The sequence below is a fragment of the Micromonospora lupini genome (genome assembly GCF_026342015.1).
GTDB lineage: Bacteria > Actinomycetota > Actinomycetes > Mycobacteriales > Micromonosporaceae > Micromonospora > Micromonospora lupini_B.
This window is the reverse complement of record NZ_JAPENL010000002.1, coordinates 1,362,761-1,590,394: the sequence shown is the minus strand read 5'-3', so window position 1 is coordinate 1,590,394 and position 227,634 is coordinate 1,362,761. Positions and strand designations below refer to the sequence as shown.

General features: G+C 71.6%; 208 protein-coding genes, 4 tRNA genes, 3 pseudogenes and 1 riboswitch (2 of these 216 only partly in view). Of the genes and pseudogenes, 91 read left to right on the top strand and 124 right to left on the bottom strand.

Going from position 1 to position 227,634, the window contains the following annotated elements; genetic code table 11:
- A protein-coding gene (locus tag OOJ91_RS22245; RefSeq protein WP_266247873.1) for a DUF2786 domain-containing protein crosses the window boundary here: on the bottom strand, positions 1-669 show its 5' portion. It extends 36 nt beyond the left edge of the window; only the first 669 of its 705 coding nucleotides appear in the window; the start codon lies at positions 667-669; its stop codon lies beyond the left edge, outside the window.
- A gap of 125 nt (positions 670-794) precedes the next feature.
- Here OOJ91_RS22245 and OOJ91_RS22240 point away from each other — a divergent pair, with 125 nt between their 5' ends.
- A complete protein-coding gene (locus tag OOJ91_RS22240) occupies positions 795-1,256 on the top strand; it encodes a hypothetical protein (protein WP_266247871.1) in 462 nt (153 codons plus the stop codon).
- Positions 1,257-1,307: 51 nt separating this feature from the next.
- On the opposite strand, the gene OOJ91_RS22235 is transcribed toward OOJ91_RS22240, so the two are convergent.
- Complete coding sequence (locus tag OOJ91_RS22235; RefSeq protein ID WP_266247869.1) at positions 1,308-1,697, bottom strand: hypothetical protein; 390 nt, start codon at positions 1,695-1,697, stop codon at positions 1,308-1,310.
- A 155-nt stretch (positions 1,698-1,852) separates the two neighbouring features.
- Between OOJ91_RS22235 and OOJ91_RS22230 the strand changes: the two genes are divergently transcribed.
- Positions 1,853-3,196: an ABC transporter substrate-binding protein gene (locus OOJ91_RS22230; protein WP_266247868.1), complete on the top strand. Its 1,344-nt coding sequence runs from the start codon at positions 1,853-1,855 to the stop codon at positions 3,194-3,196.
- A 66-nt stretch (positions 3,197-3,262) separates the two neighbouring features.
- On the opposite strand, the gene OOJ91_RS22225 is transcribed toward OOJ91_RS22230, so the two are convergent.
- Both OOJ91_RS22225 and OOJ91_RS22220 read right to left on the bottom strand, forming a co-directional pair.
- Positions 3,263-4,006 carry an enoyl-CoA hydratase/isomerase family protein gene (locus OOJ91_RS22225; RefSeq protein WP_266247866.1) on the bottom strand — a complete coding sequence of 248 codons (744 nt, stop codon included), beginning with the start codon at positions 4,004-4,006 and terminating at the stop codon, positions 3,263-3,265.
- Between the two features lie 28 nt (positions 4,007-4,034).
- Positions 4,035-4,892 carry a 3-hydroxyacyl-CoA dehydrogenase family protein gene (locus OOJ91_RS22220; protein ID WP_266247864.1) on the bottom strand — a complete coding sequence of 286 codons (858 nt, stop codon included), beginning with the start codon at positions 4,890-4,892 and terminating at the stop codon, positions 4,035-4,037.
- A 177-nt stretch (positions 4,893-5,069) separates the two neighbouring features.
- On the opposite strand from OOJ91_RS22220, the gene OOJ91_RS22215 reads away from it, so the two are divergent.
- The gene (locus OOJ91_RS22215; RefSeq protein ID WP_007454338.1) at positions 5,070-5,372 is read left to right on the top strand and encodes a hypothetical protein; all 303 of its coding nucleotides are present in this window, start codon (positions 5,070-5,072) and stop codon (positions 5,370-5,372) included.
- Positions 5,373-5,413: 41 nt separating this feature from the next.
- On the opposite strand, the gene OOJ91_RS22210 is transcribed toward OOJ91_RS22215, so the two are convergent.
- On the bottom strand, positions 5,414-6,193 hold the full coding sequence (locus OOJ91_RS22210) for a class I SAM-dependent methyltransferase (protein ID WP_266247862.1): 780 nt from the start codon (positions 6,191-6,193) through the stop codon (positions 5,414-5,416).
- Positions 6,194-6,247: 54 nt separating this feature from the next.
- Here OOJ91_RS22210 and OOJ91_RS22205 point away from each other — a divergent pair, with 54 nt between their 5' ends.
- A complete protein-coding gene (locus tag OOJ91_RS22205; protein WP_266247861.1) occupies positions 6,248-6,637 on the top strand; it encodes a PPOX class F420-dependent oxidoreductase in 390 nt (129 codons plus the stop codon).
- 66 nt (positions 6,638-6,703) lie between these two features.
- Here the strand turns inward: OOJ91_RS22205 and OOJ91_RS22200 are convergent, their stop codons facing one another.
- Complete coding sequence (locus OOJ91_RS22200) at positions 6,704-6,913, bottom strand: BldC family transcriptional regulator (protein WP_007073996.1); 210 nt, start codon at positions 6,911-6,913, stop codon at positions 6,704-6,706.
- 251 nt (positions 6,914-7,164) lie between these two features.
- Entirely contained in the window at positions 7,165-8,004 is an 840-nt protein-coding gene (locus tag OOJ91_RS22195; RefSeq protein ID WP_266249799.1) for a hypothetical protein, read from the bottom strand.
- A 193-nt stretch (positions 8,005-8,197) separates the two neighbouring features.
- On the opposite strand from OOJ91_RS22195, the gene OOJ91_RS22190 reads away from it, so the two are divergent.
- A complete protein-coding gene (locus tag OOJ91_RS22190) occupies positions 8,198-9,280 on the top strand; it encodes a Glu/Leu/Phe/Val family dehydrogenase (RefSeq protein WP_266247823.1) in 1,083 nt (360 codons plus the stop codon).
- 305 nt (positions 9,281-9,585) lie between these two features.
- On the top strand, positions 9,586-9,801 hold the full coding sequence (locus OOJ91_RS22185; RefSeq protein WP_007454329.1) for a DUF3073 domain-containing protein: 216 nt from the start codon (positions 9,586-9,588) through the stop codon (positions 9,799-9,801).
- A gap of 143 nt (positions 9,802-9,944) precedes the next feature.
- On the opposite strand, the gene amcA is transcribed toward OOJ91_RS22185, so the two are convergent.
- The 5 genes from amcA to OOJ91_RS22160 form a co-directional block, all read right to left on the bottom strand.
- Positions 9,945-10,181, bottom strand: a complete 237-nt coding sequence (amcA, locus tag OOJ91_RS22180; RefSeq protein WP_007454327.1) for a multiple cyclophane-containing RiPP AmcA — start codon at positions 10,179-10,181, stop codon at positions 9,945-9,947.
- Positions 10,150-11,253: a cyclophane-forming radical SAM peptide maturase AmcB gene (amcB, locus tag OOJ91_RS22175; RefSeq protein ID WP_323178581.1), complete on the bottom strand. Its 1,104-nt coding sequence runs from the start codon at positions 11,251-11,253 to the stop codon at positions 10,150-10,152. The genes amcA and amcB overlap by 32 nt, the downstream gene beginning before the upstream one ends.
- 126 nt (positions 11,254-11,379) lie before the next feature.
- Entirely contained in the window at positions 11,380-12,534 is a 1,155-nt protein-coding gene (gene purM, locus OOJ91_RS22170; protein ID WP_266247820.1) for a phosphoribosylformylglycinamidine cyclo-ligase, read from the bottom strand.
- Positions 12,535-12,595: 61 nt separating this feature from the next.
- The gene (gene purF, locus OOJ91_RS22165) at positions 12,596-14,134 is read right to left on the bottom strand and encodes an amidophosphoribosyltransferase (protein WP_266247819.1); all 1,539 of its coding nucleotides are present in this window, start codon (positions 14,132-14,134) and stop codon (positions 12,596-12,598) included.
- Positions 14,135-14,302: 168 nt separating this feature from the next.
- Entirely contained in the window at positions 14,303-14,656 is a 354-nt protein-coding gene (locus OOJ91_RS22160; RefSeq protein WP_266247818.1) for a sterol carrier family protein, read from the bottom strand.
- A gap of 155 nt (positions 14,657-14,811) precedes the next feature.
- Here OOJ91_RS22160 and OOJ91_RS22155 point away from each other — a divergent pair, with 155 nt between their 5' ends.
- Positions 14,812-16,881, top strand: coding sequence for a carboxypeptidase-like regulatory domain-containing protein (locus tag OOJ91_RS22155; RefSeq protein WP_266247817.1), 2,070 nt, complete (start codon positions 14,812-14,814; stop codon positions 16,879-16,881).
- Positions 16,882-17,048: 167 nt separating this feature from the next.
- On the opposite strand, the gene OOJ91_RS22150 is transcribed toward OOJ91_RS22155, so the two are convergent.
- From OOJ91_RS22150 to purS, 4 genes are read right to left on the bottom strand one after another with little or no spacing between them, the layout of a single operon-like run.
- On the bottom strand, positions 17,049-17,804 hold the full coding sequence (locus tag OOJ91_RS22150) for a 2-phosphosulfolactate phosphatase (RefSeq protein ID WP_266249798.1): 756 nt from the start codon (positions 17,802-17,804) through the stop codon (positions 17,049-17,051).
- Between the two features lie 4 nt (positions 17,805-17,808).
- Positions 17,809-20,475, bottom strand: coding sequence for a phosphoribosylformylglycinamidine synthase subunit PurL (gene purL, locus OOJ91_RS22145; protein ID WP_266247816.1), 2,667 nt, complete (start codon positions 20,473-20,475; stop codon positions 17,809-17,811).
- 46 nt (positions 20,476-20,521) lie between these two features.
- Positions 20,522-21,205, bottom strand: coding sequence for a phosphoribosylformylglycinamidine synthase subunit PurQ (purQ, locus tag OOJ91_RS22140; protein ID WP_266247815.1), 684 nt, complete (start codon positions 21,203-21,205; stop codon positions 20,522-20,524).
- On the bottom strand, positions 21,202-21,465 hold the full coding sequence (gene purS / locus OOJ91_RS22135; RefSeq protein ID WP_007454310.1) for a phosphoribosylformylglycinamidine synthase subunit PurS: 264 nt from the start codon (positions 21,463-21,465) through the stop codon (positions 21,202-21,204). The genes purQ and purS overlap by 4 nt, the downstream gene beginning before the upstream one ends.
- A gap of 355 nt (positions 21,466-21,820) precedes the next feature.
- On the opposite strand from purS, the gene OOJ91_RS22130 reads away from it, so the two are divergent.
- Both OOJ91_RS22130 and OOJ91_RS22125 read left to right on the top strand, forming a co-directional pair.
- On the top strand, positions 21,821-22,504 hold the full coding sequence (locus OOJ91_RS22130) for a S1 family peptidase (protein ID WP_266247814.1): 684 nt from the start codon (positions 21,821-21,823) through the stop codon (positions 22,502-22,504).
- Between the two features lie 24 nt (positions 22,505-22,528).
- On the top strand, positions 22,529-23,092 hold the full coding sequence (locus tag OOJ91_RS22125; protein WP_266247812.1) for a YbjQ family protein: 564 nt from the start codon (positions 22,529-22,531) through the stop codon (positions 23,090-23,092).
- Between the two features lie 101 nt (positions 23,093-23,193).
- Here the strand turns inward: OOJ91_RS22125 and purB are convergent, their stop codons facing one another.
- On the bottom strand, positions 23,194-24,618 hold the full coding sequence (purB, locus tag OOJ91_RS22120) for an adenylosuccinate lyase (RefSeq protein ID WP_266247811.1): 1,425 nt from the start codon (positions 24,616-24,618) through the stop codon (positions 23,194-23,196).
- 55 nt (positions 24,619-24,673) lie between these two features.
- Positions 24,674-25,966 (bottom strand): acetyl-CoA C-acetyltransferase, encoded by a 1,293-nt coding sequence (locus OOJ91_RS22115; protein WP_266247810.1) that lies wholly within the window; start codon positions 25,964-25,966, stop codon positions 24,674-24,676.
- A 55-nt stretch (positions 25,967-26,021) separates the two neighbouring features.
- Here OOJ91_RS22115 and OOJ91_RS22110 point away from each other — a divergent pair, with 55 nt between their 5' ends.
- From OOJ91_RS22110 to OOJ91_RS22080, 7 genes are all read left to right on the top strand, one after another.
- Positions 26,022-27,377 carry a 3-oxoacyl-ACP reductase gene (locus OOJ91_RS22110; RefSeq protein ID WP_266247808.1) on the top strand — a complete coding sequence of 452 codons (1,356 nt, stop codon included), beginning with the start codon at positions 26,022-26,024 and terminating at the stop codon, positions 27,375-27,377.
- Positions 27,378-27,622: 245 nt separating this feature from the next.
- A complete protein-coding gene (locus OOJ91_RS22105; RefSeq protein ID WP_266249796.1) occupies positions 27,623-28,438 on the top strand; it encodes a MaoC/PaaZ C-terminal domain-containing protein in 816 nt (271 codons plus the stop codon).
- Positions 28,439-28,518: 80 nt separating this feature from the next.
- Positions 28,519-29,271: an NUDIX hydrolase gene (locus OOJ91_RS22100; protein WP_266247807.1), complete on the top strand. Its 753-nt coding sequence runs from the start codon at positions 28,519-28,521 to the stop codon at positions 29,269-29,271.
- Positions 29,268-30,239: a serine/threonine protein kinase gene (locus tag OOJ91_RS22095; RefSeq protein WP_266247806.1), complete on the top strand. Its 972-nt coding sequence runs from the start codon at positions 29,268-29,270 to the stop codon at positions 30,237-30,239. Before OOJ91_RS22100 ends, OOJ91_RS22095 begins: the two co-directional genes overlap by 4 nt.
- A 12-nt stretch (positions 30,240-30,251) precedes the next feature.
- On the top strand, positions 30,252-31,211 hold the full coding sequence (locus OOJ91_RS22090) for a hypothetical protein (protein WP_266247805.1): 960 nt from the start codon (positions 30,252-30,254) through the stop codon (positions 31,209-31,211).
- The gene (locus tag OOJ91_RS22085) at positions 31,208-32,470 is read left to right on the top strand and encodes an adenylosuccinate synthetase (RefSeq protein WP_266247804.1); all 1,263 of its coding nucleotides are present in this window, start codon (positions 31,208-31,210) and stop codon (positions 32,468-32,470) included. The genes OOJ91_RS22090 and OOJ91_RS22085 overlap by 4 nt, the downstream gene beginning before the upstream one ends.
- A 70-nt stretch (positions 32,471-32,540) precedes the next feature.
- On the top strand, positions 32,541-33,176 hold the full coding sequence (locus tag OOJ91_RS22080; RefSeq protein WP_266247802.1) for a DedA family protein: 636 nt from the start codon (positions 32,541-32,543) through the stop codon (positions 33,174-33,176).
- A gap of 6 nt (positions 33,177-33,182) precedes the next feature.
- On the opposite strand, the gene OOJ91_RS22075 is transcribed toward OOJ91_RS22080, so the two are convergent.
- On the bottom strand, positions 33,183-33,824 hold the full coding sequence (locus OOJ91_RS22075; RefSeq protein WP_266247800.1) for a response regulator: 642 nt from the start codon (positions 33,822-33,824) through the stop codon (positions 33,183-33,185).
- Positions 33,821-34,972, bottom strand: a complete 1,152-nt coding sequence (locus OOJ91_RS22070) for a sensor histidine kinase (RefSeq protein WP_266247799.1) — start codon at positions 34,970-34,972, stop codon at positions 33,821-33,823. The genes OOJ91_RS22075 and OOJ91_RS22070 overlap by 4 nt, the downstream gene beginning before the upstream one ends.
- A 170-nt stretch (positions 34,973-35,142) precedes the next feature.
- On the opposite strand from OOJ91_RS22070, the gene OOJ91_RS22065 reads away from it, so the two are divergent.
- On the top strand, positions 35,143-35,799 hold the full coding sequence (locus OOJ91_RS22065; protein WP_266247798.1) for a DedA family protein: 657 nt from the start codon (positions 35,143-35,145) through the stop codon (positions 35,797-35,799).
- Here the strand turns inward: OOJ91_RS22065 and OOJ91_RS22060 are convergent.
- On the bottom strand, positions 35,774-36,412 hold the full coding sequence (locus OOJ91_RS22060) for a TetR/AcrR family transcriptional regulator (RefSeq protein ID WP_007454287.1): 639 nt from the start codon (positions 36,410-36,412) through the stop codon (positions 35,774-35,776). The genes OOJ91_RS22065 and OOJ91_RS22060 overlap by 26 nt on opposite strands.
- A 68-nt stretch (positions 36,413-36,480) precedes the next feature.
- On the opposite strand from OOJ91_RS22060, the gene OOJ91_RS22055 reads away from it, so the two are divergent.
- Together OOJ91_RS22055 and OOJ91_RS22050 are read left to right on the top strand one after the other, a co-directional pair.
- Complete coding sequence (locus OOJ91_RS22055; RefSeq protein WP_007454286.1) at positions 36,481-36,933, top strand: SCP2 sterol-binding domain-containing protein; 453 nt, start codon at positions 36,481-36,483, stop codon at positions 36,931-36,933.
- A 1-nt stretch (position 36,934) separates the two neighbouring features.
- The gene (locus OOJ91_RS22050) at positions 36,935-38,149 is read left to right on the top strand and encodes an acyl-CoA dehydrogenase family protein (protein ID WP_266247795.1); all 1,215 of its coding nucleotides are present in this window, start codon (positions 36,935-36,937) and stop codon (positions 38,147-38,149) included.
- A 77-nt stretch (positions 38,150-38,226) separates the two neighbouring features.
- Here the strand turns inward: OOJ91_RS22050 and OOJ91_RS22045 are convergent, their stop codons facing one another.
- The gene (locus tag OOJ91_RS22045) at positions 38,227-38,664 is read right to left on the bottom strand and encodes a peptidase inhibitor family I36 protein (RefSeq protein WP_266247793.1); all 438 of its coding nucleotides are present in this window, start codon (positions 38,662-38,664) and stop codon (positions 38,227-38,229) included.
- Between the two features lie 415 nt (positions 38,665-39,079).
- Between OOJ91_RS22045 and OOJ91_RS22040 the strand changes: the two genes are divergently transcribed.
- Positions 39,080-40,642 (top strand): AMP-binding protein, encoded by a 1,563-nt coding sequence (locus tag OOJ91_RS22040; protein ID WP_266247792.1) that lies wholly within the window; start codon positions 39,080-39,082, stop codon positions 40,640-40,642.
- Between the two features lie 223 nt (positions 40,643-40,865).
- Here the strand turns inward: OOJ91_RS22040 and purD are convergent, their stop codons facing one another.
- From purD to OOJ91_RS22025, 3 genes are all read right to left on the bottom strand, one after another.
- Positions 40,866-42,116, bottom strand: coding sequence for a phosphoribosylamine--glycine ligase (gene purD / locus OOJ91_RS22035; protein WP_266247791.1), 1,251 nt, complete (start codon positions 42,114-42,116; stop codon positions 40,866-40,868).
- A 110-nt stretch (positions 42,117-42,226) separates the two neighbouring features.
- Positions 42,227-43,159 (bottom strand): type IV toxin-antitoxin system AbiEi family antitoxin domain-containing protein, encoded by a 933-nt coding sequence (locus tag OOJ91_RS22030; RefSeq protein ID WP_266247789.1) that lies wholly within the window; start codon positions 43,157-43,159, stop codon positions 42,227-42,229.
- A 237-nt stretch (positions 43,160-43,396) separates the two neighbouring features.
- Complete coding sequence (locus tag OOJ91_RS22025) at positions 43,397-44,686, bottom strand: adenylosuccinate synthase (RefSeq protein ID WP_266247787.1); 1,290 nt, start codon at positions 44,684-44,686, stop codon at positions 43,397-43,399.
- A gap of 124 nt (positions 44,687-44,810) precedes the next feature.
- On the opposite strand from OOJ91_RS22025, the gene OOJ91_RS22020 reads away from it, so the two are divergent.
- Complete coding sequence (locus OOJ91_RS22020; protein WP_266247784.1) at positions 44,811-45,884, top strand: hypothetical protein; 1,074 nt, start codon at positions 44,811-44,813, stop codon at positions 45,882-45,884.
- Between the two features lie 340 nt (positions 45,885-46,224).
- On the opposite strand, the gene OOJ91_RS22015 is transcribed toward OOJ91_RS22020, so the two are convergent.
- Positions 46,225-46,713, bottom strand: a complete 489-nt coding sequence (locus OOJ91_RS22015) for a hypothetical protein (RefSeq protein ID WP_266249879.1) — start codon at positions 46,711-46,713, stop codon at positions 46,225-46,227.
- 142 nt (positions 46,714-46,855) lie between these two features.
- On the opposite strand from OOJ91_RS22015, the gene OOJ91_RS22010 reads away from it, so the two are divergent.
- Positions 46,856-48,616: a MinD/ParA family ATP-binding protein gene (locus tag OOJ91_RS22010; protein ID WP_266249795.1), complete on the top strand. Its 1,761-nt coding sequence runs from the start codon at positions 46,856-46,858 to the stop codon at positions 48,614-48,616.
- Positions 48,617-48,659: 43 nt separating this feature from the next.
- On the opposite strand, the gene OOJ91_RS22005 is transcribed toward OOJ91_RS22010, so the two are convergent.
- Positions 48,660-49,088, bottom strand: coding sequence for a DUF3151 domain-containing protein (locus OOJ91_RS22005; protein ID WP_266247783.1), 429 nt, complete (start codon positions 49,086-49,088; stop codon positions 48,660-48,662).
- 249 nt (positions 49,089-49,337) lie between these two features.
- Between OOJ91_RS22005 and OOJ91_RS22000 the strand changes: the two genes are divergently transcribed.
- On the top strand, positions 49,338-50,531 hold the full coding sequence (locus OOJ91_RS22000; RefSeq protein WP_266247782.1) for an LOG family protein: 1,194 nt from the start codon (positions 49,338-49,340) through the stop codon (positions 50,529-50,531).
- Positions 50,532-50,580: 49 nt separating this feature from the next.
- Here the strand turns inward: OOJ91_RS22000 and fbaA are convergent, their stop codons facing one another.
- Together fbaA and OOJ91_RS21990 are read right to left on the bottom strand one after the other, a co-directional pair.
- Positions 50,581-51,606: a class II fructose-bisphosphate aldolase gene (gene fbaA / locus OOJ91_RS21995; protein ID WP_266247781.1), complete on the bottom strand. Its 1,026-nt coding sequence runs from the start codon at positions 51,604-51,606 to the stop codon at positions 50,581-50,583.
- A 136-nt stretch (positions 51,607-51,742) separates the two neighbouring features.
- Complete coding sequence (locus OOJ91_RS21990; RefSeq protein WP_266247778.1) at positions 51,743-52,126, bottom strand: phage holin family protein; 384 nt, start codon at positions 52,124-52,126, stop codon at positions 51,743-51,745.
- A gap of 122 nt (positions 52,127-52,248) precedes the next feature.
- On the opposite strand from OOJ91_RS21990, the gene OOJ91_RS21985 reads away from it, so the two are divergent.
- Positions 52,249-52,461: a hypothetical protein gene (locus OOJ91_RS21985; protein WP_266247777.1), complete on the top strand. Its 213-nt coding sequence runs from the start codon at positions 52,249-52,251 to the stop codon at positions 52,459-52,461.
- Between the two features lie 2 nt (positions 52,462-52,463).
- Here OOJ91_RS21985 and OOJ91_RS21980 read toward each other — a convergent pair whose 3' ends face one another.
- Positions 52,464-53,528, bottom strand: coding sequence for an LCP family protein (locus OOJ91_RS21980; RefSeq protein ID WP_266247776.1), 1,065 nt, complete (start codon positions 53,526-53,528; stop codon positions 52,464-52,466).
- Positions 53,525-54,010 (bottom strand): SigE family RNA polymerase sigma factor, encoded by a 486-nt coding sequence (locus OOJ91_RS21975; protein ID WP_266247774.1) that lies wholly within the window; start codon positions 54,008-54,010, stop codon positions 53,525-53,527. The genes OOJ91_RS21980 and OOJ91_RS21975 overlap by 4 nt, the downstream gene beginning before the upstream one ends.
- A 181-nt stretch (positions 54,011-54,191) precedes the next feature.
- Between OOJ91_RS21975 and OOJ91_RS21970 the strand changes: the two genes are divergently transcribed.
- The 3 genes from OOJ91_RS21970 to OOJ91_RS21960 all read left to right on the top strand — a co-directional run bounded on the left by OOJ91_RS21970 (position 54,192) and on the right by OOJ91_RS21960 (position 58,327).
- On the top strand, positions 54,192-55,721 hold the full coding sequence (locus OOJ91_RS21970; protein ID WP_266247773.1) for an LPXTG cell wall anchor domain-containing protein: 1,530 nt from the start codon (positions 54,192-54,194) through the stop codon (positions 55,719-55,721).
- Between the two features lie 82 nt (positions 55,722-55,803).
- Positions 55,804-57,372: an LPXTG cell wall anchor domain-containing protein gene (locus tag OOJ91_RS21965; protein WP_266247772.1), complete on the top strand. Its 1,569-nt coding sequence runs from the start codon at positions 55,804-55,806 to the stop codon at positions 57,370-57,372.
- 139 nt (positions 57,373-57,511) lie between these two features.
- Positions 57,512-58,327, top strand: coding sequence for a DedA family protein (locus OOJ91_RS21960; RefSeq protein ID WP_266247770.1), 816 nt, complete (start codon positions 57,512-57,514; stop codon positions 58,325-58,327).
- A 170-nt stretch (positions 58,328-58,497) separates the two neighbouring features.
- Here the strand turns inward: OOJ91_RS21960 and OOJ91_RS21955 are convergent, their stop codons facing one another.
- The 9 genes from OOJ91_RS21955 to OOJ91_RS21915 form a co-directional block, all read right to left on the bottom strand.
- Positions 58,498-58,839: an ArsR/SmtB family transcription factor gene (locus OOJ91_RS21955; RefSeq protein WP_013730828.1), complete on the bottom strand. Its 342-nt coding sequence runs from the start codon at positions 58,837-58,839 to the stop codon at positions 58,498-58,500.
- A 93-nt stretch (positions 58,840-58,932) separates the two neighbouring features.
- Positions 58,933-59,472 carry an orotate phosphoribosyltransferase gene (pyrE, locus tag OOJ91_RS21950; RefSeq protein ID WP_007454251.1) on the bottom strand — a complete coding sequence of 180 codons (540 nt, stop codon included), beginning with the start codon at positions 59,470-59,472 and terminating at the stop codon, positions 58,933-58,935.
- Positions 59,473-59,640: 168 nt separating this feature from the next.
- Positions 59,641-60,450 carry an SDR family NAD(P)-dependent oxidoreductase gene (locus tag OOJ91_RS21945; protein ID WP_266247769.1) on the bottom strand — a complete coding sequence of 270 codons (810 nt, stop codon included), beginning with the start codon at positions 60,448-60,450 and terminating at the stop codon, positions 59,641-59,643.
- Positions 60,451-60,460: 10 nt separating this feature from the next.
- Positions 60,461-61,111 (bottom strand): hypothetical protein, encoded by a 651-nt coding sequence (locus OOJ91_RS21940; RefSeq protein WP_266247767.1) that lies wholly within the window; start codon positions 61,109-61,111, stop codon positions 60,461-60,463.
- Between the two features lie 72 nt (positions 61,112-61,183).
- Complete coding sequence (locus OOJ91_RS21935; RefSeq protein WP_266247765.1) at positions 61,184-62,080, bottom strand: hypothetical protein; 897 nt, start codon at positions 62,078-62,080, stop codon at positions 61,184-61,186.
- 89 nt (positions 62,081-62,169) lie between these two features.
- On the bottom strand, positions 62,170-62,772 hold the full coding sequence (locus OOJ91_RS21930; RefSeq protein WP_266247763.1) for a DUF4178 domain-containing protein: 603 nt from the start codon (positions 62,770-62,772) through the stop codon (positions 62,170-62,172).
- Between the two features lie 185 nt (positions 62,773-62,957).
- Positions 62,958-63,338 (bottom strand): hypothetical protein, encoded by a 381-nt coding sequence (locus OOJ91_RS21925; RefSeq protein ID WP_266247762.1) that lies wholly within the window; start codon positions 63,336-63,338, stop codon positions 62,958-62,960.
- A 102-nt stretch (positions 63,339-63,440) separates the two neighbouring features.
- Complete coding sequence (gene clpB, locus OOJ91_RS21920; RefSeq protein ID WP_266247760.1) at positions 63,441-66,032, bottom strand: ATP-dependent chaperone ClpB; 2,592 nt, start codon at positions 66,030-66,032, stop codon at positions 63,441-63,443.
- An 86-nt stretch (positions 66,033-66,118) separates the two neighbouring features.
- A complete protein-coding gene (locus OOJ91_RS21915; RefSeq protein WP_266247759.1) occupies positions 66,119-66,760 on the bottom strand; it encodes a TetR/AcrR family transcriptional regulator in 642 nt (213 codons plus the stop codon).
- Between the two features lie 84 nt (positions 66,761-66,844).
- Here OOJ91_RS21915 and OOJ91_RS21910 point away from each other — a divergent pair, with 84 nt between their 5' ends.
- The 4 genes from OOJ91_RS21910 (at position 66,845) to OOJ91_RS21895 (ending at position 70,553) form a co-directional block, all read left to right on the top strand.
- Entirely contained in the window at positions 66,845-67,981 is a 1,137-nt protein-coding gene (locus tag OOJ91_RS21910; RefSeq protein WP_266247758.1) for an epoxide hydrolase family protein, read from the top strand.
- A 221-nt stretch (positions 67,982-68,202) separates the two neighbouring features.
- A complete protein-coding gene (locus tag OOJ91_RS21905; RefSeq protein ID WP_007454242.1) occupies positions 68,203-68,703 on the top strand; it encodes a cation:proton antiporter regulatory subunit in 501 nt (166 codons plus the stop codon).
- Between the two features lie 5 nt (positions 68,704-68,708).
- Complete coding sequence (locus OOJ91_RS21900; protein ID WP_266247754.1) at positions 68,709-69,914, top strand: cation:proton antiporter; 1,206 nt, start codon at positions 68,709-68,711, stop codon at positions 69,912-69,914.
- Between the two features lie 207 nt (positions 69,915-70,121).
- Positions 70,122-70,553: a hypothetical protein gene (locus tag OOJ91_RS21895; RefSeq protein WP_266247753.1), complete on the top strand. Its 432-nt coding sequence runs from the start codon at positions 70,122-70,124 to the stop codon at positions 70,551-70,553.
- A gap of 520 nt (positions 70,554-71,073) precedes the next feature.
- Here the strand turns inward: OOJ91_RS21895 and OOJ91_RS21890 are convergent.
- From OOJ91_RS21890 to dnaK, 5 genes are all read right to left on the bottom strand, one after another.
- Positions 71,074-71,262 carry a hypothetical protein gene (locus tag OOJ91_RS21890; protein WP_266247752.1) on the bottom strand — a complete coding sequence of 63 codons (189 nt, stop codon included), beginning with the start codon at positions 71,260-71,262 and terminating at the stop codon, positions 71,074-71,076.
- Between the two features lie 120 nt (positions 71,263-71,382).
- A complete protein-coding gene (locus OOJ91_RS21885; protein ID WP_030332087.1) occupies positions 71,383-71,823 on the bottom strand; it encodes a heat shock protein transcriptional repressor HspR in 441 nt (146 codons plus the stop codon).
- Between the two features lie 30 nt (positions 71,824-71,853).
- Positions 71,854-73,041: a molecular chaperone DnaJ gene (gene dnaJ, locus OOJ91_RS21880; RefSeq protein ID WP_266247746.1), complete on the bottom strand. Its 1,188-nt coding sequence runs from the start codon at positions 73,039-73,041 to the stop codon at positions 71,854-71,856.
- Between the two features lie 88 nt (positions 73,042-73,129).
- Positions 73,130-73,888 (bottom strand): nucleotide exchange factor GrpE, encoded by a 759-nt coding sequence (grpE, locus tag OOJ91_RS21875; RefSeq protein WP_266247745.1) that lies wholly within the window; start codon positions 73,886-73,888, stop codon positions 73,130-73,132.
- 48 nt (positions 73,889-73,936) lie between these two features.
- Entirely contained in the window at positions 73,937-75,805 is a 1,869-nt protein-coding gene (gene dnaK / locus OOJ91_RS21870) for a molecular chaperone DnaK (protein ID WP_266247742.1), read from the bottom strand.
- A 220-nt stretch (positions 75,806-76,025) separates the two neighbouring features.
- On the opposite strand from dnaK, the gene OOJ91_RS21865 reads away from it, so the two are divergent.
- Genes OOJ91_RS21865 through OOJ91_RS21855 form a run of 3 tightly spaced genes read left to right on the top strand, consistent with a single transcriptional unit; the run spans position 76,026 to position 80,811 of the window.
- A complete protein-coding gene (locus tag OOJ91_RS21865; RefSeq protein WP_266247740.1) occupies positions 76,026-77,867 on the top strand; it encodes an ABC transporter in 1,842 nt (613 codons plus the stop codon).
- Positions 77,864-79,549 carry a GTPase gene (locus OOJ91_RS21860; protein WP_266247739.1) on the top strand — a complete coding sequence of 562 codons (1,686 nt, stop codon included), beginning with the start codon at positions 77,864-77,866 and terminating at the stop codon, positions 79,547-79,549. The genes OOJ91_RS21865 and OOJ91_RS21860 overlap by 4 nt, the downstream gene beginning before the upstream one ends.
- 38 nt (positions 79,550-79,587) lie before the next feature.
- Entirely contained in the window at positions 79,588-80,811 is a 1,224-nt protein-coding gene (locus OOJ91_RS21855) for a hypothetical protein (RefSeq protein WP_266247736.1), read from the top strand.
- 47 nt (positions 80,812-80,858) lie between these two features.
- On the opposite strand, the gene OOJ91_RS21850 is transcribed toward OOJ91_RS21855, so the two are convergent.
- Both OOJ91_RS21850 and OOJ91_RS21845 read right to left on the bottom strand, forming a co-directional pair.
- Positions 80,859-81,482 (bottom strand): phosphatase PAP2 family protein, encoded by a 624-nt coding sequence (locus OOJ91_RS21850; RefSeq protein ID WP_266247735.1) that lies wholly within the window; start codon positions 81,480-81,482, stop codon positions 80,859-80,861.
- Between the two features lie 243 nt (positions 81,483-81,725).
- Complete coding sequence (locus OOJ91_RS21845; protein ID WP_266247733.1) at positions 81,726-82,478, bottom strand: hypothetical protein; 753 nt, start codon at positions 82,476-82,478, stop codon at positions 81,726-81,728.
- A gap of 522 nt (positions 82,479-83,000) precedes the next feature.
- On the opposite strand from OOJ91_RS21845, the gene pdhA reads away from it, so the two are divergent.
- The 6 genes from pdhA (at position 83,001) to OOJ91_RS21815 (ending at position 92,074) form a co-directional block, all read left to right on the top strand.
- Positions 83,001-84,176, top strand: a complete 1,176-nt coding sequence (gene pdhA / locus OOJ91_RS21840; RefSeq protein WP_266247731.1) for a pyruvate dehydrogenase (acetyl-transferring) E1 component subunit alpha — start codon at positions 83,001-83,003, stop codon at positions 84,174-84,176.
- Positions 84,176-85,165 (top strand): alpha-ketoacid dehydrogenase subunit beta, encoded by a 990-nt coding sequence (locus tag OOJ91_RS21835; RefSeq protein WP_151492115.1) that lies wholly within the window; start codon positions 84,176-84,178, stop codon positions 85,163-85,165. Before pdhA ends, OOJ91_RS21835 begins: the two co-directional genes overlap by 1 nt.
- Before the next feature lie 5 nt (positions 85,166-85,170).
- A complete protein-coding gene (locus tag OOJ91_RS21830; protein ID WP_266249793.1) occupies positions 85,171-86,631 on the top strand; it encodes a dihydrolipoamide acetyltransferase family protein in 1,461 nt (486 codons plus the stop codon).
- 220 nt (positions 86,632-86,851) lie between these two features.
- A complete protein-coding gene (locus tag OOJ91_RS21825; RefSeq protein WP_007454215.1) occupies positions 86,852-86,989 on the top strand; it encodes a hypothetical protein in 138 nt (45 codons plus the stop codon).
- A 343-nt stretch (positions 86,990-87,332) separates the two neighbouring features.
- Positions 87,333-90,044, top strand: a complete 2,712-nt coding sequence (locus tag OOJ91_RS21820) for an LppU/SCO3897 family protein (RefSeq protein WP_266247726.1) — start codon at positions 87,333-87,335, stop codon at positions 90,042-90,044.
- 191 nt (positions 90,045-90,235) lie between these two features.
- Entirely contained in the window at positions 90,236-92,074 is a 1,839-nt protein-coding gene (locus OOJ91_RS21815; RefSeq protein WP_266247723.1) for an NHL domain-containing thioredoxin family protein, read from the top strand.
- A 79-nt stretch (positions 92,075-92,153) separates the two neighbouring features.
- Here OOJ91_RS21815 and OOJ91_RS21810 read toward each other — a convergent pair whose 3' ends face one another.
- The 3 genes from OOJ91_RS21810 to OOJ91_RS21800 are packed head-to-tail and all read right to left on the bottom strand — an operon-like array spanning position 92,154 to position 94,403.
- On the bottom strand, positions 92,154-92,906 hold the full coding sequence (locus OOJ91_RS21810; protein ID WP_266247721.1) for a LamB/YcsF family protein: 753 nt from the start codon (positions 92,904-92,906) through the stop codon (positions 92,154-92,156).
- The gene (locus OOJ91_RS21805; RefSeq protein ID WP_266247719.1) at positions 92,890-93,753 is read right to left on the bottom strand and encodes a biotin-dependent carboxyltransferase family protein; all 864 of its coding nucleotides are present in this window, start codon (positions 93,751-93,753) and stop codon (positions 92,890-92,892) included. The genes OOJ91_RS21810 and OOJ91_RS21805 overlap by 17 nt, the downstream gene beginning before the upstream one ends.
- A complete protein-coding gene (locus OOJ91_RS21800; RefSeq protein ID WP_266247718.1) occupies positions 93,750-94,403 on the bottom strand; it encodes a 5-oxoprolinase subunit B family protein in 654 nt (217 codons plus the stop codon). Before OOJ91_RS21800 ends, OOJ91_RS21805 begins: the two co-directional genes overlap by 4 nt.
- Positions 94,404-94,510: 107 nt before the next feature.
- Here OOJ91_RS21800 and trhA point away from each other — a divergent pair, with 107 nt between their 5' ends.
- Positions 94,511-95,188, top strand: a complete 678-nt coding sequence (gene trhA / locus OOJ91_RS21795; RefSeq protein ID WP_007454204.1) for a PAQR family membrane homeostasis protein TrhA — start codon at positions 94,511-94,513, stop codon at positions 95,186-95,188.
- Between the two features lie 69 nt (positions 95,189-95,257).
- On the opposite strand, the gene OOJ91_RS21790 is transcribed toward trhA, so the two are convergent.
- On the bottom strand, positions 95,258-95,545 hold the full coding sequence (locus tag OOJ91_RS21790) for a DUF6458 family protein (RefSeq protein WP_266247717.1): 288 nt from the start codon (positions 95,543-95,545) through the stop codon (positions 95,258-95,260).
- Between the two features lie 113 nt (positions 95,546-95,658).
- On the opposite strand from OOJ91_RS21790, the gene OOJ91_RS21785 reads away from it, so the two are divergent.
- On the top strand, positions 95,659-96,198 hold the full coding sequence (locus OOJ91_RS21785) for a SixA phosphatase family protein (RefSeq protein ID WP_266247714.1): 540 nt from the start codon (positions 95,659-95,661) through the stop codon (positions 96,196-96,198).
- A 50-nt stretch (positions 96,199-96,248) separates the two neighbouring features.
- Here OOJ91_RS21785 and OOJ91_RS21780 read toward each other — a convergent pair whose 3' ends face one another.
- The 4 genes from OOJ91_RS21780 to OOJ91_RS21765 form a co-directional block, all read right to left on the bottom strand.
- On the bottom strand, positions 96,249-96,518 hold the full coding sequence (locus tag OOJ91_RS21780; protein ID WP_007454197.1) for a DUF6458 family protein: 270 nt from the start codon (positions 96,516-96,518) through the stop codon (positions 96,249-96,251).
- 325 nt (positions 96,519-96,843) lie between these two features.
- A complete protein-coding gene (locus OOJ91_RS21775; RefSeq protein WP_266247709.1) occupies positions 96,844-98,700 on the bottom strand; it encodes an acyl-CoA dehydrogenase in 1,857 nt (618 codons plus the stop codon).
- A gap of 127 nt (positions 98,701-98,827) precedes the next feature.
- A complete protein-coding gene (locus tag OOJ91_RS21770) occupies positions 98,828-99,955 on the bottom strand; it encodes a PP2C family protein-serine/threonine phosphatase (protein ID WP_266247706.1) in 1,128 nt (375 codons plus the stop codon).
- A 101-nt stretch (positions 99,956-100,056) separates the two neighbouring features.
- Positions 100,057-100,692 (bottom strand): septal ring lytic transglycosylase RlpA family protein, encoded by a 636-nt coding sequence (locus tag OOJ91_RS21765; RefSeq protein ID WP_266247702.1) that lies wholly within the window; start codon positions 100,690-100,692, stop codon positions 100,057-100,059.
- Positions 100,693-100,878: 186 nt separating this feature from the next.
- Here OOJ91_RS21765 and OOJ91_RS21760 point away from each other — a divergent pair, with 186 nt between their 5' ends.
- From OOJ91_RS21760 to OOJ91_RS21750, 3 genes are read left to right on the top strand one after another with little or no spacing between them, the layout of a single operon-like run.
- Positions 100,879-101,430: a phosphoribosyltransferase family protein gene (locus OOJ91_RS21760; protein WP_266247699.1), complete on the top strand. Its 552-nt coding sequence runs from the start codon at positions 100,879-100,881 to the stop codon at positions 101,428-101,430.
- 33 nt (positions 101,431-101,463) lie between these two features.
- Positions 101,464-102,525, top strand: a complete 1,062-nt coding sequence (locus tag OOJ91_RS21755) for a questin oxidase family protein (protein ID WP_266247693.1) — start codon at positions 101,464-101,466, stop codon at positions 102,523-102,525.
- Between the two features lie 57 nt (positions 102,526-102,582).
- Positions 102,583-103,014: an ASCH domain-containing protein gene (locus OOJ91_RS21750; protein ID WP_266247688.1), complete on the top strand. Its 432-nt coding sequence runs from the start codon at positions 102,583-102,585 to the stop codon at positions 103,012-103,014.
- Between the two features lie 84 nt (positions 103,015-103,098).
- Here OOJ91_RS21750 and OOJ91_RS21745 read toward each other — a convergent pair whose 3' ends face one another.
- On the bottom strand, positions 103,099-103,977 hold the full coding sequence (locus OOJ91_RS21745; protein ID WP_266247685.1) for an LLM class flavin-dependent oxidoreductase: 879 nt from the start codon (positions 103,975-103,977) through the stop codon (positions 103,099-103,101).
- Between the two features lie 124 nt (positions 103,978-104,101).
- Between OOJ91_RS21745 and OOJ91_RS21740 the strand changes: the two genes are divergently transcribed.
- The 3 genes from OOJ91_RS21740 to OOJ91_RS21730 all read left to right on the top strand — a co-directional run bounded on the left by OOJ91_RS21740 (position 104,102) and on the right by OOJ91_RS21730 (position 105,772).
- Positions 104,102-104,296 (top strand): hypothetical protein, encoded by a 195-nt coding sequence (locus OOJ91_RS21740; RefSeq protein WP_266247680.1) that lies wholly within the window; start codon positions 104,102-104,104, stop codon positions 104,294-104,296.
- A 115-nt stretch (positions 104,297-104,411) separates the two neighbouring features.
- Positions 104,412-105,116, top strand: a complete 705-nt coding sequence (locus OOJ91_RS21735) for a dihydrofolate reductase family protein (protein WP_266247677.1) — start codon at positions 104,412-104,414, stop codon at positions 105,114-105,116.
- Positions 105,117-105,127: 11 nt separating this feature from the next.
- On the top strand, positions 105,128-105,772 hold the full coding sequence (locus OOJ91_RS21730; RefSeq protein WP_266247673.1) for a dihydrofolate reductase family protein: 645 nt from the start codon (positions 105,128-105,130) through the stop codon (positions 105,770-105,772).
- A gap of 19 nt (positions 105,773-105,791) precedes the next feature.
- On the opposite strand, the gene OOJ91_RS21725 is transcribed toward OOJ91_RS21730, so the two are convergent.
- The 3 genes from OOJ91_RS21725 to OOJ91_RS21715 all read right to left on the bottom strand — a co-directional run bounded on the left by OOJ91_RS21725 (position 105,792) and on the right by OOJ91_RS21715 (position 107,682).
- Entirely contained in the window at positions 105,792-106,157 is a 366-nt protein-coding gene (locus tag OOJ91_RS21725; protein WP_266247671.1) for a VOC family protein, read from the bottom strand.
- Between the two features lie 993 nt (positions 106,158-107,150).
- The gene (locus OOJ91_RS21720; RefSeq protein ID WP_266247668.1) at positions 107,151-107,471 is read right to left on the bottom strand and encodes a hypothetical protein; all 321 of its coding nucleotides are present in this window, start codon (positions 107,469-107,471) and stop codon (positions 107,151-107,153) included.
- A gap of 137 nt (positions 107,472-107,608) precedes the next feature.
- A tRNA-Gly gene (locus OOJ91_RS21715) sits at positions 107,609-107,682 on the bottom strand.
- Between the two features lie 202 nt (positions 107,683-107,884).
- Here OOJ91_RS21715 and OOJ91_RS21710 point away from each other — a divergent pair.
- Positions 107,885-108,868 carry a zinc metalloprotease gene (locus tag OOJ91_RS21710; protein ID WP_266247666.1) on the top strand — a complete coding sequence of 328 codons (984 nt, stop codon included), beginning with the start codon at positions 107,885-107,887 and terminating at the stop codon, positions 108,866-108,868.
- 78 nt (positions 108,869-108,946) lie between these two features.
- Here OOJ91_RS21710 and OOJ91_RS21705 read toward each other — a convergent pair whose 3' ends face one another.
- The gene (locus tag OOJ91_RS21705; protein WP_266247664.1) at positions 108,947-109,504 is read right to left on the bottom strand and encodes a pyridoxamine 5'-phosphate oxidase family protein; all 558 of its coding nucleotides are present in this window, start codon (positions 109,502-109,504) and stop codon (positions 108,947-108,949) included.
- Between the two features lie 77 nt (positions 109,505-109,581).
- On the opposite strand from OOJ91_RS21705, the gene dcd reads away from it, so the two are divergent.
- Positions 109,582-110,160 (top strand): dCTP deaminase, encoded by a 579-nt coding sequence (gene dcd, locus OOJ91_RS21700; RefSeq protein ID WP_266247661.1) that lies wholly within the window; start codon positions 109,582-109,584, stop codon positions 110,158-110,160.
- A 59-nt stretch (positions 110,161-110,219) separates the two neighbouring features.
- Here dcd and OOJ91_RS21695 read toward each other — a convergent pair whose 3' ends face one another.
- Positions 110,220-111,260 carry a C40 family peptidase gene (locus OOJ91_RS21695; protein WP_266247659.1) on the bottom strand — a complete coding sequence of 347 codons (1,041 nt, stop codon included), beginning with the start codon at positions 111,258-111,260 and terminating at the stop codon, positions 110,220-110,222.
- Between the two features lie 12 nt (positions 111,261-111,272).
- Positions 111,273-111,409: riboswitch (cyclic di-AMP (ydaO/yuaA leader) on the bottom strand.
- A 233-nt stretch (positions 111,410-111,642) separates the two neighbouring features.
- Here OOJ91_RS21695 and OOJ91_RS21690 point away from each other — a divergent pair.
- On the top strand, positions 111,643-113,619 hold the full coding sequence (locus tag OOJ91_RS21690) for an N-acetylmuramoyl-L-alanine amidase (RefSeq protein WP_266247656.1): 1,977 nt from the start codon (positions 111,643-111,645) through the stop codon (positions 113,617-113,619).
- 58 nt (positions 113,620-113,677) lie between these two features.
- Here OOJ91_RS21690 and OOJ91_RS21685 read toward each other — a convergent pair whose 3' ends face one another.
- The 5 genes from OOJ91_RS21685 to OOJ91_RS21665 all read right to left on the bottom strand — a co-directional run bounded on the left by OOJ91_RS21685 (position 113,678) and on the right by OOJ91_RS21665 (position 120,081).
- The gene (locus OOJ91_RS21685; RefSeq protein ID WP_439117090.1) at positions 113,678-114,691 is read right to left on the bottom strand and encodes a C40 family peptidase; all 1,014 of its coding nucleotides are present in this window, start codon (positions 114,689-114,691) and stop codon (positions 113,678-113,680) included.
- A 167-nt stretch (positions 114,692-114,858) separates the two neighbouring features.
- Complete coding sequence (locus OOJ91_RS21680) at positions 114,859-115,860, bottom strand: hemolysin family protein (RefSeq protein ID WP_266247651.1); 1,002 nt, start codon at positions 115,858-115,860, stop codon at positions 114,859-114,861.
- On the bottom strand, positions 115,853-117,178 hold the full coding sequence (locus OOJ91_RS21675; RefSeq protein WP_266247648.1) for a hemolysin family protein: 1,326 nt from the start codon (positions 117,176-117,178) through the stop codon (positions 115,853-115,855). The genes OOJ91_RS21680 and OOJ91_RS21675 overlap by 8 nt, the downstream gene beginning before the upstream one ends.
- A gap of 127 nt (positions 117,179-117,305) precedes the next feature.
- Positions 117,306-119,504 (bottom strand): (Fe-S)-binding protein, encoded by a 2,199-nt coding sequence (locus tag OOJ91_RS21670; protein WP_266247646.1) that lies wholly within the window; start codon positions 119,502-119,504, stop codon positions 117,306-117,308.
- Between the two features lie 313 nt (positions 119,505-119,817).
- Positions 119,818-120,081: a cell division protein CrgA gene (locus tag OOJ91_RS21665; RefSeq protein WP_007454145.1), complete on the bottom strand. Its 264-nt coding sequence runs from the start codon at positions 120,079-120,081 to the stop codon at positions 119,818-119,820.
- Between the two features lie 222 nt (positions 120,082-120,303).
- Here OOJ91_RS21665 and OOJ91_RS21660 point away from each other — a divergent pair, with 222 nt between their 5' ends.
- The 4 genes from OOJ91_RS21660 to OOJ91_RS21645 all read left to right on the top strand — a co-directional run bounded on the left by OOJ91_RS21660 (position 120,304) and on the right by OOJ91_RS21645 (position 123,812).
- Complete coding sequence (locus OOJ91_RS21660) at positions 120,304-121,107, top strand: DUF881 domain-containing protein (RefSeq protein WP_266247644.1); 804 nt, start codon at positions 120,304-120,306, stop codon at positions 121,105-121,107.
- A 290-nt stretch (positions 121,108-121,397) separates the two neighbouring features.
- On the top strand, positions 121,398-122,870 hold the full coding sequence (locus OOJ91_RS21655; protein ID WP_439117125.1) for a class E sortase: 1,473 nt from the start codon (positions 121,398-121,400) through the stop codon (positions 122,868-122,870).
- A 4-nt stretch (positions 122,871-122,874) separates the two neighbouring features.
- Positions 122,875-123,159, top strand: coding sequence for a hypothetical protein (locus OOJ91_RS21650; RefSeq protein ID WP_266247640.1), 285 nt, complete (start codon positions 122,875-122,877; stop codon positions 123,157-123,159).
- A 2-nt stretch (positions 123,160-123,161) separates the two neighbouring features.
- Positions 123,162-123,812, top strand: coding sequence for an aminodeoxychorismate/anthranilate synthase component II (locus tag OOJ91_RS21645; protein WP_266247638.1), 651 nt, complete (start codon positions 123,162-123,164; stop codon positions 123,810-123,812).
- A gap of 258 nt (positions 123,813-124,070) precedes the next feature.
- Here OOJ91_RS21645 and OOJ91_RS21640 read toward each other — a convergent pair whose 3' ends face one another.
- The 8 genes from OOJ91_RS21640 to OOJ91_RS21605 are packed head-to-tail and all read right to left on the bottom strand — an operon-like array spanning position 124,071 to position 133,793.
- Positions 124,071-124,778, bottom strand: coding sequence for a SanA/YdcF family protein (locus tag OOJ91_RS21640; protein WP_266247637.1), 708 nt, complete (start codon positions 124,776-124,778; stop codon positions 124,071-124,073).
- Positions 124,779-124,792: 14 nt separating this feature from the next.
- The gene (gene pknB / locus OOJ91_RS21635) at positions 124,793-126,616 is read right to left on the bottom strand and encodes a Stk1 family PASTA domain-containing Ser/Thr kinase (protein WP_266247636.1); all 1,824 of its coding nucleotides are present in this window, start codon (positions 126,614-126,616) and stop codon (positions 124,793-124,795) included.
- Entirely contained in the window at positions 126,613-128,025 is a 1,413-nt protein-coding gene (locus OOJ91_RS21630) for a serine/threonine-protein kinase (RefSeq protein WP_266247635.1), read from the bottom strand. Before OOJ91_RS21630 ends, pknB begins: the two co-directional genes overlap by 4 nt.
- Position 128,026: 1 nt before the next feature.
- Positions 128,027-129,532: a peptidoglycan D,D-transpeptidase FtsI family protein gene (locus OOJ91_RS21625; RefSeq protein ID WP_266247633.1), complete on the bottom strand. Its 1,506-nt coding sequence runs from the start codon at positions 129,530-129,532 to the stop codon at positions 128,027-128,029.
- The gene (locus tag OOJ91_RS21620; RefSeq protein ID WP_266247631.1) at positions 129,529-131,019 is read right to left on the bottom strand and encodes an FtsW/RodA/SpoVE family cell cycle protein; all 1,491 of its coding nucleotides are present in this window, start codon (positions 131,017-131,019) and stop codon (positions 129,529-129,531) included. Before OOJ91_RS21620 ends, OOJ91_RS21625 begins: the two co-directional genes overlap by 4 nt.
- Before the next feature lie 30 nt (positions 131,020-131,049).
- Entirely contained in the window at positions 131,050-132,516 is a 1,467-nt protein-coding gene (locus OOJ91_RS21615; RefSeq protein WP_266247629.1) for a protein phosphatase 2C domain-containing protein, read from the bottom strand.
- Positions 132,513-132,998 (bottom strand): FHA domain-containing protein FhaB/FipA, encoded by a 486-nt coding sequence (locus tag OOJ91_RS21610; protein WP_007454124.1) that lies wholly within the window; start codon positions 132,996-132,998, stop codon positions 132,513-132,515. Before OOJ91_RS21610 ends, OOJ91_RS21615 begins: the two co-directional genes overlap by 4 nt.
- A 6-nt stretch (positions 132,999-133,004) precedes the next feature.
- Positions 133,005-133,793 carry an FhaA domain-containing protein gene (locus OOJ91_RS21605; protein WP_007454122.1) on the bottom strand — a complete coding sequence of 263 codons (789 nt, stop codon included), beginning with the start codon at positions 133,791-133,793 and terminating at the stop codon, positions 133,005-133,007.
- Between the two features lie 207 nt (positions 133,794-134,000).
- Between OOJ91_RS21605 and OOJ91_RS21600 the strand changes: the two genes are divergently transcribed.
- From OOJ91_RS21600 to OOJ91_RS21590, 3 genes are all read left to right on the top strand, one after another.
- Positions 134,001-134,086 (top strand) — tRNA-Leu (locus tag OOJ91_RS21600).
- A 65-nt stretch (positions 134,087-134,151) separates the two neighbouring features.
- Entirely contained in the window at positions 134,152-135,267 is a 1,116-nt protein-coding gene (locus tag OOJ91_RS21595; RefSeq protein WP_266247623.1) for an NAD-dependent epimerase/dehydratase family protein, read from the top strand.
- A complete protein-coding gene (locus tag OOJ91_RS21590) occupies positions 135,264-136,070 on the top strand; it encodes a WecB/TagA/CpsF family glycosyltransferase (protein ID WP_266247620.1) in 807 nt (268 codons plus the stop codon). Before OOJ91_RS21595 ends, OOJ91_RS21590 begins: the two co-directional genes overlap by 4 nt.
- A gap of 67 nt (positions 136,071-136,137) precedes the next feature.
- Here OOJ91_RS21590 and OOJ91_RS21585 read toward each other — a convergent pair whose 3' ends face one another.
- Positions 136,138-137,694, bottom strand: coding sequence for a S8 family peptidase (locus tag OOJ91_RS21585; protein ID WP_266247617.1), 1,557 nt, complete (start codon positions 137,692-137,694; stop codon positions 136,138-136,140).
- 218 nt (positions 137,695-137,912) lie between these two features.
- Here OOJ91_RS21585 and OOJ91_RS21580 point away from each other — a divergent pair, with 218 nt between their 5' ends.
- Positions 137,913-138,512 (top strand): hypothetical protein, encoded by a 600-nt coding sequence (locus tag OOJ91_RS21580; RefSeq protein ID WP_266247616.1) that lies wholly within the window; start codon positions 137,913-137,915, stop codon positions 138,510-138,512.
- Here the strand turns inward: OOJ91_RS21580 and OOJ91_RS21575 are convergent.
- From OOJ91_RS21575 to OOJ91_RS21565, 3 genes are all read right to left on the bottom strand, one after another.
- Positions 138,480-138,881 (bottom strand): hypothetical protein, encoded by a 402-nt coding sequence (locus OOJ91_RS21575; protein WP_007454114.1) that lies wholly within the window; start codon positions 138,879-138,881, stop codon positions 138,480-138,482. The genes OOJ91_RS21580 and OOJ91_RS21575 overlap by 33 nt on opposite strands.
- Before the next feature lie 208 nt (positions 138,882-139,089).
- Positions 139,090-139,311: a DUF397 domain-containing protein gene (locus OOJ91_RS21570; protein WP_007454112.1), complete on the bottom strand. Its 222-nt coding sequence runs from the start codon at positions 139,309-139,311 to the stop codon at positions 139,090-139,092.
- Positions 139,281-140,156, bottom strand: coding sequence for a helix-turn-helix domain-containing protein (locus tag OOJ91_RS21565; protein WP_007454110.1), 876 nt, complete (start codon positions 140,154-140,156; stop codon positions 139,281-139,283). The genes OOJ91_RS21570 and OOJ91_RS21565 overlap by 31 nt, the downstream gene beginning before the upstream one ends.
- A 627-nt stretch (positions 140,157-140,783) precedes the next feature.
- On the opposite strand from OOJ91_RS21565, the gene OOJ91_RS21560 reads away from it, so the two are divergent.
- Together OOJ91_RS21560 and OOJ91_RS21555 are read left to right on the top strand one after the other, a co-directional pair.
- On the top strand, positions 140,784-141,068 hold the full coding sequence (locus OOJ91_RS21560) for a hypothetical protein (RefSeq protein ID WP_139586807.1): 285 nt from the start codon (positions 140,784-140,786) through the stop codon (positions 141,066-141,068).
- A gap of 96 nt (positions 141,069-141,164) precedes the next feature.
- Entirely contained in the window at positions 141,165-141,626 is a 462-nt protein-coding gene (locus OOJ91_RS21555) for a hypothetical protein (RefSeq protein ID WP_266247607.1), read from the top strand.
- A gap of 7 nt (positions 141,627-141,633) precedes the next feature.
- Here OOJ91_RS21555 and OOJ91_RS21550 read toward each other — a convergent pair whose 3' ends face one another.
- Together OOJ91_RS21550 and OOJ91_RS21545 are read right to left on the bottom strand one after the other, a co-directional pair.
- Complete coding sequence (locus tag OOJ91_RS21550; protein ID WP_266247606.1) at positions 141,634-142,452, bottom strand: PASTA domain-containing protein; 819 nt, start codon at positions 142,450-142,452, stop codon at positions 141,634-141,636.
- A 173-nt stretch (positions 142,453-142,625) separates the two neighbouring features.
- Complete coding sequence (locus OOJ91_RS21545; protein ID WP_266247603.1) at positions 142,626-143,330, bottom strand: PASTA domain-containing protein; 705 nt, start codon at positions 143,328-143,330, stop codon at positions 142,626-142,628.
- Between the two features lie 152 nt (positions 143,331-143,482).
- On the opposite strand from OOJ91_RS21545, the gene OOJ91_RS21540 reads away from it, so the two are divergent.
- Entirely contained in the window at positions 143,483-144,916 is a 1,434-nt protein-coding gene (locus tag OOJ91_RS21540; protein WP_439117089.1) for a hypothetical protein, read from the top strand.
- Between the two features lie 31 nt (positions 144,917-144,947).
- On the opposite strand, the gene OOJ91_RS21535 is transcribed toward OOJ91_RS21540, so the two are convergent.
- Positions 144,948-146,426, bottom strand: a complete 1,479-nt coding sequence (locus OOJ91_RS21535; protein WP_266247601.1) for a glutamate--cysteine ligase — start codon at positions 146,424-146,426, stop codon at positions 144,948-144,950.
- A gap of 284 nt (positions 146,427-146,710) precedes the next feature.
- On the bottom strand, positions 146,711-147,292 hold the full coding sequence (locus OOJ91_RS21530; protein ID WP_266247600.1) for a YceI family protein: 582 nt from the start codon (positions 147,290-147,292) through the stop codon (positions 146,711-146,713).
- A gap of 98 nt (positions 147,293-147,390) precedes the next feature.
- Between OOJ91_RS21530 and OOJ91_RS21525 the strand changes: the two genes are divergently transcribed.
- Positions 147,391-147,897: a MarR family winged helix-turn-helix transcriptional regulator gene (locus tag OOJ91_RS21525; RefSeq protein WP_266247599.1), complete on the top strand. Its 507-nt coding sequence runs from the start codon at positions 147,391-147,393 to the stop codon at positions 147,895-147,897.
- A 218-nt stretch (positions 147,898-148,115) separates the two neighbouring features.
- Here OOJ91_RS21525 and OOJ91_RS21520 read toward each other — a convergent pair.
- The 4 genes and pseudogenes from OOJ91_RS21520 to OOJ91_RS21510 all read right to left on the bottom strand — a co-directional run.
- A pseudogene (locus OOJ91_RS21520) lies at positions 148,116-150,455 on the bottom strand (ATP-binding protein); the annotation flags it as partial.
- A gap of 89 nt (positions 150,456-150,544) precedes the next feature.
- Positions 150,545-150,797: pseudogene (locus OOJ91_RS34625) on the bottom strand (helix-turn-helix domain-containing protein); the annotation flags it as partial.
- 398 nt (positions 150,798-151,195) lie between these two features.
- Positions 151,196-152,344: an acyl-CoA dehydrogenase family protein gene (locus tag OOJ91_RS21515; protein WP_266247596.1), complete on the bottom strand. Its 1,149-nt coding sequence runs from the start codon at positions 152,342-152,344 to the stop codon at positions 151,196-151,198.
- Between the two features lie 73 nt (positions 152,345-152,417).
- Complete coding sequence (locus OOJ91_RS21510; protein ID WP_266247594.1) at positions 152,418-153,950, bottom strand: acyl-CoA carboxylase subunit beta; 1,533 nt, start codon at positions 153,948-153,950, stop codon at positions 152,418-152,420.
- Between the two features lie 162 nt (positions 153,951-154,112).
- Between OOJ91_RS21510 and OOJ91_RS21505 the strand changes: the two genes are divergently transcribed.
- Positions 154,113-154,685, top strand: a complete 573-nt coding sequence (locus OOJ91_RS21505; protein WP_266247592.1) for a snapalysin family zinc-dependent metalloprotease — start codon at positions 154,113-154,115, stop codon at positions 154,683-154,685.
- Positions 154,686-154,739: 54 nt separating this feature from the next.
- Here the strand turns inward: OOJ91_RS21505 and OOJ91_RS21500 are convergent, their stop codons facing one another.
- Positions 154,740-155,660, bottom strand: coding sequence for a hydroxymethylglutaryl-CoA lyase (locus OOJ91_RS21500; protein WP_266247591.1), 921 nt, complete (start codon positions 155,658-155,660; stop codon positions 154,740-154,742).
- Between the two features lie 1,005 nt (positions 155,661-156,665).
- Between OOJ91_RS21500 and OOJ91_RS21495 the strand changes: the two genes are divergently transcribed.
- Positions 156,666-157,400: a hypothetical protein gene (locus OOJ91_RS21495; RefSeq protein WP_266247588.1), complete on the top strand. Its 735-nt coding sequence runs from the start codon at positions 156,666-156,668 to the stop codon at positions 157,398-157,400.
- A 157-nt stretch (positions 157,401-157,557) separates the two neighbouring features.
- Here the strand turns inward: OOJ91_RS21495 and OOJ91_RS21490 are convergent, their stop codons facing one another.
- The 4 genes from OOJ91_RS21490 to OOJ91_RS21475 form a co-directional block, all read right to left on the bottom strand.
- Positions 157,558-158,895 carry an acetyl-CoA carboxylase biotin carboxylase subunit gene (locus OOJ91_RS21490; protein ID WP_266247585.1) on the bottom strand — a complete coding sequence of 446 codons (1,338 nt, stop codon included), beginning with the start codon at positions 158,893-158,895 and terminating at the stop codon, positions 157,558-157,560.
- A 97-nt stretch (positions 158,896-158,992) separates the two neighbouring features.
- Positions 158,993-159,592: a TetR/AcrR family transcriptional regulator gene (locus OOJ91_RS21485; RefSeq protein ID WP_007454080.1), complete on the bottom strand. Its 600-nt coding sequence runs from the start codon at positions 159,590-159,592 to the stop codon at positions 158,993-158,995.
- Between the two features lie 115 nt (positions 159,593-159,707).
- Complete coding sequence (locus OOJ91_RS21480) at positions 159,708-162,593, bottom strand: hypothetical protein (RefSeq protein ID WP_266247584.1); 2,886 nt, start codon at positions 162,591-162,593, stop codon at positions 159,708-159,710.
- Between the two features lie 2 nt (positions 162,594-162,595).
- Entirely contained in the window at positions 162,596-164,383 is a 1,788-nt protein-coding gene (locus OOJ91_RS21475; protein ID WP_266249792.1) for an HSP90 family protein, read from the bottom strand.
- A 121-nt stretch (positions 164,384-164,504) separates the two neighbouring features.
- Here OOJ91_RS21475 and OOJ91_RS21470 point away from each other — a divergent pair, with 121 nt between their 5' ends.
- Complete coding sequence (locus OOJ91_RS21470; RefSeq protein WP_266247583.1) at positions 164,505-165,764, top strand: MFS transporter; 1,260 nt, start codon at positions 164,505-164,507, stop codon at positions 165,762-165,764.
- A 5-nt stretch (positions 165,765-165,769) separates the two neighbouring features.
- Here the strand turns inward: OOJ91_RS21470 and OOJ91_RS21465 are convergent, their stop codons facing one another.
- The gene (locus OOJ91_RS21465) at positions 165,770-166,927 is read right to left on the bottom strand and encodes an FAD-dependent oxidoreductase (RefSeq protein ID WP_266247580.1); all 1,158 of its coding nucleotides are present in this window, start codon (positions 166,925-166,927) and stop codon (positions 165,770-165,772) included.
- Positions 166,928-167,034: 107 nt separating this feature from the next.
- Here OOJ91_RS21465 and OOJ91_RS21460 point away from each other — a divergent pair, with 107 nt between their 5' ends.
- The 3 genes from OOJ91_RS21460 (at position 167,035) to OOJ91_RS21450 (ending at position 169,408) form a co-directional block, all read left to right on the top strand.
- Entirely contained in the window at positions 167,035-167,616 is a 582-nt protein-coding gene (locus OOJ91_RS21460) for a TetR/AcrR family transcriptional regulator (RefSeq protein ID WP_266247578.1), read from the top strand.
- Positions 167,617-167,684: 68 nt separating this feature from the next.
- Positions 167,685-168,230, top strand: coding sequence for a SigE family RNA polymerase sigma factor (locus tag OOJ91_RS21455; RefSeq protein WP_266247575.1), 546 nt, complete (start codon positions 167,685-167,687; stop codon positions 168,228-168,230).
- Positions 168,227-169,408 (top strand): hypothetical protein, encoded by a 1,182-nt coding sequence (locus OOJ91_RS21450; RefSeq protein WP_266247572.1) that lies wholly within the window; start codon positions 168,227-168,229, stop codon positions 169,406-169,408. Before OOJ91_RS21455 ends, OOJ91_RS21450 begins: the two co-directional genes overlap by 4 nt.
- Positions 169,409-169,444: 36 nt before the next feature.
- Here the strand turns inward: OOJ91_RS21450 and OOJ91_RS21445 are convergent, their stop codons facing one another.
- From OOJ91_RS21445 to OOJ91_RS21435, 3 genes are all read right to left on the bottom strand, one after another.
- Positions 169,445-170,347 (bottom strand): sulfurtransferase, encoded by a 903-nt coding sequence (locus tag OOJ91_RS21445; protein ID WP_266247570.1) that lies wholly within the window; start codon positions 170,345-170,347, stop codon positions 169,445-169,447.
- Positions 170,348-170,641: 294 nt separating this feature from the next.
- Positions 170,642-171,088, bottom strand: a complete 447-nt coding sequence (locus OOJ91_RS21440) for a hypothetical protein (RefSeq protein WP_266247569.1) — start codon at positions 171,086-171,088, stop codon at positions 170,642-170,644.
- 2 nt (positions 171,089-171,090) lie between these two features.
- On the bottom strand, positions 171,091-171,858 hold the full coding sequence (locus tag OOJ91_RS21435) for an SGNH/GDSL hydrolase family protein (protein WP_266247567.1): 768 nt from the start codon (positions 171,856-171,858) through the stop codon (positions 171,091-171,093).
- A 361-nt stretch (positions 171,859-172,219) separates the two neighbouring features.
- On the opposite strand from OOJ91_RS21435, the gene OOJ91_RS21430 reads away from it, so the two are divergent.
- The 6 genes from OOJ91_RS21430 (at position 172,220) to OOJ91_RS21405 (ending at position 177,801) form a co-directional block, all read left to right on the top strand.
- Positions 172,220-173,269, top strand: a complete 1,050-nt coding sequence (locus tag OOJ91_RS21430) for a transporter substrate-binding domain-containing protein (protein WP_266247566.1) — start codon at positions 172,220-172,222, stop codon at positions 173,267-173,269.
- Positions 173,155-174,360 carry a hypothetical protein gene (locus OOJ91_RS21425; protein WP_266249791.1) on the top strand — a complete coding sequence of 402 codons (1,206 nt, stop codon included), beginning with the start codon at positions 173,155-173,157 and terminating at the stop codon, positions 174,358-174,360. Before OOJ91_RS21430 ends, OOJ91_RS21425 begins: the two co-directional genes overlap by 115 nt.
- A gap of 79 nt (positions 174,361-174,439) precedes the next feature.
- Positions 174,440-176,209 carry a proline--tRNA ligase gene (locus tag OOJ91_RS21420; RefSeq protein WP_266247565.1) on the top strand — a complete coding sequence of 590 codons (1,770 nt, stop codon included), beginning with the start codon at positions 174,440-174,442 and terminating at the stop codon, positions 176,207-176,209.
- 56 nt (positions 176,210-176,265) lie between these two features.
- Positions 176,266-176,691 (top strand): CBS domain-containing protein, encoded by a 426-nt coding sequence (locus OOJ91_RS21415; protein WP_124816146.1) that lies wholly within the window; start codon positions 176,266-176,268, stop codon positions 176,689-176,691.
- 25 nt (positions 176,692-176,716) lie between these two features.
- A complete protein-coding gene (locus OOJ91_RS21410) occupies positions 176,717-177,145 on the top strand; it encodes a SufE family protein (RefSeq protein WP_266247564.1) in 429 nt (142 codons plus the stop codon).
- Between the two features lie 20 nt (positions 177,146-177,165).
- On the top strand, positions 177,166-177,801 hold the full coding sequence (locus OOJ91_RS21405) for a DsbA family oxidoreductase (RefSeq protein WP_266247563.1): 636 nt from the start codon (positions 177,166-177,168) through the stop codon (positions 177,799-177,801).
- A gap of 53 nt (positions 177,802-177,854) precedes the next feature.
- Here the strand turns inward: OOJ91_RS21405 and OOJ91_RS21400 are convergent, their stop codons facing one another.
- From OOJ91_RS21400 to OOJ91_RS21375, 6 genes are all read right to left on the bottom strand, one after another.
- Entirely contained in the window at positions 177,855-178,403 is a 549-nt protein-coding gene (locus tag OOJ91_RS21400) for a YbaK/EbsC family protein (RefSeq protein WP_266249789.1), read from the bottom strand.
- A gap of 83 nt (positions 178,404-178,486) precedes the next feature.
- Entirely contained in the window at positions 178,487-178,681 is a 195-nt protein-coding gene (locus tag OOJ91_RS21395; RefSeq protein ID WP_266247562.1) for a hypothetical protein, read from the bottom strand.
- A gap of 37 nt (positions 178,682-178,718) precedes the next feature.
- Positions 178,719-179,498, bottom strand: coding sequence for an SDR family oxidoreductase (locus tag OOJ91_RS21390; RefSeq protein WP_266247560.1), 780 nt, complete (start codon positions 179,496-179,498; stop codon positions 178,719-178,721).
- A 64-nt stretch (positions 179,499-179,562) separates the two neighbouring features.
- Positions 179,563-180,216 (bottom strand): GAP family protein, encoded by a 654-nt coding sequence (locus tag OOJ91_RS21385; RefSeq protein ID WP_266247559.1) that lies wholly within the window; start codon positions 180,214-180,216, stop codon positions 179,563-179,565.
- Between the two features lie 52 nt (positions 180,217-180,268).
- Entirely contained in the window at positions 180,269-181,657 is a 1,389-nt protein-coding gene (locus tag OOJ91_RS21380) for an MFS transporter (protein ID WP_266247557.1), read from the bottom strand.
- A gap of 58 nt (positions 181,658-181,715) precedes the next feature.
- Positions 181,716-181,976 (bottom strand): hypothetical protein, encoded by a 261-nt coding sequence (locus OOJ91_RS21375; protein ID WP_266247555.1) that lies wholly within the window; start codon positions 181,974-181,976, stop codon positions 181,716-181,718.
- A 218-nt stretch (positions 181,977-182,194) separates the two neighbouring features.
- Between OOJ91_RS21375 and OOJ91_RS21370 the strand changes: the two genes are divergently transcribed.
- A complete protein-coding gene (locus OOJ91_RS21370; protein ID WP_266247553.1) occupies positions 182,195-186,724 on the top strand; it encodes a cation-translocating P-type ATPase in 4,530 nt (1,509 codons plus the stop codon).
- Between the two features lie 153 nt (positions 186,725-186,877).
- Here the strand turns inward: OOJ91_RS21370 and OOJ91_RS21365 are convergent, their stop codons facing one another.
- The gene (locus OOJ91_RS21365; RefSeq protein ID WP_266247552.1) at positions 186,878-187,189 is read right to left on the bottom strand and encodes a hypothetical protein; all 312 of its coding nucleotides are present in this window, start codon (positions 187,187-187,189) and stop codon (positions 186,878-186,880) included.
- 155 nt (positions 187,190-187,344) lie between these two features.
- On the opposite strand from OOJ91_RS21365, the gene OOJ91_RS21360 reads away from it, so the two are divergent.
- Together OOJ91_RS21360 and OOJ91_RS21355 are read left to right on the top strand one after the other, a co-directional pair.
- Positions 187,345-188,055: an LPXTG cell wall anchor domain-containing protein gene (locus OOJ91_RS21360; protein ID WP_266247551.1), complete on the top strand. Its 711-nt coding sequence runs from the start codon at positions 187,345-187,347 to the stop codon at positions 188,053-188,055.
- 284 nt (positions 188,056-188,339) lie between these two features.
- A complete protein-coding gene (locus tag OOJ91_RS21355) occupies positions 188,340-188,876 on the top strand; it encodes a hypothetical protein (RefSeq protein ID WP_266247549.1) in 537 nt (178 codons plus the stop codon).
- Positions 188,877-189,010: 134 nt separating this feature from the next.
- On the opposite strand, the gene OOJ91_RS21350 is transcribed toward OOJ91_RS21355, so the two are convergent.
- The 6 genes from OOJ91_RS21350 to gyrB all read right to left on the bottom strand — a co-directional run bounded on the left by OOJ91_RS21350 (position 189,011) and on the right by gyrB (position 195,033).
- Positions 189,011-189,086: transfer RNA gene (locus tag OOJ91_RS21350), tRNA-Ala, on the bottom strand.
- Between the two features lie 40 nt (positions 189,087-189,126).
- The gene (locus OOJ91_RS21345; protein ID WP_007453934.1) at positions 189,127-189,255 is read right to left on the bottom strand and encodes a DLW-39 family protein; all 129 of its coding nucleotides are present in this window, start codon (positions 189,253-189,255) and stop codon (positions 189,127-189,129) included.
- Between the two features lie 42 nt (positions 189,256-189,297).
- Positions 189,298-189,371 (bottom strand) — tRNA-Ile (locus OOJ91_RS21340).
- A gap of 152 nt (positions 189,372-189,523) precedes the next feature.
- Positions 189,524-190,429: a DUF3566 domain-containing protein gene (locus OOJ91_RS21335; RefSeq protein ID WP_266247546.1), complete on the bottom strand. Its 906-nt coding sequence runs from the start codon at positions 190,427-190,429 to the stop codon at positions 189,524-189,526.
- Between the two features lie 4 nt (positions 190,430-190,433).
- Positions 190,434-192,956 (bottom strand): DNA gyrase subunit A, encoded by a 2,523-nt coding sequence (gene gyrA, locus OOJ91_RS21330; RefSeq protein WP_266247545.1) that lies wholly within the window; start codon positions 192,954-192,956, stop codon positions 190,434-190,436.
- A gap of 130 nt (positions 192,957-193,086) precedes the next feature.
- Positions 193,087-195,033: a DNA topoisomerase (ATP-hydrolyzing) subunit B gene (gene gyrB / locus OOJ91_RS21325; RefSeq protein WP_266247544.1), complete on the bottom strand. Its 1,947-nt coding sequence runs from the start codon at positions 195,031-195,033 to the stop codon at positions 193,087-193,089.
- Between the two features lie 522 nt (positions 195,034-195,555).
- On the opposite strand from gyrB, the gene OOJ91_RS21320 reads away from it, so the two are divergent.
- Positions 195,556-196,110, top strand: a complete 555-nt coding sequence (locus OOJ91_RS21320; RefSeq protein WP_266247543.1) for a hypothetical protein — start codon at positions 195,556-195,558, stop codon at positions 196,108-196,110.
- On the opposite strand, the gene OOJ91_RS21315 is transcribed toward OOJ91_RS21320, so the two are convergent.
- Positions 196,095-196,595 carry a MarR family winged helix-turn-helix transcriptional regulator gene (locus OOJ91_RS21315; RefSeq protein WP_266247542.1) on the bottom strand — a complete coding sequence of 167 codons (501 nt, stop codon included), beginning with the start codon at positions 196,593-196,595 and terminating at the stop codon, positions 196,095-196,097. The genes OOJ91_RS21320 and OOJ91_RS21315 overlap by 16 nt on opposite strands.
- A gap of 100 nt (positions 196,596-196,695) precedes the next feature.
- Between OOJ91_RS21315 and OOJ91_RS21310 the strand changes: the two genes are divergently transcribed.
- Complete coding sequence (locus tag OOJ91_RS21310) at positions 196,696-196,923, top strand: hypothetical protein (RefSeq protein WP_007453920.1); 228 nt, start codon at positions 196,696-196,698, stop codon at positions 196,921-196,923.
- Positions 196,924-196,935: 12 nt separating this feature from the next.
- Here the strand turns inward: OOJ91_RS21310 and OOJ91_RS21305 are convergent, their stop codons facing one another.
- From OOJ91_RS21305 to dnaA, 5 genes are all read right to left on the bottom strand, one after another.
- A complete protein-coding gene (locus OOJ91_RS21305) occupies positions 196,936-197,598 on the bottom strand; it encodes a DUF721 domain-containing protein (protein WP_266247541.1) in 663 nt (220 codons plus the stop codon).
- Positions 197,588-198,721 carry a DNA replication/repair protein RecF gene (gene recF, locus OOJ91_RS21300; RefSeq protein ID WP_266247538.1) on the bottom strand — a complete coding sequence of 378 codons (1,134 nt, stop codon included), beginning with the start codon at positions 198,719-198,721 and terminating at the stop codon, positions 197,588-197,590. Before recF ends, OOJ91_RS21305 begins: the two co-directional genes overlap by 11 nt.
- A 16-nt stretch (positions 198,722-198,737) precedes the next feature.
- Entirely contained in the window at positions 198,738-199,610 is an 873-nt protein-coding gene (gnd, locus tag OOJ91_RS21295; protein ID WP_266247535.1) for a phosphogluconate dehydrogenase (NAD(+)-dependent, decarboxylating), read from the bottom strand.
- Between the two features lie 40 nt (positions 199,611-199,650).
- Positions 199,651-200,784, bottom strand: a complete 1,134-nt coding sequence (gene dnaN / locus OOJ91_RS21290) for a DNA polymerase III subunit beta (RefSeq protein WP_266247533.1) — start codon at positions 200,782-200,784, stop codon at positions 199,651-199,653.
- 794 nt (positions 200,785-201,578) lie between these two features.
- Positions 201,579-203,420 (bottom strand): chromosomal replication initiator protein DnaA, encoded by a 1,842-nt coding sequence (gene dnaA / locus OOJ91_RS21285; protein ID WP_266249788.1) that lies wholly within the window; start codon positions 203,418-203,420, stop codon positions 201,579-201,581.
- A 630-nt stretch (positions 203,421-204,050) separates the two neighbouring features.
- Here dnaA and rpmH point away from each other — a divergent pair.
- The 9 genes and pseudogenes from rpmH (at position 204,051) to OOJ91_RS21240 (ending at position 212,437) form a co-directional block, all read left to right on the top strand.
- A complete protein-coding gene (gene rpmH / locus OOJ91_RS21280) occupies positions 204,051-204,188 on the top strand; it encodes a 50S ribosomal protein L34 (protein WP_007453904.1) in 138 nt (45 codons plus the stop codon).
- A gap of 34 nt (positions 204,189-204,222) precedes the next feature.
- Positions 204,223-204,639: a ribonuclease P protein component gene (rnpA, locus tag OOJ91_RS21275; RefSeq protein WP_266247529.1), complete on the top strand. Its 417-nt coding sequence runs from the start codon at positions 204,223-204,225 to the stop codon at positions 204,637-204,639.
- Positions 204,636-204,929, top strand: coding sequence for a membrane protein insertion efficiency factor YidD (yidD, locus tag OOJ91_RS21270; protein ID WP_007453899.1), 294 nt, complete (start codon positions 204,636-204,638; stop codon positions 204,927-204,929). The genes rnpA and yidD overlap by 4 nt, the downstream gene beginning before the upstream one ends.
- A complete protein-coding gene (gene yidC / locus OOJ91_RS21265; protein WP_266247525.1) occupies positions 204,926-205,918 on the top strand; it encodes a membrane protein insertase YidC in 993 nt (330 codons plus the stop codon). The genes yidD and yidC overlap by 4 nt, the downstream gene beginning before the upstream one ends.
- A 279-nt stretch (positions 205,919-206,197) precedes the next feature.
- Positions 206,198-206,752 (top strand): protein jag, encoded by a 555-nt coding sequence (locus tag OOJ91_RS21260; protein WP_439117124.1) that lies wholly within the window; start codon positions 206,198-206,200, stop codon positions 206,750-206,752.
- Positions 206,753-206,996: 244 nt separating this feature from the next.
- Complete coding sequence (gene rsmG, locus OOJ91_RS21255) at positions 206,997-207,695, top strand: 16S rRNA (guanine(527)-N(7))-methyltransferase RsmG (RefSeq protein WP_439117123.1); 699 nt, start codon at positions 206,997-206,999, stop codon at positions 207,693-207,695.
- A gap of 501 nt (positions 207,696-208,196) precedes the next feature.
- A complete protein-coding gene (locus tag OOJ91_RS21250) occupies positions 208,197-209,270 on the top strand; it encodes a ParA family protein (RefSeq protein WP_439117088.1) in 1,074 nt (357 codons plus the stop codon).
- Between the two features lie 219 nt (positions 209,271-209,489).
- Positions 209,490-210,326 (top strand): annotated as a pseudogene (locus OOJ91_RS21245) (ParB/RepB/Spo0J family partition protein); the annotation flags it as partial.
- Between the two features lie 1,025 nt (positions 210,327-211,351).
- Positions 211,352-212,437, top strand: a complete 1,086-nt coding sequence (locus OOJ91_RS21240; RefSeq protein WP_323178539.1) for a hypothetical protein — start codon at positions 211,352-211,354, stop codon at positions 212,435-212,437.
- 418 nt (positions 212,438-212,855) lie between these two features.
- On the opposite strand, the gene OOJ91_RS21235 is transcribed toward OOJ91_RS21240, so the two are convergent.
- Together OOJ91_RS21235 and OOJ91_RS21230 are read right to left on the bottom strand one after the other, a co-directional pair.
- The gene (locus OOJ91_RS21235; RefSeq protein ID WP_266247516.1) at positions 212,856-213,857 is read right to left on the bottom strand and encodes a D-alanine--D-alanine ligase family protein; all 1,002 of its coding nucleotides are present in this window, start codon (positions 213,855-213,857) and stop codon (positions 212,856-212,858) included.
- 7 nt (positions 213,858-213,864) lie between these two features.
- The gene (locus tag OOJ91_RS21230; protein ID WP_266247514.1) at positions 213,865-215,178 is read right to left on the bottom strand and encodes a PLP-dependent aminotransferase family protein; all 1,314 of its coding nucleotides are present in this window, start codon (positions 215,176-215,178) and stop codon (positions 213,865-213,867) included.
- Between the two features lie 283 nt (positions 215,179-215,461).
- Here OOJ91_RS21230 and OOJ91_RS21225 point away from each other — a divergent pair, with 283 nt between their 5' ends.
- Complete coding sequence (locus OOJ91_RS21225) at positions 215,462-216,127, top strand: GNAT family N-acetyltransferase (protein WP_074315552.1); 666 nt, start codon at positions 215,462-215,464, stop codon at positions 216,125-216,127.
- An 8-nt stretch (positions 216,128-216,135) separates the two neighbouring features.
- Here OOJ91_RS21225 and OOJ91_RS21220 read toward each other — a convergent pair whose 3' ends face one another.
- From OOJ91_RS21220 to murJ, 7 genes are all read right to left on the bottom strand, one after another.
- Positions 216,136-217,299 (bottom strand): N-acetylmuramoyl-L-alanine amidase, encoded by a 1,164-nt coding sequence (locus OOJ91_RS21220; RefSeq protein ID WP_266247505.1) that lies wholly within the window; start codon positions 217,297-217,299, stop codon positions 216,136-216,138.
- A 170-nt stretch (positions 217,300-217,469) separates the two neighbouring features.
- Positions 217,470-217,793: a thioredoxin gene (gene trxA, locus OOJ91_RS21215; RefSeq protein ID WP_007453873.1), complete on the bottom strand. Its 324-nt coding sequence runs from the start codon at positions 217,791-217,793 to the stop codon at positions 217,470-217,472.
- A gap of 31 nt (positions 217,794-217,824) precedes the next feature.
- Positions 217,825-218,775 carry a thioredoxin-disulfide reductase gene (gene trxB / locus OOJ91_RS21210; RefSeq protein ID WP_266247499.1) on the bottom strand — a complete coding sequence of 317 codons (951 nt, stop codon included), beginning with the start codon at positions 218,773-218,775 and terminating at the stop codon, positions 217,825-217,827.
- 182 nt (positions 218,776-218,957) lie between these two features.
- Positions 218,958-219,980 (bottom strand): hypothetical protein, encoded by a 1,023-nt coding sequence (locus OOJ91_RS21205; protein ID WP_266247496.1) that lies wholly within the window; start codon positions 219,978-219,980, stop codon positions 218,958-218,960.
- A complete protein-coding gene (gene sigM, locus OOJ91_RS21200) occupies positions 219,977-220,681 on the bottom strand; it encodes an RNA polymerase sigma factor SigM (RefSeq protein WP_266247493.1) in 705 nt (234 codons plus the stop codon). The genes OOJ91_RS21205 and sigM overlap by 4 nt, the downstream gene beginning before the upstream one ends.
- Positions 220,682-220,724: 43 nt before the next feature.
- Positions 220,725-222,332 carry a protein kinase family protein gene (locus OOJ91_RS21195; RefSeq protein ID WP_266247488.1) on the bottom strand — a complete coding sequence of 536 codons (1,608 nt, stop codon included), beginning with the start codon at positions 222,330-222,332 and terminating at the stop codon, positions 220,725-220,727.
- Positions 222,333-222,776: 444 nt separating this feature from the next.
- On the bottom strand, positions 222,777-224,534 hold the full coding sequence (gene murJ / locus OOJ91_RS21190) for a murein biosynthesis integral membrane protein MurJ (protein WP_266247486.1): 1,758 nt from the start codon (positions 224,532-224,534) through the stop codon (positions 222,777-222,779).
- A gap of 126 nt (positions 224,535-224,660) precedes the next feature.
- Between murJ and OOJ91_RS21185 the strand changes: the two genes are divergently transcribed.
- Complete coding sequence (locus OOJ91_RS21185; protein WP_266247483.1) at positions 224,661-226,121, top strand: CCA tRNA nucleotidyltransferase; 1,461 nt, start codon at positions 224,661-224,663, stop codon at positions 226,119-226,121.
- 61 nt (positions 226,122-226,182) lie between these two features.
- Here OOJ91_RS21185 and OOJ91_RS21180 read toward each other — a convergent pair whose 3' ends face one another.
- On the bottom strand, positions 226,183-227,634 hold the end of the coding sequence (locus tag OOJ91_RS21180; protein WP_266247480.1) for a discoidin domain-containing protein. Its footprint extends 2,562 nt past the window's final position; 1,452 of the gene's 4,014 nt are visible here — the last part of the coding sequence; its start codon lies beyond the right edge, outside the window — the gene reads right to left on this strand; the stop codon is at positions 226,183-226,185.

Here is a 227,634-nt window from a genome sequence, read left to right as displayed (position 1 = left end):
CAGGCCCCGGCCGCCCAGGTGCGCGCGGTTTCCCGCCTCCGCCCCGGAGCCGAAGCCCGTGCCGCCGAGCCGGCGTGCCGGCGCGGTTCGCAGTCGCGGGTACTCCTCGGTGAGCCGCCGCTGCACCCGGTCGGAGCGGTCGGCCAGCACCAGCGCCACCGACGGGCCGCCCGACTCGCCGGCCGCCGCCGTCTCGGCTGCCCAGAGTCGGCCCCCGATCACCTCGGCGAAGCCGGCGAGCCAGGACCGCCGGAAGGCTGCCGGATGGTCATCGTCGGGCACCTCCGTGGCAGCCAGCCCTTGTGCGGCCTGCACGAGCAGTGAGGTGAAGAGCAGGTCCACCCGTTCCAGGTCGCTGGCGAAGCCGAACAGGTGCACCGCGAATCCGTTGCCCTGCCGGCGACGGACGCAGCGGCAGCGCAGCGGCTCGGCGACGGCGGCGAGCAGGCCGACCTTGTCCCGGGCGTACGGGGCGACGACGTCGAGCACCCGGTCGCCGACCGGGTCGGTGGTCGGGTCCCGGACGGCGAGCAACGCCCTGTCGACGCCGTAGCGGGCGATCAACTCGGCGGCCTTGGCGGTGAAGGCCGCCGCCTCGGCGGGTGTGCAGGCCGGGTCCTCGGCCTGAGCGAGCAGCTTGCGCACCTTGCTGAGCATGGCCTCGGACATGTCCCCAGAGCTATCACACACGGCGGACGATCTGGGACCACGAGCGCATTGATCGATCAGTATCATCGTCACGATCAGCGAGACCGTCCAATACGGACGGTTAGTCAACTGTTCCGGAGGCACGCATGTCATCCCCGAAGGCCCGCCTGCTCGCCGTCGCCACGGCCGCCGCCCTGCTCGCGACCGGCGCACCCACCCAGGCCGCCCAGGCCGCCGCGCCGGCCGCTCAGACCGCCGACGACACCGACTTCACCTCGGGGCCGAACCTCTTCGCCCCGCTCGCCACGTGTTACGGCGGGGCGGTTCGCTCGTTCTTCCAGACCGGCGGCTACGGCGGCCAGGCCGGCCCGTACCGCACCACAAGCCGCTGCCGCGACATCAACGTGCGCAATGCCAGCGCGTACGGCACCGACGCCTGTGTGATCTTCATCGACAAGACCGGCAACTGCAACTACTGGACCTACCTGCCGGCCAACTCCGGCTGGATCACCGTGGCGACGAACGTCCGGGACGGGGTCAACTTCCGGGTCCGCTTCGACAACGTCCGCTACGAGTACGAGCCGCTGGTCGCGTACCACGCCTTCTGAACGGTCCGCGCGGGCGCGGCGCCGGACGGGCGCCGCGCTCCGGAGGCGGGGTCAGTCGGCGCGGCTGCGCAGGGTGGCGATCGTCGAACCGGCGAGCGTGAGCAGGCAGTCGGAGAGCAGCCCGTCGGCCGCGGCCGCACCGAACAGGGCCTCCCCGGTCGGCACGTCCCGGTTGGCGTACGCGCTCACGAAGCGGGCCACCCAGCGGGTGTCGTAGTCCGCCTGCTCGATGCCCGGGAAGTCAAGCGCGCATCCGGTGCTCGGCGGGGCGTCGCCGACCATCGTCGCCGCCAGGCACCAGGCGACCCCGTACGCGCCGGGCAGGCCGGCCCGGTCGACGACCGCGTCGAACGCACCTGTCACCGCTTCCCCATCGCCGGCCAGCGCCGAGCGGAGCACGGCGGTCGCGTCGTCGAACGTCTGCTGTGGTAGGTCCGTCACCCAGCGCACAGTAGGACGGCCGGTCAAGGCCCACCAATTTCGTCACTCTCCGTGTACGACGCGAGCGACCTGCGCATTTCGCCACCTCCACGGTCCCGCGGCCGGCTCCGGCACGCTAATGTGCGCAGCGGACCTTCGCCGGAGGAAGGACGACCATGCTCGTATCACGCCGCTCGCGGGTGGCCACACTGGCCGCCTGCGCGACGATCCTGCTCGCCACAAGCGCTTGCGGGGATGACAAGGCCGAAGAAGGAAGCGCCCAACAGGTGCGCCTCTACGGCACGGACGGCAACATGCTCAACTCCTATCCAGCGGAGTTGAAGGAACGCGCCGATCTCGTCGACGGGATGAAGGGGACCACGCCGCTCACCCCGCTGCCCGACGACTTCAAGAGCCGGCTACGGTCCGTCAATCCGGCGCTGACGGACTACCTCTACTCCGCCGAGACGTACGACGCTGTGGTGATCGGTGTGCTCGCCGCCCAACTGGCCGGCAGCACCGACCCGGCCGCCATCGCCAAGCAGATCGTCGGCGTGACCAACAACGGTCAGCGCTGCGAGGACCCGGCCAGCTGCCTCACGCTGGCCCGGGCCGGGCAGGACATCGAGTACCGCAGCGTCTCGCTGAGCCGTGCCGGTTTCACCGACAAGGGTGAGCCGGCCACCGCGAGCTACGCGACGCTGACGTTCGACGGCCAGCAGATCAACGACGGCAAGACCGAGTTCGTCGGCGCGGGCGCCGAGTCGGCGGCGAGCACCAAGACCCCGCCGAAGGCGAAGAAGTCGCGTCCCGGTGCCGCCGACAACCAGCAGCCGCTGATCGTGGGCGGCCTGCTGCCGAAGACCGGCGACCTGGCGATCGCGTACCCGCCCATGGCGGCAGGCGCGGCGCTGGCGATCAGGGAGATCAACGCCGCTGGCGGCGCGCTGGGCAAGCCGGTGACGTGGAAGGACGGCGACGACGGCACCAGCACGGCCGTGGCCAAGGCGACGGTCGCCAGGCATGTGGCCGACGGGGTCAGCATCATCATCGGCGCGGGCGCCTCGGGCATCTCCCGGGAGGTCATACCGGACGTCGTGCGGGCCGGCAAGATCCTCTTCTCGCCCTGCAACACCGACGCCAGCCTGACCGACATCGAGGACAAGGGCCTCTACTTCCGCACCGCCCCGCCGGACAGCCTGCAGGGTCGGGCGCTGGCCGACGTGGTCCTCCGCGACGGATCGCAGAAGATCGTCATCGTCGCCCGCAAGGACTCCTACGGTGAGGGCCTCCAGGCCACCGTCCGTGACGAGTTGGAGAAGGCAGGCATCCCCGCCGACCGGCTCAAGCTGCTCACGTACGACCCTCCGGCCGACGCCAAGGCCGCCCCCGTGGACTTCACCGGCGGCGCGAAGGAGATCAAGGAATTCGGGGCGGACGCCGTCCTCATCATCGGTTTCGGTGAGTCGGCCCAGGTGATCCGGGCGGTCGCCGACTCCGGGGTGCAGATCCGGCACTGAGCACCACCGCGGACCGCGACGGCCGCACCGGCTTCGGAGCCGGTGCGGCCGTTCCGTGTCACCGCGTCAGCGGGCCCGGCGACGCTCCAGGAACTCGGTCATCCGGCGGTGCTTCTCCTCGTCCTCGAAGAGCACCGCCTGGCTGACCAGGTCGAGCTGCGGATGTGCGGCGGCGGGTGCGTCCACCGCCAGCTTGGTGAGCCGCAACGCCAGCGGCGAGCCCTGCGCCATCTCGTCCAGCAGCCCGTGCGCCACCGTCAGCAGCTCGCCGGGCTCGTCCACCACCCGGTTCACCAGACCGATCCGCAACGCCTCGGCGGCGTCCACGCGCCGGCCCGTGAACAGCAACTCCTTGGCCCGGCCCTCGCCGACGAGGGCCGGCAGCCGGTGGGTCGCGCCGGCGCCGGCCAGAATGCCCAACCGCACCTCCGGCTGGCCGAAGACCGCCCGCGCCGTGCACACCCGCAGATCGCAGGCGTACGCCAACTCCGCGCCACCGCCCAACGCCGGGCCGTCGACGGCGGCCACGCTCGGCATCGGCAGCGCCCGGATGCGCGCGAAGGCCGCGGAGTTGATCGCCGCGAGGGCGTCGGTGCGGCCCCGCTCGCGGAGCTGACCGATGTCGGCGCCACCGGCGAAGATGCCCTCCGCCCCGCCGGTCAACAGCAGCAGCCGGGGGTGCGTCTCCAACTCGGCGCAGACCTGGTGCAGCTCGGCGATCAGGTCGGCGTCGATGGCGTTGCGCTTCTCCGGCCGGGCCAGCGTCACCACGAGCCGATCCGGCCGCTCCTCGATCCGCAACCCGCTCACCGTGCCCACCATCCGTCCGCGACCGCGCTCACCGCTTCACACCGCCTTCCCAGTGGTAGAAGCCGTGCCCCGACTTCTTGCCCAGCCGCCCGGCGGCCACCATCTCCACCAGCAGCTCCGGCGGCGCGAAGCGGTCCCCGTACGCGGCCTGGAGGGTGCGGGCGATGTCCAGCCGCACGTCCAGGCCGACCAGATCGGTGAGTTCCAGCGGCCCGATCGGGTGCCGGTAGCCCAGGACCATCGCCTTGTCGATGTCGGCCGGGCTGGCCACCCCGTCGGCGACCATCCGGATCGCTTCCAGGCCGAGGGTGACCCCGAGCCGGGAGGTGGCGAAGCCGGGCAGGTCGCGTACGACGACGGGGTCCTTGCCGAGCCGACCGGCGAGCGCGACGGCCGCCGCGGTGGTCTCCTCGGCGGTGGCTGGGCCGACCACGATCTCCAGCAACGCCATCGCCCAGACCGGGTTGAAGAAGTGCAGGCCGAGGAAGCGCTCGGGCGCGGCCAGGCCCGCGGCCAACTCGCCGATGGCGATGCTCGACGTGTTGCTCGCGAGCAGGGCCGGGTTCAGGGTGGCGGCGTCCCGCAGCACCGTCCGCTTCAGGTCCAGCCGTTCCGGCACCGCCTCCACGATCACCTCCGGAGCGGGGGCGATCTCGGCGAGGCTCGGACGCAGCGTCACCCGCTGCCGGTTCGCGGCGGCCTCGTCGGCGGTCAGCTTGCCGCGCTGCACGGCTCGCTCCCACAGGTCGGCGAGCCGGGTCAGGGCGGTAGCGCCCCGGGCCGCGTCCACCTCGACCAGCTCGACGGCGTGCCCGGCCCCGGCCGCCACGTACGCGATGCCGAGCCCCATCGTGCCCGCACCGACGACCACGAAACGATCGTTCATCACGCCTCCCTGTCCGTCCCGGTGGCGCGCGGGGTCCCCGCCACGCCGGCTCGGGTGCCCGGTCCGCTCCGCTCGCTCATGGTGCGACCCTAGACAGCACGGCGAACCCGCCCATGCATGGGGGAGCGCGCGATCGGGTACGTACGGCGAGTCAACCGAGGGAAGGACCGCATCGAGATGAGCCAGGCACCGGAGAGCGTCACCACCGGGGAGAGCACCGACTCCGAGATCGTGGAGACCCGGGGCGACGAGCGGGTCGACCTGCTGCGCGCCGACACCAACAACGACGGCAAGACCGACGTGTGGGTGGTGGACACCGACGGCGACGGCAAGGCCGACCTTTTCCAGTTCGACACCGACGGTGACGGCAAGGTGGACATCACCATGGTCGACATCGACGAGGACGGCACCCCCGACGAGGTGGTCGACGGCGATGGCGGTCTCCCGCCCGAGGAGCTGACCCCGACCGTCCAGGTCTGATCTGCCGGAGGGGGCCCTCGTCGATGAGGGCCCCCTTCCGATCAGCCGGCGAGGCGCAGGGTGGCCAGGTAGTAGGGGGCGTCGTGGTCGTCCACATCGGTCAGCCGCCAGGCGCTGCCGTGCACCAGCTCGGCGAACTCGTCAGGCGAGCAGACCAGGTAGTCGAACCACCCGGTGCCCAGCTCCCGGTAGCGCAGCCGTAGTCGCAGCTGGCCACCGAGCCGGCCCCGGCTGCGGTTGCGCTCGTGATAGCCGGTGTGCAGCGGATCGCGGGTGCCGTACGGGTTGGTGCCGTGCGCGATGATCTGCGCCCCCGGTCGGGCCAGCGCGGCGAGCGCGGCCAGGAACCCGGGCGCCCGCTCCCGCCCCTCGAACAGCCCGAGGTTGTTGCCGAGCAGCAGGAACGTGTCGTACCGCTGGCCGTCGCCGACGTGCGTGTCCACCGTGCCGTGCACCAGCCGCCGTACGCCTCGTCGGCGGCTGACCGCGAGCGCGCCCGCCGACGTGTCAAGCCCGGTGACCGGCACGCCGCGCTCCTGGAGCAGCAGCGCGATCCGGCCGGCCCCGGAGCCGACGTCAAGCGTCTCGCCCCGGGCCCGGTCGACGGCCCGGTGGTCGTACGGCTGCCAGTCGGCTGGCCCGTCGAGGTAGTGCGCGGCCGGGGCGCCGTTGATCAGGCCGTCGTCGCGTTCGATGATCTCGATGACCGGCCGGGGCAGCCGCCCGCCGACCAGGGGCCGCGGTCCGACACCTGTGGCCACGGCGAGCGCGTCCCGCAGCAGTTCGCCGACCACGTCACCGATTAGAGGCTCCCCCGTCACGGGGTTCACGCTATCCGGCCTCCGGGTGGCCCGCAGCGGCCGTATCCTGGCGGCGTGACCACGCTGGACCGGCTGTCGGCCGAGAAGTACCTCCTGCTCACGACCTTCCGCAAGGACGGTCGGGCGGTGCCGACCCCGGTCTGGGCGGTCCGTGACGGCGAGGCGTTGGCGGTCTGGACCCGGGCCGACTCGGGGAAGGTGAAACGGATCCGCCACAACGGCGAGGTGACTGTGGCGCCGTGCGACGTCCGGGGCCGGCCGCACGGGGCGGAGGTGCCCGCCCACGCGACGATCTCCGGTCGCCGCGACACGGGCCGCATCCGCGATCTCCTCAAGCACAAGTACCGGGTGATCGGCCGCCTGAGCCTGATCGGCAGCCGGCTGCGCCGCGGCGAGGGTGGCACGGTCGGCATCCGGGTCACGTTGACCGAGGGGCAGCGCTGAGGGCGGGCACGACAAAGGGCGGCGGACCGAGATCCACCGCCCTTTGCCGGAAAAACTCCTGCCGGCTCAGTCGCCCTGCCGCTGCTGCGGGATCTGGCCCTGCAACAGCGCCCTGACCTCCGACTCGCGGTATCGACGGTGACCACCCAGGGTGCGGATGGCACTGAGCTTGCCCGCCTTCGCCCACCGGGTCACCGTCTTCGGGTCGACACGGAACATCGACGCCACCTCGGCCGGCGTGAGTAGCGGCTCTGGTTCGTGCGTTCGCGATGCCATCGGTCACTCCTCCACATGTATAGACATCGGCCGGGGTCCCGCCGGCCGACGCGTCTCCCATGGTCCGGCTAGTCCCCGATGTCCGACATGGGCCGAACGGATGAAGGTCCCTAGACGGACGGATGAACCATGCCCGATTTTTACGACTTTTACACGGCAGAAACTACCTTATTCGGACTCATGATCACGGTTCGTGATGCGTCAACTACGAGCGCACCTCGCCTTGGGAGCGCTCCTAGGGGCGAAATGCCTTAGTTGCACCGTTCCAGCAGCTGCACGGCACGCCAGCGGGCCACCAGCTTGTCGTACGCGGCGGACGCCTCCTCGGCCTCACCGCGCGACAGCCCGGCAAGGCCACCGGCGACCAGCTCCGGTGAGTCGTCCGCGGCCAGGGTCTCGTCGGAGAGCAGGTCGACCAGGCCGCCGTAGTCCAGCTCCACCACCGAGCGCGGGTGGAACTCCTCCAGCCAGCGTGCCGCCTCCTCCACCGCCTCGGTGATCGGCGCCTCGCCCACCGATTTACGCAGCACCGACAACGCCCGCGACGAGCGGCGACGGGCCTTGGAGATCTCCGTCCGGTAGCGCAACGCCCGCCGGCCCGGCTCGGTGACCAGGTCACGTTCCGCCGGGTCGAAGAGCACGAACCACCGCAGCGGTACGCCCCAGGTGGCTATCTGCTCGTGCACCCGGGGCACACCGTGCTCCAGCACCCGGGCGCCGCTGCGCCAGTCGTCGACGACCGCCCTGGCCTGCCCGGCGAGCACCGGCGGCACGAACGCGTCGGCGAGCACCGAGGGCACCCCGTCGCGGGCGTTGAGCGCCGCCTCAGCGACCCGGATGCGCAGGTTCCAGGGGCAGACCAGCAGGCCGTCGTCCGTCTCCAGGACGTACGCCTCCTCGGGCAGGTCCGGCAGCCGGGTCCAACCCGCGCCCAGCGCCTCGATCACCGCCGTCCGCTGGCGGCCGGGGCCCTCGACCGGGGCGACCGCCCGCCCTTCCGAGACGTAGCGGCGCCAGTAGCTCTGCCGGTCCCGGTCGAAGGCGGTCAGCGGCTCGTACACGCGCAGGTAAGAAGCGAAGAGCGACGGCACCGCGCGATCCTCCCACGAACCGCTCTCGTACGCGGCCAGCGGCCGGACCACGCGCGCCGCAACGTGGGACGGCGGCGGCACGTCGGGCGGTCGTACGGCGGCCGATACTAGGCTCGACCGCACCGGCAGCATCCCCGCCGGGGTCCACCAGGTCCGCGTCCCACAAGGAACGCACACCACTCAGGAGCCAGTCATGGGCGTATTCGCGAGCACCGACGACCCGGGATCGACAGGTCACGAACAGGTCGTCTTCTGCCAGGACAAGCAGAGCGGCCTGAAGGCGATCATCGGGATCTACTCCACCGCGCTGGGGCCCGCGCTCGGCGGCACCCGCTTCTACCCGTACGACAGCGAGGACGACGCGCTCGCCGACGTGCTCGACCTGTCCCGCGGAATGGCGTACAAGAACGCGCTCGCCGGGCTGGACCTGGGCGGCGGCAAGGCAGTCATCTGGGGCGACCCGGAGCAGGTCAAGAGCGAGGCGCTGCTGCGCGCGTACGGCCGCTTCGTGGAGTCGCTCGCCGGCCGCTACTACACCGCCTGCGACGTCGGCACCTACGTGGCCGACATGGACATCATCGCCCGCGAGACCCGGTACGTGACAGGCCGCAGCGTGGAGCACGGCGGCGCCGGCGACTCCTCGATCCTGACCGCCTGGGGCGTCTTCCAGGGGATGCGGGCCGCCGCCGAGCACGTCTGGGGCACGCCGAGCCTGCGTGGCAGGCGGGTCGGCGTGGCGGGCCTCGGCAAGGTCGGCAAGTACCTGACCGGGCACCTGCTGGAGGACGGCGCTGAGGTGGTCGCCACCGACGTCAACCCGAAGGCCCTCGCCTGGGTGCGCGCGAACCACCCGCAGGTCACCCTGGTCGACGACGCCACCGCGCTCGTCGCGGCGGACATCGACGTGTACGCCCCGTGCGCGCTGGGCGGCGCGCTCAACGACGACACGGTGCCGGCGCTGCGCGCGAAGGTGGTGACCGGAGCGGCGAACAACCAGCTCGCCCACCCGGGCATCGAGAAGCTGCTGGCCGACAGGGGCATCCTCTACACCCCTGACTACGTGGTCAACGCCGGTGGTGTGATCCAGGTGGCCGACGAGATCGAGGGCTTCAACTTCGAGCGGGCGAAGCTGCGGGCCACCCGGATCTACGACACCACCCGCGAGATCCTGCACCTGGCGGACGCCGAGGGCGTGCCTCCGGCGGTCGCCGCGGACCGGCTGGCCGAGCGGCGGATGGCCGAGGTCGGTCGCCTGCGCACGATCCACCTGCGCTGACCATTCGAGGGCGGAGGCGGATCGACCGGGATCCGCCTCCGGGCCTCCCGCGCCGCTCCGTCTCGGTAAGCTGAGGCCGGATCAAGTTTGGCATGTTTTGTCCGGTGTCACGGGTGCACCTCGTTCCGCTCCTTACCAGGTACACTGGGTGACGGCCGGATCGCCGCGACGCGCAGAGCCGGCCGACGGTAACCCGAGGTGCCGAACGATGGCATCCCCATGTACCGTAAGAGCCACGAGAGATGCCTGACGTCATCGGGGCCCGCCTTCGGGCTGCCCCGCATTCTGTGCGAGGGGGTCGAGCCATGGGGCGCGGCCGTGCTAAGGCCAAGCAGACGAAGGTGGCCCGGGAGTTGAAGTACCACTCCCCGAACACCGACCTCACCGCCTTGCAGCGCGAACTGGCGGGTGCTGGTAAGTCTGAGCACCACTTCGACGACGACTCAAAAGAGTTCGTCGACGACGATGATGAGAATCACGCGGACGACGACCCGGATCCCTGGGTCCGACCGACCCGCTGACCTCTCGACGCAGCTGAGCACGCGGTAACCCCCGCGTGCTCACGCATGTGCCCGTCGGGAGCGAGATCGGTGCCGATCATCAGGGGCCTGCCCTGACCGGAGGTCACTCCGACCGGTCGACAGGCCCCTGATCACCGTCGGCCTCAGCGCGGGCGGTTGTTCCAGTTGTAGAAGGTCGGGATGTTCTCGAAGTGGTTCCAGGCGCAGACCGCGCTGACGCCGTCTCCGCCCGACACCTCCGCCCGCAGCCGCCGCGCGTCCTCGGCCTCCTGAAGCAGCGCGACGAGCCCGGGGGCGGCCTCCCGCACCCGTTCGGTGACTCCGTCCGGGGCGTCGTCCGCCTCGCGCTCAGGCCGCCGGTGACTGGTGGTCTCGGGCATGCTCCAACACTCCCTCCAATAGGCGGATCTTGCTGTTGCGGCAGTGCTCGGTCTCCGTACCGTCAAAACGCCCCAGCTCGAAGTAACGGTTGGCGGCATGACCGCCGCCACAGAAGCCGAAGTACGGGCACGACGCCCGGCACGCCTCCACGCCGGTCAGGAACTCGCCAACCCAGGGCGTCGACGCCGCGTCCCGCAGGATTCGGGCCAGGGGGGTGGCAAGCACGTTCCCGCTGCTGAAGTCGCCGTAGTGCGGGGAGGTGAAGCCGGCCAGCTCCGGGGAGAGCACTGTCACCGAGCCGTCGTGCCCGATGGTCGGGATCGGGTCCAGCCGACGGGGCAACACGCCGTCCGCCGCGCCGTCGAGCACCGCCGCCGCGTACCGCAGCGACCACTCGACCTCGCGCAGGTGGATCCGGGGCTCCTTGCGCCAGGCCGACACCAACTCGGCCCAGAACGCCGTCACCGCCGCCGCGTCATGGCTGTTGTCGCGGGTGTTTACCCCCTCGGTCTCCTCGATGTTGATGCCCAGCACGTCGCAGCCCAGCCCGAGGAAGTAGTCGTACAACTCGGCGGCGAGCCCCGGTGCCGGCCGGGACACCACGGCCAGCGCGGAGAAGGGCAGCCCGTGGCGGCGCAGCGCCGCCACACCGCGCAGGATCCGGTCGTACGCCGGCTGACCGCCACGGTTGACCCGGTCGCCGTTGCGTTCGGCGGGCCCGTCCACGCTCACGCTCACCCGCACCTCGTGCCGGGCGAAGAAGGCGCACCACTCGTCGTCGATCAACGTGGCGTTGGTCTGCACGTGGTGCTCGACCTCGGGCCCGAAGGGCGCGATCAGGTCGGCCAGGTGCTCCCGGCCGGCGGCCAGCGGCTCGCCGCCGTGCCACACCACGGAGAAGCGCCCGGCCGCCGCCCACGGGTTGACCGCCGCCGCCACCGCCTCGGCCACCGGCACCGACATCCGCCGGTCAGCGGACCGAAACGGCAGGTAGCAGTACGCACAGTCGAGATTGCAGAGGGTCGTCGGCTGCATGACGACGTACGACGGGACCGCGGCCAGACCGCGCATCCCGCTGAACGACAGTCCCCCAGCAGCCATCACCCTCCTCCGCCCAGCCCGAGCCCTTCAGGCTAGGCGGCACTGGCCACTCGGGTGAAGCCCTGATCAGGTGCCCATACGATCACCGGAGCGTGATCATCCGCGAGTGTGCTGACCCACCATCTGCACGTTGCCGGTGCCCTCGATGATCTCGCCGGCCTGCCACGCCTCGACCCCACGGCCGGTGAGCGTGGCCAGAGCCCGGTCGGCGTCCTCGGCCGAGACGATCGCGAACATGCCGACGCCCATGTTGAAGGTCGACTCCATGTCGTGGTCGTCGATCCGGCCCTTCGACTGGATCAGGTCGAAGATCGGCTGCGGCTTCCAGGTGGACCTGTTGACCACGGCGTCGACGTGCTCCGGCAGCACCCGGACCAGGTTGCCGGGGATGCCGCCGCCGGTGATGTGGGACAGCGCCCGCACCTCGGCCTCGGCGATCAGCTTGAGGCAGTCCTTGGCGTAGATCTTGGTGGGGGTGAGCAGCTCCTCACCGAGGGTCCGCTGCCGTCCGAAGTCGTCGATCACGATGTCCAGACGCATGCGGGCAGCGCCGAGCAGCACGTGCCGCACCAGCGAGTAGCCGTTGGAGTGCAGGCCGGAGGAACGCATGGCGATGACGACGTCGCCCACCTCGACCCGGTCCGGGCTGAGGATGTCGGCCTCCTCGACCACACCGACACCTGTCGCGGAGATGTCGTACTCGTCCGGGCGCAACACACCCGGGTGCTCGGCGGTCTCCCCGCCCAGCAGCGCGCAGCCCGCGTACCGGCAGCCGTCGGCGATGCCCGCGCCGATCTCGGCCACCTTGTCCGGGACGACCTCGCCGGTGGCGATGTAGTCGAGCAGGAACAGCGGCTCGGCGCCACAGGCCACCAGGTCGTCGACGACCATCGCGACCAGGTCGATGCCGACCGTGTCGTGGATGTCCATCTGCTGGGCGATCACCAGCTTGGTGCCCACACCGTCGGTGGAGGACGCCAGGATCGGGCTCTTGTACTTCTTCGTGTCCAGCCGGAACAGGCCGGCGAAGCCGCCGAGGTCACCCAGCACCTCGGGGCGGCGGGTCTGGCGCACCTTCGACTTGAGCAGCTCCACGGCGCGGTCGCCCGCGTCGATGGAGACCCCGGCGTCGGCGTACGAGACCGAGCGTTTACGGGCCTGTCGGCCAGCGCCGGCCGTCCACGGCTGGTGGTCGCCGCCGGCGCCGGTCGGGCTGCTTCCTGCGCCGCTGCGCTCGGACACGTGCGTCACGGTTCTCCCCTTTGTGGTTCTCGGTGCCGCGCCGGCGGTGGCCGGGCCGCGCCGGTTGGTGCTACGGGCGGTTTGCGGTCACGCCACCAGGGGTGGCGACGAGCGGGCCGAAGCTGTCCGGGGCTTCCGGCGTCGCGTTCGCGACCCGGCGGCCCATCCCTTCGAGGACGTGCTTGCCGATCAGGTTGCCGGCCGGCAGCTCGATCGGGTACTCACCATCGAAACACGCCCGACACAGCCGGGTCTTCGGCTGCTCGGTCGCGGCGATCAGGCCGGGAAGCGAGACGTAGCCCAGCGTGTCGGCGCCGATGGAGCGCCGGATGCCGTCGTTGTCCAGCCCGTTGGCCAGCAGCTCCGCCCGAGTGGCGAAGTCGATGCCGTAGAAGCACGGCCAGCTCACCGGCGGGGAGGAGATCCGGACGTGCACCTCCAGCGCCCCCGCCTCGCGCAGCATCCGCACGATGGCCCGCTGCGTGTTGCCGCGCACGATCGAGTCGTCCACGACCACCAGCCGCTTGCCACGGACGTTCTGCCGCAGCGGGTTGAGCTTGAGGCGGATGCCCAGTTGGCGCAGGGTCTGCGACGGCTGGATGAAGGTGCGGCCCACGTACGGGTTCTTCATCAGGCCCGCGCCGTAGGTGATGCCGGACGCCTCCGCGTAACCGATCGCGGCAGGCGTGCCGGACTCGGGCACCGGGATGACCAGATCGGCCTCCACCGGGTGCTCCTTGGCCAACTGCCGGCCGATCTGCACCCGCGCCGCATGCACGTTCCGCCCGGCGATTGTCGCGTCCGGGCGGGCGATGTAGACGTACTCGAAGAGGCAGCCCTTCGGCTCCGGCGCCGCGAACCGGGTGGAGCGCAGCCCCTCCTCGTCGATCGCGATCAGCTCACCGGGCTCGACCTCGCGCACCACGCTGGCGCCGACGATGTCCAGCGCGGCGGTCTCGCTCGCCACCACCCAGCCACGCTCCAGCCGGCCGAGCACCAGCGGGCGTACGCCGTGCGGGTCACGGGCCGCGTACAGCGTCGACTCGTCCATGAAGACGAAGCTGAACGCGCCGCGCAGCTGCGGCAGCACCTCGAGCGCGGCCGCCTCGACCGACAGGTCCGGACGACTGGCCAACAGCATGGTCACCAGCGAGGTGTCGTTTGTCGAGCCGTCCGCGACGAGGCCGCGCTCGGCGACCTCCTTCTCCAGCTCGGCGGTGTTGACCAGGTTGCCGTTGTGGGCCAGCGCGATGGTCGTGCCGGAACTGGTCGACCGGATGGTCGGCTGGGCGTTCTCCCAGTTCGAGGCGCCGGTCGTGGAGTATCGGGCGTGCCCGATCGCCAGGTGGCCGCGCAGGCTGGCCAGGGTGGGCTCGTCGAAGACCTGGGCCACCAGGCCGAGATCCTTGTAGACCACCACGCCCGAACCGTCGCTCACGGCGATGCCCGCGGCTTCCTGCCCGCGGTGCTGCAGGGCGTAGAGGCCGAAGTAGGTCAGATTGGCAACCTCTTCACCGGGGGCCCAGACACCGAAGACGCCACAGGCGTCCTGCGGGCCGGGTCGTTGGGGGTCAAGGTCGTGGCTCAGCCGGCCGTCGCCTCGGGGCACTACCGCTCCCTCATGCTGGTCTGGACCGGCCTGGCGGGGATCACGGTGCGGATCCACACTCCTCGGCCGGGACCACTGTCGTCGCCTGACAGTGTACGCGAGTCAACGTCAATACAGATAGTCACGATTTCCGTGCCGAGAGTCACGATCACACGGACATCCGGGCAGCTAGAGGGGCAGAAACGCCGAGAGGTCCGCCCGAACACCGCTCACCTGCACGCGACCGTCGGTGACCGCCTCCACCCACCCGATCCGCCCGGTGGCCAACTCCAACCAGGTCTGCGGGGACATCTCGACGACGTTCGGCGGATTTCCCCTGGTGTGTCGAGGACCGGGAACGCACTGGATCGCACCGTATGGTGGGACGCGCACCTCCACCGATCGGCCGGGGGCGCGCTCCGCGAGGACGGCCAACAAGGACCGGACCGCCTCCCGGAGCACCGGCCGTTCGGGTGTACGACCCTCGTCAAGCGCCGACAAAGCCGACGCTACGGCGGTGGACTTACTGTGCGGAGAGGACACGACGGGACGATACGACGCACACGTGAAGCACCCGACGCTGGCCCTGGGTCGCGCCGATCCAGTCAGACAAGGCATAGTGGCCGACGGCGTATTCGTACCGTGATGATCCCCGGCCCGGCGCCCCGCCGGTCGAAGGGAAGTCAGCCCGGAAGGCGGTGGACGTGTCAACACACCGACGTGCCTGGAAGCAGCGGGCCGGTGTGGTCGTAGCGCTGGTTGCCGGCGCTCTGCTCGCCGTCCCCGCCACACCAGCTTTGGCCGCGCCTAACGTCACCAACGTCTCAGCCTCCCCAGGCACCGTCCAAGCAGGCGGCGAGACGACAGTGAGTTACAAGCTCGGCTTTGACGATCCGGCGGTGCCCGCCGATGTCACCGTCAGCTCCGACAACTCCAAGCTTCAGTGCATCGATGGCTGCTCGAAGGGGAACGTAACCGAGAGCGGCACTTACACCGCCAAGTTCAAGTTGGCCGACGACGCCTCGAACGGGTCCGCCCGCATTACCGTCAAGGCCACTGCCGGGCTCGGGAACGGGAACGGCTCGACCACGGTCAACCTTCAGGCCAAGGCAGCTCCGCCGCCGACGCCGCCCCAGAACCAGACTGTGAAGTCGGTTTCCGGCAAGGTGGTCAAGAAGGCCGACGGCACAGCGGTTCCGAACGCCATCGTGATCCTGCAGGACGACGCCGGCCACCGCTACGACACGATAAGCAACGGTAGCGGCAACTTCCGGATCGACGGCACGACCGACAAGCCGATCACTCCGGGCCGGCTCACCGTCGGTGCCAGCTTCGACAACATCAACGCGGTCAAGAGCTTCACCGCGAGCGCCGGGCAGTCCGTCACCGGCCAGCGGATCAGCCTGGAGATCAAGGTCGAGGTGACGCCAAGCGCCACGCCGTCCGCAACCGCCGAGGCCACCCCCACCGACGAGGCGACCGAGGAAGGTGCCGAGGAGGAGCCCTCCGAGGCGGCCAGCCCGGGCGCACCGGCAAACGCCGGCAAGGAGGACGACGGCGGCGGCTTCGGGTCGTACCTGATCATCCTGCTCGGCGGCCTGCTCGTCGCGGCGGGCGTCGGCACGATCGTGCTGCTCTGGATGAAGCGCCGCGAGAGCGGCGACGACGATGACGAGCCAACGGCGGCGGGCGCTGCCGGGGCGGCTGGCGCCGTGCCGGCGGCCCGAGGCGCCTTCCACGGGGCCGATGACCCGACGCGTGTGGTCAACCGCCCCGGTGGCGGGCCCGACCCGACAATGGTCGGCGGGGCGGCGCTGAGCGAGGCGCCGACGATGATGCACCGCCCGGTGGTCGACGACGTCCCGCCGGATCCGTACGCGGCACCAGCACAGCCCTACGGCGCTGCCGGCCAGCAGGGTTGGGGCGGCGCGGGCTACGGCGACGAGCCCTCCCCGGGCGGCTACGGCGCCGGTGGCTACGGCAACGCGCCCTCCTCGGGCGGCGGCTACGGCACGGTGGCAACGCCGGACGGCGGCTACGGCGCCGGCCCGGCGGGGGACGCCTACGGCGCCGCACCCGGCTCGGGCGCAGGCTACGGCGGCGCCGCACCCGGCTCGGGCGCGGCCTACGGCGGCGGCGCGGCTCCGGGCGGCGGCTACGGCAGCGCACCCTCGTCCGGTGGCGGCTACGGCAGCCGTGACTACACCGCCCCGGCCGGTGGCGCGGGATACCCGCCCGCTCCCGCGGGTGGGGCGGCAGGATACGACGAGCGCTTCGACGAGCCGACCGGCCGGTACACCGGCGACAGCACCCAGTACCCGGCTCCGGCCGACCCGTACGCCACAGGCGTCTACCAGCCCGAGCAGACGCCGGGCTACGGCCAGCCCGATCCGACGGCCCCGTACGGCGGCGGTCGGGCGGCGGAGCCGACCGGCGGCTACGGCCAGCAGACCAGCGCGTACGACCAGGGCGGTTACGGCCAGCAGCAGGGCGGCGGGTACGACCAGGGCGGGTACGGCCAGGAGCCCCCGCAGCAACGCGGCGGCTACGACGACCGGGGCTACGACCAGGGCGGCTACGGCCAGCAGCAGGGCGGCGGGTACGACCAGGGCGGCTACGGCCAGGAGCCCCCGCAGCAACGCGGCGGCTACGACGACCGCGGCTACGACCAGGCCGGTTACGGCCAGCAGCAGGGTGGTCGGGCCCGGCCGGACGGGCCGCCTCCCACCGAGCGGGGCGGCCGACGCCTCGACTGGCTGGACGACTGACAAGCACCACGCACAGCACGACGGCAAACGGCCGCCCGGTTCTCCGGGCGGCCGTTTCGCTGCGGGTGACGGGTGGCGGCGTGATCGTCTTCAAGGAAGGCGGGGTGTCCGCCAGGCTTCGACACACCGGTTTCCCGGAAGCCGAGTTGATCAGCACCGCGCGACGGTCAGGCGGCGGAGAACACGCCCTGGCGCAGGACCGGAACGACGTCCGACACGCCCACCTGGACCGCGATGTCGACGTCGGCGCCGAAGCCACTCTCGGTCAACTCCCGACCGGACACGCTGCCGCGCACCGCGGCGGGGACGTCCGGAGTGCTGGCCAGCGCGGCGAGCGCCATGGCCGCCTCCACGGAGAGGCCACCCGGCACACCGGACAAGGCGTCCAGCACGCTCGCCGCGCCGAGCTGGTCCTCGACCGACGGTCGTAGCGACCCGTCCGGCCACCGCTCACCGGAGGCGATGACGCCGATCGGGGCGTCAGTCGTGCCGTACCCCTGGCGGCGCAGCCAACGCCCGACGGCGCGGGAGTTGCGCAGGCACGCCGCGACCACCGGCAACCCGGTGGCGCTGGCGGCCGCGCTTATCGCGGAGCCGTTCGGTGAGGGCAGCACCAGGTCCGCCACGACGGGCGCGGCGCTCAGCGCGGCGGGCGACAGCGACCACGGATGGTCGGCAGTCACCCGGCGACGGCCCACCGCCGCGACAGCGCCGACCCGCAACGCGTACTCAGCGGCCTGCTCACCCCACGGGAACGGGTGCACCCGCATGCCCCGGGCGACCGCCACCTCCACGGCGGTGGTGAACGAGAGCACGTCCACCACCACCAGCGCCGCGCAGACCCGGCCGAGCTCGGCCGCCCCGGTCAGGCCCCAGTCGAACCTGGCGCCCGACCCGGGCTGGCCGTGGACGGCCGCCGCCAACGCCTCAGCGCTCGTCAGGCGACGGCTCGGTGGCACCGGGGTCAGACTCGGACGACTCACCCGGCTGCGCCGACCCGACCGGGTCGACAGCTCCGGTCTGCGGGGACGGACCGGATGAGGCGATCGGCTCGGAGAGCACCTCCGACGCGTCCACCGGCTCGGCCGGGGCACCCGGCAGCGGCACGCCCTCGACCGCGCCCGCCACGCCTGCGGCCGGCGCGGGCACCTCGACGGCGGCGGTGCCGCCGAAGAGACGCGGCAGCGTCTCGGTGTGCGCGGCCCGCAGCTCGTCCAGACCGATCCGGAACTGGCCGTGCACCTCCAGCGCGCCGCCAGTCGGGTCGGTGACGCCGATCAACTCGAACGGCACACCCCGCTCGGCGCAGAGCGCGGCGAACGCCTTGTCGTGGCCACGCGGCACCGACACCAGCGCCCGCGTCGCGGACTCGCTGAACAGGTAGACGAACGGCATCGACCCGCCGGCGAACTGCTCCGGCACGGCGATCCGGGCGCCGACGCCACGCCGCAGGCAGGACTCGACAAGGCTCTGGGCGAGGCCACCGTCGGAGAGGTCGTGCGCCGAGCTGAGGTGACCGACGCGGGCCGCCTCGGCCAGCAGTTCGGCAAGCGCCTTCTCGCGGAGGAGGTCGACCTGCGGCGGGATCCCGCCGAGGTGCTCGTGGGTCACCCAGGCCCACTCCGAGCCGGACAGCTCCACGTTCGTCTCGCCGAGCAGGTAGAGCTGGTCGTGGTCGCCACCGGGGCGCGGGACGAAGCCCATCGGCACCCGGTCGGCGACGTTGTCCAGCACACCAAGCACGCCGACCACCGGGGTCGGGTGGATGGCGGCCGCGCCGGTCTGGTTGTAGAAGCTGACGTTGCCGCCGGTCACCGGGATGCCCAGCTCCAGGCAGCCGTCCGCCAGGCCGCGCACGGCCTCGGCGAACTGCCACATCACGCCCGGGTCCTCCGGCGAGCCGAAGTTGAGGCAGTTGGTCACGGCGATCGGCTTCGCGCCGGTCACCGCCACGTTCCGGTACGCCTCGGCGAGGGCCAGCTTGGTGCCGTTGTACGGGTCAAGTCGGGCGTACCGGCCGTTGCCGTCCAGCGACAGCGCCACGCCGAGACCGGTCCGCTCGTCGATCCGGATCACGCCGCTGTCCTCCGGCTGGGCGAGCACGGTGTTGCCCAGCACGTAGCGGTCGTACTGCTCGGTGACCCAGGTCTTGTCGGCCAGGTTGGGCGACGCGATCATGCGCAGCACGGTCTCCCGCAGCGCGTCCGGGTCGGCCGGGCGGGGAAGCGTCTCGGCCCGGTCGGCCTGGAGCAGGATCAGGTCGGCCGGCTCGCGCATCGGCCGGGCGTAGACCGGGCCGTCGTCGACGAGCGAACCCGGCGGCACGTCGACGACCAGGTGGTCCTGCCAGGTGATCGTCAATCGACCCGGGCTGCCGTCCGGCTCCGGTGCGGTGACCTCACCGATCGCGGTGGCGAGGACGCCCCACTTCTCGCAGGTCTTGAGCACGGCGTCGAGCTTCTCCGGCTCGACGACAAGCAGCATCCGCTCCTGCGACTCGCTGGCCAGGATCTCGTGCGGGTCCATCGAGGGCTCGCGCAGCGGCACCCGCTCCAGCCAGACCCGCATGCCCGTGCCGGCAGCCGCGGCGGTCTCGGTGAGCGCGCAGGTCAGACCGGCACCGCCGAGGTCCTGAATGCCGACGACCAGTTGCCCGTCGTACAGCTCCAGGCACGCCTCGATCAGCAGCTTCTCGGTGAACGGGTCGCCGACCTGCACGGCGGGGCGACGAGCCTCGCTGCCCTCGTCGAAGGTGGCGCTGGCCAGCACCGAGACGCCACCGATGCCGTCCCGGCCGGTCTTGGCACCCATCAGCACGACGACGTTGCCGGGGCCGGCGGCTGCCTTGTTCTGCAGCCGGCTGACCGGCAGCACGCCCAGGCAGAGCGCGTTGAGCAGAGGGTTGCCCTGGTAGGACGGGTCGAAGACCAGCTCGCCACCGATGTTGGGCAGGCCAAGGCAGTTGCCGTAGCCGCCCACGCCGGCGACGATGCCGGTGAGCACCCGTGCGGTGTCCGGGTGGTCCGCGGCGCCGAAGCGCAGCGGGTCCATCACCGCGACCGGGCGGGCGCCCATGGCCAGGATGTCCCGGACGATGCCGCCGACGCCTGTCGCCGCGCCCTGGTACGGCTCGACGAAGCTCGGGTGGTTGTGCGACTCGACCTTGAAGGTCACCGCCAGCTCGTCGGAGACCTGCACGACGCCGGCGTTCTCGCCGATGCCGGCGAGCATCCGGTCGCTGTGCGGGGCCTTCTCACCGAACTGGCGCAGGTGCACCTTGCTCGACTTGTAGGAGCAGTGCTCGCTCCACATGATCGAGTACATCGCCAGCTCGGACTGCGTGGGTCGACGGCCGAGGATCTGCCGGATCCGGTCGTACTCGTCGTCGCGCAGACCCAGCTCGGTGTACGGCTGCAACTCGCCAGGGGTGCCACCGGCGCGCGGCACGGTGTCCACGCCGTCGGTCCAGTCGGCGGTCGCCGGCTGGGCCGGGGCGGCTGCCGGGGCGGTGGGCTGCGCCAGCGGCTCGGTCGGCTGCGCCGGGGCGGAGTACGCCTCCGGTGTGTCCCGTACCGGGTCCGGATGGGTGGTCATGACCTCTCCTCGCTGCGCTCGTGCCCGCCCGACCGACTCCCCGCGCTCACGCGGGTGCCCCGACCAGGTGCTTGAGGACGGAGGTGAAGAAGCCGAGGCCGTCCAGCGAGGGGCCGGTGAGCGCCTCCACCGCGTGCTCGGGGTGCGGCATGATGCCGACAACGTTGCCGGCAGAGTTCGTGATGGCCGCGATGTCGCGCAGCGACCCGTTGGGGTTGCCGCCGACGTAGCGCGCGACGACCCGGCCCTCGGCTTCGAGCTGGTCAAGCGTCGCGGTGTCGGCGACGTAGCAGCCCTCGCCGTTCTTCACCGGGATGAGGATCTCCTGGCCGGGCTGGAACGCGTTGGTCCACGCGGTGCCTGCCGACTCGACGCGCAGGACCTGGTCCCGGTTACGGAAGTGCAGGTGCTGGTTGCGGGTGAGCGCGCCGGGCAGCAGGTGCGCCTCGCAGAGGATCTGGAAGCCGTTGCAGATGCCGAGCACCGGCAGCCCACCCCGAGCGGCGTCCACGAGCGTCTCCATCACCGGGGCGAACCGGGCGATGGCGCCGCAGCGCAGGTAGTCACCGTAGGAGAAGCCGCCGGGCAGCACGACCGCGTCCACACCGTGCAGATCCGGGTCACCGTGCCAGAGCCGGACCGGCTCGGCGCCGGCGATCCGGACGGCGCGGGCCGCATCCCCGTCGTCGAGAGAGCCGGGGAAGGTGACCACACCGACCCGGGCGGTCACGAGCGGGCGTCCGCGGTCTCGTCGGTCTCGACCAGGCGGACGGTGAAGTCCTCGATGACCGGGTTGGCGAGCAACTTGTCGGCGATCTCCCGGGCCCGGTCCAGGTCCGGTTCACCGGTGAAGTCGATCTCGATGCGCCGGCCGATCCGCACTGAGGCGACGTCGCTGACGCCGAGCCGGGGCAGCGCGTTTGCGACGGCCTGGCCCTGCGGATCGAGGATCTCGGGCTTGAGCATGACGTCGACGACGACGCGAGGCACTGGGCACTCCTGACTGTGTACGCAGTTGGGTGCCGACCCACAACGGGCGAGCGCAGCCAGCGTACCTGGCAGATACCGTCGCGGACGCACCGGCCGGGCGCAGTTCAGGCAGTGATCCACATAACCGGCGGCGAGGGTGGTCGGCGGGCCGGGACAGGCGGCCCCAGCAGGGCATATACGACGCGCCGGGTAGCCGAATCGTTACATTGCCTGATCTCGATGACCTTCTTGAAAACGATGCTCGTCGGCCCTACAGTACATCGACATAACTCGATGTCAGCGGCGGTGGGGACCTCCCACCGTCGTCCTCGGGCACCCGGCGACCCCGGGCCCGCCCCGTCCAAGGAGTCCACCGATGCGCGTTCGTCCCCTGCTCGCCCTGATCAGCACCGCGCTCGTCGGCGCCCTCGGCGCCGCGTCCGGCGCGTCCGCCGCCCCGGCCGGTCCCCAGCCCATCATCGGCGGCAGCACCGTGTCGTCCGCCCCCTGGGCCGCCGCGGTGCTGAGCAACGGCTCGTTCACCTGCTCCGGCAGCGTGATCGCCGCACAGTGGGTGCTCACCGCCCGACACTGCATCAGCGGCACGATGTCCGTCCGGGTCGGCAGCGTCTACCGCGCCTCGGGCGGGGTCACCCGCAGCGTCAGCGCCACCTACACCCGTAACGACCTGGCCCTCATGCGGCTCTCCAGCACAGTCAGCACCTCGGCGGTGTCCCTGGCCAGCAGCAACCCGCCCGTCGGATCGACCAACTCGATCTACGGGTGGGGCATGACCTGCTACAGCGGCTGCTCCGCGTCCAGCCAGCTCAAGACCGCCACCGTCCAGGTGACAAGCACCAACGTCACCGACGCGTACGGCGGGCAGGCGATCCGCAGCAGCCGGATCAACGGCAATGCCTGGCGCGGCGACTCGGGCGGGCCGCAGTTCTACAACGGCCAGCAGGTCGGCGTGGCCTCCACGGCCGACGGGCAGAGCATCCAGAACTACGGCAGCGTCGCGTACAACAGGGCCTGGATCACCTCGGTGGCCGGTGTCTGACGGTTAGCGCCCGGGGCGGCGCGGATGGTCGGCCTCGTGCCGGCCGTCCGCGCCGCGTCGTTTTGCAGCATCCGATCAGGTGAACACGGCACACGATCGGGTCGCGCAACTCCTGACAGCATCGGAACCGTGCTGGTCGTGACGACAGAGCAACTGCCCGGCTACGAGATCCGCCAGATTCTCGGTGAGGTGGTGTCATCGATGGCCAGGACGCGGAACCCGTACCGCGAGGGGGTCAAGAACCTGCGCGGTGGCGCGTACGACCCGATGGCGCCTGACAACCTGACCCGCTGGCGTACCGACTCGGTCACCCGCCTCGGCGAGGAGGCACTGCGGCTCGGCGCGAACGCGGTGATCGGCATGCGCTTCGACAGCCGGGACTGCGGCGAGATGTGGATGGAGATCTGCGCGTACGGCACGGCGGTTGTCGCGGTGCCCACGATGGCCCAGGTCATGCCGGCCGACCAGCCGGCGGTGGCGGCGGAGACGGCCACCGACCCGGCCTTCGCCGAGTCCCTCGGCGGCATCGCCGAACCCGCGAGCGCCCCCAACCTACGAACAGCAGCAGAAACCCCAACGGGCGAATAACCCCCACCCCACCCCGCCCCGCCCCGGTGATCAAGAGGTTTGCGTCATCCAGGAGATCGAAAATGACGCAAACCTCTTGATCAACAAGAGCTGGGGGGCGGTTACAGGATCGGGGGTGGGCTGTAGGTTGCCGCGTTTGGATGGGTTTCGACCACAGTGGTGATGCGGCGGGTCAGCGCTTCCACCTGGGTCTTCGCGGCGCCTACGAAGGCGCTGCGGTCGGCGACCAGGGTGTCGATGTCGGCTCGGGACAGGCCGAGGCGGCCGTCGGCGGCCAAGCGGTCGAACAGGTCGTTCTCCGGGGCGCCCTTCTCGCGCATGGCAAGCGCCACGGCGACCGAGTGCTCCTTGATCACCTCGTGCGCGACCTCCCGGCCGACGCCACGCCGGACCGCCGCCACCAGGATCTTCGTGGTGGCCAGGAAGGGCAGGAACCGCTCCAGCTCCCGGTTGATCACCGCCGGGTACGCGCCGAACTCGTCGAGCACGGTGAGGAACGTCTGGAACAGCCCGTCGGCGGCGAAGAACGCATCCGGCAGGGCCACCCGCCGGACCACCGAGCAGGACACGTCCCCCTCGTTCCACTGGTCACCGGCCAGCTCGCCGACCATCGACAGGTAACCCCGGATGATCACCGCGAAGCCGTTCACCCGCTCCGACGAGCGGGTGTTCATCTTGTGCGGCATCGCGCTGGAGCCGACCTGGCCCGGCTTGAAGCCCTCGGTCACCAGCTCCTGACCGACCATCAGCCGGATCGTGGTGGCCAGCGAGGACGGCGCGGCGGCGGTCTGCGCCAGCGCCGACAGCACGTCGAAGTCCAACGAGCGCGGGTAGACCTGCCCGACGCTGTCCAGCACCCGCGCGAAGCCCAGGTGCTCGGCGACCCGACGCTCCAGCTCGGCCACCTTGTCGGCGTCGCCGTCGAAGAGGTCGAGCTGGTCGGCGGACGTGCCGACCGGCCCCTTGATCCCGCGCAGCGGATAGCGGGCGATCAGGTCCTCCAACCGCTCGTACGCGATGAGCAGCTCCTCCGCCGCCGACGCGAAGCGCTTGCCCAGCGTGGTGGCCTGCGCGGCCACGTTGTGCGAACGGCCGGTCATGACCAGCTCGGAGTGCTCGTGCGCGAGCCACGCCAACCGGGCCAGGGTCGCCACCACCCGGTCCCGGATCAGCTCCAACGAGGCGCGCACCTGGAGCTGCTCGACGTTCTCGGTGAGATCCCGGGAGGTCATCCCCTTGTGCACGTGCTCGTGCCCGGCGAGCGCGCTGAACTCCTCGATGCGGGCCTTGACGTCGTGCCGGGTGACCCGCTCCCGCTCCGCGATCGAGGCGAGGTCGACCTGGTCGAGCACCCGCTCGTACGCCTCGACCACGCCGTCCGGGACGGCCACACCCAGGTCACGCTGCGCGCGGAGCACGGCGAGCCAGAGCCGCCGCTCCATCCGGACCTTCTCCTCGGGCGACCAGAGGGCGACCAACTCGGGTGAGGCGTACCGGTTGGCGAGCACGTTGGGGATCGTCGTCACGTGCCTCATTGTCCCGCACGTGCTGACCAGCACACGGACCGGGCCGGGCCAGCGATCAGCGCTCCAGGATCGCCGTCACGCCCTGGCCGCCGGCCGCGCAGATGGAGATCAGCCCGCGTCCGCCGCCCTTGGAGGCCAGCAGCTTGGCAAGCGTGGCCACGATCCGGCCCCCGGTGGCGGCGAACGGGTGCCCGGCGGCGAGCGACGAGCCGTTGACGTTGAGCCGGTCGGTGTCGATCGCGCCCAGCGGCGCGTCCAGGCCGAGCCGGTCCTTGCAGAACTCCGGCGACTCCCAGGCGGCGAGGGTGGCCAGCACCTGCGAGGCGAACGCCTCGTGGATCTCGTAGTAGTCGAAGTCCTGCAACGTCAGCCCGGCACGGGCCAGCATCCGCGGCACCGCGTACGCGGGGGCCATCAGCAGCCCCTCGTCGCCGTGCACGAAGTCCACGGCCGCCGTCTCCGACCAGCTGAACCAGGCCAGCACCGGCAGGCTGTGTTCCCGCGCCCACTCCTCCGACGCGAGCAGCACTGTGGACGCGCCGTCGGTGAGCGGCGACGAGTTGCCGGCGGTCATGGTGGCCTGCTCGGCGTCCGGGCCACGGGTGCCGAAGACCGGCTTGAGCGAGCCGAGCTTCTCCAGGCTGCTGTCCGGGCGCAGGTTCTGATCCCGGTTGAGCCCCAGGTACGGCGTCATCAGGTCGTCGAAGAAGCCCCTGTCGTACGCGGCGGCGAGGCGCTGGTGTGAGCGCAGCGCCAGCTCGTCCTGGGAGCGCCTGTCGATCTGCCAGCGCAGCGCGGTCCGGGCGGCGTGGTCACCCATGGACAGCCCGGTACGCGGTTCGGCGTTGCGCGGGATCTCCGGCGTGAACGGCTGGAGCGGGCGCAGCTTCGCGGCGATCTTCATCCGCTGGCCGAGCGTCCGGGCCGAGTTGAGTTTGAGCAGCGTGCGCCGCATCTGCTCGTTGACCGCGAGCGGGGCGTCGGAGGTGGTGTCGACACCGCCGGCGATGCCGACGTCGAGCTGACCGAGGGCGATCTTGTTGGCGACCAGGATGGCCGCCTCCAGACCTGTGCCGCAGGCCTGCTGGATGTCGTACGCGGGGGTGTGCGGGTCGAGCCGGGAGCCGAGCACCACCTCGCGGGTGAGGTTGAAGTCGCGGGAGTGCTTGAGCACCGCCCCGGTCACGACCTCGCCGACCCGCTGCCCGGCAAGCCCGTAGCGGGCGATCAGACCGTCCAGCGCAGCGCCGAGCAGGTCCGCGTTCGACGCGTCCGCGTAGCGGGAGTTGGAACGGGCGAAGGGGATGCGGTTGCCCCCGATGACCGCGACCCGCCGGATGCTCTGCACGATCCGCCTCCTCGACAAGTGTTGCTCGAACCCTACTCGCCAGTAGGCTACGCCCATGACCGACAGGTACGCGAGCTTCGTCCAATCGGCCGCCGGCCGCGCGCTGGTCAAGCGCCTCGGGCTGCCCGACCCGCCGCGACTGCGCCGACACCACCCCGGCGACCCGCTGCTGACCGGGCCGGCCCTGCTCGGCGCGGCCGACGGCGGCCGGCTCGCCGAGCCGGTCACCACGATCCTGACCGCCGCCGGGGTCGAGCTGCGCGACACCGGCACGGCCGCGCCGCAGGACCGCTTCGGCGCCCTGGTGTACGACGCCACGGGCATCACCGACTCGACCCAGCTGCGTCAGCTCTACGACTTCTTCCACCCGCAGGCCCGGGCGCTGCTGCCCAGCGGTCGGGTGATCGTGCTCGGCACCCCGCCCGGCGAGTGCCCGACACCCCGCGAGGCGACAGCGCAGCGCGCCCTGGAAGGGCTGGTCCGCAGCATCGGCAAGGAGTTCGGTCGGGGCACCACCGCCCAACTCGTCCAGGTAAGTCGCGACGACGACGCCGGCACCCGCACGAGCCTCGAATCGACAGTCCGCTTCCTGCTCTCCGGCCGGTCCGCGTACGTGTCGGGGCAGGTCATCAGGGTCGGCGTCGGCGCGGCGAGCGCCCCGGCCGACTGGGACCGCCCGCTGGACGGGCAGGTCGTGCTGGTCACCGGGGCCGCCCGGGGCATCGGAGCGGCCCTCGCCCGGGTCCTCGCCCGCGACGGCGCACAGGTGGTCGCCCTGGACGTCCCGGCGGCCGGCGACGCCCTCGCCGCGGTGGCGAACGACATCGGCGGTACGGCGGTCCAACTCGACCTGACCGCGCCGGACGCGCCGACCCGGCTCGCCGATCACCTGGCCAGCCGACACGGGCGGGTCGATGTGGTGGTGCACAACGCCGGCATCACCCGGGACAAGACGCTCGGCCGGATGGACGCCGACCGGTGGGACCAGGTCATCGACGTCAACCTGTCCAGTCAGGAGCGGATCAACGACGTGCTGCTGGAGCGGGAGCTGATCCCGACCGGCGGACGGATCGTCGGCGTCTCCTCGATCGCCGGGATCGCCGGCAACCGGGGGCAGACCAACTACGCCACAAGCAAGGCCGGCGTCATCGGCCTGGTCGACTCGCTCGCCCCGGCCCTACGCGCCCGGAACATCAGCGTCAACGCGGTCGCCCCCGGCTTCATCGAGACCCGGATGACCGCCCGCATCCCGCTTGTGGTCCGCGAGGCGGGCCGGCGGATGAACAGCCTGGCGCAGGGCGGTCTGCCGGAGGACGTGGCAGAGACGATCGGCTGGCTGGCCTGGCCGGCCAGCGGCGCGGTCAGCGGCAACGTGGTCCGGGTCTGCGGCCAGAGCCTGCTGGGGGCGTGATGGCGAGAAGGAGAGAGCCCGCGAGGGAACCCGACGACCTCTCGGTTCACGACCTGATCGAGGGCCCGACCGAAATCCTGTCGCGGGAGACGCTTGACGCGATCCGCCGGCCGCAAGCCGCCGGTGCCGACCTGAGCGTCGAGCAGACCCACGACCTGACCGCTTCGGCGGCCGAGGTGACGAGTGACCTCGGCGGTGACGGTCCGGCCGGCGCGGGTGGCCGGACGCGCGTCGAACTGCCCCGGATGCCCGCGCCCGGCGCGCTGTACCGGCGAGCCGCGCTCGGCGCGCTGCCCGGCCTCGGCGGTGGGCGGCGTGGGAGCGACCTCCCGGCGGTCGAGTTCGCCGTGGCCGGGGTGCGGACCGACCGGGCGCACCTGGCCGACTACGACCGGGTCTGCGGGTTCCGGCTCACCGACCGGCTGCCCGCGACGTTCCCGCACGTCCTGGGCTTTCCGCTGGCCCTGCGACTGATGACCGCGCCGGGCTTTCCCCTCCCGCTGATCGGCCTGGTGCACGTCGGTAACCGCATCACCACACGCCGACCGATCACCGCCGACGAGACCCTCGACTTCACGACGTACGCGGAGAAGCTGCGCCCACACGACCGGGGGCGGCAGGTGGACGTGGTGCTTGTCGGCTCGGTCGACGGGGAGGAGGTGTGGCGCGGCGTCTCGACGTACCTCGGTCGGGAGCGCAAGTCCGGCGAGCGCGACCGGGGCGAACGTCCCGCGCCGCCGGCCGCCACGGCCCGCTTGCGGGTGGAGCCGCGCGTCGGCACGGAGTACGCGCGGGTCTCCGGGGACCACAACCCGATCCACACCTCCCGGCTCGGGGCGCGGCTGTTCGGCTTCCGCCGGCCGATCGCGCACGGCATGTGGAGCAAGGCGCGCTGCCTCGCGGCGCTGGAGACCCGGCTGCCGGACGCCTGCACCGTCGAGGTGGCGTTCAAGCTGCCCGTACCGCTGCCGAGCACTGTGAACTTCGCCCTCCTGCCGGACGGCGGGTTCGCCCTGCACGACTCGCGCGGCCGACCCCACCTGGCGGGTCTCGTGCGCTGACGAGCGCCCCCCTTGGCAGGGGCGCTCGCATGCGCTAAGTTGTTCTCACATCGAGATGTTCTCAGAGTGAGAGAGACGCGATGAACGAGCAGGAGTTCCTGGCCGCGTACGACCCGCGGGACTACCCGTCGGTCGCCGTGACAGTCGACGTGGTGGCCCTGACCATCCGCGACGGCGCGCTGCACCTGCTGCTGATCCGGCGCGGCGAGGCGCCCTTCGCGGGGCACTGGGCGCTGCCCGGCGGGTTCGTTCGCCCCGACGAGGACCTGACCGCCGGCGCCCGACGGGAGCTGGCCGAGGAGACCGGGCTCGGCGGCGAGGCGCTGCGCCGCGTACACCTGGAGCAGTTGGGCAGCTACGGCGCTCCCGACCGTGACCCGCGGATGCGTGTCGTCTCGATCGCCCACCTCGCGTTCGCCCCCGACCTGCCCGATCCGGCGGCCGGCACCGACGCCGACGAGGCGATCTGGCTGCCGATGACCGCGTTGAGCAGCCGGCAGCTCGCCTTCGACCACGGCCGGATCATCGACGACGCGTTGGAGCGGGCCCGGTCCAAGCTGGAGTACACGCCGCTCGCCACCCGCTTCCTCGCCGCCGAGTTCACCATCAGCGAGCTGCGCGCCGTCTACGAGACGGTGTGGGGGCACCCGCTGCACGCCGGCAACTTCCACCGCAAGGTGCTCTCCGTCCCGGGCTTCGTGGAGAGCACCGGCGCCAGCACCGAGCGCGGTGGCGCCCGCGGCGGCCCGCGCGCCCGCCTCTACCGGGCCGGCGACGCCCGCCTGCTGCACCCGGCGCTACTGCGCCCCGCCCGCGAGGAGACGGTGCGATGAGGGCGACCGAGGCCATCGACCTGGTCGCGGCGGCAGGCACCGACGCCGAACTGTTCGGCGCGGACCAGCCGGCCCGCCGCTACCGCGAGCTGGTCGCGGCCCTGCACCCCGACCGCCTGCCGGCCGACCCTGCGGTACGCGCCGAAGCCCTCGACGCCTTCGTCCACGTCACCACCCGGTGGCAGGCCCGGCGGGTCACCGTCCTCGGCGACTACCGCCTCGGCACGCCTGCCCACTCGGGTGACCTGGCCGACCTCTACGACGTCGGCGACGACCGGCTGCTCAAGCTCCCCCGACGGCCCACCGACAACGACCTGATGGCCCGCGAGGCACACGCGCTGCGCACCATCGCCGAGCGCGGCGACCCGCGCTACCTGCCGTACGTGCCCCGACTCGTCGACGAGTTCCCGCACCGCGATGCCACCTCCGGCGCCGAACGGCGGATCACAGTGCTCGCCACCGCACCCGGCCTGCACGACCTGGACGAGGTGCGGCGCGCGTACCCCGACGGGTTGGACGCCCGGGACGTGGCCTGGATGTGGCGGCGGCTGCTTGTGGTGCTCGGCCTGGCCCACCGTGCGGGCCTGGTGCACGGCGCGGTCCTGCCGCGACACGTGCTGATCGAGCCGGACGCCCACGGCGTCGTGCTCGTCGACTGGTGCTTCTCCGCGGCCGTGGGCAGCACGATCCCGGCGCTGGTGCCCGGCCAGGAGGAGTGGTACCCGGACGAGATCCTCCGCAGGCGGCCCTGCGGCCCGGGGACCGACATCGCGATGGCCAGCCGCTGCATGAGCTGGCTGATGGGGCCGCGCGCGCCCCGCGAGCTGCACACCTTCGCGCAGGGTTGCCGGCAGCGGTCCCTGGACGGCCGGCCCGACGACGCCTGGCGTCTGCTGCGCGAACTCGACCAGGTGCTGGACCGGCTCTACGGGCCACGCACCTTCCGACCCTTCACCCTCACCCCCTAAGGAGCTGCTGTCATGGGCAGTGGAATCTGGTCCACCGACGTGTACGACGCCGCCGACCGCTACCGGCGCTCCACCGGCCGCAGCGCGTTCTCCTACAGCGACAGCGGGGCGCGCACCGTGCACCCCGCGCTCGACCCCCGCGACGCGAGCCGGGAGAGCCGCGACTCCGACGAGCACCCGCAGTCGACGCCAATCGCGGTGCTCTTCGACGTGACCGGCTCGATGCGCAGGGTGCCACGCGCCCTGCAGACCAAGCTGCCGCAGCTTCTCGGGCTGCTGCAGCGGCAGGGGTACGCCAGCGACCCACAGATCATGTTCGGCGCGATCGGCGACGCCACCTGTGACCGCGTGCCGTTGCAGGTCGGCCAGTTCGAGTCGGACAACCGGATGGACGACGACCTGGGCCGCATCGTGCTTGAGGGCGGTGGCGGCGGGCAGATGAGCGAGTCGTACGAACTGGCCCTGTACTTCATGGCCCGGCACACAGTCACCGACAACTGGGACAAGCGCGGCCGGCGTGGCTATCTGTTCATCATCGGCGACGAGCTGGCGTACCCGCAGGTGAAGGCCCGTGAGGTGGCCGGCCTGATCGGCGACGACCTGGGCGAGGACGTGCCGCTGCGGCAGGTCGTCGACGAGGTGACCCGCCGCTGGGACACCTACTATCTGCTCCCCGCCGGCAGCCACTACGCCGGCAACGCCACGGTGCTCGACTTCTGGCGCGACCTGCTCGGGCAGAACGCCGTCGTGCTCGACGACCTGGACGCCGTCTGCGAGACCATCGCGCTCACCATCGGCCTCGGCGAGCAGGCCATCGACCTGGACGAGGGCCTGCGCCACCTGGACCACGCCGGTTCTGCCGCCACCGGCACCGTGTCGAAGGCCCTGGCCCGCCTCGGCCGAGGGCGGCGGGCCGAGGTGTCGACGCTGCCGGCGTTCCGCGACACCACAGGCGGGGTGAGGAGGCTGTGAGGCATGTGGCGGTGGTCGACCTCGGCTACGGCGACGCCGGCAAGGGCACGATCGTGGACTGGCTCTGCGCCACCCGCCGGGTGCACACGGTGATCCGCTTCAACGGGGGCGCGCAGGCGGCGCACAACGTCGTGCTGCGCGACGGGCGGCACCACACGTTCGCGCAGTTCGGCGCGGGAACGTTCCATCCCGGTGTCGGTACGCACCTGTCCCGGCACGTGGTGGTGGACCCGTTGGCGCTGGCCGCCGAGGCCGACCATCTCGCCACGGTCGGGGTGCCCGACGCGCTCGACCGGCTGACGGTCGACGGGGACGCGCTGCTCGCCACCCCGTACCACCGGGCCGCCAACCGGGCCCGGGAGATCGCCCGGGGAGCCGACCGGCACGGCTCCTGCGGGCTGGGGGTGGGCGAGGCCGTGGCGTACGGTCTCGCCCACCCCGACGACGCGCCCCGGGTCGCCGACTGCCGCAGCCCGGCACTGCTGCGCCGTCGGCTGACAGTCCTGCGGGACCGGTTGACCGCCGAGCTGGGCCCGCTGGACGCGCCACCGGTCGAGGACTGCCTGCCCGCGTTCACCGGGTTCGCCGGGCGGGTCGCGATCGTCGACGCGAGCTGGCTCGCCGGGGCGCTGCGCTCCGGCACCTGCGTGTTCGAGGGCGCGCAGGGGGTGCTGCTCGACGAGTGGCACGGCTTCCACCCGTACACCACGTGGAGCACCACCACGTTCGCCAACGTCGAGAGCCTGCTCGCCGAGGCGGGCCAGCCCGGCGGCGCGACCCGGATCGGGGTGCTGCGGATCGTCACCACCCGACACGGCGCCGGCCCGCTGGTGACCGAGGATCCGGCCCTGCCGCTCGTTGACAGCCACAACCCCACGAACCCCTGGCAGGGCCGGTTCCGGTTCGGCCACTTCGACGCGGTCGCCCACCGGTACGCCCTCGCCGCTGCCGGCGGGGTCGACGGCCTGGCGCTTACCCACCTCGACCTCGCAGGCCCCGACCTGCGGATCTGCCGCCGCTACGACACCACCGACCGGCTCGACCCCGGCCCACCCGGCGACCTGGACCGACAGACCGCGCTCACCGCGCGCCTGCTGCGCTCCCGCCCGCTCTACGACGATCCGCCGCGCGACTGGGCCGAGGCGGTCGGCACGGAGCTGGACGCCCCGGTGGTGCTGACCTCGCGCGGTCCCACCGCCGACGACAAGAGGACCCACGGTCCGCTGCTCGCCGCACCCGAGCTGGCACGCTCGGCCTGACGCGCGGGACCGGAGGGGGTGATCCGCCGACTCGGCCACCGGGCGGCTCGCGCCCGGCGAGCATGGGGGCATGGACTCCGCGCTCGACCTGCTCCGACAGCTGGTCACCTCACCATGGGTGTACCTGCTGATCTTCGGGCTCACGGCGGTCGACGCGTTCTTCCCGGCCGTACCCGGCGAGGCGGCAGTCATCACCGCCGCCGTGCTCGCCACAAGCGGAAACCCCAATCTGCCAGCGGTGATCGTCGCCGCCGCGGTGGGCGCCTGCGCCGGCGACCACGTCTCGTACGCCATCGGGCGCGGTGGCGGCGCGAACCGGCTCGCCGGATTTCCCGACGGCAGCCGACGGCGGGCCAGCTCCGAGTGGGCCCGCCGTGCCCTGGACCAGCGTGGCGGGCTGATCCTGACCACCTCCCGCTATCTGCCGGGTGGCCGGACCGCGGTCACCCTCACCATGGGCGCGGTGCGGTATCCCCGCCGGCCGTTCCTGTTCTACGACGCGATCGCGGCGGTCACCTGGGCCCTGTACTGCGGACTGCTCGGCTACTTCGGTGGGCTGGCCTTCGAGCGCCACCCCGTCAAGGGCGTCCTCGCCGGGCTCGGCCTCTCGGTGCTCGTCACGCTGGGCATCGAGGGCGTCCGCTGGTTGCGCCGCCTGGCGCACCGCCGCGCCGCCGCCCGCGACCGACCGGGCGGATCGACCTGACAGCCGTCACAGCAGGTCGGCGTCGTGCACCAGGATGGCCAACTGCACCCGGTTGCCCGCGTGGAGTTTCGCCAGCGCCCGGCTGACGTGTGCCTTCACGGTGGCCTCGCTCATCGTCAACCGCCGGCCGATCTCCGCGTTGCCGAGCCCGCGCGCCACCTCCCGGACGATCACCAGCTCCCGCTCGGTAAGCGACACCAACCGCTCACGGGCCGCGTCCCGGCGGGCCGGACCACGCTCGGCGAACGAGCTGATCAGGCGCCGGGTCACAGTCGGGGCGAGCATGGCGTTCCCGGCGGCGACCGTACGGACGGCGGCGGCCAACTCGCGGGGCGGGGTGTCCTTGAGCAGGAACCCGACCGCGCCTGCCCGCAGCGCCCGATGCACGTACTCGTCGAGGTCGAAGGTGGTCAACATGATCACCTTCGGGCCGGCGGCGACCACCTCGGGCGCGACTGTCAGCCCGTCGACGCCAGGCATCCGCACGTCGAGCAGCACCACGTCGGGGCGCAGACGCTGGGCCTGCTCCAGCGCGCCGACGCCGTCCCCTGCCTCACCGACGACGGTGATGTCCTCCGCCGCCTCCAGGATCAACCGCAGCCCGGCCCGGACCAGTTGCTCGTCGTCGACAACCACCACCCGGATCACGCCGCACCCGCAAGCGGGATCAGGGCCCGGACCAGGAAGCCGCCGTTCACGGGAGTTGCCTCCAACCGGCCGCCGAGCAGCTCGACCCGTTCCCGTAGCCCCAGCAGCCCCTGCCCGGCGCCGGGCAGCGCCGACCCGCCCCCGGACGGGCCGTTGCGGACCACCACCTCCAGCCCGTCGGGCAGGTAGCGCAGGCAGACTGTCGTCTCGGCGTCGGCCGCGTGCTTGCGCACGTTCGTCAGCGCCTCACGGACCACCCGGTACGCGGTACGCCCCAGCGTCGCCGGTAGCGCCGTCGGTACGCCCTCGTCCTGCCGGGTCACCCGCAGCCCGGCGGCACGGGACTCCCCGATCAACTCGTCCAACGTGTCGAGCCCTCGCTCCGGCGTCACGGCCGGGCCGGCCTGCCGCAGCACACCCAGCACCTCGCGCAGGTCGGTGAGCGCCTGCCGGCCGGTCGTCCGGATCAGCGCGGCGGCCTCGACGGTCGCCGGGTCCACGGCGGTCACCTCCAGCGCCCCGGCATGCACCACCATCAGCGACACCCGGTGCGCCACCACGTCGTGCATCTCCCGGGCGATCCGGGTCCGCTCCTCGGCGCGAACCCGGTCGGCGCGGGCCTCCTGCTCGCGTTCCAGCCGCTCGGCGCGGTCCCGCAGCGCGGCGAGCGTGTCCTGACGGGCCCGCACCCAGAGGCCGAAGACCAACGGCAGCCCCACCAGACAGGCGGCGAGCAGCAGCACGTTGCCGGTGCTGGCGGTGGTGATCCGGCGTACACCACCCACCGCAAGCCCGACCAGCACCCCGCCGGTCAGCACCACCGCCGCGCCGGCGAGGTAGCCGACGAGTTGGCGACCACGCAACCGCAGACCGGCCTGGTACGACGCCAGCACCCCGGCGGCCGCCGCGGCGAGCACCAGCCAGCCGACCGCCGCGGCCAGGAACAACGGCCAGCGACGGGTCCGGATCGTGCCCGCGGCCCACGCCGAGCCCAGTGCGACAAGCAGCACGACCGCGCCCGGCAGCGGCGAACGGACCCCGATGTCACCTGTCGCGCTTGCCCACACGGCCGCGGCGACCAGGACGGCGAGCAGCGGCGGGGCGTACCGATGGACGACCCGCCCACGGGCGACGGCGCTGGAGGCCACGCGGTGAGCGTAGGGCTTCCCGGTCGGGTTGGCCCGTCCCGCGCCGTCGAACAGGGGTGGGCTGGGGGAAGACCCCTACCCACCGTCCGGGCCGGCCGCTACCTAAGTAGTGGTGCCTGCCTGACCACTGGCCGATGTCGGTTGCCGCCGCCCACACAAGCATCGGGACCATGGATCTGCTCGACCTGCTGCACGACACGATGTCCTCGCCCTGGGTGTACCTGGCGATCTTCGCCATCGCGGTGCTCGACGGCTTCTTCCCGGTGGTGCCGAGCGAGACGGCGGTGATCACCGCGGGGGTGTTCGCGGCCTCCGGAGCGCCGTACCTGCCGGCAGTGATCGTGGTGGCCGCCGCCGGGGCGCTGGTCGGCGACCACATCTCGTACGCCATCGGGCGGGGCGGTGGCACGCGGCTGCTCGACCGGCTGCCGCCCGACGGTCGACGCCGAGCCGCCGTCGACCGGGCCCGTCGGGGGATCGCCACCCGGGGCGGTCTGATCCTCACCGTGGCCCGCTACATTCCGGGCGGCCGGACCGCTGTCACCCTCACCATGGGTGCGGTGCGCTATCCGAGGCGACGGTTCCTGGCCTTCGACGCGCTGGCCGCCAGCTCGTGGGGGCTCTACTCGGCGCTTGTCGGCTACGTCGGGGGGCTGGCCTTCGAGCAGGATCCGCTGCGTGGTCTCCTGCTCGGTCTGGGCCTCGCCCTGACGGTGACGGCGGTCGTCGAGGTGGTTCGTTGGCTCCGGAACCGCCGCCGGTCCGGCGAGCCGGTCAGCGACGCTGTCTCCGCCGAGGCCGTCAGTCGGTCGGCGGACGCCAGGTGACGCCGTGCAGGAGTTGGGCGGCACCGAGCCAGGCCACGTTCATCATCCGGGTGGCAGTCTTCTCCGGGTCGGCCTCCGGGTGGTCCGCGAGCCAGTCGGCGAGCGACTCGGTTGCGCCGACCAGGGCGTACGCGACGACCTCCAGGTCGATGGCGGCGATCTCGCGACCCTCGGCGCGTAGCGCGTGGTCGAGCATTCCGGCGACCACCTCGACAAGCCGGGCCCGCATGGTGGCCAGCTCGCCGGCGAACGGCTGCTCGCCCCGGGCCTGTCGGTAGAGCACCGCCCAACCGTCGCGGTGCGCGCCGACGAAGCCGAAGAACGCCCGCAGGCCACGCCAGAGCCGTTCGTCGGCCGGCAGGTCGGGGGCGGCGGCACCGGCGATGGCCTGCATCATCCGGGTGCCCTCCCGGTGCAGGCAGGCGACGAAGAGTTCCTCCTTGGTGCCGAGGTACGCGTACACCATGGGCTTGGAGATGCCGGCGTCCTCCGCGATCTCGTCCATGCTGGCGGCGTGAAAGCCGCGCCGGGAGAAGACCTTCACGGCCGCGTCGAGCATCTGCTGCTCGCGGACGGCGCGTGGCAGACGCTTGAAGGCAGGGACACTGGACACCTTGCGAGCATACCTACTCGTGCGTAGGGTTACGCGCGAGTAGCCAAATCTTCCGGAAGGCGCACCTCATGACTGACTTCGACCCGGCCACCTTCGCCAACGTCGGCCCCAAGGAGTTCGCCCAGCTGGTCAAGTCCACCCCGGACGACAAGATCGCCCAGGTGATGGCCGGCGACCTGCGCGGCAAGGTCCTCGGTGAGGTGTTCGGCCGGATGCCGTCGCTGTTCCGCGCGGACCGGGCCGGCTCGACCAACGCGGTCATCCACTGGATCATCACAGGTCGTCCGGACGGCGGCAGCGACACCTACGAGGTGGTCATCGCCGACGGCAAGTGCGAAGTGAACGAGACCCCGCAGCACGACCCGAAGTTGAGCCTGACCATGGGCCCGGTGGAGTTCCTGAAGATCGTCTCCGGTGGCGCCAACCCGGTGATGATGTTCATGACCGGCAAGCTCAAGGCCAAGGGCGACCTCGGCCTCGCCGCCAACATCGCGAACCTGTTCGACATCCCCAAGGCCTGACATGGCTGAGTTCTCGCTCGACCTGAACGAGGAACAGCGGGATCTACGCGACTGGGTGCACGGCTTCGCCGCCGAGGTCGTGCGCCCGGCCGCCGCCGAGTGGGACGAACGCGAGGACACCCCGTGGCCGGTGATCCAGGAGGCAGCCAAGGTCGGCCTCTACGGCTTCGAGTTCCTCGCCACCTGCTGGGCAGACCCGACCGGGCTCTCCCTGCCGATCGCCAGCGAGGAACTCTTCTGGGGTGACGCCGGCATCGGCCTGAGTATCTTCGGCACCTCGCTCGCCGTCGCCGCCATCTACGGCGCCGGCACCCCCGACCAGATGGTCGAGTGGGTGCCACAGTGCTTCGGTGACGTCGACTCCCCGGCCGTCGCCGCGTTCTGCACAAGCGAACCCGAGGCCGGCTCCGACGTCGGCGCGATGCGCACCCGGGCCGTCTACGACGAGGCCACCGACGAGTGGGTGCTCACCGGCCAGAAGGCGTACGCCACAAACGGCGGCATCGCCGGAGTGCACGTGGTCACCGCCTCGATCGACCCCACGCTCGGCTCCCGGGGGCAGGCGGCGTTCGTCGTACCGCCCGGCACCCCCGGCCTGGCCGCGACCCGCAAGCTGCGCAAACTCGGCCTGCGCGCGTCACACACCGCCGACGTGTTCCTCGAGGACGTACGTGTGCCCGGCCGCTGCCTGCTCGGCGGACGCGACGCCCTGCGGGAACGCCTGGACCGCGCCCGCTCCGGTCAACGGGCCAGCGGGCAGGCCGCGATGCGCACCTTCGAGCTGTCCCGACCCACTGTCGGCGCGCAGGCGCTCGGCGTGGCCCGGGCCGCCTACGAGTACGCCCTGGACTACGCCAGGGACCGGGTCCAGTTCGGTCGGCCGATCATCGAGAACCAGGCCGTCGCGTTCGCGCTCGCCGACATGCGGATGGAGATCGACGCGGCCCGGCTGCTGGTCTGGCGTGCCTCCTGGATGGGCCGCAACAACCGCCCGTTCACCGGGGGCGAGGGCTCGATGTCCAAGCTCAAGGCCGGCGAAGTGGCGGTGTCGGTCACCGAGAAGGCGGTGCAGCTGCTCGGCGGGGCCGGCTTCCTCCGCGACCACCCCGTCGAACGCTGGTACCGCGACGCCAAGATCTACACCATTTTCGAGGGTACGTCCGAAATCCAGCGACTGGTCATCTCCCGGGCGATCTCCGGTATGCAGATCCGCTGACCGTAGAACTGCAGAGCGAGGGCCGGGAATTCCGGCCCTCGCTCTACCGCTGGGTCGCGACGATAAGACCTGGGCGCCTAAAGGCACCACTCCGGCCCCGGCGTGCATCCCTCGTCGACGAACCGGGCGGACGAGGCGCTGTCATTCTTGACATCGCCCCCGAAATTGGCCCACCCGTACGGCTTGACCCGCTGCCACCGCCCACCGTAGTTGTTGTGTTCGAAGACCCCCAGGTACTGATTGGTGTTGTTGAAGACGGAGGACGCCTGGTCATTGAGGTTCACACCGTTGTGGAACTTGTGATCAGAGAAGTTGGCGACGCCACCGCCACCCTGGACCAGACCCGCCAGCGTGCCCGGGCTACCGTGGCCGTCCTTGTCCTGGAAGAAACACACCTGCCGCGCCGGGCACGCGTAGTCCGCCGAGGCGGGCGAGGAAATCGCGAAGAGGGAGCCGGTCACGGCTACGACGATTCCTGCCCCTGCGGCGAGAGTACGCATTTTCAACAGGTTCACCGAACCTCCAAATTTTCCGAAGCGCTACGTGGGCGATGGAAGCGCTCGACGCCCTTTCCATCGCTGGCCTTCGTTCATGAACATACGCGGACGGTCTGGAAGAACTGTTTATGTTCACTGAACGGCTCCGGCTCGACGCGACCGACGCAGTAATGTGTCAATTTCCAACAATGGCAGTAATTCGCTCCTACATTGTTTGGTCCACGGTCAGGCGAGACTCGACTCGTGGTTACGCCGACCACGGCGGCCTGCGGGGCCGCAGGGCAGCGGATTCCACGATCCGTGCCGTCTTCGTCACCCCACGCCGACGCCGACTGGGCCCCCAGCCACGCCCAGTGCATGATCAAGGGACGACACCCTGACGGGCGGGGAGATCGACTGCCCGTCCGCGTACCACCCCTAGGAGGTCTGCGGCATGGACCTGCCGTTCATCGTTGCCACGCTGACCCGTCGCGGGCTGCTCACGCCGGGCCGCCCCGTCCGGATCGCCTCGCAGCTCAACGCGTTGCGCATCTGGGGGTGGAGCCTCGCCGGCGAACTACGCCAGGCAGCCGCCCGAGACCCCGGTCGGCCGGCGATCATCGATGAGGACGGCGTCGAACTGACCTACCAGACGCTCCTCGACCGGGCCGAACGCATGGCCCGGTCGATGCGGTCCCGGCTCGGCGTACAGGCCGGCGACCGGATCGGCGTGCTGTGCCGCAACCACCACGGGCTGATCGAGACCATCGTCGCGGCGACCCTGCTCGGCGTCGACGCGGTCCTGGTCAACACCGGGCTCTCCGCCGCCCAACTGTCCACCGTCGCCGAGGAGCAACGGCTGCGGCTGCTGGTGCACGACGACGAGTTCGCCGAACGGGTCCTCGGCCTCCCCGCCGAGCTGCCCCGCCTCGACGAACGCGCCCGCGAGGAGCTGGTGGCCGGAGCGCTGCCCAGCGAGCTGCACCCACCGGAGCGCGACGGCCGGATCATCGTGCTCACCTCGGGCACCACAGGCGCGCCCAAGGGCGCCCGCCGGCCCACACCCAGCGGTTTCGGGCCTCTCGTGTCCATCATCGACCGCATCCCACTGCACGCCAAGGACCGGGTGCTGATCGCCGCCCCGATCTTCCACACCTGGGGATTCGCCGCCCTCCAGGTGTGCTTCGCGCTGCGGGCCACGATCGTGCTGCACCGCCGCTTCGACCCGGCCGCCACGCTCGCCGCCCTGGTGACACACCGCTGCGACGCCCTCTTCGCCGTACCCGTGATGCTCCAACGGCTGCTGGAAGTACCCCCACCGGACCCGCGCCCCCCGCTCAGGGTCGTCGCGGTCAGCGGATCGGCTCTGCCAGGCGGGCTCGCCCCGAAGTTCATGGACGTGTACGGAGACGTCCTCTACAACCTCTACGGCTCCACCGAGGTCTCCTGGGCGTCCATCGCCGGCCCCCCGGACCTGCGCCAGGCACCCACCACGGCCGGCCGACCGCCGCACGGCACCCGCCTGGACATAATCGACGCCGACGGCCAGCCGGTCCCGGAAGGACGGGTCGGCCGCATCTTCGTCGGCAACGAGATGCTCTTCGAGGGCTACACCTCAGGTGCCAGCCGGGAGACCCGCGACGGCCTGCTCGACACCGGCGACCTGGGCCGGCTCAACGCCGACGGGCTGCTCTTCGTCGACGGCCGGGCCGACGACATGATCGTCTCGGGTGGCGAGAACGTCTTCCCGTCCGAGGTGGAGGACCTGCTCGCCCAACTACCGCAGGTACGCGAGGCCGCCGTGATCGGCGTACCCGACCCCGAGTACGGCCAGCGACTGGCCGCGTTCCTCGCCCTGCACCCCGGCGAGACCCTCGACCCCGAGGCGGTCCGTGAGTACGTCCGGCACTACCTGGCCCGGTTCTCCGTACCCCGGGACGTGGTGTTGGTGAAGTACCTACCCCGCAACGCCACCGGCAAGGTGCTCGCCCGGGAACTACGCCGCTACTACGGCTGAGCACCACTCAGCGATACCGCGAAAAGCACGGCTGAGCGAGCTGTACCTCGCCGCACCACGCCGAGCGTGAACGCGCAGCAAGGATCACGAAGAGTTGTCAGCAAGCTGTGAGGCTCGAAGACCCTTTGTCGGCCTCGGTATTGCCATCGACGTCGACCCGCAGACCGCCACCCCCTCATCTCACCGCTCAAACGGAGGCGGGACGGGCGGGGGTTGCCCGGAATCAGCTGGGAATCGTGATCCGGCCGTCGATCGCGGCTGCGGCGATGTCGGTGCGGTGCTGCGAGCCGGCCAGCTCCACCCCGTCCAGCAGCGCGTACGCCGCATCCCGGGCGGTCGCCAGGTCGGGGCCGGTGGCCGTACCGCAGAGGACCCGGCCGCCGGCGGACAGCAACGCGCCGTCGCCGGCCCGGCGGGCGGTGCCCGCGTGGATGATGCCCGGCCGATCCGCGCCGGTGATCACATCGCCGGTACGCGGCGCCGCCGGATAGCCCTGCGCGGCGAGCACCACGGTGACCGCGCTGCCGTCCCGCCACCGCAGCGGCGGGTGCTCGGCCAGCGTGCCGGTGGCCGCCGCGTGCAACAGCCCACCCAGCGGGGTCTCCAGCAGGGCGAGCACGACCTGGGTCTCCGGGTCACCGAAGCGCGCGTTGAACTCGATCACCCGGGGGCCGGTGGCCGTCATCGCGAGGCCCACGTAGAGCAGGCCCGCGAACGGGTTTCCCCGGCGGCGCATCTCCGCGAGGGTCGGGTGGACCACGTCGCGCATCACGTCGTCCACCAGGTCGGACGGGGCCCAGGGCAGCGGCGCGTACGCGCCCATGCCGCCCGTGTTCGGGCCGGTGTCGCCGTCGCCGATCCGCTTGAAATCCTGTGCGGGCAGCAGCGGCAGCGCCGCCTCGCCGTCGGTGACCACGAACAGGCTGACCTCCGGGCCGTCGAGGAACTCCTCGACCACGACCCGGCCGCACTCCGCGGCGTGCGCCAACGCGGCGGACCGGTCGTCGGTCACCACGACGCCCTTGCCGGCGGCCAGACCGTCGTCCTTCACCACGTACGGGGTGCCCAACTCGTCAAGCGCTCGCGCGGTGCTCTCCTCGTCCGTGCAGACGTACGCCCGGGCGGTAGGCACACCGGCGGCGGTCATCACGTCCTTGGCGAACGCCTTCGAGCCCTCCAACTGGGCGGCCTCGGCCGACGGGCCGAACACGGCGATGCCCTTGGCGCGTACCGCGTCGGCGACACCGGCCACGAGCGGCGCCTCCGGCCCGATCACCACCAGGTCAGCGGCGGTCTCCACCGCCAACGCGGCCACCGCGGCCGGATCGGAGGCATTCGCGGCTCGCACCTCGGCCACCGAGGCGATGCCCGGGTTACCAGGCGCGGCAATCAGCGCCGAAACAGCCGGATCGGCAACCAGCCCAAGGGCGAGCGCATGCTCCCGCCCCCCACCACCCACCAAAAGAACCCGCACAACCAAACATCCTACTGTCCACCGCACCCGCGCCCCCACCTCCGTCCAGAGCGCCGGTGATCAAGAAGTTTGCGTCAGATATCGACCCGTCTCTGACCCAAACTTCTTGATCACCTCCGTTGAGTGGCGGCCGCGATCGCCGCGCGGACCGTGTGCGGGATGTACGCGGGGTGGAGGGTGTCCTGCCAGGTGAAGCGAAGGATGGTCCAGCCGGCGTTGACCAGGCGGTTCTGCCGTCGGCGATCCGCGAAAGCGGCCTCCGGGGTGCCGTGCGCGTCTCGCCCGTCGGCTTCGGCGATCACCCGTGGAGCGCGCCAGCCCAGGTCGCCGATGCCGAGCAGATATCCATCGTCGTCCCGTACCTCCAATTGCAGCGTGTCGGGCGGCACCCGGCCGTCCACGCACCGCAGCCTGGCTCGTGTCTCCAGCGGCGACTGGGCCCGGCCGTCCGCCTCGACGAGATGGCCACGTGCCGCGACCGCACCCCGTCGGCCCCCGATCAGGCTCGGGATCACCGCCATCTGGGCGGTGGTGATGCGGCCCTGGTTCAGGGCCGAGTCAAGGACCGAGACGGCCGGGTAACGGTCAACCCGGAGAATGACGTCCGAGACCGTGCAGAGCGGCGAGGTCGCGCGCACACCCGCGACCTCGATGATGTCACCGGGAGGCACGGTCACCTGGTGTACGACGAGCCACGGCGCGAGAGCACGCTGAGGCCGAGGTCGATCAACCGGCACCGAGACGTGGACCAGAGGGGTACGGCGTAGACCGGCGATGCCATGCAGCTCCAACGCCGTGTCGAGGACGGCGAATGCCCCCGGGCCCAGCCCCACGACCGCCGCCCGGACACGGGCCCGCCGCAGCGTCGAATCGCTCGGCTCCGCGTCCGGCACGAAGCAGCCGCGCAGCAGCCGTCGCCACCTGCCCGACCGACACAACTGCCGGACCTGGCCCCTGGTCAGACCCGCGCGCAGCGCCTGCGCCAGGGTGACCATCCCGTCCTGCCCGGCCGCGACCTGGCAGAGAAGTTGGTGTGCTCCCACACCAACACCCTGCCCACCAACCCATCCCCACCGAAGCCCCTGTGGACAACCCCCGGCCCCCTGTGGATAACCCCCAGCCCACCGCAGCCCACCCGGCCCCGGCCCACCCCGCCCCGGTGCGGCCGGCCCGCCCCGCCCCGCCCCGGTGATCAAGAGGTTTGCGTCAAATCCGCGCAGGATTTTGACGCAAACCTCTTGATCGACAAGGCGATGGGGCGGGGCCCCCGGGGGGTGGGGTTAGGGGAGGAGGGGGTGTTGGACTACGTTTTCTTCTCGGCCTGGGCCTACGCCGATGACGCTCACCCTCGTGTTGCAGAGTTCCTCTACCCGGGCGATGTAGCGGCGGGCGTTCTCCGGCAGCTCGTCGACGGTGCGGGCCTTGGTGATGTCCTCCCACCACCCGTCCAGCTCCTCGTAGATGGGCGTGGCGTGGTGGAAGTCCGTCTGGCTCATCGGCATGTCGTCGACCCGCTTGCCGTTGATCTCGTACCCGACGCAGATCGGCACCTTGGGCAGCCCGGTGAGCACGTCCAGCTTGGTGATGACCAGGTCGGTGACGCCGTTGAGGCGGCAGGCGTAGCGGGCCACGACCGCGTCGAACCATCCGCACCGGCGCTCCCGGCCGGTGGTGGTGCCGTACTCCGCACCGATCTTGCGCAGGTGCGCGCCGTTGGCGTCGAACAGCTCCGTCGGGAACGGTCCCGAGCCGACCCGGGTGGTGTACGCCTTGCTCACCGCGATCACCTGGGTGATCGCGGTAGGCGGGATCCCGGCGCCCACGCAGGCGCCACCGGCCGTCGGGTTGGACGACGTCACGAAGGGGTAGGTGCCGTGGTCCATGTCCAGCATGGTCGCCTGGGCGCCCTCCAGGAGCACCGTCTCGCCCCGGTCCAGGGCGTCCCAGAGCATGGCCCGGGTCTCGGCGATGTACGGCGTGAGCCGCTCCGCGTACTCCAGGTACTCCTCGACGGTGGCCTCAAGGTCGATCGCCTTGCGGTTGTAGACCTTGAACAGCATCTGGTTCTTCTCGCGCAGCGCGAGTTCCAGCTTCTTGCGCAGGATGCCCGGGTCGAGCAGATCCTGAAGGCGGATGCCCATCCGGGCGACCTTGTCGCCGTACGCAGGGCCGATGCCCCGACCGGTGGTGCCGATCCGGGACGAGCCGAGGTACCGCTCGACCACCCGGTCCAGCGCACGGTGGTGCGGCATGATGAGGTGCGCGTCACCGGAGATCCGCAGCCGGGACACGTCCACGCCACGCTCGGCGAGACCGTCGATCTCGGCGAGCAGCACCTTCGGGTCGACCACCACACCGTTGCCGATGACGATCATCGCGCTCGGCGAAAGCGCCCCGGAGGGCATCAGGTGCAGCGCGTACTTCTGGCCGTCCGGGGTGATGACCGTGTGCCCGGCGTTGTTGCCGCCGGAGTAGCGCACGACGTAGTCGACCCGCTCACCCAGCAGGTCGGTAACCTTGCCCTTGCCCTCGTCGCCCCACTGAGCGCCGATGAGCACGATCGCTGGCATCTTTTCCGCCTCCAGAAGGCTCGGGTGCCAGGTGGCGACCGGTTGGCGAGCCCGGGGTGTCAGGTTAACAAGTAGTGACGGCGCGACCGGCAGGGGTCGCGTCGAGAGGCAGGAGGCTCCTTCCGTGTACGACGTGGTGCTGCTCACCCTCGCTTCGGAGCGCGACGCTCCCGGGGGCTGTGGCAGCGGCGGGGCCTGCTGCGGCGGCGCGACCGGGGCCGACGCCGCCCCGACGAGTCAGGCCGACACCGGCCGGGCCAACGCCGGTCAAGCCAACGCCGATCAGGCCAGCAGCAGCCAGACCGACACCGAGCAGTGCGCCACCGATCGGCCCCGGGTGCCGGTGCTGGCCTGCGCCGATGCGCTGACCGCCCGGGGCGCCCGGGTGCAGACGGTCACCGCCCGCTCGGACGCGGAGATCGACGCGGTGTTGGCCCAACTCGACGGCCCGGCCCGCCCGGACGGTCTCACCTGGCCGGATTCCGACGGCAAGACCCGGCTGGTCGTCGCCACTGCGAACGACGCGCAGTTGCGCGCCGTGCTGCGCCGACTCGTCAAGCGGTACGCCCCGGCGCCGAGCAAGCGCCCGGCTGACCTGCGGGGTGACCGGACCCTGCCCGACCTGCCGCCGGTCGCCGTACTCCCTCTCGACCCGGCGCGCGGCGGCGCCCACCGGGACCTGGCCGCGCAGCTCGGGTTGCCGCGCAACCCGGCGGCCGTGGCCACCGCAGTGCTGGACGGCACGCCGCGCCGGCTGGACCTGCTGCGCAACGACGGCGGCTCGGTGACCCTGGACGGCGCCCTGCTCGGCGCTGCCGACGACGCGGGCCGCCCGCTGCACTGGCGGGCTCGGGTGGAGGTGGACGACGCCATCCTCACCGACGGTGACGAACCGCTGCTGGCCTGCGCGATCGGCAACGCCGGCGGGTACGCGTCGCTCGACGACGTGACGCTGCTGGCCGCGCCGGACCCGGCCGACGGCCAGGTAGAGGTCGCGGTGGCCGTCCCGGTGGTCGTCCGCTCGGCATTGGGACGCAAGCGGGTACGCCTGGAGGTGCGGCGAGCCCGGGGACGGGCCGTGTCGGTGCTGCCCCGGGAGGGAAAGGTGCCCTATCTCGACGATGGCGTCGAGGGTGAGCTGACGCGCAAGCGCTCCTGGTGGATCGAACCGGGTGCCTGGGCGGTCTGGGTGGTCTGACCCCGGCTGCGCCGACCGGCCCCGGTCGTCCGGTGGGCCTATCCTCGCAGGAGGACTGGGGAGGAACCGTAATGGACAAGAACGCCGACCGGGCGCAGGTGCCCGGCCAGCAGCCGGTGCCGGAGCGGGACATCGAACCACTCTGGCCACCGGATCCGGCCGAGCGGGGCGCGGGTGACGTGGTGCCGCCGTGGGCGGCGGTCGCCGAGCAGCGGGGTGGCCCGCCGCCCCCCGCGCCGCCGTCGACCATCTCGCCGCCGGTGGCCGCGCCGCCGACCGGCCGTCCCCCGGTTCCCGGGCAACCGGGGGCCGCGGCCCTGCCGCCGCCGTCCCCGTCGGACTATCCGTCCCTCACCGGGGCGGTGCCGCCGCCGAGTGGCTGGGGAGCCACCGGCCCGAGCGGGGTGGGCACGGGCTGGGCGCCGGCACAGCCGAGCTGGCCGCCGGCCGACACGCCAGCCACCCCACCCGCGCTGCCCACTCCACCTGCCCCACCCGGGCCGCCCACACCACCCGGGCCGCCCACACCACCCGGGCCGGCCACTCCGCCCGCACCGCCCTTTCCGTCGACAGCACCGGTGCCGCCTGCGGTGGGCGCTCTCATCGGGCCAGGTAGCGACACGTTCCCGCCGACGACCGGCACTCCGGCGACCGGCACTGCGGCGACCGGCACTGCGGCGCCTGCGACCACCTCCGCGTGGGCGGGCACCGCGGCCGGCACGTCGGGCACCACGCCCGAGGCGACACGGACCACGACCGAAGCCACGGGCACCACGACCGGAGCCACGGGCACCACGACCGAGGCCACGGGCACCACGACCGGAGCCACGGGCACCACCGGGGGGACCGGCACCGAGACCGGAGCGGTGCCGGTGGAGCCCGGCCCGGGTCCGGTCGCCGACCCGCCGGTCGCGTCGGGCGGCGTTGACCTGGACCTGCCGTTCTCCCTGGACCGCCCGCCGGCAACGGCCATGCCCGTCGACCGATCGACCACGGCAGGCCCGCCCGCAGCAGGCCCGGTGACGACAGGGCCTAACACGGCAGGCCCGGTGACCGCAGGGCCCAACAGGGCAGACCTGCCGGCAGCAGGCCCGGCCACGACAGGACCGACCACGGCGGGCCCAAGCACGGCAGGACCAAGCACGGCAGGACCAAGCACGGCAGGACCGACCACGGCGGGCCCAAGCACGGCAGGACCAAGCACGGCAGGACCAAGCACGGCAGGACCAAGCACGGCAGGACCAAGCACGGCAGGACCAAGCACGGCAGGACCCACCACGGCAGGCCCGAGCACCGCAGGGCCGGCCACCGCTGGACCGGCGTCGCAGGGTGGCGGAGCAGCCGGTGTCGGGGAGGACGGTCCTGCCGTCGGGGCGGTGCGGCCGGCGACCGAGTCGCCCTGGGCGTATCCGCCGCAGCGGCCGGCCAACCCGATCCCGTCGGTCGAGGACCAGGCCGCCGTCACACCGCCGATCCCCGCCCCGCCCGTTCCGCCGCCGCCCGCCGTCGACCAGGGCGCCGGTGCGGGCCAGACGTACGCCGGCCAGACCTACGCCGGCCAGACGTACTCGCCGACGGTTCCCGCTCAGGCCGGCCCGACACCTGTCGAGCCTCCGCAGCAGGGCGCGGTGCCGACCCCGCCACCGGGGCCGTTCCCGCCGTCGCCGGGCTGGTATCCGCCGCCCTGGCAGCAGGGCGCGGCGGCGGTTCCACCGGCGCCGCCCCAGCAGTACCAGGAGACCGACCCGGTGGCGCGGGTGCCGGCCACCGGTTACCCGGACGCCACCTGGACGCCGGAGACCTCGGCCGCGCCGACGGCCGAGGACTTCGCCCGCCGCCGGCAGGTACGGCCCGCCGACCCGGTTGCCACCATGGGCGTACGCGCGGTGGTCAACAAGATGGGCCTGGTGCGGCTCTCGCCGGGGCGACACGAGCAGGAGCTCAAGCGGGACATCGAAATGGTGCGCCGCAACTTCGGCGGGCTGCGGCAGGTCACCGTGGTCAACCCGAAGGGCGGCGCCGGCAAGACGGTGGCGATCCTGCTGCTGGCCATGACATTCGGCCAGAAGCGCGGCGGCTACGTGCTGGCCTGGGACAACAACGAAACCCAGGGCACGCTCGGCATGCGGGCCCAGCAGGACTTCCACTCCCGCACGGTGCGGGACATGCTGCGCGACCTCGGGCAGTTCCAGGGCGCGCACGGTCGGGTCGGTGACCTGTCGCAGTACGTGCGCTCGCAGGGCGAGGGGATGTTCGACGTCCTCGCCTCGGACGAGTCGGCGACAGGTGGCGAGATGCTCACCGCCGCCGCGTTCGCCGAGATCCGCGAGGTGGTCAGCCGGTTCTACAAGCTGATCTTCGTGGACACCGGGAACAACGTCCGGGCGCAGAACTGGCAGGCGTCGATGGACGCCACCGACCAACTCGTGGTCACCATGTCGGCCCGAAACGACTCGGCGGAGACGGCCGCCCGGATGCTCGACCACCTGGAGCAGAGCGGCCGGCAGCGGCTGGTCCGGCAGGCGGTGACCGTGGTGTCGATGCCGCCGTCGCGCAAGGAGATCGACCTGCCGGCCATCCAGGAGCACTTCGCGGCCCGGACCCGGGCGGTGCTGCTGGCGCCGTACGAGCGGCTCATCGACAGCGGCGAGCCGATCCGGTACGGCGGGCTCTCCTCAGCCACCCGCGACGCCTGGTTGAAGATCGCCGCCGCGGTCGCCGAGGGGTTGTAGCCGCCGAGGGCCGGCCCGCGTCGGGCCGGCCCTCGGGCCGGTTTCAGTTGCTGGCCAGCGCGTCCGCCGCGGCCGGGTCGCAGTCACGTAGGAACTGTGCGCAGCGGGCCGCCTCGTCGGCCTCGCCGATCTCGTCGGCGGCCCGGGAGAGCACGTACAGGCAGCGGAGGAAGCCCCGGTTGGGCTCGTGCGACCACGGCACGGGTCCGTGGCCCTTCCAGCCGCTGCGGCGGAGCTGGTCCAGGCCACGGTGGTAGCCGGTGCGGGCGTACGCGTACCCCGTCACCACCGCACCGGCCGCGAACGCCCGGGCCGCGAGCGCGCCCCAGGCCGCGCTGAAGGTCGGGAAACGGGCCGCCACCTCGGCGAACGCCTCGTCGGTGCCGGCCTCCTGTGCGGCGGCCAGGGCGGCGTCGGCCTCGTCGTTCGCGGGCAGGAGGGTGGCCGGTGGCTCCGGCAAAAGGTTCTGCATCGCCCCATTCAACCCGCTGGACAGGGCGACACGCGAGCGGGTCGGCCGACGCGTTCCGCTGAACGGCTGAGGAGTTGGTCACGCCTGCGGCCTATGCCGCCGCCAGGTGTTTTCCACTACAACTATTGGTCCGGAGCCTCCCCAGGAACCGGTTACGCAGGAGCCCGGTGGCCACGACCGCCGGGCTCCTGTCGTGTCCACAGCCCGCCCGGGGTTTGGCCGGCCCCGCCGAAGGGGCAGGATGGCCCGGTGCCGACCCCACCTCCCACGGACGTCATCGAACCGCACCTGCACGCCGACGAGATCCAGACCCGGGACGAGTTCGACAGGCAACTGGTCACCGGCCGCCTGACCGGGCTGACCGTGCAGGGGCTCCGCCTCGACCTCGCCCCGGTGCCCGACCTGACCGGCGTCGAGGTCACCGGCACGCTCTTCCTCGGCTGCCGGTTCGCCTCCCGGGAGGTCGGCGCCGACCTGGTCCGGCGCGGCGCGAACGTGGTGCCGCCGTTCTCCGGGCTGCCGTACCCGACCCAGCCGGCGCACCTCTACACCCCGGACGACCTGGCCGCCGGGTTCGCCGAGGGCGGGTTCGCCGGGATGTACGACACCCGGGTGTACGAACACTACCGCGCGCACGGTGGGGCGCTGCCGGACGTGAAGGAGGCGCTCGGCCAGCGGCTGCACGACCACGGCGTGGACAACGCGCTCGCCGACGCGACCCGCGCCTGGCTGGACGGGTACGGGCCGCAGTCGGTGATCGGCATCATGGGCGGGCACGCGGTGCGGCGCGGCAGTCCGGCGTACCGGATGGCTGCCGTGCTGGGGTGGGAGCTGGCGCGGGCCGACCGCCTGGTGGTGACCGGCGGCGGTCCCGGCGTGATGGAGGCGGCGAACCTCGGCGCGTACCTGGCGGACCGGCCGGCGGCGGACCTGACCGCGGCGATCGACCTGCTGGCCACCGCGCCCGACTTCACCGACCACCACCGGTACACGGCAGTGGCGTTGACGGTCCGGCAGCGGTACGCGGGCGTGCCCCGCCAGCGCGCCGGCGACTCCGGGTGGGCCCGGACCGGAGGGCTGGCCATCCCCACCTGGCTGTACGGGCACGAGCCGGCGAACCTGTTCGCCGGGCGGATCGCCAAGTACTTCTCGAACGCCATCCGGGAGGACACGATCCTGCGGCTCGCCCGGGGCGGCATCGTCTTCGCGCCGGGGCGGGCGGGCACGGTGCAGGAGGTGTTCCAGGCGGCGACCAAGACCTACTACGGCACCGACGGGACCAGCGGCGCGTACATCTTCCTGGACCGCGACTACTGGACGCGGGAGCTGCCGGTGGAGGCGTTGCTGCGTCCGCTGCTGGCCGCGTCCCCGTTCGGTGACCTGTCGTCGACGATCCACCTGACCGACGACGTCCACGAGGCCGTACGCCTTTTGACGGCCTGACGGCGACGGCCGGCTCCCCGAGGGAGAGCCGGCCGTCGGTGGGACGTCGTTACCTGGTCATCGTGGTGCCGGTGGAGCGCAGGTCCTCGCACGCCTGGACGACCCGAGCGGCCAGCCCGGCCTCGGCGGCCTTGCCCCAGGCCCGCGGGTCGTACAGCTTCTTGTTGCCGACCTCGCCGTCGATCTTCAGCACGCCGTCGTAGTTGCGCAGCATGTGGTCGGCCACCGGCCGGGTGAAGGCGTACTGGGTGTCGGTGTCGATGTTCATCTTCACCACGCCGTAGTCGAGAGCCTCACGGATCTCGCTCAGCAGGGAGCCCGAGCCGCCGTGGAAGACCAGGCTGAGCGGCTTGTCCTTGCCGTACTTGGCGCCGACCGCCTCCTGGATCTGGTTGAGGATCTCCGGACGCAGCTTGACGTTGCCCGGCTTGTAGACGCCGTGCACGTTGCCGAAGGTCAGCGCCGCCATGTAGCGGCCCTTCTCGCCGAGGCCGAGCGCCTCGACCATGGCCAGGCCGTCATCGGTGGTGGTGTAGAGCTTGTCGTTGATGGCGTTCTCGACGCCGTCCTCCTCGCCACCGACGACGCCGACCTCGATCTCGAGGACGATCTTGGCCTTGGCGGCCTCGTCGAGGAGCTGCGAGGCGATCTGCAGGTTCTCCGCGACCGGCACGGCCGAGCCGTCCCACATGTGCGACTGGTACAGCGGCTCCTCGCCGCGCTTCACCCGCTCCTGCGAGATGCCCATCAGCGGACGCACGAACTTGTCCAGCTTGTCCTTCGGGCAGTGGTCGGTGTGCAGGGCGACGTTCACCGAGTACTTCTTGGCCACCTCGTGCGCGTACGCGGCGAACGCCACCGCGCCGGTGACCATGTCCTTGATCGAGGGACCGGACAGGTACTCGGCACCACCTGTGGAGACCTGGATGATGCCGTCGCTCTCCGCGTCGGCGAAGCCCTTGAGCGCCGCGTTAAGCGTCTGGGAGGAGGTCACGTTGATCGCGGGGTACGCGTACCGGCCAGCCTTGGCGCGGTCCAGCATCTCCGCGTAGGCCTCGGGAGAAGCGATGGGCATGTGATGCGCTCCTTACTTACCACTCTCGGCCGTGCTGGCCGCTGTTGTTCACGTGTGCGCCGGACCGCGCTGTCCTCCGCCGGGCAGTATCCCGCAGGTGTGGTGCGCAGGACCAACCGAGGGGGGTGTCAGCCGCTCACCGGCCGTCCAGACGGTCCGGCACGATGACGCTTATCAGCCAGGTGACCACTGTCATGACTATCGCTCCCCAGAACGCCGCCCAGAAGCCGTCCACCTGGAACGGCAGGTCGAGCCCGCGGGCGATCCGGTCGGTGAGCAGGAAGAGCAGCGCGTTGACCACGAGCGCGAACAGGCCCAGGGTCAGCAGGTAGAACACACAGCCGACCACCCGGATGATCGGCTTGAGCACCGCGTTGATCACGCCGAAGATGAGCGCCACCACGATGAGCGTGAGCACGGTGTTGCCACCGGAACGGCCGTGCACGTCGACGCCGGGCACGATGAGCGTGGTCACCCACAACGCGACAGCGGTGATCGCCAATCGGATGAGGAAGCCCACGGCACCATCCTGGCATCGGCTCGCGCCGTCACGGGCTGATTCGGCCGACTCGGCATCCGCGCGCGGCGCCGACGCAGCCCGTACGGTGGTGAGAATCGTGCCCCGAGAACCCGGGAGGGACCATGGGTCAGCCCGATGAGGACTTCACCCCCGGCGACCACCTCGCCGCGGACGAGCGCGACCACGAGGCGGAGCCGGCCGACGCGGTCGAGCAGGCCGCCGCGCTCGACCCCACCGACGTCGACGCCGAGCCGCAGCGCGGCCTGGAGGTCGACGACTGGGACGCGATGGAGCAGGCCCGGGTGATCACCACCGACGAGGACGACTACCGCTGACCTCAGCGGGCGTTGTCGACCAGCTTCGGGTGGCGGGCCGCCCAGTCGCCCAGCCGGTCCTCCCGCAGCGCCGTCAGGAACTCCGGTGCGAGCTTCGGGTCGGTACGCAGGTAGCGGTCCTTCTCCAAAACCCCGACGACCGGCAGGCTGAGCCCGACCGGATCGACAGTCCGCAGCGTGGGGACGAGCCGCAGCAGGTCCAGCACAGCGGCCCGGTCGGGGGACACGACGAGATCGGGGCCGACGGTGGTCAGCAGCTTGGCGAGGTGTGCCGGATTGGTGAGTACGCCCTGGTCGGCGGCCTGGCGCAGCAGGCCGGATGCGAAGACCCGGGCGTTGCGGTCCCGATCCTGGACTCCTTCGAGCAGACCATAGCGCTGGCGGAGCAGGTCGACCGACGCGGCGCCGTCGAGGCGGTGGCACCCGGCTGGGAACAGCCGCTTCGTGTGGACGGAGCGCACCTCATCGGGCAGGCAGACCGGCACCCCGCCAACGGCGTCGCTGAGCGAGCGCACCGCGCGGTACGTCAGCACCACGCCGGCGTCCACCTGGATCCCGGTCAGCTCGGTCACCGTACGCCGAGTCAGCTCGTACCCCTTGGCCATCTCCGGGCGGGTGAACCCGGCGCCGAACGGAAACGCGGCATTCAGCTTGTCGGTCCCCTGGCCCGGGATCGGCACGCCGAGGTCGCGGGGCAGCGAGATCAGGTAGGGGCGACTGCGGTCGGCCGGGATGTGCACCAACAGCACCGAATCCGCGCGTGCGCTCTTCGGTCCGTCGCCGTCGATGCCGAGCAGCAGAACGTTAAGCGCGCCGGTCGGCGCCGGCCGACTCGACTCGCTGAGCAGTTCGGCGGTCGGCGGAGGTCCCGCGGGCTCCGGGGTCAGCAGGGGCACCCCGAGCCCCAGCACCCCGAGCAGGGCCAGCGTGGTGCCACCGGCCTGCCAGCGTCGACGGCGTCGGCGCCGTCTGATCGTCAGCCGGTCGATGGCGGCACGCAGCGGGCCGGTCGGCGGGGTCAACGGCTCGTGCCGGGCGAAGGCCGCCCGCAGGTCATCTTCGATCATGAGCGAACCTCCACGTACTCGGCCCGGAGCGTGGCCAGGGCCCGGGAGATGGACGAACGTACGGTCCCGACGGCGCAGCCGAGGATGTCGGCGATCTCGGCGTCGGGCAGATCCTCGTAGTAGCGCAGCACGAGGGTGGCGCGCTGCCGGCGCGGCAGCCGGGACAGCCAGGTCCAGATCTGGTCCCGGTCAACTGCGGACTGGGCGTGGTCCGCGGACGCCGGCAGCGAGTCGTCGGGATCACCGCGCAGCAGCACCCGACGCATCCACGAGCCGCGCTTCCAGTCGACGTACTGGTTGGTGAGCATCCGGCGCACGTACCGCTCGGGTGAGTCCGCGTGGGCGACCCGCCGCCAGTTGAGCTGGACGCGGACCATCGTCTCCTGCACGAGATCCTGCGCCTGGTGCGGATCACCGGTGAGCATCACCGCGTACCGCAGCAGCGGGGCAAGTCGCGCGTCCGCGAACTCCTCGTACGTCACTGCACCTCCCGAGGTCCTGCCTCAATTGACGGGCCCGGAGGGCTGGAACGTTGCGGTGCCGGTGATCAACCTTTCGGTTCGTGTTGCCGACCGAGCGGTGATCAGGGGCGACGGCGAACCTTAGGGATTCCTTAAGATCCGCAGGCTGCACCTGAATCCCCCAACTGGAGGAATCCCCCTCATGCTCACCCACTCCACCCGGCGTTGGCTCGCCGGACTGGGCGTAGCAGGCGCGTTCATCGCCACCTCCGCCAGCCCGGCCCTCGCCGAAGGTGACCCCTTCAAGATCATTGCTCAGGACATCCTGACCACGCCGGATCACGGCGGCTTCGCGTACATCTACACCGAGCCGAACGACTTCGACAAGCCACACCAGTTCGGCCACACCACGCTCGACTTCGACTTCTCCGGCATCTCCGACTTCGCCACTCTGGAGATGCCGGGTGAGGGCTGGGAATGGGCGTGCGAGACCTCGGGCCAGGTCGTGCACTGCGAGACCGATTTCGCCGAGGACGACACGCCTTGGCTCGGCATCCAGGTCTTTGGCAAGCCCAACGCCACGCCGGGCCAGACCGGTCAGCTGAAGCTCGCGATGACCTCCGGCGGAAAGACGGTCAAGGGGGCTTCAACCGTCACCGTCGCGGAGAGCGTCGACCTTCAGACCGTTCCGGAGGCCAGCGTCAGCGGCGCGCCCGGCACCAAGGTGAACATGCCGACGTCGGTTCGCAACGGCAGCGAGACGGTCAGCCAGGGCGCGGTACTCCTGGTGAACGGCGACTACCTCGTCAGCTACGTGGGCGACTACTCGAACTGCCAAGTGATCGACGGCTTGGGGGCGCTCTGCACCTTCGATGAGGAGCTGAAGCCGGGCAAGAGCTACCAGCTCTCCGACAAGCTGCCCTTCCAGCTCGACAAGGACCTCCGGACCAACGCCGACCTGCTGACGACGGGCGTCTGGTGGACCAAGGACGATTGGGAGATCGTCAGCAGCGACTGGCCACAGGATGGCGAGCCGGGCAAGGGCGACAAGTTGCGCCTCGTGGAGCAGCCCGAGGCCAAGTCGCTGGCGAAGCAGACCGACCCGGACCAGATGAACAACTACACCGAGATCTCGGTGAAGGTGACCGGCGACAACCCGGCCGATCTCGGCGTCAAGGGGGCGACGGCCAGCGGCAAGAAGGGTGACGTGGTCCAGGTACGGACGTCCGTGACGAACCTCGGCCCCGCCCTGCTCGAGTACCAGGGGCGTCCGGCGTTCCGGGTCAAGGTTCCCGAAGGCACCACGGCGGTAGAGGTTTCCAGCGAATGCCAGCCCTACACCTCGGACGAGGAGTGGGACCAGTGGAACGGCAACTGGGGCGAGCCGGGCGCAAAGGAGTACGGCTGCCAGATCACCGAGAGCCCCAAGGGTTTCGAGAACTGGTACGAGTTCAGTCTCCGCATCGACAAGGTCGTCCCGGACGCCTCGGGTGCCATCACCGCCAAGCTGGCCGGTGACCCGAACAAGAGCAACGACACCGCCAAGATCGTGATCAACCCGGCCTCCGCTGGCGGCGGCAACGGCGCTGGCCAGGGTGGCGGTGACGGTGGCGCGCTGCCGATCACCGGTCAGTCCACCGGCCTGATCGCCGGCCTCGGCGCTCTGCTGCTCACCGCGGGCGTTGGCGGCTACCTGGTGGCCAAGCGCCGCCGGACCCGCTTCGTCGCCTGATCCACCCCGCAACACCGGTGCCCGCTGCCCCATCCGCGGCGGGCACCGCCCCCTTTCGTCATTCCTTCGGGAGGAACCCGGAATGCTCACTCACACCTCGCGGCGCTGGCTCGCCGGACTGGGCGTAGCAGGCGCGCTCGTCGCCGCATCCGCCAGCCCGGCCATCGCCGCCGCCAAGGAAGCTCCCCTCGAACTGGGCGTGTATTTCAACGACACCACGCTCGCCGCCGGCTCCGAGGGCAAGATCGACTCTCCCCTTCTGTTCGCCTCCGAGCCGGTGGTCGTCCAGGGCCTCACGGTCACGTACGACTACACCGATCTCGACGGCACTCTGCAGGTCAAGCGCGACGGCGAAGGCACGGATTGCGAGTCGCCGAAGGCCGGCGTTCTGGTCTGCACGGACCCGTTCGAAATCGGCCTCGAGGAGTGGGCCTACGGCGGCCTCTTCGGCGTGGTCATGACGCCGACCGCGAAGGCTGCCGACGGCGACACCGGCGTCCTCAAGGTCACGGTCAGCGCTGAGGGGCTCAAGTCGGCGAGCCACTCCGCGAAGATCCGGATCGGCGAGGGCGTCGACCTGGCCGCCCCGGGCGAGGAGGCCATCGTGTCGGCCGCCCCCGGCGGCAAGTTCAGCGCTCCGCTCACGCTGAGCAACGCCGGTGAGACCGCGGCGAAGGGCGCCGTGGCGGTCTTCGACCTGGACTACGCGATCCGCCCGGACAAGCAGTACAGCAACTGCACGTACGAGGACGGCCGCCTGCTGACCTGCACCTTCTCCGAAGTGACCGCGGCAGGTGAGACCCGCTCCGCAGCACTGCCCTACGTGCTCGGCAAGGACACCTACGCGCCGGGTAGCGACTACGGCTACTACAACTGGATGACCGTCTCGGAGTTCGAGGACTTCTCCGCGTACCTGCAGGCGGGGGGCTACTCGATGGGGCAGCCGGGCAAGGGTTCGGTGCTGGCCCTTCCGACCGTTCCGTCCAAGGCAGCGGCGCGCGGTTTCCAGGCCGACACCGACCCGATGAACAACTGGTCCGGCATGACCGTCAAGGTCACCGGCAAGAACGGCGCGGACCTGGTGGCGATCGGCGACAAGCTGACCGGCAAGGCAGGCGACGTGGTCACCGCGACCGTCGGCGTTCGTAACGACGGTCCGGCCGCACTCGACTTCGGCCGTGGGGGCTCGCCGGTCACGAAGATTGACATCACGGTTCCGGCTGGCACCACCGCGGTCGAGGTGCCCGAGGTCTGCGCGCCGCTTAACGGCGACCAGCAGGACTGGGAGAACGCCGGCAAGCCGGGAGCGAAGCTCTACCGGTGCTACCCGGACATCTTCATCGGCGTCGGTGAGGAGCAGGTGGTCGAGGTCGGCCTCCGGATCGACAAGGTGATCCCGAACGCCGAGGGCACTGTCACCATCAACGCCAAGTGCGAGTGCGAGGGCTTCACCGAGGACCTGAAGCCGGCCAACGACTCCGCCAAGATCCTGGTGAACGCCGCTGGTGGCCAGGGTGGCGGTGACGGTGGCGCGCTGCCGATCACCGGTCAGTCGACCGGCCTGATCGCCGGTCTCGGCGCTCTGCTGCTCGCCGCGGGCGTTGGCGGCTACCTGGTGGCCAAGCGGCGCCGGACCCGCTTCGTCGCCTGATCCAGCCCGCACGACACGATCCGTCCCGCACCACGGGTGCCCCGCCGACCACGATGGTCGGCGGGGCGCCGTCGTTTACGGCCAGCGGGTGGTAGGGCCCGGTCCGTCGCGGTGCGGGCACCGGGCTTCGGTACCCTTTGTGGCCGTGGACACAGCTGAGAAGACCCGCGCTCTCACGGAGAGCGTCGCCCTGAACCCGCTCGATCCCAAGGACCTGTTGCAGACCTTCGGGCTGGTGGGTGTGTGGGTGATCCTCTTCGCCGAGACCGGCCTGTTGGTGGGCTTCTTCTTTCCCGGTGACTCGCTGCTGTTCCTCGCCGGCGTGGCCGCCTCGCCGGTGGCGGACGCCATCTTCGGTGACGGCACCCGGCTCACCCTGGCCGGCCTGCTGATCGGCGGGCCGATCTGCGCGATCCTCGGCGCCCAGCTGGGCCACTGGCTCGGCGCGCGGTACGGCCGGAGGATGTTCGAGCGGCCCAACTCGCGGCTCTTCAAGAAGGAGTACGTCGAGAAGGCCGAGTACTACTTCCAGAAGTTCGGCCCGGCGAAGGCCGTGGTGCTGGCGCGCTTCATCCCGATCGTGCGGACGTTCCTCAACCCGGTCGCCGGGGCGCTGGGCATGCCGGCGCGGCAGTTCCTGATGTGGAACATCGTCGGCGCGGTGCTCTGGGTCGACGGCATCCTGCTGATCGGCTACCTGCTGGCCGACCGGATCTACAAGGCCATCGGCGACAAGATCGACCACTACATCCTGCCGGTGGTCGCCCTGATCATCCTGATCTCGGTGCTGCCGATCTTCTTCGAGTTCCTGCGGGACCGGCGGGCGCGCAAGCGCGGCGAGGCGGTCGCCGTGGTCGCGGCGGCCAGCGCCGCGGGCGCGGTCGAGGCGGTACGCGAGAAGTTCGACCACGACGAGCACCCGCACGACCGGCGGGGGCACGGCCAGGAGCGCTGAACCCGAGAGACGACGACGGCCGGCCCCCTGGTGAGGGGGTCGGCCGTCGGCATGTCAGGCCCGCCCTGCGGCGGTGCGGCCGAGGACGAGCAGGTATCACCCACCGGTGGCGCCACCCCTGGTTCGCCACCGGACACCGCCCCGGCATGGGACGGTGCGCAGCGCCTACGTCAGCGGGCCTTCTTGGTGGCCCGCTTACGCGGCGGGGTCAGCAGGTCGGCGATCGTCGCGATCGCACTCGGGACCAGCCGGTAGTACGCCCAGACACCGCGCTTCTCCCGCTCCAGCAAGCCGGCCTCGGTGAGGATGCGCAGGTGGTGACTGACCGTCGGCTGAGAGAGGCCGAGGGGTGCGGTCAGGTCACAGACGCACGCCTCGCCCTCGGGGGCCGACTGGATCAGGCTGAGCAGCCGCAACCGGGCGGGATCCGCAAGGGCCTTGAGGACCCCCGCGAGACGCTCGGCATCGGCACGTTCGATCGGCTCACCGGCAAGCGGCGAGATCTGAGGCATTGTCATTTCGGCCAACGCAGTTCCCACGTATTACATCCTTCCACCAGCAGCATCGATCCGCCTGCATATCAGCAGATCCGAATCGGTAAACTTTTACGCCACAAGGCCGAGGTCAGCCAACGTATAGGCCGCCCTGTACGGCAATCCGGCGGCTCGCACCGCGTCGCCGGCGCCTCGATCAACAATAACCGCCACGCCCACGACTTCGGCTCCGGCCTCACGAAGCGCCTCGACAGCTGTCAACACACTTCCGCCCGTTGTGGACGTGTCCTCCACCGCCAACACGCGGCGGCCGGCCACCTCCGGTCCCTCGATCCGTCGCTGCAGACCGTGCGCCTTGCCCGCCTTTCGCACCACAAAGGCGTCCAGGGCCCGGCCGGTCGGAGCGGCGGCGTGCAGCATCGAGAGCGCGACAGGGTCCGCGCCCAGGGTGAGCCCACCGACGGCCTCGTACTCCCAGTCGGCGGTGAGATCGAGCAGCGCTCGACCGACCAACGGAGCGGCCTGGTGATGGAGCGTGACACGTCGCAAATCGACGTACCAGTCTGCCTCGCGCCCCGAGGAGAGCACGACCCGTCCGTGGACCACAGCCAGGTCGGTAATGAATTTACGCAGGTCGTCGTGGTCCCCCATGGCGATAGAGGTTACTGCTCAAGTCTGAACGGCGTCTGCACGGCCCTCCCCGATCGGCCCGGCGAGGAACCGACGGTTGGCGATGTTCGACTACGCTCAGCGACCGACCTGGCGGCGGTGCGCCAACGCCCGACGGCGGCGCGTTCGGCGCCAGCAGGCGCCGACGGCTCAGCGTTCGTCGCGACCGATCCGGCTGCGGGTGTCGCGGGCGACTGCCTGGAGCAGTCGGATCGGCGCGTGTCGCAGACCGGCGACCGCCACCTTGTACTTCCATGCCGGGATGCTTACCAACTTGCCTTTTCGCAGGTCACGAAGGGCTTCGTCGACGACATCCTCGGCCCGCAGCCACAGCCACTCCGGCGTCTTCGACATGTTGATGCCGGCCCGTTCGTGGAATTCGGTACGGGTGTAGCCGGGACAGAGAGCCATCACCCGGACACCGAATGGACGTGCCGACTGGCCTACGGAGTCGCTGAAATTGGTGACCCACGCCTTGCTGGCCGAGTAGGTCGATCCGGGCATCACCGCGCCAAACCCCGCAACCGAAGAGACATTTATCACTGCCCCGTCGCGCCGTTCGGCCATCGGTCGCAGCGCGGCCAGGGTCAGTCGCATGACGGCGTGCACGTTGAGCCGGAGCAGCCGCGCCTCGTCCTCCGCTGTGGAGTGCAGGAACGGCTTGTTCAGGCTGATGCCGGCGTTGTTGACGAGCAGGTGGACGGGGCTGTCGGACGTCAGCCGCTGCTCGACGGCGGCGCAGCCGTCGTCGGTGGACAGGTCCGCCGACAGGGTCTCGACGGCCCGACCGTGCCGGGGGCCCAACTCCGCGGCCATCTCACTCAGTCGAGCAGCGTCCCGGGCGACCAGCACCAGGTGCCAGCCGTCGGCCGCCAGGCGTCGGGAGAACGCCGCTCCGATGCCTGCGGTGGCGCCGGTGATCAGGGCCCGTCGCTCGGCAGTCGTGGGATCGAGCGTCACGGGCGGGTCCTCACCTGGGCGGGTACGGGGGCGCGGAGGGCGGTGGCTGGTGCGGTGCGGGCGGAAACGCCTGTGGGGCGGACGGCGCGGTGGGGCGGTGTCGACCGAACCAGGCGTTGGCCGCCGGCAGGGTCAGCAGCGTTGCTACCACAAGGTAACCGAGGGCCTGTCCGACCGAAAGCCCGGCATTGAGCGGGATCCACCACGACGGGTACGCGTCCGAGATGAGGCCGAGCAACTCGGCGGTGGCCCGCTCGTCGGCGCCCAGCCGCAGCGGCGCGGCCCGCTCGCCGACGAGCACCGCCACGCTGCAGCAGCCCGCGAGCAGACCGATCCCGCAGACCACCCACGTGGCCACCCGCACGCCACGCCGACCGGTCAGCAGCCCGAGGGCCAGGCCGGCGAGCACGGGCGCGGAGAGGGCGGCCACCACAGCGGTCAGCACCGCCGACGCGCGCAGCAGGGTCACCACACCGTCGATCTGCTGCGGGCTCGCCGAGGTGTCCCGAGCGGCAGCCCGGAACGCGTCCACGGTCCGGCCCAGCACCGCCAGGTCGACGACTGTGTACGCGAGCGCGCCCACAGCCATCACCAGCAGCACGGCCGAGGCCAGCAGGACCACGGCGGGCCGGCGGGGCGGTGCCGATTCGGGGTACGACACGACGGATCCCTCCGGTAGGCGTCGGGTTGCAACCTACTCGGAGGGATCGTCGGCGTCGTGCTTATCCAGCGGTCAGCTGGTCGACGGCGGGGTCGGCCCGGGGCGGTCGGCCGGCGGCGTGTCGTCCGGCCGGTCGGTGCCGGACGGGCCCGACGGCGGCGCGGGCGGCGGGGTGCCCGGCTGCTCCGAACCGGGTGCCTGGCCCGGCGTCGTCGGGTAGCCCGACTCACCACCGGACGGATAACCCGGCTCGCCACTCGACGGGTAGCCCGGCTGGCCGGGAGCCGACGGGTAACCGGGCTGACCGGGCTGGCCGGACGCCTGCGGGTAACCGGGCTGGCCGGATGCCTGCGGGTAGCCCGGGTAGCTGGCGCCGGGGGTCGGGGGCTCCCAGGCAGCGGCGGGCTTGCGGAAGAACTCGTTCGACTTGGGCAGTGCCAGCAGGATGAGCGCCGCCAGCAACGCGAGCAGGCTGATCACGCCGAGCGTGATGCTGACCGGGGCGATCCAGGACGGCAGCGCCTCCTCGAGACGGCGCTGGACCTCCTCGCTGCTCGGCATGTCACCGCCGCTGTTCCCACCGGTGGTGAAGCTGCCGCCGCCCGCGCCGTTGAGCACGGTGCCACCCGTGCAGCAGACCATGATGCCGCCGACGATCCAGGTGGTGATGCGCGAACCGTTGCGACCCCGGTTGTTGAACATGGCCAGCACGGCCAGCACGATCGCGAGCAGGAGCACGAGGATGCCGGCGCCGAGGGCGAACGCGAACACGAAGTTCGCCACCTGGTCCGCGCCCTCGGTGGTGCTGCCCGAGTAGGCGTCGCGGAGCACGTCGCGGGTCTTGCCGAGGGTGGAGAGGGTGAGGATGAGACTGATCACCTGGCACGCCAGGAACAGGTAGAGCAGATAGCTGGAAATCGTCACGGTGGATGGCCGCTGGCGGGCCGGCGTGCTCTGGGAATCGACCACGATTCTCCTTCCCTAGATCGGGCCCACACCGTATCGGCAACCGGCCACTCCGGCATGCCGTGCCGAACGCGGCGGGCGCGTCGGGTCGGTCAGCGCCCGTCGCCGGTGGGTCGGATCGCCAGGTCGGCGGGGTCGAGCAGGTCACCGCGGGCGACCCGCCAACCCTCTTCGCCGTACGCCTCGAAGGAGAGCCGGGCGTTCCCACCCGACTGGTAGTCGTGGTAGCGCATCGTCCCGGCCGGCGGCAGGCCGGTCTCGCCGGTGGCGGTGTAGCGCGCCTGCCCGGTCTCGGCCCAGGTGTACCGCAGCCCGCCGAGATCGATGGTCGGGGCGCCGGGGGTGACCGTCGCGCCTGGCTCGGCGGTCCAGAGCACCAACTCCAGCTCGGGGTCGCCGTCGCCCTCGACGGAGAGCCGGTGTGGCGTGCCGGAGGCGTCGTCGAGGAGGTGCTGCACCCAGCTCCAGTCCCCCTCGACCAGGCGGATGGTGCCGCTCACGACGTACTCCCGCTGGCCGATCCGCACGCGATCACCCGACGCCAGTCGGTGGGCGCCGTCGCGGGTGGGCCCGGCGGCCGGCGGCACGCCGGTGGGCCGGGCCGCGGCCCGCCGGCGGGTCCGCACGACGAGCACGAGCACGAGCACGATGAGTACGACAAACGCCGTCACCAGGTACGCCAGCGCCCCGTCCACCCGACCACCTCCCCAGGTACGTCGGCGCAGACGGTAACAACCTCGCGCACCGAATTGAGTCGTGTCGTGACCGAAAGCTCAGCTACCGACGGCAGCCGGGATGTCGCCCGGTGTGGTCATTGTGGATGCCCGGGTGCGCCGTGCGGTGCCGTGCCGGTGCGGCCGGCCTGTGGTGTCGCGGTCGGTCATGCCGCCGCGAGTCGCTGGGTGGCGTAGTCGCCGAGGGTGGAACGCCCCATGACGCAGCCGACGAAGGTGGTGAACTCGGTGCGGTCGTCCCGCAGCGACGTCCACGCCGCCCGTGCCGCAGCCGGATCGGCGCGCTCCAGCAGCGTCGCCGCGTACGCCCGGCCGGCGGGTGACCCCTCGGCGAGCAACCGGTCGAGCTGCCGGCGGACCTCCTCGGGGTGGTCGTCGAGCGCGGCCTCGACGCGGCGGTACGCCTCGGTCACCGGCAGGGTCGCGCCGGCGATCCCCACGCCGCCGAACGCAAGCGTGTCGGCGGCGACCAACTCGTCAACGGCGGCACCGAGGTCCCGCTCCCAAGCCTTGCGCATCCCGAACATGCCCCAACCCTTTCCCTCCTCGCCGACCTCTCACCCTCTTGATCAAGAGGTTTGCGTCATGAGAAGACGTCCCGATGACGCAAACCTCTTGATCACCGCGGGTCAGGCCGGGGTTACCGTCAGGGAACTCGTGCCCGGGGTTTGGTCTACCTTTACCGTGTTGCCGTCTCGGATTGCGCCAGACAGCAGAGCCTTCGCGAGCTGGTCGCCGATTGCCGTCTGGACGAGGCGGCGGAGTGGGCGGGCGCCGTAGATCGGGTCGTAGCCGTGCTCGGCCAGCCACTGACGGGCGGACTCGGTGACGTCAAGTGCCAATCGGCGGTCCGCAAGACGGTTTCGCATCCGGTCGAGCTGGATGTCGACGATGGCGCCCAGGTCGTCGCCGCGCAGCGAGGCGAAGACCACGATGTCGTCCAGCCGGTTGAGGAACTCCGGCTTGAAGTGCGACCGGACCACGGCGAGGACGCCCTCCCGGCGCTGCTCCTCGGCCAACGTCAGGTCACTGATCACCGACGACCCGAGGTTGGAGGTGAGGATCAGGATCGCGTTGCGGAAGTCCACCGTGCGGCCCTGACCGTCGGTGAGCCGACCGTCGTCGAGCACCTGGAGCAGCACGTCGAAGACGTCCGGGTGGGCCTTCTCCACCTCGTCCAGCAGGATCACCGAGTACGGCCGGCGGCGCACCGCCTCGGTGAGCTGCCCGCCCTCCTCGTAGCCGACGTACCCGGGCGGGGCGCCTACCAGCCGGGCCACCGAGTGCTTCTCGCCGTACTCGCTCATGTCGATGCGGACCATCGCCCGCTCGTCGTCGAAGAGGAACTCGGCGAGCGCCTTGGCCAGCTCCGTCTTGCCGACACCTGTCGGGCCGAGGAAGAGGAAGCTGCCCGTCGGTCGGTCCGGGTCGGCGACACCGGCCCGTGCCCGGCGTACGGCGTCGGAGACCGCGCCCACGGCCTCGGCCTGGCCGATCACCCGGCCGCCCAGCGACTCCTCCATCCGCAGCAGCTTGGCCGTCTCGCCTTCGAGCAGGCGACCGGCCGGGATGCCGGTCCACGAGGCGACCACCGCGGCGATGTCGTCCGCGCCGACCTCCTCCTTGAGCATCGCGCCGTCGGCCTGGAGCTGGGCCAGCTCCTCCTCGGCCTGCTTCAGCTCGACGTTGAGCGCCGGGATGCGGCCGTAGCGCAGCTCGGCGGCACGCTCCAGCTCCCCGTCCCGCTCGGCCCGCTCGGCCTCGCCGCCCAGGCGCTCCAACTCCTCCTTGGCGGTGGAGAGCTTGGTGATGTGGCTCTTCTCGGTCTGCCAGCGCTCGGAGAGCACGGTGAGCTGCTCGCGCTTGTCGGCCAACTCCTGGCGCAGCCGCGCCAACCGTTCGGCGGACGCGGCGTCCGGCTCCTTGGCCAGCGCCATCTCCTCGATCTCCAGCCGGCGGACCGCCCGCTCGATCTCGTCCACCTCGACCGGCCGGGAGTCGATCTCCATCCGCAGCCGGGACGCGGACTCGTCGACCAGGTCGATCGCCTTGTCCGGCAGGAACCGGTCGGTGATGTACCTGTCGGAGAGCGTCGCGGCGGCGACAAGCGCGGCGTCGGTGATCCGGACGCCGTGGTGCACCTCGTAGCGCTCCTTGAGCCCGCGCAGGATGCCGATGGTGTCCTCGATCGTCGGCTCACCGACAAGCACCGGCTGGAAACGCCGTTCCAGCGCCGGGTCCTTCTCGATGTGCTCGCGGTACTCGTCAAGCGTGGTCGCGCCGACCATCCGCAGCTCACCGCGGGCCAGCATCGGCTTGAGCATGTTGCCGGCGTCCATCGAGCCCTCGCCCTTGCCGGCGCCGACGACCGTGTGCAACTCGTCGAGGAACGTGATGACCTGCCCGTTGGAGTTCTTGATCTCCTCCAGCACGGACTTCAGCCGCTCCTCGAACTGACCCCGGTACTGGGCGCCGGCGACCATCGCGCCGAGGTCAAGCGAGACCAGCTTCTTGTCGCGCAGCGACTCGGGGACGTCGCCGGCCACGATCCGCTGGGCGAGGCCCTCGACGATTGCGGTCTTGCCGACACCGGGCTCACCGATCAGGACGGGGTTGTTCTTCGTACGTCGGGAGAGCACCTGGATGACCCGGCGGATCTCCGAGTCCCGGCCGATCACCGGGTCGATCTTGCCGTCACGGGCGCTTGCGGTCAGGTCCACGCCGTACTTCGTGAGGGCCTGGTAGGTCTGCTCCGGGTCGGCTGTGGTGACCCGCCGGTCCCCGCCGCGAACGGTCGGGAAGGCGGCGACCAGGGCCTCCTCGGTGGCGCCTGCCGACTTCAGCGCGGCGGACACCGCGCCGCCCACCCGGGCCAGGCCGGCGAGCAGGTGCTCGGTGGAGGTGTACTCGTCGCCCAGCGGCCGGGCGATCTGCTCGGCCGCGGCGATGGCGTTGACGAACTCCCGAGCCAGGGTGGGCTCGGCGATGCTGGAGCCCCGCGCGGCCGGCAGGGCGTCGACCGCCCGCTGGGCGGCCCGGCGCAGCTCGGCGGGGTCGGCCCCGACGGCGCGCAGCAGGCCGGCGGCGGTCGAGCCGTCGGTGTCCAGCAGGGACAGCAGCAGGTGCCAGGGCTCGACTGTGGCGTGGCCACGCTTGTTGGCAAGCGCGACTGCGCCGGTGATGGTCTCGCGGCTCTTGGTGGTGAGTCTTTCCGTGTTCATGGGCTCCCCCGGATCGGCGTTGTCCATTGGGTTGGACACAACCAGAGTTGAGCGTATTCCACTCAACCCTACCGCTGTGACGCCCGTCACTCGCGCACGCGCCACCGCCAGTCGAACTCCCCGGCCGCCGGGGGTGGGCCGGGCAGCGGGTCGGAGTCCGGGGCTGTCGACAGACCCCCGAGCAGCACGGCGAGCTGCCGGCGGCGCAGCTCGCGGGTCCGCTCCGGATCGGGCACCCGCACCGCCGCGCACCCCTCCAGGACCAGCCCCAGATCCTGGACGACCACGTCCGCGCGCAACCGCCCAGTGGCGTGCGCCCGTTCGACGAGCGCGGTGGCCAGCTCGCCGGCGCGCAGCGCGTCCCGGCCCATCTCCTCGGTCGGGGCGAAGGTGCCGGCCAGGTGGACGGTGAGCGAGTGCACGTCGGCGTCGACCACCCCGGCCAGGAACCCGGCGAACGCGGCCCAGTCGTCCGGCTCGGCGAGCGCCTCCTCGGCCACGGCGATGTACCGGCGCAACCCGTCGTGGCAGAGCTGGCGCAGCAGGGCCTCCTTGCCCGCGTACCGCCGATAGAGCGCGCTGATGCCGACGCCCGCGCGGTCGGCGACGGCGGCGATCGGGGCCTTCGGATCGTCGAGGAAGACCGCGCGGGCGGCTTCGAGGATCACCTCGTCGTTGCGGGCGGCCTGGGCGCGGCGGCCGGCCAGGGGCCTGGGGGACGTTGCCATGCCGTCAGCCTAACAGTGGAACGGATCGTTCCGCTCTGCTACGGTGATTGCAGAACGAAACATTCCGTTCCGAAGGAGTTCGAGATGACCGGCACCGCGATCCGTCCGTTCCGCGTCGAGATCCCGCAGACCGCCCTCGACGACCTGGCCGCCCGCCTCGGTCGCACGAGCTGGCCCGCCGAGCTGCCCGGCGCCGGCGACGCGTACGGCATGAGCGCCTACCGGGTGCGCGGGCTCGTCGACAGGTGGCGGGACGGGTTCGACTGGCGGACCGTCGAGGCCCGGCTGAACGCCCACCCGCAGTTCGTCACGGAGATCGACGGCGAGCAGATCCACTTCCTGCACGTCCGGTCGTCCCGGCCGGACGCCACAACCCTGGTGCTCACCCACGGCTGGCCGGGTTCGGTGCTGGAATACCTGGACGTCGTCGGGTCGCTCACCGCGCCGAGCGACCCGACGACGCCGGCCTTCCACCTGGTCATCCCGTCGCTGCCGGGCTTCGGGTTCTCCGGCCCCACCCGCAGCGCCGGCTGGAACCGCTTCCGCACGGCCCGCGCCTGGGCCGAGCTGATGAACCGCCTGGGGTACGACAGCTACGGCGCCATCGGCAACGACGCCGGCTCGATGGTCGCGCCGGAGCTGGGCCGTATCGACGCGGGGCACGTCCTCGGCGTGCACGTCACCCAGCTCTTCTCGTTCCCGTCCGGCGACCCGGCCGAGTTCGCCGGGCTGACCGACGCGGACCAGGCGGCGCTGGGGCACCTCCAGTGGTTCTACGAGAACAAGTTCTCCTTCAACCAGGTGCACAGCCAGCAACCGCAGACCCTGGCGTACGGCCTGGCCGACTCGCCGATCGGGCTGCTGGCCTGGAACGCCCAACTCTTCGACGAGAGCCTCGACGACGACTTCGTCCTGGCCAACGTCGCCCTCTACTGGTTCACCGGCACCGCCGCCTCGGCGATCCGGTTCTACTGGGAGGACGCGCACGCGGGCGAGCAGCCGTCCGAGCCGACCACGGCACCGACCGCGCTGGCCATGTTCCCCGGCGACTTCCAGTCCATCCGCCGCTTCGCCGAGCGGGACCACGCGAACATCGTCCGCTGGACGGCGTACGAGACGGACGTCGAGGGACGCGGCGACGTCGGCGGCCACTACGCCGCCCACCAGGCCACCGACGTCCTGGTCGGAGACATCCGCGAGTTCTTCGCCAGCCTCCGCTGACCGTTCACGCGCCGCCGGTGCCCGTCCCGCTCAGTCCGGGCGGGCACCGGCGCGTCGGGCGGCCGCTTCATCATCGACACGACATCGCCGACATTGGGGTGTCCAGCCGTGCTCGATACCGCCATTTCGGCGATGTTGAGTGAATCAAGGCGGTGCGCCTGGCGCGGTGGCGTGCTCGCTCCAAGATCTGCCTTTTGTTTACCTCGCGGTAGCCTGGGCGGGTGCGAGTACGTGTCGAGCAGACCGCCTTACCGGGGATCGGGGTACGCCACGATCTGGTGACGGAGTCCGGACGCCGCCTGGGCGTGGTCTCCCACCGCAATGGCCGCCGTGATCTTGTCCTCTACGATCCGGACGATCCCGACTCCTGCCAGGCGGACATCCCGCTGACCGACGACGAGGCGGAGGCGTTGGCCGACATCCTCGGCGCGTCGCTGATGCTCGGTCAACTCTCCGGGCTGCGCGAGCAGGCTGCCGGTCTGCTCACCGAGCAGATCGCCATCCCGGCGGGGTCGCGGTACGTCAACCGGATGCTCGGCGACACCAAGGCGCGTACCCGCACCAGCGCCTCGATCGTGGCGGTGCTGCGCGATGGCACGGTGAACGTGTCGCCCGAGCCCTCCTTCCGCTTCGCGGCCGGTGATGTGGTGGTCGTGGTCGGGACCCGTCAGGGTCTCGACGGCGTGTCCGCCATCCTCGCCGACAGTGACCCGGACGGCTGAGGCGGATGCACGAATCCACCACACTGCTCGTCGAAGTCGGCGCGCTGCTGCTGCTGCTCGGGCTCCTCGGCCGACTCAGCCGCCGCGTCGGCCTGTCGCCCATTCCCCTCTACCTGCTCGCCGGGCTCGCCTTCGGTCACGGTGGGCTGCTTCCGCTCGCCGCGAGCGAGGAGTTCTTCGCGGTCGGCGCCGAGATCGGCGTCATCCTGCTGCTGGTGATGCTCGGCCTGGAGTACTCGGCGAACGAGCTGGTCGGCAACCTCCGCTCGGCAGCACCGGCCGGCCTGATCGACGGCGTCCTCAACGCGTTACCCGGCGCCATCTTCGCCCTGCTGCTCGGCTGGGACTGGGTGGCCGCCCTCGTGCTCGGCGGCATCACCTGGGTCTCGTCGTCCGGGGTGATCGCCAAGGTCCTCGCCGACCTGGGTCGACTCGGTAACCGGGAGACCCCGGTGATCCTCTCGGTGCTGGTGATCGAGGACCTGGCGATGGCGCTCTACCTGCCGCTGGTAACCGCCGTACTGGCCGGCACCGGCCTGCTCGGCGGCGGCATCGCGCTCACCGTCGCGGTGGCCACGGTGCTGATCGTGCTTGTGGTCGCCATCCGGTACGGCCACCTGATCTCGTCCGCGCTGTCCGCGAAGGATCCGGAGGCGCTGCTGCTGGGCGTCCTCGGGCTGACCCTGCTGATCGCGGGAATCGCGGCGAAGCTCCAGGTGTCGGCGGCGGTCGGCGCGTTCCTGGTCGGCATCGCGCTCTCCGGTCCGGTGGCCCACCACGCCACCGAACTGCTGTCGCCACTCCGGGATCTGTTCGCCGCGGTGTTCTTCGTCTTCTTCGGCCTGGTCACCGACCCGCGGGAGATCCCGCCGGTGCTGCTGCCGGCGCTCGCGCTGGCAGTGGTCACCATGGCCACGAAGACGCTTACCGGCTACCTGGCGGCCCGCCGGGTCGGGATCGCCGAGCCTGGTCGCTGGCGGGCCGGTCTGGCCCTCGTACCCCGAGGGGAGTTCTCGATCGTCATCGCCGGGCTCGCGGTCGCGGCTGGCAGCGTCGAGCCGCGGTTGGCCGCGCTCGCCGCGACGTACGTCCTGATCACCGTGGTGACGGGGCCGATCCTGGCCCGGCTGCCGGACTTCCCGTGGTTCAAGCGGTGGCTACGCAACCGCGCGGCGGCCCAGCGGCGGGACCCGGTGCCGATCCACGACTGACCCGCACCGCCGCTGTCGTGCCCGTTCGGTGCGGCAGCGGCGCTGGCCAGGACACCCGAACGGCCGTTCGGGCCAGGCCGGCCGACGGATGCCGAATTGCTCCCTGCGGGTACTACCGCAGCACCCGGCGGCGGGTTACCGTTTCGCCCCAGCAGCCACGGTCCGCGAACGGCGGTGCCAACGCGGGCGAGAGCGGAAGGTTGGCCGGTGAGCGTGCAGGAGTCGACGTTCCACGGCTTTGCCAACCCCGTCGATCCGACGCCGGCGGAGTTGCGAGCCTGGGCGTTCCAGCCCGATTCGGTGCCGTTGTCGTCCATGCCACCCGACTGGGACCTTCTGGTCTCCGGCGACCGCCTGGTACTGACGCTCTTCGAGCTGGCGATGGACCCGACCTGCCCCGCCCGGCGCTTCGCGCTGCACTGCCTCTACATCTACGCCGCGGACGGCATCCGGACGAACTTCCGCGCCCACCCCAAGCGCCGCTTCCGCAAGCTGGTCGAGCAGGCCGAGCGCGACGGCGACGAGTTGATGCGGATCTGGGCGCACAACGGCCGCGTGCTGCTGGCCCGACCGGATCTCTTCGTGTATCGCGACTGGTGCGAGGGCGGCCTGGTCCGCGAGAACCGCCGCCTCGGCTGAGGCCACGTCCGAACGCCCGTCCGCAGCGGATTCCAGGTGGTCCGCGGCTCCTTTGGAGCTGATGCCGCAAACGAATCGCGCGCCGATTACCACGCGACCGGCGTGGGATCAGGCATGCATGATGCCGTGGACGTACTCAGCTCCATAGGGCGCGCGGGGCACGTCTCCTGCCGGAGCAACACCACGTCTCCTGCCGGAGCAACACCACGTCCCGGCCCGCATCAGCAAGGACGAACGGGCCGGGACCCCCGCCGCGGCATCCCCCGCGTCCCGGCCCGCATCAGCAAGGACGAACGGGCCGGGACCCCCGCCGCGGCATCCCCCGCGTCCCGGCCCGCATCAGCAAGGACGAACGGGCCGGGACCCCCGCCGCGGCATCCCCGCGTCCCGGCCCGCATCAGCAAGGACGAACGGGCCGGGACCCCCGCCGCGGCATCCCCGCGTCCCGGCCCGCATCAGCAAGGACGAACGGGCCGGGACCCCCCGTGGGTCCCGGCCCGCACGTCGGTTACCGGATCGGTCAGTCTGGCTTCCGCTCGGTCTCGGATCGGCGGTGGTCGCCGTCGGACTGCTCGGCGAACCGCCCCTCAATGATCCGATCCCGGAAACTTCCCTCGGTCACCTTGTCGAACTTCTCCCGGACGGTGTCGGCCAGATCTTCCAGCCGGTCCTCCGTCTGCTGGGCCACTTTCTTCGCCGGCTCCGCCATCGCTCCCCCAACCGCGCCGATAGGCCCGAATTAAGGCGATAGGACCCGTATCGACAGGCTAACGGAAACGGCCTGGCCCGCGCCGGAAAATCCGGCACGGGCCAGGCCGAGGAGACAGGATCAGCGGTCGGGCGTACGGCGGGGACGCCAGACCACAAGCGCGGTGGACGTGCGGTTGGTCGGCACCAGATCCCGGCCCGGGAAGCGGGCCAACGACTCCAGTTCGGCCACCCGGCGGTACGCGGCATCCAGCTCCGCCTCCAGCCGCGCGACCCGCTGCTGCGCCTGCTCCAGCAACCGCTCCAGCCCGATGATCCGCTTGACGCCGGCCAGGTTGATCCCGTCGTCCTGGCTGAGCCGCTGCACCTCGCGCAGCAGCACCACGTCCCGGACGCTGTACCGGCGGCCACCGCCAGCCGCCCGGCCGGGCTGCACCAGCCCCAACCTGTCGTACTGGCGCAGGGTCTGCGGGTGCATGCCCGCCATCCGTGCCGCCACCGAGATCATGAGCACCTTGGCCTCGTAGGCAGGGTCACCCGAACCGAGAAACTCGCCCGACATCCCGCTCACCTCCGCGTCCATCCCACCGGACTAACCGACCCGACGCACCCGGGCGTCGAGATGTTCCCGCGCCGCCGGCGGGCTCTGCTCCGCGAACGCCTCCAGCGCCGCCCGTGCCTCGTCCGACAGCCGGGCGGGCACCACCACGTCCAGGGTGACCAGCAGGTCACCGGCCTGGCCGTCGCGACGGACCACGCCCTTGCCCCGGGCCCGCAGCACCCGCCCGCTGGGCGTGCCCGGCGGAACCCGCAGCGTCACCGCGCCGTCGAGCGTGGGCACCCGCAGGTCCGTGCCGAGCACGGCCTCCGCGTAGGTCACCGGCACGGTCAACGTCAGGTCGTCGCCGGTACGCCCGAACAGCTCGTCCGGCCGGACCTTGACGTGCACGAACAGGTCACCGGCCGGGCCACCACGCTCACCAGGCTCACCGCGCCCGGCCAGCCTGATGCGCTGGCCGTCGGCCACACCGGCCGGGAAGCGCACGTTCATCGTGCGGGTCTTGGTGACCCCGCCGCTGCCGTGGCACTCCGGGCACTTCTCCTCCACCACGGTCCCGACGCCCTGGCAGTTGCCGCACGGCTCGGAGAAGCTGAACGACCCCTGATTGCGGGTGGTGACCCCGGCGCCGTGACAGACCGGGCAGGTACGCGGTTGGGTGCCGGGCTTGGCGCCGTTGCCGTGGCAGGTGTCGCAGACGCCGGGGGCGCGCAACGTCAGCGGCAGGGTCACCCCGCCCACCGCGTCGCCGAAGTCCAGAGCCACCTCGGTCTCCACGTCCCGGCCACGCGCCGGACCACGCGGAGTGGCCTGCCCACCGGCCTGCCCGCCCGAGAAGATCGAGCTGAACAGGTCCTGGAAGCCGGCCCCACCGAAGCGGCGGTCACCGCCACCGGCGGCACCGCCGCCGAACAGGTCGGAGACGTCGAACGGCATCCCGCCCGGCTGGCCGCCCGCCCGGGCGTTGCGCCGGAACGCGCCCGAACCGAACAGCGACCGCATCTCGTCGTACTCCCGGCGACGGCCGGCGTCCGACAGTACGTTGTACGCCTCGGACACGGCCTTGAACCGCTCCTCGGCCTGCGGGTCGCCCGGATTGTGATCCGGGTGCGATTCCCGGGCCAGCTTGCGGTACGCCTTCTTGATGTCATCCGCGGAGGCGGCCTTGTCCACGCCGAGCACGGCGTAGAAGTCCTTCTCGAGCCAGTCCTTCGAACTCACCGGTCCACCACCCCCTTCCGACAGTCGTGGCCCGGCCGTCCCGCCCACCGCTGTGCGGGGGACGGGACGGCCCGGTCACCGTCTCGCACTATTCCGGATCCGCGACCGCTACCAGCGCGGGGCGCAGCAGCCGCTCACCGAGCTGGTAGCCGCGCCGCATGACCTGCACGCAGGTCGGCTCGCTGACCTCGGCCGAGGTCTGGTGCGCGACCGCCTCGTGCCGGGTCGGGTCGAACGGGTCGCCCTGCTCGCCGAAGGCGTTCAGGCCGAACTTGCCCAGCGCGGTGGTGAGCTGTTCCGCCACCGTTCCGAACGGCCCGACCAGGTCGCCGTGTTCCCGGGCCCGGTCCAGGTCGTCGAGGATCGGCAGCAGCGCGGCCAGCACCGAGCCGGTCGCCTGCTCCTGAACCAGGCTGCGGTCCCGGTCGACCCGCTTGCGGTAGTTGGCGTACTCCGCCGACACCCGCTGGAGGTCCCTGGTCCGCTCGTCCAGGTCGGCCCGGAGCGCCTCCAGCTCGGCGCCGAGCGACGTGCCGACACCACCGCCGTCGACCGGCTGCGCCGGGGCGTCCACCACCGGCGGGCCGGACGGCTCCGGCCCGTCGGTGGCGTTGACCTCGACCTCGATCTCGTCGACGACGATCTCGGCGTCCTCGACGAGGCCCTCGGCCGGTACGTCGCTGCCCGCGTCCGCGGCGGTGCCCTCCGGCTCCGACGTGTCGGTGAGCTTGCGGTTGTTGCGGATGACGACCCGCTCCCCGTCGCCGGTGGCCGGCTCCGTGGGCGCGGAGCCACCCGGCGTCGACCCGGTGTCGCCCGGGTCGGCGGCTCGTGGCTTCTGCGTCATGCGGCTACCTCATCCCCTTCGCCGTGGATACGTGTCGGAGGCCGATTGTCACTTCTTGCCGTCCTCGTCCACGATCTCCGCGTCGACCACGTCGTCGGCGCCACCGGCGGCGCCGGCCTGCGGACCTGTCGCACCGGCCGCACCCGGACCGGCCTCGCCGCCCGGCTGCTGGCCCTGCTCGGCCTGCTGGGAGTAGAGCAGCGAACCGGCCTGCTGCGAGACCTGCGCCAGCTTCTCGTGAGCGGACTTGATCTTCTCGATGTCCTGACCGCCCAGGGCGCCGCGCAGCTCACCGAGCGCCTCGTTGAGCTGCTCCCGGTTCTCGCTGGGCAGCTTGTCGCCGCTCTCGGCGAGGAACTTCTCGGTCTGCCACTGGAGCGCCTCGGCCACGTTGCGGGTCTCGGCGTCGTCGCGGCGGCGCTTGTCCTCCTCCGCGTGCTCCTCGGCGTCCCGGCGCATCCGCTCGATGTCGTCCTTCGGCAGCGACGAGCCGCCGGTGATCGTCATCTTCTGTTCCTTGCCGGTGCCCAGGTCCTTGGCGTGCACGTTGACGATGCCGTTGGCGTCGATGTCGAAGGCGACCTCGATCTGCGGCACGCCGCGCGGCGCCGGCGGGAGGCCGGTCAGCTCGAAGGTGCCGAGCTTCTTGTTGTACGCCGCGATCTCCCGCTCACCCTGGAACACCTGGATCAGCACCGACGGCTGGTTGTCGTCCGCCGTGGTGAAGACCTCGGAGCGCTTGGTCGGGATGGTGGTGTTGCGCTCGATGAGCTTGGTGAAGATGCCGCCCTTGGTCTCGATGCCCAGGCTCAGCGGGGTCACGTCGAGCAGCAGGACGTCCTTGACCTCGCCCTTGAGCACACCGGCCTGCAGGGCGGCGCCGACGGCGACGACCTCGTCCGGGTTGACGCCCTTGTTGGGGTCGCGGCCGGTGAGCTGCTTGACCAGGTCGGTCACGGCGGGCATCCGGGTCGAACCACCGACGAGGATGACGTGCTCGACGTCGGAGATCTTGATCCCGGCGTCCTTCACGGCCTGCTCGAACGGGCCCTTGCAGCGGTCCAGCAGGTCCTGCGTCATCCGCTGGAACTCGGCGCGGCTGAGCGTCACGTCGAGGTGCAGCGGGCCGGCCGAGCCGGCGGTGATGTACGGCAGGTTGATGTTGGTGGTGGTGGCGGCGGACAGCTCGATCTTGGCCTTCTCGGCGGCCTCGCGGAGGCGCTGGAGGGCCATCTTGTCCTGGCCGAGATCGATGCCGTGCTCGCCGCGGAACGTCTTGACCAGGTGGTCGATGATCCGCTGGTCCCAGTCGTCGCCACCGAGGTGGTTGTCACCGCTCGTCGACTTGACCTCGATGACGCCCTCGGCCAGCTCAAGCAGCGACACGTCGAAGGTGCCGCCGCCGAGGTCGAACACCAGGACGGTCTGTTCCTTGGAGCCCTTGTCCAGCCCGTACGCCAGGGCGGCCGCGGTCGGCTCGTTGACAATCCGCAGCACGTTGAAGCCGGCGATCTCACCGGCCTCCTTGGTGGCCTGGCGCTGGCTGTCGTTGAAGTAGGCCGGGACGGTGATCACCGCGTCGGTGATCTGCTCGCCCAGGTACGCCTCGGCGTCCCGCTTGAGCTTCATCAGCGTCCGGGCCGAGATCTCCTGCGGGGTGTACTTCTTGCCGTCGATGTCGACGGACCAGTTCGTGCCGACCTCGCGCTTGACCGAACGGATCGTCCGGTCCGGGTTGGTCACCGCCTGGCGCTTCGCGACCTCACCGACGAGCACCTCGCCGTTGCGGGCGAACGCGACGATCGACGGAGTCGTCCGCGAGCCCTCCGCGTTGGCGATGACCGTGGGCTCACCGCCCTCGAGAACGCTGACGCAGGAGTTCGTCGTGCCGAGGTCGATACCGACCGCACGTGCCATCTTCGCTTCCTCGCTTCGTAAGGTTGTGCAGGTGACGGGCGTCGCCCGTGGGCTGCTGGCGGGCACCGCCCGCAGCGGACCCCACCACAAGTTGAGTGAACTTGACTCAATAGTGCCACGCGCTGGCGAATCGTCAAGTCGAGTTGAGCCGACCCGACGCAACCCAGCCGTTATTACCGTCCGGTTGTCTTCCCTTGCATCGGTCGGGCACGCTTTAGCGGTGACGACGCACGGCGATTCCGCCACCCGTTCCGGCGCGCCCGCCGTCGCAGCCCGCACCGGCCCGCCGGACGCCGCGGAGGAGCCGCCCGCCACCACCGGGGACGACAGCCTCCCCGGCGCGCTGTCGGGCCTCCGGGCCGCGATCGGTGCCACCCGCTATCCGCTCGCCCTGCCCTCCGCCGCCTCCGCACGGCACACCGCCGGCGCCCTCACCGACCAGCTCGACGACTACCTGCTGCCCCGCCTCGCCCGACTGGACGCCCCACTGCTCGTGGTGGTCGGGGGCTCCACCGGCGCGGGCAAGTCGACACTTGTCAACAGCCTGGTCAAGGCCCGGGTCAGCGCCGCCGGCGTGCTGCGGCCCACCACCCGCTCCCCGGTGCTGGTCTGCAACCCCGCCGACGCGTCCTGGTTCCGGCAGGGGGACCTGCTGCCCGGTCTGACCCGCACCACCGAGCCGAGCGACGACCCACGCTCCCTGCACCTGGTCACCGCCCCCGCCCTGCCGCCGGGTCTGGCCTTCCTCGACGCGCCGGACATCGACTCAGTCGTCGACGCCAACCGGGCGCTGGCGAGTCAACTGCTCGCCGCCGCCGACCTCTGGCTCTTCGTCACCACCGCCGCCCGATACGCCGACGCGGTGCCGTGGGAGCTGCTGCGCAGCGCGCGGGCCCGGGGCGCCGTGATCGCCATGGTGCTCGACCGGGTGCCCGCCGAGGCCAGCGACGAGATCGCCGCGCACCTGGCCGAGATGCTCGCCGCGCAGGATCTGGGCCGGGCGCCGCTGTTCGTCCTCCCGGAGACCTGGGTCGACGGTCAGGGGCTGCTGCCCGAGGGGGTCACCGCGGCGTTGGCCGACTGGTTCGGCCGGCTGGCCGCCGACGCCGACGCCCGCGCGGCGGTGGTCCGGCAGACCCTGGACGGCGCACTGGCCGCCCTGCACCCCGCCGTCGAGGAGCTGGCCGACGCCGCGGACGAGCAGGTCACCGCCGCCGACGGCCTGGACGAACGGGTCCGGGGCGCGTACCGGGGTGCCGAGCGGACCGTCGAGCAGGGCCTCCAGGACGGTCGTCTGCTCCGCGGTGAGGTGCTTGCCCGCTGGCAGGAGTTCGTCGGAACCGGCGAGTTCTTCCGCACGCTCGAGGCCCGCATCGGGCGACTCCGCGACCGGGTGGTGGCCGCCGTCACCGGCCGGCCCGCGCCGGCCGCCGAGCTGCGCAACGCCATCGAGTCGCAGCTCGTCACCCTGCTGCGAGGCGTCGCTTCCGAGGCCGCCGAATCCGCGTACACCGGGTGGAAGGCACATCCGGCCGGGACGGACCTGCTCGAGCCGGGGCTCGCCTACCCGAGCGACGACCTGCCCGAACGCGCCGAACGGATGGTCCGGGACTGGCAACGCGGCGTGCTGGAGCTGGTTCGGGTCGAGGGCGCCGACAAGCGGTTCGTGGCCCGCACGGCCGCGTACGCGGTGAACGCCACCGGGCTCGCCGTGATGATCGCCGTGTTCGCCTCGACCGCGTTCATCCCCACCGGGCTGGAGCTGGCCACCGGGGCCGGCACGACAGTCGCCGCACAGGCCGTCCTCCAGGCGATCTTCGGTGACCAGGCGGTGCGTACCCTCGCCGCGAAGGCCCGGGTCGACCTGGTGGCGCGGGTCCGGACGCTGCTGGACGCGGAGGCCGACCGCTTCCTGACCCGCACCGCCGACGCCCGGCCCGCCGAGGCGGCCGGCGACGCGCTGCGGCGGGCCGCCGGCCGGGTCGAGCTGGCGCGGCACCGCAGCGGCCTGGCCACCGGCGACGGCGTCCTGCCGGTCGGCGACGAGGAGGGTTCGCGGTGACGAACATCGCCGGCCGGGTACGCGAGGCGTTCCGCGGCGACCAGCGTGTCGACCCGGACGCGCTGATCGCCCGCCTGGACGCCGTACGCCGGTTCCTGACCGCCGTCGACGGCCTGCTGCCGGACGCCGAGCTGGTGCCCGCGCACACACTTGTCGAGCGGGCCGGCACCCGGCTCGCGTTGTCCCGTGACCACACCGTGGTGGCCCTCGCCGGCGCCACCGGCAGCGGCAAGTCCAGCCTGTTCAACGCGCTGGCCCAGCTGGAACTCTCCCCGGTCGGGGTCCGCCGGCCGACCACGGGTGTGACGCACGCGTGCGTGTGGGGGGCGTTGGAGGGCGCCAACCGGCTGCTCGACTGGACCGGGGTGCTGCCCCGGCACCGCTTCGTCCGGGAGAGCGCGCTCGACGGGGACGACGAGACGGCGCTGCACGGGCTGATCCTGCTCGACCTGCCCGACTTCGACTCGGTGCAGCGGTCCCACCGCCTGGAGGTGGACCGCCTGCTCGGCCTTGTCGACCAGGTGGTCTGGGTGGTCGACCCGCAGAAGTACGCCGACCGGGTCATCCACGACAGCTACCTGCGCGAGTTCCACAGGCACCGGGACGTCACAGTGGTCGTGCTCAACCAGGCCGACCGGCTGTCGCCCACCGAGCTGCCCCGCGTCCTGGACGACCTGCGCCGACTGCTCGACTCCGACGGGTTGACAGGCGTGCCGCTGCTGGCCACCACCGCCATCGACCCGGCCGGGATGGTCGGGCTGCGCGCCGCGCTGGAGCGTACGGTCGCCGAGCGGCAGGCGGCCCTGCGTCGGCTGGCCGGCGACGTCGACTCGGTAGTCGCCGGGCTGGACGAGCTGGTCGGCTCGGCGCGACCGGCGGGCGGCCCGGACGACACGGCCGTCGGGGCGCTGAACCGGGCACTGGCGGGCACGGCCGGTGTGCCGGCGGTGACCGAGGCGGTGGAACAGGCGTACCGGCATCGGGCCGGCGCGGCCACCGGCTGGCCGCTGGTGCGGGGTTGGCGTCGGCTCCGACCCGACCCGCTGCGCCGGCTGCACCTGCCCGGCCCGTCCGGCGGCGACGCCGACCCGGCGGAGAGCCTGGTCGCGGCGACCTCGGTGCCCGACCCGACCGCCGCCCAGCGCTCGGCGCTCGGCCTGGCGATCCGCGCGGTGGCCGACCGGGCCGCCGCCGACCTGCCCGCCGCCTGGCCGGCGGCGGTCACCTCCGCCGCCCGGTCCCGCCTGGGCGACCTGCCGGACGCGCTGGACCGGACGATCGCCGGCACCGACCTCGGCCTGGGCCGGCGGCCGCTCTGGTGGCGGGTCGTCGGTGGTGTGCAGTGGCTTGTCACCCTGGCCGCCGTGGTCGGGTTGGGTTGGCTGGTGCTCGGCTACGCGCTGCGGGCGCTCGGCCTGCCCGCGCTGGACAACCCGATGGTCGGCCAGGTGCCGCTGCCCACGCTGCTGCTGCTCGGGGGCCTGCTGGCCGGGCTGCTGGTGGCGGCGCTGACCCGCCCGGTCGTGCGCTGGGCCGCCCGGCGGGCCCGCAGCCGCGCCGAGCAGCGGCTGACAGCCGAGGTCGCCCGCGTCGGCGAGGAGTACGTGCTCGCCCCGGTGCGGATCGTGCTGGCCTCCTACGCGCAGGCACGCGACGCGCTGCGGGACGCCGCCGCCCGCTGACGCCTCTGCGTACGCCCCGACCGGCGTAGGGTCGAAGCATGGCCACGCCTCAGACCCCTTACGACGCGGTGCTGCACGCCGCACGCGACGTGACCAAGCTGGAGTCCGCCCTGGACGCCGAGATGCTCGGCAGCGCGCTGCTGGGCAGTGTCTACTCGATCGCGGAGACCGACCGCGACACCGCCGTGCGGGAGTTCGTCACCGGGTTCCTCGCCGCCACCGCCCGCCGTCGGATCGCGGCGGCCACCACCATCCGGCAAGTCTTCGCCGCGCTCGTCCCGACCGCCGAGGGCACCGAGCGGGTACGTCCGGGCAGCCAGGCGCCCGCCTGGGCCGGTCAGCTCGGCCGGGTGCACCTCACCGGCAGCTGGGCGTACGGCGACGTGTACGGCGACCAGACCTCCTACCTCGCCACCTTCGCGTACGACGACGCGGCCGGTGGCCCGGAGCACGCCCTGGTGGCCCTCATCGACCACAACATCGGGATCACCAAGGACATCTTCGTCGGCGGGCCGGCGGAGCGGATCCTGGACCAGGTCCGGCAGATGTGCGCCGACGACGAGCTGACCTGGTTCCGTACCGAGGATCCGTCCCGGCTGCGCGGCGAGGTGGCCCGTCACCTCTCGGTCACCGACGACCTGACCGAGCTGCCCGGCGAGGGTTCGCTGGCCACCGACCGCGCGCTGGTCGGCGCCCGGCTGGCGTTGTTGCCCACGGCCGCCGACCCGACCGGCCCGGCGGAGGTCGAGCCGCTGTCCGCCGCCGAGCGCACCGACCTGGTCCGGCGGTTCCTGGCGGCGCCGGAGGCCGCCCGGTTCGGGCTCGACAGCGTCGACGGCCCGGAACTCGCCTCGCTGCACTTCTGCCTGAGCCTGCTGCTTGACCACTCGGCCGCCTTCCCGGACGCCGATCCGATGCGGTGGAGCCCGGCGGTGTCCGGGCTCTTCCTGCTCGACTGGGTGCACCGCCGTGCCGTGCTGGACATGGACGACGCGGCGATGCTTCCCCGGGTGCTGCGCGCCTGGGCCCGGTACGCGTCGCGACAGCGTGGGCTGCCCGAGGCGGCCGCGACGCGCACCGACGAGGCGATCGAGGAGATGGTGCCGGAGTTCGCCAGGCTCTACTCGACGGGCGAGCGGCGCAGCCCGGCCACGGCCGCGGTCGCGCAACTGATGGCCGACGGCGTGGACCCGGACGACCCGGCCGCGCTGGACGCCTGGATCGAGGCGAACCGGCACCGCCTCGCCGACGACGGCGCCTGACGACCGCCGGGCGGGCGGCCCCGCGCCGCCCGCCCGACGACTGTCAGTCAGCGCAGCAGACCGAAGACGACAGCGGCGATCAGCGCGCCGAGCACACCGCCGGCGAGCACCTGCGAGACGGTGTGGTCCCGCAGGCGTACGCGGGACCAGCCGACCACTGCCAACAGCGGCACGGCGGCGAGGAACCCGCGCCCGAAGGTAAGCGCCAGGATGACCAGGGTGCCGGCGGAGACCGCCGAGTGGATCGACATCTTCCACCAGTGGCTCACCGACACGGCGACCACCAGGCCGACCAGCCCGGCCACCGCCAGCGCCAGCAACGGCCGGGGTGCCCCGAGGACGACGAGCAGGGCCAGCCCGGCGGCGACCGAGCCGAGGCCGACCAGTAGCGGCACCCTGCGCTGCTCCCGACGGCCGATGTGGTGGTCGGTGAACCGACCGCGGCGGACCCCGCCGACGATGTAGGCGAACGGGATGCCGGTGACGAAGAGCGTCGCGAGCAGACCCCAGAGCAGGCCGTGCGCACTGCCCCGCGTGCTGTGCCAGCTCACGGCGACCATCAGCAGCGACACCAGCACGGCCGGGGCGGACAGCTCGGTGACCAGTCGGGCGACCCGCAGCCCCGGACCGGGCCGGGCGGCGACCGGGCGGGGTTCCGCACCGCCGCCCACGCCACCCCCTCCGGTACGCGCCTACCGCCGACCACCGCCGTCCCGGCAACGCCTGCTCGTCACCGTACCGCCGGGTCCGGCCGACGGTGCCGGCTCGGGCGACGCGAGCGGTCGCGCCCGACCGCGGTGATCAAGAAGTTTGCGTCACCGCGACCGCGATTACTGACGCAAATCTCTTGATCACCGCGGTTCGGCAGCCGCGCTGCGGTGGGCCGACACGTTGCGCGAGTGTGACGACGTTGGTTACGGCTCGGTGGTGGGCTCCGGCGGGTCGGGCGTGGGGGGCGGGTCGGGCGTGGGGGGCGGGTCGGGCGTGGGGGGCGGCGGGGAGGTGCTGGCGGGTGCGGAGAGGGTGCTGGTGGGGACGGCCGTGGCTGTCGACGAACCGGTGGCGGTGGGTGTCACCTGGTCGGACGGCGTCGGGCTCGGCGTGGGCGTTTCGGTCGGGTCGGGGGCCGGTGATCCGGTCGGCGTCGGTGAGTGCGACGGGCTGGACGGCGGCGGCGGCGCGGCCGGCGGGACGCTGCGGGTGGGTCGCGACCCCGGCGGGGCGGGCACCTCCCGGCGGGTGGGCAGCCGGTCGTCGGCCGTCGGGCCGGACCACGACTCGTCCGGCAGACGCCAGGGGGCGGCGGGCACCCATTCGGCGGTCGCGGTCGGACCGGCGCTGGGTGTGCCCGGTGACGGCAGCGCGAGCGGCGGCGGCTGACTGGTCACCGGCATCGGGATGACCACCGGCCCGACCGACGGGGTCGGGATGAACGGGGTGCTGGTGTCCGGCAGCGCGCTGCTGCCCGGGGTGGCCGAGCCCGCGCTGACCGCCGCGAGGACGGGCATCGACGCGGTGCCGGCCAGCAGCGCGACGGTGAGCAGGTAGCCCCGGGAGGGGCCGCCCGCGCCGGGGGCCCGGTGCGACCCGATCACCCGGCGGTAGCCGCCCGGCGACCGGTGGCGGCCGAGCGCGGGTGTGCCGGGACCGTCACCTGGCTCGTCCACCGCGCACCCCTTGTCGTCGCCGTTGGAGGACGCCCGAGGCGTTCACCGGTGGGAATCCGGCTAATCACCCGATCGGTACGTTCCTGCGGTAATCAGCCTCGCCCAGTCACCCTCCGTCAGCCAACATCCACCGCGTGTCGACACGCGGCACTGACCGAACGGTGACGAATCAGCACCGGATCGCCCGGTAGACGCAGGCCGGCACGAGGAAGACAAAGAACATCAAACCGTAGGCGGTCGGAATGCGGGGCGGGCGTACTGTGGGCGCGCTCACCTGCTCTGCGAATATGGAGCACGACGGCAACGCAGCCGTGACCTCCGCGCACCCTCGCGGCAGGCGCGGCCCGGCGCCGGCGCTCCCGAACCGGGTTTCGGCCAGAACCCCGGCTCATGCCGCGCGGCAACCCCCACCGGGGCTAGGCGCGGCCGCCAGGAACCGGTCCGGCAGCAGCCGGACAGGCGCACGAGTTGCGTGGCCGGGTGATCCCCCGGTGCCGACGCAGACACGACAGGGAGAGACCGATGGCAAAGGGCGACCCCGGGGGCACCACCCGCAGCAGGCGGGCAGCTCCCCGCTCCAAGAAGGGCGCGGCCGGCGACCCCGAGCTGGTGCAGCTGCTCACCCCCGAAGGCGAGCGGATCGACAGCGCCACCGGACCGGACGGCACCGAGTACCGCGTCGACTTCACCGACGAGGAGTACCGCGGGCTCTACCGCGATCTGGTGCTGGTTCGCAAGCTGGACGCCGAGGCGACCGCGCTGCAGCGCCAGGGCGAGCTGGGCCTCTGGGCCAGCCTGCTCGGCCAGGAGGCCGCGCAGGTCGGCTCCGGGCGCGCGCTGCGGGCACAGGACATGGCCTTCCCGACCTACCGGGAGCACGGCGTCCTCTACTGCCGGGGCATCGACCCGATCATGCCGCTGGGCCTTTTCCGCGGTGTCGACCAGGGCGGCTGGGACCCGAACGAGTTCAAGTTCAACATGTACACGATCGTCATCGGCGCGCAGACCCTGCACGCGACCGGGTACGCCATGGGCATCACCATGGACGGGAAGGTCGGCACCGACGACGGCGAGGCGGCCATCGCCTACTTCGGCGACGGGGCCACCAGCCAGGGCGACGTGAACGAGGCGTTCGTCTGGGCCAGCGTGTTCAACGCGCCGCTTGTCTTCTTCTGCCAGAACAACCAGTACGCGATCTCCGAGCCGCTGGAGCGGCAGACCCGCGTCCCGCTCTACCAGCGGGCCGCCGGCTTCGGTTTCCCCGGCGTACGCGTGGACGGCAACGACGTGCTGGCGTCGTACGCGGTCACCCGCACGGCGCTTGACAACGCCCGGCACGGGCAGGGCCCGAGCCTGATCGAGGCGTACACCTACCGGATGGGCGCGCACACCACCTCCGACGACCCGACCCGATACCGGATCGCCAGTGAGGTCGAGTCGTGGCAGGCCAAGGACCCGATCATCCGGGTCAGGGCCTTCCTGGAGAAGCAGCAGATCGCGGACGCGACCTTCTTCGCCGAGGTCGACGAGCAGGCCCGCCGCGAGTCGGTGCACCTGCGCGAGCGGGTGCTCAGCATGCCCGACCCGGAGCCGGTGACGATGTTCGACAACGTCTACCCCAACGGGTCGCCGCTGCTCGACGAGCAGCGCGCGCAGTTCAACAGCTACATGGAGTCGTTCGAGGGGAGCGCCCACTGATGGCCACGGAGACGCTCACCCTCGGCAAGGCCCTCAACACCGGCCTGCGCCGCGCCCTGGAGACCGACCCCAAGGTCATCATCATGGGCGAGGACGTCGGCAAGCTCGGCGGCGTCTTCCGGATCACCGACGGGCTCCAGAAGGACTTCGGCGACCAGCGGGTGATCGACACCCCGCTTGCCGAGTCCGGCATCATCGGCACCGCCGTCGGCCTGGCCATCCGTGGCTACCGGCCGGTCTGCGAGATCCAGTTCGACGGCTTCGTCTACCCCGCGTACGACCAGATCGTGTCGCAGGTGGCGAAGATGCACTACCGCTCGGGTGGCCGGCTCAGCATCCCCATGGTCATCCGGATCCCGTTCGGCGGCGGCATCGGCGCCGTCGAGCACCACTCCGAGTCGCCGGAGGCGTACTTCGCCCACACCGCCGGCCTGAAGGTCGTGACCTGCTCCAACCCGCAGGACGCGTACGTGATGATCCAGCAGGCCATCGCCTCGGACGACCCGATCGTCTTCCTGGAGCCCAAGCGGCGCTACTGGGAGAAGGGCCAGGTCGACCTGGACGCGCCGCTGTCCGACGCGTACCCGCTGCACTCGGCTCGCGTGGTGCGGCCCGGCACCGACGTGACACTGCTGGCGTACGGCCCGATGGTGCGGACCTGCCTGGAGGCCGCGACGGCCGCCGCCGAGGACGGCCGGGAGCTGGAGGTCATCGACCTGCGCTCGCTGTCCCCGCTGGACCTCGCCGCCGCCTACGAGTCGGTGAAGCGCACAGGCCGCGCGGTAGTGGTGCACGAGGCGCCGTCCAACATCGGCCTCGGCGCCGAGCTTGCCGCTCGGATCACCGAGGAGTGCTTCTACTCCCTGGAGTCGCCTGTGCTGCGGGTCACTGGGTTCGACACCCCCTACCCGGCCGCCCGGGTGGAGGAGGAGTACCTGCCCGACCTCGACCGGGTGCTCGACGCCGTCGACCGCACCTTCGGCTGGTGAGCGACATGTCCCGGATCAAGACGTTCAACCTGCCCGACCTGGGCGAGGGGCTGACCGAGGGCGAGATCCTGGCCTGGCTCGTGAAGGTCGGCGACACCATCGAGCTGAACCAGCCGATCGTCGAGGTCGAGACGGCCAAGGCGGCGGTGGAGATCCCGGCGAAGTGGGCCGGGCAGGTGCAGGCGATCCACCACCCGGAGGGCACCACTGTCGAGGTCGGTACGCCGATCATCGCGATCGACACCGACCCCGGCGCCGGCCCGTTGGAGACGCCGTCGACCACTGCCACGCCCAGCGGCGACCTGCCCACCCCGTCGGCGGCCTCGCTGGCGGCCGTGGAGGTGGCCCCGGCCGAGGGAATGGTCGAGCCGGGCCTGATCGGCGGCGCCGCCCCGGGCGGGCGGACGGCGGTGCTTGTCGGGTACGGCCCGCGTACCACCGCCGCGAAGCGCCGGCCCCGCAAGGGCGCCGTCCCGACGCAGGCCGAGACGCCTGTCGCACCGCAGCCGGTCCCGCCGGCACCTGTCGCGCCGCAGCCGGTAGGCAACGGGCACGCCGGTACGGTGCCGGGCGGGCTCGTGTTGGCCAAGCCGCCGGTCCGCAAGCTCGCCAAGGACCTCGGCGTCGACCTGAGCACGTTGACCGGGTCGGGGCCGCTCGGCTCGATCACCCGCGAGGACGTACAGCAGGCCGCGAGCGGGGCCGTCGCGGCGGCCGAGCCGGTCGCGGTCACCTCGACCGCGACGAGCGCCGCGAGCTTCGGCGTCGACCGTGAGCAGCGCATCCCGGTCAAGGGCGTCCGCAAGCTCACCGCCGAGAACATGTCCCGCTCGGCGTTCACCGCCCCGCACGTGACGGAGTTCCTGACCGTCGACGTGACCCGGACGATGAGGGCGCTGGAGCGCCTGCGGGGCCGACGGGAGTGGCGTGACGTCCGGGTCTCGCCGCTGCTGCTGGTGGCGAAGGCGGTGCTGCTGGCGGTCAAGCGTCACCCGATGGTCAACTCGACCTGGGCCGGCGACGAGATCGTCGTCAAGGAGTACGTCAACCTCGGCATCGCGGCGGCCACCGAGCGCGGCCTGATCGTGCCGAACGTGAAGGACGCCGGGCGGCTCTCGCTGCGGGAGCTGGCCGACGCGCTGAACGGCCTGGTGCAGACCGCCAAGTCCGGCCGCACCTCGCCCGCCGACATGTCCGGCGGCACCCTGACCATCACCAACGTCGGGGTGTTCGGGGTGGACACCGGCACGCCGATCCTGCCGCCGGGCGAGTCGGCGATCCTGGCCTTCGGCGCGGTGCGGGAGATGCCGTGGGTGCACAAGGGCAAGGTCAAGGCACGGCAGGTCACCACGCTGGGGCTGAGCTTCGACCACCGGATCATCGACGGTGAGCTGGGCTCGAAGTTCCTGCGCGACATCGGCGACTTCCTCGCCGACCCCGAGGCGGCGCTGCTCGCCTGGACCTGACCGGTCCGAGACGCCAGCCACGGCCGGTGTGCCACGGGTTAACGCCCGGCACACCGGCCGTGTCCGTTGAGCGACGGAACCGTCGGCCACAAGCCCTGTTGACCTTTGATTGTTAGGCAAGTGTCTCAGCTCACCTAATAATCGATGGAAGTTGGCCGGCTTCTGCTGTTGAATAGACACATCAGGGGCCGACAACCGAATAAGCCAGGGGGACCCACCAATGAGCATGATCGAGCGAATCCGCAACCACCGCGACGCCAACCGCCGCGCCCGTGCCATCGAGCACGCGCTGCGCTCGGCCAACTCGCCGGCCGTTCGCGAGGAACTCCTCGTCATCGCCCAGCGTCACATGAGCTGACGCTCCACGACATTCCTCACCTCCTCCAGATCGATGGCCCACCCGGCTCACCGGGTGGGCCATCGGCGTTCCGCCAGCACCTGACACCGGGATTCCGCCCTGCCGCAGCGCCCGGTACGGTGGGCTTCGGTCGCCGCCCGCCGGCCCGGCCGACGCCGAGCCGATAGAAGCTGCTCGACACCACCCGGCGACGGGGAGTGACGACCGGTGCTCCTTGGACGCCCCGTGCGGCCACCGGATACGGTGCGGGGAGCCGGCACGGCGGTACGCCGGTGACGCCGGCAGCCATGCCGAGGAGACCGATCGGCACCGGCGGCCGACATGTGATGGAGGAGGCGCACCCATGACGTCCGAGGGCCCGCACCGTCCCGGCCAGGAGCCGGACGAGGTGTCACCGGGCGCCGGCGGACCGGCGCCGTACGGCGACCGCCCGGCGCAGCCGGACAACGGCTACAACGCTGCCGGCCCCGAAATGGGCTGGGCGCCCCCGCCACCCGCACGGCCGAACCCGTCCGCCCCGGCCTGGGCGACCCAGTCCGAGCAGCAGCCGAACCCCGCCTGGGGCGCCGCCGCCGCACCGCCGCCGCCAAGCGACCCGGCGCAGCCCGCGTGGGCCACCGGCGGTGGCACGCCGGAGCAGGGGCAGCCCGCAGCGTGGACTCCCACACAGCAGGGTTGGACGCCGCCCGAGCAGGCCGCACCCGCCTGGTCCGCCGGTCCCGCCGAGCAGCCCGACTGGGCGCAGGCCCAGCCGGCCGCCCGGGGCGCCGCGCAGGTGCCCCCCGCCACCGCCGCCTGGCCGGCCGCCCAGGACGACCCGTCCCGCTCCGGCGGGTGGGCCGCTGGCGCGGCGCAGGCCAACCCGCCCGCCGCTGAGTGGCACGCCGAGCCGGCGCAGCCCGCCGGCCGAGCCGAGGCACCCGGCCCGCAGGACGACCCGTCCGGGTCCGGTGGCTGGGCCGTCGGCGCCGCCGCTCGGGAGGACCAGCCCGTCTGGACGCCAGCCGAGCAGGCCCCGCAGACCTGGGGTCAGCCCGCCGGGCAGGCCGAGCCGACGTCCCCCGCCTGGGGGCAGGCCGAGTCCGCAGGTGCCCGTGGCGCGGCCCAGGTCCCGGCGACGAACTGGCCCGCACAGGAGGAGGCCCCGCAGCCCGCCGCCTGGGGTGGCGCCGAGGGCCGCCCGCAACAGCCGGACTGGGTGCTCTCGTCGCAGGACCAACAGGCCGAGCGTCCGGAACCGACCGCATGGCCCCAGGCCGAGCAGGCCGGCCCTGCGACCGCCCGGGCCAGCGTCAGCGTGCCCGGCAGCGACGCGACCCCCGGCTGGGCCGCCGCCGGTCCGGACAACAACCCGGTGCAGGCCAACCCCGGCGTCGCAGAGGTGCAGCCGTGGGCGCCGGGCGAGGTGTGGGGCCGCGCCGAGGCGGAAGCCTCCGCCCAGTCGCGAGGTGGCTGGGATGCCGACCGCGCCGACGAGCCACCGATCTACCAGCCCGCGCCCGCGCCGGGCATCTCACCCGCCAACGCGGTGCCGCTGCCCCCGCAGGAGCAGCGCGTGCCGGGCGCCAGCCTCGCCGCCGCCCCGCCGGCCGACTACGCGCCGTCGACGCAGTACCCCCCGATCCCCGAGCAGCCGGCGTACGCCGAGCGGGAGACCCCGGACGCCGCCGCACCGTACGAGGCCGAGCCGGCCGGCTGGGGCCGGGCCGAGGATGCCTCGGCGAGCCCCGCCGTCGTTCCTGCTCCGCGTACCTCCCCGGAGGCGGGAGCGGGCCGCGCAGTCGTACCGGTCTCGGACGCCGAGTCGGCCGCCGGCGCAGCGGGCCGCGCCTCGGCGAGCGCCTCGGTGCCGCTGGCCAGCCGGGTGATGCCCCCGAACGACCAGGCCATGCGGCCGACCAGCGCCGCCACGCCACAACCCCGGGTGTACGGCCGCCCGGCCCGACCCGAGCCGGACAACGAGCCGGAGCAGGCCGCCCCGGAGGCGTTCCAGGCCGACCCGGCCCCCGAGCGTTCGGGCACCCCCGACTGGCAGCAGGACGCCGGCCGCCAGGGCACCCCCGACTGGCAGCAGGCGCCGGACCGTCAGGGCGCACCAGACTGGCAGCAGGACGCCGGCCGCCAGGCCGCACCAGACTGGCAGCAGGACGCCGGCCGCCAGGGCACCCCCGACTGGCAGCAGGCGCCGGACCGTCAGGGCGCACCAGACTGGCAGCAGGACGCCGGCCGCCCGGCCACACCCGACTGGCAGCAGGACGCCGGCCGCCAGGCCACGCCCGACTGGCAGAACGGGCCGGACCGGCAGGGCTTCCCCGGTTGGGGCGACGACTCGCCGTCCGAGTCGCAGTTCGACGACCGGGAACGGTCGTCGACGCCGGGCGGGTTCGGTGAGCCCCCCTCGGCCGCCGCGGCGCCGCCGGCGTTCCCACCCGGTGTGCCGTCCTTCGTCGACACGCCAGGCAACAACCGTCCGGTGAACGGGGTTCGGCCGCAGTCCGGCGGTGAGCGCCAGGCCGACCGCTTCGGGGCACCGGCCGCCGGCACCGCCGCGGTGAGCGGCGTGCCGAGCTTCGGTGGGCCGGCCATCGAGCAGGCGCCGGGTGGTCAGTTCCCTGCCTTCCCGCCGCCGCAGCAGCCGGTGCCGTCCTGGGGCCAGGAGGCCACCGAGTCGGACCAGGGCCGGTTCGACGCGTTCAAGCCGGACGCGGAGGAGCCCAAGGCGGAGCTTCCGGTGCCGAAGGTACGCAACGGTCGGGTCCTGGCCGCGGTGTTGATCGCCGCCGTGCTCATCCTGGCGGTACCGCTCGGCCTGCTGATGCTGCTCGGCAAGTTCGGTGGCGGGGACGACTCACCGGCCTTCGACCCGGCTGTCGGCACCTGCGTGAAGCAGGTCGGCCAGGGTGCCTCGGCGGTGGACTGTGGCGAGGCGGGCGCGTTCACGATCGTCTCCAAGGTGGACGCGAAGGACAAGTGCGCCGACCCGGTTCAGCCCCACGTGGTGCTGCCCGGCGAGGGCACCAACCGGGTTCTCTGCCTCAAGCCGGCCACCAAGTAGACCCACCGACGGCGGGGTCACGGGCAACCGTGGCCCCGCCGCCGTCGCCTGGCCTGCTCCTTGATCGGTGGCAGTTGAGCAACTCGACACGCCGGGTATCGCGCTGCTGAGCTGCCAACGATCACCGGCACTTCGCCCCTGTCGTCCGGGTCACGGCGGCCGGGCCGGCAGGGCGTGGCAGGCTGACAGGCATGGGAACGACAGCGCGCGTACGGGCACCCGAACTACGGGGCCGGCAGTGGCTCAACACCGGCGGCAAGGACCTGACCCTGCAGGATCTACGCGGCAAGATCGTCCTCGCTGATTTCTGGACCTTCTGCTGCATCAACTGCCTACACGTGCTCGACGAGCTGCGGCCGCTGGAGGAGAAGTACGGCGACGTGCTCGTCGTGATCGGTGTGCACTCGCCGAAGTTCGAGCACGAGAAGGACGCCGACGCGCTTGTCGCCGCCGTCGAGCGGTACGGCGTGCACCACCCCGTACTCGACGATCCCGAGCTGGACATGTGGCAGCAGTACGCGGCCCGCGCCTGGCCGACCCTGTCGGTGATCGACCCCGAGGGTTACGTGGTGGCCACCATGGCCGGCGAGGGTCACGCCGAAGGGCTGGCCCGGCTGATCGACGAGCTGATCGCCACCCACGAGGCCAAGGGCACCCTGCACCGGGGCAGCGGTCCGTACGTGCCGCCACCAGCCCCCGAGACCGCGCTGCGCTTTCCGGGCAAGGCGGTGCTGCTGCCGGACGGCAACCTGCTGGTCTCGGACTCGGCCCGGCACTCACTGGTCGAGGTGGCTCCGGACGGTGAGACGCCGGTGCGCCGCATCGGCTCGGGCGAGCGGGGTCGGGTCGACGGGCCGGCGGCCGCGGCGACGTTCTCCGAGCCACAGGGCCTCTGCCTGCTGCCCACGCACGTCGCCGAGGTGGCCGGGTACGACCTGGTGGTCGCCGACACCGTCAACCACCTGCTGCGCGGCGTACGGCTGGAGTCCGGTGAGGTGGTCACCGTCGCCGGCAGCGGCAGGCAGTGGCGGGCCTCGGTCGACGACCACGCGCACGACGCGCTCTCGGTGGACCTGTCCTCACCGTGGGACCTGGCCTGGTACGACGACAAACTGATCATCGCGATGGCGGGCATCCACCAGCTCTGGTGGTTCGACCCGATCAAGCGGACCGCCGGCATGTACGCGGGCACCACTGTCGAGGCGCTGCGCGACGGCCCGCTGGCCGAGGCGTGGATGGCGCAGCCGTCGGGGCTGTCCGTCTCCGCCGACGGCGCCCGGCTCTGGATCGCCGACAGCGAGACCAGCGCCGTTCGCTACGTCGAGAACGGGGTGCTGGGCACCGCCGTCGGGCAGGGGCTCTTCGACTTCGGGCACGTGGACGGGCCGGCCGAGTCGGCGCTGCTCCAGCACCCGTTGGGGGTGTGCGCGCTGCCGGACGGCTCGGTGCTGATCGCGGACACCTACAACGGCGCGGTGCGCCGCTTCGACCCGGCCACCGGCCAGGTGTCCACGGTCGCGGACGGGCTGGCCGAGCCGAGTGACCTGGTGCTCACCCCGGCCGGCGAGGTGCTGGTGGTGGAGTCCGCCGCGCACCGCCTGACCCGGCTGGCGCCCGGCGCGCTGTCGGCGGCCGGTGCGAGCACCGTGGACGGCCCCCGGCACCGCACCGAGCGGAAACCGACCGACGTCGCGGCGGGCGAGGTGAGGTTGGACATCGTCTTCACGCCCGCGCCGGGGCAGAAGCTGGACGAGACGTACGGGCCGTCGACCCGGCTGGTGGTCTCCGCGTCCCCGCCGGAGCTGCTGCTGGAGGGCGCGGGCACCGGCACCGAGCTGTCCCGTCGGCTGGTGCTCAACAGCGAGGCGACGGGCGGGGTGCTCCAGGTGACCGCGCAGGCGGCGACCTGCGACGCGGACGTCGAGCACGCGGCCTGCCACCTGACCCGGCAGGACTGGGGCGTCCCGGTGCGGGTGGTCGACGGCGCGGCGTCCCGGCTTCCGCTGGTCCTGCGCGGCCTCGACGCCTGACCGGCGCTGCGCGGCCTCGACGCCTGACCGGCCCTGCGCGGCTCCGACGCCTGACCGGCGTCCTGCGCGTCCTCGACGCCTAGGCGGCGAACGGGGCGAGCGGGACGTCGGCGTCGATCAGGGAGGCGCGGACCAGCTCGGTGGCGGAGACCGCCCCCGGTGTGTCCCCGTGCACGCAGATCGACTCCACCGGGCAGGGGATCACGCTGCCGTCCACCGCCACGACTGTTCGTTCGGTGGCCATCCGTACCGCCCGGGTGGCCACCTCCTCCGGATCGGTGATCAGCGCGCCGGGTGCGCCGCGCGGCACCAGCGACCCGTTGGGTAGGTAGCCGCGGTCGGCGAAGGCCTCGGCGACCACGGGCAGGCCCGCGCCGACGGCGAGCTGGGCGAGCGTCGAGCCGGGCAGGCAGAGCACGGGCATGTCGGGGTCGTGGCCGCTGACGGCGGCGACCACCGCCGCCGCCTGGGACTCGTCGGTGGCGGCCGCGTGGTAGAGCGCCCCGTGCGGCTTGAGGTAGCGGACCCGGGTGCGAAAGAGCCGGCAGAACGCGTCCAGCGCGCCCAACTGGTAGGTGATCTCGTCGCGCAGTTCGGCGAAGTCGTACGCGATGCGCCGCCGGCCGAAGCCGGCCAGGTCCCGGTAGCCGACCTGCGCGCCCACCGCGACGCCGCGCCTCGCCGCGCCCTCGCAGACCCGCCGCATGGTGGACGGGTCACCGCCGTGGAAGCCGCAGGCCACGTTTGCGGAGGTCACCAGGGCCAGCAGTGCGTCGTCGTCACCGAGTCGCCAGATGCCGAATCCTTCGCCCAGGTCAGCGTTGAGGTCCATGAAATCTGACGGTAGTACCTGGCCGGGCCTGCGCGAGCGGGGTCACGTCGGTGACCACCCCGATGACCGGGTAACCGCCGGTGGTCGGATGGTCGGCGAGGAAGATCAGGGGTTGGCCGTCCGCCGGCACCTGGACCGCCCCGAGCACGATGCCCTCGCTTGGCAGTTCGCCGGCGACCGCGCGGGGCAGGGCCGCGCCGGCGAGTCGCGCTCCGACCCGGTTGCTGACCGGGCTGACTGTGTACGCGGTGCCGAACAGCAGGTCGAGCGCGCCCGGGGTGAACCAGTCGTCGCGGGGGCCGAGGCGCACGCTCAGGCGCAGTTCGGGTGCGGGTGGCGGGCCGACGGTCACGTCCACAGGCGCGGGTTCGGCACGTGGCACGCCGAGCTGCAGCAGGTCGCCGTCCCGCAGCACGGGTGGGCCGAGCCCGGCGAGGGTGTCGGTGGCGCGGCTCCCGAGCACCTGCGGCACGTCGATCCCGCCGGCCACGGCGAGCCAACTCCGTACGCCCCGCCGGGCGGGGCCGACGTGCAGCACGGTCCCGGCCGGAACGGTGAGCGGACGGCCGGTGTCGCCCGGACGGTCGCCGGCCCGCACCGCCACCTCGGCGCCCGTGATCGCCACGGTGGCGGCGTGGGTCAGCCGCAGCGTGCAGCCGCTAAGCGTGATCTCCAGGCCGGCGGCGTGCTCGGGGTTGCCGACCAGCCGGTTGGCGAGCCGCAGGGCGGTCGGGTCGAGGGCCCCGGAGCGAGGTACACCGAGGTGCGCCCAGCCGGGTCGGCCCAGATCCTGCACTGTGGTGAGCGCGCCCGCGCGGAGCACCTCGATCTCGGCGGCGCGGTTCACGTCGCCACCATCCGGACGCGCGTGCCGGGGCCGAGCCGGGCGGGCGGGTCGCCGTCGACGTCGAAGAGGGGCAGGTCGGTCCGGCCGACCAGCAGCCAGCCGCCGGGGGACGCGCTCGGGTAGATGCCGGCGTACGGGCCGGCCAGGGCGACCGAGCCGGCCGGCACCCGGGGGCGGGGAGTGGGCAGCCGGGGGAGCGCCAGGTCGGCGGGGAGCCCGGTCAGGTACGGAAATCCTGGCGCGAACCCGCAGAACGCGACACGGAACCGGGTGCCGGTCAGGCGGCGCAGCACGGCCGGCACGTCGACGCCCCAGTGCTCGGCGACCAGTGGCAGGTCCGGCCCGTCGAACTCGACCGGAACGACGACCTCCCCGCTGTGGCCGCCGTCGGCGGTGGCAGTGGCAGTGGCGGCTGCGGTCACCGCCGGGGTCCAGCGGGACAGCAGGTCGGCGGTGGCGGCGGGGTCGGGCAGGCCGTCGAGCAGGACGGTGCGGGCCGCCGGCACGATCTCGACGACGCTCAGGTCACCGTGCTCGCGGCGGCGCCACAACTCGGCCCGCCACGCTTCGACAAGGGCCTCCTCGGGGATGTCGGCCGGGGCGGTGCAGTCGAGCAACAGGGCGTGCGCACCGGCGGGTCGGATCCGCATCCGCTCATCCTCGCCGATGCCGTGCCCGCGCGGTGTTCACGGTGACGGTGCTCGGTGTCACCGGCTTGACTACTTGAAAGTAACCTACGGTGCCGTAACCTGATCTCGTGACCACCTCCGCCCCGCTTCGCCTGAAGCCGGTCGACATCGGCAAGCCCCGGATGCGCGGCTGGCTGCACACGTACGCCTTCTTCGTCGCCGTGGTCTGCGGCATCGTGCTCTGCTCGATCGCCGCCACGCGACCGGGCTGGGCGCCCCTGGTGAGCTGCGTCATCTACAGCCTGACGGTCTGCGGGCTGTTCGGCACGAGCGCCCTGTACCACCGTCGAGTGTGGTCGGAGCGCGGCTACCAGGTGATGCGCCGGATGGACCATTGCATGATCTTCGTGTTCATCGCCGGCACGTACACCCCGCTCTGCGTCATGCTGCTCTCGACCCGGCAGGCCACCCTGATGCTGGCCCTGGTCTGGGGTGGCGCACTGGCCGGTGTGGCGCTCAAGGTGATCTGGCCGCACGCGCCGCGCTGGGTCTCCGCGCCGCTCTACCTGGCGCTCGGTTGGGTGGCGGTGGCCATGCTGCCGCAGATCCTGCACGGCGGCGGTGTCGCGGCGCTGGTGCTGCTGATCGTCGGCGGAGCCATCTACAGCGTCGGCGCGGTCTTCTACGCGCTGCGCCGCCCCAACCCGTGGCCCGCAGTCTTCGGCCACCACGAGTTCTTCCACGCCTGCACCCTGCTGGCGGCGCTGTGCCACCACATCGCGATCTACTTCGCACTGTTCGCCTGAGGCAGACCCCCGCACACGCGAGCCGGGGCCCCGCCACGCTGCGGGACCCCGGAGTGTGCGAATGCGGGATCAGACCGGGCGGCCCGGCCGACGCACCTCGCGGTACTCCTGCATGACCTGGTCGCCCTGGACCGGCACCACCCGGTCGGCCACCACGCGCTCCTCGCGGACCGGGGCGGCGACCACCGTACGGCGGCGGCTGTTCCAGAAGTAGAGGGTGATGAGCAGGCCGGCCACGCCGGCGAGCATCAACACCCAGCCGACCACGGCCAGGTCCAGCCAACCCAGGTCGGCTTCCACGGCGAACGCGAAGATCGCGCCCAGCGCGATCAGGAAAATGCTGCCACCAATGCCCATGTCTCGCTCCTCGGCTCTAACCTGGCGTACGGCGCGCCGCGGCCGTTGGTAGGGGGTGCGGCATCCCTGCACTTACCCCGGCAGGGAGATCGCCAATCGGGCAAGCTGGTGGCATGACGGACAGTCACCCCGAGACGCGGACACTGGTGTTGCTCAGGCACGCGAAGGCCGAACAGGGCGACGACGGCACGGACGACGCCGAGCGGGCGCTCAGCGCACGCGGGGAGGCCGACGCGGCGGCGGCCGGCGCCTGGTTGGCCCACCACGATCTACTGCCCGACGTGGTGATCTGCTCGACCGCCCGGCGCACCCGGCAGACCTGGCACGGGGTGGCGATGGGGATGGCCGGCTCGCCGCCTGAGGGTGGGCCGACCGGTCCCCGCCCTACCGTCCGCTACGAGCCTGGCGCGTACGACGCCCACCCCGAGGAACTGCTGGCGCTGGTGCGCACCGCCGATCCGACGGCTCGGGTGGTGCTGTTGATCGCCCACAATCCGGGCGTCTCGCTGCTGTCCGCGTTTCTCGACCCGGAGACGTCGGACGAGGAGGGTTTACGGACCGCCGAGCTGGCGGTGCACCGCGGCGTGGCCACCTGGACGGAGTGGGGGCGAGGCGGGGCGCCTGTCGCGCAACGGCACACGGCACGCGGCTGAGCCACCCGCCGGGCGGGTGGCTCAGGCGTGCGCGCTCGGGCGTGCGGAGGTCAGGACGGTGGCGCGGTCGGCGGCGGCGGGTCCGGCGGCGGCGGCATCATCGCCGTCGGATGAGACAGCCGGTTCTCCTCCACGATGAGGGTCCGGGCCCGCTTGCGCCGGTCCTGCCAGAACCAGAGGGTGGTCAGCAGCACGGCCAGCCCGGCCAGGATGAACACCCAGCCGACCGCGCGCAGGTCTATCCACCAGACGTTTGCCCTGATCGCAAAGGTCATGATCGCGCCAAGCGCGATCAGAAAGATGCCGCTACCTACACCCATGTGCGCTGCACTCCCCCGTGCGGTGGCTCTGGGCGTTCCCTTTCGAGGTCACGCGACGGTTACCCGTCCAGCCGCCGACCTACCCGACCCGGTTCGCACAATGCCCCAGCTTCGCGCCGGCAGCGGCTGGTCCGACAAACGTCGCTGTCGGGCGTTTTCGCCGTACCCGATGCCAGGCAGGCCGGGGCCGGGCAGGTCGGGCATGCGTCATCGTCTGCGCTGTCCGTGGGAGGACGGCGACGGCCGACGGGACAGGTGCCCGCCGGCCGTCGGCGCGGGTTACCGGGTGGTGCGACCCGGAACCTTCAGGTGTGCCGTGGCACGGTCAGAAGGCCTCCTCCGGGAGGTCCATGATGTCGAGGTCGGCGCCCTCGATGATCCGCCGGTCGGCGCCGATGCGCGGGAGCACCTCACGGGCGAAGAATCGGGCGGCGGCCACCTTGCCGGTGTAGAACGCCTTGTCGCTGGCGGAGACGTCGCCGGCCAGCGCCTTGAGGGCGACGTCGGCCTGCTTCTGGAGCAGCCAACCGACGACCAGGTCACCGATGGCCAGCAGGAACCGCCGGCTGCTCAGGGCGACCTTGTAGAGCGCGCGGGTGTCGCCGCCCTGCGCCTCGCCCAGCCAGCCGGTCAGCACACCGAGGATGCTCTGGATCTCGGCGAGCGCCTTGCCGAGCGCCTGCCGCTCCTCCTTGAGCTGGCCGTTGCCAGCCTCGGAGGAGATGAACTCCTGGATCTCGCCGGAGACCGCGAGCAGCGCCTTGCCGTTGTCCCGGACGATCTTGCGGAAGATCAGGTCCAGGCTCTGGATGGCCGTGGTGCCCTCGTACAGAGTGTCGATCTTGGCGTCCCGGACGTACTGCTCAAGGGGGTAGTCCTGGAGGAAGCCGGAGCCGCCGAAGGTCTGCAGGGCCTCGTGGCCGAGCAGCTCGTACGCCCGCTCCGAGCCGACGCCCTTGACCAGCGGCAGGAGCAGGTCGTTCACCCGCTTGGCCAGCTTGGTGGCCTTCTCGTCGCCGGCAGCCTCGGCCAGCGCGACCTTGTCCTGCCAGGTGGCGGTGTAGAGGACCAGGGCACGCAGACCCTCGGCGTACGACTTCTGCAGCAGCAGCGAGCGACGAACGTCCGGGTGGTGGGTGATGGTGACCCGGGGGGCGGTCTTGTCGGCCTGCTGGATCAGGTCGGCGCCCTGCACCCGGTTCTTCGCGTACTCCAGGGCGTTCAGGTAGCCGGTGGAGAGCGTGGCGATGGCCTTGGTGCCGACCATCATCCGGGCGTACTCGATGATCATGAACATCTGCCGGATGCCGTCGTGCCTGTCGCCGAGCAGCCAGCCCTTGGCCGGTACGCCGTGCTCGCCGAAGGTCACCTCACAGGTGTTGGAGACCTTCAGGCCCATCTTGTGCTCGACGTTCGTGGCGTAGACGCCGTTGCGCTCGCCCAGCTCGCCGGTGGTCTCGTCGAAGTGGAACTTGGGCACCACGAAGAGGGACAGGCCCTTGGTGCCGGGGCCGCCGACGCCCTCCACGCCCACCGGGCGGGCCAGCACGTAGTGCACGATGTTGTCGCTCAGGTCGTGCTCGCCCGAGGTGATGAACCGCTTGACGCCCTCGATGTGCCAGGTGCCGTCGGGCTGCTGGATCGCACGGGTGCGGCCGGCGCCGACGTCCGAGCCGGCGTCCGGCTCGGTGAGCACCATCGTGGAGCCCCACTGCTTGTCGATGAAGAGCTTGGCCCAGCCCCTCTGCCGCTCGTTGCCCTCGACGTGCAGCACGTGCGCGAAGGACGGGCCGGAGGCGTACATCCAGACCGGCGCGTTCGAGCCGAGCACCAGCTCGGCGAGGGCCCACCAGAGGGCGCGCGGCGCGTTGGTGCCGCCCAGCGCGGGCGGCAGATCCAGCCGCCAGAACTCGGAGTCCATGAACGCCTGGTAGGACTTCTTGAACGACTCCGGCAGCGGCGCGGTGTGCGTGGCCGGGTCGAAGACGGGCGGGTTGCGGTCGCTGTCCGTGTAGCTGGCGGCCAGGTCCTCACGGGCGAGGCGGTCCACCTCGGCGAGGAAGCTCCGGGCGGTGTCGGTGTCGAGGTCCGAGTACGGCTCCTGGCCGAACGCCCGGTCCGCCCCGAAGACCTCGAACAGGTTGAACTCAAGGTCCCGGAGGTTGCTCTTGTAGTGGGTCATGCTCGCTGGCCCCGCTTCCGGACAGGTGTTACCGATCAGTAACCCCGACTGTATTACTCGCGGGTAGGCAGCGACAAGCCGATCACGTAAGTGACGGCCATTACACAGTTCCGCGCCGCCGCCGCGCTCAGCTCTCGGCGGCGCCGACCTCCCAGCTCGGCACGGCCGACGTCGCGCCCGTGCGGGCACCGACGTACTCCATCAGGACCAGGGCGATGTCGTCGTCCAGGTGCCCGCGCACCCACTCGACGAGGGCCGTCTCCAGCGAGGCGAGCCCGTCGGCGACAGTGCCGTGCCCGAGCAGCCGCCACGCCCGGTCGGCGGTGGGGAAGAACTCACCGTCCCGCCGGGCCTCGCCCAGACCGTCGGTGAACAGCAGCAGGCGGTCGCCGGGCTCCAGGCGTTCCACGCGGGGGCGCACCACAGGCATGAACCCGAGCGGCGGCGCCGGCGCCGGCGGCTCCAGTGGGATCACCGCGCCCCGGCGCAGCAGCAGCGGCGACGGGTGGCCGCAGTTGACGATCGTGAGCGTCCCGCCCCGCTCCTCCACCAGCGCGGCGGTCACGAAGTCCTCGTCGCCGACGTTGCGGGCCACCGCGCGGTCCAGGTCGGCGACGACGGCGCGCAGGTCGGCCCGCTCGTAGGCCACGTGCCGGTACGAGCCGAGGACGATGCTGGCCAGCCGGACCGCGTCCAGGCCCTTGCCGCGGACGTCACCGATGATCATGCGGACGCCGTACGGGGTGTCGATCGCCTCGTACAGGTCGCCGCCGATCTCGGCCGTCGCGGTGGAGGAGATGTAGCGACCGGCGACCGAGAGCATGCCTACCTGCGGCCCGAGCGGGCGCAGCACCGCCTGCTGGGCAACCGAGGCCAGCTTGGTCAGCTCGACGATGTGCTCCGCCTGCCGCTGGCGTATCGAGGCCACCGCCACTGCCAACCCGCTCGCGAGCGCGACGCCGACCACGTTGACCGAGGTCACCATCATCATCTTCGGGTCGACCAGAGCGAAGCCCACCCCGATCAGGGTCGCCGCGGCACCGACACCAAGCACCACCCGCCAGGCCGCCAGGGCGGCGGCCAGGAGCGGAGGGGCCACCAGGAGCGCGACGTAGTGCGCCCGGCGACCGTCGGCCGCCTCCAGGCCCGAGACGATCGCGAGCAGGGCGAGGGCCGCGCCGAGGCCGGCGCGGGATCCGGGGCTCAGCGGGCTACGGCCCGACTGGAGGAGTCGCGTGGGTACGAGGGACAGCATGCCTGATCCACGTGAACCGGTGAATGAACCTGGCCCGTCGTCCGAGGATGTTCTGTCCGGCCGGCCCAGGCTCGCGGCCGGATCGGCGTTCCCGGCTGCGCTCAGCCGAGCACCTCGTAGCGGACGGTGAGCGCGCCCACGTCGGTCGAGGCGATGGTCGCGAACGCGGCGCGGGACAGGTCCAGGCAGCGACCGTCGATGAACGGGCCACGGTCGTTGATCCGCACGACCACCGACTTGCCGCTGCTCGGGTTGGTCACCCGGACCCGGGTGTTGAACGGCAGCGTCTTGTGGGCCGCGGTCAACTCGTTCGGGTTGAACGACTCGCCGTTGGCGGTGAGCTGCCCGTCGGAGTAGAAGGAGGCGCCACACGAGCCGCTCTCCAGCACCTTCGCCGCCGTGGTGGTCTTCTTCGCGGTCGGGCGCGGCTTCGGCGCCGCGGTCCGGGCCTTGCCCCGGGAGGCGGCCTGCGCCGACCGGCTGGCGGACGGGCTGGCCGTCGCGCTCGGCGAGGCGCTGGCGCTGGCGCTCGGGGAGGCGGTCGGAGAGCTGGGGGCGAGGCTGGCGGGGGTGGTCGGGGTGAGATCGAGAGCCGCCTGGCCCGACTGCCCGGAGCCCGAGGTCAGCTGGACGGCGCCGACGGTGCCGCCGACGGCGAGGGCGACGCCGACCGCCGCGGTGGCCGCGATGCCCGCCGGAGAGGAGAAGATGCGGGTACGGGAGTGCCTGCCTACCACCGGCCGGTCCTTTCGTCGATTGAACAAACCGGGTCGGACCGTAACGAGAGAAGCACTTCCGAAGTCAACGTGATCATAGTGTTATGACCGTATTTGCCATACTACGTGTAGCCGATCATCCGAGGCCGGGTGGGTCGACCGGCCCGCGTGCGGACGCGCCGAGCACACGTGCCGCACGATGGACCGATGCCCGCTGAGCTGACCGAACGCCTGGCCGCCCTGTTCCGGTGGATCGACCCCGGCCCCGACGCCAGCCACCTGGTCAGCGACATCTCCGGCTGGTGGCGCGACCCCACCGTGCTCGCCGAACTGGGACCGGCCCTGGTGGCGCCGTACCGGGCCGCCCGCCCGACAGTGGTGCTCGCCCCGGCGGTCACCGGTCTGCTGCTCGGGCCACTGGCCGCCACAGCCCTCGGGGTCGGCTTCGTGGCCGCACACAAGCCCGGCGACGGCAGGTTGCCGGCCGGCCCGCTCACCTGGGCGCAGAGCCCGCCTGACTACCGGGGCCGGCAGGTCGACCTGGCCGTCCGGGACCGGCACCTCGGCCCCGAAGACCGCGTCCTGGTGGTGGACGACTGGGTACGCACCGGCGCACAACTGCACGCCCTCTACGACATCTGCGCCAGGCGCGGCGCGCAGGTGCTCGGCACCGCCGTGGTGGCCGTCGACTGCCCGCCCGAGACCACCACCGCACTGCGGATCACCGGCCTCATCGCCGGCTCGGATCTGCCCACTTGACCTGAAGCCCGCTTCACCTTCGACGATCGATGCATGAGCGACGGAATCCTCGACGAGGCGTACGACAGGCTGCACCGAACCGGCCCGGAATACGAGGGCTGGCTGTCCAACCACGGTCCGATGGCCGTCGAGGCGCTGGCCCGGCACGGCCACGAGCAGCGGGTGCACCGCTGGCTGGACGACTACCTCACCCGGCTCGACGAGCTGCCGCGCGGGCTGCGCCCGATCGACGACTGGCGTGCGGCGCTGGGCGACGCGAAGCGGGCCGGTGACTGGTTGGCGTACTTCGACCGGCACCTGCGCGAGCAGCCGTGGCGGGACGTGCTCGGCACCTGGTGGCCCCGCCTGCTGCCCGGCATCGCCGCCGGCGCGACGCACGGGGTGATCCGGGTCGGGCACGCCGTACGCGCCCTGCACCTGCACGACGAGAGCCCGCAACGGCTCACCGAGCTGGGTCAGGCTCTCGGCTACTGGGCCGCTCGCTGGCAGCCGGTGCCCGGCGCCGACCGGCTGCTCGCCGCCGCCACGTCGGGCCCACCCGAGGCCGGCCCGGACACCGCGGGACCGGATGTGGCCGCCGCGCTGGCCGGGTTGCCCCGGATCGACCACCGGACCGGGGGCATCCGGGAGCGGCTGGGTCGGCTGGTGGGCGTACCCCGATGGGAACCGGCGCTCGCGGCGCTGCGCCCCGCGCGGACGCCGACCGAGGCGGAGGCCGGGCTCGGCACGCTTGTGCACCGCGCCGGCCTCGACTACCTGCGCTTCGGGCACGCCGAGCCGATCATGCTGGTGCACGCGGTCACCGCGCCGACCGCCGTGCTGCGTACCCTGCCGGCACTGGACCGGGCGCTGTGGGCGCCGAGCCTCGCCGCGGCCTGGGCCGCGACGGCGGCCGTGACCTCGGTGTACGCCCCGACCGACGGGATCGCGTCGCCATCGGTGACCGCCGCGACCCCGGCGGAGGCCTTCGCCCGCGCGGCCCGACACGGCGACGCCCATGTGGTCAAGCTCGCCGACGCGGTCCTCGACGCGCACGCCGCCAGCGGTGACCAGCGGCTGCTCGACGCCGCGGGCTACGCCGCGCAGCTGATCTGAGCAGCGCCTGAGGAATTACCGCGACGACGCCGGCCACGCTGGCCTAGCCTCGGCAGGATGTGGCCTCGGATCGGTGCTCTGCGCACACTCGCCCTCGGCACCCCCGGCGAACTGCGGGCGACCCTGAACACCCTGGTGCTGGCGGGCGTGAAGACCGCGACGGCCGGCCGGCTCGCCGAGTACGCGGAAGAGGGCGAGGAGTTGGAGCAGGTCGGCGAGCGGCTCGTGCTTGTCGACGACAACGACGCGTTGGCCGGCGTCGTGGAGATCACCGGCGTCGAGGTGGTCCGCTTCGGCGACGTGCCCTGGGAGTTCGCGCGCGCCGAGGGCGAGGGTGACCGCTCGATCGAGGAGTGGCGGGCCGGGCACTCGGCCTACTGGGCGCGGCTCGGCACCCCCGTCGACGACGACACGCCCATCGTCTGCCTGCGCCTGCGGCTGGTCTCCGCTGGCGAGGGCGGCGTGGCCAGCGGCGATCTCGGCACCTGAGCCCTCGCTACAGGCGCCTGGCCGCCGCTCGGCGCGCTGCCTCAGACGCGCAGCTCGGGCCTGGCCGCCGCTCGGCGCGCTGCCTCAGGCGCGCAGCTCGGGCAGCAGTCGCGTCGCCACGTCGGCCAGGACGGCCTCGTCGCCCGCGTACCAACTGCTCGCGCGCGGCCAGTGCGTCACCACATCGGTGAAGCCGAGGTCGGCGGCCCTACCCACCTGGTCGGCGAAGAACTGCGCGCTGCTGAGCGAGAACACCGGCGCCGCGTCCATCGACAGGTAGCGGTCCAGCGTCGCCGGGTCGCGGCCGGCCTCGTCCAGCGTCCGGTCCATCCGCGCCGACAACGCCGACACCGTGCCCCACCAGCCCTCCACGTCGTCGGCCTCGGTGCCGGTGGTCACCCAGCCCTGACCGAACCGGGCCACCAGCCGCATCGACCGTGGACCGTTCGCGGCGACCACGAACGGCACCCGGGGCCGCTGCACACAGCCGGGGTTGTTGCGGGCGTCGACCGCGGCGAACCACTCACCACGCCAGGTCGTGCCGTCCTCGCGCAGGATCAGGTCCAGCAGTTCGGTGAACTCGGCGAACCGGTCGACCCGCTGCCGTGGCGGCAACGTCTCACCGCCCAGCACCGCCGAGTCGAAGCCGATGCCACCAGCGCCCAGCCCCAGCAGCAGCCGGCCGTCCGAGACGTCGCCCACAGTGGTGATCTGCCGGGCGAACGCGGCCGGGTGCCGGAAGTTCGGCGACGCCACGAGCGTCCCCAGTCGGATCCGGGACGTCACAGTCGCGGCGGCGGTAAGCGTGGCCATCGAGTCGAACCACGGGCCGTCGACCAGGTCCCGCCAGCCCAGGTGGTCGTACGTCCAGGCGTGGTCGAAGCCCCACTCGTCGGCCTGCCGCCAGCGACGCTGCGACTCCGCCCACCGCTGGTCCGGCAGGATCACGATGCCAATCCGCATGATCGCCAGCCTAGCCGCGCCCGCTGTACCCGCACTGGGAGCGCGGCAGCGAGGCCCGGCGAGCCGCGCGGATGTGCAGGGCTGCGGGGCACCCAGGACGCCGGGCTTTCGCTACCGTTCCGCCGTGGACCCACTGTCACGGCGGGCCGACTCGGTGCGCATTCTGGGCACCCTGTCGCTGATTGCCGGCTTCCTGACGTCGCTTCTCACCATGCCGTCCGACAGCGGCGGGCTCCAACCACAGATCCTGGCCGCCTTCCTCATCCTGACCGGCATCGGCCTGCGCATCGAGGCGGCGATCGTCGACCGCAGGTCGTAACCCTCTCGGCGTGACTCAGGTCACAGTTGGCCGTGGTAGGGGCGTCCTGAATCGGCTCCGACCTCTCTGCGAGCAGGCACCCGCTGGTGCCGCCCGAGGAGAGGGAAGAAGCGACATGACCAAGGTGACCGCCCAGCTGTCGGTGTCGGTGGACGGGTTCTACGCCGGCCCGTTGTTCGACGGCGACGGCGACTGGATGGACTCGGCCGAGAGCGCCGGCTTCTTCCGGGTCACCCGCTGGGTGACCGACGCGATGGCGTGGCGCGAGCGACAGGGCTTCGCCGGAGGCGAGCAGGACACCAACTCCGAGGTGATCGCCGAGACGTTCGGCGCCGCCGGCGCGTACGTCATGGGCCGGCGGATGGCCGACGGCGGCGAGGCGCCCTGGGGCGAGGAGCCGCCGTTCCGCGCGCCGGTCTTCGTCGTCACGCACCGACCCCGCGAAACCCTCCTGCGCGGCGGCGGCACCAGCTTCACCTACGTCACCGACGGCGTGGCCAGCGCCGTCGAGCAGGCGCGCGCGGCGGCCGGCGGCCGGAACGTCGCCGTCGCCGGAGGCGGCAGCCTGGTACGACAGGTGCTCAAGGCCGGCCTGCTGGACGAGTTGGAGCTGCACGTCGTACCTGTCGTGCTCGGCACCGGCCTGCGGCTGCTCGACGCCGACCTCGACCTCGGCGACAAGGAGGCCATCGAGCTGACGCCGACCCGGGTCATCCCCACACCGCAGGTCACCCACATCCGGTACCAGGTGACCGGTCGCGCCCCGCTGCTGCTCGACGACCGGGGCAGCGGTGGCGGCCCGACGACGACCACGAACTGAAGGAGATGCCAATGCCGCAGCTGTTGCGGGTGCAGTGCTTCAACGTTTCACGCGACGGGTTCGGCACCGGCGAGGGGCAGAGCCTGGAACGGCCCTTCGGCCACGCGGACCCCACCGCCCTGTTCTCCTGGCGTTCCGCCACCGCCAGCTTCGTGTACCGCACCGAGCAGGGCGGCACTCGCGGCCTCGACGACTACCTGACCCGCGACGCCGAGTGCAACATCGGCGCGGAGATCATGGGCCGGAACAAGTTCGGCCCCCAGCGCGGCCCCTGGGAGAACCACGAGTGGCAGGGCTGGTGGGGGGACAACCCGCCGTTCCACACGCCGGTCTTCGTGCTCACCCACCACGTACGCCCGTCGTTCACGCTTGCCGACACCACGTTCCACTTCCTCGACACCAGCCCCGCCGAGGCCCTGGCCCAGGCGAAGAAGGCAGCCGAGGGTCGGGACGTACGCCTCGGGGGCGGGGTGGCCACCATCCGCGCGTTCCTCGAGGCCGACCTGGTCGACACGATGCACATCGCCGTCGCGCCCGTCGACCTCCACCGGGGCGAGCGGCTGTGGGACGACCACACCGAGCTGCTCGACCGCTTCCACCTGGAGTCGGTCCCCAGCCCCAGTGGGGTCACCCATCTCCTGTTCTGGAGACGATGACCGGCCGCCAGCACGGCCGCTACAGGCGGGACAACACCAGCAGCCGATTGCCGTCCGGGTCGGTGACCCGGGCGGACCGCTCACCCCAGGGCTGGTCGACCGGCTCCTCGGTGACCGTCGCGCCGCCCGCACGCAGGGCATGCACGGCCGCGTCGCAGTGGTCGGCGTACACGCACAACTCCCAACGACGCGAGAGGGCAGGGTCGCCGGCATGCGGATCGGCGGCCAGGCCCAGCTCGCTGCTGCCAAGCCGCAGCGCCACGAACTCCGGCTCGCCGTCCTCGGGGAACCGATAGGTCAGCTCGAAGCCCACGACGTCCCGGTAGAACGCGATCAACCGCGGCAGGTCGGGCGTCGTCACGATGGGGAAAGCCTCGGTGAACACGCGACCACCTCCTCACCGGACCCTAATCGGCCCAGGCGTCGTGGCCACACCCCTGGCGCGGTCGGTCACTCATAGATCTTGGACAGTCACCGTGACCGCTAAGCAGCCGGACGCCTACGTGTGGGCCGTCGACTACGACAGGGCACCCGACTACGGTGGATTCGTCCTCCGTAGATCAGCCAGGCGACGAGCATGGAATCAGAGACATCGAGGGTCTGACATATCGCATCTGCCACGCGAAGCGGGTCCGGCGCAGAGCCGCCGTCAGCCTGTCCGCAGGCAACTCGGACGGCATTGCCGGTGGCTGCGCCCTGCCGCTCGTTAGGGGCTAACCCCCTGAGCCTTCGTTGAGCCAGGTACCTGCTCCCGGCACCGTTCGATAACTGAGTTGATCGCAGCTGTCTCCGACTCGGCCAGGGCTCTGCGGTGCAGGATAATCCCCTTCTGATTCGGCGAACCAAAGAAGTAGGCGTCGGGCGTGACGACAACTTCCGTCATGTCCTCCCATCGGATCGGGCGCTGGGACACAGCAGTCTCTATCTCGACACCTTGTGGAGAGACCCTGAAGGTGACTGGCCTGTACGCCCAGTCAGGGAAACGCCGAACCGTCAGTTCAACGCGCCACCATCGATAGGTCCAAGCGGCCAGGACGCCCAGCGAACAGATAGCTGCCACGACCAACTGCTCAGCGCAGAGGGCGATCACGCCAGTCAGCGCCGCAATCATTCCCCCCAGGCTTACCCGCCCGATCTCGCGAGCGTAGACCGTGCGTGTAGTGCGGCGAAGATCTCGTCGGTTACGAAGAATCGTTACCTCAACGCCGTCTTGCATGGGGTGCTGCACGGGGGCAGCATGGCAAGAATTGCGGCAGAGCGTCAAGATCCAGCGACCGAATTCGCAACTCGCCCCGCCAAGCGGACCTGGACGCTCACACGAGCGCTGACGCGGGTTGACCTTGAGATGCCTGGGCTAATAGCACGCCAATGGCACGGGCTACCCGTCCTCGAATGGCTCGTCATGCCAGCGAAAATTGGCCTCGTCGTCCTCGATGGCGAGCAGGAACTCGGCCACCTGGCGGCCGTCTGGGTGGGTCATGGTGAGGGCAGCCCGGATGTCGTCGTCGATCCGGATCATCGCCTCGTCGTCGTCCGCGTCGAGGGCTGAGTGCCGCGCGACGAAGAGTGGGCGAAGCGGCTCGAACCCCGGCAGCGCGCGGAACCGGCCGGACGTCCACGGGAAGTCGTGACCCTGCTCGTCGATCTCGCCGACCAACTCTCCCCGGTGGTACAGCCGCCACACCCTGCCCGTGTCCACCGCGAAAGCGTAGGCGGCGCTGGGGCGGTCGGTTCTGGCGCGGTGATGGGTGGCCCGGAAAGCATGGCGGCCATCGTTAACCGCGCGGAACGTCGAAGGCCCTGGCCAGAACTGGCGTCCTGGGCAGGGCCCTCGCTTGGAGCGGGTGACGGGAATCGAACCCGCACTGTCAGCTTGGGAAGCTGATGTTCTGCCATTGAACTACACCCGCAGGCGGCACCACTGTACCCGAGTCGTCGAACCGGTGCACCCGGCCACCCCGCGTCCCGGCGGGCAGCCCTCACCTCGGAAGAAGTTTCCTGACGGCAACATATGGCCGTTCTCAAATGCGTCGATGGGTTGTAACGTCTGCCACACGTTCCCAGCCACGGCGTGACACACCCCCTGCCGCGCCGCCAGAAAGAGGTGGGCCCATGGGACTCCGTCCCAACCTGCTGACCCGGCGCGCCGCCGGTGTCGCGTCGACCACCCTCGCGCTGCTGCTCAGCACCGCTGCGGTGGGCGTCGTTCCGGCTGCTTCAGCCTTCTCCGCGGCCCCTGGCGGCGCCTGCGCGGAGCCGGCCGACAGCCACGCCAACGCCCGGGTGAAGCCCGGCGCGGCGGCCACGCACGAGCCTAACGAGCTGACCGCGAAGCAGGTCCGTGAACGCGACGCCGACCTCGCGGCGGCCTTGCGCGAGCGCGCCAACTTCCGGGCCGGCGCCGGCGCCACGACGCTGGCCACCGTCACCATCCCGGTGGTGGTGCACGTGATCCAGGAGAACAGCACCCGGGCCGGCGGCAACATCCCGGACTCGCTGATCACCTCGCAGATCAGCGTGCTCAACCAGGCCTACGCGGGCGGGACCGGCGGCGCGGCCACCGCCTTCGCCTTCCGACTCGACAAGATCAACCGGGTGACGAACCCGTCCTGGTACCCGATCGTCGACGGCTCGTCGGCGGAGCGGTCGATGAAGTCGTCGCTGCGGGTGGGCGGCAAGAACACGCTCAACATCTACCTGGGTGAGCTGAGCGACGACCTGCTGGGCTGGGCGACCTTCCCGCAGCGCAAGCTCAGCAGCATGGACGGCGTGGTCGTGCTGAACGAGTCCCTGCCGGGGGGCACCGCCACCAACTACAACCAGGGCGACACCGGCACCCACGAGATCGGGCACTGGCTGAACCTCTACCACACCTTCCAGGGTGGCTGCGGCGGCTCGGGCGACGGCGTCAGCGATACCCCGGCCGAGGCGTCACCGGCCTACGAATGCCCGACCGGGCGCAACACCTGCTCGGCGACCGGCCTGGATCCGATCACCAACTTCATGGACTACACCTACGACTCGTGCATGTACCAGTTCACCTCGGGGCAGGCGAGCCGCATGCTGACCGCGTGGAACGCGTACCGCGCGGCGTAGCCCTCCTCGCGTACACCCGGTGCCGGCTCCGTCACGACGGAGCCGGCACCGGCGTCTTGTTCGACAGCAGGGCCGTGGTCAGGCGGCCGTGCACTGGACGTCACGGCTGCGCCGGGTCGGGCGCGTCTGCGGTACGGCGACAGGGGCGGCCGGTGCGGGCGGGGCTTGCGGATCCAGCCAGACCCGAACGGCGGGGCGGCTCGGAGTGACACCCGGAACGCCGGCGGCGTGCTGCTCACGACGGGTCAACATCGCCACGTCGACTGTGAACTCGAACAGCCGCCAGTCGATCTGCGACTCGGCGCGGGCGCTCTGCGCCAGCCGGGCGACCCGGACCGGGTCGGTGACAGGCCAGGCGTGGCCCGCCACGTACGCCTCGTCGTCGCTCTCCTCCGGGGGGAACGAGTGCAGCGCGTAGCGGCCGTCCCGTTCGAGGTCACGCCGCTTCGGCGAGTCGATGATGAAGCAGAAGAGACCCTCGTCGGTGATGACCGGGGAGACCGGGTGAACCCGGGGCCCGCCGTCGGCGCGGACCGTGGCCAGGTAGCCGAAGCCCGGCCCGTACTGCTGCAGGAGAACGCGGATCCCGTCGGCGAGGCGGGGCTCGTCGGCGGCGAATTCGGACCAGGAAGCCATGCCGGCATTCTATCGAACAAATGTACGAGGAGCGACCTCGACACGCTGGTCACCGCCACCCTCGCTATGGTGGTCCGATGCTGCTCTCCGACCGTGACCTGGTCTCCGAGATCAAGGCCGGCACGCTGGGCCTGGAACCGTTCGAGCCCACCCTGGTCCAACCGTCCAGCATCGACGTACGACTCGACCGGCTGTTCCGCGTCTTCAACAACCATCTCTACACCCACATCGACCCGGCCATGCAGCAGGACGACCTGACCTCGGTGGTCGAGGTGCCCGACGGCGAGCCGTTCGTGCTGCACCCGGGGGAGTTCGTGCTCGCCTCGACGCTCGAGGTGATCTCGCTCGGCGACCAGCTCGCGGGCCGGCTGGAGGGGAAGAGCTCACTGGGCCGCCTCGGCCTGCTCACCCACTCCACCGCCGGGTTCATCGACCCGGGCTTCTCCGGCCACGTGACGCTGGAGCTGTCGAACGTGGCGAACCTGCCGATCACCCTCTGGCCCGGCATGAAGATCGGCCAGCTCTGCATCTTCCGGCTGTCCTCGCCGGCCGAGCACCCGTACGGGTCGGTGGTCTACGGCTCGCGGTACCAGGGTCAGCGGGGGCCGACGCCGAGCCGCTCCTGGCAGAACTGGCGTGCCTGGCCGACGCGCTAGGAGACGACGAGGGCCCGCCGCGACAGGATCGCGACGGGCCCTAGTGCGTTCGGCGTCGGTCAGCCGGGACGGCCGTAGCTGTGGATCGGCCCGTCGTCGACCTTCTTCATCTTGACGGGCTGACCTGCCTGGGAGGCGTGCACCACCCAGCCGCCGCCGACGTACATGCCGACGTGGTGGATGTCGCTGTAGTAGAAGACCAGGTCGCCGGGGCGCAGGTCGCCCCTGCTGACGTTCTTGGTCGCCCGGCTCTGCGCGGCGGCGTTGTGCGGCAGCGACACGCCTGCCTTCGCCCACGCGGCGAGCATCAGCCCGGAACAGTCGTACGAGTTCGGACCCTCGGCACCCCACACGTACGGCTTGCCGATCTGGGCGCAGGCGAACTTGACCGCCGTGCCCGCGGCGCCGCCGGGGTAGCTGGCCGGGCAGGGCGCCGGACGCAGCGAACCGCCGCCGCCGTTGCCGTACACCTTGAGGCGCAGCTTCTGCAGCCTGTCGATCTCTTCGTTGATCTGCTTCTTCTTCGCCGCCAACTGCGCCTCGGTCCGGGTCAGCTGGGCCACCATCTCGTCGAGCGGCGCCTTCTGCCGGGCCAGCTCGTCGCGGAGGCCGGCGACCTGCCGGACGTCCTGCTGCTGGTTGTGGGCGAACCGGTCGAGCATCTCGAGCTGCCCGACCACCTCGCTGGGCGACCGGCTGCCGAGCATCGTGTTGACCGTCGACAGGTTCTCGCCCATGTACGCGCGCACGGCCAGCGCGCTGACCTTGTTCATCGCGGCGTCGACCTGGCGCTCCAGGGGCGCGATGCGCGCGGCGAGCGTGTCGGCCTGCTTGCGCTTGACGGCCAGGTCCGCGCGGGTGGCGTTGTGCCGTTCGATGACCGGTTCGAGCTTGTTCCAGTCGGCGTCGATCTGGCGCTCGATCTCGGCGACGGACGGATCCGCGTGCGCCGCCGTGGCGCTGCCGGTCAGGACGACGGCGACGCCGACCAGGGCGGCGAGGGCGGTGGTGAAGCGGGACCAGCGTGGACGCGGCACTGTCGACGTCGGGTCGGCCGAGGCCGACCGTTCAAGCGACGGCCACTGGACATGGAGGGCCACCGGGTTCCGTACTCCTTCTTCCTGACCGCCTACCGGGTTAGCTGACGGGTTCGGGCGGGAAGTTGGCGCCCTACCGCATTGGCTGCGGATTCACCCCGGGGGAACCTGGGTCCCCGGCTCGCTCGCAAGCGACTCGGCGGTGTCGGTCCGTTACCGCCCGGGTGGGCAGACCTGCAACCGGGCCGACAAATGACCAGAGTAGAGACGGCCGTTACCGATCCGCAACCCGTGCGGCCGTGACACTCCGTACCGATTCGAGGGGGTCACCGAGCGTACGTGAAGGTTTCCTTCTGCAGGCTTTGATATATGGAAAGGTATTGACCTGGACTCCCGACCGGCGCGAAGGTGGCCACACAGTTACCAGTTGAATCTAGGGGGTTCGATGGAAAGTCCAACCCTGTCCGCCGGCCGGCGCGCGCTGCTCGTCGCCGCGGTGGTCGCCGCAACGACCGCCGTACCGCTGAGCGCCGGCCCCGCCTCCGCCGCACCGGCCGCCGACCGTCAGCAGCAGTACGCCGCCGCGTCGACCGAGTACGGCGTGCCGACCGCCGTGCTGCTCGGCGTCTCCTACCTGGAGTCCCGCTGGGACAGCAACGCCGGCACCCCGAGCACCAGCGGCGGCTACGGACCGATGCACCTGACCGACGCCCGCCACGTGGCCGCCCTACCCGCGCGCGGCCACCACGACGCCGGCACCGAGGATCCGCGCGGCGACGACTCCCGTCCCGTCCGGGCACCCGCGCCGGCCACCGATCCCGCCCCGCCCAGCGCCGCGTTGCAGACCGTCGACGCCGCCGCCGCGCTGACCGGCGCCACTCCCGAGGCGCTACGCAGCGACGCCACGACAAACATCCGGGGCGGGGCGGCGCTGCTGGCCGCGTACCAACGAGAGGTGGGCGCCCCGGTCGGCGCCGGCACCGACCCTGCCACCTGGTACGGCGCGGTGGCCCGCTATGCCGGCGCGGACAGCGCCGACGCCGCGGCGGCCTTCGCCGACGAGGTCTTCACCACCATCGGCGCCGGCGAGACCCGCGTGACCGACGACGGCCAGCGGGTCACGCTGCCGGCCCGTGCGGTACGACCCGAGCGTTCCTGGCTGGACCGGCTGGGCCTACGACGACTCCCTCGTCCGGACGGCCTGGAGTGCCCCGCGACCGTCTCCTGTGAGTGGATCCCCGCCCCCTACGAGGCGTTCGGCGACGGCGACTACGGCAACCACGACCTCTCCGACCGGCCCGCCCGGCAGAAGATCGAGTACATAGTCATCCACGACACCGAGGCGAGTTGGGCGACCACCCTGCAACTCGTCCAGGACCCGACGTACGTGAGCTGGCACTACTCGCTGCGCTCGGTGGACGGGCACATCGCCCAGCACGTCAAGACCAAGGACGTCGCCTGGCACGCGGGCAACTGGTACGTCAACGCGAAGTCGATCGGGCTGGAACACGAGGGCTTCGCCGCGCAGGGCACCTGGTACACCGAGGCGATGTACCGGACCTCGTCGAAGCTCGTCCGGCACCTCGCGCTGCGGTACGGCATCCCGCTGGACCGCCAGCACATCATCGGCCACGACAACGTGCCGGGCACCATCGCGTCGACAGTGCGCGGGATGCACTGGGACCCGGGGCCCTACTGGGACTGGACGCACTACTTCGACCTGCTGCACGCACCGCGCCTGGACACCGGCACCCCGGCCACCGGGCTGGTGCGGATCGACCCCGACTACGCGACCAACCAACAGGCGTTCACCGGATGCGTCACACCCGGAACGCCGTGCGCGCCGCGCGGCTCCTCGTCGGTGGTGCTGCACACCGCGCCGGCCGAGGACGCGCCGCTGGTGAACGACATCGCGCTGCGCCCGGACGGCACCCCGAACACGATGGACGTGTCGGACCACGGCGCCCGGGCCTCCGCCGGGCAGACGTACGCCCTGGCCGGGCGGCAGGGCGACTGGACGGCCATCTGGTACCTCGGGCAACGGGCCTGGTTCCACAACCCGGCGTCGGCGCCGACCGCCACCTGGACCGTCGGCGTGGTGGCCACCCCGAAGGCCGGCCGGGCCACCATTCCGGTGTACGGGCGGGCGTACCCGGAGCAGGCGGCCTACCCGGCCGGCGTGCCCTACCAGGCGATCTCACCGCTGCAGTACACGCTGGCCGCCGGGCAGCGCTACGCCGTCGGCGCGGTGCTGGGCGGCGAGTACTACCGGGCCAGCACGTTCGACGGCTCCTCGCCAGGCGACTGGACGGTGATCCGGGGCAAGAACCGGTACGCGCAGATCCAGTTCGGCCACCGCATCATGTACGTCGACCTCGCCGACGTGCAGCTCCTGCCGTCACCGGTGGGCGCGCCCCGCTGAAAGAACACGACGGCCCCCGGTCAGCGTGACCGGGGGCCGTCGTGGCGTGCGAGGTGGATCAGCCGGGTCTGCGGAACCCGGCGATGGGCATGGTGTTGATGCTGGACACCTGCACCGGTTTGCCGGCACGTGGCGCGTGCACCATCTGGTTGTTACCCAGATACAGCCCGACATGACTCAGGCCGGAGAAGAAGAAGACCAGGTCACCGGGACGAGCGTCGGCGCGCGAGACGGCCTTGCCCTCGTTCCACTGGTCACCTGTGTGGTGGGTGAGGGAGATCCCTGCCGACTTGTACGCGTACTGGGTCAGCCCCGAGCAGTCGAACGAGTTCGGGCCGGTGGCGCCCCAGACGTACGGATCACCCACCTGCTGGCAGGCGGTCTTGATCGCCTTCTGGGCGGCCACGGCGAGCACACCGTTGATGGTCGGGCAGCCGACGGTCTTGACAGTGGTCTTGGGCATCGACGCCTCGAGCTTCTTGATCTCGGCGTCGATCTGCTTCTTCTTGGCCGCCAGCTCGTTCTGCTGCTTGGTCTGGGTGGCGATCAGCGCGTCCAGCTTCTGCTTCTCGCCGTCGTACTTGGCCCGCACGGCCAGCACGCCCGCGACCTGCTTGCGCTCCTGGGCGGCGAGCCGGTCGAGGAGGGTGAGCTGCTCGGTCAGCGTGTCCGGCTTGGCGCTGATCAGCAGCGCGCCGATCTCCTGCGACGGGCCCGACATGTAGTAGCGGGACGCGAGGTCACCGACCCGGTTGAGCGCCAACTCGCTCTGCAGGGCCAGCGGCTCGATCTTCTTCTGCAGGTCGGACGACTTCTTCCGGTTGACCTTCAGCTGCGCCCGCACCTTGTTGTACTGCTCGATGGTGGGCTCCAACTGCTCCCACTTCTTGTCGATCTGCGCCTCGATCTCGTCGACCGTGGGCTCGGCCTGCGCCGGCACGGCGAGCATTCCGGCACCGACCGCGGCGGCAGCGACCAGTACGAGCAGACGGTGGGCGACCCGGCGCAGACCGCCCGGCCGAGCGGACAGTCCCGGGGCGTGACGATGAGGGGGCATGGTTGCCACCGGCACCGACTCCTTTGCAACCGACCGCCGGGCGCCTCGCGTGAGGGAAGGGCCGAGGCAGACGACCCACAGCGGTCGGTGCCCCACATTAGGGAAACGACGCACCGGAATCAAGGCGAGCCGAGTCACCATCACTGTGGCGCAACCGCTTGCACACCAAGGGTGTTGTTTTATTAACCAACGATTGCGGTCAATACGTCATCGAGCGTGACCACACCGAGCGGACGCCGCCCGTCGCTGACCAGCACCATGTGTCGCCGTTCGCGACGCATGGCCAACAGCAGATCGGCAAGCGTACGTTCCGGCGGCACCACCGCCAGCGGCCGGTACACCTGGGCCGGCACCGGCGCCCGGCGACCCTGCCCGGCATAGCCGAGCACGTCCTTGACGTGCACGAAGCCCAGGACGCGCCGGGTGGACCGCTGCACCACCGGGAACCGGGACCGGCCGGTCCTGGTCGCCAGCACCTCCAGCGACGCCGGTGAGACGTCCTCGGCCACCGTGACCACAGTCGACCACGGCTGCAACGCGTCAGCGGCCGTCCGGGTGTGCAGGGCCAGCGCCCCGGTGATCCGGGCGTGCTCCTCGGCGTCGAGCAGCCCCTCGGTACGCGCCTGCGACACCAGCCCGGCCAACTCCTCGGCCGTGAACACCGTCTTCACGGCCTCGGTCGCCTCGATCCGCCAGAGTGCCAGCACTCGGCGGGCCGCCCACTTCATCGCCAGCAGCAACGGCTTGGTCGCCACGCAGAACGCCAGCATGGCCGGGCCCAGCCAGAGGGCGGAGACCTCCGGACCGGCGAGCGTGATGTTCTTCGGCACCATCTCGCCGACAACCGTGTGCAGGAAGACGACGACGCCGAGCGCGAGCACGAACGCCACCGGGTGCACCGCACGCTCGGGCAGGCCGACGGCGTGGAACGGCGACTCCAGCAGATGAGCCAGCGCCGGCTCGGCGATCGCGCCGAGGCCCAGCGAGCAGACAGTGATGCCGAGCTGCGCACCGGCGATCATCAGCGGTATCTGGTTCATCGCCGACAGCGCCCAGCGGGCCCGCTTCGAGCCGGCGGCCAGCGGCTCGATCACCGTCCGCCGGGACGCGATGAGCGCGAACTCGCTGCCCACGAAGAACCCGTTGCCGAGCAGCAGCAGCACGGTCACCAGCAGCTCAGTCATCGGTGTCCGGCTCCGCCGGGCGCAGCACCCGGACCTGCTCGATCCGGTGCCGCTCCACCTCCACCACAGTGAACTCCCAGCCGTCCGCCTCGACCACCTCGCCGGCCAGCGGGATGTGCCCCAGCCGCGCCAGCAGGAAGCCGGCCAACGTCTCGTACGGCCCCTCGGGCAGCCGGAAGCCCGTCTGCTCGGCCAGCTCGTCGGAGCGCAGCACCCCGTCGACAAGCACTGTGCGCTCCCCACCCGGCACGGTCAGCTCGACCGGCCCGGTGTCGTCCACGCTGGCCGTGTCGAACTCGTCGGCGATCTCTCCGACCAGCTCCTCGACGAGGTCCTCGATCGTCACCACGCCGTCCGTGCCGCCGTACTCGTCGACCACGATGGCCAGGTCCGCCCCGGCCGCCTTCAACGCCGCCAGCACGCCGTCCAGGTCCAGGCTCTCCGGCACGTACACCGGCTCCCGGGCCACCGAGGCGACACATGTCGACGCGCGCGCCGCCAGCGGCACGCCCAGCGCGTCCGGCACACCTGCCACACCGGTGACCAGGTCCAGGGTCTCCTCGTACACCGGGAAGCGGGTCCGTCCGGTCCGCCGGGACTCTTCGAGCAGCTCGGCCACGGTGGCGGTGGCGCGCAGCGCGACCACGTCCACCCGCGGGGTCATCGCCTCGGCCGCCCGTTTGTCGCCGAACCGGATGGTGCGCCGCAGCAGCATCGCCGTGTCCGTGGGCAGCGCGCCCGCGCGGGCCGAGATGGCGGCCAGCAGACCCAGCTCCTCCGGTGATCGGGCGCTGGCCAGCTCCTCCTGCGGCTCCACCCCGAGCGCCCGGACCAGCCGGTTCGCCGAGCCGTTCAGGCCCCGGATCACCCAGCCGAACGTCCGCGAGAAGGTGTGCATCGGCCCGGCGGTGGCCAGCGCGGCGGGCATCGGCTGGGCCAGCGCCGCGTTCTTGGGCACCAACTCACCGAAGAGCATCGAGATGAGCGTGGCCAGGGCCAGCGCCAGGAACGGGGTGAAACGCTCGGTGCTCTCCCCGGCCACCGGGCGCAGCAGCGGGGTGAAGATCCGGGCCAGGGCCGGCTCGGCCAGGTAGCCGGTGAGCAGCGCGGTGATGGTGATTCCGAGCTGCGCGCCGGAGAGCTGAAAGGACAGCTCGCGCAGCGCGGCGCGGACCCTCAGGGCGGCCTCGTCGCCGGCGGCGGCCCGGCGGTCGATCTCCGCTCGGTCGACCGTGACCAGGGCGAATTCGGCCGCGACGAAGAACGCGTTGCCTGCGGTCAGCGCAACGAAGCCGACCAGTGGCAGCAGCGTGGTCAAGAGCAGGCCGTCGATGTCGCCTCACCTCGGCGCGATTGTGCCACGCCGGGTCCGCGAGGGCCGGGGCGGTCGGGCGCGGCGGCACCCCGTGGGCGCCGCCGCCGTCCGATGATTTTCGGGGTACGCCTCAGCCGGCGACCGGCGCGGACTCCTTGTCGCCCCGCGGCTGCTCCGGCTTGACCGAGCGCAGCAGCACGCTCGCCACGTCGATCACCTCGACCTGCTCGCCGGCGCCCTTTCCGTTGACCCCGTCGTTCAGCATCGTCGAGCAGAACGGGCAACCGACGGCGACGGTCTTCGCCCCGGTGGCCATGGCCTCCTCGACCCGGTCCACGTTGATCCGCTTGCCGATCTTCTCCTCCATCCACATGCGGGCGCCGCCGGCACCGCAGCAGAAGGAGCGCTCGCTGTTGCGCGGCATCTCGGTGATCTCGCCCTCGATGGCGTCGCCGAGGACCTCACGCGGGGCGGCGAAGACCCGGTTGTGCCGGCCCAGGTAGCAGGGGTCGTGGTACGTGACGCCGCCGTCGACGGGCTGCACCGGCGTCAGCTTGCCGGTGGACACCAGGTGGGCCAGCAGTTGGGTGTGGTGGACCACCTCGAACTCGCCGCCGAGCTGGCCGTACTCGTTGCCCAGGGTGTTGAAGCAGTGCGGGCAGGTCGCGACGATCTTGCGCTTGGCCTTCTCCCGGCCCTCGAACGCCTCGTTCAGCGTCTCCACGTTCTGCTGGGCGAGCATCTGGAAGACGAACTCGTTGCCGATCCGTCGCGCCGGGTCGCCGGAGCAGGTCTCGCCCTCGCCCAGGATCGCGAAGCTCACGCCGGCCTCGTTGAGCAGGGTGGCCACCGCGCGGGTGGTCTTCTTGGCCCGGTCCTCGAACGCGCCTGCGCAGCCGACCCAGAACAGGTACTCGAAGTCGTCGACCTCACCCACCCGGGGCACCTCGAAGTCCAGGCCCTTGGTCCAGTCCTCGCGGGTGTTCTGCGGGGCGCCCCACGGGTTGCCCTTGTTCTCCAGGTTGCGCAGCATGACGCCGGCCTCGGAGGGGAAGCTCGACTCGATAAGCACCTGGTAGCGCCGCATGTCGACAATGTGGTCGACGTGCTCGATGTCCACCGGGCACTGCTCGACGCAGGCGCCACAGGTGGTGCAGGACCAGAGGACGTCCGGGTCGATGACCCCGCCCTCCTCGGCGGTGCCGATCAGCGGCTTGTCGGCCTCCGCGAGGGCCAGCACGTCCAGGTGGGCGAGCTGCGCGGCGGTGGCCTTCTCCTCGCCGGTCAGGTCCTTGCCGCCGCCGGCCAGCAGATAGGGCGCCTTGGCGTACGCGTGGTCACGCAGGCTGAGCACGAGCAGCTTGGGCGACAGCGGCTTGCCGGTGTTCCAGGCCGGGCACTGCGACTGGCAGCGGCCACACTCGGTGCAGGTGCTGAAGTCCAGCAGGCCCTTCCAGGTGAACTGCTCGACCTGGGCGACACCGAACTGGTCCTTCTCCGGGTCGGCCTCCTCGAAGTCGAGCGGCTTGCCCTGGCTCGTCATCGGGCGCAGCGCGCCGAGACCGGAGCCGGCCGGCTTGGTCGGCTCGCGCTTGAAGAAGATGTTGGGAAACGCCAGGAACCGGTGCCAGGCCACACCCATGGTGACGTTCAGCGAGATGACGATCAGCCAGGTCATCGAAATGATGATCTTGATGGCGGCCGCGACGCTGACCCCGTCCGCCCAGTCCGGCAGCACCGCGCCGACGGCGTGGCTGACCGGGGTGGCCCAGAACGGGAACTCGAAGTGGTCAGTGGCGACCTTGAAGCCCCGGATCACGAACCCGAAGATCAGGACCAGCAGCACGATCCACTCGACGAAGTAGCCCTGCCACATCGTCGAGCCGGTGAACCGGGACCGGCCGCCGGGGCGGGTCGGCCGGTTGCGGAGCCGGATCGCCATCAGCACCAGGATGCCGACCAGGCCCAACACCCCGATGATCTCGGTGACCAGACCGAAGATCGTCCAGTGCCCGATGATCGGCAACCCGCCGTCGGTGGTCGCCACCTCGAAGTACGCCTCGAGCACCAGCAGCGACAGCACGATGAAGCCGACCATCACGAACCAGTGGGCGGCACCCACCACGCCCCACTTGAGCATCCGGGTGTGGCCGGCGGTCTCCACAAGCATCTTCTTCGTGCGGGCGCCCTTGTCGGCGAACCGCTCCGGAGCGGGTTGCCCCAACCGGATGACGGCCGTCATCTTCATGACCGCGCGCACCGCCAGCCACACCGCCACGGCGGTGATGCCGGCCGCGAGGATCGTGGTGACGATCTGGACGCTGCCCATCGAGTTGGCCTCCCCGGTCTGCTGGCTGTCGAGCGGTTCAGCAACCGGGACCGGGGCAGGACGGAGCCGGCGTCGCGCCGCTGCCACACCTGCGACCGGACCGGTCGATGACCTCGCTCCGCTCGGTCATGCAGTGCAGCCTACGCGCAAGGTTACCCAGCAGTAACGTGAGTCATCTCGCAGTAGGCCACGCTGCCTGCGGACACCATAGGGTGCCCGGCCCGGTCCTGCCGGGCAGGGGCGTGGTGGGGTGACCTGGATCCTCCGGTGTGGCGGGCGCCGGCCCACAGGTGTGGCGACGCCCGGACCAGGCTCAGCGCCAGCGGGAGAGCAGCACCAGCGACGCGACCATCGCGCCGAAGCCCACCGCGAGGTTCCAGTACTGCCACGAGGCGACCGGGTACTCCTGCTCGGAGAGGTAGTAGACGACCAGCCAGCCGATGCCCGCGACGATCAGGGCGACCGCGGTGATCGGCAGCCACACCGGGCTAGGCTTGCGCGACGCCGCCGTCGTCGTCGGACGGACGTCCGTCGGCGGGGTGTACACCTTCTTCTTGCGGACCTGAGACTTGGGCACGGCGCTCTCCAGAGGGGGTGACGACCTCGTCCGGCCTGACAACCGGACGCGGAGGCGACGGTTCATGGCCAATAATGTTCGACAGCTAGCGTAGTCCCGAACGGCCGCCTGGACCACGAATGGGGTCAGGCAGGTACATGGAGTGACCGAAAAGGGCGGGACTGTTCGCATCACCGGCCCGGCCGGCACGCACCAGTCCCCGACACGCGGAAGGAACGCTCGGTGGAGTACACATCCGGCGCCGCCTCCTGGCAGAAGGTCCTCCGACGGGCCGTCGCCGGGCTGCTGCCCCGGCGGCCACGCCAACGCCGGCCAGGCTGGTCGATCGGGGTGCCCCTGATCGCCGCCGCGGCGGGGCTGCTCTTCACCACCACCGCGACCACGGCGGGCGGCACCGCTCTTCGCGAGGACCGGCGGCCCCAGCTCAACCAGCTCATCGAGGAGCGCGAGCAGCAGGTGGCCGCGAGCGAGGGCCGCGCTGCCACCCTCCGCGACGAGGTCGAGCGACGCACCAACACACTTGCCGACTCGGACGCCCCGATCAAGGCCCAGCAGGCCCGCGCCCAGGGCAGCCTCAAAGCGGCCGGGTTCACCGCCGTCACCGGCACGGCCGTGACTGTCGAGCTGAACGACGCGCCCCAACACGACGACGAGGCCCACTCCGACGCCACAAACGACGACCTGGTCGTGCACCAGGGCGACGTGCAGGCGGTGGTCAACGCACTCTGGGCGGGTGGGGCGAAGGCCATGTCAATCATGAACGTCCGCGTGCTCGCAACCAGCGCGGTACGCTGCGTCGGTAACACCCTGCTGCTCCACGGTCGGGTGTACTCCCCACCGTTCAAGATCGTAGCAATCGGCGACCCCGCTGCTCTTCAGCAGGCCCTCGCCAGCTCTGAGGGAGTCCGGTTGTTCAAGGACGCAGTCGATGACTACCAACTCGGCTACAAGGAGTCCGTCTCCACCGTGACCGTCCCCGCCTTCGAAGACTCGACGACGCTGCGCTCGGCGACGGTGCCCAGGTGACCGGCCCGGACGAGCGCCGCGACGGGCGGCACCGGGACCAGGCCGACGACCCGACCGCGTTCCTGCCCAAGGTCGACCGACCCGAGCCGACTCCGAACCGACCTGAGCCGACTCCGAACCGACCTGAGCCGACTCCGGGCCGACCCGAGCCGACTCCGGGCCGGGCCCCGACCGGCAACTGGCCCGAGCCCGTGCTGCCCAGCAGGCCACGGGCACCGCGTCCGGCGGCAGCTCCCGAACCGCCGAGCGCCGCCGGCCCGCGCCCGGCCGACCGGTCCGCCCCGCCGCAGGTGGGCCGTCCAGGCCCCGCCCCACGCACCGACCAGCCTGCCCCGCCCAGCGCCGCGCGACCCGACCCACAGCGCGCTCCGGGCCACCCGGGCCCGGCAGCACCGCCTCCCTGGCCCGGCACCGCGGCGACCGGCTCGGCTCCGCAGGGCGGGTTCGGCCAGCCCTCCGCCGCCGCTCCCAGCCGGCCGACCACACCCCCCACGCAGGGGCCGGTCCGGCCGGCCGCCCCGGGTGACGACCCCACGCGCGTCCCGGCGCCCGGCACCGCACCGACCCGCCCGGCGGCCGCCAGCGGCCCGTTCGGCGCACCGACCGGGCCCGGCAGCGCTGCGGGCACTTCTGCCCGACAGACGGGTCCCGGTGACTCCGGCCGGCCCGTGGCGTCCGGCGCATCGACCCCGGCCGGCGCCTCGACTCGCCCCGGTTCCTCGCCTCCGTCCGGCGGCGATGCGCCGACCGCGTTCATCCCGAAGGTCGGTGCGGGGCCCGCACGCCCGACCAGCGCGTCGGGCGCCCCGGTCTCTCCGGCCGGGCCGGGCCGCCCCGCCGACCCGAACGCCACCGCGCTCATCCCCGCCGTACCGTCCGGGCCGGCACCCAGGCCTCCGGCCATGGACTCCACGGCGCTGATGGGCGCCGTCCCCCGTACGGCGACGCCGGACGAGCCCGCCGGCGCGGACGACGGCGCCGCCGAACCACCCCGACCCCGTCGGGGCGAGCGGGTGGTCCAGCTCCGGCCGCACCAGACGGGCGAGGGCTACAAGAGCGTCTACTCGGAGCTGACCCGCCCGTCGTTCGGCTCCCGGCTGCGCGCCGGTGTCCGGGTCACCGGCGAGGTGCTGATCACCTTCGGCCTGGTGGTGCTGCTCTTCGCCGGCTACGAGGTCTGGGGCAAGTCGGCAATCGTCGACGCCCACCAGAACGACCTCAACAGCGAACTCGCCCAGGAGTGGGGCGGCGCGACCGACCCCACTGTCGCCCCGTCGGCCACCCCGAGCGTCAAGCCGTCCCCACCGGTGCACGGCAAACCGATCGCGGGCCTCTACATCCCCAAGCTCGACAAGAACTGGGTGGTGGTCGAGGGCGTCACCCAGGACGACATCAGGTACGCCCCGGGTCACTACCCGACAAGCGTGCTGCCCGGCCAGGTCGGCAACTTCTCCGTCGCCGGCCACCGCAACCGGGCCACGTTCTGGCGGCTGGACGAGCTGAACGTGGGCGACGCGATTGTCGTCGAGGGCAAGACCGAGTGGTTCGTCTACCGGGTGTCGCAGACCCGGATCGTCAAGCCGACCCAGGTCGAGGTGGTTGCCCCGGTGCCCGGCGAGCCGGACAAGAAGCCCACCAAGCGGATGCTGACGCTCACCACCTGCAACCCCAAGTGGGACAACTACCAGCGCCTGATCATCCACGCCGAGCTGGACCACGCAGAGGCCAAGTCGGCGGGCCGCCCGATCGAGCTGGAGGGCTGACCCGGTGTACTCGTTCATCTGGCGCAAGCTCCCGTTCGGGCTGGCCGGCAAGCTGGCCGGTTCGGTGCTGCTGGCGGCCGCGACGGTGGCCCTGCTCTGGTACGTGGCCTTCCCGTGGGCCGAGCCGCTGCTGCCCTTCGACGACGTGCAGGTCACCCAGGACTCCGGCGTTCCCGGCGAGCCGGCCGGCGGGGATGCCGTGACCGGGGAGACACCTGCAGGCGACGAGCACGACCTGCCGTACGACACCGACCAGAACAACACCCCGCCGCCCTCCCCGAGCAGGTGACAGTGCGCGTTCTGGTGATCGACAACTACGACTCGTTCGTCTTCAACCTCGTGCAGTACCTGGGCCAGCTCGGCGTGGATTGCGACGTCCGCCGCAACGACGAGATCGACGTAGCCGAGGTCGGCCGGGTGGGCGCGGCGGGCATCCTGCTCTCACCCGGGCCGGGCAGCCCGGACCGGGCCGGCATCTGCCTGGACGTCATCCGGGAGTACGCGGGCGAGCTGCCGATCTTCGGCGTCTGCCTCGGCCACCAGGCCATCGGCGAGGCGTTCGGGGCGACCGTGACCCGGGCCGCCGAGTTGCTGCACGGCAAGACCTCCGAGGTACGCCACTACTCGGTAGGCGTGCTCGCCGGCCTGCCCGACCCGTTCACCGCCACCCGCTACCACTCGCTGGCCGTGCTCCCCGAGACGCTGCCCGACGAGCTGGAGGTCACCGGCTGGACCGGCTCCGGCGTGGTGATGGCGATGCGGCACCGGACGCTGCCCATTGAGGGCGTGCAGTTCCACCCGGAGTCGGTGCTCACCGAGGGCGGCCACCTGATGCTGGCGAACTGGCTGGCCGGTTGCGGTCACCCGGAGGCGCTGGAGCGAGCCCCGGCGCTGGCCGCCGAGGTCGACGCCCGCCGCCGGGCCGCCTTCGCCACCACCTAGACGAGTAATTCCTGACCCTGGCCTCGGCGGTGGGCGCAGCCGGCGGCCGGAGGTGACAGTCGGTCACTTCCGTGGGTGCGGATGCGGTCGTGAGCGATATACCTCAGAGTCATATTCATACCTCTGAGGTATACCGCTCGCCAGCACATCGACACGGCGGGCAGCCACAGCCGATGGCCACCGCCCTTACCCGCAGCCCCACCCCAGCCCAGCCCCGTCTTGAGTCAGGACTGTCTCGTCCAGACCCGCCCCGACCGGTCAGCTCCTCAGCGCGTCCCGCACTGAGGGGTTCACCGAGGACCGGACCGCGGGCGGCCGGCCCCGGAAAGCGTCCCAGGCGGCCTTGCCGCTGGCGAAGTAGTCGCGGGCGGCCTTCCGCGCGAGCAGGCCCGACCCGCAACCATCGCACCGAGCGGCCACCCCGTCGACGTCGAGGCCGAGGTGTCGACAGAGCGTCACCGCCCGGGACAGGTGATAGGACTGCGTCACGACCAGAGCCCGCTCGACGCCGTACACCTCACTCGCGCGGGCGCAACTGTCGTACGTGTCCAGGCCGAACGGGTCCGCCACCACCCGACGCGGATCCACGCCGAGCTTCTCGGTCAGGTACGCGGTCATCACTGTCGGCTCGTCGCCGGACGTGCCGCCCCCGTCGCCGGAGACCAGCACCACCCGCGCCCGCCCGGTACGCACCAGCTCGGCAGCGGTCTCCAGCCGGCCGACGAGCCGCTCGCCCGGTTGCCGCCCGTCCGCAGCCACCGCGGTACCCAGGACGATCACGACGTCCGCGATCGGAGCGTCCGCCTCGCCGTACGTGTGCCCGCGCGCGCCAATCGTCGTCCAGAGCCACGGGACACTGCACAGCACAAGCACGACCACGCCCAGGATCACCCCGCGCAGCAGATGCCGTCGCCACCGGCTCGTCCTCGGACGGTCGGCGGCGGAGCCCTTCCGGAGGCCCCGCATCCAGGAGCGGACGACTACTCCTCGGGAAGCCGGACCGGCGGCGGGAAGATCGGCTGGCCGGAGCCACCACCGCTACCCGGCGTCGTCGGCGTGCCGCTCGGCGTCGGCGTCGGCGTCACCGACGGGCTGGGCGTCTCCTCGACCTCCTCCGCCTGGCTCACCTTGATGGTCACCTTGGTGCCGCTCGGCTTCTTCTCCTTGCCGTTCGGGCTCTGGTCGGTGACCTTGCCGGCCTGCGCCGCCGGCACCTCGGGGCCATTCTGGACGCTCACCACGAAGCCGGCGTTGCGCAGGGTGCGCGTGGCCTCGTCCACGCTCAGCCCGACGACGTCCGGCACCTCACGGACGTTGCCCTTCGACACCTCGAGGGTCACCTTCGTTCCCTCGGGCACCTTCTGGCCCGACGGCGGGTTGACCTTGACGACGATGCCCTCGCTCTCCGGGCTGTCGACCGGCTTGATCGTGGCACCGAGCTTGACCTCCGCGAGGCGAGCGACTGCGCTCTCTTCCTTGCTGCCCTCGAGGCCGGGCGGGACAGCCACGTCGGGCTTGCCGCCGCAGAGCTGGATGGTGACCGTGCTGGCCTGCTTCAGGCGGGCGTTCGGCTGCGGGTTCTGGCCGACCACGGTGCCCTCGGCGCAGGTGCTGTTCAGCACCGGGTCGCCGACCACCGGATTGAAGCCAGCTTTGCTGATCTCGGTGAACGCGGCGTCCCGCGTCTTTCCGGCGAGGGTGGGGACCGACTTCAGGTCCTTGTCCTGCTGCTGGCTCCACATCAGGGCGGCGACCAGGGCGATCACGGCCAGCACGCCTACCGCGCTGAACAGGGCGATCAGCCAGGAGGACGCCTTGCGCTGGCGCGGGTCGCCGACCCGGGCCGGGATCTGCCGGGTCTGCGGCCCGGTGGCGGCGGGCGGGTAGCCGCCACCGCCGCCGGCCGGGGCCATCGCCACCGTCTCCGCCTCGCGCAGCACCGGAGTGGCGAGCACCGGCCGGCCGGCGGCGGCGCGCAGCAGGTCGGCCCGCATCTCGCCGGCGCTCTGGTAGCGGTTGAGCGGGTTCTTCGACAGCGCCTTGAGCACGATCGCGTCGACCGCCGGAGTGACGTCCGGGTTGATGTCGCTCGGCGTCGGCGGAGTCTCCCGCACGTGCTGGTACGCGACGCTGACCGGGCTGTCCCCGACGAACGGCGGGTGCCCGCAGACCAGCTCGAAGAGCACGCAGCCGGCCGCGTACACGTCGGAGCGGGCGTCCACGGCCTCGCCGCGCGCCTGCTCCGGCGACAGGTACTGGGCCGTCCCGATCACCGCGCTGGTCTGCGTCATGGTGGTCGCGCCGCTGGCAAGCGCGCGGGCGATGCCGAAGTCCATCACCTTGACCTGGCCGGTCTGGGTGAGCATGACGTTGCCCGGCTTGATGTCCCGGTGGATGATGCCGTGCCGGTGGCTGAACTCAAGCGCCGCGCACATGTCGGCGCAGATCTCCAGCGCACGGCGGGGCTGCAAACGGCCCTCGGCCCCGAGGACCTCCTTCAACGTCCGCCCGTTGACGAACTCCATGACGATGAACGGCAGCGTCTCGCCGGTCGGCGCGGTCTCCTCGCCGGTGTCGTAGACCGCAACGATCGCCGGGTGGTTGAGGGAGGCGGCGTTCTGTGCCTCCCGGCGGAACCGCATCTGGAAGGTCGCGTCCCGGGCGAGGTCGGTGCGGAGCATCTTGATCGCGACGTCCCGACCGAGCCGGAGGTCGCGACCGCGGTGCACCTCGGCCATGCCGCCATAGCCGAGCAGCTCGCCGACCTGGTACCTGCCACCGAGCAGGCGGGCCTGCGCTGTCATCGCGTCTCTCGTCCTTCGCTCGTCGTCGTCCCGCCGTCACCCGGTCGGAGTCGTACCTCACGACGGTACGACGTCCGGGTCGCATCGTCGCGTCCGTCGAGCCGCAGCGCGCCGGACGTCACGGTCTGTACAGCCGGCGTCCCGGCCGCACCGTTCTGGCCCTTCCGCAGGTTGTAGGAAATCACGCCGGAGCAGAGCAGGACCAGCAAGGCCAGCAGGACGGCGAGGAGCACCATCCCGGGTCGGGACCGGCGGGGCTCGGGCGCCGGTTGCGCCGGGCCGGCCTGCCGGGCGTACGCCTGCGGGTGTTCCTGCCGGGTCTGCGTCGGCGGCACCGATGCGGCGCCGCGCGGGTAGCTGGCCGGGCCGGCCTGCGGTCGCGCTTGCGGTACTGCCGGCGCGACCGCGGTGGGGCGGGGCTGCTGGGCCGGCGCGACAGCCGTCGGGCGCTGCCCGACGGGGGGCTGCCGGTGCGGGGCGCCCGGCGGGCGGAGCTGCTGCGCCTGCGGCACCTGGGCCCGGCCGGGAGCGGCGGGTGAGGACGGCGCACCGGAGACCGGGCCGGAGTTACCGCCGGCCCGGGCCTGCTGGGACAGCGCGGCCTTGAGCTGGCGGGCCACTCCGGCGAGGGCTGCGGCGCTCGGCCAGCGGGCGGCCGGATCCTTGGCCAGCGCGCGTTCCACCACTGCCCGGACCTGCGGCGGGATGTCGGACGGCAGCGGCCGGGGCGTCTCCCGGACGTGCCGCATGGCGATGTCGAGCGGGTTGTCGCCCTCGAACGGTCGCCGCCCGGCGAGGCACTGGTAGGCGACCACGCCGAGCGCGTACACGTCGGACGCCGGGGTGGCCACCTGACCGGTTGCCTGCTCCGGGGAGATGTACGAGGCGGTGCCGAGCACCGAACCGGCGGCGGTGAGCTGGCCGACGATGTCGGAGCGGGCGATGCCGAAGTCGGTGAGCACAAGCGTGCCGTTCGGCCGGACCAGCAGGTTGCCCGGCTTCACGTCGCGGTGCACGATGCCCTTCTCGTGGGCGGCGTGCAGCGCGTCGGCGGCCTGCGCGACAAGCGCCATCGTCCGGGCCGGGGTCAGTCGACCGACCCGGCTCAGCGTGGACGACAGGGCGTCGCCCTCGACGTACTCCATGACCAGGAAGGCGATCTGCTGGTCGTTGCCGAAGTCGTAGACGTCCACCACGCCTGGGTGGTTGATCGTCGCCATGGTCCGGGCCTCGCCGCGGAACCGCTCGGCGAAGTCGGGGTCGTCGAGCAGCGCGGGGAGCAGGCTCTTGACCGCGACAGTCCGGCCGAGCACCTGGTCGGTGCCGCGCCAGACGTCGCCCATGCCGCCGCTGGCGATCCGCTCGTCGAGACGGTAGCGGTTGCCGAGCTGGACGCCGGGGCTGAGCATGTCAGCGGCCCCCGGGATCGGCGATGGCGGCCCGCATGATCTGGCCGCCGATCCGGGCCGCCTCGGCGCTGCCGCCGCTGCCGGCCTGCTCCAGCACGACACAGACGGCGGAGACGGGGTTGCCGTTCTTGTCCAGGGCGAAGCCGATGAACCAGCCGTGGTCGGGCCGGTCCGGGGCGGACTGCGCGGTGCCCGTCTTGCCGCCGACCGTGTAGCCGCTGATCGCCGCCTTCTGGCCGGTGCCCTTCTGGACCACGCTGACCATCATGTCGCGCAGGTCGCTGGCGGTCTGGCCACTGACCGGCTGGCGCAGCTCCCGCGGCTTCGCGGTGTAGTAGCTGGTGGTCCGGTCCGGGGCGAGGAGTTGCCGGACCAGGTACGGCCGCATCTGGCTGCCACCGTTGGCGATCGACCCGGCGATCATCGCGCCCTGCAACGGGGTCATCCGGACGTTGTTCTGGCCGATCGAGGACTGGGCCAGCGCGGCCGGGTCGGGGCTGCCGTCCGGGTTCAGCATGTCGCCGGTCCGGCTGGCCGCCGTCCGCAGACCGCCCTCGCCGAGCTGGCCGACCGTGAGGTCCTCCTGCTCGAAGCCGAACTGCCGGGCCTTCTCCTTGACCTTGTCGGCGCCGAGCCGCACGCCGAGCTGCGCGAAACCGGTGTTGCACGACTCGGTGACCGCCTCCAGCAGGGTGACCTGCGGCTCGGGGCAGATCGACGCGACGGCGTTGCGGATCGGGGTGCCCGAGGTGGGCGGGGTGTAGCTGGAGCCGGCCGGGATCGGGGTCGTCTTGGTGACGCCGTTCTCCAGCGCCGCCGCGGCGACCACGATCTTGAAGGTGGAGCCCGGGGGCAGCGTCTCGGAGAGCGCGCGGTTCTTCAGCGGGCCGTCCGGGTTCTGCTCCAGCTTGTTGATCTCCGCCGCGGCCTCGGTCGTGTTGTGGCTGACCAGCGGGTTCGGGTCGAAACTGGGCATCGACACCAGGGCCTGCACGGCACCGGTCCGCGGGTCGATGGCGATCGCCGCACCGCGCTTCGCATCCACCTGGTTGTTGCGCATCTGGTCGTACGCCACGTCCTGCGCCCGCTTCGAGAGCGTGAGCAGCACGTTGCCGCCGCCCGTCTCGTCGCCCGTGAACATGTCCTTGAACCGGTCACCGATCAACTGGTCGCTGGTGCCGGCCAGGAAGTCGTTCTCCACCTGCTCGATGCCGGTGTCGGCCAGGTTGACCGGCTTGTAGCCGAGCACGTGCGCGTACTTGGCGCCACCCGGGTAGCTGCGCTGGAACTTCAGCTTGCCGGTGGTCTCCTTGCTGGTGGCCACCGCCGTGCCGCCGGCCTCGATGTTGCCGCGCTTGCGCTTGTAGTCGGCGACCTGGACCCGACCGTTGTAGTCACTGGTGCGGTATTCATCCGCCTTGTACGCCTGGATCCAGTTGAGGTTCGCGAAGAGCAGACCGAACAGGACCATGACGACGATGCCGACGCGGCGCAGGGGTGCGTTCACGGCTTGATCACCTCCGTGGGAGCACCGTGCAACTGCTCGGGCGGGCCGCCCGACGGCCGGCTCGCCTTGCCGGAACTGCCCGTCACCGGTCGCCGTGCCCCGTCGGAGACGCGCAACAGGACCGCGATGAGCAGCCAGTTCGCCATCAGCGACGAACCACCGGCGGACAGGAACGGGGTGGTCTGGCCGGTCAGCGGGATGAGCTTGCTGATGCCGCCGACGATCACGAAGACCTGCAGGCCCAGGGTGAAGGCGAGACCACCGGCGAGCAGCTTGCCGAACGAGTCACGGACCGCGAGCGCGGCGCGCAGACCCCGCTCCACGATCAGCAGGTAGACCACCAGCAGCGCGGAGAGACCGAACAGGCCGATCTCCTCGCCGATGCCGGCGAAGATGAAGTCGTTCTGCACCTCGGGCAGGATGTCCGGCTGACCGCCGCCCGGCCCGGCGCCGAAGAGCCCTCCCGTGCCGAGGGCCAGCAGCCCCTGGACGAGCTGGTAGCCCTTGTCGGTGGGGTCGGCGAACGGGTCCAGCCAGATCTCCGCGCGCAGGTAGAAGTTGGCGAACGGTCCGCCGACCGTCGAGCCGAGGACGTACGCCAGGTAGGCGCCGCCGAAGAAGAGGAGCAGACCGATCAGCAGCCAACTGACCCGTTCGGTGGCGATGTAGAGCGTCACCACGAACATGCCGAAGTAGAGCAGCGAGGTGCCCAGGTCCTTCTCGAAGACCAGCACCAGGAGGCTGATCAGCCAGACCACGACCACCGGACCGAGGTCCCGCCCACGTGGAAAGTCGATGCCGAGGAACCGCCGGCTGGCCAGTGAGAGCACCTCACGCTTGCGCACCAGGTAGTAGGCGAAGAAGACAAGCAGCGCCAGCTTGGCGAACTCACCCGGCTGCAGTGAGAAGCCGCCGACCCGGATCCACAGCTTGGCACCGTTGATCTCGGAGATGCTGCGGGGCAGCACCGCCGGGAGCATCACCAGCACGATGCCGGCAAGCCCCAGGGTGTACGCGTACCGGGAGACCGAGCGGTGGTCACGCATGATGGCGAGCAGGCCCGCGGCGAGGATCACCGCGGCGAGCGTCCACGCGAGCTGCCGGCCGCCGATACCGGCGAAGGTCGCCAGGTCCTCCCGGTCGACAGGTGCGGCCTCGCCCAGGTCGATCCGGCGCAGGAAGCCCACTCCGAGACCGTTGAGCAGGGCCACCGCCGGCAGCAGAGCCGGGTCGGCGAACGGGGCGAGGAACCGGATGACCAGGTGCAGGCCGAGGAAGACCGCGCCGAGGGCGGCAGCGGGCATCCAGAAATCCGGGGTGACCGTGTCCAGAAGGTTCGCCTCGACGGTCGCCATGTACGCCGCCACCAACACCATGGCCAGCAGCAGCAGGGACAGCTCGGCGTTCCGTCGGGAGCGGGCCAGGCGTACGCCGGACTCCCCGCCCGTGGTGGCGGGCGAGGGTGCCGGTGTGGCCGCTACGGTCACGGGTGGAGTCCTTGGGATCTCAGCCGACGCTCACTCGGGAGACCGGCAGCCGGCCGGGTCGAGCGCCGGCGGTGCCGAGTCGGAGGGCGTGGCGTCGGGTGTGGTGGTCGGATCGGTCCCGCCGGTGGTGGCCGCGTTGCTCGGGCTCGCGCTGACGACCCCGTTCACCGATCCGCCGGGGCTGGGGCTGACGTTGGGCGTCGGGGACGTCCCGGCCGGGGTCGCCGTCGGGGTGGGCGTCGGCGTGCCGACCAGCGCGCCCGAGTCGGGCGGGCAGACGGGCTTCAGGTTGGGGTTGCTCGGGGTGTCGCTTGTCAGCTCGGCGAGCTGGCGCTCGGCATCCGGCTCGTTCTTGGCCCGGATGCCGACCTTGACGGTGTCCTGAGCGGCGACTGTGAGGTCGTCCAGCCGAGTGCCGCTGGTGCGGTGCACAGTCGAGAGGTCCATCCCGGCGATCTGCCCCTGGATGCCACGGAAGACGGCGACCTGCCCCTCCTCGGTGGCGCCCACGTAGTACTGGCGTTGGGTGTACGTCCAGCCGGCGAAGAGCCCGCCGCCGATGATCACCAGGAGGGCGAGCGCCATGGCTGTGGTGCGTACCGGATGGTGCTTGCGGCGCTCCGGCTCGTCGTCGGCGGCAGCCGGCTCCTCGGGCACGGCGGGGCGCGGCGCGGAGAGCGCCGAGGCCCGCGCGGCCGGGGTCGAGTCGTCGGCGGACGTGGCCATGCCCCGGTCCCGGGCGGCGGCGCCGCCGACGATCGGGGTCGCCTCGACGATGTCGTGGTCGGTGGCATCGGCGATGATCACGGTGATGTTGTCCGGACCGCCGCCGCGCAGCGCGAGCTGCACCAACCGCTCGACGCACTGCTGCGGATCGGTGTACTCCCGCAGGGTCTCGCCGATGGTCTCGGCGCTCACCACGCCGGAGAGGCCGTCGCTGCAGATCAGGTACCGGTCGCCGGGCAGCACCTGGCGTACCGAGTACTCCGGGTCGATGTCACGGCCGTCGAGGGCTCGGGTCAGCAGCGACCGCTGCGGGTGGCTGCTGGCCTCCTCGGCGCTGATCCGGCCCTCGTCGACGAGCATCTGGACGTACGTGTCGTCCTTGGTGATCTGGGAGAACTCACCGTTGCGCTGCAGATAGGCCCGCGAGTCGCCGATGTGGACCATCCCCAGCTTGCTGCCGGTGAAGAGGGTCGCCGTCAGCGTGGTGCCCATCCCCTCCAACTGCGGGTTGGCGTCCACCGTGTCGCGGAGCTGTTGGTTGGCGGTGCCCACGGCCGAACGCAACGCGTCGACGAGAGCGTCCCCTGGGACGTCCTCGTCGAGCGGCGCCATGGCACCGATGACGATGTTGCTGGCGACGTCACCGGCGGCCATGCCGCCCATGCCGTCGGCAACGGCGAGTAGCCGCGGCCCGGCGTAGACGGAGTCTTGATTGCCGTCACGGATCAGACCGCGGTCGCTGTGGGCCGCATAGCGCAGGGTCAGAGTCATGGCCGTAATTCGAGGGAAGTGCGGCCGATCCGGATCGGCACGCCGAGGGGTACGGGGGTTGGTCCGGTGACCTTAGCGCGATCTAGGTACGTGCCGTTAGTTGAGCCGAGGTCCTCGACGAACCACTGACCCTCGCGCGGCACGAGTCTCGCGTGTCGCGCGGAGGCGTAGTCGTCGGTGATGACCAGGGTGGAGTCCTCGGCACGACCGATGGTGATCTGCGCTTCACCGAGGGTGATGCGGGTGCCGGCCAGCTGACCTGCGGTGACCACCAACTGGTGGGCAGCCCTGCCCCGCTTCACCTTCGCCGGTTTGGCCGCCTGCCCCGTCGAGGCGCCAACCGCGCGTGGTGCCGCCACCAGGCGACCGGACCGGGCCCCCGCGAAGAGATCCCGGCGGATCACGCCGACCACGGTGAACACGAAGATCCACAGCAGGATCAGGAACCCGAACCGGGCAACGGTGATGACCAGTGCCGGCAAGGCGGCTCAGCCGTCCACGCGGAAGGTCAGCGTCGTGGTGCCGAGCTGGACCATGTCACCCGGGTTGAGGGCGACGGCGGAGACCCGCTGCCCGTTGACCATGGTGCCGTTGGTGGAGCCCAGATCGGTCAGCACAACCTGGCCGCCGTCGAAATCCAGCCGGGCGTGTCGCCGGGAGATGCCGACGTCGGGCAGGCGCAGGTTCGCCTGGTCGCCGCGACCGATCACCGTCGACCCCATCTGGAGCGGGTAGGTGCGTCCGTCACCGGAGACCAGCCGCACGTTGCGGCCGCCACCGTGCCCAGGCGGCGGCCCATAGCCGCCACCCTGGTCGTACGCGGGGTACGCGGGCGGGCCGGCGTCGTAGCCGGGCGCCGACACGGGGGCGACCTCGCCACCGGTGTAGACCTCGGCGGTGACCCGGAACATCCCCGTGTCCAGGCCCTCGCCCCGCTCGATCTCGACGATCACATCGCCGTAGACCGTCCAGGCCTGCTCGCCGATGAACTCCGCCTGCGACTGGGCCAGCTCCTGGGCCAGCGCGGCGGCGTACGGCGCCAGACGACTGTGGTCGAACGGCGAGAGATCGATCACGTAGCGGTTGGGCACCAACGTGCGCCCACCGGCCAGGATCGCCTTGTGCGCCTCGGCCTCCCGCTGCATGGCGTTGAGGATCTCCACGGGGTGGACCACCCCTTTGAAGACCTTGGCGAAGGCCCCTTCGACCAGGCCTTCCAGACGCTTCTCGAAGCGTTGCAGCACGCTCACCGGCTCCTCCTCGGGTCCCGAGGACATGATGGTATCCGGCCGGCGCGCGCGCAGCTCACACGCCGCTCGGCCGGCCGCTCCCGGCCCGTTCGGAAGGACCTGGAACGCCGTGCTAATCTTTCGTCCGCCACGAACGGTAACCGCTCGTGGCGAGCGACTGGGACAGCGTAGTATTCCCGGGGCCTGTTGGAGACAACGGGGCCGGGGCAGCTAGAGTGTCCCGGGTCGTGCCACGGGGATGTGGCGGAATGGCAGACGCGCACGGTTCAGGTCCGTGTGCCCGAAAGGGCGTGGGGGTTCAACTCCCCCCATCCCCACCAAAAGACGAGGGCTCCGCTAAATGCGGGGCCCTTCCGTCATATCGGGGCGTGCCGGGCGTCACGCTATGCTCCGATGGTTTCTGCCTCCGATGGACCAGGAGTGGCGTGTGAGTGTCGCGTTGGTGACCGGGTCGGGCGGTCTGATCGGCTCCGAGGCGGTCCGGCACTTCGCCGGCCTCGGTCTGGACGTCGTCGGCATCGACAACGACATGCGTCGGTACTTCTTCGGCGAGGACGGCTCCACCTCGTGGAGCCTGGAACGGCTCGGCCGTGACCTGGGCAACTCCTACACCCACTACCCGGTGGACATCCGGGACCGGGACGGCCTGGAGCAGGTGTTCAAGAAGTACGGCTCGGACATCGCCGTGGTGATCCACAGCGCCGCGCAGCCGAGCCACGACTGGGCGGCCAAGGAGCCGTACACGGACTTCGACGTGAACGCCGGCGGCACGCTCAACATCCTTGAGAACACCCGCCGCCACGCGATCGACGCGCCGTTCATCCACTGCTCGACAAACAAGGTCTACGGCGACCGGCCCAACAGCCTGCCGCTGATCGAGCTGGAGACCCGGTACGAGCTGCCCGAGGACCACCGCTGGTACCGGGGCATCACCGAGGAGATGTCGATCGACCACTCGCTGCACTCGGTCTTCGGCGCATCCAAGGTCGCCGCGGACGTGATGGTGCAGGAGTACGGCCGTTACTTCGACATGAAGACCGCCTGTTTCCGGGGCGGCACCCTGACCGGGCCGGCCCACTCGGCCGCCGAGCTGCACGGGTTCCTGGCCTACCTGATGCGCTGCGTCATGGAGGGCCGGACGTACAACCTGTTCGGCTACAAGGGCAAGATGGTCCGCGACGCGATCCACTCGCACGACGTGCTTACCGCGTTCGAGGCGTTCTTCCGGGCGCCCCGCTCCGCCGAGGTCTACAACCTGGGCGGCGGCCGGCACTCCAACACGTCGCACATCGAGGCGTTCGCGGTCGCCCAGGAGATCACCGGCCGCGAGGCGCAGATCAACTACGTCGAGCAGAACCGCACCGGCGACCACCAGTGGTACGTGAGCAGCATGGCCCGGTTCGAGGAGCAGTACCCGGAGTGGAAGATCACGTACGACGTGCCGATGATCCTGCGGGAGATCTACGAGGCCAACGTGGACAAGTGGGTGCCGCAGCCATGACGGCCAGGACCAAGCGCAACGTGCTCGGCGTCCTCGTCGACGCCACCGACTACGCCACGGCGACCGACGCGGTGGTGACCGCTGCGCACGAGCGGCGGCCACTCGCGCTCACCGCGTTGGCCGTGCACGGCGTGATGACGGGCGTGCTGGACCCGGCGCACAACGCCCGGCTCAACTCCTTCGACGTGGTCACCCCGGACGGGCAGCCGGTGCGCTGGGCGCTCAACCTGCTGCACCACGCCGGGCTCACCGACCGTGTCTACGGGCCGACGCTCACCCTGCACGTGCTCTCCCGCTTCGCCGACGAGGGGCTGCCGGTCTACCTGTACGGCTCGACCGAGGAGACGCTTGCCAAGCTCATCCCGGCGCTGGAGCGGATGTTCCCGGCGCTGAAGATCGCCGGGGTGGAGCCGTCGAAGTTCCGCGCGGTCCAGCCCGGCGAGGACGCCGAGATCGCCGACCGGATCCGGTCCAGCGGTGCCCGACTCGTCCTGGTCGGGCTCGGCTGCCCGCGCCAGGAGGTCTTCACGTACGCCATGCGCCCACTGCTCGACATGCCGCTGATGGCGGTCGGCGCGGCCTTCGACTACCACGCCGGGTTGCTGCGCCAGCCCCCGCCGTGGATGCAGCGTGCCGGCCTGGAGTGGTTCTGGCGGCTCGGTCTGGAGCCGAAGCGGCTCTGGCGCCGCTACGTGATCCTCAACCCCGCCTACCTGACCCGTCTCGCCGGTCAGAAGACCGGCCTGTGGAAGGCCCGCCCGCCGGCCCCGGCCACCGAGCGGCCGGCCACCTTCGCGGTCTGACCCCTTTTCGGTACGACACGAGACCCCACCCGGCATCGCGGGTGGGGTCTCGGCCGTCAGAGACGGGTCAGACGGTCAGGGTCCAGGAGTTGATGTAGCCGGTGTCCGCCGAGTAGGTGTCGCGCACCTGGAGCCGCCAGATGCCGTCGGCGGCCTCGCCGGACACGTTCGCCGTGTACGTGGTGTTCACGTTGTCGGCGCTGTCCGAGGTGCTGCTGTTCTTCAGCCGGTACGCGCTGCCGTCCGGGGCGAGCAGGTCGATGACCAGATCACCGCGGTACGTGTGCACGATGTTGACCGCCACCGTGGAGGCCGACGAGGCGTTGCGGCCACAGCCGGAGATGGTGATCGAGCTGGTCACCGCCGCACCGGCGTCCGGGATCGACACGTCGGTGCCGTTGGTGCCGGTGCAGCCGGTGGGGGGCGGGGTGGTGCCGCCGCTGCCGACGTAGAGCAACAGGTTCGGCGAGCCCGAGCCGGCGTTGCTCACCACGTTCGGGGTCGCGTTGGCCACCAGTTCGTTGCGCACCTGCGCCGGGGTCCAGCTCGGGTTGGCGCTTGCCACCAGGGCCGCCGCACCGACCACGTGCGGAGTGGCCATCGAGGTGCCGCTGATGGTGTTGGTCGCGGTGTTGCTCGTGTACCAGGCCGAGGTGATCGACGACCCCGGCGCGAAGATGTCCAGGCAGGTGCCGATGTTGGAGAACGACGAACGGGCGTCCGAGCTGGTCGTCGACCCGACCGTGATGGCCTCCGTGGTACGCGCCGGCGAGGTGTTGCAGGCGTTCGCGCCGTTGTCGTTGCCGGCGGCGAGGCCGTACGTCACGCCGGACGCGATCGAGTTACGGACGGCGGTGTCCAGCGAGCTGTTCGCGCCGCCGCCGAGGCTCATGTTCGCCACCGCCGGCTTGATCGCGTTCGCGGTGACCCAGTCGACACCGGCGATCACACCGGCGTTGGTGCCACTGCCGGAGCAGTTCAGCACCCGTACGCCGACGAGCTGGACGCCCTTGGCCACCCCGTACGACGATCCGCCGACGGTGCCGGCGACGTGCGTGCCGTGCCCGTTGCAGTCGTCGGCCGACCCGCCGTCCACGGCGTCGTAGCCGGAGGTGGCCCGGCCGCCGAAGTCGTTGTGGGCGAAGCGGATGCCGGTGTCGATGATGTAGGCGTGCACGTTGCTCGCCGTGTTCGGGTAGGTGTAGGAGCTGTCCAGCGGCAGGTTGCGCTGGTCGATGCGGTCCAGACCCCAGGAGGGCGGGTTGGCCTGCGTTCCGGAGATCGACACGGTGTGGTTCTGCTCGACGTACGCGACGGCCGGGTCGGCGGCGATGCGTGCCGCAGCCTTCGCGCTGACGGTGACCTCGAAGCCACGCAGCGCCGTGCCGTAGGTGTGGGCGACCCGTCCGCCGTGCCGGCCGGTCAGCCGCTGCGCGGCGTCACCGACCCGGCCGGAGGCCACGGCGGTGTCCTTGAGGACGACGATGTAGCTGTCCGGCACGGCGGTGGCGCCGCCGGCCTCCCGGACCACGCCGACGGGCTCGGCGGCCAGGGCCGGAGTGCCGACGGCCAACACGGTCGCGGCGGCCACCCCGACCAGTACGGACCTGCGTGGAAGACCCATCTTCCTACCTCCCTCCGACCGGCGGCGAAGCGCGACCACCGGCACCAGACCGATCGACGCATGCCGATCGAGCCGAGAGTAGATCGATGAGGCCGGGCAGATAAACATGTCGAAACATCCATCACCCGGATGGGATGTCCCCTACGGGCTCGGCTTCCGGGGTCAACGAGGGTCCGGCCCGGATGTACCGCGCGGCGATTCGGGAAAGACTCTCCGACATGGAGAGTCAGCTCACCATCCTGTTGCCGGTCGCCGCCATCTGGCTGGCCGCCGGGGTCCTGGCCGACCGGCTGCCCCGACTGCGCGACGCGCGTGCGCTGCGTCGACGTACCGGATGGTTGCTGGCGCTCGCGCTGACAGGCGTGGCGCTCGTCGCGGCGGTGTCCGTCGGAGGGCTGTTCAGCGCCGGCACCGCGGCTGTCGACCGGGCCGCCGCCGGGCTCACGATCGCCACCGGCCCGGCGCTCGTGGTGGCCGTCTGCTCCGTACGACGGATCCGCCGCCTGCGGGCCGGTGCCGGCGCGTTCGACACGGCGCCCGGGACACCCGCCCCGCACGGGCTGCGCGCCGCCGCGGCGCACCCGCTCGTCGGGTTGCCGTTGCAGGTGACCGCGCTGGCGACGATGCCTGCGGTGATCGCGGCGGCCGGCGCGGACCTCGGCGCCGAGCCCGGGGTCACCGGGCCGGCGATCACCATCGGCGCCCTCGCGGTGGCCACCATCGGCGTCCGACACGCGCTGCGGCACAGCCGGCTCACCGAGCGGGCTCAGCCCGCCGCGTCGCGGTCAGCGCGAGCGGCCGGACCCCTGCACGTATAGCAGCTCGAGGATCGCCCGGGTCGCCTCGAACCAGCGGTCCAGCCAGCCCGGCGGCGGGATGCTGCCCTTGGGCGGCAACTCCAGCAGCAGCCCGCGCAGCAGCGGATGGTCGGCAAGCGACCCGGCGGGCTCCATCGGCCAGCCGGTCGGCGGGAACGACGGCTCGACCAGCGGGTTCGGGTCCAGCGACGGCAGCGAGAGCGGCGCGTCGCCCGCCTCCGGGGCCGCCACCTCCCGCCCGTTCAGCTCCTGGTCGGTCGAGACCACCTCGGTCAGTACGGTGTCCCGACGTGCCCCGCGGTACTTACCACCGAACCGCTCCGGCTTACCCGGACCGTTGGTGAGGTTCTCTGAACCGATAGTCGTCATCCGTCTCGCCTACCTCGCTCGGGTGCGGGTCGGTGCGGCGGGTCGTCGACAAGCGCCGTACCGACGGGTTCAACGAAGCGGACCCGCTGTGGCGACGGGAATCCCGGCGGAACCTCGCCGAGGCCACCCGCTCCGGGTCGCCGGCGCTGGGGGACACGGAAGGTCCCCGCCCGGTCGAGACCGGACGGGGACCGCACTGCTCACTCGGTCAGACCGAGCCCAACACACCATCCCTGGTGCCGGCGACGAAGGCGTGCCAGTCGCCGGGAGCGAAGACCAGGGCCGGGCCGGCCTTGTCCTTCGAGTCCCGCACTCCGACCGCCCCGGTCACGTACGCCACCTCTACGCAGTTGTCGCAGTTCGGCCCGCTCTTCGAGCTCTTGAACCACGTCGCCTGCGTCAGGTCCACGGGGAACCCCTTGGTCGCCATCTCGGCTCCTCTGCCAGTTTTGCGATGTGTGCGATGGACTCCTCTGGACGAATGGCCGCAGCGCGGATGTGATCGAAGATGAAGCTGTACTTCTGCAGTTCGTCGCTCTTCTCGAGGAAGAGCCCACCCGTGGCGTTCTCCGCGTACACGACATCCGGATCACCGGGCTCGGGGAAACTGAGGATCGTGAAGGTCCCGTCCATGCCGGCGTGCGCACCCACCTCGAAGGGGAGGATCTGGAGCGTCACGTTCGGCAACTCGGCAACCTCGACCAACCGCCTGAGTTGGCCACGCATCACCTCGTCCCCGCCCACCGGCCGACTTACCACCGCCTCATCGAGCACCACCCACAGATCGACCGGATCGTCCTGGGTCAACAACGACTGACGGCCCAGACGGACACGCACTCTTTGGTGTACCTGATCGGCGGTGAAGTCCGGACGGGCGGCGCGGATCATCGCCCCGGCGTACTCCTCGGTCTCCAACAGGCCCGGAACGACCTGCTGTTCGTACGCCCGAATGGAACTCGCCGCCGCCTCCAGCCCGACGTACGCGCCGACCAGCACCGTGCTGTACGGGTGCCACCAGCCCTTCTGCCGCGCCTCCCGGGCGATCTGGACAAGTTCGTCGCTCTCGGCCCCCACGACGCCGTAGATCCTCAACATGTCCCGCACGTCGCGCGGCGTGGCCGTGGTGTGCCCCGTCTCGATCCGGGAGACCTTTGACGCCGAGCACTCCAACTGCTCGGCGACCACCTCGATCGTGATCCCGGCCGACTCCCGCTGCCGGCGCAGCTCGGCACCGAGCCGCCGCCGTCGGATAGTCGGACTGCGCCGCTCACTCATCGCGCGGCCTCGGTGTTTCTGGTCCTCGCCGCTGGTTGCTCGACCCCACTCTCGGGCTACCTCCGGTCGACGCGCCACTGACTGGCGCTCACCGGGGGCGCGACCGTCGACCGGCGAGCGTTCGCGACGAGGGGTGGTGCCGGTCATCGGCCGGCCGCGACGGGCGACACCGGCCCCCAGTGTGCCGCCCACACGCGGATGGCTTCAAGCGCCGCTTTGCGTGGCGAACTCACGTATCGGCAAAAGTCGACGTGCAACTTGCATGAAGCACGTCGCTGATGCACTCTGTCCGTATGGCACGGATCACTCAGCGTCTCCATTCGATCTCCGGGAGTGGTGACCCCACCGACCCCGGACCGCCGAACGAGACGCGGGCCCTGCCGGCGCCACACAGACCTGCGCCGGGGTGATGACCCCACCGCTGCAAGCCAGCTGACTGCGGCGGTGGGCGCGGTTCCCCGGGAAGCAGTCAGGTGATGGTCGGGTGGCGGCACGCCACCAGCGGGTACGGCCCGACCACCACCACGCACCAACCGGTCCACGAGGCGCGATCCCGTCACCGGGCCGAGACATCCCAGACCAGTCACCCGCCGGCACGACGCCGGCTCTCCCTCCCCAGGAGCCCATGTGCTTCCCCGCTCCGGTGACGTTCTGCACGTGACTCGCGCGGCGAGTGTCCAGTTCCTCAGGCCGATCATGTTCCGGGTCATCCGGGTGCTCGACTGGCCGACCTACGACGGTTGGCTCTGGCTCGACGGCTACGAGCTCAACGCCGCCGGCGATGCCGTCAACCGCCGGTCGATCTTCGTACAGCGGGAAGGGCTGCAACAGGTGCAGGCCGCACCGGAGCCCCGCCCGCACACCGTACGGACCCGACGACCGGTCAGCCGTACGCCGGTCAGAGTCGGCTGACCAGCCCGAACCGCCGCGGGTAGGCGTGCCGTCGCCATAGAATCGGTACGCCCACCCCGGCACGTTCCACCGCACGTCCAGGACCCTGAGCCTGGGATGGTCATGGTCAATCAGCCCGCCGTGCGGCGGCACCACCGCTCCCGTATCACCTACGCTCTCGGACTGCTCGCCCTCCTCGGGGCCGTGACCACAATCGTGGTCCTGGTCCGCGACCCGGCGATGTCGTCCACCCGGCTGGCCGTTCCGGTGCCGGCTCCGGAGATCACCGTGGTCGACTCCGGCCCGCCGACCGACGAATTCGGCTGGCTGGGCGCCGATGTCCCCGACGGACGCGTCGGAGCGACCGACCCGACCGCTGGCGCCGACCCGGCCGCTGGCGCTGGCGCTGGTACCGGCGCTGGCGGTCAGTCCGACGGACGGCAGGAACTCACCGAGGCCGCGCCGGCCGGGCACGCCGCCACCGACGTCCGCCGCTCGCTCTTCTGGTCCGGGATCTTCGGCCTCACCATCTCGCTCGCCGGCCTCGGCCTCGTCGGCACCCGCCGTCGGATGTGGTGACCATCGGTCACCCGGTGGTCGTCACCGTCGGACTCGGACCGGTCGGGCTGGTCCCGGTCGAGGGCCGAGCCTGGGAGATCACCACCAGCACCTCCTCGTCGGTCCGCACCGTCGTGCCGGCCTCCGGGTCGGTGCTCACCACCGTCCCGGGCGGCAGCTCGGACGGGCGGTACACCACTCGGTAGCTCAGGCCGAGCCGGTCCAGCAGCCCTTCGGCGGTGGCCTGCGTCAGGCCGGTCAGTGGGGGCACCGGTATCTGCGCCTCCTCGGTGGTCGCCGCCGGGCTGCTCGGCGTCGCGCTGCTGGGCGCCGCCGAGGTCGGGGCGCTGCTGCTCGGCGCGGCGGTGGCACTGGGCGGCGGGGCAGAAGGCGTCGCCGGGTCCTCGGAGTCGTCGTCCCGCGCGGTGAGCACCACCCACAGCGCCGCCCCGAGCAGCCCGGCGAGCAGCAGCGCGAGTACGCCCCAGAGGATCGGCAGCCACCAACGCCTGCCACCCTGCTCCTCGACGTACCAGTCCGCGGCCGGTTCGGCCGGTCGGGGCGCCCGCACCTCGGCCCGCCCGGACCACGGCGGCGTCGTCGACCGCTCCACAGGCATCGACGCCGTCCGGTCACCCGGCGGCACCGAGGCGGCCCGGTCGATCGGCATCGTCTCGTCCGGCGACCCACCACGACCACCCGACGCGGCCCGGTCGATCGGCATCGTCTCGTCCGGCGACCCGGTGGGTTCCGGTGGCTGCGGCCGGTTGCCGCCGGGGGGCGGCAGGGGGCGCGTCCGGTCGTCCTCGGGCTCCCCGGCCGGCGGCTCCTGGCGGTCGTCGCTCATCGCACGTCCTTTCCCGAACCGGGCAGGCGCCATGGCCCTCGACCGTCAACCTAACCGCCCACGTCGACATGGGCCGGCATTGATCGGCTCGGTTTTGGTGAAGTCGCGGTGTCCCGGCACTCCGGACAGCCCGATTTCCGACGCCCGACCCGCCGGCGATGCGGCGGGGCGGGTCAGAGGGTGGGCTTCGTGGTCGGGAGACCTGGCGGGGCAACCGCCCCACACCAGATGCTGACCTCGTCGTTCCAGCGGGCCGGGCCGTCCTCGGCCGGTTCCTGCCGGCTGACCTTCCCGCTGCGCCCACTGCGGTAACGCGGGTAGAGGCCCTTCTCGACCAGCTCGTCGGCCGCCTTGTCGCAATGCTCGCCGACCACGTCCGGCACCTCGGCGGCGGGGGCCGGACCGGCCACCTGGAGCTGGACCGTGGTGCCCCGGGCCACCGCGGTGCCCACGGCCGGCGAGGCGCTCTCCACCGTGCGGCCGGTGCCGCCCCCGAAGACCAGACGCCAGCCCAACCGCTGCTCACGCAGCATCTCGCGTGCCTGCTCGAAGTCGGCGCCGACCACAGGTGGCACGGTCAGCCCGGTCCCCTTCGTCGTGGAGGCCGTCGTCCGGGCTGCGGAGGGGGTGGTCCGGCCGGTGGTCGGCCGCGACGAGGTGGCCCGGCCGGTCGGCGTACCCGCCGTGGTGGCCACCGCCTGCGGGCTCGGTGGAGCTTCGTCGTCCTCGCCGGCCAACAGCCAGCCGCCTGTCGCACCGACAACCGCCAGCAGCACCGCGACCAGCCCGCCACCGAGCAGCACGCTGGCCCGGCTCCCGCCGCCGCCGCCGGCCTGGCCGCCTGCGGAATCCTGCCGACCCGTGTTCGCGTCCGTCATACCGCCCACCGCCTCATCATCGGCGACCGTACCGCTCGCCGCCCATCACGTTGTGCCGACGGTCCATACCGGCGGGTCACTGCGACTCGCCGCACCGACGACGGGACGTTACGCTGCCCGGCATGGCCAGACGGGGCTGGGGAGTATCGATCGTGACGGCGATCGGGGTCGCTGCCGGCGCGGGTGCCGCACAGCTCGGCTTCGGCTACGGGCTCGGCGTCATCACCTGGACGCCCACCGACGCCGGGGCCAACGACACGGCCTGGGCGGACGGCCTCGCATGGGCCACCTGGCTCGCCGCCAGCTCGACGGTGCTCGGCGCGGTATGCGCGCAGCGACTGCACAAGCGTTCCGAACCTCCCCGGGTTGACATCCCGGCCGATGCCGAGCCGACGTCGCCCGCCCCGGCGACCGGGGCCGCGCCGCCGCAGCCGGCGGCGCTCGACGATGGACGGCCGGCCCGAGTCGAGGGCGCCGACGCGGTGATCGACCGGCCGACCTCGACCGTCGACCGGCCGGCACCGGTGGCCGACACGCTGCCCGACGAGCGCGGCAGCCTGTTCCGCAGGCTGTCACTTGCGCTCGGCGCCGGGCTCGGTGGGCTGGTCACCGTGCTGCTGGTTGCCGTACCGGCGCGGGTCGCCGCGGGTGCCGACACCGGCACGCCGCAACGGGTAGCCGCCCTGCACGCGGCGCTTGGCATCCTGATCGGCGTCTTCGTCGCGCTCTGGGCGCTGCGTTCCCGCACCGCCGCGCTCAACGTCACCGCGACGGCCGCCTGGCTCTGGCTGCTCGCGGTGGTCTCGGTCATCGACGGGGTACGCGTCGGACGCGGGCTCACCGGCGCTCAGCTCGGCACGTGGCAGCTCGATCCGGACCACGCGCGGTACTGGATCGGGGGCCAGCTCTACTGGCCCGGCGCGCTGCTGGCACTCGTACCCGCGCTCCTGATCGGTGCGCTCGTCGCCCGGGGCGGCGCGCGGTCCGGCGGGCACCGGATCGGCGCGGCGGCCTCCGGCGCGGCCGGCCCGCTGCTCGTCGCGCTCGCCTACCTGACCACTGTGCCGCGCTGGGCCACCCTGGGGCCCGCGCAGTTCTCCACCCAGATCATCGCCCCGTACGCGGTGATCGCCGGTGTCGGCGGCTCGATACTGGCCGCCGTCCTCGCCGAGCGGGCCGGCCGCAGACGCGCTGCCCACCGACGGTCAGCCGCCGCAGGTACGCAGCCCGTCCCGACCGCACCGATCGAGCCCGATCCGGCCACCCGGCCGAGCGCTCGGATCGACCCCGCCTCGGCCAACGCGACAGTACCGACGCCCCCCGACGACGCTGGGCCGGACGGCGCTGGGCCGGCGACGGACACCTCGGCCGGCGCGGCGCCTCGGCGCGGCAGGACCGCGACCGCGTCACCGGCGACCAGGGCGGAGTCCCGCTCGGGCGACGCGACCGCCGCGCCTCGGGTGCCGGCGCCTCGGCCGGCCCCGGACGACGCGGCACCGGCCGAATCCGCCACTACCGGGGCAAACGAGGACACGCCACCTCGGCGCGCCCGCCCACCCCGTAGGAGCACCCGCCCCACCGACTGACCCCGGGCCGACCTCGGCGGTGCGGTGGGGATCAGTCGACGGGCCAGGTGTGGACCGGTTCGTTGCCGCGCTGGAGTTCCGCGTAGCGCTGCACCATCTGGTGCAGCGCGGCGCTGCGGTCCATGCCCCGGTGGCGCTCCGCCGCCCAGACCGCCTCGGTCTGCCAGACGGCGCCGTTGCGGCCGGTACGACAGCGCTGCTCGATGATGCCGAGCAGCCGGTCCCGCTGCGCCGGGTCGACGCCGAACCCGTCCAGGCCGGTCGCGGCGACGGGCAGCAGGTGCTCCAACACCAGCTTGGTGACCGGCACGTCACCGAACCGGGGCCAGTGCAGCACGGCGTCCAGACCACGTCGGGCCGCCGCGTGGAAGTTCTCCTCGGCCGAGCTGAACGTGAGCTGACTCCAGATCGGCCGGTCCGCCTCGGCCAGACCACGGACCAGCCCGAAGTAGAAGGCCGCGTTGGCCAGCATGTCCACCACGGTCGGTCCGGCGGGCAGCACGCGATTCTCCACCCGCAGGTGCGGGCGGTCGTTCATGATGTCGTAGACCGGGCGGTTCCAGCGGTAGACGGTGCCGTTGTGCAGCCGCAGCTCGCCCAGTTGGGGCACTCCGCCGGCGTGCAGCACCTCCACCGGGTCCTCGTCCTCGCAGATCGGCAGCAGCGGCGGGAAGTACCTGACGTTCTCCTCGAACAGGTCGAAGATCGAGGTGATCCACCGTTCTCCGAACCAGACCCGGGGGCGTACGCCCTGAGCCTTGAGCTCTTCCGGGCGGGTGTCGGTGGCCTGCTTGAACAGGGCGATCCGGGTCTCGGCCCAGAGTTGGCGGCCGTACAGGAAGGGCGAGTTCGCCCCGACGGCCACCTGCACTCCGGCGATGGCCTGGGACGCGTTCCAGTAGTCGGCGAAGCTGTCCGGCGCGACCTGGAGGTGGAACTGGAGACTTGTGCAGGCGGCCTCGGGGGCGATCGAGTCGGTGTGCGTCCGCAACTGCTCGACGCCACGGATGTCGAGTTCGATGGCCTCGCCCCGGGCACCGACGATCTGGTCGTTGAGCACCCGGTAGCGCTCGTTTGTGGAGAGATTGTCCTCGACCAGGTGGCCCTCGGTGAGGGTGGGCAGGATGCCGACCAGGACGATCTTCGCGTCGGACTTGGCCGCGCGCTCGTCGGCCCGGCTGAGGCTGCTCCGCAGGTCGTGTTCGTAGTTGGCGAAACCGGTGCCCTCGATCAGTCGCGGCTCGGCGTTCAACTCCAGGTTGAACTGCCCCAACTCGGTCTGGAACAGCGGATCGGCGATGTCGGCGAGGATCTCCTCGTTGCGCATCGCCGGCTCGGCCTCCGAGTCGACCAGGTTCAGCTCGATCTCCAGGCCGGTCATCGGCCGGTCGGCGTCGAATCCGAAGTCGTCGAGCATCAGGGCGAAGACGTCCAGGCACCGCCGGACCTTCTGCCGGTAGCGGACGCGGTCCTCCCGGGAGAAGGCGCCCTGCGAGACGTCCCTGCCCATGTGTCCTCCCGACGCCGGCGCGGTCGGGATCCTGCCGTCCCGGAAAGCGCATTGTGAACCATCAACGGTAAGAGCGCTCACCTGGCCAGGGCCAGAGGCCGACGACGGTGTTCCGACGCCGGCCGGAGCGGATGCGCTCGTGGCGCCATCTCTACCCCGAACCCGCGGCACCGCACCCCGCCGGGGTGCCAACAAGTCGTGACAATTCACACGCGTACGGCATAGCTGGCGCCGGGCCCGCGCCGACGTGCGGCGCGGGCCCGGCGTACCGGTGATCCGTGGGATCAGGCCTGGCGGACGGCCTCGCCCTCGATCTCGATCTTGATCTTCTTGCCGACCAGCACGCCACCGGTCTCCAGGGTGACGTTCCAGGTCAGACCGAACTCCTCGCGGTCGATCTCGGTGCTCGCGGAGAAGCCGAAGATGTCCTGGCCGAACGGGCTGCGACCCACGCCCTCGAACTCGACCTCCAGCTCGACCGGACGGGTGACGTCCTTGATGGTCAGCTCACCGGTGAGCACGAACTCGCTGCCGCTGCGGGACTTGACGCCGGTGCTGCGGAACTCCAGGGTCGGGTACTTCTCGGCGTCCAGGAACTCGGGGCTGCGCAGGTGCGCGTCCCGGTCGCCCTGGGTGGTGTCGATGCTGGCACCCTGGATGGTCGCGACGACCGAGGACTGCAGCGGGTCCTCGGCGACGGTGATGGTGGCGGTCGCCTCCTTGAACTCACCGCGGACCTTGCTCACCATCATGTGCCGGGCGACGAAGCCGACCCGCTTGTGCGCCGCGTCCAGCACATAGGTGCCTGCCGCCGGGATGGTGAGACCGTCCCAGTCGCGGGTAACCGCATCGATGCTGCTGGTCATGCTGGTGCCTCCAGAAGATTGTTTAGTAGCCCAACGACTGCTTGAGCAAATATAACCGCAACAACATTCCCTCTGTCAAGGACTGGTAGGATTAACGAGTGACAAACGTGTTCGACGACCCCCGGATCACCGCGGTTGGCCTCCTCTACGAGGTCCACGCCGGGCTCTCGGCCCGGTTCGCCGCCCAATTCGAGGAGCACGACCTCTCCGCGGTCGAGTTCGAAGTGATCACCCGACTGGCCCGCTCGCCGGGCAAACAGCTGCGGATGACCGACCTCGCTGCGCAGACGTCACTGTCCACAAGCGGGGTGACCCGTGTGGTGGACCGGATGGAACGCGACGGGCTGCTCACCCGTCGAGCCTGCCCGAACGATCGCCGCAGCTCGTACGCGGTGGTCACCGCCGCCGGCCTGCAGCGGCTCGACGAGACGCTGCCCGGCCACCTGCGGATCATCGAGCAGTGGTTCACCGGCCAGCTCGACCCCGAGGCCCTGGCGGCACTGCTCGACGGCCTGCGCCGAGTGCGGGACGCCGTTCATCCCGGTGCCACCGCCGGCAGCACCGATCAGGAGATGGCCGACGCGGACGACTGCGACCCGGCCTGACCGCAGGTGCCGGAGCACCGGCAGAAAGACCGGCAGAAGTGATGTTGCAGACCGGACAAACCTCCTGAAGAGCATCTTCTACCCCCTCAGCGGTGGCAGGCTTCGTCCACCGGGGAATCACCGGGGGGTGACGGCGCGGGCGAACAGCGAGGGGTAGCACCAAGGGGGCTCTTCGCTCGCGCCACTCCCCGTTCGACCGGCCACCAACGGGTGCCCGACTAGCGCTCGGCGGTCCCGCCCCGCGCGGCCATCAGCGCATAGAGGAGCCCGGCCTCCTGCGGCAGCAGCCGGATGCCACTCTCCTCGCAGGCCCGGTCGAGACGATCGAGGACCGTCGGGTCCGACGTGCTCGCGGCGAGGCCCACCAGCGCCTCCACCACGTCCCGCCGATCGTGACCGGCCCCGGCGGCGGCAGCGAACCACTCCGCCGCCAGTTCCCTGTCACCCCGGTGCAGTGCCAGGTTGCCCTCTATCAGCGCACAGATACCCGCCTCCGGCCCACCCCAGGACAACACCGTCTCGTCCGAGCGCGGTCGCGGGAGCCCGACCCGCTCCACCCACTGCTGCCCCGGCACGACAACTGCCGCCTCGGCGACCCCCGCGCGCAGCTCGGTGAGCACCTCGGTCGCCTCCGCGGCACGCCCGTCCTGCGCGAGCGCCAACCCGACAGTCCCGAGCACCCGCCGGCGATGCCCCGGGTCACCCAACTCGAACAGTGCCGCCGCCGCGCGCCGGCCCTGGTCGACGGCGTCGGCGTACCTGCCCTCCAGGCGGGACACCTCGGCCCGGTTGGCCCAGGCAAGCACCCGCAACCGCTGCTCACCACCCTCGGCGGCGAGCCGGTCCACGGCGGCCAGCCGACGGCGAGCCGCGCCCAGGTCACCGACCCGGATCTCGTGCCAGGCGAGGCTGTTCTGCGCGACCGCCAGATCCCGGGTCCGGCCATTGCGGGCGGCGAGCCGGAGCACCGCCTCGGCCTGCTCCCGGGCCTCGTCGTGCCCGCCGACGGTGGTCAGCAGCGCGCCGAGCACACTGCGCGCCTCCAGCTCGCCGGTCACGTCGCCGGCCTGCCGGAACGTCTCCAACGCGGCCCGCGCCGTCGGCAACTCGTCGACCTCGGCACCGTGCTCGGCAGCGAGCCGGGCCACCCCGAGGCTGGCCCAGCCGCGCAGGATCGGGTCCGCGTCGGCGGTCCGGGGATCGGCCAGCAGCCGTCGCAGCCACTGCCGCCCGGCGACATCGCGCCCCCGGAAGCGCCACCAGCGGGGCAGGCAGGCCGCCAGACGGAGCGCGGTCAGCGGGTCGTCGGTCGCCGCGTGGGCCAGCGCCGTACTGATGTCGCTGCTCACCTCGTCGAGCCGGTGCACCGCGTCGAGCATCCGGGGGCCGGCCAGGTCGGAGGCGGTCCGCGCCACGAGACGGGCGACCACCTCCGCATGCCGACGCCGTACACAGGTCAGCTCGCCACCACCCACGGCCTGCTCGATGGCGAAGTCACGAACCGCGTCCAGCAGACGGAACCGGAACGGCCCGGTGCCGCGAACGCTCAGCAGCCCAAGCTCGACGAGGCGATCCAGCAACGGGACAGGATCGATTGCCACCGTACCGTCCCGGTCGGCCTCGTCGGCGAGCATCTCCTCGGCCAACTCCACAGACCACCGGTTACCGAACATGGCGAGCCGCCGCAGCGCGTCGCTCTCGGCCGGCGCGAGAAGGCGGTAGCTGGTCGCCACCGCGTCCCGCAGGGTCACCGCCACCGCCGCCCGCGTCGCATCGGTGGCAGGCGGGCGGCGGGTGGCCGCCTCCGGGCCGTCCCAGCGGGTACGGGTCGCCGGGTCGGCCGAGGTGGTCAGGTCGAGCACGCGATCGCCGTACCTGTCGAGCAGTTCGGTGAGGTCGAGCAGCCGGCCCCGGGCGGCCATCAGCTCGATGGCCAGCGGCAGGCCGCCCAGCCGACGGACCAGGGCGGCCAACGCCGGCAGCTCGTCGGGAGTCGGCGGCTCCCGACGGACCTGGGCGAGCCGTGCGGTGAACAGCGCGACCGCCGGCCACGAACCGAGCGTGGCCGGCCCGGAGTGCTCGGCGTCCGGCGGTGGCACCTCGAGCGGAGCGACCGGCCAGACCCGTTCGCCGGGCAGCCCGACCGGGTGCCGTCCGGTGACCAGCACCCGCAACGACGGCAGCACGACGCCCAGCCGGTGCAGCGTCTCGGCCACCGGGCCGGGGGCACGCTCGACCGCGTCCATGACCAGCAGGGCCGGCCGGCCGGCGAGCCGGGTGACGAGTTCCGGCAGCCGCGCCGCGCCGAGGACTGTCATCGTGGCGGCGAGGACGTCCGGCCCGTCCGAGCCCTCGCCCACCAGCACGCCCGCCACACCGCCCGGGTGTGGGCGGGCCACCGCGTGGGCTACGGCGAGCGCGAGCGCGGTCTTGCCGACCCCGGCCAGCCCGACCAGGCTCACCAGTCGGGGGCCACGCTCCGCGGTCAGCATTCCGGCCAGCTCGCTGACGTCGCGGTCGCGGCCGATCAGGGCAACCGGTGGTGGGAGGGCGACCGGAGCGGCGGCCCGGGCCGCTTCGGCCGTCGACGTGACACCGGGCGTGCCCGAGATGACGTCCGGTCGGGGTTGCTCACCGCCGGCGGCGCCGCGGGCCGTGGCCAGGAACGCCGCCCGGGTGGCACCGACCAGCTCCAACGCCGTGGCCAGCAACTCGACTGTGGTGCGCTGCGGCCGGACCGATCGGCCGCGCTCCAGGTCCCGCACCGTCCGCACGCCGACCCCGGCACGGGACGCCAGCTCCGCCTGGGTCAGGCCGGCCGCGCGCCGGTGCGCGCGGAGCAGCTCCGGCAGCCCGGTACGACCGGCCGGGCTCCGCGACCGATCATGATCCGGAGTCATGGGCACGAAGAGTACGGATCGACTCCGACCATCGGCAGTCGAACGTCGGTCTGCCGACGCCCGCTCGCCGATATCCGACAGCCGAACGGCTGGCACTCCCGCCACAACGAGCCGACGTCACACCAAGCGGGCTCTCACACAGTCGGCCGGCCTCGGACGACTACCCGGCCTCAGACGACTGCCCGGCCTCAGACGACTACCCGGCCTCAGACGACTGCCCAACCTCAGACGACTGCCCAACCTCAGGCGACTGCCCGGCCTCGGACGCCGAGCCGGCGTCGAACGACGGCCCAGCCTCGGACGGTCGGCAACGCACGCCGCCGCCCGCGCCCCCGCCACGACCGGCCCGAAGAGATCTTGGACAGAGCTTGCCGGGGGGCTTCGCCCTCGGCGGTGGGTCAGAGGCCCAGGTCGCGCGCGATGATCATGCGCTGCACCTCGCTGGTGCCCTCGCCGATCTCCAGGATCTTGGAGTCCCGCCAGAAGCGGGCGACCGGGTACTCGTTCATGAAGCCGTAGCCGCCGTGGATCTGGGTCGCCTCCCGGGCGTTGTCCACCGCGATGGTGCTGGCGTGCAGCTTGGCGATGGCGGCCTGCCGCTTGAACGGCTCACCGGCCAGCATCCGGGCGGCGGCGTCGTAGTAGGCCAGCCGGGCGGTGTGCGCCTTCAGTTCCATGTCGGCGATCTTGAACTGGATCGCCTGATTGGCACCGATCGGGCGGCCGAACGCCTGCCGCTCCTGTGCGTACTTGATGGACTCGTCGACGCAGCCCTGGGCGAGGCCGACGGCCAGCGCGGCGATGGCGATCCGGCCCTCGTCGAGGATCCGCAGGAACTGGGCGAACCCTCGACCACGGGCGCCGAGGAGGTTGGCCGCGGGCACCCGGCAGTCGTCGAAGGTCAACTCGTGGGTGTCCGAGGCGGTCCACCCGACCTTGGAGTAACCGGGCGCCACCGTGAACCCGGGCGTGCCGGTGGGCACGATGATCGTCGACAGCTCCTTGGAGCCGTCCGCGTTCGTGCCGGTCACGGCGGTGACGGTGACCATGGCCGTGATGTCGGTCCCCGAGTTGGTGATGAACGCCTTCGACCCGTTGATCACCCATTCGTCGCCGTCCAGCACGGCCCGCGTCTGGGTGCCTGCGGCGTCGGAGCCGGTGCCCGGCTCGGTGAGGCCGAAGCCGGCCAGGGCCTCTCCGCTGAGCAGCTTCGGCAGCCAGGTGGCCTTCTGCTCCTCGGTGCCGAAGCGGTAGATCGGCATCGCGCCGAGCGAGACCGCCGCCTCCAGCGTGATCGCGACACTGGAGTCGACCCGGGCCAGCTCCTCCAGGGCCAGGCACAACGCGAAGTAGTCGCCGCCCATCCCGCCGTGCTCCTCGCCGAAGGGCAGGCCGAACAGGCCCATCTTGCCCATCTGCCGGATCACCTCGTACGGGAAGGTGTGCTGCTCGTAGTGCTCGGCGATGACCGGCGCGACCACCTCGCGCGCGAAGTCCCGCACGCTCTCCCGCAGCGCCGTTTGTTCGTCGGTGAGCCGGAAGTCCATCTCATCCTCCTGGGTGGACGGCCGCCGCGGCGCTCGTGACGCCGGGGCGGATCGCTGTGGGGTGGGGCGAGGGTCAGACCGGAGTGACGCCGTGCCGACGCCGGGAGAAGTGCCGATCCTTGGTACGGGCGGCGGCGAAGCGGCGGACCAGCTCGCCACGCAGGTCGTGCGGCTCGACGATGGCGTCCACCACCAGCTCGCTGGCCAGCCGGACGACGTCGATGTCCTGCTCGTACTCGGCGCGCTTGGCGGCGACGAAGGCGGCCCGCTCGTCCGCGTCGGCGATGGCGGCGATCTTGTTGGCGTACACGGCGTTCACGGCGGCCTCGGCGCCCATCACGGCGATCTTCGCGGTGGGCAGCGCGATGGTCGCGTCCGGCTCGAAGCCGGGGCCGGCCATCGCGTAGAGGCCGGCGCCGTACGCCTTGCGGACCACCACGCAGATCTTCGGGACTGTCGCCTCGGAGATCGCGGTGATCATCTTGGCGCCGTGCCGGATGATGCCCTGCTTCTCCACCACGCTGCCCACCATGAAGCCGGGCACGTCGCTGAGGAACAGCAGCGGCACGTTGAACGCGTCGCAGAGCTGCACGAACCGGGTGGCCTTGTCGGCCGAGTCGACGAACAGCACGCCGCCCTTGAACATCGAGTTGTTGCCGAGCACGCCGACGACCTGGCCGTCGAGGCGGCCGAACCCGATGGTCAGCTCCTTGGCCCACAGCGCCTGGATCTCGAAGAAGGAATCCTCGTCGAGCAGGCCCTTGACGTACCGCCGCATGTCGAACGCCTGCCGCTCGCTTGCCGGCACGAGCGCGGCCAGGTCGGCCTTCGCGGGCGCGGCGACCGCCGGCGCGGCCGGCGGCGCCTGGGTCCAGTTCGCCGGGAGGTACGACAGGTAGGTCTTCACCACGTCGAGCGCGTCGGCCTCGGTCTTGCAGAGGAAGTGCCCGACACCGGACTCGGCGGTGTGCACCTTGGCCCCGCCCATCGCCTCCAGGGTGGTCTTCTCCCCGGTGACCATCTCGACCATGCGGTCGGAGCCGAGGTACATGCTGGCGTTGCCGTCGACCATTGCCACCACGTCGCAGAACGCCGGAATGTACGCCCCGCCGGCGGCGCTCGGGCCGAACAGCGCGCAGACCTGCGGGATCGAGCCCGAGGCGCGGACCTGGTTCCAGAAGATCTTGCCGGCGCCACGTCGGCCGGGGAAGAGGTCGACCTGGTCGGTGATCCGGGCGCCGGCGGAGTCGACCAGGTAGACCATCGGTACGCCGGCGCCGTAGGCCCGCTCGATGATCCGGATGATCTTCTCGACGGTCCGGGCGCCCCAACTGCCGGCCTTGACCGTGGAGTCGTTGGCCATCAGGCAGACCTGCCGGCCGTCGATCGTGGCGGTGCCGGTGACCACGCCGTCGGCGGGCAGCCCCTCGGCGAGCGCGTTGGCGTAGAGGCCGTCCTCGACGAACGAGCCCTCGTCGACGAGCAGCGCGACGCGACCGCGTGCGAACAGTTTGCCCTTGGCCTCGTTTGCCGCGTGGTACTTGTCCGCGCCGCCGGACCGGGCCCGCTTGCGCAGTTGCTCCAGCGCCTCACCGTCGAGCGTCACGCCGACTCCCTCGCCCGTACTGACCTGAACGATCGTTAGGCTATCGCATTCGCGTGCCTCCCGGCGACCCGCGACCGACCGACGCTTCTTCGCTCGAAACATTGAAATCTATTAATCTCTGTGGATAGGCTCCTGACACCCCCTCCCGGATAGGAGTCAGCGATGACCTCACGACTCGGTCGGCTCGCTGTCGCGTTTGTCGCGACGGCAGGTGCCACGCTCGGCGTCACGGTCGCCAACCCCGCGCCCGCGTCCGCCGCGATGACCATCTGCTACAACACCAGCCAGGCAGGCGCCTACGCCGGCACCGCCAACCAGGCCGCCTCGATCTGGAACAACGCCACAGTCAACCTGACGCTCTCCGCGAACTGCGGCTCCAACCTGCGGATCTACCAGATCACCGGCGGCGGCTCCTACGCCGTGCGGACCAGCCTCGGCAACGGCCGGGTCTACATCGACACGCAGCAGGCCGCGCAGTACAGCCCGCTGCGGATCGTGACCCACGAGATCGGGCACATCCTCGGCCTGCCGGACAACTACAACGGAAACTGCTCGCTGCTGATGTCCGGCGGCAGCGCCGGCACCAGCTGCACCAACCCGTACCCGAGCAGCGCCGAGGCGAACCGGGTGAGCAACCTCTTCGCCGGCACGCTCAGCGCCAGCGAGCGCAGCTCCGCCCGCAGCGCGGACATCTTCCGCGACAGCTGGCCGAGCATGCTCACCTCGGTGAGCTGACCGACCTGGCAGGTGGAAGGGGCCGGCGTATTCGCCGGCCCCTTCGTCGCGTCCTCAGCTCGGCAGCGGCGTCAGGCGGGTACGCGGACCCGCCCGCAGCACGCCGGACGGCAGCTTCTTGCCGAGCAGCTCCTCGGCCAGCTCGGCCACCTCGACCAGGGCATCCAGGTCGATGCCTGTGTCGATGCCCATGTCGTGCAGCATGTGCACGGCCTCCTCGGTGGCGAGGTTGCCGCTGGCCCCCGGCGCGTACGGGCAGCCGCCCAGGCCGCCGACACTGGCGTCGAACTCGGTCACCCCCAGCTCCAGCGCGGTCAGCAGGTTGGCCAGCGCGGCGCCCCGGGTGTTGTGGAAGTGCAGCAGCACCGGCACGTGGGCGTTGCTGTCGCGTACCGCGGTCAGCAGCTCGCGGACCCGACGCGGAGTGGCCATGCCTGTCGTGTCCCCGAACGCCACCCGGTCCGCGCCGTCGCGGACCACGCGGTCGACGATGCCGGCGACCCGCCGCGGGTCGATGTCCCCCTCGTACGGGCAGCCGAAGCTGGTCGCCACGATCACCTCGACCCGCGCCGAGGCGCCGTGCAGGAGGTCGATCAGCTCGGCGATGTCGTCGAGCGACTCGTCGGTGGAGCGGTTCACGTTGCGCCGGTTGTGCGTGTCGCTTGCCGACACCACCACCTCGATCTCGGTGAACCCGGCGGCCAGGGCCCGCTGCGCGCCCCGGGTGTTCGGCACCAGCGCCGAGTAGCGCACCCCGTCGGCCTTCGTGGCCCGCTGCCACACCTCGTCGGCGTCGGCCATCTGCGGGATGGCCCTGGGGTGCACGAACGACACCGCCTCGATCCGGCGTACGCCGGTGCCGGAGAGCGCGTCGAGCAGCCGCACCTTGGCGTCGACGGGAATCGGCTCCTCGTTCTGCAGCCCGTCCCGCGGCCCGACCTCGCGAATCGACACCGAGTTCGGCAGGTCCGTCATGGGGTCACCTCACTGTCTGCTCTGCTGGGGCAACGGTAGCGACACCGGCCCGTCTAGCCGCCAGCACCGCTGTAGGCACGGACAGGTTGTGCGCTGGCCAGCCGTTCAGGTGGCACTTCCGGCCAGCACCTGACCGCCCTTCGGGGGATGAATCAGGCCAGAAGGATGTCATCACCGGCACCACGATGGAACTGCGGGCGGCAGGGTGGCTAGGTTGGTGCCGGCGTGACGGGCGGGGCCGGCCAACGGCTCGACCCCGCCGTCAGGACGCCTCCGGTGGTCAGCGCTGCGACGGTCCTTCCAAGAGCTCCGCAGCGCATCGGAGTGCGGTCGAGAGGGCGCCGGCGCACGCGGCGGCGCCCTCTCGACCCACGAGCAGGGCCATCACCACGGCGCCATCGGTGCCGAGCGATGCTTTCCGCAGAATGCGGACCCCTCGTCGTCGTGTGTTCGGCGGCCACACACCATTACCGTTCATCCCTCTTCCTCCGGCAATCGGTCCGCAATTGCGGCGCGGTTAACGTCGATGGAAGTTCCACGACCGCCAACCAATCTGCATCGGGCGTCGGACGTTTCCATCTCCCTGACAACGACCCGACCCGATGAACACGACGATCTTGTGACCGGGTTGCCGCAGGACTACCCGGCCAACACGAGAGATGGCGGCGCGGTGACCACGACCCGGCCACATTGGTCTGGCGTAAGGGCTGAACGCAGGTTCATCGTGACGACCCGGCCAGCCACCCGGCCAGAATCTGACTGGCGACACAGCCTCGGATACACGGTTACTTGATCTGAGGCGGTACAAATGTTGATCCGGCGCCATGTGAGCTTGGAAGGACCGCGTGGCGCGGTTTGCGGGGACGCCATGACCACTGGATTGAAAGGAACGATGTGAACGCCGAGGCTCCTGTGCCACTCTCAGCAGAACTCACCCGAAGACACCGACTGGTTCCGCGATCGACGCTCGAAGCGCAATACCGTCAGCGCTATCACAACCCCGCCGTGTCGGCGTACGCGCTGGCGGTCCGCGACATCGTGGAGACCTGCCCCGAGATCGGGCCGATCGACACCTGGCAGAGACTGGCGGACCGGATCTACACGCCCCAGTCCGATCCCGACCGAGCAAGTCGGAGCAGGAAACAGTCCCGTCTGCGCAAGAAGCTGTCGCGACACTTCACCGCCGAGAGCAAGGGGCCACCCTGGCAGACGGTGATGCTCGTGGTGAAGCACGCGCTGCCGCCGGAGCTCCGACGGCAGTGGCTTGTCGACCTCGCCGAGTTGTACGAGCGGGCCCGCGGCGAGAGGCCGCCGAACGGCGTTCGCGACGAACGCGCCGAGGACCGGACCGAGCTGCGGGACGGCCGCGATCTCGAACGGTGCCTGCGCCAGAAGATCGCCGACCTGGAACGAGAGTGCCTCGACCTCCGGGTGGAGGTCAGCGAGTTGCGGGCCGCCCAGACGGCCCAGCCCCTCGGCCCCGCGTCGGACGATCTACCTCGACAGCGCGAACCGTTGGGTGGCTCGTCGACCCCGACGCCGAACACCAGGCACTTCCCGCCCAGCCAGGCCAGGGCCGGTGGTCCGGCCCAGAGCCACTACCGGGCACCGCGACTGGACACGGCCTCCCCCGGCCTACCCGGGCAGAACAGGGGAGAGCTGCCCCGCCTGCTCGACCAGCCCTGGCACCCCCGCCAGCAACCCCTCGACACCCCCCACAACCTGCGCCAACAGCCGTAAAAAACCGGGCCTGCCCTCCGGCCTGCCCTCCGGCCTGCCCTCCGGCCTGCTCTCGGTGATCAAGAGGTTTGCGTCATCCGGGACCGGAATCCTGACGCAAATCTCTTGATCACCGAGAGCGGGGGCGGGGGGGCGGGGGGCGGGGGGCGGGGGGGGGTTAGCGCATGCGGGAGACGATGCCGGTGTCGTAGGTGCCGGTGAGGAACTCGTCGTTCTCCAGCAGCTCGGCGAAGAAGGGGAGGTTGTTCTTCGGGCCTTCGATCTGGAACTCGGCGACCGCCGTCCTCGCCCGCTCGATCGCCTGCTCGCGGGTGTCGCCGCTGAGGATCAGCTTGGCCATCAGGCTGTCGTAGAACGGGGTGACCGTGTTGCCGCCGGTGTAGCCGGAATCCACCCGGACCCCCGCGCCCGTGGGCTCCACCCAGGTCCGCACCACGCCGGGACCGGGCAGGAAGCGCTTCGGGTCCTCGGCGTTGATCCGCAGCTCGATGGCGTGCCCGCTCGGCGCGAGCGCGTCCGGGTCGAACGTCGGGGCGAGGCCGGCGGCCACCCGCAACTGCTCCTCCACCAGGTCGACGCCGTAGACGTACTCGGTCACCGGGTGCTCCACCTGCAGCCGCGTGTTCATCTCCAGAAAGAAGAACTCGTCGGACGTCGGATCCAACAGGCACTCCACAGTGCCCGCGTTGCGATAGCCGACCGCCTCGCCGGCCCGTACCGCCGCGGCCAGGAGGCGTGCGCGCAGCTCCGGCGAGACCGCCGGGGACGGCGACTCCTCGACCAGCTTCTGGTTGCGCCGCTGCACCGAGCACTCCCGCTCGCCGAGCGCCACCACCCGACCGTCGGCCAGGCCGAGGATCTGCACCTCGACGTGGCGTACCCGGGGGAAGTACCGCTCGATCAACACCGAACCGTCGCCGAACATCCGCTCGGCGAACGCGCGCACCTTGTCGTACTCGATGCGCAGCGCGGCCTCGTCGACCGCCACGCCCATGCCCATGCCCCCGCCACCGGCGGCGGCCTTGACCATGACCGGGTAGCCGATCTCCGCGGCGGCGGCGACCGCCGCGTCCAGGTCGGCGGCCGGGTCGGTCGTGCCGGGCGCGACCGGGACGCCGGCCGCGGCCATCAGGTTCCGGGCATTGATCTTGTCGCCCATCGCGGTGATCGCGTCCGCGCCGGGTCCGACCCAGATCAGCCCGCTCGCCTCGACGGTACGGGCGAACTCGGCGTTCTCCGACAGGAAGCCGTAGCCGGGGTGGATGGCCTGCGCGCCTGTCGACTTCGCGGCGGCGAGGATCGCCTCGACGTTGCGGTAGCTCTGCGCCGGGTTCGGCGGGCCGATGAGGACGGCCTCGTCGGCCTCGGCGACGAAGGGCAGGTCGGCGTCCGCCTCCGAGTACACAGCAATCGCGCGGATGCCGAGCCGCTTGGCGGTCCGGATGACCCGGCGGGCGATCTCGCCGCGATTGGCAACCAGCAGTGACTCGATCATGTTTTCTCCCGGCGTCCGGATGTTGGGACGATGCCAGGGAACCACGACCGACCCACCCCTGACGAGCCGGGGTTCAGGCGAGCAGCGCGGCCGGGGCTCAGGCGAGCAGCGCGGCCAGGGTCGCGCCGCGCAGCAGCTCGGCGCGACGCCGACGGTCCACCTCGCCACCGAGGAACGGGGTCGAGTTCATCAGGCCGAACGCGGCGTGCGCCAACACCCGCGCCTCCCCGTCGGGCATGCCCGGGTGCAGCGCGGTAAGCACCGTCACCCACTCCTCGACGTACATCCGCTGCAGGCGGCGGATCCGTCGTCGCGGCTCCTCCGGCAGGCGGTCCAGCTCGTGCAGGTGCAGGGCGATCACCGCAGGGTTGGCAAGCGCGAACTCGACGTGGAAGTCGATAAGCGACTCCAGTACGCCGCGCGGGTCGTCCGGATGCCCGGCGGCGCGTTCCCGGCCGCCGGCCAACAACCCCTCGCTGACCGGGATCAGCGCGGCGGCAAGCATCGCCTCCTTGCCGGCGAAGTGGTGGTAGAGCGCCGGGCCGGTCACCCCTGCTGCCGCACCGATGTCGTCCATCGACACGCCGTGATAGCCGCGGGCGGCGAACAGACCGACCGCGATCTCCAGGATCTCGTCCTTGCGGGACCGGCGTCGGCCCGCACCCGCCGCACCCCGTGCCTGCTGCTCCACCGTCACCGGGCAAGCGTAGACCGCGAGCAGACCGCGGTGGGGCGGCGGTTACCGCTCGGTTGCGCACGCCACGCCGCCGGCCGGCGGCCGCTCGGGCGGGGGCGACCGGCCGGCGCGGAGGTCACTCGTCCGGGTCGAGGTCGTGCTCAGCGCGCAGCGCGGCGGCCTCCGTGGGTCGATCCAGCAGGTCCAGGGCGCGGGCCAGCAGCCAGGCCGTCTGACGGACCGGCCGCGAACCCGCCGGGAGCCCCCCGAGTACGCGGCGCAGCAGCGGCTCCGCCTCGGCCGGCCGATCCAGGCGCAGCAGCAGCTCACCGACGAGGACCTCGACCTGGGCCGCCTCACCGAACGCCTCGATCGACCGCAGCCGGCCGGGCACTCCGGCGAGCCGGGCCAGCGCCTCGTCCGGCCGCTCCTCCCCGACCAACACCCGCGCACCGGCCTCGGCCGCCATCGCCAGCTCGTACGTCACAGGCGGCTCCTGCTCCGGCTGCGCGGCGATCACGGCCGCCAGCCCGTCCAGCAGCTCGACGGCGCGTACCGCCGCCGGCCGGTCGTCGCCCCAGAACCAGGCGTACGCCTCGCGCCGACGGGCACGTAGCTCGTCCAAGGGCAGGTCGGCGAGCCGATACGCCGTAGCGGCCGCGGCGAACCGCTCGGCGGCCTTCGTGTCCCGGTCGGCGTCGTAGAGGATCCCGCCGGCCTCCTCCAGCACCTGGGCCCGGTGTGGGAGGTTGTCCGGGCCGTCCAGGTTTGTGGACAACTGCTCCAGCAGGGCCAGCGCCGGATCGATCTCGCCGAGTCCGGCGTACACACCCGCGAGCAGGTGCCGGCAGCGGTCGGCCTCCGCCTGGGCGCCCAGCCGGTCCAGGCCGAGCACGGCCTCCTCGGCGACCTCGGCCGCCTCGGCGAGCCGGCCCACCACCCGGTACGCGTTCGCCAGCTCCCAGCGCAGGAACGCGTCCCCCTCGGCGCCACGCTCCACGCAGAGCGTCACCGCCTCGACGAAATCGTCGACCGCGTCGGCGGCCCGGCCGGCGGAGAGCAGCACCCGGGCGCGCGCGACCCGGACCGGCAGCTCCGCGTCCGGCGGTGCCACCCGCAGCGCCTCGTCACAGGCGGCCACCGCCTCCACCGGATCGTCGACGGTCCGCGCGCAGGCCAGGCAGGCCGCGGTGACCAACTCGTCGATGCCCAGCTCCCGGCCGATCCGGCGAGCCTCCTCGGCGGCGGCGCGGGCCTCGTCGACGCGGTCGGACTGCTCGAAGAGGTGTGCCCGGTGCAGGGCGATCCGAGCCGCCAGGTGCTCGTCGCCACCCGCGTCCGCCGGTGCCCGGTCCAGCGCCGCGAGGGCTTCCGCCCACCGTTGCTGGTGCAGCAGCGCCAATGCCAGTCGGTCGTGCCCGGCGGCCCGCTGTCGTACGTCCCCGAGCCGGTCCAGCACCTCGGCGGCCTCCCGGACCAGCGTGAGCCCCTCCTCGGCGTGCTCGTCGGCCCGGGTCAGCAGCACACCGAGCCGCCCGGCTACCACCTGGGCGAGCACCTCCTCACCCGCCGAGCGGTACAGGTCCAGCGCCGCCCGGTTAAGCTCGACAGCACCCTCGATGTCGTCCTCGTCGCCGCGCTCGGCGGCCCGCAGCGCCAGCCGGTGCGCGACCGTACGCGTCGGCAGGTCGGCGGCGCCGAACCGGTCGTCGCACGCGGCCAGCGCCGCCTGGAACGTGGCCCGGTCGTGTCGGCCCCAGCTCTCCTCGGCGAGGGTCAGCAACTCGTCCGCGTCCGCGTCGGCGGGCACGGTCACTGTGGACGCCTCGGCCCGCTCCCGGCCCCGCTTGTCGGCGGGCCCCGGCGTGCCCGCGGGGAGCGGAAGGGTCGGCTCGTCCCCGGCCGACCGGGCCGGACGGCGACGGACGCTCGCGGAGAGCGGCAGGTGCTCGCCGCTGGGCCGTACGGCGAGCCGGCGGGCGATCCACTCGGACTGGTGGGCGGTGCCGTTGCGGGCGTCGAAGCGGGCTGCCAGCCCGGTCGCGGTGTCGGCCAACTCGTCGGCAAGGGTCGGCGCGGGCACCTCGGCGGCCTGTCGACCCTCGGCGGCCCGGCGGTACACGGTCGCCGCACCCGCCTGACGCAGCGCGGCGGCGGCGGTCGCCGCGAAGTGCATGGCGGCGGCCGGCGACGGCGGCCGGTCCAGCCAGTCGAGGTGCCGCTCGACCAGCTCGACAGCCCGCGCCTCGTTGCCGGTGAGCGTGCAGAACTCGATGTGGTCGCCGATGTCCCACAGGTCGGCGAGGTTGCCGCGCAGCTTGCGGTACGCCTCCCGGTGCGCGTCGCGCGCCGAGGAACCCCGGCCGGTACGCAGATAGGGCAGCAGGAGCGCCGTGAGGATCGCCTGCGGCTGCTCGGTGCAGGTCAGCCTGCCGGCGAGCACCGGCTCGGCGAGCGCCACCGCCTCGGCGTCCCGCCCGGTGTCGGCGAGGTAGCCCACCTGGCTCGTCGGGTCACAGCCGGCGCAGTCGGACAACTCGTCGCGGGGCGTGGTCTGCCACAGCCGGTACCAGTGTGCGGCGGCATCGGCGTCGCCCACGTGGTCGGCGACCCGGAACCGGTGCTTGTGGACGGTCTGCAGGCTGTGCCCGCCGGCCCGGTAACGCCGTTCCATGTCGTCGAGCACCGCGTACGTGCGGTCCAGTGGCACCTCGGGGAACTTCAGCAGACCCGACACCATGTACTTGAAGTGCCACAGCAACTGGTGCAGGTGGCGCTGGTGGTAGGGCTGCGGGTCGCGGTCGAACTCGGACAGGCACCAGGAGAAGGTCACGAACGACTTCGCCGGCTCGCCGCCGTAGACGTACCCGGTGGTGGCCTGCATCCGGGTGACGAAGGCGAGGTGCCTGTCGTCGGCGGCGTCCACCCGGCGCAGTAGCTGCTCCAGTGCGGCGATCTGCCCCGCCCCGTACGGCATGTCGGCGATGCCACGCAGCACCCGCCACAGGTCCTCGTCGCTCATTGTCACTCCCGTCCCGGCACGGCCCGGCCGAGCAGGCCGAGGAAGGAATCGTTCAGCAGCGCGGCGTCGGCCGCGCGGATCGGATGGTGACCGAGCAGCAGCGCCTGCCCGTACAGCGCCTCGATGGCGAGGCCGACCAGCTCCGCGTCGCCGAGCGACGTGACCCGCCGGACCAGCGGGTTGCGGTGGTTGAGCACCAGTTGCGGGCGGTCCGGTGGGGCGGTGGCGGCGAGCGCGTCGAGCACCCCACCCCACAGCTCGTCGGCGCGGTCACGGCTGGCGGCGAGCTGGTCGTTGAACGCCGCCGACCGGCTGACCAGGTAGAGCGCGGGCAGCGAGACCGGGTCGTACGCCCGGATGACCACCTCGCAGCCGGAACGTTCGACGGCTCGCTGCGCGGCGCTGAGGAACGGCCGCAGCGCCAGCTCCACGTGCGGGTCGAGGGCCTCGAACCGGGTGGTGAGGTCGCTCGGCTCCAGCCGTTCGATGAGCACCGACCGGTCCACCGTCGGCAGTCGCTCGATCAGCTCGGTGTCGTACGTGTAGCCCGCGTTCACCACAGCCAGGTCCTGTGCGGCGGCCACGGCGGCGAGTTGGCGGAACTCGTCGAGGCTCGCCGCGTAGCGGAGCACCCCGTGGTGTTCCCGGAACTCGGCGAGGGTGAGCGTGCCGACGTTGGTGTCCATCGGCCACCACCTGTCCACCAGCCGGAGCATCTCGTCGTCGTGCAGCGCCAGCGCCTTGACGCCGAGGTGGTGCACCTGGAGGAACTCCGCCAGCCGGTGCGGGTCGTGCCGCGCCAACCGGACCAGCCAGCCGCGTACCTGGTCGCCGAGCGCCTCCCGGGTCGCGGTCAGCAGGGTGTCCTCGTAGAGGGCCTCGCGGCTGGCCGTCGGGCGCAGCTCGGTCGCGTCGACCACGCAGTGCGCGAAGAACGCCCAGTCCGGCAGCAGCCCGTCGGCGTTCTCGGTGAGCAGCATCCGCTTGAGGTAGACGCGGTGCCCGGCCCGGGCCGCGGGGTTCACCGGGGTGGGCAGGATGACGGCGACGCCGGTCAGCCCGGCCTCCGGCACGGCCAGCGGCAGCACGTCGAACGGTTCCACGCCGAGCGTCTCCCGGGCGTACCGGATCAGCGCCGCCCGGTCGAGCGGCGCCCCGGGCGCGGTCGACCACGGCGGTTCGCCTGTGGTGGTGACCGTGTCGCCGACCCGGACGGTGACGGGCAGCAGTGAGCCGAAGAGCCGCGCCAGGTCGGTGACTGTCGGGGTGGCGAACCACGTGTCGGCGTCGCGGCGGGGCACCAGCGTGACAGTGGTGCCGGGCTCGGCGCGGGCGGCTTCCGGCGGCGCCACGGTCACGGCGTAACGGCCGTCGGCGTACCCGGTCCACCGGACCGTGGGGTTGTCGCCGTGGCGGGTGAGCACCTGGATCTCGTCGGCCACCAGGAAGCAGGAGAGCAGGCCGATGCCGAACTGGCCGAGGAACTCGTGCCGGGAGAAGCCCAGCTCGTCGCGCTTGGAGCTGCGGCCGATGGTGGCCAACAGCTCGTGCACCTGCGCCTCGGTCAGGCCGACGCCGGTGTCGTGCACCCGCAGGGTGCCGTCGCCGGTGAACTCCGGTGGCTCGATGCGGACCAGCGCCGGCGCGTCCGGCTCGGTCGTACGCCGGGCGGTGATCGCGTCCACGGCGTTCTGGAGCAGCTCACGGACGTAGACCCGTGGGCTCCCGTAGAGGTGATGACTGAGCAGGTCGACCACGCCACGCAGGTCGACCTGGAAGGTGTGGTCCACGCCTGAGTTCTCCCCGGTCCCGATGCCGGCGCCCACCGTACCGATGATCACCGGCTGCCCGCGTCCCCCTTTCGCCCGGCGGCTTGACCCTCGACCCGGTCGAACCGGCACGGTCGGCGTCATGACCTCCTCCGCTCTGGGCCGGGACTTCCGGCTGCTCTGGTCCGCCGCTGTCTCGTCCCGGTTCGGGGACGCGCTGCGTACGCCGGCTCTGGCCCTGCTGGCGGCGACACTGACGCGTGATCCTCGGATCATCGCGGTGGTCACCGTGGCCGGGCAGCTGCCGCCGCTGCTCTTCGGCCTGCTGGGCGGCGTGTACGCGGACCGCTGGGAACGGCGGCGGACGATGGCGGTGGTCGACGGGGCACGCGCGGCGGTGGTGGCGGCGTTGGCGGTGGCTGTCGTCCTCGACCGGGCCGCCGTCGTGACGCTCGTGTCGGCCGCGTTCCTCCTCGCCGCGTTGGGCACCCTCTTCGACTCGGCCTCGTTCGCGCTGCTGCCCACTGTCGTGCCGCCGGCCGCGCTGCCCCGGGCGAACGGGCGGCTCCAGGCGGGGAGCGCGGTGGCCGGCGGTTTCCTCGGCGCACCGGCCGCCGGTGTCCTCTTCGCCACCGCCCCCGCCCTGCCGTTCGCTCTGGATGCCGTCACCTTCGCGGTGGCGGCAGTGCTCGTGCTGGCCCTCACGCCGCCTCCCGCCGTGGGCGCGGGACCGGCGATCCGCCGCGGGTCGGTGTGGAGCGAGATCGTCGAGGGGATGCGCTGGCTGCGCGGGCATCGGACGCTGTGGCGTGTCACCCTGCTGGCCGCCGCGTGCAACCTGGCGATCAGCGGTCTCATGGCGGTGCTCGTGCTCTACGCGCTTGACGTGCTGCGGGTGCCGCCGGCCGGATACGGGCTGTTCGCGGCGGGCGCCATCCTCGGCGGCGTGGTCGGGGCGCTCGGGGCGGGCCGGCTCGCCGCCCGGCTCGGCACGGTGCTCGCGCTGCGGGCGGTGCTCGCGGCGCAGACCGTCGCGCTTGTCGGGTTCGCGCTGGCCCGGCAACCGGTGCCGGGCGGGATCGCGCTGGCCGTCTTCGCCGCCGGCACAGTCGTGTGGAACAGCCTGTCGGCGTCGTACGGGCAGCGACACGTGCCGGGCGGGTTGCTCGGTCGGGTGGGTGCCGCGCAGCGGATGGTCGGTCTGCTCACCGCACCTGTCGGCGCGGCGGTCGCCGGGCTGGCCGCCGCCGCGTACGGGACGGTGCCGGTGGCGGGAGCGGCGGCCGGCACGTTCGCTCTTGTCACGCTTGCGGCGTGGCGGACACTTCGGCCTGTCGCGACCGCCGTCGCGCCCGCCGGCGGCACGGCACCGGCCCAGCGAGAGCGACACCCGTCGCGGTGAACGGCTCAGCCCGCGCTCCGCTCCCGGTGGGACAATCCGGACAGGCGCAGTGCGACCCGCCGACGAGCCGGCGGGACGGCCCCGACCAGCCGTAGCAGCCCGTCGCGGACCGGTCGGCGGGCCGGGGACGCGGTGGCCATCCGGGTCAGCCCGGCGGCGAAGCTCAGCACGTCCTCGGCCATCGGGCGCTGCCGGGCGGTGTAGGCGTCGAGCAGCGCCTCCGGGCCACCGCCGAGCACGTCGGCCAGGACGGTGCCGAGGGCCACGGCGTCGCAGATGCCGAGGTTCATGCCCTGCCCTCCGGCGGGACTGTGCACGTGCCCGGCGTCGCCGGCCAGCAGCACCGGCCCGGACCGGAAGGTGTCGGCGATCCGGTGCCGCACCAGGAACCGCGAACCCCAGAGCACGTCGGTCACCCGGTCGGGTCGCCGCGCGAGGCCGCGCTCGTCCAGCAGCGCCTGGAGGTACGCCGCGTCCGGCTCGGGTGGCGCCGTCGGCACGGCGGCGACCAGCCGGACCACTCCGCCCGGCAGGGGGGCCCAGATCAGCGGCCCGGGGCGGGCGAGGAACAGCGCCGCCTCGTCGCGGGGCAGCACACTGTCGACCCGCACGTCGGCGAGCACGAAGGACTCCTCGTCGTCGGGGCCGGCGAAGCCGATGCCGGCCGCCCTCCGGACCGTGCTGTGCAGGCCGTCCGCGCCGACCACGTACCGGGCGCGCAGGTCCGCGTCGTCGACACGTGCGAGCACCCCGTCGCCGGTGGGGCTCAGGTCGGTCAGCCGGCACGGCCGCCGCACCCGGACGCCGAGGTCGGCCAACTGCCCCGCGAGCACGGCTTCGGTGACCGCCTGGGAGACCAGCAGGGCGTAGGGGAAACGGGACGGCAGCCTGTGGAACGGGACCGACAGCAGCGTCCGGTCCCGGTCGCGGACCGTGAAACGCGGCGCGCGCACCCCCTGGGCCACAAGCGGCGCCGCGACGCCGATCCGGTCCAGCACCTCCAGGGTGTACGCGTGCACGACGGCCGCGCGGGACGTCTGCGGCGGTTCGGCCTGCTGGTCCAGCACTGTCACGTCGACCCCGCGACGGGCCAGCGTCAGTGCGGTGGCGAGGCCTGTGGGGCCGGCACCCACCACCAGGACGTCGGTACTCGTGGGCAGCACGGCCACCTCCGGAACGACTGTTGCCAACGGTCGTTGGCAAACGCTCGTTGGCAACGCTAGAACCGGTGTCGTTGTGTGTCAACAGCCGTTGGCATACGGTCGTTGACATGACCGCGCCCACCCACCCGACCCAGCCCCGCCGCTCGGACGCCACCCGCGCGGCGATCCTGCGAGCCGCCCGCGAGCGGTTCGCCGCCGACGGGTACGAGCGCGCCACGATCCGGGCCATCGCCGCCGACGCCCGGATCGACCCGTCGATGGTCATGCGGTACTACGGCAGCAAGGAGGGTCTGTTCGCGGCGGCGGCCGAGTTCGACCTCCGCCTGCCCGACCTGGCCGCCGTGTCGCCCGGTCAGCTCGGCGAGGTGCTGGTCCGGCACTTCCTCACCCGGTGGGAGGGCGACGAGACGCTCGTGGCGCTGCTGCGGGCCGCCAGCACCAACCCGGGGGCGACCGAGCGCATGCGCGGCATCTTCGCCGACCAGCTCACCGCGGCCGTGGCCGCGTTCGGCAGCGACCCGACGCTGACCGCCCGACGCGCCGGCCTGATCGCCAGCCAGATCCTTGGCCTCGCCTTCACCCGCTACATCGTCAGGCTCCCACCGATGGTGGACATGGCCCCGGAGGAGCTGGTCTCCTGGATCGCACCGACCCTCCAGCGCTATCTGACCGGGCTGCCACAGACCTGACCCAACCTTTTACCCCTGCCCGTGCGTCTGTCGGGTGACGCGCGCCGCGGCGGCCGGAAGGGGTGCGGATGGGATCGACGGCGAACGAAGGCCGCGACGGCTACCTCGCCTTCGTGGAGAGCAACCAGCACCGGCTCCTGCGCTCGGCCTTCCTGATCTGCGGCAACCGGCACCAGGCCGAGGACCTCCTCCAGGACGCCCTCCTGAAGCTGGCGCTGCGCTGGACCTCCGTCCGCGACGGCGATCCCGCCGCCTACGTACGAACCATCCTCTACCGGGACGCGGTGTCGTGGTGGCGTCGGCGGCGACGGGAGTGGCTCAGCCCCACGCCGCCGGAGCAGGCGGCCCCCGATCGTGACGGCGCGCTGCGGCTGACCCTGCACGACGCCCTGGGGCTGCTGCCGCCCCGGCAGCGGGCCGTGCTGGTGCTGCGCTACTACGAGGACCTGACCGAGGTCGCCACGGCGGAGGCGCTCGGGGTGACAGTCGGCACCGTGAAGAGCCAGTGCCACATGGCGCTGCGCCGGCTCCGCGAAGTGGCCCCCGATCTCACCGGCGACGGCCGGTCGACCCGCTCCGGCGACCCGACCACAGGCCTGGAGGTGAACAAGTGAACGAGCAGGACCTACGCCACCTCTTCGCCGTCAGCGTGGAGGACGTGCTGCCCAGCAGGCCCGCGACGGCCGGATGGGACCGGGCGCGGCGCACCCGTCGTACCCGGCGGGCGGTCGGCGCGGCCGTCCTGGCCGTGGTGCTTGTCGGCGGTGCCACGGCGGCCGTCCGCCGGCCGTCGCCCAGTCCACCCCTGAACCACACGGTGGCGCCGACAGTCGTGCCCACCCACGCCGGCCCGGTCCAGCGCCCACCCGCCGAGCTGACCTTTCCCCCCGATCCGCTGAACCGGCTGACCGGCCCGGCGACCGTGCGGCTGTCCGAGCGACCGGTCCAGCGGGCGCTGGCGCTGTTCCAGCCGGTGGACGAGGAGAACCGCGCGGACGGGCCGGTCCGGATCCTCGGCGACGACGGCGTCGTCCGCAGTCTCGACGTGGTGACGCTGGCGCCCACCCGGGACGCCGACGGCAACGAGGCGACAGCCGTGCAACCGGGAGTGTTGTCACCGGACGGTCGCTGGGCCGCCTTCGCGCAGACCAACGAGCTGATCATGATCGACCTCACCACGGCTGGCGTACGCCGGGTTCCGCTCGACGGCTATCTGGAGCTGGTGGTGTGGGCGCACGACCGGGTGCTGGTCGGCGGCGACAACCGGACGTACGCGGTGGAGCGGGACAGCGAGGCAGCGGGGACCATCGACGTGTCGGCAGGCAACGTGGTCACTCCCGACCCGGAGGCCGGCCGCGAGGCGGCGCTCATCGAGCTGATCGGCGAGCGGGGCAGCCTGACGCTGCGCAGCCGGTCCGCCCGCGACGCCGCGATCCGCTCCGAACAGCGGATCACCGACGATGCGCTGCCCTCCCCGTACGAGGTCAACGAGTTCTACGGCCGGGGTTGGCTGCACGGCGGCCGGCTGGCGATGGCCGGCTGGATCACCAACAACGAGATCGACGGCGCCGAGGGGGTGGCCGTGCTGGACTCCCGTACCGGCGCGGTGACCCACCTGCTCGACCTGGGTCGGGACCGCGCCAAGGGCTGCTGCCCGGTGTTGGGCTGGGACAACAAGGGCGCCGTGCTGCTCCGCCTGGAGCCGGCCGCCCTGGCCCGCTGGGACCCGGAGACCGGCGAGATCACCGGAGTCATCAGTGACCTGCGCGGTGTGCTGGTGCTGGCCGGCTGAGCACTCGAACCTCAGCCGGCCATCTTCGGAAGCCGGTCAGGCGGCGATGCCGCCGGGCTGGTCACCCTTCACCACGGGTGCCCGGACCAGGTTGCCCCACTCCGTCCACGAGCCGTCGTAGTTGCGCACCTGCGGGTAGCCGAGCAGGTGCCGCAGCACGAACCAGGTGTGGCTGGACCGCTCACCGATCCGGCAGTACGCGATCACGTCGTCGTCGGGGCTCAGCCCGAGCTGGTCGGCGTAGATCGCCTTCAGCTCGTCGGCGGACTTGAACGTGCCGTCCTCGTTCGCCGCGGACTTCCACGGCTTGCTGACCGCGCCCGGGATGTGCCCGCCACGCAGCGCGCCCTCCTGCGGGTAGTCGGGCATGTGCAGCATCTCGCCCGTGTACTCGCCCGGGGACCGGACGTCGACGAGCGGCCGCCCCACGGCGATGTGCGCCATCACCTGCTCGCGGAACGCCCGCAGCGGCGCGTCGTCGCGCAGCGGCACCGGGTAGTCGGCGCGGGGCCGGGCCGGCTTGTCGCGGGTCACCTCGCGCCCCTCGGCGATCCACTTCTGCCGGCCGCCGTCGAGCAGCCGCACGTCGGCGTGGCCGAAGAGCGAGAACACCCAGAGGGCGTACGCGGCCCACCAGTTGAAGTTGTCGCCGTAGAAGACCACCGTGTCGCCCCGACCGATGCCCTTCGCGGCGCACATCTCGGCGAAGCTCGTCGCGTCGAGGTAGTCCCGGGTGACCTGGTCGTTCAGGTCGAGGTGCCAGTCGACCTTGACAGCGCCGGGGATGTGACCGGATTCGTAGAGCAGGACGTCCTCGTCGGACTCGACCACGACGAGGCCCTCATCGCCCAGGTGCTGGGCCAACCACTCGGTGGTGACCAGCCGCTGCGGGTCGGCGTACGCCTGGAGGCGGGGATCAGGATCGTTCGGCACAGACATGATCCCCAAGGTACGCCGGATCGTCGCCCGCGACCGCTGTAACGGACCCGGCCCACCACCGCGCACGGATGGTGGGCCGGGCCGGCCGTCCCGGTCGACACTCCAGACGGTGAGCGGAGTCAAACCCGCCTTCGTCGGCGCCCAGGTGACCGAGGCGGTGCCGTCGGCCGCCGCAGCCACGGTGCTGGTCACCATCGAAACTCCCTGGCCGCCGCTGGTGCCGCCCTGCTGGTGGACCGTCGCCGAGATCTTTGGTGCCGTGGTCAGTTGGAACGTGGACGTACCACGGTCGGTTCAGGCGCGACGATGCACGATCCGACCGGCGACCACTGTCACCAGGCAGCAGCCGTCGACGCCATGCACCGCGAGGTCGGCCCGCCCGTCCGGACGCAGCGTCGGCGCCTCGGCGGTGGGCAGCACCTGCAGGTCACTCCGGTCGACGGCGGCCCGCAGCGACGGGTCGGCCAGGTGCTCGGTCAGCACCGCCGTCACCCCCTGCCGCAGCAGCGCGTGCACCCGCTCACGTGGGGTGGGCGCCGTCGGCAGCGGGCCGTCGTGCAGCAGGCCCGGACCCAGCACGCCCGGCCATCGGCGTACCCGCACAGCCGCGTACGCCTCGGTCAGCTCGGTCAGCGGACCCACGGCCTCGACCCGGTCGCCCCCGACCAGCACGGCCTGACCCGGCACCGTCTCACCGCCCGGGGTGCGCCGGAGCAGCGGCGCGGTGTGCAGGGTAAGCACGCTCAGTCGACGAGCGGCCCGAGCAGCGGGCGCTTCGCGGTCACCGTGTCGCCGGACGACCGACCGGTCAGCCGCCGCTTCACCCAGGGAGCAAGGTGCTGACCGGCCCACCGCAGGTCGGACGCGCGGGCGGCGAGCCACAGTGACGGCGCCGGGTGCGGCGGGACCATCAGCCACTCCTCGTCGCAGCCCACACCGAGCGCGTTCAGCACCTGCCCGGCGACCCGCCGGTGCCCGGCCGGAGAGAGGTGCAGCCGGTCGGTACTCCAGAGCATCGGGTTGAGGAAGGTGTCGTCGGCGTACAGGTCGACCAGGATGGCGCCGTGCCGCTCGGCGGTCTCACCTACCGCCTTGTTGAGCAGCTCCACCCGGGGAGCCACGAGACGTTGACCGGGCAACCGCGCCATCACGTCCGCGAATCGGAACAGCAGCACGTCCGCGCCACCCGAGCGCAACTGCCGGACGACCTCGTCGAATCGGGAGACCAACGTGGCCGGGTCGAAGGTGCGCCGCAGCACGTCGTTGCCGCCTGCGGCGAAGCTGATCAGATCGGGCCTCATCGCCACCGCGGAGGGCACCTGCTCGGCCACCACGCTGGGGAAGAGCCGTCCCCGGATGGCCAGGTTCGCGTACCTGAAGTCGGGGCCGGCATCGGCGGCGAGGCGGGTCGCCACCAGATCCGCCCAGCCCCGGTAGGTGCCGTCCGGGTACGCGTCGTCCATACCCTCGGTGAAGCTGTCCCCGACCGCGACAAAACTGCGCCAGCGCACCGCGCCTCCCTCACCCGTTGCCTGCGGCGACCAGTCTTCCACCGGAACCACGCCCGACGACGCCCCGATCCGCCGACGTGGCGGATCGCACTTGATCGACACGAGTTCACGGAAATCGCGGTGTCGCGTCGCCTCGAACACCCCGGTTTTAGTGATCTCGTGTGGATCACGTGCGGCAAGTCGTCTATCCGGCTGGTGGCGGAGTGTCGTGGCTCGCATTCAGGCCGCACAATGGGAGGCCGGTCACCGGACCGCTGTGGGGAGGGCCTAGTTGAGTCAGGCAAGCGAGCCGAGCCCCGCCGGGCCGGCCCCGGCGGCACCTCCGTCGCCGCGCACCGCACGGACCCGTCAGATCCGACTCGTGGGGCTCATCGTCGCGCTGGCCGTCCTGGCAGCCGCCCTGGTTCCGATCGTCCTCGCGATGGGCCCGCCGACCCGGGACGAGTTGCTGGAGGACGCCCATCTCAAGGGGAAACAGCAGCTCGTCATCGGCGTGAAGGACGACCAGCCGGGCATCTCGCTGAAGCTGCCGAACAACACCTGGAAGGGCTTCGACGTCGACATCGCGTACATGATCGCGGGGTATCTCGGCTTCGACCACTCCCAGGTGCGGTTCCTGCCGATCGAGAGCGAGGACCGGGCCCGCCGGCAGGCCCGGGACAATGACGGCTTCGTCACCGTCGACCTGGTCATCGCCTCCTACAGCATCAACGCGAAGCGCGAGGAGGAGGGTGCCGTCTTCTCCGCGTCCTACCTGCACACCGAGCAGTCGGTGGTGACCTTGAAGACCTTCAAGGACCAGGTGAGCAGCCTGGAGGATCTGGCCGGTCGGACGGTCTGCTCGCTCACCACCTCGACGTCGATCCAACGGCTCGCCGAGGCCGGCGCGAAGCCTGTGGGCCGCAACCGGATCAGCGAGTGCATCCAGGAGATGTACGACGGCAGGGTGGAGGCGGTCACCACCGACGCGGCGATCCTCGCCGGCTTCGTCACCGGGGACCGGGCGGGTGTCGACGGTCAACGCTTCCCGGTCACGCTGAAGAACGTGAAGCCACTCAAGCACTGGGACATCGGCTCGTCCCCGCGGGAGCGTTGGGGTGTCAACACCGGCCCCAACAAGGCGCTGCGCGACCTGGTCGACCTCGCGCTCTACGAGTCGGCAAACGACGAGAACAACTCGACCTGGGAGAACGCGTACAACGCCAACCTCCGTTGGCAGCAGGAATACAACCTCCCGCAGCCGGTCGCGGAGCAGCAGCAACCCGATCCGAGGAAGGTGGAGGTGCGACAGTGGCCGTGGGAGAGGATCGCGCTACCGCCCCCGGCGTACCCCGGATCACCACCAGCTCCGACAAGACCGGCCGCCCGCGCCGGATGGCGGGGGCGCGGCAGGCGCAACAGTGGCTGCTGACCCTCCTTCCGACCTTCCCCGTCCTGCTCCTGGTGCTGCGACTGTGGCAGCTCAGCCAACAGGACATGTCCACGATGCTGCTGCTGGTCCAGTACGTCAGCCCGCTCGGCCTGCTCAGCGCCCTGCTGATCGCCCTGCTGTGGGCGTTCCCCGTTGTCGTGCTCGCCTTCGGCGTCCTCGGTCGACTGCTCCGGCTCAGTGCTCCGGAACGGTTCGACCCGGAACGGTCACTACTGGCCTCCGGGACGGCACGTACCCCCGGGTGGGTGATCACCGCGGCGGTCGCGCTGGGGGCGCTCACCTGGCAGCTCCGCTTCCTGCCGTCGCTGTTGATGCTCGGGCTCTGGCTGCTCGCGCTGCGCACCCGCTACCTGCATCCTGACCAACCGACCCGGATCCTGCTGGTAAGCGTGGCCCTGCCACTGGCGGCGGCGGTCGTGGCGTACACCGTGCTGGGCCCGGCGATCTGGACGGCGTACCAGGATGACGAGATGGCCACCGCCGCGCTGCTGGCGGTGCCGCCCGCTGCCACCTTCGTGCTCACCGGCCCGATTCCCGGCTGGATCGCCCCGACGCTGACGCACGGTCTGGCGTTCACTGTCGCCGCAGTGCTCCCGGTGGTGATGGGCGCGGTCTTCCTCCGGGTGCCGCTGCTGCCCACCGCCGCGGTCGAGGTGGTTCCGAAGCAGTCGGCCGCGACGGCCCCGGACATCGGGGCCTCGACAGCGCCGGGCGGCCCGGCCTCGCCGGCCCCGGCCGTCACGATCACGGACCGTCCGACCAACGGCGGCACCGCAACCCCGGACGGCCCGCCGTCGGTCGCCGGCGGCCCGGAGGTGGTGCTCGGCGCGCTCATCGCGGTGACCGACACGTCGACGATCGTGCTGGACCGAACCTCCACGGTGCGGTTCCTGCCGAACGTGTGGGTGGAGTCGCAGGTCCTCTGCCCACAGCCGGCTGCGGTTCCGTACAGCCTGGTGTCGGTGCGCGGCTGGCCGGTGGAGGAGACCGCGCTGAACTGGATGATGCCCCGGCGACCGCTGGCGGACCCGGACGTCCGCTGCGAGGGCCGCCTCCCCGGCGTCAGGTGACTCCAGCGGCAACCTGCCGTCGGGCAGGCGCGGCCGAATTGGATCGTCGGGTCGGGACTCGCGGTACTAATCTGCGCGAATGCTGCTACGCATGTCGACCCTGTTGCTACGGACCCTGCGCGAGGATCCGGCCGACGCGGAGGTGCCGAGCCATCGGCTGCTGCTGCGCGCCGGCTACATCCGTCGCGCCGCGCCGGGCGGCTACACGTGGCTGCCGCTGGGCAAGCTGGTGCTGGACCGGATCACCGAGGTCGTGCGTGCCGAGCTGGTCGCGATCGGCGACCAGGAGGTGCACTTCCCGGCGCTGCTGCCCGCCGAGCCCTACCGGACCAGTGGCCGCTGGACGGAGTACGGCGACGACATCTTCACTCTCGCCGACAGGCGCGGCGCGGAGCACCTGCTGGCGCCCACCCACGAGGAGATGGCGGCGCTGCTGGTCAAGGACCTGTTCACCTCGTACCGGGATTTTCCGGTGACGCTGTTCCAGGTGCAGACGAAGTTCCGCGACGAGGCGCGACCCCGGGCCGGCCTGCTGCGCGGCCGGGAGTTCCTGATGAAGGACGCGTACTCGTTCGACCTGGACGAGGCGGGGCTGCGGGACGCGTACGCCCGGCACCGGGCGGCGTACCAGCGGATCTTCGACCGGCTGGGCCTGGACCACACGGTGGTGCACGCGATGTCCGGCGCGATGGGCGGCTCGGCGTCGGAGGAGTTCCTGGCCGCGACCCCGGTCGGTGAGGACACGTTCGTCGGCTGCACCGCCTGCGACTACGCGGCCAACACCGAGGCCGTCGTCACCCGGGCGCCCGCCGCCGGCGACCCCACCGCCGCGCCCCCGGCCGAGGTGCACGACACCCCCGAGACCGCGACGATCGCCAGCCTGGTCGAGGTGGCGAACGCCCGCCGGCTCGGTGACCGGGACGACTGGACCGCCGCCGACACCCTGAAGAACGTCGTGTTGACCGTGCGTCAGCCGGGCGCCGAGCGGGCCGAACTCCTGGTGGTCGGCCTGCCCGGTGACCGGGAGGTCGACCTGAAGCGGCTCGCCGCCGCGCTGGAGCCGGCCCAGGTGGCCGTCTTCGACGAGTGGGCCGAGCATCCGGAGCTGGTGCGCGGGTACATCGGTCCGCAGGTGCTCGGCAAGCTGGGCGTCCGCTACCTGGTCGACCCCCGTGTGGTGACCGGCTCCGCATGGCTGACCGGGGCGAACGAGCCGGGTCGACACGCGACGGGCGTGGTCTGCGGGCGGGACTTCACGCCCGACGGCACCGTGGAGGCGGCCGAGGTGCGCGCGGGCGACAGCTGCCCCGACTGCGGCGACGGCCAGCTGACCATTCGGCGGGGCATCGAGATCGGGCACATCTTCCAGCTCGGTCGCCGGTACACCGACGTGTTCGCTGTCGACGTGCTCGGGCCGGCCGGCAAGCCGGTCCGGCCCACCATGGGCTGCTACGGCATCGGGATCTCCCGGGCGGTCGCGGCCATCGCCGAGCAGCACCACGACGACCGGGGGCTCTGTTGGCCGGCGGCGGTCGCGCCGTGTGACGTACACCTTGTGGTCGCCGGCAAGGGCCCGCAGCTCGACGCGGCGCTGGACCTCGGCGGACGCCTGGCCGCCGCCGGCCTGCGGGTGCTCGTCGACGACCGGACGCACGTCTCGGCCGGGGTGAAGTTCACCGACGCGGAGCTGATCGGCATCCCACGGACCGTCGTGGTCGGCCGCCGACTGGCCGACGGGTACGTGGAACTGCGCGAGCGGGTCGGCGGCGGGCGCGCGGAATTGGCGGTGGACGCTGCGGTGGAGCGGATCGTCGACGAGACACGGCGGGAGCGTGCGAACCTGGTGTAGCCACCGCGTCACGGGGTAGTGCAGTCGGATCGGGTGATACGTCTTCGGAGGATCTCATGACCGGTTACCGGGTCAGCGACGTGATGACCAAGCAGGTCGTGTATCTGCCGGCCGAGACCACCCTGGACGAGGCGGCCAGGGTGATGAAGGAGGCGGACATCGGCGACGTCGTTGTCACCGACGGCGCCACCCTCGCCGGCATGCTCACCGACCGCGACATCGTGGTGCGGGCGGTGGCCGAGAACAGCTCACCTGCGGCCACCACAATCGGTTCGATAGTCACCCGCGAGGTGGTCATGATCGAGCAGCACTGCACGGCGGGTGAGGCTGCGGCGCTCATGCGGGACCGGGGCATCCGCCGGGTGCTGGTCTGCGACAGCGACCGCAAGCTGGTGGGGATCGTCTCGCTCGGTGACCTGGCCATGCAGCTCGACCCGACAAGCGCGTTGAGCGAGATCAGCGAACAGTCGCCGACGGTCTAGGAATCGCCGGCGGTAGCCTCGACGCATGGCTGACATGCCGGCCCGACTGGCCGAGATCGTCGACGAGTTCGCTGCCGCGCCACGCGACCTGGTGCTGGAGATGCTGTTGGAGTACGCCGACGTCATCCCGCCGTTGCCCGCCGACGCCGCCGGGCACGAGGGCATGGAGCAGGTGCCCGAGTGCCAGACCGCGTTCTTCCTGCGCGCCCGGGTGACACCGGACGGGACTGTCGAGACCCTGTTCGACTGCCCGCCGGAGGCACCCACCACCCGGGCCTTCGCCGGGATCCTCGCCGAGGGTCTGGCCGGCGCGAGCGCCGAGGAGGTGCTGGCCGTGCCGGACGACCTCTACCAGCGGATGGGCCTGGCCCAGGCGATCAGCCCACTGCGGGTGCGCGGCGGCACGGCGATCCTGGGTCGGCTCAAGCGGCAGGTCCGGGAACAAGTCGACTGAGTGGGCAGTTGCCACCGATCATGGAGATCGAGATCTACGCCGACGTCGTCTGCCCGTGGTGCTACCTCGGCAAGCGCCGACTCGACGAGGCGCTCGCCCGCTACGACGGCGAGGTGACCGTCCGGTACCGGCCGTTCCAGCTCGATCCGTCGCCGGTGTCCGAGCCCCGCCCGGTCATCGACGCGCTGGCCGAGAAGTTCGGCGGCCCGGAGCGCGCCCGGCAGATGGTCGCGCGGGCGGTCCAGGCCGCGGCGGGGGACGGGCTTCGGCTGGACTACGACAGCGCGGTGGCCGCGAACACCTTCGACGCGCACCGCCTGGTCGCCTACGCCGCCGAGCGCGGCCGGGCGGCCGAGATGGTGGAGGCCCTCTACCAGGCGCACTTCACCGGGGGCGTCGACCTCGGCTCGCGGGAGGCGCTGGCCGCCGTCGCCGGCGGGATCGGCCTGGACGCCGCGGACGCTCGCCGGTTCCTCGACTCGGACGAGCGGACCGCCGAACTCGCCGCCGAGTTGGCCGCCGCCCGCGACCTGGGCATCACGGGCGTCCCGACGTTCGTGCTTGCCGGAAAGTACGCGGTCAGCGGCGCCCAGGAGACGGAGACGCTCCTCGCCGCGCTGGCCGAGGTCGAGCAGCGGGAGGCCGCAGCAGGCTAAGGCATCGACCGAGGCGATGTTTCACGTGCAACGGTATCGATGTCGGTGCCTGGTCAGGCCGGCCTGGCCAGGCCCTCCACCACCTGCGCGCCAGGAAGCGCGCCAAGCGCCGGCCCCGGCAGCGCGATCTTGCTGTGCCGTACACCGGATCCGATGATCACGTGCGGGGTGGCGATCACCCGCGCGTCCACGAGGATCGGCCACTGGGCCGGCAGCCCGATCGGGGTGATGCCGCCGTACTCCATGCCTGTCAACTCGACCGCGTCGGTCATCGGGGCGAAGCTCGCCTTGCGCACGTCAAGCGCCCGCCGGGCCACCCCGTTCACGTCGGCCCGGGTGGTGGCCAGCACGATGCAGGCCGCGTAACGGACCACACCCTCGCGTTTCCCGGCCACCACGACACAGTTGGCCGACACGTCGAGCCCCACCTCGTACGCCTCGCAGAACGCCGCCGTGTCGGCGAGGTCGGCGTCGATCGGCGCGACCAGCACGTCGTCGACGTCCACCGGCGCGTCGGCAGGCCACTGGGCGATGGCCTCCGCCACCGGGGCGGCGAGCAGATCAAGGCGGGCACGGGCCGGTTCGGTCTTCAGCGTTCCCATCACGGGTGCGATCCTCGCACCCGCGCCGCCGGATCGCCCGCCGACTCCCGAGCCGTTCCGCGGCACCACCCCCACGTCGCGGCTCAACTGCCGGCGAGGAACGCGTTGTCGCGCAGGAAGGATTGGTCGCGGGCGGCCGCCAGCTCCTCCTCGCGTCGAGCTCGGGCCCGTTGCAGTTCCAGGTCCTCAAGCGCGTGCCGGACACCCAGCCGGATCACGCCGTAGAGGAAGACGAAACCGAAGACGTAGAGGATCACCGTGGTGACGACAACGAACATGGCGTCACCGTAAGACGAACGTGAACCGGCATCCCTCTCATCTCCGCGCGGTTCCCCCGTACGTGTCCGAGAGATGGTCGGCCCAGGTACGCACACCCCGCGGCAGCGCCTCGGTGACCAGCCCACCGGCGCGCAGCTCGCGGCCGAGCCGGCCGGGAATCCGTACCGGCAGCAGCGGTCGGCGTGACCCCCGCGCGTCCCGCCAGGCACGGACCGCCTCGTCGAAGCGGAGCACCTGTGGCCCACCGAACTCCTCGATTCCCCCGAGCGGGCCGGCGGCCAGCCGGGCCGCGAGCCGGGCGGCCACCTCACCGGGGTCGACCGGCTGGGCGAGCACCGCCCGGTCACCGAGCACCGGGCCCAGCCGCGCGCTTCTCGCCAACAGATCGTCGAGGAACTGGGGGAACTGGGTGGCGCGCAGCACCGACCACGGCACCTGGCCGGCCGCGACCACCTGCTCGGCGGCCAGCTTGTGCCGGTAGTACGGAATCGGCACCCGGTCCACCCCGACGATCGAGATGTAGACCAGGTGCGGGACGCCGGCCGCGGCGGCGGCCACCACCAGTCGACGGGTGCCCAGCACGTCCACCTGGTGCGTACGCGCCCGGGGCGAGGACGCCAGGTGCAGCACCGCGTCCACCCCGGTCACCGCCTCGGCCAGCCCGTCCCCGGTGGCCAGGTCGGCCACGACCCACTCCACGTCCGGGCCGGTACGCGGCCGGCGGCTGCTGGCCCGGACGCTCATCCCGTCGTCGCGCAGCCGCGCCAGCACGTCGCTCCCCAGTCGACCACCCGCCCCGGTGACCAGAACCCTCATCGTCCTCTCCTCCTCCGCGGACCCGTCATGCTGATGACGACCGCGCGACGGCACACGTGACGGCTCACCCCGAGCGGATCAGGTCCAGCACGGTCAGCAGCGCGAAGAACGCGATCACGATCTCGTTGACGATCCAGGAGTGCGCCTCGGCCCACTCCCGCATCCGCGCGAGCACCCGCGCCGCCTTCTGCCCGAGCAGCACCAACGCGAGCAGCGGCACCGCGAGCAGGAGCACGGTGAGCAGCACGAACGGCACCAGGTGCCACCACGGGAGGTCGTGTCGGGCGACTGTCGCGCCCACCGTCGCCATGGTGAGGAGGTCGGTAGGCGTCACCACGAAGAGCAGCGCGCCCGTCCGCGCGGCCCAGCGCGGATCGGCGTGGCTGACGCTGCCCAGCCAGCGTGGCGGCCCGGACCGGTTGCGGCGCAGCCAGACCAGAAGGGCCAGGCTGACCAGCAGCGCGAGCACCACCAGGTCGATTGCCGGACCGCGATCGATCCTGCTGGCGGCCGCGCTGGCGTCGGTCGCCAACCCGCCCAGCAACCGGGTCAGCAACCAGCTCACCGTCACCCCGGCGGCGACGACCAGGCCGGCGCCGGCGAGGAAGCCCAACGACGCGGCCCGCGGCCGGTCGGACGACGCGAGGAAGACCGCCACGACCAGCTGGGTCCCGGCGACCATCACCACGGCCAGCGGCAGGACGGTCAGGAAGTTCATCGCCTGCCATCCTTGCGCCCACCCGGTCCGGACACGTCGAATCCTCAGCGGATCACCCGCCCGGCCGTGCGGTCCCGTCCACCACCACCCGGCCGGCCAGCAGCGCGCCGACAAGCGCCAGACCGGCCGCCACCACCAGGGTCACCACGTAGCTGGCGGGGCCGGGCGCGCTCCCTGCGGCCAGGACGGCACCGGTGAGCGCCAGCACGGTCGCCGCGAAGAGCGAGTCGCCCAGTTGCAGCGACGAGCTGTTGCGTCCCTGCTCGCCGGGCGCGGACAGCTCCAGGGTGAGCACCGACAACGACGGGTACAGCAGGCCCATGCCGAGCCCCGCCACCGCCCAGCCCAGCACGGCGACGGCCACCGGCAGCTCGGGTCGGACGGCCAGCGCCACAGTCGCGGTGCCGGCCGTGATGCAGCACAACCCGAGCCGGGGCAGGCTGGCCCGGGAGGCCGGCTGCGGAAAGCGGCCCTGCATCCAGGAGCCCACCGACCAGGCCAACGCGCCCACCGTGAGAACAAGCCCGGCGGCGGTCGGTGACAGTCCCCGCTCCCGCGAGAGCATCAACGGGATGACCACCTCCGCGCCGACGAACGCCGCCGACGCCAGACCGCGCAGACCGACAACCGTGGGCAGTCCGCGAGCCGCCCGCAGGAACCCCGGCGGCAGCAGTCGCGGCGCGCAGACCAGCAGGCCGGCCAGGGCGAGCGCGATCACCGCCGGGGCCGCCGCGCCACGCTGCTGTCCCCCGATGTGCAGCAGTGCGGCGCTCACGCCCGCCCCACAGGCCCAGCCGATGCGCGCCAGCGCTCCGGCCGGCGGCCTGGTCGGCACGGTCCGGTCCAGCGACCGCAGGCCCGGATGGATCAGCAACACCGCCGGGACGGCCACCGCCGGCACCACGAGAAAGACCCACCGCCAGCCCAGGTATTCGACGACCAGGCCGGCAAGCGCCGGCCCGACAAGCGACGGTACGACCCACGCCGCCGCGAACGCGGCGAAGATCCGCCGATGCAGCTCCTCGGGGTACGCCTGCCCGACGATCACGTAGAGCGCCACCGAGAGCAACCCGGAGCCGAAACCCTGCACGACCCGTCCAACCACCAGCACGGTCATCACCGGCGCGGTCCCGGCGATCAGCAGCCCGACCACGAACCAGCCGACGCCGTGCCACATCGGTGCTCGGGGCCCCCGTGCGTCACACCAGATGCCGGAAACGACCATGGCCAGCACACCGGCGGCGAACGGGCCGCCGAAGGCGATGCCGTACAGCGCCAACCCGTCGAGGCTGCGCGCGACGGTCGGCATGGCGGTGCCGACCGCCAACGCCTCGAACGCCAGCAGCGACACCAGCGCGACGCTGCCCACAGTCATCGCCCGCAGCCGGGGTACGAACAGCCCCGCAGGGGCCGGAACGGGGGTGGCGGTTCGGCTCGACATGCACCGAGCCTGCGACCTCAACCCGGATTCATGTCAACAGGTGGTGACCCGGCTCTCGTCAGGCTTCCTGGAGTGCCTCCCCGACGCCGCGTACCAGTCCCGACAGGTGTTGGTCCGCCAGGACGTGCCCGGCGGTGATCACCAGGGCGAGCGGCCATTCGATCACCTGCAACGCGGCCAGCACGCCGAGCCCGGCGTAGTAGGCGATTTTGTCCGGTGGTGGCACCGCCACCTCACCCAGCATCGGCAGCTCGAACCGCCGGCGATACATCCGAACGTTCTCGTGTGCGCCGTTGAGGTGTCGCGTGAACGTGCTCATTCCGGCCTCCCCGTGTCCGGTGATGGTCGTCGGGTTCCACCGCCCACCCCGTCCATGCGCGGTCGGCCCCGCAAAGTTCCGGTGCTCCAAGGGGCATAACGGACGCCAGGTCGGGAAGCCATGCCGCCGGACGTGAGGCGGTGGGAGGACGAGATGACCGACGGCACCTGCAGCGACAACGGAGAGTCGGGTCGGCGTCCGTCCGGCCGTACGCCTCGATGACGGCGGCGGGTCGCGCCGCCGGCCGCCTCCTGCCGTCCATCGGCGTGCCGCATCTGATCGGGGAGGCATCCCGGACCGTCGGGTCGGCGGCGACCCGGCTGGCCCGGACGGCGGGGCTGACCCGGCGTCGGGTCTGGTCGCGCCCCGGCCGGCACCACATCGAGGTGCACGGCGTCTGCCAGGACGGTGGCGACCGGTTGGCCCGGCAGGTGGAGGCCGCGCTGGAGCGGTTGCCCGGGGTGGCCTGGGCCCGGGTGAACGCCCCGTCCGGCCGGGTGGTGGTGGCCGTACAAGCCCCCGAGCCGAGGCTGCGGGACCTCATCGCCACGATCGACCGGATCGAGAGCACCTGTGACCACGAGCCGGACCCGGAGATCCCGCCCCCGCACCCGCCGGAGGAGGGGCCGCGCACCCCGCGCACCCTGGGCGCACTCGCCTCGGACGCGCTGGGCCTGACCATTTCGGCGGCCACCCGGCTGCTGCCGTTCGCGCCGCTGCCCGGCGAGGTCGCCGGCCTGCTGGCCGCCGGTGACCTGCAACCGAAGCTGCACGCGTTCGTGGGCCGGCGGCTGCGCTCCGACCCTCGCGCCGACGTCATCTTTCCGCTGGCCGAGGCGGTGGTGCAGGGTCTGACCGGCCGTTGGACGGGGATCGTTCTCGACGGCGCCCAACGGATGGTGCAGTGGGGCGAGGCGCGGGCACAACTCGCCGCGTGGGAGAAGGCCGAGCCAGGGTTGACCGGCGACCCGGAGCGCGCCACCGCACGGTGGCCGGCGGTCGAGCGTCCCCGCCCGAAGCCGGACGGCCCGGTCGAGCGCTACATCAACCGGATGTTGACCGCCGGCACGGCGGCCGCGGTGGCCGCGACACCGTTCGCCGGGCGCAAGCGAGCCGCCGCACTGGGCCTGTCCGCGCTGCCCAAGGCCCCGGGCAGCGGACGGGAGGGGTACGCGGCGCAGCTCGGCCGGGTCCTAGCCCGGCGCGGGGTGATCGCGATGGACCGCGGCGTGCTGCGGGAGCTGGACCGGATCGACACGCTGGTGCTGGACGCCGCGGTTCTCGGCTCGGAGCGGGGCGTCCTCGCCGACCTGGCCCCGGCATCCGAGGCGGACGTCGACGAGGTGGCCGAGCGGGCGTTCGCACTGTTCGACCCGAACGACCCGACCGGCTCGCAGGAGCTGGACGGCTGGCGGCTGGCACCCCTGGACCAACTCCCGGCGGGTGGTCCCGGCGACGTGCCGGACGGCGAACGGCTGCGCGCGGCCGGCGGGCAGTTGCTCGGGCTCACCCACTCCGGCCGGCTCGCGGCGCTGCTGCGGGTCGAACCCGAGCCCGCGCCGGGTGTCGACGGCCTACCGGCCGCCGCCCGCCACGCCGGTCTGAAGCTGATCGTGGCCGGTGGCGACGAGCAGCGGTACGGCTTCGCCGACGCGCTGCTGCCCGGCGGGGATCGGCTGGCGGACTCCGTACGCGCGTTGCAGCGCGACGGGGCGGTGGTGATGCTGGTCTCCGGGGACCGGGCGGCGCTCGGCGCGTCCGACTGCGGGCTGGGGATGTCCGCTCCGGACGAGCTGCCGCCGTGGGGAGCGCACCTGCTTGTCGGCACCGACCTGCGGGTGGTGTCCCTGGTCATCGAGGCGACCGGGGCGGCCCGGCGAATGACGCAGCAGAACATCCGGCTCGCCGTGGCGGGCACCGGGCTCGGGGCGCTTGGCGCGTTCACGGCCCCACCGACCCAGCTTCCACACCGGTCGCTCGTCGCGGTCAACGGCGCGGCCGGGTTGGCCTTCGCCAACGGGGTCTGGCAGGCCCGCCGGTTGCCCGACCAGTCGGACACGCCGGCGCCCGTGGCGACCGCCTGGCACCTGATGCCGGTCCGGACCGTGCTCGACCGCCTGGGCACCACCCCGGACGGGCTGGCCAGCGCGGAGGCGCACCGCCGACACGACGGTCACGGGCCGGGCGGCGGGGACACACCCGCCGGCGGTGGACTGCTGCGGGCGTTCCTCGACGAGCTGTCCAACCCGCTCACCCCCGTACTGGCCGCCGGGGCGGTGCTCTCCGCGTCGTTCGGCTCACTTGTCGACGCCGCCTTGGTGGGCAGCGTCGTCGGCGGGTCGGCCCTGATCGGGGCGGTACACGAACGCAACACCGAACGGTCTCTGGCGGAGCTGCTGTCCCGTTCGGCGGTGACCGCGCGGGTCCGCCGGGACGGCGCCGAGCGGGTAGTCGCGGCCGAGGACCTCGTCCTCGGGGACGTCATCAGCCTCGAACCGGGAGACTCGGTGCCGGCCGACTGCCGGGTGCTCGAAGCGGTCGGGTTGGAGGCGGACGAGTCGTCGCTTACCGGCGAGTCGCTGCCTGTCGCCAAGAGCGACCGGGCGGTCGTCGCCGCGGCCATCGCCGACCGGCACTCCATGCTGTACGAGGGCACCACAGTCGCCGCCGGCCACGGAACCGCAGTGGTGGTGGCGACAGGCGTCGACACCGAATCCGGGCGCAGCCTGGCGCTTGTCAAGCAGGCGCCCCCGACCAGCGGGGTGGAAGCCCGGCTCGGCTCGTTGACAAGCGCCGCGATCCCGTTGGCCGCGGGTTCCGCGATCGCCGTGGCCGGCGCGGGGCTGCTTCGGGGCGTACCGCTGGCCGAGACGGCGGCGACCGCCGCGAACCTCGCCGTGGCGTCGGTGCCGGAGGGGCTGCCGTTCCTGGTCAGCGCCGCGCAGCTGGCCGCCGCCCGGCGGCTGGCCGAGCACGGCGCCTTGGTCCGCAACCCGCGCACGATCGAGGCGTTGGGCCGGGTCGACGTCCTCTGCTTCGACAAGACCGGCACCCTCACCGAGGGTCAGCTGCTGCTCGCCGGGGTCGGCGACGGCGTCGGCGACCGGTACGCCCCGGTGGACCGGCTCGACGACCGGCTCCGATTGACCCTCGCCACTGCCCTGCGGGCCACCCCCGCCGCGGCCAAGCCGGAAGACTTGGCGTTGCAGACCGACCGGGCGGTCCGGCGGGGCGCCGCCACGGCCGGGGTGGTGGAGCAGACCGGCGCCGCCGGTTGGCGGGCCGCCGGCGGGCTGCCGTTCGAGCCGTCCCGCGGCTACCACGCGAGCATCGGCGAGACCGAGGGTCGCCTGCTGCTGAGCGTCAAGGGCGCTCCGGAGACGGTTTTGCCGCGCTGCGCGACGCGGCGTGCCGACGGCCGGCAGGAGCCGCTTGACGACGCCGGCCGCGCGGAGCTGCACCGGCTGCTGGCCGATCGGGCCGGGGCGGGGCACCGGATCCTGGCCGTCGCGGAGTGCGAGGTGGACGCCGCGCAGGTCACCGACTCGGACGTCCGGGGGTTGACGTTCGTGGGTTTCCTGGCCCTCGCCGACGGGGTCCGGGAGAGCGCCGCCCCGGCGGTACGCCGGATCCGGCAGGCCGGCGTCCACACCATCATGATCACCGGTGACCACCCGGCCACCGCCGAGGCGATCGCCGCCACCATCAGCGAGCACGACGAGCAGCGGGTGGTCACCGCCACCGAACTCGACCAGTTGGACGACGACGCGCTCGCCGAGCGGCTGGCCCACACCGACGTGGTGGCCCGCTGCACCCCGGCGCACAAGGTGCGGATCATCCAGGCGTTGCAGAAGTGCGGGCGGACCGTGGCGATGACCGGCGACGGCGCCAACGACGCCCCGGCGATCCGGCTGGCCGACGTCGGAATCGCCCTCGGTCAACGCGGCACACCGGCAGCCCGCGCCGCCGCCGACCTGGTGGTCACCGACGACCGCCTGGAGACCATCATCGCCACCCTGGTCGAGGGTCGCGCGATGTGGTCGTCGGTCCGCCACGCGCTGAGCATCCTCGTCGGCGGCAACCTCGGCGAGATCGCGTTCAGCGTGCTCACCGCCGCGGTGACCGGCCGTTCCGCCCTCACCGGTCGGCAACTGCTGCTCGTCAACCTGCTCACCGACCTGGCGCCGGCGCTGGCCATCGCCGTCCGCCCACCCGCCTCGGACCGCACCGACGGGCTGCTCCGGGAGGGCCCCGACCAGTCGCTCGGTGAGACCCTCACCAGGGAGATCGGGCTCCGCGCGGCGTCCACCACGCTGGGCGCGACAGTAGGCTGGACGTTGGCCCGGTACACCGGACGCCAGCGGCGGGCGGGAACTGTCGCCCTCGTCTCGCTGGTCGGCACCCAGCTCGGCCAGACCATCCTGGCCGGCGGCACCAGCCCGGCGGTGCTGGCGTCCACGGCGGCGTCGCTCGGGGTGCTGGTCGTGGTGGTGCAGACGCCAGGGGTGAGCCAGTTCTTCGGCTGCACGCCGCTCGGCCCGGTGGGCTGGACGATCGGCGCCGGATCGGCGCTCGGCGCCACCTTCGCCAACGGCGCGCTCACCAGACTGGTGGAGCACCTCCCGTCGGCCCGCCCGGACCTCGCGCAGCCCACGTCCGAGACCGCCCCTGCCGAGACCGCCCCTGCCGAGACCGCCCCTGCCGAGACCGCCCCTGCCGAGACCGAGGAGACCGGCACGGACGGCTGACGCTTGAGCGGGACCGGCTGGTCCAACGAGCGCCATACCTCAGAGTCATATTCATACCTGAGAGTCATCACGCTCACCGGACCGTGTGCCTTCTCGTCTACGGCATCCGCACACGCGCCCATGCCCTGCGGACGGTCACCGCCTCGGCCCGAGTCAGCTCACCCGCCTCTCTCGGAATGGATCCCGCGGCGGCTCCGACTCCGCCCAGCAGAGACCGCCGCGAAACTCCACCCCCGGAATGCCGTCGGCGAGCCGGTCGAGGTCCACCACACCCGCCAACGAGGTGGGGAGATCGGCCCGCAGCTCCTCGACTGCCGTTGCCAGGTCGTCCTCCTCGGTGGACCAGTCGATGTCGGCAGCCCGCAGGTCGGCCACGGCGTGAGCGGTGACAGCCGCGGGATCCGTGACGAGCACCTCCACCCGGCAGTAGATCTGCATGAGGACCGGTGTCGGACTCTGCTCCATTCCGGAGATCATGTCGGTGTGTCGCGCACTCCGAAAGAGGTTATCGCCAGTGACAGCCGTCCCTACCAGCTCGGCCATATCGGCCAGGACATCGCGGAACGGCCATCGACAGTAGGATCCCCATGTTTTGATTTGCAACGGGGAGGAAGTTCCACATGCGACGGAGAATCCCAGCGGGTGTCCTGATAGCGCTGGCCTTGCTGGTCCCGGCGGCACCGGCGGCGGCGCAAGCCGAGTCAACCGGGCTGGACGCGGCCTGCCAAACGGTCGAGCGCAAGGTCTACAAGGACATCCGCGAGCTTTACACCATCAACGTGGATACCGCCACCGATCAAGAGGTGCGGGTGTTGACCGCCCAGCTCCTGCACTTTGCGAAGACCGACGCCTTGCCTGATCTGCCCGACGCGATAACGACGCAGCTGAACGACCCCTCGGCCGACCTCCGCGCATTCGTCAAGACGGACGTGCAGAGGATCTGGTCAACGGATCTGCGGGTCACGGTGAACCAGACGTTTACTGACGCCGGACCCAACGTGGAGGAAGCCGCGCAGAAGGTGCTTGGCCAGTCGTCCGTCGACGTCTATCTGGCCTACCTGAACAACGGCCTGTACGAGGCGCGTGCGCTTGACTGCGCGTCCCAGCCCACGCCGACCTCGACGACTCGGCCCACGCAGACCCCGAGCGCCACGACGACCGTCGTGCCGACCCCCTCCGTCAGCCTGGCCGCCCCTGGCGGCGGGGGTGGCGGGCTGCCCGTGACTGGTGCCGACACCGCGACCGTGGCCAGCATCGGCGGTGCGCTTCTGGTACTCGGCGGAGCGGGCTACCTGATCGGACGCCGACGCCGTTCCCGCTTCGTGGCATAGCTCACTCACTCAACGCGCCCGGCTCGACGCTTCGTCGGGCCGGGCGCCTGCTTTGAGGGATTGTTTCGTCCCGGCGATAGACGGCTTCCAGGCGAGTCGGCCGGGGCGGCTACCGTCCGGGCGCCGCGAGCAGGCGGATCTCGCAGCGGACCCTGCCCGTCGGCTGGCTCGGCTGTACGACCGGGGCATGGTCCACTGTGCTTGCGCGCGCCTTGGTTTGGGGACAGCGCAACCAGGGACGTTGGAACGAGCGTCATGCGACATGGGGGCGAAGGCGGATGTGCGTGGTGGATGCTGCGGCCAACAAAGCCGCTGTTGGCCGGTTCCTTGAGGATCATGCGCATGTTCGTCGGGCCGACAATGAGCATCCCGCGCTGCGGGGCTGCGCAGAGATTGTGTGGTCTGAGATCCCTGGCTGTCCCGCCGACGTTCCTTCTCTGTTCTATGGACTGCTGGATCAGGTTGCCGCCCCCGAGGCCGCCCGTCTGCTGACAAACGTTCTGATGAGCGGTGTCTTCCACCTGAGCGCGGCAATGCCAGCAGCGTTGCCGTTCCTGCTTCGTCTGACAGCCGATCCGGGAATTCCGGTGCGGTCCGACCTGCTCGACCTCGTGGTCGTCACCGCCGAGCTGTCACGGCCAGTCGACGCGGATAACGAGCGCGCGGTGCTGCTACTCGGCAACGACAGCGACCATCCGGAACGCGAGCAGTGCAGGGCGGTGTTCTCTGCACACGCGTCGGTGCTACGCACGCTGCTTGATGACGACGGCTTGAATTCTGCCGACAGAACACTGCTTCAGCAGGTCGTAGGGCTGCACTGAAGGCGTGCGACTGCCGGGGTGATTCAGGGATCTCATCGTCAGGCTAGCCTCGGCCATCGATTGCGTGCTGGGCGAGGAGTGAACGGCGTGACCCCTTGGCTGTTCTCGAGACCGAGGTCAACCGAGGAAAGTGCTGGTGGAGCCCAGGGGACTCGAACCCCTAACCCCTGCCTTGCAAAGGCAGTGCTCTGCCAGTTGAGCTAGGGCCCCGTGAGCGGCGACGGCGATGATGTCATCGCCGGCCGGGACGTCAGCGCAGGTCGGGCGCGGTGGTCGCCTCGTGCCACAGGGCACGCTCGTCGTTGGCGGCCTTGACCTTGTTGAAGACGACGGCAGCCACGCCGACGACGCCGGCCAGGATCAGCAGCTTCTTGAACATGGGGCGACCCCTCGCGCTCGACTAGCGTCGGACGATGTGCGGTGGGGCTAGATGGAATCGAACCATCGACCTCAGAGTTATCAGCTCTGCGCTCTAACCGACTGAGCTATAGCCCCGCGTTGCGACGAGCAAGATTAACCCATCCGCTCCGCCGGCCCCAAATCGGGGTCCGAACCTGCGAGCCGGGCCGTCGCCGCCTGCAAAACCTACCCGAGTACGGGGCGCCGGAGCGACCGCATTCCGCGGTGCCCCGGCGCCCCGGTCACACTCAGTCCCGCTCGGCGAGCGTCAGCTCGATCCCGCCGACGAGGTCGGCGCAGACGTTGTAGACGAACGCTCCCAGCGTGGCCAGCGCGGTGAACAGCACCACGTTGACCAGGCCGATCAGCGCCGAGCTGAGGATCACGCCCTTGGCGGTGATCTGGAAGCCGTTGGTGCTCTGCCCACCGCCGGCGTTTACCAGGTCGCTGAGACTGTCGTTGACGCTCTGGAACACGCCCATCGCGTCCAGCGCCAGGTAGAGCACCGACGTGGCAACCACCACGACGATGAACAGCACCACCGAGACGGCGAACGCGAACTTCATCACGGACCAGGGGTCGATCCGCTTGAGGTTCAGCCGGGCCCGGCGCGGTCCGCGGGACGCCGCCGAGCTGACCGAGCTACGCGCGGCGCGTACCGCCTCACCGACGCGAGCGGCCCCGACTGCCGACGCGTTGCCGATCCCTGGCGGCAGGCCACCGCCGCTTGCGGGCCGACCGCCCGGGGCCGTACGCCCCGGGTCCGGCTGGGACATGCCCGGCATGATCCGGGGTTGGGTGCCGGTGGACCCGGTCGATGTCGCCTGACCGGGTCGAGTGTTGATCGGCTGGGTGGTCGTCGGCCGGGCCGGGGTCGGGGCGGCCGCCGTGGGGGCCACCCCGGCAGACGTCGGTGCCTCGACAGCCGACGTATCGGCTTTGGCGTCGCCCGATCCCCCGTCCTCGCCGGGCTGCTCCGGCGGAGGTGTCATGCCGGGAGCCCGGGTGAATTTCGGGGCAGGCGCGTCGGCGGGAACCGTGGCCCGGCCCACGGCCGCGCGGCCGGTCGCTGGTGTGCCGCCCTTGGCGGCCTCCTCGTCGACCGGGTTGGCCGAGGTCCCCGTGTTCCCCGACTTCGCCTGTGTCTCCGTCATTCAACTAGTCCTGTTCGTCAGGCTCGTCGGCATTGCGAGCAATCGCCACGATAGTCACGCCGTCCGGGAGGTCCATCAGCTTGACCCCCATTGTGTTCCGGTCACGCGTACGGCGTACAGGCTTCACCGGAGTCCGGATGACACCACCGTTGCTGGTGATCGCGAACAACTCGTCGTCTGGGTCGATCACCACGGCACCGACCAGACCACCGCGCCGTTCGGTGATCTTCGCAGTCAGCACGCCTTTACCTCCCCGGCCCTGCACCGGGTATTCCTCGATCGGGGTACGTTTCGCGTATCCCCCGTTCGTGGCCACCAGGACGTCCAAACCGTCCCGAACGACCTCCATGGCGAGCAGGACGTCGTCGTCCGTGAAGCGCATGCCGATCACGCCCGAGGTAGCCCGGCCCATCGGCCGCAGCGCCTCGTCGGAGGCGTTGAACCGGATCGCCTGCGCCTTCTTGGAGACCAGCAGCAGGTCGTTCTCCGGCGCCACCAGCGCAGCACCGACCAGCTCGTCCTCATCGCGCAGGTTGATCGCGATGATTCCGCCGGAACGGTTGGAGTCGAACTCCTCGAGCCGCGTCTTCTTCACCAGGCCGTTCTTCGTGGCCAGTACCAGATAGGGGGCTACCTGGTAGTTCGGGATTTCGATGATCTGCGCGATCTGCTCGTCGGGTAGGAAGGCGAGCAGATTGGCCACGTGTTGGCCCTTGGCTACCCTACTGGCCTCCGGCAACTCGTACGCCTTGGCCCGGTACACCCGGCCCTTGTTCGTGAAGAACAAGATCCAGTCGTGCGTCGAGCATACGAAGAAGTGGCTCACGATGTCGTCCTGTCGCAGCGTGGCGCCACTGACGCCCTTGCCGCCGCGCCGCTGCGAGCGGTACAGGTCGACCTTGGTCCGCTTGGCGTACCCCGTCCGGGTGATCGTGACGACCACGTCCTCGCGGGCGATGAGGTCCTCCATGGAGACCTCGCCGTCGAACGGGATGATCTGCGTCCGGCGATCGTCGCCCCACTTGGCGACGATCTCGCCCAGCTCCTCCGAGACGATCTTCCGCTGCCGTTCCGGCTTGGCGAGGATGTCCTTGAGGTCGGCGATCTCGATCTCGAGCTTGGCCAGGTCGTCAACGATCCGCTGCCGCTCCAACGCGGCGAGCCGGCGCAGCTGCATGTCCAGGATCGCGGTCGCCTGGATCTCGTCGATCTCCAGCAGTCGGATCAGGCCCTGCCGGGCATCGTCCACGGTCGGCGACCGCCGGATCAGCGCGATCACCTCGTCCAGCGCGTCCAGCGCCTTGCCCAGGCCACGCAGAATGTGCGCCCGCTCCTCGGCCTTGCGCAGCCGGAAGGCGGTCCGCCGGCGGATCACGTCGATCTGGTGCTCGACGTAGTAGCGGATGAACTGGGCCAGGTTGAGCGTGCGCGGCACCCCGTCGACAAGGGCCAGCATGTTGGCGCCGAACGTCTCCTGGAGCTGGGTGTGCTTGTAGAGGTTGTTCAGCACCACCTTGGCGACCGCGTCGCGCTTCAGGACCAGCACGATCCGCATACCGGTACGACCCGAGGACTCGTCGCGGATGTCGGCGATCCCGGCGAGCTTGCCCTCCTTGATCAGCTCGGCGATCCGCTCGGCGAGGTTGTCCGGGTTGACCTGGTAGGGCAGCTCACTGACGACCAGGCAGGGGCGGCCCCGCTTGTCCTCCTCGACCTCCACCACGGCCCGCATCCGGATCGAGCCCCGCCCGGTGCGGTACGCGTCCTGGATCGCCGTCGTGCCGACGATCAGGCCGTGGGTCGGGAAGTCCGGGCCCTTGACGATGCCGAGCAGGGCTTCGAGGGTTGTCTCCTCGTCCTCCTCCGGGTGCTCCAGGCACCACTGCACCGCCGCGCCGATCTCCCGCAGGTTGTGCGGCGGGATCTTGGTGGCCATGCCGACGGCGATGCCCTCGGAGCCGTTCACCAGCAGGTTGGGGATCCGCGACGGCAGGATCGTGGGCTCCTTGGCCCGGCCGTCGTAGTTGTCCTGGAGGTCGACGGTGTCCTCGTCGATGTCCCGCAGCATCTCCATGGCGAGCGGGTCGAGCTTGCACTCGGTATATCTCATGGCGGCAGCCGGATCATTTCCCGGCGAGCCGAAGTTGCCGTTGCCGTCGACAAGCGGGTAGCGCAGCGACCAGGGCTGCGCCATCCGGACCAGCGCGTCGTAGATCGCCGAGTCGCCGTGCGGGTGGAACTGGCCCATCACGTCGCCGACGACGCGGGAGCACTTCACGTAGCCGCGGTCCGGCCGGTAGCCGGAGTCGAACATGGCGTAGAGGATCTTGCGGTGGACCGGCTTGAGCCCGTCCCGGACGTCCGGCAGCGCGCGCCCGACGATCACGCTCATCGCGTAGTCGAGGTAGGAGCGCTGCATCTCCACCTCGAGCCCGACCGGCTCGATCCGGTCGTGCGCGACCACGGCGGCGAGTGCCTCGGCGGGAGCCTCGGGCTCGTTCGGTGTGGACTCGGGGGAATCGGTCACTGTATACCCTTATCAGACTCAGAGTCGTTTTCGTGCTGTGGATAACGGCTGTGGATACCGACCAAGCTGTGGATAACTCTGTGGACCGGCGAGCCGGCCGGGTGCTGCCCGACCGGCCCGCCGAGGTCCGTCAGATATCCAGGAACCGCACGTCCTTGGCGTTGCGCTGGATGAACGACCGGCGTGCCTCGACGTCCTCACCCATCAGGACGCTGAACAACTCGTCTGCGGTTGCAGCGTCGTCGAGCGTGACCTGACGCAGGGTACGCGTCGCCGGGTTCATCGTGGTTTCCCACAGCTCGGGATAGTTCATCTCGCCGAGGCCCTTGAAACGCTGGATGTCGTCCGGCTTGGCGTTCGGCTTCTTCTGCTGGCGCAGCGCGATGAGCCCGTCCCGCTCGCGGTCGGAGTAGGCGTACTGCGCGTCGTCGCCCCTCTTGTTCCACTTGATCTTGTAAAGCGGCGGGGCGGCCAGGTAGACGTGACCCAGCTCGACAAGCGGACGCATGAAGCGGAACAGCAGGGTGAGCAGCAGCGTCTGGATGTGCTGGCCGTCGACGTCCGCGTCGGCCATCAGCACCACCTTGTGGTAGCGCAGCTTCTCCATGTCGAAGTCGTCGTGGATGCCGGTGCCCAGCGCGGTGATCAGCGCCTGGACCTCGTTGTTCTTCAGGACCCGGTCGATCCGGGCCTTCTCCACGTTGAGGATCTTGCCGCGGATCGGCAGGATCGCCTGCGTCCGCGGGTCCCGACCCTGCTTGGCCGAACCACCTGCCGAGTCACCCTCGACGATGAACACCTCGGACTCGCGCGGGTCGGTGGACTGGCAGTCGGCCAGCTTGCCCGGCATCGAGCCGGACTCCAGCAGCGACTTGCGCCGGGCCAGCTTGCGCGCCTGCTGCGCGGCGATCCGGGCACGGGCCGCCTGGGACGCCTTCGTGATGATCATCTTGGCTTCGGCCGGGTTGCGGTCGAACCAGTCGACAAGCCACTCGTTGCAGACCCGCTGCACGAAGCTCTTCACCGGGGTGTTCCCGAGCTTGGTCTTGGTCTGGCCCTCGAACTGCGGGTTGGCCAGCTTGACCGAGATGATCGCCGCGAGTCCTTCCCGGATGTCCTCGCCGGAGAGCTTCTCGTCGCCCTTGAGCAGCTTCTTGTCGGTGCCGTACCGGTTGACCACGCTTGTCAGCGCGGACCGGAACCCCTCCTCGTGGGTGCCGCCCTCGTGGGTGTTGATCGTGTTGGCGAAGGTGTAGACCGACTCGCCGTACGACTCGTTCCACTGCATGGCGATCTCGACCGACATGCCCTCCTCCTCGGCGCCGAACTCGACCACCGTCTTGTGGATCGGGTTCTTGGAGGCGTTGAGGTGCCGGACGAAGTCGGCGATGCCGCCCTCGTAGTAGAAGGTGACCTCGCGCTGCCGGCCGTCCTCCTCCTCGGCCACCCGCTCGTCGAGCAGGTGGATGCGCAGGGCACGGTTGAGGAAGGCCATCTCCTGGAGGCGCCGGTAGATGGTCTGGAAGTCGAAGTCGACGGTCTCGAAGACGTCGGGGTCGGGCCAGAAGGAGACCGCCGAGCCGGTGCTGTCGGTGGACTCGCCCTTCTCCAGCGGGCTCGGCTTGGAGTTGGTGTAGTGCTGCCGCCACACGGAACCGGACTTGTGGATCTCGACGAACATCCTGGTGGAGAGCGCGTTCACCACGGAGACGCCGACGCCGTGCAGACCGCCGGATACCGCGTACGCCTTGCCGTCGAACTTGCCGCCCGCGTGCAGGATGGTCAACGCGACCTCGACGCCCGGCTTCTTGAGCTTCGGGTGGAGGTCGACCGGAAAACCACGGCCGTTGTCGGTGACCCGCACTCCGCCGTCGGCGAGCAGCACCACGTCGATGGTGTCGCAGTATCCGGCCAGCGCCTCGTCCACCGCGTTGTCGACGACCTCCCAGACGAGGTGGTGCAGACCGCGCTCACCGGTGGACCCGATGTACATACCGGGCCGCTTCCGGACGGCCTCCAGCCCCTCGAGAACGGTGATCGACTCTGCGCCGTACTCCTGCTTGTCCTGCGCTGCCACCCTCGGCCACTTTCTCGCGTCGTCGGCGCCGGGAGGGCGCGTCGGGCGCGGGTTCGGCGGACAGGACGCGACGTCGGCGCGTGGACCGGTGCCGGAGACCTCCGGACAGCGGGTCGAACGCGCCGGTCGCCGCGGTTGCCCGCGGATCGCGATCGGCTCGACCCGGAGTGGAGAATGATCCTGGGGCCATCGGCCCCGTCCCTCGCCCCGCACCGGGTCTTCGTCTCGCTGTCAATCCTACTGTGCGCGGAGGACAGAACCACCACTCGGCACCCTCAACGGGGCGGCTGAGATGTCCGTAGCCGGCAGAACCCCGTAACCCGCGACTCCCCCCACACGCCATGCTCCGATCGCACGCGCCGTCCCCGAACGGGTTGACCCGCGCTCGGGCGGGTCGGGGGTCGCGGCCGGACCGTCCGTGCCGTACGTTTGCGGCGCCCCGGAAGCGGCCTTGATCTTTAGCGGCCGGAACCGGGACGATCGACCCGATCGACCCGACACGTGCTCTCTAAGAGGTGACAGATGGGGCTGGACAACGTCGCGGTGCACTGGCCGCGGACCGGCCGCTTCTACGATCCGGTGGCGCCGGCCGAGTTCGTCGACTTCGGCGAGATCGTCGACCTGCCGCGGATCTCCGCGCCGACGGCGGCGCTGGCCGAGCTGATCGCGAAGACCGGCACCGTCCGGGCGACCGCGTACACCGAGCTTGTGGATCTCCTGCTCGGCCTCGAAGGTGTGTTGTATGCCACAGACGCCGCCGCCGAGGACGAGGACCCGGTGATCGACCCGGACGGCTGCTCCTGGATCGCGGGCGGCATCGAGCGGTTCGTGGGCGCGCACCGCGCGAACGGCGAAGCGGTCACCTTCGAGTCGGTGAGCACCGTGCTGCGCTCACTGCTCGGCGACGGCCGGTTGGCCGAGCAGCAGTTGCGCTGGCTGGAGACCCGACTCGACGCGCTGCGCGACGAGCGCGGTGATCCGCCGCAGTGGAACTTCACGTGTGCGGAGCTGGGCGTGCTGGCGGCGTTCTACCGGCGCTGTGCCGAGCGCGGTTTCGCCGTCTACGCCGACGCCTGAGCGGCCGTCCCGCTCTGCGGCGCGGCCTGGTCGCCGCCGGGCCGGTTGGCCGCCGCGATCACCTGCATGAGCACCGCGTGCAGGTGCTGCAGGTCCTCGACGGGCAGCCCGAGGCGCTGCACGATCGCGGCGGGAATCCGCTCGGCCTGGGCGCGCAGCTCCGCGCCGGTGGCGGTGAGGGTGACGGCGAGGCTGCGCTCGTCGGCGGCGTCGCGCTCGCGGCGCAGGTAGCCGGCTGCTTCGAGCCGCTTGAGCAGGGGTGACAGGGTGCCCGGGTCGAGCTGCAACAGGCGGCTGAGGTCGCGGCCGGACAGCGGCGCGTGCTGCCAGAGCGCCAGCATCACCAGGTACTGCGGGTGGGTAAGCCCCATCGGTTCCAGCAGCGGCCGGTAGACGGCCACCACGCTGCGTGCCGCGACCGACAGGGCGAAGCAGACCTGCTGTTCCAGTGCCAACGGGTCGACGCCCTCCGGTTGGCCGCTCATCGGTTGCCCTCGGGATGCATGCTGACTATCGTAACGATTGTTGGTGCACCAATCATTGCCACACCAAGGGTCCGGTGTGACGTGGACGAGAGGGCGGCAGATGAGCGAGGACGGCGCGACCACCAGAGCCCCGGGCGAGGGCGGTCGACTCCTGCGGTGGGCCTTTCGACACCTCGCCGGTCCGGCCGACGGCGTCCAGGGCGCGGTGCAGGGCGGCTCGACGGCGGCCCGGGAGGCGTGGAAACGCGACCTGGCCGAGCGCAAGCGCTACACCCAGGAGCAGCGCGACCGCAAGCGGGCGGCCCGTGACGCCGACCGGCGGCGCTGAGCGGGGTCCGGCTCAGCCGTACGTGTCGCGCGGCCCCCGACCGCGCACCCGGCGCGGCCCCTTTTGCCAGGACGGCGCCGCCGGGCCGTGGATGTGCAGCTTGCGCACCACGTTGTGACCGACCTCCTGGGCGATCTGCTTGAGCAGCGAGCCGGCGAGCAGCCGCAGCTGGGTCGCCCAGGCCGTCGAGCGCGCCTCCACGGTCAACTCGCCGTTTTCCAGCTTGACCGGCCGGCTGTGCTGGGCGACCTCGGCGCCGACCACCCGCTCCCAGGCGCCGAACACGGTGGCCTCGGCGGCGGGCTGCTGCCAGCCGCGTGCCTTGACCAGCCGGTTCAGCACGGCGCTGAGGGGCTGCGGGTCGCGCGGGTCGGGGCCGGGGCCGGAGTAGCCACGCAGTCGCCGTCCGGAGCCGTCGGCGCCGTCGGTGCCCGCGCCGCCGCCGGGGGCACGCCTGGTGCGCGCCGCCGTCTGCCGCCGGGACAGCGCCGCGTCGAGCACCGCCCGGGCCAGCTCCGGCCCCGACGCACCCTCCGCCGGCCTCCCGTCGACACCTGCCGCGCCGCTTGCGGTCGCCCCCGACCCTGCGGTACGCCCGTTCGCGGCGTCACCGGCCTGGCGGCCGCTGCCGGTGCGGTCGGCCCCCGCTCGCCTGGCGTCCGGTTCATTCGACACGGCGTACCGTCCCCTCGCCGACCTGATAGCGGGTGCCGCGCAGCGCGGCCGGCACGTCGTCGTCCACGGCGCAGGTGACAAGCAGCTGACTCGCCCCGCCGACCAGCTCCGCAAGCCGCTCCCGGCGCCCGGTGTCCAGCTCGGCGAAGACGTCGTCGAGCACCAGGACCGGCTCGATACCGTCGGCGCGCAGCAGGTCGTACCCGGCCAGCCGCAGCGCGAGCGCGAAGGACCAGGACTCGCCGTGGCTGGCGTACCCCTTCGCGGGGAGCGGACCGAGGGACAGGGCCAGCTCGTCGCGGTGCGGGCCGACCAGGGTCGTGCCGCGTTCGATCTCGGCGGAACGGGAGGCGGCCAGCGCGGCGGTCAGCGCCTCGACAAGCACGGCCCGTTCGGTGGTCGGCTCGGCCAGCTCGATCGAGGGCCGGTACGCGATGCCGGCCGCACCCCGCCCGGCCGCCACCGCGTCGTACGCCTTGGCGACGTGTGGGGTGAGCGCGGCGACCAGTTCCAGCCGGCCGGCGAGCAGCTCCGCGCCGTGCTGGGCCAGGTGGGTGTCCCAGACGGCGAGGGTGCCGAGGTCGCCGCCCCGGGAGCCGCCGGTCTTGCGGGCGAGGTACGCGGTGCGCAGCAGAGCGTTGCGCTGCTTGACGACCCGTTCGTAGTCGGCCCGTACGCCCGCGTAGCGGGGCTGCCTGTTGACCAGGAGGTCGTCCAGGTAGCGACGACGCTCGGCCGGATCGCCGCGGACCAGCTCCAGGTCCTCCGGCGCGAAGAGCACCAGTCGCAGGGCGCCGAGCACGTCCCGCGCCCGCCGCGCCGGGGATCGGCCCAACCGCGCCCGGTTGGCCCGGCCCGGCACGATCTCCAGCTCGACGAGGAGTTCCCGGCCCTCGTGGACCACCGCGCAGCGGATCACGGCAGAGGCAGCGCCCATCCGGACCAGCGGCGCGTCCGTGGCGACCCGGTGCGAATCCAGGGTCGCCACGTAGCCGAGCGCCTCGACGAGGTTCGTCTTGCCGACGCCGTTGGCGCCGATCAGGACGTTCGCCCCCGGCTGGAAGTCGACGGCGACCCGCTCGTACGAGCGGAAGTCGACCAGTTCCAGCCGGTGGACGTACACAGGGTGTGGATACCGCTCAGCGCTTGTGGACGGCGTGGCCACCGAACTGCTGGCGCAGCGCGGAGACGGCCTTCATGGCGGGTGAGTCGTCCTGCCGGGAGGCGAACCGGGCGAACAGCGAGGCGGTGATGACGTTCAGCGGGACGGCGAGCCGGACCGCCTCGTCCACGGTCCAGCGGCCCTCGCCGGTGTCCTCGGTGTAGCCGCTCAGGTCGGCCAGCTCCGGGTCCTCGTCGAGGGCCCGGTCCAGCAGGTCGAGCAGCCAGGAGCGGACCACGGTGCCCTCGCGCCAGGACTTGATGACGCCCGGGACGTTCGTCACCAGCTCCGAGGCGGCCATCAGCTCGTAGCCCTCGGCGTAGGCGTGCATGAGGCCGTACTCGATGCCGTTGTGCACCATCTTCGAGTAGTGCCCGGCGCCGACGGGGCCGGCGTGCACGAAACCGAACTCGCCCTCCGGCTTGAGCGCCTGGAAGATCGGCATGAGCCGGTCGACGTGCTCCTGGGCGCCGCCGACCATCAGGCCGTAGCCGTTCTGCCGGCCCCAGACGCCGCCGGAGACGCCGACGTCCAGGTAGCCGATGCCGCGCTCGTGCAACCGCTCGGCGCGCGGAGCGTCGTCGCTGAAGCGGGAGTTGCCGCCGTCGATGATGATGTCGCCGTCGCCGAGCACCTCGGCGAGTTCGTCGATCGTGGCGTCGGTGACGCCGGCGGGCACCATGACCCAGACGGCGCGCGGCGATTCGAGCTTCTGCGCCAGCTCGGCGAGGTTTGCCGCGTCGCTCAGCTGCGGGTTGTGATCGAACCCGACCACCTCGTGGCCGGCAGCCCGCAACCGCTCACGCATGTTGCCGCCCATCCGGCCGAGTCCTACCAGGCCGAGCTGCATCTGTTCCTACCTCCGTGGATCTGGGTGTTGCGTGGCGCGATCAGCGAGACACGCGGATCGGCATGATGAGGTACCGATACCCCGGAATGGCCTCGCCATCCTCGCCGGCGGGTGAGATCACCGCGGGCTTGAAGGCGTCGACGAACGACAGCACTGCGGTCTGCGCGCCCAGGTTTGCCAGGCCGTCGATGAGGTACTGAGGATTGAAGCCGATGGTCAGCGCGTCACCTGTGAAGGTGGCCTCCATCGCCTCGCTGGCCCGTGCCTCCTCGGAGCCGCCGGCCTCGACCACCAGGCCGTCGACGCTGAAGCTGAGCAGCACCGGGGTGGTGCGCTCGGCCACCAGGGCGACCCGCTTGACGACCTCGATCAGAGTGCTGACCGACACCCGGGCCTCGGCGTTGTGGGTGGCCGGGAAGAGCGAGCGCACCGGCGGGTAGTTGGCGCCGTCGAGCAGCCGGCTGGTGGTGCGACGGGTGCCACCGGCGAGGCCGACCATGCCCTCGCCGGCCGCGCCCTGGGCGAGGGCGAGGGTGACCTCGCCGCCCAGCGGGCCGAGCGCCTTGGCGGTGTCGTTGAGGGTGCGGGCCGGGACCAACGCGTTGATGCTGACGTCGGGGTCGTCGGGCCGCCACTGGATCTCGCGCAGCGCCAGCCGGTAGCGGTCGGTGGCGAGCATCGACAGCGTGCTGCCGGAGAGCTCGACGCGGACGCCGGTCATCATCGGCAACGTCTCGTCACGGCCTGCGGCGATTGCCACCTGGGAGACGGCTGTGGCGAACGCCGCGGCGTCGACGGTGCCGGCGCTCTGCGGCATCTCGGGCAGGGCCGGGTAGTCCTCCACAGGCATGGTGGGCAGGGTGAACCGGGCGCTGCCGCAGACCAGCTCGAGGTGGGCGCCGACCGCGGCGATGTCGACCGGCTTGGCCGGCAGCGCCTTGGTGATCTCGGCGAGCAGGCGACCGGAGACCAGCGCGGCGCCGTCGGCGTCACCCTGCACCTCGACGGTCACCTGACTGGAGACCTCGTAGTCGAAACCGGAGACCCGCAGGTTGCCGTCGGTGACGCGGAGCATCACCCCGGCGAGCACCGGTACGGATGGCCGGTTCGGCAGGCTCTTCGCGGTCCAGGCCACGGCCTCGGCGAGCGCGTCGCGCTCCACTCGGAACTTCATCAATGCCTCCGCGTCGACGTCAGCGACAACTCTCTCATGCCGACCGCTGCCTACCGTCCCGCCCGACCGTGCGGGTACCCATCGCACCTTAGGGCGCGGGGACATCGGCTGTGCGCCCGACCCCATGGATCGTGTCGATGCTGACCGGCCTGTCCGGCAGCGTTCGGCCCGATCCACAGAAAGCCCAACGGTGATGATTGGTTTTTGTTCTCTTAGAAGAGATAACCCATCGTCTTCATCGCACCTGTGCAAACTGTGGAGAACTCGGGTCTGCGCAGCTCAGACAGGTTATCCACCGGTGAGTTGGCTGTGGAGAACCGGGGGTAAAACTGCCCCGTGTGTCCACAGCCCGGCGACGACGGCGAGTTGTCCACCGTTGTCCACCGGTTGTCCACCGGTAATCCACCGACTTTCTCCCCATGCCTGTGGACGACGGAGAAGATCACCATTGGCGTTGTCCCCAGAACCTTCAACAGCTCGTACACAGGTCGACGATCATCGGTGGACAACCTCGTCGTTGTCCCCAGCCGTCCACAGCGTCGTACACAGGGTTTCTCCACAGCCTGTGGGTAACTGGCGGAGGACGGACCGTAGTTATCCACCGACGGTGGATAACGAGCTGTGGACAACGAATGAGTATCAAGGTGGACACGGCGTCGATCCTGTGGTCTGCACCATGTCGAGGGTCAAGCCTGAGCCGCCCCGGGAGGCCCGCCGAGGCCCGCCGGGGACGAAAAAGAACGCCCGGCCGAAGATCCGGCCGGGCGTGTCCGCTGCGTCGTGCGACGTACCTCTCAGGTGTTCTGCTTGATGCGGTTCGTCAGCTCGGCGATCTGGTTGTAGAGCGAGCGCCGCTCGGCCATCTGCTGACGGATCTTGCGGTCCGCGTGCATGACAGTGGTGTGGTCCCGGCCGCCGAACGCCTGCCCGATCCGTGGCAGCGACAGCTCGGTCAGCTCCCGACAGAGGTACATGGCCACCTGGCGGGCGTTGACCAGCACCCGGGAGCGGGACTGGCCGCGCAGGTCCTCCAGGCTCACCCCGAAGTAGTCGGCAGTGGAGGCCATGATCTGGTCGGCGTTGATCTCCGGCCCGGCGCCGTCGGGCATGAAGTCCCGGAGCACCTCCTCGGCCAGGGACAGCTCGACTGTCGACCGGGTCAGGCTGGCGAACGCCGTCACCCGGATCAGCGCACCCTCCAGTTCCCGGATCGAGTTCGACACCCGGGAGGCGATGAACTCCAACACGTCCGGCGGGGCGTACATCCGCTCCTGCGCCGCCTTCTTCTGCAGGATCGCGATCCGGGTCTCCAGGTCCGGTGGCTGGATGTCGGCCAGCAGTCCCCATTCGAACCGGGTTCGCATCCGGTCCTCAAGGGTGGCGAGCTGACGCGGCGACCGGTCCGAGGTGATCACGATCTGCTTGTTGGCGTTGTGCAGGGTGTTGAAGGTGTGGAAGAACTCCTCCTGCGTACGCTCGCGGTTCTCCAGGAACTGGATGTCGTCGATCAGCAGGATGTCGACGTCGCGGTAGCGCCGCTGGAACGCGCTGGTCTTGTCGTCCCGGAGCGAGTTGATGAAGTCGTTGGTGAACTCCTCGGTCGAGACGTACCGCACCGATCGGGCGTTGCCGAGCGTCGTGGCGTAGTGCCCGATGGCGTGCAGCAGGTGCGTCTTGCCCAACCCGGAGTGCCCGTAGATGAACAGCGGGTTGTACGCCTTCGCCGGCGACTCGGCCACCGCCACGCTCGCCGCGTGGGCGAACCTGTTCGACGAGCCGATGACGAACGTCTCGAACATGTACTTCGGGTTCAGGCGGTTGCCGCCGGTGTCGGTGCCGGGTAGCCGGCGGTCGTCGCGGCCGCCCGCCCGGTGGTCCACCGCACTGCGGCCGGGACCGCTGTCCGTCGCACCGTCGCGGGGTAGCGGACGGATCACGTGCTGGTCCCGGGGCGACGCGGCGTCCTCGCGGTAGCGGGGCTCGTAGGGCCGGGTGTCGGGGCCGGGCGGGTCGAGGCGGGCCGCCTGTTCGTCGTACCCGCGCCGCTCGGGCGCCGGTCGGGGCGAGCGCATCGGCTCGACGAAGGCCGCGCTGAAGAGGGCCTCCTGGCCGTCCCGGCTGGCGGGGATCAGGCCGGACCGGTGCCCGTCGACGGCCGACGCGGGAGGCGGACCCATCGGCGCCGGCGGCACCGCGGTCGGGCGCTGCTGCTCGGGGATGGCCTCGTCGGCCGCGGGTCGCCCGGGGTAGTCGTCGGTCACGGGCCGTCCGGGGTACTCGTCACCGAGCGGGCCGGCCGGCGGACCCTCGACGTCCAGCAGTCCCGGCTCCGGGGTGCTGCGGTAGACGGTGCCGGCCGGGCGCCCGGTGGCGTCCTCGGCCACCCGCACGGTCACGGCCACCTGGATCGGCCGGCCGAGTCGGCGGGTAAGCGCCTCGGTGATCGCCGGGCGGAGCCGTGACTCGATCACGTCCCGGGTGAACGCGTCCGGCACGGAGAGCAGCGCGGTGTCCTCGACGATCGCCCGGAGCCGGGTCAACCGGAGATAGGCACGCTGCTGAGCGGAGATGATCTCGTCGGCGAGCTCGTCGGTCGCCGCCAACCACACCGCGGCAAGGTCGGTCGTACCGGCCACCGTCGTGCCACCCCCTCGCCTCTGCTCCCGGCCGCCGCTGTCTGCCAGCCGGCCGTCCCGGGCCCGCCGCGTGCGCGGGTGGAACATCACCCACCCGGACAGCTGACCAGCGGTCATCCACAGGTTATCCACAGCCTGTGTACCGACCGATTGTGGCCGCCCGCCGGGCGCGGGTGGGACGTGCCCCCTGCCTGGACGTGCGCTGAAGCGGGTTCACCGTGCCGAACGATTCACCAGCGTGTCCGGTCTTGCCTGCGCGCGACGACCGGAGCTTCCGACGCTCACCGCAATCGGGCACGGTAACAGCGTTGTCCCTGCCCCATCAACCGGCGACGCCGCAGCGACCTTGTCGGCATCAGCGAAAACCACCCCTTCGGTCCCGGCCGCGTCCCGATGTCCCCCGCTGTGGGTGTTTGACGGTCATTGCACCCCTGCGTAGGCTGGAGCGGCTGCTCTCTCGTCCTCTGCTAGGGTGATGGGTGCTTGCTGTCCGCGGTCGCATCCCCGCACCGCCGAGGTTCGGCTCCGCAGGGCAGCACCGAATCGTGGTCACCGTCGAGGTGGCCTGGACCACCCCACGACCCCGGCGATCCCGTCGCTCGGGGCGCGTACGAAAACGGAGAGCCTGACGTGAGCAAGCGCACCTACCAGCCGAACAACCGCCGGCGCGCGAAGACCCACGGCTTCCGGCTGCGCATGCGCACCCGTGCCGGCCGTGCCATCCTCTCGAGCCGCCGCGCCAAGGGTCGCACCACCCTGTCGGCCTGAGCCGACCGGGCCGGTCCGGGGGACGTGGGCAGTCGTGCTGGCCGCCGCACAGCGACTGCGGCGTAGCACTGACTTCGCCGCAGCGGTTCGCGGTGGCCGACGCGTCGGCCGAGGCGCGATCGTGGTCCACCTGACCGTGCCGTCGACCACCGGAGCCAGCACAACGACCTCGCCGGAGCCGGCGCGGGACACCGTTGCGGAGCAGCCCTCCGCCCCGGCCCGCGCCGGCTTCGTCGTATCCAAGGCCGTCGGCAACGCGGTGGTCCGCAACCGGGTCCGGCGTCGACTGCGGGCGTTGGTCCGGGAACGGCTGGACGCGCTGCCCGTCGGCAGCACCCTTGTCGTCCGGGCGCTGCCCGCCGCGGCCGAGGCGTCGTACCCTCGGCTCGCCACGGACCTGGACTCCGCCATCGCGGTTGCCCGGGCACCCCGGGAGAGGCGGTCCCGGTGAGCACCGACCCGACCGCCACGCGCCCGACGTCAACGGGTGCCAGGGTGCTGATCGCGCCCATCATCGCGTACCGTCGGTGGATAAGTCCGGCACTGCCGGCTCGCTGTCGGTTCTACCCGTCGTGCAGTGCGTACGCCCAGGAGGCGGTGGCCCGGCACGGCGCGCTCCGGGGAGCCGCGCTTGCGGTCCGGCGGTTGTTGCGCTGCCACCCCTTCCACCCTGGTGGACATGACCCGGTGCCGGAGCCGGGCGGTCGCCGCCGTGCCGATGTGACTGGAGCACCGAATTGAGTCTCGACTGGATCTACTACGCGATTTCGTGGATCCTGCTGACCTGGCACTCCGCCTGGGACGCCATCGGGGTGCCCGTCGACGCGGTGATCGGCACCAACTTCGCCTGGATCCTGGCCATCGTCTTCCTGGTGGTCTCCGTCCGGGTGATCCTGTTCCCGGTCTTCGTCAAGCAGATCAAGTCCCAGCGGGCGATGCAGGCACTGCAGCCCAAGGTCAAGGAGCTGCAGGAGAAGCACAAGGGTGACCGGGAGACGCTCCAGAAGGAAATGATGGAGCTCTACCGGAAGGAAAAGGCCAACCCGCTCATGGGCTGCCTTCCGATGTTCCTCCAGATCCCCGTCTTCCTCGGCCTCTTCCACGTGCTGCGGCGCCTCGACCCGTTCAAGCCGGAAGACAAGAAGACGATCTACGGCTGGACCGTCGACCAGTTCAACAGCGCCTCGAACGCCAAGCTCTTCACCGCCCCGCTCTCCGGCAAGTTCGGATCCACCGCGGAGGATCTGGCCCGCCTCGGCGCCAACGGCACCACGGTCAAGATCATCGCTGGTGTCCTGGTCCTGGTGATGATCGCGACCACCTACCTGACCAGCCGTCAGATGATCCTCAAGACCGGCTGGGCGGAGGACCCGCAGCAGCGGATGATCCAGCGGCTGATGCTCTACGGCATCCCCGCGTCGCTTTTGATCTCCGGCTCGATCTTCCCGATCGGTGTGATCATCTACTGGGTCACGAACAACCTCTTCACCCTCGCCCAGCAGCAGTGGGTGCTGCGGAAGTTCCCGCCGCCGGTGACCGCCAAGAAGGTCACCGCCCCCGCGGCCACCCGCAGCCCGGTGCAGCCCGCCAAGTCGGGCGGCCTGTTCGGGCGCGGCAAGGCCGCCCCCGCGGCCCCGGTCAAGGCGACCGCGCCGAAGGTGGCGGGCCCGAAGCCGGGCGCCAAGCCGGCCAACCCGAAGAAGAGCCGCCCGGCCAAGCGGCAGGGCTGATCCCCGCAGGGCCGTCGTCGGGCAACCGGCGGCGGCCCGACCCCGCATCGCGCAGCCGCCGTACGGCCGGCGCCGGGCGGAACCGACCGCGCGCGACGCGGTCACGGGCGACACTGCCCGTACAGACGTGCCCGTGGGCACCGGCGACCTCCCGCCGGCCCCGGGAAACCAGCGGACCCGACGGTCCGGCCGAGCGAGTACGGAGATGAGACCGTGACCGAGACCAGCATCCCCCGCGCCGAGCAGTCCCTGGACGAGGAGGAGACCGCGACGCTCGCGGTGGACGGCGACGAGACCGAGGTCGACGAGACCGAGGCCGACGGCGACGACACCGAGGCCACCGGCGGTGGTCGTGAGAAGAAGGCCGTGGGCGAGTCCGACCTGTTCCGGCAGAGCGAGATCGCGGCCGACTACGTCGAAGGGCTGCTCGACATCCTCGACTACGACGGCGACATCGACGAACTGGTCGCCGGTGGCCGTCCGGTGGTCGAGGTCGTCGGCGCCCGACTGCAGAACCTGGTCGGCCAGCGCGGTGCCACCCTGGAGGCGCTCCAGGAGCTGACCCGGCTCGCCATCTTCCGGCAGACCGGTACGCCGAGCCGCCTGCTGCTCGACGTCGGCGGCTACCGGGCGAACCGCCGCAAGGAACTCGCTGCCGTCGCGAAGAACGCGGTCGAGAAGGTCAAGGAGTACGGCGAGCCGGTGCGCCTGGAGGCGATGTCCGCGTTCGAGCGCAAGTGCGTTCACGACGTCGTCAACGCCATGGCCGGCGTGGAGAGCGAGTCGGAGGGCGTCGAGCCCAACCGGCGCATCGTCGTGCGGCCGGCGGACTGACCGGGTGACCCACGACGACACCACGGCTGACGCCGTGACCGGCCCGGGCGGCACGCCGTCCGGGCCGTCCGCTGTCCGGCGCACCACCCCGGACACCGACACCGACCCGACGGGGTACGACGGCAGCACCTCCTCGGCTCTCCCCGCCGACGGTTCGCCGTCACCGGGCGGCTCGGCCGACGGTGCACAGGGCGCCTCGGCCGACGGCGCACCGTCGCCGTCGGACGTCGCGCTGCCGCCCGAGCTGGCCCCGGCGGCACTGACCCTCTTCGGTGACCGGCTCGACCTGGCCGCCGCGTACGCCGAAATCCTGGCCACCGACGGCGTGGTCCGCGGTCTGATCGGTCCACGCGAGGCGCCTCGGATCTGGGACCGTCACCTTCTCAACTGCGCCGCGGTGATCGAGCGCATTCCGACCGACGCGCGCGTGCTCGACGTGGGCTCCGGCGCCGGTCTGCCCGGTCTGGTGCTGGCCATCGCGCGCCCCGACCTGACGGTGACCCTGATCGAGCCGCTGGCCCGGCGGACGTCGTTCCTGATCGAGGTAGTGGAGCGACTCGGCCTGACCCGGTCGGTACGTGTGTTCCGCGGCCGGGCCGACGAAGCCGCCAGCGGTTCGAGTGGCCGGGAACCGATAAGCGGCGACGTGGTGACGGCCCGCGCGGTCGCACCGCTGGACCGGTTGGCGACCTGGTGTCTCCCGCTCGCCGTGCGAGGCGGGCGGCTGTTGGCGCTCAAGGGATCGTCCGCCGCTGCGGAGATCGAGGAGCACGCCGACGTCGTGGCGCGGTTCGGTGGCGGGGAGGCCGCCGTACACCTCTGTGGTGTCGGGGTGATCGACCCGCCCACGACCGTGGTGGAGATCGTCCGCGAGCGGATGGTCGGCCCGGCCCGGCCGGCCGCTGCCAAGCGCTCCCGCGGCGGGCGGGCGCGCCGCCGCTGAGCATCACGCCATCGGGCGTCCGGTCGGCGGGTTGCGTCGTTGTACCGGTACGGATGGACGAGGGGATGAGAACCCGACGTGGACCGGCCGCGCCCGTCCGCCGTAGGCTGACCGCGCGTCGATAGTGTGGAGCGGCCGACGGACGTCGCGGACTCCGACCGCTCCCGAGGGGCCGTACGCTCCGGGGTGCGAGCGCGGGTGTGGCCAAGTTGGCCGGGGCGCGGACCGACCATCCGAAGCGGGCAGGGATGACAGGTGCATGACGACGGCAGGTACGACGATCCACGCGTGACCGGGTCAACCAGCGACCCTGTTTCACGTGAAACCGACTACCCCAGCTGGTCGCCCGGTGCCACCGGGCCGTCCATCCATCCGGCGGACGGCGATCCGCTGGCAGCGCGGGACGACTCGGCGGTTCACCTCGCCGGGTTGGAGACTCCCGAGTCGGCGGCTGGTCGTCGAACGTCGGATGGTCCCAGTCGGCCGGGCAACGCGGCCGAGGTGCGACAGCCGCTCGGTCGACGGAACACGGCTGCGGCGGTTCGCTTCGAGCCGGCAGTGCCGCACCAGCCGACCGCCGCGGCGACACGCGACGCCGCGCCGGTGGTCCCCGACGTACCTGTCGCGTCGACCGAGTCGCTGGCCGCGGTCGCGGCCGACCCCACGTACGTTTCACGTGAAACCCCGACGCGCGAAGAGGATGACCCACCGTTGGCTATGGAGGCGATGCGCGCCGTGCAGATCCTGAATCCCAGTGGCGAGGTGACCATGCCTCGACCGGACCGGACCCGGGTCATGTGCGTCGCCAACCAGAAGGGCGGCGTGGGTAAGACCACGACCACGGTCAACCTCGCGGTGGCACTCGCCCTGCATGGCAACCGGGTGCTCGTGGTCGACCTCGACCCGCAGGGCAATGCCTCGACGGGCCTCAACGTGCCGCACCACACCGGCATCCCCGACGTCTACGACTGCCTGATCAACAGTGTGCCGCTCTCGGAGGTGGCGCAGGCGGTCGAGGGCATCCCCAACCTGTGGTGCGTACCCGCCACGATCGACCTCGCGGGCGCGGAGATCGAGCTGGTGTCGGTGGTGGCGCGAGAGTCGCGCCTCGACCGCGCGATCGCCGCCTACCCGGGCCAGTTCGACTACGTCTTCATCGACTGCCCGCCCTCGCTCGGCCTGCTCACGGTCAACGCACTGGTCGCCGCGCAGGAGGTGCTGATCCCGATCCAGTGCGAGTACTACGCGCTGGAGGGGCTCAACCAGTTGATCAACAACATCAACCTGGTGCGGCAACACCTCAACCCGAAGCTCGACGTGTCCACAATCCTGCTCACCATGTACGACAGGCGTACCCGCCTCGCGGACGCGGTCGAACAGGACGTCCGGAACCACTTCGGCGACAAGGTCCTCCAGGCGGTCATCCCCCGCAACGTGCGCGTCTCCGAGGCACCGAGCTACGGCCAGTCCGTGATGACCTACGATCCCGGTTCGCGGGGCGCCACGAGTTACTTCGAGGCTGCCCAGGAGATCGCCGAGCGGGGCGTCAAGGAGCCGGTGGGCCGGAATGCGTAGTGGGGACAAGTCGCTGGGAGGCGTGGCATGAAGAACCGTCCTCGGGGCGGTCTGGGACGGGGCCTGGGGGCGCTCATCCCGACCGGGCCGGTGCCGGGTGCCGCCGGCACCGTAACGGCCGAGCCGGAGAACGGGCACGTTGACGTCGACGATGACGGTGTGGCGTCCGGGACCCTGTCGACGGCACCTGTCGTACCGACACTCCAGCAGAGCGAGCCTGCGCTCAGTCCGGTGCCGGGTGCCCGGTTCGCGGAGATCCCGGTCGACGCGATCGTGCCGAACCCGAAGCAGCCCCGCCAGGTCTTCGACGAGGAGGCGCTGGAGGAACTGAAGACCTCAATCCAGGAGGTCGGTTTCCTTCAGCCGATCGTCGTGCGTCAGCTCGACGAGGAGAAGTACGAGCTGGTGATGGGCGAGCGCCGTTGGCGGGCCGCCCAGGCGGTGGGCCGGGAGAACATCCCCGCGATCGTCCGGGACACCCGCGACGACGCGATGCTCCGCGACGCCCTGCTGGAGAACATCCATCGGGCCAACCTGAACCCGTTGGAAGAGGCCGCCGCGTACCAGCAGTTGCTTGAGGAGTTCGGTGCCACCCACGAGGAGTTGGCCCGCCGGATCGGCCGTAGCCGGCCGCAGATCTCCAACACGATCCGACTCTTGAACCTGCCGGCCCAGGTGCAACGCCGGGTCGCCGCAGGCATCCTGTCGGCCGGTCACGCCCGCGCGCTGTTGAGCCTCGACGACTCGGAGGCCCAGGAGCAGTTGGCGTTGCGGATCGTGGCCGAAGGGCTGTCGGTGCGGGCGACCGAGGAGATCGTGGCTCTCACCCTGAACGACGGTCCCGCGAAGGGCCAGGCCGCCAAACGCCGACCGAAGCCACACGCGCCCGCCCTGACGGATCTCGCCGATCGGTTGTCGGACCGCTTCGACACTCGGGTGAAGGTGGACATCGGCCGGAGCAAGGGCAAGATCACCATCGAGTTCGCCACGGTGGACGACCTGGAGCGGATCGTCGGCATCATCGGCGTGCAGCAGGAAGGGGAGACGGAGGACTGACCGTCCCGTCTCCATCTGCGGCCGCGCCTCCCCTCGGGATGCGCGGCCGTTCCACATCCGTCCGCGTTTCACGTGAAACGGCGCCGTACGTCCAGCGGTCAACGACCCGGCCGCTCCCGGCTGGCCGAGTCCCGGACTCGCCTGCCACGCCAACCCGCAGATGCCACCTGGCGACGGGCGGACGAGGGGCACCAGTTCGCCACGGCCGACGACGGTTGGCTAGGGGCGGGACAGTCGATGGCGGGCCTCAATCCGGATGGCCAACGTGAGGGTGGACGGAGGCAATGCCAGCGAGGCCCGACCCTGCGAAGTCAGCGAGGGATTCAACCCCGCAGAGCCAGCGACGGCGGCGCGGGAGCCAGCGACGGCGGCACCGAGTCAGCGAGAGTGACCGCCGGAACCGGGAGCGCGCTCAGCGCGGCACCCGGCATGCCCTTCGGGGTGCGGAACCGGGCCGAGGGTGGGCGGACGGCAGGGCGGATGACCTACGTGAGCGACGAGGGCGCTTGCGGGGTCTCGGGCCGGCCCCGAGGCACCCCTCTTCGTTTCCGGAGCGGCAGAGGCCCACTGAGAGGGCGCACGGGGACATCTGCTCCTCAGCCCGGATCGGTGATCCGTCGCGGGACCTGATTCAGCCACCCGTTTCACGTGAAACGGCGACCGCGCGGCACCGGCCGCCGGCACGTGTGCACACCAGCCAGGGGCCACCCCTTCCGGTCGCGACGATCTCGGCATCCCACGGGCCCGACGCCTCGACGAGACGGCTCGGCAGCAACGACTGAGGGCCCGAAAAGTTATCCACACCCGTTGTCCACAGGCACCCCTCGTTTCACGTGAAACCCCGCGTGAAAGCGGGTGTCAGCCTGTGGATGACGGCCTGTGTTCGCGTTCTCGGCAGCCTGTGGATATCGCTCTGACGACCAGTGGCGACCACCACAGCGATCGACGACGAACGCTGATCGGGAGGGTCGGGACCGGGCGAACAGGTAGGGACAGCGGTGCCAGACTCGGTTAGGGTCAGCGTCGTGCACGACACCCCTCCCTCAGTCCCGGACTTCACCCAATGGCCCTCGTTTCCCTTCGAGGGTGATCTCCGCGTGAAGCAGCTCGACGACCCGGTCCCGGTCGAACCGCCACGCAAGGGCGAGGGCCTCCGGGAATGCACCGCCTGCAACGCGCCCGACGACGCCTACATCTGGGTGGGAGAGCGATGGCGGGTCCGCGCCATGGACCGGCCGACCGGCCTGCCGATGGTGCTCATCCTGGAATCGCGGACGCACCTCGACCTGGGTGACCTGCCAAATCTGCTCGCTGCCGAGCTGGGTGTGATGACGGTACGTCTGGAGCGGGCCATCCGGTCGCTGGACGGTGTGGCGCGGGTGCACGTCAACCGATGGGGTGACGGCTCCGCACACCTGCACATGTGGTTCCTCGCCCGACCGTACGGCCGGCTTCAGTTGCGAGGGACCTTCCTGTCCCTGTGGGATTCGATCCTGCCCCCGATCTCCGAGGAGCAGTGGCGGGAAAATCTGGCGCTCGTCGCTGCCTGGCTCGCCGAGTTCGGTGGCCGGCCGCTGGCCGAGCCGCCCCGCATCCAGTGGCAGGCGCCGTCGAGCCTGCTGGCCCAGTCCGCCGCAGCCGCCGCGCATGCCGCAGCCGCGCAGGAAGAGGCGGTGTCGGTCATCGAGGCGGCCGAGGAGATCCCGGAGCCAGCAGTAGAGGGCACCACTGACCACGACGCCGGCACCACCGACACCGACGACGCCGCCGGCGCTGACGGTGCCGACGGGGATGGGGACGACGGGGATGGGGACGCTCACGAGGGTCCGCAGAGCCCGGTAGCGGACACCAAATTGGGAGCCGTGCCCTCCGGCGGTCTCGGTGAGCCGGCGCCCGACGCCACCCCGACGTCCGCTGCCGCGTCAACGCCCTCCGACGGTCCGGCAGCCGAACCAGTGGCCGCATCCGCGTCCGCACCCGAAGACGCTCCCGAAGACGCTCGCGATTTGGCAGGCGATGAGCCCGGACCGGTCATCCCGTCTCCCCGCAGCGCCCCCACCGTCGTGACCGCCGACGGGCGCACCCCACCCGACGTGCACACGCCACACTGACCGTCGGTACGGCCACGGGTTGGCGAGAGGCCCGACCGTGCGGCGCTCGCCGGCCGTGCGGCGCTCGCCGGCCGTGCGGCGCTCGCCGGCCGTGCGGCGCTCGCCGAGCGTGCGGCGCTCGCCGAGCGTGCGGCGCTCGCCGAGCGTGCGGCGCTCGCCGGCCGTGCGGCGCTCGCCGAGCGTGCGGCGCTCGCCGACCGTGCGGCCGTCGGGCCGACCGAAGGCGCGATAAGGCGTCGAGGTGGCCAGCCGCGACCAAGGAGTACAGGCCGATCGCACGGACGACGGCCGTGCGATCGGGTCAGGCCGGAGTCGGGCCGCGAAGCCGGCGGCGGCCCGGCTGACAAGCGAGCGGAGGAGGCGGCCGAGCCTCAGCCGACCGCACGGCCGGCGGCCGTGCGACTGGGTCAGGCCAGGGTCAGGCCGTGACGCGGGCGGCGGCCCGGGTGACGAGCGAGCCGAGGAGGCGGCCGAAGTCCAGGCCGGCGGCCTGGACGGCCAGCGGCAGCAGCGACGTCTCCGTCATGCCGGGCGAGACGTTGACCTCCAGCACGTGCGGCCGGCCGGCGGCATCCACGATCACGTCGACCCGGGACAGGTCCCGCAGACCGAGCGCGGTGTGCGCCGCGAGGGCCACGTCGGCCACCGAGGCGGCCACGTCCGGCTCCAGCCGGGCCGGGGCGTGCCACGTGGTCCGACCGGCGGTGTAGCGGGCGGCGTAGTCGTACACGCCGTTGCGCGGCACGATCTCCACAGGCGGCAGCGCCTGCGGGCCGTCCCCGAGGTCGATCACGGAGACCGCCACGTCGATGCCGGGCACGTACCGCTCCACCAGAGCCGTCGAGTCGTACGCGAAGCAGCCGACCATCGCGGCCGGAAGTGACGCGGCGTCGCGGACCACCGCGGCGCCCAGGCCGGAGCCGCCCTGCGCCGGCTTGACCATCAGCGGCAGGCCGAGCCGGTCGGCGATCCGGTCCAGTACGGCGACCGCGCCCAGTTCGGAGAAGCGGTCGTGCGGCAGGGCCACCCAGTCGGGCGTGGGGATGCCGGCCTCGCGCAGAACCGCCTTGGCGGAGGGTTTGTCCCACGCGAGTCGGGAGGCTCGGGCGTCACAGCCGACGTACGGGATGCCGCACAGGTCCAGCACGCCCCGCAGCGAGCCGTCCTCTCCGGTGGCGCCGTGCAGGGCGATCACGACCGCGTCCGGCGGGTCGGCCTTGAGGGCGGGCAGGAGCGCCACGTCGGCATCCCGCAGCTCGGCCTCGACGCCTACGGCACGCAGCGCGTCGAGCACCCGGCGACCGGAGCGCAGCGAGACGTCCCGTTCGTAGGAGAGCCCGCCGGCGAGCACCAGCACACGCAGGTCGGCCGCGACGGCGGAAGCGGTCACGGAGAAGCGCTCGGCGGCGGTCGTACCCATGCCGGCATCATGCCAAGTCAGGACCCGGCACGTCGGAGCCGGGCCGGCCACGCCGCCCGGCGGCACCGCCCACGGCGCCGAAGACGCGTCGCGTCGCGATCTCCTGCTCCATGACGCCGGCCAGTCGGCGGACGCCTTCGCGGATCCGCTCCGGGGGCGGGAAGCTGAAGTTCAGCCGCATGGCGTCGGTGCCCGTGCCGTCGGCGTAGAAGCCGGTGCCTGGCACGTAGGCGACCCGGGCGGCGATGGCACGCGGCATCATTGCCTTCGAGTCGAGCCCGTCCGGCAGGGTGGCCCAGACGAAGAGGCCGCCGGCGGGGGTCGTCCAGCTGGTGCCCTCGGGCATCAGATCGGCCAGCGCGTCGAGCAGCGCGTCGCGACGTTCGCGGTAGACCTCGCGGTAGACCTTGAGCTGTTGCCGCCACGGCATGGTGCCGAGGTAGGTGGCCACGGCGGCCTGCGCGTAACTGCTGGGGCAGAGGATCTGCGCCTCGCTGGCGATGACAAGCTTGTCGCGGACCGCGTGGGGCGCCAGGATCCAGCCGACCCGCAGGCCGGGGGCGAACGTCTTGGAGAAGGTGCTGAGGTAGAAGACGCCCTCGCGCCGCCGGGCCCGCAGCGGGGCCGGGGCCTCACCCTCGAAACCCAGCTGGCCGTACGGGTCGTCCTCGATCACGAGCAGGCCGGCGCGCTCGCAGATGTCGAGGACGCGTTCCCGGCGTTCCTCGCTGAGCGTCACGCCGGCCGGGTTCTGGTAGGTGGGGATGGTGTAGAGGAACTTGACCCGCCGGCCGGCGCGGGCGAGGTCGGTGATTGCCGTCTCCAACGCCTCGGGGATCAGCCCGTCGGCGTCCATCGGCACGTGCACCACCTGCGCCTGGGCGGCCTGGAACACCCCGAGCGCGCCGACGTACGTCGGGCCCTCGGCGAGCACCACGTCGCCGGGGTCGAGGAAGAGCCGGGCCACCAGGTCGAGCGCCTGCTGCCCGCCCACCGTGACCACCACGTCCTCCGGTGAGGCGCCGCACGCGGCGTCGATCCCGGAGAGCGACATCACCTCGCAGATCCGTTCGCGCAGCTCCAGGGTGCCCTGCCCGATGCCGTACTGCAGGGTGGTCGTGCCGTGTTCGGAGCCGAGCCGACCCAGCATCTCGCCGACCGCGTCGAGCGGCAGCGCGGCGATGTACGGGGCGCCGCCGGCGAGGGAGACGACCTCGGGTCGACTGGCCACCGCGAAGAGTGCTCGGATCTCGGAGGCGGTCATCCCGCGTACCCGCCTGGCGTACCGGTCGGTGTAGTCGTCGAGTGTCGTGCCGGTCATGACCTCACCTCGATCGCTGCTCGGGTGGCTCCCGCCCCGGGTACCCCGCACGCTCGTGACCATGGCGGCGGCACACCGATTGTCGATCCTAGCTGCCCAGGGGCAGCCTGCCGCCGTGCCGGAACGGATCGACCACATGGCGGACCGTCCCCGGTGTGGTGGGCATCTGCGCGTCCCCTCCCGTGCGGTCGATCGGCGGCGTACGATCGCTCGTCGGGGCCAGAAGGCGGCACTGTCGTTCCATGCCGGCCTCACGACCGAGCCTATTGTGGGGATGCGCCATATGTCGCGACGTCTGGTCAGCCTGACCCTCGACACCCTGGAGGATCTGCCGCGTCCCTGTCGCCAGTGCGTCTACTGGGAGCTGGATCCGGTCTCCGCCGACCGGGCCTGCGCCGCCGGTGACCCGGGCCTGGAGAAGGAGGCGTGGGTCTCCCAGACCCTGCTGGAGTGGGGCTCCTGCGGCAAGCTCGCGTACGTCGACGGCATGCCGGCGGGCTTCGTGATGTACGCGCCGCCCGCCTACGTCCCCCGCTCGATGGCCTTCCCGACCTCGCCGGTCTCCGCGGACGCCGCCCTGTTGATGACCGCCAACGTGGTCGCCGCGTTCGCCGGTGGCGGGTTGGGCCGGATGTTGGTGCAGGGAGTCGCCCGGGACCTGACGAAGCGGGGGATCAAGGCGATCGAGGCGTTCGGCGACGCCAAGTTCGGTGACGCGGACGACCCGGCCGGCGGGTGCGTGGCACCGGCAGACTTCTTCCTCTCCGTCGGCTTCAAGACGGTACGTCCGCATCCCCGGTTCCCACGGCTGCGTCTTGAGTTGCGCACCGCGCTGAGCTGGAAGTCCGACGTCGAGTACGCGTTGGAGAAGCTGCTCGGGTCGATGAGCCCGGAGACCCTGCTCCGGCCCGTCCGCCCCGCCCCGGCCACCCGCTCGACTGGTGGTTGAGGCGGACCTCAGTCGACCACCGTGCCGGCGGTCACCACCGTACGCAGCTCACTGACGTCGAGCGAGCCTGTCGGCACGTCCCGTTCGATCGGGTAGTACATCCGCTGCACCGCCGCCACGATCGCCTCCACCACCCGGTCCCGGAACAGGGGGTCGACGAGCCGGGCACGGTCCACGGGCGAGGTGAGGTAGCCGACCTCGACGCGGACCGCCGGCATCCGCGTCAGCCGCAGCAGGTCCCACGCCTTGGCGTGCGTACGGCAGTCCCGCAACCCGGTCCGCGCCACGATCTCCCGCTGCACCAATCCGGCCAGCCGCTCACCGGTCGCCGAGGTCACCCCGTTGTCGGTGCCGTAGTGGTAGGTCGCCACCCCCTCCGCGTCCGGGTTGGCGTGTCCGTCCAGGTGCAGCGAGATGAACACGTCGGCGCCGAGTGAGTTCGCCAGGAGCGCCCGGTCGGTGTCCGGCAGGCACTTGTCGGGCGCCGGGCCGCGGGTGAGCTGGACCCGCACTCCGGACGCGGCGAGCCGCCCCTCCAGCCGGCTCGCCAGGTCGTGTACGAGGTCCGCCTCAGTCCAGCGCAGCGGCCCGTCCGGCACGACCATGCCCGGGTCGGTGCCGCCGTGCCCGGGGTCGATGACCACCGTCTTGCCGACCAGCGCCGGCCCGGACTGGCGGATCGCGTCGGACTCGCGAAGCCACTGGGGGCGACCGCCGACGACCTTGCGACCGATCCGGCGCAGCGCGTCCATCGTGTGCGGCCCGCAGGAGCCGTCGGGGGTGAGCCCGACCTCACGCTGGAACTGGGCCACCGCCCGGGAGGTCCGGATGCCGTAGATGGCGTCGGCGCGGCCGACGTCGTACCCCATTTCCAGGAGCCGTTCCTGCAGCGACCGGACGTCCTCGCCGGTGAGCGGCTCGGGGATCGCGTGGTAGAGGGTGCGGGCGCCGAGCCGCCAGCGGGCGGCGTCCAACGCGCCCCAGGTCTCGGAGCCGACCCGGCCGTCCACGCTGAGCCCACGGGACTGCTGGAACGCCCGGACCGCGCGTTCGGTGTCCAGGTCGAACTCGTCGGTGGGCGAACCGGCGGCGGCGAGCAGGTCGAGGCCGGTGAGGATGGTACGGATCTCCGTGACCGCGGGTCCCCGGTCTCCGGCTCGGATCGGACGCACGCACGACCCCCTCTGCACGAGTCTGGCTGGCCGGGCGGCCCCGGCTTGAGGTTATGCGTTCCGGAGCGGCCAGGTGGCTCGGCCTGGAAAAACTCCGTGCGTGCCGGCCGGGGAGACAGCGAACCCCGCACCCGACGAGCGGGTACGGGGTTCGGTGGTGTCTCTGCGGATCAGAGGGCCGACTCGATGAGCCGGACCAGCTCGCCCTTCGGCTTGGCGCCGGCGATCGACTGCACGGGCTGGCCGTTCTTGAAGACGGTGAGGGTCGGTACCGACATGACCCGGTAGGCCCGGGCGGTCTCCGGGTTCTCGTCGATGTTGAGCTTGACGATGGTGACCTGGTCGCCCATCTCGCCCGCGATCTCCTCGAGCAGCGGCGACACCTTGCGGCACGGCCCGCACCACTCGGCCCAGAAGTCCACCAGCACCGGCTTGTCGGCCTGCAGCACGTCAGCGACGAAACTCGCGTCCGTGACCGCCTTGGTATTTCCCACTATTGCCCTCCTCCGGGATGTGTTTCCTGTTTCAGCTGAGCGTCGCGATGAACCGCTCGGCGTCGAGCGCGGCGGCACAGCCGGTGCCGGCCGCGGTGATCGCCTGGCGGTAGGTGTGGTCGACCACGTCACCGGCGGCGAAGACACCGGGGACGTTCGTCCGCGTACCGGGGGCCTGGACCTTCACGTACCCCTCGTCGTCCAGCTCGACCTGGCCCTGGAACAGCTCACTGCGCGGGTCGTGACCGATGGCCACGAACACGCCTGTCACGTCCAGCACCTTGCTCTCGCCGGTGTGCACGTTGCGGACCCGGACGCCGGTGACCTTGCCGTCGGCCCCCAGGACCTCTTCGACTGTGCTGTTCCACTCGACCTTGATCTTCTCGTTGCTCAGCGCCCGGTCGGCCATGATCTTGCTGGCCCGGAACGAGTCACGCCTGTGGATGATTGTCACCGAGTCGGCGAAGCGGGTGAGGAAGCTGGCCTCCTCCATCGCCGAGTCACCGCCGCCGACGACCACGATGTGCTGGTTCCGGAAGAAGAAGCCGTCACAGGTGGCGCACGAGGAGACACCGTGGCCCAGGTACTCCTGCTCGCCCGGCACGCCCAGCGGACGCCAGGCCGAACCGGTGGAGAGGATGACGGAGCGGGCCCGGTAGGCGGTCTCGCCGACCCACACGGTGCTCACCGCGCCGGCGCCGGAGTCGCCGGTGTCGACGAGCTCGACCCGGGTCACGTCGTCGGTGAGGAACTCGGCGCCGAACCGCTCGGCCTGCTTGCGCATGTTGTCCATCAGCTCGGGGCCGAGGATGCCGTCGGCGAAGCCCGGGAAGTTCTCCACCTCGGTCGTGGTCATCAGCGCGCCACCGGACTGCACGCCCTCAATGATCAGCGGCTTCAGGTTGGCGCGCGCCGCATAGACCGCCGCCGTGTAACCGGCCGGGCCGGAGCCGATGATGATCAGGTTGCGGACCTCGTCCACTGCCGTCTCCCGAGTTGTGTGTGTTCGGCGTCGGCGCGCGCACCGATGCCGATCCGAGTGCCGACGCCTGGGGGGTGCCGGCAGCTGACTTCCAGAACGTCATCGTACGAAGCGGGGATTCCCGAGCCGGGCATCCGGTGGGTCAGGTCACGTGGAGGCTCATCGCACCGATGACCACGGATTCACCCTACCCGCGCCGAATACCGGCTGTCCGAGCCGGACCCGGGTACGCCACACTCGGGGCCGCTCACCCAGGCCCAGTGGGCCCCGGTCGGGTCGGTGAACCGGATGACAAGCGCCTGCTCGCCCTGGAACTGCGCGTAGTCGATCACTTCGACGATCAGCGGGGTCGAGCCGTGCTCCGCCGCCACGGCCGCCAGACAGGCGGTCAGCGCCGCCTCGCTGCTCAGTCGAGCCAGTTGGTCCGACCCGTCGGGGGCGGGCCGTCGGCCACCTTCGGCGTCCACCCCGGGCTGCTGCTGGGGGGCGCTGCTGGTGGTGCCGAGCAGCGGTGAGGGCCGGCTGGACGAGGCGCTGCCCAGCGCCTGACCGAGGGTCTGCGGGCTGTAGTCCGTTCCGCTGTGCAGTGCCGGCCCGGAGGTACGGGCCGCCCCGGCCGCTGCCACATCTCCGGGCGCACTCGCCGGACGGTCCATGGCACCGCTGTCCGTGGTGTTCGTCGACAGTTGGCGCAGGCCCAGGCCCAGGCCGACCGCGACGACGGCGACCGCCGCGACGGCCACCGGAGCGGCGGTCCGGGCCCAGCGGCGCTGCCGGCGACCCGGGCCGGTGGCTCTGCCGCGCCCCGACTCGCTAGGTGCGGAACTGCCGGGGCGACGGCCGCCCTGTGCGGGGACACCGACAGGCGTCGCGGGAGCGGCCGGCTCGGGCGAACCGGTGGCGCCGGTGAGCGTGACGGGTACGTCGGCCGGGGCGTCGGCCGGCGGGGCGTCCGCCGTGGCCAGCGCAGCGGCGATCCGTTCGGCGACGGCGGGGGGCAGCTCAGGGGAGGGCTCGGCCCAGCGGGCCAGCTCGGCGCGGACCTGCGTCACCGCGGGAGCCAGCAGGGCGTACGCCTCGGCCCAGGCCGGATCCGCGTCGACCAGCCGGGCGATCTCCGCCTGCTGTGGTGTGCCGTCCAACGCGCCGCCGAGGTAGTCAGCGAGCAGGTCGGTGTCGACCTCCCTGAACTCCTCGTTCGTCACGCGTCCTCCTGGTTGGCGTCCTGCCGGTACCGAACCGACCCCGATCCGACGCCCTCGGCAGGGCGCGGGTTCCCCGGCGTGACGCCGGGCACGTCCGCGATCCGGGCGGCCGGGGCGGGATGCGATGGCGTCGCCGGCCGCAGATGCCCGAGCAGCACCGCCATCCGGGCCCGACCTCTGGCGCACCGGCTCTTCACCGTCCCCTCGGCGACACCGAGGATGCGGGCCACCTCGGCCACCGGGTAGCCCTGCACGTCCACGAGCACCAGGGCGGCCCGCTGCTCGACCGGCAGCGCGGCGAGCGCCGCGCGGACGACAAGCGCGGTGTCGTGGTCCTGAGCGGGCGCGGCTGGCTCGACACCGCCGGTGCCCGATCCGTCGCCGGACCGGTTGCCGTCGGGCAGCGGCACTGTGGGGTGCGCCTGCCGGCGTCGGATCCGGTCCAGGCACGCGTTCACCACGATGCGGTGCAGCCACGTGGTGACGGCGGAGTCGCCGCGGAAGCGGCCGGCCGCCCGGTGTGCCGACAGCAGGGCGTCCTGGAGGGCGTCGGCGGCCTCCTCGCGGTCACCGAGCGTCCGCAGGGCCACCGCCCAGAGCCGGTCGCGGTGCCTGTGGAACAGCACGGTAAAGGCGTCCCGGTCGCCGGTGGCGTGGGCGCGCAGCAGCTCAAGATCCGTTGCCGTGTCGCGCCCGTCCATCACCACGTCCAGCGGATGCGGCGCCCGGATCGTGCTGCCCGGATCACGAACCCTGGACCGTAATCTCCTGCACGCCGAGCCGGAAGCCGTCCTCGTCGCCGATGGCCGGCAGCTCGGTGAACCAGAGCAGCAGATAGCGGTACTTCTGGTCGGCGTTGAAGCCGTTGAAGGTCATCGTGGTGCCGTCGTGCTCCTTGAGGACACCGATCTCGGTCTTGTAGTTCGCCACCATCTGCTTGTCGCCGTTGGAGGTCGCCGGGTAGCCGGCCGTGCCGGCGAGCAGCTTCGCGGTGGCGCCTCGACCGGACAGCACGGCCTGCACCGACTTCACCGTGTGCGGTGAACCCAGGTCCAGCCAGACACCCATGCCGGCCTTGAGGTTCCCGTACGTGGCGTTCGGGTAGCGGTCGGTTTCCCAACCCTTGTCGTTGTCACCGTCGATGATCTTGTTGGAGTCGCCGAGTTCGTCGCGCTTGCTGCTGTCCGGGTCGATGATCCGGATGTCCTGCACGCGGAGGTTGCGGACCGTGGCGGCGGCCGGGGTGGCGTCGCCGGCCGGAGCGCTGGCGGAGGGCGTGGCCCCGGCGGTGTCCTGCGGGTCCTTGTCCTTGCCGCCGAGCGCGCTGATCCCGATGAGCAGGCCGACCAGGGCGACCGCCAGCAGGCCGGCGATGCCGATGGCGACCTTGCGGCCACCGGCCGCGGCCAGCGGTGACGGCTCTTCCTCGGTGTCGGCGGCGAACCGCAGCGGCCCGCCGTTGTCGAGGTAGTGCTCCTCCTCGGCGGGCACGTCCAGCCTGGCCAACTCGGCCGCCAGCACGTCGGACGACGGCGGCGCGATCTCGGCGTCGAGCAGATCCATGGTGAGGTCGTCCAGGTATGCGGGCACCCCGGCCCGAACCTGGCGGGGTGCCGCGAGGGCACCGCCGGCGTCGCGGACCGCGTCCGGGATGGCGGCCCGACCGTGGCCGGCGGTGGCGCCGCGCAGCGGTGCCTCGGCGTGCGGCCAGTGCCCGGTCAGCGCGAAGTAGAGGACGCCGCCGACCGCCCGGATGTCACTCTCCTGGCTGTCGTCGCCGTCGGTGCGCGCGTCGGCCAGGACCACGCGGCCCTCGTCGCTGATCATGACGGTGCCGGGGTGGACGTTGCCGTGCACCATTCCGGTGGCGTGCACCGCGGCGAGCGCGCTCGCGACCGCGTTGCCGATCGCGGTGGCCCGCGCCGGGTCCAGCGGACCCTCGGCGGCCAGGTCGCGCAACGACTGCCCGTCCACCCACTCGCGGACCACGTACGCCCGCTCGGCCTCGTCGATCGCGTCGTAGACGCCGACCAGGTTGGGGTGGATGACCCGGCTGGCCGCGACGGCGGCCTGGAGCATCTCGGTGGCGGAGTCGCCACCCGGGTAGCGCAGCACCACCGCGACGGGGCGGCGCAGGATGACGTCGACCCCGCGCCAGACCAGCCGACCCGCGCTGTCGTTGTTGATGTGCTCGACCAGCTCGTAACGCTCGGCGAGGATTTCACCGGCCGTGGGAGCACCGAAGGTCATGACCGGCGGAGCGCTCTCGTCCGCCTCCTGACCCTCGCCGACCTGGGTCACCCGTCCTCCCTCGGTGATCGTGTCGATCGATGGACCCGCACTGCTGGGCATGTGGCTTCCCGCTCTGCCGTCGAAGGAACCGGCCAACCGGTGTCGACGCGCAGCGTCGGCGCCTGCCGTACCCGTCGAGAGCGACCTTACCCGGGTTGCCCGTCTCCCCGACATGTCATCTTCTTGCCGTACCCGGCGGGGTGCCGGGAGTCGGGGAAGTCGTCCGGTTACGACCGTTGTCAGCCACGTTGCTGGCACATGTACTAGCTCAATCTACGGCTTCACTGCAAGTGACCGACGTCGGGGCCGCGCCCGCGTGGCGCCCCCGCCAGCAGCCGCGTTCCCTCCGATCGGACAGGCACGCTCATCCGTACGGTTGGTTATCCACAGGCAGATCTGGTTCCTGACCGGCGAATCGCGGAGTTATCCACAGGTGCGTCCCCAGCCTGGTGATCCGTGGTCACGTTCCGTGTGGCCGGCACCTCTGGCCTGGAAAGCCCGCCGTCAGCGGCCGAGGCGGCGGCGGACCATGCCGACCACCTCGGTGATCTCGCCGATCCGCAGCACCATGGCGAGACCCAGATACGTCCCGACGATCACCGCGCCACCGATCACGAGCTGAACGATGGCCTGCAGTCGGGTCGGCGTGTCGTCGCCGGGCAGCAGCTTGACCACCAGCAGACCGATTAGCGCCGCGCCGAGCGCCGCGACCAGGACCCGACCGGCCGTACGCATGATCTCCCCGAGGCCGATACGCCCGACCCGGGGGCGCAGCAGCCAGGCGGAGCCGACCGCCGCCGCCACATAGGAGACCGCGTTGCCGATCATCATCCCGGCGCCCGCGAAGCTGGCGGAGAAGGCCACGAAGAGCACGACCTGCACGCCGATCCGCAGCGCCACCACCGGAATGTTGATCAGCGCGGGGGTGCGGGTGTCCGGCAGGGCGTAGAAGGCGAAGGTGAAGAGCTGGCTCACCGCGAACGGGACCAGCGCCAGCGCCGCCGCGAGCAGCACGACGGAGGTGGCGGTGGCGTTGTCGGCGTTGAACGCGCCGAACCGGAACAGTGTGAACGCGATCGGGGTGGCGAGGACGGCGTAGCAGACCGCGATCGGGGCGAGGACCGCCGTGACGGTGCGGGTGCCGCGCGACAGGTCGGCGGCGACGTCTGCGTACCGGCCGTCGGCGGCGGCGGCGCTCATCCGGGGCATCAGCGCGGTGATGATCGAGACGGCGATGATGCCGTGCGCGGTCATCAGCAGCAGGAAGACGTTGTTGTAGATCAGCGGGCCGGCGGCGTTCTCCTTGCCGGCCCGGTTCAGCAGGTTGAACAGCACGATGAGGCCGACCTGGCTCACGGCGACGTAGCAGATCATCCACGCCCCGAGCCGGCCCAGCTCGCGTAGGCCGAGCGCGCGGAAGTCGAAGCGCAGCTTCCAGCGGAAGCCGACCTTGCGCAGCGCCGGCAGCAGACCCGCCGCCTGGACCGCGACGCCGAGCAGGGTGCCACCGCCGATCAGCAGGATCCGTCCGGTGGTCATCTCCTCCGGACGGACGATCTCCGCGCCGAACACGGCGATGTAGAGACCCGCCGTTCCGATCACCACGAGGTTGTTGAGGATCGGCGCCCACATCGGGGCGGCGAAGTGCCCCCGGGTGTTGAGCACCGCGCTGATCAGCGCGCTCAACCCGGAGAAGAAGATCATCGGCAGCATGAGGCGGGCCAGCCCCGTGACCAGCTGCGAATAATCGCCATTCGACGGGCCGCTGCCGTAGAGCCAGGTAAGCGTCGAGGCGAAGGCGACCGCGAGCAGCGCCGCGACCCCCAGGGCGAGCACCGCGAGGGTGAGCAGCCGCTGGGCGTACGCCTGACCGCCGTCGACGTCGACCTTGCGGCGGCGCACCAGTACCGGGATCAGCACGCTTGTGAGCACGCCGCCGAGCAGGAACTCGTAGACCATCCCGGGCAGGATCTGTGCGGTGGTGTACGCGTCACCGACAAGCGCGCCGCCGAGCGCCGCCGCGATGACCAGGTTGCGCAGGAAGCCCGTACCCCGGCTGACCAGGCTGCCGACCGCCATCACCGCGCTGTTGGCGGCGGCGCTCGCCTCGCCCACCTGCTCCTGTGGCGGGGCTGTCGACTCCATGGCCGGCTGGTTGAGTGGCTCGGCGGAAATGAACGTGGCGCCGTCGGAGGGGCGGACGTCGGCTCCCGCACCGCCGTCCTGCGCGGCGTTCGCGCTGCGGTAGAGCCCGCCGCTCATCTCCAGCCTCCCAGGGGTACGTCGAGCCGGGCACCGACCCGCACGTCACAGACCATAGTCAACCCCTGCCCGTTACCCACGCCCGGCGGATCGGATCACACCTCGGCCCGATAAGCTGGCGATCCCATGTCCGAAGCCTCCGCTCCTCACGCCGCCGACCGCCGCGAACTCACCGCCGCGCAGCGCAACGCCGTCGCCGAACTGCTCCGGGTCTCCCCGGTCGCCGACGAGTTGGGCCGCCGCTTCGTCCGCGCCGGTCACGAGCTGCACCTGGTGGGCGGTTCGGTGCGAGACGCCCTGCTCGGCCGGCTCGGCGACGACCTGGACTTCTGCACCGACGCGCACCCCGACGAGACGCTGCGGATCATCAAGGGCTGGGCCGAGTCGATCTGGGAGACCGGCCGGGAGTTCGGCACCATCGGCCTCCAGCGCGACGGCCTGCGGCTGGAGATCACCACCTTCCGCGCCGAGTCGTACGACCAGGTCAGTCGCAACCCGGTGGTGGTGTACGGCACCAGCCTCGACGAGGACCTGAAGCGGCGGGACTTCACCATCAACGCGATGGCCGTCAGCCTGCCGGAGCACCGCTTCACCGATCCGCACGGTGGGCTGGACGACCTCTCGGCAAAGATCATCCGTACTCCGAGCACCCCGGGTGAGTCGTTCGGCGACGACCCCCTGCGGATGCTGCGGGCGGCCCGGTTCGCCGCCCAGCTGCGCTTCGCCGTGCACCCGGACGTGCGCACGGCGATGACCGAGATGGCCGCCGACCTGGACCGGATCACGGCCGAGCGGGTGCGGGACGAGTTCACCAAGCTGCTCTGTGGCACCGACCCGATCACCGGGCTGCGGCTGCTTGTCGACACCGGGCTGGCCGAGCGGTTCCTGCCGGAGCTGACCGGCCTGAAGCTGGAGATCGACGAGCACGCCCAGCACAAGGACGTCTACGAGCACACGCTCACAGTCGTCGAGAACGCGGTCTCCTTCGAGGAGGAGGGCTGCGATTTCATCCTGCGGATGGCCGCCCTCATGCACGACGTGGGCAAGCCGGCGACCAAGGCCGTCGGCTCCGACGGTCGGGTCAGCTTCCACCACCACGAGGTGGTCGGCGCCCGGCTGACGAAGGCCCGGATGAAGGCGATGCGCTACCCCAAGGAGATCACCGCGAAGGTGACCGCTCTGGTGGCGCTGCACCTGCGCTTCTACGGGTACGGGCGGGGCGAGTGGACCGACTCGGCGGTGCGCCGCTACGTCGCCGACGCCGGTGACCTGCTGCCCCGGCTGCACAAGCTGACCCGCTCGGACTGCACCACCCGCAACCGTCGCAAGGCCGCCCAGCTCGCCGCCGACTACGACGCGCTGGAGGATCGGATCGCCCGGATCGCCGCCGAGGAGGACCTGGCCCGGGTCCGCCCGGACCTGGACGGCAACGCGATCATGGAGCTGCTCGGCGTGCCGCCGGGGCCTGTGGTGGGGCGTGCCTGGAAGCACCTCAAGGAGCAGCGTCTGGAGCACGGCCCGCTGGATCGCGACGCCGCCGAGGCCGAGCTGCTGCGCTGGGCCCGCGCCGAGGGCCTGATCACGTAACCCGCCGGGTTGGTCGCCGACACCGCCACGCGGGTCGGCGACCAACCACGAGCAGGACCACCTAGTTGTACGCCTCGGCCGTCACCGTGACGGCACGGGCCAGGTTCGGCCGTGCCGGCCAGGAGATCCGCACCTGACGCGTCTCTCCCGGCAGGAGCCAGAAGTAGTTGTCGTCGTACCGCGCCGGCAGGACTCGGTTGCCCCGCTTGTCGCGGACAGCCAGCCGGACCAGCGCGGCGACCGCGCGCCCCTGGTTCCGGACCGTCGTGGTGACCGTGGAACGGCCGTTCACCACGCGGACGACACCTGTCGTCGTCGACAGGCGGGCCCTGGGCAGGTCGTTGAGCGCCCGCATCTGCTCGGCCTGGTCGTAGCGCCAGTAGGTGTTCTCCGTGAGCAGTCGGTCGCGGTCGTCGCGCAGTTCCAACCGGACCAGGTGCAGCCCGCCGCCGTCCGGTGCGGCGAGGGGGAACACGGCAGTCGTCGACGAGCGCGCGACGTCCACCTTCTGACGCTGCGGCGTGCCCAGAGCGCGGCCGTTCAGGTCGTAACGCCGGGCGGTGACCGTGACACCGGTGAGCGCCGCAGTGGTGTGGTTGACCACCCGCACCTGCCAGGTGCCCGGGTCTGCCTGGACGTGCAGCGGCTCGCAGCCCTTGCGGGCACCGTAGTAGGCGCCGTTCACGTCGAGGTCGTAGTCGTACGTCTGCCAGACCGTGCTGTGCCAGGCCGGGTGCGACATCCACAGCAGCAAGCCGGTGGCGTCCTGCCAGAGGTTGGCGTTCCACGCCTCGAACATGGCGCGGTGGCTCTCGTAGTTGACGAACTGCGCCCGGGCGGCGAAGTCGTCGAGCGAGTCGGACTCGCCGAGCCGCGCGTCGATCGCGGCCTGGTACGTGCCGACGCGCTGGTTACCGATCGTCGACCAGTCGTGGTAGTTCCACACCTCGCTGATCGGCCACTGCGGGGCGTCGCCGACGAGGTTGCGCATGCTCTCGACCACCGGGATCACCGGCATGCCGATCTCGGTGTGGAAGCCGAAGGCGCCGGTGTCGTACGTGTTCCGGTTGTTGTACGTGCCCGGTTCCACCCAGTGGTACGGGCCGTGGCCGCTGACGATGCCGCCGGCGGAGTTGGGGATGTAGAGGATCTCGGGGTGCTCGGTGGCGGCGGCGTGCTTGAGCCCGGCGTCGACGATCGGCGGCGGGTCGCCCTCGTTGGCGCCGCACCAGACCACGATGCTGGGGTGGTGCCGGAACCGGCGGATGGTGTCGGCGGCGATGTCCACGTAGCCGGGCGGGTTGGGCAGGAACTGCCCGGCCTGCCAGAAGTCGTTCCACACCAGGATGCCCTGCTCGTCGCAGGCCTGGTACAGCTCCTCGCGGTTGCTGCTGCCGAGCCAGTTGCGGATCATCGTGAAGTTCATGTCGCGGTGCATCTCGACCGTGTCGGCCAGCCGGTCGGGCAGCACCCGGCGCAGCAGCTCGTCCCAGCCCCAGTTGCCGCCCCGGGC

Bases quoted from the DNA above. Each gene is read 5' to 3' on its own strand.
- OOJ91_RS21395 (WP_266247562.1), bottom strand. From the start codon at position 178,681: ATGTTCGTTGTCGTCACCACGGTGATCCTCTACGTCTTCGGTTTCGTC.
- amcB (WP_323178581.1), bottom strand. From the start codon at position 11,253: ATGCGCGGTCTGGCCGCGGTCCCGTCGTACGTCGTCATGCAGCCGACG.
- OOJ91_RS21890 (WP_266247752.1), bottom strand. From the start codon at position 71,262: ATGGCGGAGCCGGCGAAGAAAGTGGCCCAGCAGACGGAGGACCGGCTG.
- OOJ91_RS21915 (WP_266247759.1), bottom strand. From the start codon at position 66,760: ATGGCAACGTCCCCCAGGCCCCTGGCCGGCCGCCGCGCCCAGGCCGCC.
- OOJ91_RS21585 (WP_266247617.1), bottom strand. From the start codon at position 137,694: ATGGGTCTTCCACGCAGGTCCGTACTGGTCGGGGTGGCCGCCGCGACC.
- OOJ91_RS21885 (WP_030332087.1), bottom strand. From the start codon at position 71,823: ATGTCGGGCGAGTTTCTCGGTTCGGGTGACCCTGCCTACGAGGCCAAG.
- OOJ91_RS21820 (WP_266247726.1), top strand. From the start codon at position 87,333: ATGACGTCCGAGGGCCCGCACCGTCCCGGCCAGGAGCCGGACGAGGTG.
- OOJ91_RS21470 (WP_266247583.1), top strand. From the start codon at position 164,505: ATGACCTCCTCCGCTCTGGGCCGGGACTTCCGGCTGCTCTGGTCCGCC.
- dnaK (WP_266247742.1), bottom strand. From the start codon at position 75,805: ATGGCACGTGCGGTCGGTATCGACCTCGGCACGACGAACTCCTGCGTC.
- OOJ91_RS21810 (WP_266247721.1), bottom strand. From the start codon at position 92,906: ATGGACCTCAACGCTGACCTGGGCGAAGGATTCGGCATCTGGCGACTC.
- OOJ91_RS21630 (WP_266247635.1), bottom strand. From the start codon at position 128,025: ATGCTCAGCCCCGGCGTCCAGCTCGGCAACCGCTACCGTCTCGACGAG.
- OOJ91_RS21555 (WP_266247607.1), top strand. From the start codon at position 141,165: ATGGTCATGGTCAATCAGCCCGCCGTGCGGCGGCACCACCGCTCCCGT.
- OOJ91_RS22230 (WP_266247868.1), top strand. From the start codon at position 1,853: ATGCTCGTATCACGCCGCTCGCGGGTGGCCACACTGGCCGCCTGCGCG.
- OOJ91_RS21615 (WP_266247629.1), bottom strand. From the start codon at position 132,516: ATGACTCTGACCCTGCGCTATGCGGCCCACAGCGACCGCGGTCTGATC.
- dcd (WP_266247661.1), top strand. From the start codon at position 109,582: ATGCTGCTCTCCGACCGTGACCTGGTCTCCGAGATCAAGGCCGGCACG.
- OOJ91_RS21380 (WP_266247557.1), bottom strand. From the start codon at position 181,657: ATGTCGAGCCGAACCGCCACCCCCGTTCCGGCCCCTGCGGGGCTGTTC.
- OOJ91_RS21710 (WP_266247666.1), top strand. From the start codon at position 107,885: ATGGGACTCCGTCCCAACCTGCTGACCCGGCGCGCCGCCGGTGTCGCG.
- OOJ91_RS21535 (WP_266247601.1), bottom strand. From the start codon at position 146,426: ATGGGCAGGGACGTCTCGCAGGGCGCCTTCTCCCGGGAGGACCGCGTC.
- OOJ91_RS22090 (WP_266247805.1), top strand. From the start codon at position 30,252: ATGGGCAGTGGAATCTGGTCCACCGACGTGTACGACGCCGCCGACCGC.
- OOJ91_RS22080 (WP_266247802.1), top strand. From the start codon at position 32,541: ATGGACTCCGCGCTCGACCTGCTCCGACAGCTGGTCACCTCACCATGG.
- OOJ91_RS21790 (WP_266247717.1), bottom strand. From the start codon at position 95,545: ATGGGCATTGGTGGCAGCATTTTCCTGATCGCGCTGGGCGCGATCTTC.
- grpE (WP_266247745.1), bottom strand. From the start codon at position 73,888: ATGACGCAGAAGCCACGAGCCGCCGACCCGGGCGACACCGGGTCGACG.
- OOJ91_RS22005 (WP_266247783.1), bottom strand. From the start codon at position 49,088: ATGCAGAACCTTTTGCCGGAGCCACCGGCCACCCTCCTGCCCGCGAAC.
- OOJ91_RS21735 (WP_266247677.1), top strand. From the start codon at position 104,412: ATGACCAAGGTGACCGCCCAGCTGTCGGTGTCGGTGGACGGGTTCTAC.
- OOJ91_RS21400 (WP_266249789.1), bottom strand. From the start codon at position 178,403: ATGGGAACGCTGAAGACCGAACCGGCCCGTGCCCGCCTTGATCTGCTC.
- OOJ91_RS21460 (WP_266247578.1), top strand. From the start codon at position 167,035: ATGACCGCGCCCACCCACCCGACCCAGCCCCGCCGCTCGGACGCCACC.
- OOJ91_RS21825 (WP_007454215.1), top strand. From the start codon at position 86,852: ATGAGCATGATCGAGCGAATCCGCAACCACCGCGACGCCAACCGCCGC.
- OOJ91_RS21505 (WP_266247592.1), top strand. From the start codon at position 154,113: ATGACCTCACGACTCGGTCGGCTCGCTGTCGCGTTTGTCGCGACGGCA.
- OOJ91_RS21580 (WP_266247616.1), top strand. From the start codon at position 137,913: ATGGAGAGTCAGCTCACCATCCTGTTGCCGGTCGCCGCCATCTGGCTG.
- OOJ91_RS21545 (WP_266247603.1), bottom strand. From the start codon at position 143,330: ATGACGGACGCGAACACGGGTCGGCAGGATTCCGCAGGCGGCCAGGCC.
- OOJ91_RS22055 (WP_007454286.1), top strand. From the start codon at position 36,481: ATGACTGACTTCGACCCGGCCACCTTCGCCAACGTCGGCCCCAAGGAG.
- OOJ91_RS21410 (WP_266247564.1), top strand. From the start codon at position 176,717: ATGGCTGACATGCCGGCCCGACTGGCCGAGATCGTCGACGAGTTCGCT.
- OOJ91_RS21415 (WP_124816146.1), top strand. From the start codon at position 176,266: ATGACCGGTTACCGGGTCAGCGACGTGATGACCAAGCAGGTCGTGTAT.
- OOJ91_RS22125 (WP_266247812.1), top strand. From the start codon at position 22,529: ATGGTCGGCCTCGTGCCGGCCGTCCGCGCCGCGTCGTTTTGCAGCATC.
- OOJ91_RS21690 (WP_266247656.1), top strand. From the start codon at position 111,643: ATGGAAAGTCCAACCCTGTCCGCCGGCCGGCGCGCGCTGCTCGTCGCC.
- OOJ91_RS21500 (WP_266247591.1), bottom strand. From the start codon at position 155,660: ATGACGGACCTGCCGAACTCGGTGTCGATTCGCGAGGTCGGGCCGCGG.
- OOJ91_RS21480 (WP_266247584.1), bottom strand. From the start codon at position 162,593: ATGAGCGACGAGGACCTGTGGCGGGTGCTGCGTGGCATCGCCGACATG.
- OOJ91_RS22215 (WP_007454338.1), top strand. From the start codon at position 5,070: ATGAGCCAGGCACCGGAGAGCGTCACCACCGGGGAGAGCACCGACTCC.
- OOJ91_RS22025 (WP_266247787.1), bottom strand. From the start codon at position 44,686: ATGCCAGCGATCGTGCTCATCGGCGCTCAGTGGGGCGACGAGGGCAAG.
- OOJ91_RS21565 (WP_007454110.1), bottom strand. From the start codon at position 140,156: ATGAGTGAGCGGCGCAGTCCGACTATCCGACGGCGGCGGCTCGGTGCC.
- OOJ91_RS21745 (WP_266247685.1), bottom strand. From the start codon at position 103,977: ATGCGGATTGGCATCGTGATCCTGCCGGACCAGCGGTGGGCGGAGTCG.
- OOJ91_RS21310 (WP_007453920.1), top strand. From the start codon at position 196,696: ATGAGCGAGGACGGCGCGACCACCAGAGCCCCGGGCGAGGGCGGTCGA.
- OOJ91_RS22200 (WP_007073996.1), bottom strand. From the start codon at position 6,913: ATGGCATCGCGAACGCACGAACCAGAGCCGCTACTCACGCCGGCCGAG.
- OOJ91_RS22130 (WP_266247814.1), top strand. From the start codon at position 21,821: ATGCGCGTTCGTCCCCTGCTCGCCCTGATCAGCACCGCGCTCGTCGGC.
- OOJ91_RS21775 (WP_266247709.1), bottom strand. From the start codon at position 98,700: ATGACCCACTACAAGAGCAACCTCCGGGACCTTGAGTTCAACCTGTTC.
- OOJ91_RS22040 (WP_266247792.1), top strand. From the start codon at position 39,080: ATGGACCTGCCGTTCATCGTTGCCACGCTGACCCGTCGCGGGCTGCTC.
- OOJ91_RS22240 (WP_266247871.1), top strand. From the start codon at position 795: ATGTCATCCCCGAAGGCCCGCCTGCTCGCCGTCGCCACGGCCGCCGCC.
- OOJ91_RS21230 (WP_266247514.1), bottom strand. From the start codon at position 215,178: ATGACCGGCACGACACTCGACGACTACACCGACCGGTACGCCAGGCGG.
- OOJ91_RS21780 (WP_007454197.1), bottom strand. From the start codon at position 96,518: ATGGGTGTAGGTAGCGGCATCTTTCTGATCGCGCTTGGCGCGATCATG.
- OOJ91_RS22010 (WP_266249795.1), top strand. From the start codon at position 46,856: ATGCCCGTCGACCGATCGACCACGGCAGGCCCGCCCGCAGCAGGCCCG.
- OOJ91_RS21670 (WP_266247646.1), bottom strand. From the start codon at position 119,504: ATGGGCAGCGTCCAGATCGTCACCACGATCCTCGCGGCCGGCATCACC.
- OOJ91_RS21490 (WP_266247585.1), bottom strand. From the start codon at position 158,895: ATGATCGAGTCACTGCTGGTTGCCAATCGCGGCGAGATCGCCCGCCGG.
- clpB (WP_266247760.1), bottom strand. From the start codon at position 66,032: ATGAACACGGAAAGACTCACCACCAAGAGCCGCGAGACCATCACCGGC.
- OOJ91_RS21835 (WP_151492115.1), top strand. From the start codon at position 84,176: ATGGCCACGGAGACGCTCACCCTCGGCAAGGCCCTCAACACCGGCCTG.
- OOJ91_RS21530 (WP_266247600.1), bottom strand. From the start codon at position 147,292: ATGACCAGCAGCATCGATGCGGTTACCCGCGACTGGGACGGTCTCACC.
- OOJ91_RS21195 (WP_266247488.1), bottom strand. From the start codon at position 222,332: ATGCCCAGCAGTGCGGGTCCATCGATCGACACGATCACCGAGGGAGGA.
- dnaN (WP_266247533.1), bottom strand. From the start codon at position 200,784: ATGAAGTTCCGAGTGGAGCGCGACGCGCTCGCCGAGGCCGTGGCCTGG.
- OOJ91_RS21345 (WP_007453934.1), bottom strand. From the start codon at position 189,255: ATGTTCAAGAAGCTGCTGATCCTGGCCGGCGTCGTCGGCGTGGCTGCC.
- OOJ91_RS21900 (WP_266247754.1), top strand. From the start codon at position 68,709: ATGCACGAATCCACCACACTGCTCGTCGAAGTCGGCGCGCTGCTGCTG.
- OOJ91_RS21760 (WP_266247699.1), top strand. From the start codon at position 100,879: ATGCCCGCTGAGCTGACCGAACGCCTGGCCGCCCTGTTCCGGTGGATC.
- OOJ91_RS21235 (WP_266247516.1), bottom strand. From the start codon at position 213,857: ATGGGTACGACCGCCGCCGAGCGCTTCTCCGTGACCGCTTCCGCCGTC.
- OOJ91_RS21925 (WP_266247762.1), bottom strand. From the start codon at position 63,338: ATGTTCGGGATGCGCAAGGCTTGGGAGCGGGACCTCGGTGCCGCCGTT.
- OOJ91_RS21370 (WP_266247553.1), top strand. From the start codon at position 182,195: ATGACGGCGGCGGGTCGCGCCGCCGGCCGCCTCCTGCCGTCCATCGGC.
- pdhA (WP_266247731.1), top strand. From the start codon at position 83,001: ATGGCAAAGGGCGACCCCGGGGGCACCACCCGCAGCAGGCGGGCAGCT.
- gnd (WP_266247535.1), bottom strand. From the start codon at position 199,610: ATGCAGCTCGGCCTGGTAGGACTCGGCCGGATGGGCGGCAACATGCGT.
- OOJ91_RS21390 (WP_266247560.1), bottom strand. From the start codon at position 179,498: ATGAGGGTTCTGGTCACCGGGGCGGGTGGTCGACTGGGGAGCGACGTG.
- OOJ91_RS21705 (WP_266247664.1), bottom strand. From the start codon at position 109,504: ATGGCTTCCTGGTCCGAATTCGCCGCCGACGAGCCCCGCCTCGCCGAC.
- OOJ91_RS22190 (WP_266247823.1), top strand. From the start codon at position 8,198: ATGGGCGTATTCGCGAGCACCGACGACCCGGGATCGACAGGTCACGAA.
- OOJ91_RS21385 (WP_266247559.1), bottom strand. From the start codon at position 180,216: ATGAACTTCCTGACCGTCCTGCCGCTGGCCGTGGTGATGGTCGCCGGG.
- OOJ91_RS21445 (WP_266247570.1), bottom strand. From the start codon at position 170,347: ATGTCTGTGCCGAACGATCCTGATCCCCGCCTCCAGGCGTACGCCGAC.
- OOJ91_RS21365 (WP_266247552.1), bottom strand. From the start codon at position 187,189: ATGGAGCAGAGTCCGACACCGGTCCTCATGCAGATCTACTGCCGGGTG.
- OOJ91_RS21755 (WP_266247693.1), top strand. From the start codon at position 101,464: ATGAGCGACGGAATCCTCGACGAGGCGTACGACAGGCTGCACCGAACC.
- OOJ91_RS22050 (WP_266247795.1), top strand. From the start codon at position 36,935: ATGGCTGAGTTCTCGCTCGACCTGAACGAGGAACAGCGGGATCTACGC.
- OOJ91_RS21455 (WP_266247575.1), top strand. From the start codon at position 167,685: ATGGGATCGACGGCGAACGAAGGCCGCGACGGCTACCTCGCCTTCGTG.
- pyrE (WP_007454251.1), bottom strand. From the start codon at position 59,472: ATGGGGGACCACGACGACCTGCGTAAATTCATTACCGACCTGGCTGTG.
- fbaA (WP_266247781.1), bottom strand. From the start codon at position 51,606: ATGCCCATCGCTTCTCCCGAGGCCTACGCGGAGATGCTGGACCGCGCC.
- OOJ91_RS21515 (WP_266247596.1), bottom strand. From the start codon at position 152,344: ATGGACTTCCGGCTCACCGACGAACAAACGGCGCTGCGGGAGAGCGTG.
- OOJ91_RS21785 (WP_266247714.1), top strand. From the start codon at position 95,659: ATGACGGACAGTCACCCCGAGACGCGGACACTGGTGTTGCTCAGGCAC.
- OOJ91_RS21420 (WP_266247565.1), top strand. From the start codon at position 174,440: ATGCTGCTACGCATGTCGACCCTGTTGCTACGGACCCTGCGCGAGGAT.
- OOJ91_RS21320 (WP_266247543.1), top strand. From the start codon at position 195,556: ATGGGGCTGGACAACGTCGCGGTGCACTGGCCGCGGACCGGCCGCTTC.
- OOJ91_RS21640 (WP_266247637.1), bottom strand. From the start codon at position 124,778: ATGCGGGGCCTCCGGAAGGGCTCCGCCGCCGACCGTCCGAGGACGAGC.
- purL (WP_266247816.1), bottom strand. From the start codon at position 20,475: ATGACCACCCATCCGGACCCGGTACGGGACACACCGGAGGCGTACTCC.
- OOJ91_RS22110 (WP_266247808.1), top strand. From the start codon at position 26,022: ATGACCGACAGGTACGCGAGCTTCGTCCAATCGGCCGCCGGCCGCGCG.
- OOJ91_RS22065 (WP_266247798.1), top strand. From the start codon at position 35,143: ATGGATCTGCTCGACCTGCTGCACGACACGATGTCCTCGCCCTGGGTG.
- OOJ91_RS21980 (WP_266247776.1), bottom strand. From the start codon at position 53,528: ATGATCGAAGATGACCTGCGGGCGGCCTTCGCCCGGCACGAGCCGTTG.
- amcA (WP_007454327.1), bottom strand. From the start codon at position 10,181: ATGCCCGAGACCACCAGTCACCGGCGGCCTGAGCGCGAGGCGGACGAC.
- OOJ91_RS21315 (WP_266247542.1), bottom strand. From the start codon at position 196,595: ATGAGCGGCCAACCGGAGGGCGTCGACCCGTTGGCACTGGAACAGCAG.
- sigM (WP_266247493.1), bottom strand. From the start codon at position 220,681: ATGGACGGGCGCGACACGGCAACGGATCTTGAGCTGCTGCGCGCCCAC.
- OOJ91_RS21225 (WP_074315552.1), top strand. From the start codon at position 215,462: ATGTCGCGACGTCTGGTCAGCCTGACCCTCGACACCCTGGAGGATCTG.
- OOJ91_RS22100 (WP_266247807.1), top strand. From the start codon at position 28,519: ATGAACGAGCAGGAGTTCCTGGCCGCGTACGACCCGCGGGACTACCCG.
- OOJ91_RS21375 (WP_266247555.1), bottom strand. From the start codon at position 181,976: ATGAGCACGTTCACGCGACACCTCAACGGCGCACACGAGAACGTTCGG.
- OOJ91_RS21360 (WP_266247551.1), top strand. From the start codon at position 187,345: ATGCGACGGAGAATCCCAGCGGGTGTCCTGATAGCGCTGGCCTTGCTG.
- OOJ91_RS21770 (WP_266247706.1), bottom strand. From the start codon at position 99,955: ATGCTGTCCCTCGTACCCACGCGACTCCTCCAGTCGGGCCGTAGCCCG.
- OOJ91_RS21815 (WP_266247723.1), top strand. From the start codon at position 90,236: ATGGGAACGACAGCGCGCGTACGGGCACCCGAACTACGGGGCCGGCAG.
- OOJ91_RS22095 (WP_266247806.1), top strand. From the start codon at position 29,268: ATGAGGGCGACCGAGGCCATCGACCTGGTCGCGGCGGCAGGCACCGAC.
- OOJ91_RS21730 (WP_266247673.1), top strand. From the start codon at position 105,128: ATGCCGCAGCTGTTGCGGGTGCAGTGCTTCAACGTTTCACGCGACGGG.
- OOJ91_RS21750 (WP_266247688.1), top strand. From the start codon at position 102,583: ATGTGGCCTCGGATCGGTGCTCTGCGCACACTCGCCCTCGGCACCCCC.
- OOJ91_RS21570 (WP_007454112.1), bottom strand. From the start codon at position 139,311: ATGGCGACCAAGGGGTTCCCCGTGGACCTGACGCAGGCGACGTGGTTC.
- OOJ91_RS22105 (WP_266249796.1), top strand. From the start codon at position 27,623: ATGCCCGCGCCCGGCGCGCTGTACCGGCGAGCCGCGCTCGGCGCGCTG.
- OOJ91_RS21335 (WP_266247546.1), bottom strand. From the start codon at position 190,429: ATGACGGAGACACAGGCGAAGTCGGGGAACACGGGGACCTCGGCCAAC.
- OOJ91_RS21680 (WP_266247651.1), bottom strand. From the start codon at position 115,860: ATGACTGAGCTGCTGGTGACCGTGCTGCTGCTGCTCGGCAACGGGTTC.
- OOJ91_RS21575 (WP_007454114.1), bottom strand. From the start codon at position 138,881: ATGACGACTATCGGTTCAGAGAACCTCACCAACGGTCCGGGTAAGCCG.
- OOJ91_RS21185 (WP_266247483.1), top strand. From the start codon at position 224,661: ATGTCCGAAGCCTCCGCTCCTCACGCCGCCGACCGCCGCGAACTCACC.
- OOJ91_RS21855 (WP_266247736.1), top strand. From the start codon at position 79,588: ATGGCCACGCCTCAGACCCCTTACGACGCGGTGCTGCACGCCGCACGC.
- murJ (WP_266247486.1), bottom strand. From the start codon at position 224,534: ATGAGCGGCGGGCTCTACCGCAGCGCGAACGCCGCGCAGGACGGCGGT.
- OOJ91_RS21955 (WP_013730828.1), bottom strand. From the start codon at position 58,839: ATGCCTCAGATCTCGCCGCTTGCCGGTGAGCCGATCGAACGTGCCGAT.
- OOJ91_RS22220 (WP_266247864.1), bottom strand. From the start codon at position 4,892: ATGAACGATCGTTTCGTGGTCGTCGGTGCGGGCACGATGGGGCTCGGC.
- OOJ91_RS21405 (WP_266247563.1), top strand. From the start codon at position 177,166: ATGGAGATCGAGATCTACGCCGACGTCGTCTGCCCGTGGTGCTACCTC.
- OOJ91_RS21910 (WP_266247758.1), top strand. From the start codon at position 66,845: ATGACCGGCACCGCGATCCGTCCGTTCCGCGTCGAGATCCCGCAGACC.
- OOJ91_RS21595 (WP_266247623.1), top strand. From the start codon at position 134,152: ATGCTCCGATGGTTTCTGCCTCCGATGGACCAGGAGTGGCGTGTGAGT.
- OOJ91_RS21605 (WP_007454122.1), bottom strand. From the start codon at position 133,793: ATGTCCTCGGGACCCGAGGAGGAGCCGGTGAGCGTGCTGCAACGCTTC.
- OOJ91_RS21590 (WP_266247620.1), top strand. From the start codon at position 135,264: ATGACGGCCAGGACCAAGCGCAACGTGCTCGGCGTCCTCGTCGACGCC.
- OOJ91_RS21965 (WP_266247772.1), top strand. From the start codon at position 55,804: ATGCTCACTCACACCTCGCGGCGCTGGCTCGCCGGACTGGGCGTAGCA.
- OOJ91_RS21800 (WP_266247718.1), bottom strand. From the start codon at position 94,403: ATGCGGATCCGACCCGCCGGTGCGCACGCCCTGTTGCTCGACTGCACC.
- OOJ91_RS22185 (WP_007454329.1), top strand. From the start codon at position 9,586: ATGGGGCGCGGCCGTGCTAAGGCCAAGCAGACGAAGGTGGCCCGGGAG.
- OOJ91_RS21970 (WP_266247773.1), top strand. From the start codon at position 54,192: ATGCTCACCCACTCCACCCGGCGTTGGCTCGCCGGACTGGGCGTAGCA.
- OOJ91_RS21830 (WP_266249793.1), top strand. From the start codon at position 85,171: ATGTCCCGGATCAAGACGTTCAACCTGCCCGACCTGGGCGAGGGGCTG.
- pknB (WP_266247636.1), bottom strand. From the start codon at position 126,616: ATGACAGCGCAGGCCCGCCTGCTCGGTGGCAGGTACCAGGTCGGCGAG.
- OOJ91_RS21550 (WP_266247606.1), bottom strand. From the start codon at position 142,452: ATGAGCGACGACCGCCAGGAGCCGCCGGCCGGGGAGCCCGAGGACGAC.
- OOJ91_RS21985 (WP_266247777.1), top strand. From the start codon at position 52,249: ATGGGTCAGCCCGATGAGGACTTCACCCCCGGCGACCACCTCGCCGCG.